The 226,774-nt window shown below is 74.5% G+C and carries 201 protein-coding genes, 3 tRNA genes and 1 pseudogene (2 of these 205 only partly in view); 106 read left to right on the top strand and 99 right to left on the bottom strand.

The genetic code is table 11. The features are described from left to right. Positions 1-7 carry the start of an MFS transporter gene (locus H7X46_RS05155; RefSeq protein WP_186358314.1) on the bottom strand. It extends 1,433 nt beyond the left edge of the window, so only the first 7 of its 1,440 coding nucleotides appear in the window; its start codon is at positions 5-7; the stop codon falls past the left edge of the window. Between the two features lie 448 nt (positions 8-455). On the opposite strand from H7X46_RS05155, the gene H7X46_RS05160 reads away from it, so the two are divergent. From H7X46_RS05160 to H7X46_RS05205, 10 genes are all read left to right on the top strand, one after another. Next, entirely contained in the window at positions 456-818 is a 363-nt protein-coding gene (locus H7X46_RS05160) for a bifunctional 3-phenylpropionate/cinnamic acid dioxygenase ferredoxin subunit (protein ID WP_186358315.1), read from the top strand. Then, complete coding sequence (locus H7X46_RS05165; protein ID WP_186358316.1) at positions 818-1,984, top strand: NAD(P)/FAD-dependent oxidoreductase; 1,167 nt, start codon at positions 818-820, stop codon at positions 1,982-1,984. The genes H7X46_RS05160 and H7X46_RS05165 overlap by 1 nt, the downstream gene beginning before the upstream one ends. 218 nt (positions 1,985-2,202) lie before the next feature. Then, positions 2,203-3,525, top strand: a complete 1,323-nt coding sequence (gene glyA, locus H7X46_RS05170) for a serine hydroxymethyltransferase (protein WP_186358317.1) — start codon at positions 2,203-2,205, stop codon at positions 3,523-3,525. A gap of 8 nt (positions 3,526-3,533) precedes the next feature. Next, positions 3,534-4,778, top strand: a complete 1,245-nt coding sequence (locus H7X46_RS05175; protein ID WP_222131644.1) for a sarcosine oxidase subunit beta family protein — start codon at positions 3,534-3,536, stop codon at positions 4,776-4,778. Positions 4,779-4,798: 20 nt separating this feature from the next. Further along, positions 4,799-5,089 (top strand): sarcosine oxidase subunit delta, encoded by a 291-nt coding sequence (locus H7X46_RS05180; protein WP_186358319.1) that lies wholly within the window; start codon positions 4,799-4,801, stop codon positions 5,087-5,089. Continuing rightward, positions 5,086-7,899, top strand: coding sequence for a 2Fe-2S iron-sulfur cluster-binding protein (locus H7X46_RS05185; RefSeq protein ID WP_186358320.1), 2,814 nt, complete (start codon positions 5,086-5,088; stop codon positions 7,897-7,899). The genes H7X46_RS05180 and H7X46_RS05185 overlap by 4 nt, the downstream gene beginning before the upstream one ends. Next, positions 7,892-8,506 (top strand): sarcosine oxidase subunit gamma, encoded by a 615-nt coding sequence (locus H7X46_RS05190; RefSeq protein ID WP_186358321.1) that lies wholly within the window; start codon positions 7,892-7,894, stop codon positions 8,504-8,506. The genes H7X46_RS05185 and H7X46_RS05190 overlap by 8 nt, the downstream gene beginning before the upstream one ends. A gap of 88 nt (positions 8,507-8,594) precedes the next feature. Further along, positions 8,595-11,069: an FAD-dependent oxidoreductase gene (locus H7X46_RS05195; RefSeq protein WP_186358322.1), complete on the top strand. Its 2,475-nt coding sequence runs from the start codon at positions 8,595-8,597 to the stop codon at positions 11,067-11,069. Between the two features lie 251 nt (positions 11,070-11,320). Beyond that, on the top strand, positions 11,321-11,941 hold the full coding sequence (locus H7X46_RS05200; RefSeq protein WP_186358323.1) for a cyclodeaminase/cyclohydrolase family protein: 621 nt from the start codon (positions 11,321-11,323) through the stop codon (positions 11,939-11,941). Next, complete coding sequence (locus H7X46_RS05205; RefSeq protein ID WP_186358324.1) at positions 11,938-12,822, top strand: bifunctional 5,10-methylenetetrahydrofolate dehydrogenase/5,10-methenyltetrahydrofolate cyclohydrolase; 885 nt, start codon at positions 11,938-11,940, stop codon at positions 12,820-12,822. Before H7X46_RS05200 ends, H7X46_RS05205 begins: the two co-directional genes overlap by 4 nt. A gap of 59 nt (positions 12,823-12,881) precedes the next feature. Here H7X46_RS05205 and H7X46_RS05210 read toward each other — a convergent pair whose 3' ends face one another. Then, positions 12,882-13,547, bottom strand: a complete 666-nt coding sequence (locus H7X46_RS05210; RefSeq protein ID WP_370588618.1) for a GntR family transcriptional regulator — start codon at positions 13,545-13,547, stop codon at positions 12,882-12,884. Positions 13,548-13,662: 115 nt separating this feature from the next. On the opposite strand from H7X46_RS05210, the gene purU reads away from it, so the two are divergent. Then, the gene (gene purU / locus H7X46_RS05215; RefSeq protein ID WP_186358325.1) at positions 13,663-14,511 is read left to right on the top strand and encodes a formyltetrahydrofolate deformylase; all 849 of its coding nucleotides are present in this window, start codon (positions 13,663-13,665) and stop codon (positions 14,509-14,511) included. A 39-nt stretch (positions 14,512-14,550) separates the two neighbouring features. Here purU and H7X46_RS05220 read toward each other — a convergent pair whose 3' ends face one another. Continuing rightward, entirely contained in the window at positions 14,551-15,318 is a 768-nt protein-coding gene (locus H7X46_RS05220; protein ID WP_370589050.1) for a TetR/AcrR family transcriptional regulator, read from the bottom strand. Further along, a complete protein-coding gene (locus tag H7X46_RS05225; RefSeq protein WP_186358327.1) occupies positions 15,294-16,439 on the bottom strand; it encodes an aromatic ring-hydroxylating dioxygenase subunit alpha in 1,146 nt (381 codons plus the stop codon). Before H7X46_RS05225 ends, H7X46_RS05220 begins: the two co-directional genes overlap by 25 nt. An 817-nt stretch (positions 16,440-17,256) precedes the next feature. Between H7X46_RS05225 and H7X46_RS05230 the strand changes: the two genes are divergently transcribed. Further along, the gene (locus H7X46_RS05230) at positions 17,257-19,029 is read left to right on the top strand and encodes a BCCT family transporter (protein WP_186358328.1); all 1,773 of its coding nucleotides are present in this window, start codon (positions 17,257-17,259) and stop codon (positions 19,027-19,029) included. A 48-nt stretch (positions 19,030-19,077) separates the two neighbouring features. Here H7X46_RS05230 and H7X46_RS05235 read toward each other — a convergent pair whose 3' ends face one another. Further along, on the bottom strand, positions 19,078-19,869 hold the full coding sequence (locus tag H7X46_RS05235; protein WP_186358329.1) for an IclR family transcriptional regulator: 792 nt from the start codon (positions 19,867-19,869) through the stop codon (positions 19,078-19,080). A gap of 141 nt (positions 19,870-20,010) precedes the next feature. Between H7X46_RS05235 and hutU the strand changes: the two genes are divergently transcribed. From hutU to H7X46_RS05265, 6 genes are all read left to right on the top strand, one after another. After that, positions 20,011-21,672 (top strand): urocanate hydratase, encoded by a 1,662-nt coding sequence (gene hutU, locus H7X46_RS05240; protein ID WP_186358330.1) that lies wholly within the window; start codon positions 20,011-20,013, stop codon positions 21,670-21,672. Then, a complete protein-coding gene (locus tag H7X46_RS05245) occupies positions 21,669-22,886 on the top strand; it encodes an allantoate amidohydrolase (protein ID WP_186358331.1) in 1,218 nt (405 codons plus the stop codon). Before hutU ends, H7X46_RS05245 begins: the two co-directional genes overlap by 4 nt. Continuing rightward, positions 22,883-24,259, top strand: a complete 1,377-nt coding sequence (locus tag H7X46_RS05250) for a formimidoylglutamate deiminase (protein ID WP_186358332.1) — start codon at positions 22,883-22,885, stop codon at positions 24,257-24,259. Before H7X46_RS05245 ends, H7X46_RS05250 begins: the two co-directional genes overlap by 4 nt. Then, positions 24,256-25,491: an imidazolonepropionase gene (hutI, locus tag H7X46_RS05255; protein ID WP_186358333.1), complete on the top strand. Its 1,236-nt coding sequence runs from the start codon at positions 24,256-24,258 to the stop codon at positions 25,489-25,491. Before H7X46_RS05250 ends, hutI begins: the two co-directional genes overlap by 4 nt. Then, positions 25,484-26,929: an aromatic amino acid ammonia-lyase gene (locus tag H7X46_RS05260; RefSeq protein ID WP_186358334.1), complete on the top strand. Its 1,446-nt coding sequence runs from the start codon at positions 25,484-25,486 to the stop codon at positions 26,927-26,929. The genes hutI and H7X46_RS05260 overlap by 8 nt, the downstream gene beginning before the upstream one ends. A gap of 84 nt (positions 26,930-27,013) precedes the next feature. Then, on the top strand, positions 27,014-27,151 hold the full coding sequence (locus tag H7X46_RS05265) for a hypothetical protein (RefSeq protein WP_186358335.1): 138 nt from the start codon (positions 27,014-27,016) through the stop codon (positions 27,149-27,151). A 21-nt stretch (positions 27,152-27,172) separates the two neighbouring features. Here the strand turns inward: H7X46_RS05265 and H7X46_RS05270 are convergent, their stop codons facing one another. Further along, positions 27,173-27,988 (bottom strand): crotonase/enoyl-CoA hydratase family protein, encoded by an 816-nt coding sequence (locus tag H7X46_RS05270; RefSeq protein WP_186358336.1) that lies wholly within the window; start codon positions 27,986-27,988, stop codon positions 27,173-27,175. A gap of 46 nt (positions 27,989-28,034) precedes the next feature. Here H7X46_RS05270 and H7X46_RS05275 point away from each other — a divergent pair, with 46 nt between their 5' ends. The 6 genes from H7X46_RS05275 (at position 28,035) to H7X46_RS05300 (ending at position 34,021) form a co-directional block, all read left to right on the top strand. Then, positions 28,035-29,207: an MFS transporter gene (locus H7X46_RS05275; protein ID WP_222131201.1), complete on the top strand. Its 1,173-nt coding sequence runs from the start codon at positions 28,035-28,037 to the stop codon at positions 29,205-29,207. 23 nt (positions 29,208-29,230) lie between these two features. Beyond that, on the top strand, positions 29,231-30,034 hold the full coding sequence (locus H7X46_RS05280) for a TrmH family RNA methyltransferase (protein WP_186358338.1): 804 nt from the start codon (positions 29,231-29,233) through the stop codon (positions 30,032-30,034). 35 nt (positions 30,035-30,069) lie between these two features. After that, positions 30,070-31,284: a sensor histidine kinase gene (locus H7X46_RS30345; RefSeq protein WP_186358339.1), complete on the top strand. Its 1,215-nt coding sequence runs from the start codon at positions 30,070-30,072 to the stop codon at positions 31,282-31,284. Between the two features lies 1 nt (position 31,285). Further along, a complete protein-coding gene (locus H7X46_RS05290; RefSeq protein ID WP_186362452.1) occupies positions 31,286-31,948 on the top strand; it encodes a response regulator transcription factor in 663 nt (220 codons plus the stop codon). Positions 31,949-32,124: 176 nt separating this feature from the next. Continuing rightward, entirely contained in the window at positions 32,125-33,627 is a 1,503-nt protein-coding gene (locus H7X46_RS05295; RefSeq protein ID WP_186358340.1) for a multicopper oxidase family protein, read from the top strand. Beyond that, positions 33,620-34,021 carry a hypothetical protein gene (locus H7X46_RS05300; protein ID WP_186358341.1) on the top strand — a complete coding sequence of 134 codons (402 nt, stop codon included), beginning with the start codon at positions 33,620-33,622 and terminating at the stop codon, positions 34,019-34,021. The genes H7X46_RS05295 and H7X46_RS05300 overlap by 8 nt, the downstream gene beginning before the upstream one ends. Before the next feature lie 41 nt (positions 34,022-34,062). Here the strand turns inward: H7X46_RS05300 and H7X46_RS05305 are convergent, their stop codons facing one another. Further along, a complete protein-coding gene (locus tag H7X46_RS05305) occupies positions 34,063-35,283 on the bottom strand; it encodes an MFS transporter (RefSeq protein WP_186358342.1) in 1,221 nt (406 codons plus the stop codon). Between the two features lie 45 nt (positions 35,284-35,328). Here H7X46_RS05305 and H7X46_RS05310 point away from each other — a divergent pair, with 45 nt between their 5' ends. The 4 genes from H7X46_RS05310 to H7X46_RS05325 all read left to right on the top strand — a co-directional run bounded on the left by H7X46_RS05310 (position 35,329) and on the right by H7X46_RS05325 (position 38,933). After that, a complete protein-coding gene (locus tag H7X46_RS05310; protein WP_186358343.1) occupies positions 35,329-36,519 on the top strand; it encodes an ROK family transcriptional regulator in 1,191 nt (396 codons plus the stop codon). A 78-nt stretch (positions 36,520-36,597) separates the two neighbouring features. Next, positions 36,598-36,753 carry a hypothetical protein gene (locus H7X46_RS05315; RefSeq protein WP_186358344.1) on the top strand — a complete coding sequence of 52 codons (156 nt, stop codon included), beginning with the start codon at positions 36,598-36,600 and terminating at the stop codon, positions 36,751-36,753. A 387-nt stretch (positions 36,754-37,140) separates the two neighbouring features. Next, a complete protein-coding gene (locus H7X46_RS05320) occupies positions 37,141-38,187 on the top strand; it encodes a leucyl aminopeptidase (protein ID WP_186358345.1) in 1,047 nt (348 codons plus the stop codon). Next, positions 38,184-38,933, top strand: coding sequence for an aspartate/glutamate racemase family protein (locus H7X46_RS05325; RefSeq protein ID WP_186358346.1), 750 nt, complete (start codon positions 38,184-38,186; stop codon positions 38,931-38,933). Before H7X46_RS05320 ends, H7X46_RS05325 begins: the two co-directional genes overlap by 4 nt. Before the next feature lie 17 nt (positions 38,934-38,950). On the opposite strand, the gene H7X46_RS05330 is transcribed toward H7X46_RS05325, so the two are convergent. From H7X46_RS05330 to H7X46_RS05385, 12 genes are all read right to left on the bottom strand, one after another. After that, positions 38,951-39,409, bottom strand: a complete 459-nt coding sequence (locus H7X46_RS05330) for a hypothetical protein (RefSeq protein ID WP_186358347.1) — start codon at positions 39,407-39,409, stop codon at positions 38,951-38,953. A gap of 25 nt (positions 39,410-39,434) precedes the next feature. Further along, the gene (locus tag H7X46_RS05335; protein WP_186358348.1) at positions 39,435-40,286 is read right to left on the bottom strand and encodes an alpha/beta fold hydrolase; all 852 of its coding nucleotides are present in this window, start codon (positions 40,284-40,286) and stop codon (positions 39,435-39,437) included. Further along, entirely contained in the window at positions 40,283-40,921 is a 639-nt protein-coding gene (locus H7X46_RS05340) for an isochorismatase family protein (RefSeq protein ID WP_186358349.1), read from the bottom strand. Before H7X46_RS05340 ends, H7X46_RS05335 begins: the two co-directional genes overlap by 4 nt. After that, positions 40,918-41,436 carry a (2Fe-2S)-binding protein gene (locus H7X46_RS05345; RefSeq protein ID WP_186358350.1) on the bottom strand — a complete coding sequence of 173 codons (519 nt, stop codon included), beginning with the start codon at positions 41,434-41,436 and terminating at the stop codon, positions 40,918-40,920. The genes H7X46_RS05340 and H7X46_RS05345 overlap by 4 nt, the downstream gene beginning before the upstream one ends. After that, complete coding sequence (locus H7X46_RS05350) at positions 41,433-43,781, bottom strand: xanthine dehydrogenase family protein molybdopterin-binding subunit (protein ID WP_186358351.1); 2,349 nt, start codon at positions 43,779-43,781, stop codon at positions 41,433-41,435. The genes H7X46_RS05345 and H7X46_RS05350 overlap by 4 nt, the downstream gene beginning before the upstream one ends. After that, complete coding sequence (locus H7X46_RS05355; RefSeq protein WP_186358352.1) at positions 43,774-44,577, bottom strand: FAD binding domain-containing protein; 804 nt, start codon at positions 44,575-44,577, stop codon at positions 43,774-43,776. Before H7X46_RS05355 ends, H7X46_RS05350 begins: the two co-directional genes overlap by 8 nt. After that, the gene (locus H7X46_RS05360) at positions 44,574-45,971 is read right to left on the bottom strand and encodes an MFS transporter (protein ID WP_186358353.1); all 1,398 of its coding nucleotides are present in this window, start codon (positions 45,969-45,971) and stop codon (positions 44,574-44,576) included. The genes H7X46_RS05355 and H7X46_RS05360 overlap by 4 nt, the downstream gene beginning before the upstream one ends. A gap of 27 nt (positions 45,972-45,998) precedes the next feature. After that, positions 45,999-47,267 carry an FAD-dependent monooxygenase gene (locus H7X46_RS05365; protein ID WP_186358354.1) on the bottom strand — a complete coding sequence of 423 codons (1,269 nt, stop codon included), beginning with the start codon at positions 47,265-47,267 and terminating at the stop codon, positions 45,999-46,001. 147 nt (positions 47,268-47,414) lie between these two features. After that, complete coding sequence (locus tag H7X46_RS05370) at positions 47,415-47,924, bottom strand: MarR family winged helix-turn-helix transcriptional regulator (RefSeq protein WP_186358355.1); 510 nt, start codon at positions 47,922-47,924, stop codon at positions 47,415-47,417. Between the two features lie 52 nt (positions 47,925-47,976). Further along, positions 47,977-49,803, bottom strand: a complete 1,827-nt coding sequence (locus H7X46_RS05375) for an NAD-binding protein (protein ID WP_222131202.1) — start codon at positions 49,801-49,803, stop codon at positions 47,977-47,979. Positions 49,804-49,809: 6 nt separating this feature from the next. Next, positions 49,810-50,196 carry a DUF6394 family protein gene (locus H7X46_RS05380; protein ID WP_186358356.1) on the bottom strand — a complete coding sequence of 129 codons (387 nt, stop codon included), beginning with the start codon at positions 50,194-50,196 and terminating at the stop codon, positions 49,810-49,812. A 42-nt stretch (positions 50,197-50,238) separates the two neighbouring features. Beyond that, on the bottom strand, positions 50,239-50,844 hold the full coding sequence (locus tag H7X46_RS05385; RefSeq protein ID WP_186358357.1) for a TetR/AcrR family transcriptional regulator: 606 nt from the start codon (positions 50,842-50,844) through the stop codon (positions 50,239-50,241). Positions 50,845-51,032: 188 nt separating this feature from the next. Here H7X46_RS05385 and H7X46_RS05390 point away from each other — a divergent pair, with 188 nt between their 5' ends. Together H7X46_RS05390 and H7X46_RS05395 are read left to right on the top strand one after the other, a co-directional pair. After that, positions 51,033-51,896 (top strand): SDR family NAD(P)-dependent oxidoreductase, encoded by an 864-nt coding sequence (locus H7X46_RS05390; protein WP_186358358.1) that lies wholly within the window; start codon positions 51,033-51,035, stop codon positions 51,894-51,896. Between the two features lie 215 nt (positions 51,897-52,111). Beyond that, complete coding sequence (locus H7X46_RS05395; protein WP_186358359.1) at positions 52,112-54,364, top strand: HNH endonuclease signature motif containing protein; 2,253 nt, start codon at positions 52,112-52,114, stop codon at positions 54,362-54,364. Between the two features lie 344 nt (positions 54,365-54,708). On the opposite strand, the gene H7X46_RS05400 is transcribed toward H7X46_RS05395, so the two are convergent. Further along, the gene (locus H7X46_RS05400) at positions 54,709-56,385 is read right to left on the bottom strand and encodes a glycoside hydrolase family 13 protein (RefSeq protein WP_186358360.1); all 1,677 of its coding nucleotides are present in this window, start codon (positions 56,383-56,385) and stop codon (positions 54,709-54,711) included. Positions 56,386-56,473: 88 nt separating this feature from the next. Here H7X46_RS05400 and H7X46_RS05405 point away from each other — a divergent pair, with 88 nt between their 5' ends. The 4 genes from H7X46_RS05405 (at position 56,474) to H7X46_RS05420 (ending at position 58,888) form a co-directional block, all read left to right on the top strand. Beyond that, positions 56,474-57,478, top strand: a complete 1,005-nt coding sequence (locus H7X46_RS05405; RefSeq protein WP_186358361.1) for a LacI family DNA-binding transcriptional regulator — start codon at positions 56,474-56,476, stop codon at positions 57,476-57,478. An 81-nt stretch (positions 57,479-57,559) separates the two neighbouring features. Continuing rightward, positions 57,560-57,784, top strand: coding sequence for a hypothetical protein (locus H7X46_RS05410; RefSeq protein ID WP_186358362.1), 225 nt, complete (start codon positions 57,560-57,562; stop codon positions 57,782-57,784). A gap of 136 nt (positions 57,785-57,920) precedes the next feature. Then, positions 57,921-58,286, top strand: coding sequence for a cupin domain-containing protein (locus H7X46_RS05415; protein WP_186358363.1), 366 nt, complete (start codon positions 57,921-57,923; stop codon positions 58,284-58,286). A gap of 191 nt (positions 58,287-58,477) precedes the next feature. Continuing rightward, on the top strand, positions 58,478-58,888 hold the full coding sequence (locus H7X46_RS05420) for an META domain-containing protein (protein ID WP_186358364.1): 411 nt from the start codon (positions 58,478-58,480) through the stop codon (positions 58,886-58,888). Here H7X46_RS05420 and H7X46_RS05425 read toward each other — a convergent pair whose 3' ends face one another. After that, positions 58,889-59,662: an alpha/beta hydrolase family protein gene (locus H7X46_RS05425; protein WP_186358365.1), complete on the bottom strand. Its 774-nt coding sequence runs from the start codon at positions 59,660-59,662 to the stop codon at positions 58,889-58,891. Beyond that, the gene (locus H7X46_RS05430; protein ID WP_370588619.1) at positions 59,662-60,717 is read right to left on the bottom strand and encodes an alpha/beta fold hydrolase; all 1,056 of its coding nucleotides are present in this window, start codon (positions 60,715-60,717) and stop codon (positions 59,662-59,664) included. Before H7X46_RS05430 ends, H7X46_RS05425 begins: the two co-directional genes overlap by 1 nt. Positions 60,718-60,791: 74 nt before the next feature. Here H7X46_RS05430 and H7X46_RS05435 point away from each other — a divergent pair, with 74 nt between their 5' ends. Both H7X46_RS05435 and H7X46_RS05440 read left to right on the top strand, forming a co-directional pair. After that, positions 60,792-62,006, top strand: a complete 1,215-nt coding sequence (locus H7X46_RS05435) for a macrolide family glycosyltransferase (RefSeq protein WP_186358366.1) — start codon at positions 60,792-60,794, stop codon at positions 62,004-62,006. 151 nt (positions 62,007-62,157) lie between these two features. After that, positions 62,158-63,675: an alpha/beta fold hydrolase gene (locus H7X46_RS05440; protein ID WP_186358367.1), complete on the top strand. Its 1,518-nt coding sequence runs from the start codon at positions 62,158-62,160 to the stop codon at positions 63,673-63,675. A gap of 57 nt (positions 63,676-63,732) precedes the next feature. Here H7X46_RS05440 and boxB read toward each other — a convergent pair whose 3' ends face one another. From boxB to H7X46_RS05460, 4 genes are all read right to left on the bottom strand, one after another. Further along, on the bottom strand, positions 63,733-65,145 hold the full coding sequence (boxB, locus tag H7X46_RS05445; RefSeq protein WP_186358368.1) for a benzoyl-CoA 2,3-epoxidase subunit BoxB: 1,413 nt from the start codon (positions 65,143-65,145) through the stop codon (positions 63,733-63,735). A 3-nt stretch (positions 65,146-65,148) separates the two neighbouring features. After that, the gene (gene boxC / locus H7X46_RS05450; protein WP_186358369.1) at positions 65,149-66,858 is read right to left on the bottom strand and encodes a 2,3-epoxybenzoyl-CoA dihydrolase; all 1,710 of its coding nucleotides are present in this window, start codon (positions 66,856-66,858) and stop codon (positions 65,149-65,151) included. Between the two features lie 79 nt (positions 66,859-66,937). Next, positions 66,938-67,375, bottom strand: a complete 438-nt coding sequence (locus tag H7X46_RS05455; protein ID WP_186358370.1) for a GNAT family N-acetyltransferase — start codon at positions 67,373-67,375, stop codon at positions 66,938-66,940. Between the two features lie 112 nt (positions 67,376-67,487). Beyond that, entirely contained in the window at positions 67,488-69,137 is a 1,650-nt protein-coding gene (locus H7X46_RS05460; RefSeq protein ID WP_186358371.1) for a benzoate-CoA ligase family protein, read from the bottom strand. A gap of 140 nt (positions 69,138-69,277) precedes the next feature. Here H7X46_RS05460 and H7X46_RS05465 point away from each other — a divergent pair, with 140 nt between their 5' ends. Beyond that, positions 69,278-70,084 (top strand): PIG-L family deacetylase, encoded by an 807-nt coding sequence (locus tag H7X46_RS05465; RefSeq protein WP_186358372.1) that lies wholly within the window; start codon positions 69,278-69,280, stop codon positions 70,082-70,084. On the opposite strand, the gene H7X46_RS05470 is transcribed toward H7X46_RS05465, so the two are convergent. Beyond that, a complete protein-coding gene (locus H7X46_RS05470) occupies positions 70,081-71,235 on the bottom strand; it encodes an acyltransferase family protein (protein ID WP_370588620.1) in 1,155 nt (384 codons plus the stop codon). The two genes, H7X46_RS05465 and H7X46_RS05470, sit on opposite strands and share 4 nt — an antisense overlap. Positions 71,236-71,507: 272 nt before the next feature. Here H7X46_RS05470 and ctaD point away from each other — a divergent pair, with 272 nt between their 5' ends. The 4 genes from ctaD (at position 71,508) to H7X46_RS05490 (ending at position 75,745) form a co-directional block, all read left to right on the top strand. After that, positions 71,508-73,262: a cytochrome c oxidase subunit I gene (ctaD, locus tag H7X46_RS05475; protein ID WP_186358373.1), complete on the top strand. Its 1,755-nt coding sequence runs from the start codon at positions 71,508-71,510 to the stop codon at positions 73,260-73,262. A gap of 1 nt (position 73,263) precedes the next feature. After that, entirely contained in the window at positions 73,264-74,523 is a 1,260-nt protein-coding gene (gene serB, locus H7X46_RS05480; protein WP_370588621.1) for a phosphoserine phosphatase SerB, read from the top strand. Continuing rightward, complete coding sequence (locus H7X46_RS05485) at positions 74,520-75,242, top strand: peptidyl-tRNA hydrolase (protein ID WP_370588622.1); 723 nt, start codon at positions 74,520-74,522, stop codon at positions 75,240-75,242. The genes serB and H7X46_RS05485 overlap by 4 nt, the downstream gene beginning before the upstream one ends. Before the next feature lie 89 nt (positions 75,243-75,331). Next, positions 75,332-75,745 (top strand): hypothetical protein, encoded by a 414-nt coding sequence (locus tag H7X46_RS05490; RefSeq protein WP_186358374.1) that lies wholly within the window; start codon positions 75,332-75,334, stop codon positions 75,743-75,745. 852 nt (positions 75,746-76,597) lie between these two features. On the opposite strand, the gene H7X46_RS05495 is transcribed toward H7X46_RS05490, so the two are convergent. Further along, complete coding sequence (locus H7X46_RS05495; RefSeq protein ID WP_370588623.1) at positions 76,598-78,664, bottom strand: ATP-dependent DNA helicase; 2,067 nt, start codon at positions 78,662-78,664, stop codon at positions 76,598-76,600. 147 nt (positions 78,665-78,811) lie between these two features. Here H7X46_RS05495 and H7X46_RS05500 point away from each other — a divergent pair, with 147 nt between their 5' ends. Next, the gene (locus H7X46_RS05500) at positions 78,812-79,708 is read left to right on the top strand and encodes a thioesterase family protein (protein WP_186358375.1); all 897 of its coding nucleotides are present in this window, start codon (positions 78,812-78,814) and stop codon (positions 79,706-79,708) included. A gap of 50 nt (positions 79,709-79,758) precedes the next feature. Here H7X46_RS05500 and H7X46_RS05505 read toward each other — a convergent pair whose 3' ends face one another. Further along, entirely contained in the window at positions 79,759-80,319 is a 561-nt protein-coding gene (locus H7X46_RS05505; protein WP_186358376.1) for an isochorismatase family protein, read from the bottom strand. Then, positions 80,316-81,623 (bottom strand): nicotinate phosphoribosyltransferase, encoded by a 1,308-nt coding sequence (locus H7X46_RS05510; RefSeq protein WP_186358377.1) that lies wholly within the window; start codon positions 81,621-81,623, stop codon positions 80,316-80,318. Before H7X46_RS05510 ends, H7X46_RS05505 begins: the two co-directional genes overlap by 4 nt. Before the next feature lie 38 nt (positions 81,624-81,661). Here H7X46_RS05510 and clpS point away from each other — a divergent pair, with 38 nt between their 5' ends. The 10 genes from clpS to H7X46_RS05560 all read left to right on the top strand — a co-directional run bounded on the left by clpS (position 81,662) and on the right by H7X46_RS05560 (position 93,447). Beyond that, entirely contained in the window at positions 81,662-81,958 is a 297-nt protein-coding gene (clpS, locus tag H7X46_RS05515; protein WP_186358378.1) for an ATP-dependent Clp protease adapter ClpS, read from the top strand. Next, complete coding sequence (locus H7X46_RS05520; RefSeq protein ID WP_186358379.1) at positions 81,955-82,506, top strand: DUF2017 domain-containing protein; 552 nt, start codon at positions 81,955-81,957, stop codon at positions 82,504-82,506. The genes clpS and H7X46_RS05520 overlap by 4 nt, the downstream gene beginning before the upstream one ends. A 68-nt stretch (positions 82,507-82,574) precedes the next feature. After that, complete coding sequence (locus tag H7X46_RS05525; protein ID WP_186358380.1) at positions 82,575-83,072, top strand: M67 family metallopeptidase; 498 nt, start codon at positions 82,575-82,577, stop codon at positions 83,070-83,072. Between the two features lie 118 nt (positions 83,073-83,190). Next, positions 83,191-83,466: a MoaD/ThiS family protein gene (locus tag H7X46_RS05530; RefSeq protein WP_186358381.1), complete on the top strand. Its 276-nt coding sequence runs from the start codon at positions 83,191-83,193 to the stop codon at positions 83,464-83,466. Positions 83,467-83,531: 65 nt separating this feature from the next. Continuing rightward, on the top strand, positions 83,532-84,479 hold the full coding sequence (locus H7X46_RS05535; RefSeq protein ID WP_186358382.1) for a cysteine synthase: 948 nt from the start codon (positions 83,532-83,534) through the stop codon (positions 84,477-84,479). Positions 84,480-84,733: 254 nt separating this feature from the next. Further along, positions 84,734-86,149: a hypothetical protein gene (locus H7X46_RS05540; protein WP_186358383.1), complete on the top strand. Its 1,416-nt coding sequence runs from the start codon at positions 84,734-84,736 to the stop codon at positions 86,147-86,149. 92 nt (positions 86,150-86,241) lie between these two features. Continuing rightward, the gene (locus H7X46_RS05545) at positions 86,242-88,092 is read left to right on the top strand and encodes a dynamin family protein (RefSeq protein ID WP_186358384.1); all 1,851 of its coding nucleotides are present in this window, start codon (positions 86,242-86,244) and stop codon (positions 88,090-88,092) included. Continuing rightward, positions 88,089-89,648, top strand: coding sequence for a dynamin family protein (locus tag H7X46_RS05550; protein WP_186358385.1), 1,560 nt, complete (start codon positions 88,089-88,091; stop codon positions 89,646-89,648). The genes H7X46_RS05545 and H7X46_RS05550 overlap by 4 nt, the downstream gene beginning before the upstream one ends. Before the next feature lie 31 nt (positions 89,649-89,679). After that, positions 89,680-91,713 (top strand): hypothetical protein, encoded by a 2,034-nt coding sequence (locus H7X46_RS05555; protein WP_186358386.1) that lies wholly within the window; start codon positions 89,680-89,682, stop codon positions 91,711-91,713. Positions 91,714-91,743: 30 nt separating this feature from the next. Continuing rightward, positions 91,744-93,447 (top strand): Hsp70 family protein, encoded by a 1,704-nt coding sequence (locus H7X46_RS05560; RefSeq protein ID WP_186358387.1) that lies wholly within the window; start codon positions 91,744-91,746, stop codon positions 93,445-93,447. Between the two features lie 4 nt (positions 93,448-93,451). Here the strand turns inward: H7X46_RS05560 and H7X46_RS05565 are convergent, their stop codons facing one another. Continuing rightward, positions 93,452-96,055 (bottom strand): helix-turn-helix transcriptional regulator, encoded by a 2,604-nt coding sequence (locus H7X46_RS05565; protein ID WP_186358388.1) that lies wholly within the window; start codon positions 96,053-96,055, stop codon positions 93,452-93,454. 193 nt (positions 96,056-96,248) lie between these two features. Here H7X46_RS05565 and H7X46_RS05570 point away from each other — a divergent pair, with 193 nt between their 5' ends. The 7 genes from H7X46_RS05570 to rdgB all read left to right on the top strand — a co-directional run bounded on the left by H7X46_RS05570 (position 96,249) and on the right by rdgB (position 100,809). Then, positions 96,249-96,863 carry a rhomboid family intramembrane serine protease gene (locus H7X46_RS05570; protein ID WP_255426079.1) on the top strand — a complete coding sequence of 205 codons (615 nt, stop codon included), beginning with the start codon at positions 96,249-96,251 and terminating at the stop codon, positions 96,861-96,863. After that, a complete protein-coding gene (gene murI, locus H7X46_RS05575; RefSeq protein WP_186358389.1) occupies positions 96,860-97,696 on the top strand; it encodes a glutamate racemase in 837 nt (278 codons plus the stop codon). Before H7X46_RS05570 ends, murI begins: the two co-directional genes overlap by 4 nt. Positions 97,697-97,805: 109 nt before the next feature. Beyond that, positions 97,806-98,171 (top strand): hypothetical protein, encoded by a 366-nt coding sequence (locus tag H7X46_RS05580; protein WP_186358390.1) that lies wholly within the window; start codon positions 97,806-97,808, stop codon positions 98,169-98,171. Beyond that, positions 98,164-98,574, top strand: a complete 411-nt coding sequence (locus H7X46_RS05585) for a hypothetical protein (RefSeq protein ID WP_186358391.1) — start codon at positions 98,164-98,166, stop codon at positions 98,572-98,574. The genes H7X46_RS05580 and H7X46_RS05585 overlap by 8 nt, the downstream gene beginning before the upstream one ends. A gap of 8 nt (positions 98,575-98,582) precedes the next feature. Continuing rightward, the gene (locus tag H7X46_RS05590) at positions 98,583-99,362 is read left to right on the top strand and encodes an MBL fold metallo-hydrolase (protein WP_186358392.1); all 780 of its coding nucleotides are present in this window, start codon (positions 98,583-98,585) and stop codon (positions 99,360-99,362) included. Positions 99,363-99,379: 17 nt separating this feature from the next. Continuing rightward, positions 99,380-100,159 (top strand): ribonuclease PH, encoded by a 780-nt coding sequence (rph, locus tag H7X46_RS05595; RefSeq protein WP_186358393.1) that lies wholly within the window; start codon positions 99,380-99,382, stop codon positions 100,157-100,159. After that, positions 100,156-100,809: an RdgB/HAM1 family non-canonical purine NTP pyrophosphatase gene (gene rdgB, locus H7X46_RS05600; protein WP_186358394.1), complete on the top strand. Its 654-nt coding sequence runs from the start codon at positions 100,156-100,158 to the stop codon at positions 100,807-100,809. Before rph ends, rdgB begins: the two co-directional genes overlap by 4 nt. A gap of 473 nt (positions 100,810-101,282) precedes the next feature. Here rdgB and H7X46_RS05605 read toward each other — a convergent pair whose 3' ends face one another. Continuing rightward, positions 101,283-101,687 (bottom strand): carboxymuconolactone decarboxylase family protein, encoded by a 405-nt coding sequence (locus H7X46_RS05605; RefSeq protein WP_186358395.1) that lies wholly within the window; start codon positions 101,685-101,687, stop codon positions 101,283-101,285. Between the two features lie 593 nt (positions 101,688-102,280). Here H7X46_RS05605 and H7X46_RS05610 point away from each other — a divergent pair. Further along, positions 102,281-102,946, top strand: coding sequence for a VTT domain-containing protein (locus H7X46_RS05610; protein ID WP_186358396.1), 666 nt, complete (start codon positions 102,281-102,283; stop codon positions 102,944-102,946). A gap of 240 nt (positions 102,947-103,186) precedes the next feature. Here the strand turns inward: H7X46_RS05610 and H7X46_RS05615 are convergent. From H7X46_RS05615 to bcp, 3 genes are all read right to left on the bottom strand, one after another. Then, positions 103,187-103,260, bottom strand: a tRNA-Leu gene (locus H7X46_RS05615). Continuing rightward, positions 103,260-103,910: a transposase gene (locus H7X46_RS05620; protein ID WP_186358397.1), complete on the bottom strand. Its 651-nt coding sequence runs from the start codon at positions 103,908-103,910 to the stop codon at positions 103,260-103,262. Before H7X46_RS05620 ends, H7X46_RS05615 begins: the two co-directional genes overlap by 1 nt. A 33-nt stretch (positions 103,911-103,943) precedes the next feature. Continuing rightward, positions 103,944-104,417 (bottom strand): thioredoxin-dependent thiol peroxidase, encoded by a 474-nt coding sequence (gene bcp, locus H7X46_RS05625; protein WP_186358398.1) that lies wholly within the window; start codon positions 104,415-104,417, stop codon positions 103,944-103,946. A gap of 266 nt (positions 104,418-104,683) precedes the next feature. On the opposite strand from bcp, the gene H7X46_RS05630 reads away from it, so the two are divergent. After that, a complete protein-coding gene (locus tag H7X46_RS05630) occupies positions 104,684-104,905 on the top strand; it encodes a DUF3618 domain-containing protein (protein WP_186358399.1) in 222 nt (73 codons plus the stop codon). Positions 104,906-105,063: 158 nt separating this feature from the next. Here the strand turns inward: H7X46_RS05630 and H7X46_RS05635 are convergent, their stop codons facing one another. The 4 genes from H7X46_RS05635 to H7X46_RS05650 form a co-directional block, all read right to left on the bottom strand. Then, complete coding sequence (locus H7X46_RS05635) at positions 105,064-106,284, bottom strand: NAD(P)/FAD-dependent oxidoreductase (protein WP_186358400.1); 1,221 nt, start codon at positions 106,282-106,284, stop codon at positions 105,064-105,066. A 66-nt stretch (positions 106,285-106,350) separates the two neighbouring features. Beyond that, positions 106,351-107,127, bottom strand: a complete 777-nt coding sequence (locus tag H7X46_RS05640) for a SigB/SigF/SigG family RNA polymerase sigma factor (protein WP_186358401.1) — start codon at positions 107,125-107,127, stop codon at positions 106,351-106,353. Then, positions 107,124-107,567, bottom strand: a complete 444-nt coding sequence (locus H7X46_RS05645) for an ATP-binding protein (protein ID WP_186358402.1) — start codon at positions 107,565-107,567, stop codon at positions 107,124-107,126. The genes H7X46_RS05640 and H7X46_RS05645 overlap by 4 nt, the downstream gene beginning before the upstream one ends. A gap of 100 nt (positions 107,568-107,667) precedes the next feature. After that, positions 107,668-108,084: an STAS domain-containing protein gene (locus H7X46_RS05650; RefSeq protein ID WP_222131205.1), complete on the bottom strand. Its 417-nt coding sequence runs from the start codon at positions 108,082-108,084 to the stop codon at positions 107,668-107,670. 167 nt (positions 108,085-108,251) lie between these two features. Between H7X46_RS05650 and H7X46_RS05655 the strand changes: the two genes are divergently transcribed. Together H7X46_RS05655 and H7X46_RS05660 are read left to right on the top strand one after the other, a co-directional pair. After that, positions 108,252-110,522: a SpoIIE family protein phosphatase gene (locus H7X46_RS05655; RefSeq protein ID WP_186358403.1), complete on the top strand. Its 2,271-nt coding sequence runs from the start codon at positions 108,252-108,254 to the stop codon at positions 110,520-110,522. Positions 110,523-110,781: 259 nt separating this feature from the next. Next, on the top strand, positions 110,782-111,351 hold the full coding sequence (locus H7X46_RS05660) for a hypothetical protein (RefSeq protein WP_186358404.1): 570 nt from the start codon (positions 110,782-110,784) through the stop codon (positions 111,349-111,351). Positions 111,352-111,414: 63 nt separating this feature from the next. On the opposite strand, the gene H7X46_RS05665 is transcribed toward H7X46_RS05660, so the two are convergent. The 5 genes from H7X46_RS05665 to H7X46_RS05685 form a co-directional block, all read right to left on the bottom strand. Continuing rightward, the gene (locus H7X46_RS05665; protein ID WP_370588624.1) at positions 111,415-111,729 is read right to left on the bottom strand and encodes a WhiB family transcriptional regulator; all 315 of its coding nucleotides are present in this window, start codon (positions 111,727-111,729) and stop codon (positions 111,415-111,417) included. A gap of 214 nt (positions 111,730-111,943) precedes the next feature. Next, positions 111,944-112,384 (bottom strand): STAS domain-containing protein, encoded by a 441-nt coding sequence (locus H7X46_RS05670; RefSeq protein ID WP_186358405.1) that lies wholly within the window; start codon positions 112,382-112,384, stop codon positions 111,944-111,946. Positions 112,385-112,436: 52 nt separating this feature from the next. After that, positions 112,437-114,272, bottom strand: a complete 1,836-nt coding sequence (selB, locus tag H7X46_RS05675; protein WP_186358406.1) for a selenocysteine-specific translation elongation factor — start codon at positions 114,270-114,272, stop codon at positions 112,437-112,439. A gap of 3 nt (positions 114,273-114,275) precedes the next feature. After that, positions 114,276-115,610: an L-seryl-tRNA(Sec) selenium transferase gene (gene selA, locus H7X46_RS05680; RefSeq protein WP_186358407.1), complete on the bottom strand. Its 1,335-nt coding sequence runs from the start codon at positions 115,608-115,610 to the stop codon at positions 114,276-114,278. Between the two features lie 16 nt (positions 115,611-115,626). Then, complete coding sequence (locus tag H7X46_RS05685) at positions 115,627-116,487, bottom strand: hypothetical protein (protein ID WP_186358408.1); 861 nt, start codon at positions 116,485-116,487, stop codon at positions 115,627-115,629. Between the two features lie 249 nt (positions 116,488-116,736). Here H7X46_RS05685 and selD point away from each other — a divergent pair, with 249 nt between their 5' ends. Next, the gene (gene selD, locus H7X46_RS05690; RefSeq protein WP_186358409.1) at positions 116,737-117,789 is read left to right on the top strand and encodes a selenide, water dikinase SelD; all 1,053 of its coding nucleotides are present in this window, start codon (positions 116,737-116,739) and stop codon (positions 117,787-117,789) included. Between the two features lie 64 nt (positions 117,790-117,853). Next, positions 117,854-118,900 (top strand): PLP-dependent cysteine synthase family protein, encoded by a 1,047-nt coding sequence (locus H7X46_RS05695; protein ID WP_222131667.1) that lies wholly within the window; start codon positions 117,854-117,856, stop codon positions 118,898-118,900. 151 nt (positions 118,901-119,051) lie between these two features. Here H7X46_RS05695 and H7X46_RS05700 read toward each other — a convergent pair whose 3' ends face one another. The 3 genes from H7X46_RS05700 to H7X46_RS05710 all read right to left on the bottom strand — a co-directional run bounded on the left by H7X46_RS05700 (position 119,052) and on the right by H7X46_RS05710 (position 120,980). After that, positions 119,052-120,470, bottom strand: coding sequence for a hypothetical protein (locus H7X46_RS05700; protein ID WP_186358411.1), 1,419 nt, complete (start codon positions 120,468-120,470; stop codon positions 119,052-119,054). Between the two features lie 13 nt (positions 120,471-120,483). Next, positions 120,484-120,579, bottom strand: a tRNA-Sec gene (locus tag H7X46_RS05705). 8 nt (positions 120,580-120,587) lie between these two features. Next, the gene (locus H7X46_RS05710) at positions 120,588-120,980 is read right to left on the bottom strand and encodes an STAS domain-containing protein (protein WP_255426080.1); all 393 of its coding nucleotides are present in this window, start codon (positions 120,978-120,980) and stop codon (positions 120,588-120,590) included. Positions 120,981-121,203: 223 nt separating this feature from the next. On the opposite strand from H7X46_RS05710, the gene H7X46_RS05715 reads away from it, so the two are divergent. Beyond that, on the top strand, positions 121,204-121,668 hold the full coding sequence (locus tag H7X46_RS05715) for a thioesterase family protein (protein WP_186358412.1): 465 nt from the start codon (positions 121,204-121,206) through the stop codon (positions 121,666-121,668). A gap of 94 nt (positions 121,669-121,762) precedes the next feature. On the opposite strand, the gene H7X46_RS05720 is transcribed toward H7X46_RS05715, so the two are convergent. After that, complete coding sequence (locus H7X46_RS05720) at positions 121,763-123,070, bottom strand: glycosyltransferase family 2 protein (RefSeq protein WP_186358413.1); 1,308 nt, start codon at positions 123,068-123,070, stop codon at positions 121,763-121,765. Positions 123,071-123,460: 390 nt separating this feature from the next. Here H7X46_RS05720 and H7X46_RS05725 point away from each other — a divergent pair, with 390 nt between their 5' ends. Beyond that, the gene (locus tag H7X46_RS05725) at positions 123,461-124,753 is read left to right on the top strand and encodes a competence/damage-inducible protein A (protein ID WP_186358414.1); all 1,293 of its coding nucleotides are present in this window, start codon (positions 123,461-123,463) and stop codon (positions 124,751-124,753) included. 24 nt (positions 124,754-124,777) lie between these two features. Here H7X46_RS05725 and H7X46_RS05730 read toward each other — a convergent pair whose 3' ends face one another. The 4 genes from H7X46_RS05730 to sodN all read right to left on the bottom strand — a co-directional run bounded on the left by H7X46_RS05730 (position 124,778) and on the right by sodN (position 127,651). Next, entirely contained in the window at positions 124,778-125,377 is a 600-nt protein-coding gene (locus tag H7X46_RS05730) for a superoxide dismutase (protein WP_186358415.1), read from the bottom strand. A 250-nt stretch (positions 125,378-125,627) separates the two neighbouring features. Next, complete coding sequence (locus H7X46_RS05735) at positions 125,628-126,185, bottom strand: DUF1697 domain-containing protein (RefSeq protein WP_186358416.1); 558 nt, start codon at positions 126,183-126,185, stop codon at positions 125,628-125,630. Between the two features lie 32 nt (positions 126,186-126,217). Further along, positions 126,218-127,084 (bottom strand): sulfite exporter TauE/SafE family protein, encoded by an 867-nt coding sequence (locus tag H7X46_RS05740; RefSeq protein WP_222131206.1) that lies wholly within the window; start codon positions 127,082-127,084, stop codon positions 126,218-126,220. 159 nt (positions 127,085-127,243) lie between these two features. Further along, positions 127,244-127,651: a superoxide dismutase, Ni gene (sodN, locus tag H7X46_RS05745; RefSeq protein WP_186358417.1), complete on the bottom strand. Its 408-nt coding sequence runs from the start codon at positions 127,649-127,651 to the stop codon at positions 127,244-127,246. Between the two features lie 105 nt (positions 127,652-127,756). Between sodN and H7X46_RS05750 the strand changes: the two genes are divergently transcribed. Both H7X46_RS05750 and H7X46_RS05755 read left to right on the top strand, forming a co-directional pair. After that, the gene (locus H7X46_RS05750; RefSeq protein ID WP_370588625.1) at positions 127,757-128,065 is read left to right on the top strand and encodes a S24 family peptidase; all 309 of its coding nucleotides are present in this window, start codon (positions 127,757-127,759) and stop codon (positions 128,063-128,065) included. Between the two features lie 724 nt (positions 128,066-128,789). Next, entirely contained in the window at positions 128,790-130,013 is a 1,224-nt protein-coding gene (locus H7X46_RS05755) for an FIST N-terminal domain-containing protein (RefSeq protein ID WP_186358418.1), read from the top strand. 153 nt (positions 130,014-130,166) lie between these two features. Here H7X46_RS05755 and H7X46_RS05760 read toward each other — a convergent pair whose 3' ends face one another. Both H7X46_RS05760 and H7X46_RS05765 read right to left on the bottom strand, forming a co-directional pair. Beyond that, positions 130,167-131,297, bottom strand: coding sequence for an epoxide hydrolase family protein (locus H7X46_RS05760; RefSeq protein WP_186358419.1), 1,131 nt, complete (start codon positions 131,295-131,297; stop codon positions 130,167-130,169). A gap of 57 nt (positions 131,298-131,354) precedes the next feature. After that, on the bottom strand, positions 131,355-132,110 hold the full coding sequence (locus H7X46_RS05765; protein ID WP_186358420.1) for an IclR family transcriptional regulator: 756 nt from the start codon (positions 132,108-132,110) through the stop codon (positions 131,355-131,357). A gap of 70 nt (positions 132,111-132,180) precedes the next feature. Between H7X46_RS05765 and H7X46_RS05770 the strand changes: the two genes are divergently transcribed. The 6 genes from H7X46_RS05770 to H7X46_RS05795 all read left to right on the top strand — a co-directional run bounded on the left by H7X46_RS05770 (position 132,181) and on the right by H7X46_RS05795 (position 136,476). Further along, positions 132,181-133,416, top strand: a complete 1,236-nt coding sequence (locus tag H7X46_RS05770) for a 4-hydroxybenzoate 3-monooxygenase (protein ID WP_186358421.1) — start codon at positions 132,181-132,183, stop codon at positions 133,414-133,416. 28 nt (positions 133,417-133,444) lie between these two features. Next, complete coding sequence (pcaH, locus tag H7X46_RS05775; RefSeq protein WP_186358422.1) at positions 133,445-134,152, top strand: protocatechuate 3,4-dioxygenase subunit beta; 708 nt, start codon at positions 133,445-133,447, stop codon at positions 134,150-134,152. Further along, entirely contained in the window at positions 134,149-134,721 is a 573-nt protein-coding gene (pcaG, locus tag H7X46_RS05780; RefSeq protein WP_186358423.1) for a protocatechuate 3,4-dioxygenase subunit alpha, read from the top strand. The genes pcaH and pcaG overlap by 4 nt, the downstream gene beginning before the upstream one ends. 114 nt (positions 134,722-134,835) lie before the next feature. Beyond that, the gene (locus H7X46_RS05785) at positions 134,836-135,366 is read left to right on the top strand and encodes a GtrA family protein (protein ID WP_186358424.1); all 531 of its coding nucleotides are present in this window, start codon (positions 134,836-134,838) and stop codon (positions 135,364-135,366) included. Continuing rightward, positions 135,336-136,235 (top strand): alpha/beta hydrolase, encoded by a 900-nt coding sequence (locus H7X46_RS05790; protein ID WP_186358425.1) that lies wholly within the window; start codon positions 135,336-135,338, stop codon positions 136,233-136,235. Before H7X46_RS05785 ends, H7X46_RS05790 begins: the two co-directional genes overlap by 31 nt. Before the next feature lie 28 nt (positions 136,236-136,263). Then, positions 136,264-136,476 carry a hypothetical protein gene (locus tag H7X46_RS05795; RefSeq protein ID WP_186358426.1) on the top strand — a complete coding sequence of 71 codons (213 nt, stop codon included), beginning with the start codon at positions 136,264-136,266 and terminating at the stop codon, positions 136,474-136,476. Positions 136,477-136,559: 83 nt separating this feature from the next. On the opposite strand, the pseudogene H7X46_RS05800 reads toward H7X46_RS05795, so the two are convergent. After that, positions 136,560-138,241: pseudogene (locus tag H7X46_RS05800) on the bottom strand (methyltransferase domain-containing protein). 346 nt (positions 138,242-138,587) lie between these two features. After that, a complete protein-coding gene (locus H7X46_RS05805; protein WP_186358427.1) occupies positions 138,588-139,793 on the bottom strand; it encodes an acetyl-CoA hydrolase/transferase C-terminal domain-containing protein in 1,206 nt (401 codons plus the stop codon). A 50-nt stretch (positions 139,794-139,843) separates the two neighbouring features. Between H7X46_RS05805 and H7X46_RS05810 the strand changes: the two genes are divergently transcribed. Together H7X46_RS05810 and H7X46_RS05815 are read left to right on the top strand one after the other, a co-directional pair. Next, complete coding sequence (locus H7X46_RS05810; RefSeq protein ID WP_186358428.1) at positions 139,844-140,830, top strand: glutathione S-transferase family protein; 987 nt, start codon at positions 139,844-139,846, stop codon at positions 140,828-140,830. A 57-nt stretch (positions 140,831-140,887) separates the two neighbouring features. Beyond that, positions 140,888-142,096 carry a glycoside hydrolase family 3 N-terminal domain-containing protein gene (locus H7X46_RS05815; protein WP_255426081.1) on the top strand — a complete coding sequence of 403 codons (1,209 nt, stop codon included), beginning with the start codon at positions 140,888-140,890 and terminating at the stop codon, positions 142,094-142,096. Between the two features lie 79 nt (positions 142,097-142,175). On the opposite strand, the gene fabG is transcribed toward H7X46_RS05815, so the two are convergent. From fabG to H7X46_RS05830, 3 genes are all read right to left on the bottom strand, one after another. Then, on the bottom strand, positions 142,176-142,940 hold the full coding sequence (gene fabG, locus H7X46_RS05820) for a 3-oxoacyl-[acyl-carrier-protein] reductase (RefSeq protein WP_186358429.1): 765 nt from the start codon (positions 142,938-142,940) through the stop codon (positions 142,176-142,178). Next, positions 142,937-148,558 carry a carboxyl transferase domain-containing protein gene (locus H7X46_RS05825; RefSeq protein WP_186358430.1) on the bottom strand — a complete coding sequence of 1,874 codons (5,622 nt, stop codon included), beginning with the start codon at positions 148,556-148,558 and terminating at the stop codon, positions 142,937-142,939. The genes fabG and H7X46_RS05825 overlap by 4 nt, the downstream gene beginning before the upstream one ends. A gap of 118 nt (positions 148,559-148,676) precedes the next feature. After that, entirely contained in the window at positions 148,677-150,626 is a 1,950-nt protein-coding gene (locus tag H7X46_RS05830; protein WP_186358431.1) for a 3-oxoacyl-[acyl-carrier-protein] synthase III C-terminal domain-containing protein, read from the bottom strand. A gap of 575 nt (positions 150,627-151,201) precedes the next feature. Here H7X46_RS05830 and H7X46_RS05835 point away from each other — a divergent pair. The 3 genes from H7X46_RS05835 to H7X46_RS05845 are packed head-to-tail and all read left to right on the top strand — an operon-like array spanning position 151,202 to position 153,109. Next, complete coding sequence (locus tag H7X46_RS05835; RefSeq protein WP_186358432.1) at positions 151,202-151,612, top strand: TIGR03618 family F420-dependent PPOX class oxidoreductase; 411 nt, start codon at positions 151,202-151,204, stop codon at positions 151,610-151,612. Positions 151,613-151,634: 22 nt separating this feature from the next. Continuing rightward, the gene (locus H7X46_RS05840; RefSeq protein WP_370588626.1) at positions 151,635-152,423 is read left to right on the top strand and encodes an MBL fold metallo-hydrolase; all 789 of its coding nucleotides are present in this window, start codon (positions 151,635-151,637) and stop codon (positions 152,421-152,423) included. Continuing rightward, complete coding sequence (locus H7X46_RS05845; protein WP_370588627.1) at positions 152,420-153,109, top strand: VTT domain-containing protein; 690 nt, start codon at positions 152,420-152,422, stop codon at positions 153,107-153,109. Before H7X46_RS05840 ends, H7X46_RS05845 begins: the two co-directional genes overlap by 4 nt. Before the next feature lie 9 nt (positions 153,110-153,118). Here H7X46_RS05845 and H7X46_RS05850 read toward each other — a convergent pair whose 3' ends face one another. Then, positions 153,119-154,600: a S1C family serine protease gene (locus tag H7X46_RS05850; protein WP_186358433.1), complete on the bottom strand. Its 1,482-nt coding sequence runs from the start codon at positions 154,598-154,600 to the stop codon at positions 153,119-153,121. A gap of 89 nt (positions 154,601-154,689) precedes the next feature. Continuing rightward, on the bottom strand, positions 154,690-155,859 hold the full coding sequence (locus H7X46_RS05855; protein ID WP_186358434.1) for a thiolase family protein: 1,170 nt from the start codon (positions 155,857-155,859) through the stop codon (positions 154,690-154,692). A gap of 307 nt (positions 155,860-156,166) precedes the next feature. Here H7X46_RS05855 and H7X46_RS05860 point away from each other — a divergent pair, with 307 nt between their 5' ends. Beyond that, positions 156,167-156,916, top strand: a complete 750-nt coding sequence (locus tag H7X46_RS05860) for a TMEM165/GDT1 family protein (RefSeq protein WP_186358435.1) — start codon at positions 156,167-156,169, stop codon at positions 156,914-156,916. Between the two features lie 47 nt (positions 156,917-156,963). Here the strand turns inward: H7X46_RS05860 and sfnG are convergent, their stop codons facing one another. Both sfnG and H7X46_RS05870 read right to left on the bottom strand, forming a co-directional pair. After that, positions 156,964-158,085, bottom strand: coding sequence for a dimethylsulfone monooxygenase SfnG (gene sfnG, locus H7X46_RS05865; RefSeq protein ID WP_370589051.1), 1,122 nt, complete (start codon positions 158,083-158,085; stop codon positions 156,964-156,966). A 321-nt stretch (positions 158,086-158,406) separates the two neighbouring features. Then, positions 158,407-159,015 (bottom strand): TetR/AcrR family transcriptional regulator, encoded by a 609-nt coding sequence (locus tag H7X46_RS05870; RefSeq protein ID WP_186358436.1) that lies wholly within the window; start codon positions 159,013-159,015, stop codon positions 158,407-158,409. Between the two features lie 67 nt (positions 159,016-159,082). On the opposite strand from H7X46_RS05870, the gene H7X46_RS05875 reads away from it, so the two are divergent. From H7X46_RS05875 to H7X46_RS05885, 3 genes are read left to right on the top strand one after another with little or no spacing between them, the layout of a single operon-like run. Further along, positions 159,083-160,234, top strand: a complete 1,152-nt coding sequence (locus H7X46_RS05875) for an acyl-CoA dehydrogenase family protein (RefSeq protein ID WP_186358437.1) — start codon at positions 159,083-159,085, stop codon at positions 160,232-160,234. Between the two features lie 10 nt (positions 160,235-160,244). After that, positions 160,245-161,837, top strand: a complete 1,593-nt coding sequence (locus H7X46_RS05880; RefSeq protein ID WP_186358438.1) for an AMP-binding protein — start codon at positions 160,245-160,247, stop codon at positions 161,835-161,837. Next, the gene (locus tag H7X46_RS05885; protein WP_186358439.1) at positions 161,834-163,324 is read left to right on the top strand and encodes a class I adenylate-forming enzyme family protein; all 1,491 of its coding nucleotides are present in this window, start codon (positions 161,834-161,836) and stop codon (positions 163,322-163,324) included. The genes H7X46_RS05880 and H7X46_RS05885 overlap by 4 nt, the downstream gene beginning before the upstream one ends. Positions 163,325-163,397: 73 nt before the next feature. On the opposite strand, the gene H7X46_RS05890 is transcribed toward H7X46_RS05885, so the two are convergent. From H7X46_RS05890 to H7X46_RS05900, 3 genes are read right to left on the bottom strand one after another with little or no spacing between them, the layout of a single operon-like run. Then, positions 163,398-164,903, bottom strand: coding sequence for a tripartite tricarboxylate transporter permease (locus tag H7X46_RS05890; protein ID WP_186358440.1), 1,506 nt, complete (start codon positions 164,901-164,903; stop codon positions 163,398-163,400). Continuing rightward, the gene (locus H7X46_RS05895; RefSeq protein WP_186358441.1) at positions 164,903-165,454 is read right to left on the bottom strand and encodes a tripartite tricarboxylate transporter TctB family protein; all 552 of its coding nucleotides are present in this window, start codon (positions 165,452-165,454) and stop codon (positions 164,903-164,905) included. The genes H7X46_RS05890 and H7X46_RS05895 overlap by 1 nt, the downstream gene beginning before the upstream one ends. Position 165,455: 1 nt before the next feature. Then, complete coding sequence (locus H7X46_RS05900; RefSeq protein ID WP_186358442.1) at positions 165,456-166,499, bottom strand: tripartite tricarboxylate transporter substrate binding protein; 1,044 nt, start codon at positions 166,497-166,499, stop codon at positions 165,456-165,458. Between the two features lie 175 nt (positions 166,500-166,674). Between H7X46_RS05900 and H7X46_RS05905 the strand changes: the two genes are divergently transcribed. Together H7X46_RS05905 and H7X46_RS05910 are read left to right on the top strand one after the other, a co-directional pair. Beyond that, positions 166,675-168,288 carry a sensor histidine kinase gene (locus H7X46_RS05905; protein ID WP_186358443.1) on the top strand — a complete coding sequence of 538 codons (1,614 nt, stop codon included), beginning with the start codon at positions 166,675-166,677 and terminating at the stop codon, positions 168,286-168,288. Continuing rightward, on the top strand, positions 168,285-168,965 hold the full coding sequence (locus H7X46_RS05910; protein ID WP_186358444.1) for a response regulator: 681 nt from the start codon (positions 168,285-168,287) through the stop codon (positions 168,963-168,965). Before H7X46_RS05905 ends, H7X46_RS05910 begins: the two co-directional genes overlap by 4 nt. On the opposite strand, the gene H7X46_RS05915 is transcribed toward H7X46_RS05910, so the two are convergent. The 3 genes from H7X46_RS05915 to H7X46_RS05925 all read right to left on the bottom strand — a co-directional run bounded on the left by H7X46_RS05915 (position 168,947) and on the right by H7X46_RS05925 (position 171,995). Then, positions 168,947-169,870 (bottom strand): alpha/beta fold hydrolase, encoded by a 924-nt coding sequence (locus H7X46_RS05915; protein ID WP_186358445.1) that lies wholly within the window; start codon positions 169,868-169,870, stop codon positions 168,947-168,949. The genes H7X46_RS05910 and H7X46_RS05915 overlap by 19 nt on opposite strands. A gap of 84 nt (positions 169,871-169,954) precedes the next feature. Further along, entirely contained in the window at positions 169,955-170,266 is a 312-nt protein-coding gene (gene mihF / locus H7X46_RS05920) for an integration host factor, actinobacterial type (RefSeq protein WP_186358446.1), read from the bottom strand. Positions 170,267-170,561: 295 nt separating this feature from the next. Beyond that, a complete protein-coding gene (locus tag H7X46_RS05925) occupies positions 170,562-171,995 on the bottom strand; it encodes an NAD(P)/FAD-dependent oxidoreductase (RefSeq protein ID WP_186358447.1) in 1,434 nt (477 codons plus the stop codon). A 241-nt stretch (positions 171,996-172,236) separates the two neighbouring features. Here H7X46_RS05925 and H7X46_RS05930 point away from each other — a divergent pair, with 241 nt between their 5' ends. Beyond that, on the top strand, positions 172,237-173,835 hold the full coding sequence (locus H7X46_RS05930) for an asparagine synthase-related protein (protein ID WP_186358448.1): 1,599 nt from the start codon (positions 172,237-172,239) through the stop codon (positions 173,833-173,835). Positions 173,836-173,863: 28 nt separating this feature from the next. On the opposite strand, the gene H7X46_RS30520 is transcribed toward H7X46_RS05930, so the two are convergent. The 3 genes from H7X46_RS30520 to H7X46_RS05945 form a co-directional block, all read right to left on the bottom strand. Continuing rightward, positions 173,864-176,602 carry an LCP family protein gene (locus H7X46_RS30520; protein ID WP_186358449.1) on the bottom strand — a complete coding sequence of 913 codons (2,739 nt, stop codon included), beginning with the start codon at positions 176,600-176,602 and terminating at the stop codon, positions 173,864-173,866. Positions 176,603-177,037: 435 nt separating this feature from the next. Then, on the bottom strand, positions 177,038-178,015 hold the full coding sequence (locus H7X46_RS05940) for a hypothetical protein (RefSeq protein ID WP_255426083.1): 978 nt from the start codon (positions 178,013-178,015) through the stop codon (positions 177,038-177,040). A gap of 57 nt (positions 178,016-178,072) precedes the next feature. Continuing rightward, positions 178,073-178,924 carry a LytTR family DNA-binding domain-containing protein gene (locus tag H7X46_RS05945; protein WP_222131675.1) on the bottom strand — a complete coding sequence of 284 codons (852 nt, stop codon included), beginning with the start codon at positions 178,922-178,924 and terminating at the stop codon, positions 178,073-178,075. A gap of 525 nt (positions 178,925-179,449) precedes the next feature. On the opposite strand from H7X46_RS05945, the gene mftD reads away from it, so the two are divergent. Continuing rightward, positions 179,450-180,667, top strand: coding sequence for a pre-mycofactocin synthase MftD (gene mftD, locus H7X46_RS05950; RefSeq protein ID WP_186358450.1), 1,218 nt, complete (start codon positions 179,450-179,452; stop codon positions 180,665-180,667). Here the strand turns inward: mftD and H7X46_RS05955 are convergent. From H7X46_RS05955 to H7X46_RS05980, 6 genes are all read right to left on the bottom strand, one after another. After that, on the bottom strand, positions 180,664-180,996 hold the full coding sequence (locus tag H7X46_RS05955; RefSeq protein WP_186358451.1) for a MoaD/ThiS family protein: 333 nt from the start codon (positions 180,994-180,996) through the stop codon (positions 180,664-180,666). The genes mftD and H7X46_RS05955 overlap by 4 nt on opposite strands. Beyond that, on the bottom strand, positions 180,993-182,105 hold the full coding sequence (locus H7X46_RS05960) for a sialidase family protein (RefSeq protein ID WP_186358452.1): 1,113 nt from the start codon (positions 182,103-182,105) through the stop codon (positions 180,993-180,995). Before H7X46_RS05960 ends, H7X46_RS05955 begins: the two co-directional genes overlap by 4 nt. A 61-nt stretch (positions 182,106-182,166) precedes the next feature. Then, on the bottom strand, positions 182,167-183,501 hold the full coding sequence (locus H7X46_RS05965) for a PepSY-associated TM helix domain-containing protein (RefSeq protein ID WP_370588628.1): 1,335 nt from the start codon (positions 183,499-183,501) through the stop codon (positions 182,167-182,169). Then, entirely contained in the window at positions 183,498-184,271 is a 774-nt protein-coding gene (locus H7X46_RS05970) for a DUF5134 domain-containing protein (protein WP_186358453.1), read from the bottom strand. Before H7X46_RS05970 ends, H7X46_RS05965 begins: the two co-directional genes overlap by 4 nt. A 220-nt stretch (positions 184,272-184,491) precedes the next feature. After that, a complete protein-coding gene (locus H7X46_RS05975; protein ID WP_370589052.1) occupies positions 184,492-185,142 on the bottom strand; it encodes a sigma-70 family RNA polymerase sigma factor in 651 nt (216 codons plus the stop codon). A 285-nt stretch (positions 185,143-185,427) separates the two neighbouring features. Beyond that, entirely contained in the window at positions 185,428-186,582 is a 1,155-nt protein-coding gene (locus H7X46_RS05980; RefSeq protein ID WP_255426084.1) for a DegT/DnrJ/EryC1/StrS aminotransferase family protein, read from the bottom strand. A gap of 157 nt (positions 186,583-186,739) precedes the next feature. Between H7X46_RS05980 and H7X46_RS05985 the strand changes: the two genes are divergently transcribed. Next, entirely contained in the window at positions 186,740-188,401 is a 1,662-nt protein-coding gene (locus tag H7X46_RS05985; protein ID WP_186358454.1) for an FAD-dependent oxidoreductase, read from the top strand. On the opposite strand, the gene H7X46_RS05990 is transcribed toward H7X46_RS05985, so the two are convergent. Both H7X46_RS05990 and H7X46_RS05995 read right to left on the bottom strand, forming a co-directional pair. Continuing rightward, positions 188,370-189,518, bottom strand: a complete 1,149-nt coding sequence (locus tag H7X46_RS05990) for a DICT sensory domain-containing protein (protein WP_222131207.1) — start codon at positions 189,516-189,518, stop codon at positions 188,370-188,372. The two genes, H7X46_RS05985 and H7X46_RS05990, sit on opposite strands and share 32 nt — an antisense overlap. A gap of 152 nt (positions 189,519-189,670) precedes the next feature. After that, complete coding sequence (locus H7X46_RS05995) at positions 189,671-190,858, bottom strand: aminotransferase (RefSeq protein ID WP_186358455.1); 1,188 nt, start codon at positions 190,856-190,858, stop codon at positions 189,671-189,673. A gap of 120 nt (positions 190,859-190,978) precedes the next feature. On the opposite strand from H7X46_RS05995, the gene H7X46_RS06000 reads away from it, so the two are divergent. Further along, complete coding sequence (locus H7X46_RS06000; RefSeq protein ID WP_370588629.1) at positions 190,979-192,172, top strand: MFS transporter; 1,194 nt, start codon at positions 190,979-190,981, stop codon at positions 192,170-192,172. A 12-nt stretch (positions 192,173-192,184) separates the two neighbouring features. Then, positions 192,185-192,763, top strand: a complete 579-nt coding sequence (locus H7X46_RS06005; protein ID WP_186358457.1) for a hypothetical protein — start codon at positions 192,185-192,187, stop codon at positions 192,761-192,763. A gap of 3 nt (positions 192,764-192,766) precedes the next feature. Here the strand turns inward: H7X46_RS06005 and H7X46_RS06010 are convergent, their stop codons facing one another. The 5 genes from H7X46_RS06010 to H7X46_RS06030 form a co-directional block, all read right to left on the bottom strand. Further along, positions 192,767-193,387, bottom strand: coding sequence for an antibiotic biosynthesis monooxygenase (locus tag H7X46_RS06010; protein WP_186358458.1), 621 nt, complete (start codon positions 193,385-193,387; stop codon positions 192,767-192,769). An 876-nt stretch (positions 193,388-194,263) separates the two neighbouring features. After that, positions 194,264-195,421, bottom strand: a complete 1,158-nt coding sequence (locus H7X46_RS06015; protein ID WP_186358459.1) for a glycerate kinase — start codon at positions 195,419-195,421, stop codon at positions 194,264-194,266. A gap of 4 nt (positions 195,422-195,425) precedes the next feature. Further along, complete coding sequence (gcl, locus tag H7X46_RS06020) at positions 195,426-197,204, bottom strand: glyoxylate carboligase (protein ID WP_186358460.1); 1,779 nt, start codon at positions 197,202-197,204, stop codon at positions 195,426-195,428. Next, positions 197,201-198,088, bottom strand: coding sequence for a 2-hydroxy-3-oxopropionate reductase (locus H7X46_RS06025; protein WP_186358461.1), 888 nt, complete (start codon positions 198,086-198,088; stop codon positions 197,201-197,203). The genes gcl and H7X46_RS06025 overlap by 4 nt, the downstream gene beginning before the upstream one ends. Before the next feature lie 38 nt (positions 198,089-198,126). Continuing rightward, positions 198,127-198,912 carry a hydroxypyruvate isomerase family protein gene (locus H7X46_RS06030; RefSeq protein ID WP_186358462.1) on the bottom strand — a complete coding sequence of 262 codons (786 nt, stop codon included), beginning with the start codon at positions 198,910-198,912 and terminating at the stop codon, positions 198,127-198,129. A gap of 343 nt (positions 198,913-199,255) precedes the next feature. On the opposite strand from H7X46_RS06030, the gene H7X46_RS06035 reads away from it, so the two are divergent. From H7X46_RS06035 to H7X46_RS06065, 7 genes are all read left to right on the top strand, one after another. Beyond that, positions 199,256-200,668, top strand: coding sequence for an NAD-dependent malic enzyme (locus tag H7X46_RS06035; protein ID WP_186358463.1), 1,413 nt, complete (start codon positions 199,256-199,258; stop codon positions 200,666-200,668). Beyond that, entirely contained in the window at positions 200,665-201,942 is a 1,278-nt protein-coding gene (locus H7X46_RS06040) for an aldolase/citrate lyase family protein (RefSeq protein ID WP_186358464.1), read from the top strand. Before H7X46_RS06035 ends, H7X46_RS06040 begins: the two co-directional genes overlap by 4 nt. A 38-nt stretch (positions 201,943-201,980) precedes the next feature. After that, positions 201,981-202,817: a bifunctional allantoicase/(S)-ureidoglycine aminohydrolase gene (locus H7X46_RS06045; protein ID WP_186358465.1), complete on the top strand. Its 837-nt coding sequence runs from the start codon at positions 201,981-201,983 to the stop codon at positions 202,815-202,817. 77 nt (positions 202,818-202,894) lie between these two features. Continuing rightward, positions 202,895-203,389, top strand: coding sequence for a 2-oxo-4-hydroxy-4-carboxy-5-ureidoimidazoline decarboxylase (uraD, locus tag H7X46_RS06050; RefSeq protein WP_186358466.1), 495 nt, complete (start codon positions 202,895-202,897; stop codon positions 203,387-203,389). Beyond that, complete coding sequence (gene uraH / locus H7X46_RS06055; protein WP_186358467.1) at positions 203,386-203,712, top strand: hydroxyisourate hydrolase; 327 nt, start codon at positions 203,386-203,388, stop codon at positions 203,710-203,712. The genes uraD and uraH overlap by 4 nt, the downstream gene beginning before the upstream one ends. Positions 203,713-203,756: 44 nt before the next feature. Then, positions 203,757-204,638, top strand: coding sequence for a factor-independent urate hydroxylase (gene pucL, locus H7X46_RS06060; RefSeq protein ID WP_186358468.1), 882 nt, complete (start codon positions 203,757-203,759; stop codon positions 204,636-204,638). Positions 204,639-204,649: 11 nt separating this feature from the next. Then, positions 204,650-206,173 carry a nucleobase:cation symporter-2 family protein gene (locus tag H7X46_RS06065; RefSeq protein ID WP_186358469.1) on the top strand — a complete coding sequence of 508 codons (1,524 nt, stop codon included), beginning with the start codon at positions 204,650-204,652 and terminating at the stop codon, positions 206,171-206,173. 274 nt (positions 206,174-206,447) lie between these two features. On the opposite strand, the gene H7X46_RS06070 is transcribed toward H7X46_RS06065, so the two are convergent. The 7 genes from H7X46_RS06070 to H7X46_RS06100 form a co-directional block, all read right to left on the bottom strand. Beyond that, entirely contained in the window at positions 206,448-207,044 is a 597-nt protein-coding gene (locus H7X46_RS06070; RefSeq protein ID WP_186358470.1) for a MarR family winged helix-turn-helix transcriptional regulator, read from the bottom strand. 19 nt (positions 207,045-207,063) lie between these two features. Continuing rightward, positions 207,064-207,927: an ABC transporter permease gene (locus H7X46_RS06075; protein WP_370588630.1), complete on the bottom strand. Its 864-nt coding sequence runs from the start codon at positions 207,925-207,927 to the stop codon at positions 207,064-207,066. A gap of 4 nt (positions 207,928-207,931) precedes the next feature. Then, positions 207,932-208,729, bottom strand: a complete 798-nt coding sequence (locus tag H7X46_RS06080) for an ABC transporter ATP-binding protein (RefSeq protein ID WP_222131208.1) — start codon at positions 208,727-208,729, stop codon at positions 207,932-207,934. Then, entirely contained in the window at positions 208,726-209,784 is a 1,059-nt protein-coding gene (locus tag H7X46_RS06085) for an ABC transporter substrate-binding protein (RefSeq protein ID WP_186358473.1), read from the bottom strand. Before H7X46_RS06085 ends, H7X46_RS06080 begins: the two co-directional genes overlap by 4 nt. Before the next feature lie 31 nt (positions 209,785-209,815). Further along, entirely contained in the window at positions 209,816-210,334 is a 519-nt protein-coding gene (locus H7X46_RS06090; RefSeq protein ID WP_186358474.1) for a cupin domain-containing protein, read from the bottom strand. 247 nt (positions 210,335-210,581) lie between these two features. Then, complete coding sequence (locus H7X46_RS06095) at positions 210,582-212,228, bottom strand: long-chain fatty acid--CoA ligase (RefSeq protein ID WP_186358475.1); 1,647 nt, start codon at positions 212,226-212,228, stop codon at positions 210,582-210,584. Positions 212,229-212,344: 116 nt separating this feature from the next. Continuing rightward, positions 212,345-212,429: transfer RNA gene (locus H7X46_RS06100), tRNA-Leu, on the bottom strand. Positions 212,430-212,559: 130 nt separating this feature from the next. On the opposite strand from H7X46_RS06100, the gene H7X46_RS06105 reads away from it, so the two are divergent. Further along, the gene (locus H7X46_RS06105; RefSeq protein WP_186358476.1) at positions 212,560-213,921 is read left to right on the top strand and encodes a M20/M25/M40 family metallo-hydrolase; all 1,362 of its coding nucleotides are present in this window, start codon (positions 212,560-212,562) and stop codon (positions 213,919-213,921) included. A 46-nt stretch (positions 213,922-213,967) separates the two neighbouring features. Next, entirely contained in the window at positions 213,968-214,351 is a 384-nt protein-coding gene (locus tag H7X46_RS06110; protein WP_186358477.1) for a VOC family protein, read from the top strand. A gap of 8 nt (positions 214,352-214,359) precedes the next feature. Here the strand turns inward: H7X46_RS06110 and H7X46_RS06115 are convergent, their stop codons facing one another. Together H7X46_RS06115 and H7X46_RS06120 are read right to left on the bottom strand one after the other, a co-directional pair. Then, positions 214,360-214,635 carry a DUF5703 family protein gene (locus H7X46_RS06115; protein WP_186358478.1) on the bottom strand — a complete coding sequence of 92 codons (276 nt, stop codon included), beginning with the start codon at positions 214,633-214,635 and terminating at the stop codon, positions 214,360-214,362. A 119-nt stretch (positions 214,636-214,754) separates the two neighbouring features. Then, positions 214,755-215,705 (bottom strand): aldo/keto reductase, encoded by a 951-nt coding sequence (locus H7X46_RS06120; RefSeq protein ID WP_186358479.1) that lies wholly within the window; start codon positions 215,703-215,705, stop codon positions 214,755-214,757. A gap of 135 nt (positions 215,706-215,840) precedes the next feature. On the opposite strand from H7X46_RS06120, the gene H7X46_RS06125 reads away from it, so the two are divergent. From H7X46_RS06125 to H7X46_RS06140, 4 genes are all read left to right on the top strand, one after another. Further along, on the top strand, positions 215,841-216,662 hold the full coding sequence (locus tag H7X46_RS06125) for an undecaprenyl-diphosphate phosphatase (protein ID WP_186358480.1): 822 nt from the start codon (positions 215,841-215,843) through the stop codon (positions 216,660-216,662). A 49-nt stretch (positions 216,663-216,711) separates the two neighbouring features. Further along, on the top strand, positions 216,712-217,404 hold the full coding sequence (locus tag H7X46_RS06130) for a histidine phosphatase family protein (protein ID WP_186358481.1): 693 nt from the start codon (positions 216,712-216,714) through the stop codon (positions 217,402-217,404). 97 nt (positions 217,405-217,501) lie between these two features. Then, positions 217,502-218,089, top strand: a complete 588-nt coding sequence (locus H7X46_RS06135) for a DUF3090 domain-containing protein (protein WP_186358482.1) — start codon at positions 217,502-217,504, stop codon at positions 218,087-218,089. Then, on the top strand, positions 218,086-218,967 hold the full coding sequence (locus H7X46_RS06140; RefSeq protein ID WP_370588631.1) for an SCO1664 family protein: 882 nt from the start codon (positions 218,086-218,088) through the stop codon (positions 218,965-218,967). The genes H7X46_RS06135 and H7X46_RS06140 overlap by 4 nt, the downstream gene beginning before the upstream one ends. Before the next feature lie 40 nt (positions 218,968-219,007). Here the strand turns inward: H7X46_RS06140 and H7X46_RS06145 are convergent, their stop codons facing one another. Next, positions 219,008-221,278 (bottom strand): UvrD-helicase domain-containing protein, encoded by a 2,271-nt coding sequence (locus H7X46_RS06145; RefSeq protein ID WP_186358483.1) that lies wholly within the window; start codon positions 221,276-221,278, stop codon positions 219,008-219,010. Between the two features lie 123 nt (positions 221,279-221,401). On the opposite strand from H7X46_RS06145, the gene H7X46_RS06150 reads away from it, so the two are divergent. Both H7X46_RS06150 and gndA read left to right on the top strand, forming a co-directional pair. Beyond that, positions 221,402-222,265 carry an alpha/beta fold hydrolase gene (locus H7X46_RS06150; protein WP_222131209.1) on the top strand — a complete coding sequence of 288 codons (864 nt, stop codon included), beginning with the start codon at positions 221,402-221,404 and terminating at the stop codon, positions 222,263-222,265. Between the two features lie 79 nt (positions 222,266-222,344). Beyond that, positions 222,345-223,781: an NADP-dependent phosphogluconate dehydrogenase gene (gene gndA, locus H7X46_RS06155; protein WP_186358484.1), complete on the top strand. Its 1,437-nt coding sequence runs from the start codon at positions 222,345-222,347 to the stop codon at positions 223,779-223,781. Between the two features lie 21 nt (positions 223,782-223,802). Here gndA and H7X46_RS06160 read toward each other — a convergent pair whose 3' ends face one another. The 4 genes from H7X46_RS06160 to H7X46_RS06175 all read right to left on the bottom strand — a co-directional run. Next, on the bottom strand, positions 223,803-224,759 hold the full coding sequence (locus tag H7X46_RS06160) for a pyridoxal-phosphate dependent enzyme (protein WP_370588632.1): 957 nt from the start codon (positions 224,757-224,759) through the stop codon (positions 223,803-223,805). Positions 224,760-224,781: 22 nt separating this feature from the next. After that, the gene (locus H7X46_RS06165) at positions 224,782-225,336 is read right to left on the bottom strand and encodes a DinB family protein (RefSeq protein WP_222131210.1); all 555 of its coding nucleotides are present in this window, start codon (positions 225,334-225,336) and stop codon (positions 224,782-224,784) included. An 11-nt stretch (positions 225,337-225,347) separates the two neighbouring features. Further along, positions 225,348-225,905 carry a DinB family protein gene (locus H7X46_RS06170; RefSeq protein WP_186358485.1) on the bottom strand — a complete coding sequence of 186 codons (558 nt, stop codon included), beginning with the start codon at positions 225,903-225,905 and terminating at the stop codon, positions 225,348-225,350. A gap of 121 nt (positions 225,906-226,026) precedes the next feature. Beyond that, on the bottom strand, positions 226,027-226,774 hold the 3' end of the coding sequence (locus H7X46_RS06175; protein ID WP_186358486.1) for a glycerol-3-phosphate dehydrogenase/oxidase. 965 nt of this gene lie beyond the right edge of the window; the window shows 748 of its 1,713 coding nt (coding positions 966-1,713); its start codon lies beyond the right edge, outside the window; the stop codon is at positions 226,027-226,029.

Raw genomic sequence — 226,774 nt, forward strand, 5'->3', positions numbered from 1 at the left:
CGGACATGGAGCCCCCTTCGGTGAGTGCGGACCGACGTGGTCAGTGTCGCAAGAAGGCTGCGGCGACCGGCATGGCGCGTCTGCCCGACCAGTGATATATCTATACACGGTAAGGGTCCCGGTCGCCGGATTCAAGTCGGGCCGGCCCTTCGACACCGCACCACCCAACGACGAGCTGGTGACCCGTGCAGCTGAGTGTGATGCCCGAGCGGCCCCGATCGCGGCCCTCGGGTCCGGCCCCGGACGTGCCCGAACCCTTCCGGGACCTGCCGACCGCCCTCCTTTCGACGCCACCCGTCGTCCTTCCCGCCCCGATCGTCCGGCGTGACGCGCCCGTTACGTCTTCGGGTCGGTTCAGGTCCCCCAGAAATTCGCCATTGACGCCCGCTGTGTGCGACCTCATCCTCTGGTTGCGCATCACATGGCGAGTTTCGCAGTCCGCAACAGGAGGAACTATGATCTTCGTGGGCGAGCTGTCCGACATCCCGGTCGGAGAGTCCGTTCGTGTCCAGGGTCGGGTGGCGATCGCCGTGTTCAACGTCGACGGCGACCTCTATGCCATCGACGACACCTGCACCCATCAGGACGCCTCCCTGTCCGACGGCTGGCTGGAAGGATGCGCGGTGGAGTGCCCGCTCCACGCCGCCTGCTTCGACCTGCGCACCGGGCAGCCGAGCGGCCCGCCCGCGAAGACCCCGGTCCGGACGCACCAGGTCGTCGTCGACGAGGACGGCGCGGTCTACGTGAACGAGACCGACTCCGCCGAGGCCACCGACACGACCGAGTCCGCGCAGGCCGGCTTCGAGGCAGCGGTCTGATGCGGAGCGTGACGGTCGTCGGCGCCTCCCTCGCCGGCCTCGCGGCGGTGCGCGCGCTGCGCGCCCAGGGCTTCGAGGGTGAGATCGTGGTGGTGGGGGAGGAGAAGCACGCCCCCTACGACCGCCCGCCGCTGTCGAAGGAGTTCCTGGCCGGGTCCTCCTCCGAGGACGACATCAGCCTCGGCGAGGACGACGACGCCGGGCTCGGCGTGGAGTGGCGGCTGGGCCGGACCGCAACCGCCCTGGACGCCGAGGCCCGCGTCGTGGTGCTCGACGACGGCGAGCGCCTGGCCTCGGACGCGATCGTGCTCGCGACCGGGGCCCGGGCCCGTGCGCTGCCCGGGGAGATGCCCGCCGGCGTGCACACGTTGCGCACCCTCGACGACGCCCGTGCGCTCAAGGCCGACCTGGTCGCCGGCTCGCGGCTCGTGGTCATCGGTGCCGGGTTCATCGGTGCCGAGGTCGCGTCGACCGCGGCCGGGCTCGGCCTCGAGGTCGACATCGTCGAGGCGGCGGAGGTCCCGCTGCAGCGCGCGCTCGGCCCCGAGATGGGGCAGGCGTGCGGGCGGCTGCACGAGGCGAACGGGGTGCGCCTGCACCTCGGGGTCGGGGTGGCCGGGCTGACCGGCTCGCCGCGGGTCACCGGGGTGGAGCTCACCGACGGCCGCGAGCTGCCCGCGGACGTCGTCGTCGTCGGGATCGGGGCGGCGCCCAACGTGGAGTGGCTGGAAGGGTCCGGGCTCGAGCTGGACAACGGCGTCGTCACCGACGTGAGCGGGATGACCAACGTTCCCGGCATCGTCGCGGTCGGCGACTGCGCCAACTCGCACCGGGACTTCACCGGGGACCGGCTGCGGCTCGAGCACTGGACGAACGCGCTCCAGCAGCCCGCGGTCGCCGTCGCGGCCCTGCTCGGGACGGAGCACTCGCTGCCGTCGCACCACGCCGTGCCCTACTTCTGGTCCGACCAGTACGGGCACAAGATCCAGTTCGCCGGGCACCGGCCGGCCGAGGGCTCGGTCCGGGTGGAGGACGGCGACCCGGAGGGCTCGGGTGGCTTCCTGGCGCTGTTCCTGGACGCCGCCGGGGAACCGGTCGGCGTGCTGGGCGTCGACCGCCCGCGCCCGTTCGGGCGCTGGCGACGGGAGCTGGCCAAGCGCCTGTAGGCCCCCGGCGGTCGCCGGCCGACGCAACACCACTGAGTTACCCCGGTCCGCCACGCCCGTCCCCGGTGGGTGGGCGTGGCGGACCTCGGCGTGCCCGGAACCCGCCGCCGACCTGCAGGAATACGTCCAGACGGACCTCTTGACCGCGAGGCCACTGAGATGCCACGCTGTCGCCAGTTGATATATCAGTCTGCTCGGGAAGATATGTGGAGGTGTTCATGACGACGTTCGCCGTGGACCGCGATCCGTCGACCGACGGGAACGAGGCCGGCCGCGCACGCGCCGTGCTCGGAGGCGGGCTGCAGGACATCGACCCCGAGGTGCACGCCGCGGTCACGGCCGAGCTCGGCCGCCAGCGGCACACCCTCGAGATGATCGCGAGCGAGAACTTCGCGCCGCTGGCCGTCATGCAGGCGCAGGGCTCGGTGCTCACCAACAAGTACGCCGAGGGCTACCCCGGGCGCCGCTACTACGGCGGCTGCGAGCACGTGGACGTCGTCGAGCAGCTCGCGATCGACCGCATCAAGGCGCTGTTCGGTGCCGACTTCGCGAACGTGCAGCCGCACTCCGGTGCGCAGGCCAACGCCGCGGCGATGGCGGCGCTGCTGAGCCCCGGCGACACGATCCTCGGGCTCGACCTCGCCCACGGCGGGCACCTGACCCACGGGATGCGGCTGAACTTCTCCGGCCAGCTCTACGACGTCGCCGCCTACCACGTGCGCGAGGACGACCACCGGGTCGACATGGACGAGGTCGAGCGCCTCGCCAAGGAGCGCACGCCGAAGGTGATCATCGCCGGCTGGTCGGCCTACCCGCGCCACCTGGACTTCGCCGAGTTCCGGCGGATCGCCGACGAGGTCGGCGCGTACCTGATGGTCGACATGGCGCACTTCGCCGGGCTGGTCGCGGCCGGCCTGCACCCCTCGCCGGTGCCGCACGCCGACGTCGTCACCACCACCACGCACAAGACCCTCGGCGGGCCCCGCGGCGGCGTGATCCTGGCCCGCCAGGAGCTGGCGAAGAAGCTGAACTCGAACGTGTTCCCGGGCCAGCAGGGCGGCCCGCTGGAGCACGTGATCGCCGGCAAGGCCGTCGCGTTCAAGCTCGCCGGGGAGCAGACCTTCCGCGAGCGGCAGGAGCGCACCCTCGCCGGTGCGCAGATCGTCGCGCAGCGCCTGCTCGACGAGCCGGGCGTCGGTGTCGTCTCCGGCGGGACCGACGTGCACCTGGTCCTGGTCGACCTGCGCGACCACGAGCTGGACGGCAAGCAGGCCGAGGACCGGCTGCACCGGGTCGGGATCACGGTCAACCGCAACGCGGTGCCGTTCGACCCGCGCCCGCCGATGGTCTCCTCCGGGGTCCGGATCGGGACCCCGGCCCTGGCCGCCCGCGGCTTCGGCGCCGACGACTTCACCGAGGTCGCCGACATCATCGCGGGCGCACTGCGCCCCGCCGCCGGCGACGACGAGCTGGACGCACTGGCCGGCCGGGTCGCCGCGCTGGCCGACCGCCACCCCCTCTACCCGGAGCTGACGGTATGAGCACCACGATGACGCCTCCCGGCGCCGACCTGCCCGAGCACCCCGACTTCCTGTGGCGGAACCCGGAGCCCAAGCGCTCCTACGACGTCGTGATCATCGGCGGTGGCGGGCACGGCCTGGCCACGGCCCACTACCTGGCCAAGAACCACGGGATCACGAACGTGGCGGTGCTGGAGAAGGGCTGGCTGGCCGGCGGGAACATGGCCCGCAACACCACCCTGATCCGGTCCAACTACCTGTGGGACGAGTCGGCGGCGATCTACGAGCACGCCCTCAAGCTGTGGGAGGGGCTCGAGGACGACCTCGGCTACCCGATCCTGTTCTCCCAGCGCGGCGTGCTGAACCTCGCGCACACCGAGCAGGACGTGCGGGACTCGGTGCGCCGGGTGGAGGCGAACAAGCTCAACGGCGTCGACGCCGAGTGGCTCGAGCCGGACGACGTCGCCAAGATCTGCCCGATCCTCAACGTCTCCGAGGACATCCGCTACCCGGTGCTGGGCGCGACCTACCAGCCCCGCGCGGGCATCGCCAAGCACGACTACGTGGCCTGGGGCTTCGCCCGGCGCGCCGACGAGGCCGGGATCGACCTGATCCAGGACTGCGAGGTCCTCGGGTTCCGCACCGAGGGCAGCCAGGCCGACGGCACCGCCCGGGTCACGGGGGTGCGCACCAGCCGCGGTGACATCGCCTGCGGGCAGGTCGCGCTGTGCGCGGCCGGGCACACGTCGACCCTGCTCGACGAGCTCGAGGTGTCCACCCCGCTGCAGTCGCACCCGCTGCAGGCGCTGGTGTCCGAGCTGCTCGAGCCGGTGCACCCGACGATCGTGATGTCGAACGCGGTGCACGTCTACGTCTCGCAGGCGCACAAGGGCGAGCTCGTCATGGGCGCGGGCGTGGACTCCTACAACGGCTACGGCCAGCGCGGCGCGTTCCACATCATCGAGCGGCAGATGGCCGCCGCGGTGGAGCTGTTCCCGGTGTTCGCCCGGGCCCACCTGCTGCGCAGCTGGGCCGGGATCGTCGACACCAACCCGGATGCCTCGCCGATCGTCGGCCGGACCCCGTACGCGAACGTGCTGGTCAACGCGGGGTGGGGGACCGGTGGGTTCAAGTCCACGCCCGGCCTGGGCTGGTGCCTGGCGCACACGATCGCGACCGGCGAGCTGCACCCCTACATCGCCCCGTTCTCCCTCGACCGGTTCGTCACCGGCGCGCTCGTCGACGAGCACGGCGCCGCCGGCGTCGCCCACTGACCCGCCACACAGGAGCCACCGTGCAACTCATCGACTGCCCGTGGTGCGGACCTCGCGAGGAGGTCGAGTTCCACTACGGCGGCCAGGCCCACGTCGACTACCCGGCGAAGCCCGCCGAGCTGACCGACGAGCAGTGGGCGCGCTTCGTGTTCTTCCGGGACAACCCGAAGGGCCCGTTCGCCGAGCGCTGGAACCACAGCGTCGGCTGCCGCCGCTGGTTCAACGCCGTCCGCGACACCCACACCTACCAGTTCCTCGCCGTCTACAAGATCGGTGAGAACCGGCCCGAGATCCCGGGGGCCCGCACATGAGCCGCCTCGACGACCGTATCGATGGCCGTGTCCACGGCTATGGCCGCGTCGACCGCACCCGCACCCTCACCTTCACCTTCGACGGCACCACCTACACCGGGCACCCGGGCGACACGCTCGCCTCGGCGCTGCTCGCGAACGGTGTCCGGGTCATCGGCACCAGCGTCAAGCTCGGCCGGCCCCGGGGCATCGGTGCGGCCTGGACCGAGGACCCGACCGGCCTCGTGCAGATCGAGGAGCCGTTCCCGGAGCCGATGCTGCAGGCCTCGGCCGTCGAGCTCGCCGACGGCCTGGTGGCCCGCAGCCTCAACGGGCAGGGCCGGCTCGCCACGGTCGCCGACACCGCGCGCTACGACCGCCGCTACGCCCACTGCGACACCGTGGTGATCGGCGCCGGCCCGGCCGGCCTGCTCGCCGCCCGCACCGCGGCCCGCCGCGGCGAGCGGGTGGTCCTGGTCGACGACCGTCCGGAGGCCGGGGGCAGCCTGGCCCCGACCGACCGGATCGACGGCCGCGCCGCGCACCGGTTCGTCGCCGACGTCGTCGCCGAGCTGGCCGCGAACCCGGAGGTGCTGCACCTGCAGCGGACCACCGCGTTCGGCCACTACGACGACGGGTTCGTGCTCGCCCTCGAGCGGATCACCGACCACCTCGGTGCGGCCGCCCCGCCGGACCGGACCCGCCAGCGGGTGCACCGCATCCGGGCCCGGCGGGTGGTCGTCGCGGCCGGTGCCCACGAGCGGCCGGTCGCGTTCGCCAACAACGACCGCCCCGGCATCATGCTCGCCGCCTCGGCCCGGGACTTCCTGCACCGCTACGGGGTCCTGGCCGGCCGGGAGATCGCGGTGTTCACCACCGACGACGCGGCCTACGACGCGGCGGCCGACCTGGCCGGCGCGGGTGCCCGGGTGACCCTGCTCGACGCGCGGGTCGCCGTGCCGGAGCAGCGCGCCGCGCGGGCCCGCGACGCCGGGGTCACCGTCCGGCCGGGTGCGCAGGTCGTCGACACCGACGGCGACGGCCCCGGCGGCGCGCTCTCCGCGGTCCGGGTGGACTCGGCCGACGGCGTGGACACGCTCCCGGCCGACCTGCTGCTGGTCTCCGGCGGCTGGACGCCGGCCGCGCACCTGTTCAGCCACGTCCGCGGTGCGCTGGTCTACGACTCCCGGCTCGGGGCCTTCCGGCCGGGTGCCGCCATCGCCGGCACCGAGGTCGTCGGCGCGGCGAACGGCACCCTGGACCTGGCCGGTGCCCTGTTCGAGGGAGCCGGCGGGGACGCGCCGAGCACCTCGCCGGAGCCGCCGCGCACCCCGACCCTGGTCCTGTGGCGCACCCCGGGTGACCCGGCGCAGCAGTTCGTCGACATCCAGCGCGACGCGACCGTCGCCGACATCGAGCGTGCGGTCGGCGCCGGGCTGCGCTCCGTGGAGCACGTGAAGCGCTACACGACGATCGGCACCGCCCACGACCAGGGCAAGACGTCCGGGATGGTCGCCGCCGGGGTCACCGCCGAGCTGCTCGGCCGCCCCGTCGGGGAGCTGGGCACGACGACCTTCCGCCCGCCCTACACCCCGGTCGCGTTCGCCGCGCTGGCCGGCCGCGAGCGCGGTCAGATGTTCGACCCGGTGCGCACCACCCCGGTGCACCCGTGGCACGTCGCCAACGGCGCCGTGTTCGAGGACGTCGGCCAGTGGAAGCGTGCGCGCCACTACCCGCGTGCCGGTGAGGACATGGACGCCGCCGTGCTGCGGGAGTGCGCGGCCGCCCGCCGCGACGTCGCGATCATGGACGGCTCCACCCTGGGCAAGATCGACGTGCAGGGCCCGGACGCCGCCGTGCTGCTCGACCGCATCTACACGAACATGATGAGCACCCTCAAGGTGGGCCGGGTCCGCTACGGCGTCATGTGCGGCAACGACGGCATGGTCGTCGACGACGGCACCGTCCTGCGGATCGCCGAGGACCGCTACCTGCTCACCACGACCACCGGTGGCGCCGCGTCGGTCCTGGAGACCCTCGAGGACTGGGTCCAGACCGAGTGGCCGGACCTGCGGGTGCACCTCGCGTCGGTCACCGAGCACTGGGCGGTGTTCCCGGTCGTCGGCCCGCGCTCGCGCGAGCTGCTCGCCGAGATCTTCACCGGTATCGACCTGTCCAACGAGGCCTTCCCGTTCATGTCGTGGCAGGACACCGAGCTCGACGGGGTTCCGGTCCGGCTGGCCCGGATCTCGTTCTCCGGCGAGCTGGCCTTCGAGGTCAACGTCGACGCCCGCTACGGGCTCGCCCTCTGGGAGCGGCTGGTCACCGTCGGCGCGCTGTGGGGGATCACCCCGTACGGCACCGAGACGATGCACGTGCTGCGCGCCGAGAAGGGCTACCCGATCGTCGGCCAGGACACTGACGGCACGGTGTCGCCGCACGACCTCGGGATGTCCTGGGCGGTGTCGAAGAAGAAGGAGGACTTCGTCGGCAAGCGCTCCTTCGCCCGCGAGGAGAACGCGAACCCGCTCCGCAAGCAGCTGGTCGGCCTGCTGCCGACCGACCGGGCCACCCGGCTGCCGGAGGGCGCGCAGATCGTCGAGTTCTCGGCCGACGGGACGCTGCCCCCGCCCCCGGTGCCGATGCTCGGCCACGTCACCTCCAGCTACCACAGCGCCGAGCTGGCCCGCCCGTTCGCGCTCGCGCTGGTCAAGGGCGGGCACGGCCGGATCGGCGATGTCGTGCACGTCCCGTACCAGGGGTCGCTGGTGCCCGCCGAGATCACCAGCTCGGTCCTCGTCGACCCGGAAGGAGCCCGCCGTGATGGCTGAGATCCGGCCCCTGCGCCCCACCCACCCGCTCGAGTCCCGGGAGCCCGCGCTCGCCGAGCTCGCCCGCGAGCTGGACGGCGCGCTGGTCATCGAGGTCGAGGACGTCGGCCTGGCCACGAACCTGCGGCTCGACCCGGAGGGCCCGGCCCGCGAGGTCGTGTCCGCCGTGCTCGGGGCCGCGCTCCCGACCCGGCCCAACACCTGGACGGCCACCGAGGACGGCGAGATCGTCTGGCTCGGCCCGGACGAGTGGCTGGTCACCAGCCGGCAGTCCCGGCCGCACGCCGGCGAGGAGTCGCTGCGCCCGCTGCTCACCGGGCACGGTGGGTCGGCCGTCGACGTGTCGTCGCAGCGGGTCGCGCTGCGCGTGCGTGGCGCCCTGGCCCGCGAGCTGCTCGCGTTCGGCTGCTCGCTGGACCTGCACCCGGCCGAGTTCCCGGCCGGGCGGTGCGCCCAGACCACGATCGGGCTGGTCGGCGTCGTCCTGGTCGCGCTCGGCCACGGTGACGACTACCTGGTCCACGTCCGGCCGTCGTTCGCCGGCCATCTGACCGACTGGCTGCTGGACGCGGCGAGCGAGCTCCGTCCCGTCGCCCCGTCCCGTTGATCCTGCGGGGCCGCTCGGGGGCGGCCCCGCTTCCCTCCCGGCCTCGTGCGGAGTCACCGAGGCCCGCCTTCAGCCACAGGAGACCACCATGACCACGAACCGTCGTGTCGTCATCATCGGAGCCGGGATCGTCGGGACGAACCTGGCCGACGAGCTCACCGAGCGGGGCTGGACCGACGTCACCGTCGTCGACCAGGGCCCGCTGCCGCTGACCGGCGGCTCCACCTCGCACGCCCCGGGCCTGGTGTTCCAGACCACCGGCTCGAAGACGATGACCGAGTTCGCCACCTACACCGTCGAGAAGCTCAAGTCCCTCGACGTGGACGGCGAGTGGTGCTTCAACCAGGTCGGCGGCCTGGAGATCGCGACCACGCCGGAGCGGCTCGCCGACCTGCACCGCAAGCAGGGCTGGGCGATCTCGCGGGGTGTGCCGGCCACCGTCGTCGGCCCGGACGAGTGCGCCCGCCTGCACCCGCTGCTCGACCGTGACCAGGTCCTCGGCGGCCTGTACACCCCGACCGACGGCCTGGCCAAGGCCTCCCGCGCCGTGGTGGCGCTGGCCCGGCGCGCCGAGGCCCGCGGGGCCCGGTTCCAGGGCTCCACCCGGGTGACCGGGATCGAGCGGTCCGACGGCCGGGTGACCGGGGTCGAGACCGACCAGGGCGTGATCCCGGCCGACATCGTGGTGTCCTGCGCCGGGTTCTGGGGCCGCGAGCTGGGCAAGCTCGTCGGCATGCGGGTGCCGCTGCTGCCACTGGCCCACCAGTACGCCCGCACCGGGCAGGTCGAGGCGCTCGTCGGCCGCAACGACGAGCAGATCGAGGCCCGGATGCCGATCCTGCGCTACCAGGACGCGGACCTCTACTACCGCGAGCACAACGACTGCATCGGCATCGGCTCCTACGCCCACCGCCCGATGCCGGTCTCGATCTCGGAGCTGCCCGAGGTCGGCGAGAACGGGCCGAACCCGGGCGAGATGCCCTCGATGCTGCCCTTCACCGAGGAGGACTTCGCGACGCAGTGGGAGCAGAGCCAGGCTCTGCTGCCCGCCCTGCGGACGGCGAAGGTCGAGACCGGGTTCAACGGCGTCTTCTCCTTCACCCCGGACGGCGGGCCGCTGATCGGCGAGTCCGCCGACGTCGCCGGCTTCTGGATCGCCGAGGCGGTGTGGGTCACCCACTCCGCCGGCGTGGCCCGCGCGGTCGCCCAGCTGCTCGTCGACGGGCGCAGCGAGCTCGACCTGCACGGCTGCGACGTGCACCGGTTCGACGAGGTCGAGACGACCGACTCCTACGTCGACGAGACCTCCCAGCAGAACTTCGTCGAGATCTACGACGTGCTGCACCCGCTGCAGCCCAAGCTGTCGCCGCGGGACGTGCGGGTGAGCCCGTTCCACGCCCGCCAGCGCGAGCTGGGTGCGTTCTTCCTGGAGGCGCACGCCTGGGAGCGCCCGCACTGGTACGAGGCCAACGCGGCCCTGGTCAAGGACCTGCCGAACGACTGGCGGCCGCCGTCGCGGGACGCCTGGGCGGCCATGTTCCACTCGCCGGTGGTCGCCGTGGAGGCGTGGAAGACCCGCACCGCGGTCGCCATGTACGACATGACCCCGCTGCGGCGGCTCGAGGTCAGCGGGCCGGGGGCGTGCGCGTTCCTGGACGGCCTGGTCACCGGGAAGATGGACAAGTCGGTCGGTGCGGTGACCTACACGCTGGCGCTCGACGAGACCGGCGGGGTGCGCAGCGACCTCACCGTCGCCCGGCTCGGCGAGCAGCTGTTCCAGGTCGGCGCGAACAGCAACCTGGACCTGGACTACCTGCGGCGCCGGCTGCCGGCCGACGGCAGCGTCGCGGTCCGCGACATCACCGGCGGCACGTGCTGCATCGGCGTCTGGGGCCCGCTGGCCCGCGACCTGGTGCAGCCGCTGTCCGACGACGACTTCTCGCACGAGGGCCTCAAGTTCTTCCGCGCGAAGCAGGCCCACATCGCCGGCATCCCGGTGACCGCGATGCGGCTGTCCTACGTCGGCGAGCTCGGCTGGGAGATCTACACCAGCGCCGAGTACGGCCAGAAGCTCTGGGACGTGCTCTACGAGGCGGGCCGCCCGCTCGGGGTCGTCGCCGCCGGCCGGGCCGCGTTCAACAGCCTGCGGCTGGAGAAGGGCTACCGATCCTGGGGTGCGGACATGACCACCGAGCACAACCCGTACGAGGCCGGGGTCGGGTTCGCGGTCCGGCCGCAGACCAAGGGCGACTTCGTCGGCCGGGCCGCCGTGGAGGCGATCGACCCGGAGGCGATCACCCGTCGACTGACCTGCCTGACGATCGACGACCGGCGCAGCGTCGTGCTCGGCCACGAGGCCGTGCTCGTCGACGGCGAGCCGGCCGGCTACGTCACCTCCGCGGCGTACGCCTACTCGCTCGGCACCCCGATCGCCTACGCCTGGCTGCCCGCCGGTCTCCCGGTCGGCAGCTCCGTCGAGATCCAGTACTTCGACCGCCGGATCCGGGCGTCGGTGGCCGCCGAGCCGCTGTTCGACCCGGAGATGAGCCGGCTCCGCCGCTGAGCGGAGCTTGCGCAGCGAACATCAGCGCTGAGCGGAGCTTGCGCAGCGAACATCAGCGCTGAGCGGAGCTTGCGCAGCGAACATCAGCGCTGAGCGGAGCTTGCGCAGCGAACATCAGCGCTGAGCGGAGCTTGCGCAGCGAACATCAGCGCTGAGCGGAGCTTGCGCAGCGAACATCAGTGCTGACCGTGCGGCCGGGCCGCCGCCGCACCGGCGGCCCGGCCCGGTCGGCCCTCCACCGAAAGAGGACCATGCGTTCCGACACGATCGACACCTTTCTCTGGAACCTCGCCGCGCGGGTGCCCGCACCGGGCGGCGGCGCGACCGCAGGCCTGCACCTGGCGCAGGCGGCCGCCCTGCTGGGCATGGTCGCGCGCTACACCGAGGGTGAGCGCTACGCCGAGCACGCCGACACCGTGGTCTCCGTGCGCAACCGCGCCGACGAGCTGCGCGTGGTCGGGATCGGCCTCGCCGAGGCCGACGCCAGCGCCTTCGACGCCGTCGCCCAGGCCTACAAGCTTCCCCGGGACAGCGACGAGGCCACCGAGGCCCGCTCGCGGGCCATCACCGAGGCGCTCGTCGAGGCCGGCCGGATCCCGGCCCGGGTGATCCGGGCCGCGGAGCAGGTCCTCGACCTGGCCGAGCAGCTGCGCCCGGTGGGCAACCCGAACGTGATCAGCGACGTCGCCGCGGCCGCGGACGCTGCCCGCGCGGCGGCCAGCACGGCCCGGATCAACGTCGAGATCAACCTGGTCGGCATCCGCGACCAGCTGGCCCGCATCGAGCTCGGCGAGGCCCTGGCCGGGGTCGACGACCTGCTGATCCGGGCCGACAAGGTGACCGCCGAGGTACGGGAGCAGATCCAGCGATGACCGCCACCACCACGACCACCGCCGAGGAGTCCCGCACCGGGGTCCTGCTCGACGGCACCGGCCGCGCCCGCGAGATCCGCGAGCAGGCCGCTGCGGACGCCGCGGAGCTGATCGCCCGCGGCGTCCCGCCCCGGCTCGCCGTCGTCGTCGCCACCGAGGACGAGGGCGCCGGCTGGTACGTCCGCTCGATCGCGGGCGCCGCCCGCCGGGTCGGGATCGCGTGCGACGTCGTCGAGCTCGGCCCGCGCGCGTCCGCGGACGACCTGCGCCGGACGCTGGCCGGGCTCAGCACCGACGACACCGTGCACGGCATCATCCTGCAGACCCCGCTCCCGGACGGGGTCCGGATGGAGGAGCTCGCCGCGGAGATCGCCCCGGAGAAGGACGTCGACGGGGTGAACCCGCTGTCGGCGGGCCGGCTCGCCGCGGGCCTGCCGGCGTTCCCGCCGGCGACGGCCGCGGCGGTGATGGAGCTGCTCGACCACCACGGGGTCGCGCTGGACGGGCGGAACGCCGTCGTCGTCGGGCGTTCGCAGGTGGTCGGCAAGCCCACCGCGCAGCTGCTGCTGCAGCGCGACGCCACGGTGTCGATCTGCCACCGGCACACCACGGACCTCGCGGCGCACACCCGCGCGGCGGACGTGCTGGTGGTGGCCGTGGGCCGGATCGGGCTCGTCTCGGCCGAGCACGTGGGTGACGGTGCGATCGTCATCGACGTGGGGACCAACACCGACGCCGACGGCCGGCTGGTCGGCGACGTCGACACCTCCGACGTCGCCCGGCGGGCCGGCGGCGTGACCCCGGTCCCGGGCGGGGTCGGGCCGGTGACCACGGCCCTGCTCCTCGCCCACACCGTGCGCTCGGCGCAGGCGCACGCCTGAGCCGACCCGAGCGGCCGGGCGGTCCGGGGCGGTCGTCGCGCGACCCGGGGAGACCGGGCTCAGACGACCGCCCGGACCGCCTTCTCGAAGCCGATGACGTGGTCGCGGGCGATCCGCTCCGCGTCGTCGGCGCGGCGCTCGCCGATCGCCCGCAGGAGCCCGGAGTGCTCGCCGACGTGCGCGTCGAAGTTCGTCATCCGCTCCAGGAACAGGCAGAAGATCCGGGTCGCCAGGTTGTCGTACCGGATGAGGGTGTCCTCCAGGTGCGGGTTGCCGGCGGCGGCGTAGACCGCGCGGTGCACGTGCAGGTCCCAGCGCATCAGCGGGTCACGCTCGAGGGTGCGGACGTCGACCTTGTCGATCCGGTCGGCGAGCTCGGTGAGCTCCGCGAGCGTCGCGGCGCTCGCCGTCTCGGCGGCCCGGCGGGCGGCGAGCGGCTCGAGCTGCACCCGGATCTCGGAGATGTAGGCGAGGTCGGTGATGTCCACGCCGGTGGCGAACGTCCCGCGGCGCGGGTACGAGATGACCAGCCGGTCGATCTCCAGCCGCTTGAGCGCCTCCCGCACGGGGGTGCGCCCCACCTCGAGGGAGCGGGCGAGCGCGACGTCGTCGATCGCGGTCATCGGAGGGATGTCGAGCATGATCAGCCGATCCCGGATCGCCATGTAGGCCTTGTCGGCCAGGGAGGCGAACTGAGGCTCGCTGACGTCGGGAAGCGCGGTCACGAACTCGATGGTAACTCCGGCGTCCTCCTGGATAACAGAACCTACCCAGACGTCGCACTGTCCAGTACGATTGATATATCAGTAAGCCATCTGTCATGGAATCCGAGGAGAGCTCGTGTCCCGTTCGTTCATCCTCACCCTGAGCTGCCCCAACCGCACGGGGATCGTGCGCGCGGTCAGCGCGTTCCTGTTCGAGCGCGGGTGCGACATCAGTGAGTACCAGCAGTTCGACGACCAGATCCAGGGCAAGCTGTTCCTGCGGACCCAGGTCACCTCGCTCGAGGGCGTGGACCTCGACACGCTGTCGTCGGAGTTCGGCCCGGTGGCCGCGGAGTTCGGGATGGACTACGCGTTCTCCGACGAGGCGCCCGCCCGGATCCTGGTGATGGTCTCCAAGCTCGGCCACTGCCTCAACGACCTGATCTTCCGCTGGCGGGCAGGCAGCCTCGGCGCCGAGATCGTCGCGGTGGTGTCCAACCACGAGGACCTGCGCCCGATGGCCGAGGCGGCGGGCCTGCCGTTCGTGCACATCCCGGTCACCCCGGAGACGAAGCCGGCCGCGGAGGCCGAGCTGCTGCGCGTCGTCGAGTCCTACGACGCCGAGCTCGTCGTGCTCGCCCGGTACATGCAGGTGCTCTCCGACGAGGCCTGCAAGGCGCTCTACGGCCGGGCCATCAACATCCACCACTCGTTCCTGCCCGGCTTCAAGGGCGCGCGGCCCTACCACCAGGCCTACGAGCGCGGGGTGAAGCAGGTCGGCGCCACGGCGCACTACGTGACCCCCGACCTCGACGAGGGCCCGATCATCGAGCAGGAGGTCATCCGGATCGACCACACCTACGACCCGAAGGCGCTGCAGATGGTGGGGCGCGACGCCGAGGCCCTCGCGCTGTCCCGCGCCGTGCGGTGGCACTGCGAGCGCCGGGTGCTGCTCTCCGGCGCGAGCACGGTCGTCTTCCGGTAGGCCGGTCGTCTTCCGGTAGGGGTCGCCGCCCTGCTCCCGTCACCCGGGCGGGAGCAGGGCGGCGATCAGCATGTCCCCGAGCCAGTCCCGGTAGTCCGCCGGGGTCCATCCCCGGTGCGCGACCAAGCCGTCGTGGTTGGCCTGGGCGCAGAGCGTCCACAGCACGTCCGCGGCCCGATCGGCCGGCAGACCGGGACGCAACGCCCCGCGCTCCGCGAGCAGCTCCGCGAACCGTCGCATGCCCTGCAGGCGCTGGTCGGCGAGTCGGTCCTGCAGCTCGACGAGCGCGGGGTCGGTGCCGGCCGCCGCGTCGAGCACCCGGAGCAGGGGGCCGACCCGGGACCACACCCCGGGCTGGGTCGCGGCGTAGGCCCGCAGCTGGCGCCGGGGGTCGGTCTCCTCGATCACCCGCCGGATGCCGACCCGCTCCTCGACCGGCACCTCGGCCCGTTCCGCGCCACCGGCCAGTGCCGCCTGCACCGCCGCGGCGAGCAGCCCGGCCTTGCCCCCGGCCGCGCGGTACACGGTCTCGACGGCGACGCCGGCCTCGCGGGCGATCAGCGGGATCGTCGCGCCGGCGTAACCGTGCTCCACGAAGGCCCGTGCGGCCGCGTCGACGATCCGTACCCGGGTCCGTGCCGCCTGTGCCCGGCGCCGCGCCCCGTCGTACCGGCGGCGGGGCCTTGTGTTCTGCTCGCCGCCGCGTAGCGCACGACGACGGCCCCGGCCCGCACCTCCGAGATCGGGGGTACGGGCCGGGGCCGTCGTGTGAGGGGGGTGGGTCAGCCGATCCGCTCGCGGACCCAGTCGTGGAACTCACCGATGTGGTGCTCGCTGGGCACCAGCACGCCGCCCTTCTGGTAGGACCGCGAGTCCATGGCCACCTGGCAGCGCTCGCACGCGTCGAAGTCCTGCTGGTTGACCCGGTGGAACAGCTCGACCGACTTGTCGATGTCGGCGCCGGAGTCGACGACCTCGGGCAGGTAGAGCCAGTCGCAGATCACCAGCGTCCGCTCGGCGGTGAGCGGGAACATCCGGTGGAACACCACGTGGTCGGGCACCAGGTTGATGAAGACCTGCGGCCGGACGGTGATGGCGTAGTACCGGCGGTCCTGGTCCTCGCTGACGCCCGGGATCCGCTCGAGGCCCTCCGAGCCGTCGACGGTGAAGCCCTTGACCTCCTCGCCGAACTCGGCGCCGTGGCCCACGAAGTACTGCGCGGCCAGGCCGTCGGCGAACTCGGGCAGGACCTCGGTCAGCTCGGGGTGGATCGTCGCGCAGTGGTAGCACTCCATGAAGTTCTCGACGATCTGCTTCCAGTTCGCCTTCACGTCGTACTCGATGCGCCGGCCGAGCTTGAGGTGCTCCACGTCGTAGCCGACGATGGCGTCCGGCGAGCCGAGCCGGGTGGTGACGTCGTCGATGACGGTGTCGTCGAACGACGGCGGGGTCTCGGCCAGCGACAGCCAGACGTAACCCAGCCACTCGCGGACGTGCACCTTGTGCAGGCCGTACTCGACCTTGTCGATGTCGGGCATCGCGGTGAGGTTCGGCGCGGCGACGAGCTTGCCGTCGAGCCCGTAGGTCCAGGCGTGGTACGGGCACTGGAAGGAGCGGCGGACCTCGCCGGTCTCCTCGGTGCAGATCCGGGCGCCGCGGTGCCGGCACACGTTCAGGAAGGCGTTGATCTCCCCGTTGCGGGCCCGGGTGACGATCACGCTCTCCCGGCCGACCTGCACGGTCTGGAACTGGCCCGGCCGCTCGAGGTCGGCGGCGAGGACGGCGCAGAACCAGTTCTGGTGGAAGATGCTGTCCTGCTCGGCCCGGAAGATCCCCGGGTCGGTGTAGTAGTGGCCCGCGAGCGTCTCTCGCAGGCTCTCCGGGAGTTCCTGGTCCTGGGCAGGGGTCGAAAGCTCACCGGTCGTCATGGCAGTGCTCCTCGTGGTGATGGGTGGGGCCTCGACCGCTCGGACGGTGGTCCGGCGCTGGACGGGAGGGCCCTACCGGGGTGCGAGGCAGCCGGGGTCGGCTGCCGGTCAGCCGGCGGAACGCCGAGGGATGGGGACGCTCGAGGCGTGACTCGGAACCCGTTGACGCTCGGCCGTGGTGGCCGGCGGATGGTGCAACGATCCGGTACCGCTGGTCCGCCTCGTGCCGGAGGGCCGCGGGGCGGGGAGTCGAGGCCGGTGGTCGGGTCCGGCTCGCGTGCAGGGCGTCGCCCTGCGACTCGCACGTGTCGTGCCACGACGGATCAGCCCTCACGCGTCGGGTGGGAACTGCACGACGGACCTGCCGCGTGCGCCAGAAACATCGATGATGTTGCGGGATCCGCAACGCACTGCTCGATGTGCACCATGATGGGACCGCCTCCGCAGTGTCGCTGTCAAGAGTCGGTGCGTCGTCGGGTCGCCGGGCATCCGGCCTGCTCACGGCGCGCCGGCCGGGGGTGGCGGCCGGAAGTGCTGCGGTGCAGCTGCATGGTGTCGACTCCGTCGTCGTCGGCGGATCTGAAGCGCACCGGCTCTTGACCGGCACGTGTCCCGCATCATACCTTCTGCAGATATATTAGTCGAGTATCTGATCGACAGGTACGGCCGCTGGCTTCGTCACACACATCGCCACGCCGGCCAGGAGGGTCAATGATGATCAATTCTTCGGAGCGTCCGGGATGCCATCCGGACGACGTGGGCCGCCGCCCCCAACCCGGCGCAGGAGTGCCGGGTCCCGCACGGAGGGAGAACGCCGATGCCAGAGCGTGAGTCGAGCACGGAGGAGGGCACGGAAGGGGGCCGGCTGCGGACGGACTGGACGGTCTTCGGGCTGGGTGCGGTTCTCGCGCTGCTGTTCGTGGTGTGGGGGCTCGTCGATCCGGACAGCCTGAGCGCGTCGGCCAGCACGCTGCTCGGCAGCCTGATGCGTGCCGGCGGCTGGGGCTTCGTCCTCGCCGCGACGGCGTTCGTCGCGTTCGCGCTGTTCCTGGCGTTCAGCAAGTTCGGCCGGATCAAGCTCGGTGGTGACGACGAGGAGCCGGAGTTCCGGACGGTCTCCTGGATCGCGATGATGTTCTCGGCCGGCATGGGCATCGGACTGATGTTCTTCGGCGTGAACGAGCCGCTGTCGTTCTTCACCACCTCCACCCCGCCCGGCACCGCCGCGCCCGGCAGCACCGAGGCCATGCAGGTCGCCATGGCGACCTCGCTGTTCCACTGGACCCTGCACCCGTGGGCCATCTACGCCGTGGTCGGGCTCGCGATCGCCTACTCCACGTTCCGCAAGGGCCGCGCGCAGCTGATCAGCCAGGCGTTCATCCCGCTGATCGGCAAGCGCGCCGCCGAGGGCCCGATCGGCAAGGCCATCGACATCCTCGCCATCTTCGCGACCCTGTTCGGCTCCGCGGCCTCGCTGGGTCTGGGCGCCTTCCAGATCGGTGGCGGCATGCAGAGCGCCGGCTGGACCGACGGCCCGGTCGGACCCGGCACGCTGGCCGCGATCGTCGTGGTGCTCACCGCCGCGTTCATCCTCTCCGCGGTCTCCGGGATCGCCCGCGGCATCCAGTGGCTGTCCAACATCAACATGGTGCTGGCCGCGCTGCTGGCCCTGTTCGTGTTCGTCGTCGGCCCGACGGTGATCATCCTCGACCTGATCCCGACCTCGATCGGCGCCTACTTCTCCGACTTCTTCGAGATGGTCGGCCGCACCGAGGCCGTCGGCGGCGAGCCGATGCTGGAGTGGCTGTCGAGCTGGACCATCTTCTACTGGGCCTGGTGGATCTCCTGGACCCCGTTCGTCGGCATGTTCCTGGCCCGCATCTCGCGCGGGCGCACCATCCGCGAGTTCGTGGCCGGCGTCATCCTGGCCCCCAGCCTCGTGTCGCTGGTCTGGTTCGCCGTCTTCGGCGGCACCGCGATCACCCAGTCCCAGCAGGGCGTGCAGTTCTCCGACGACTCCAACGTCCAGCTCTTCGAGATGCTGGGCGCCTACCCGTGGGCCACGGCCACCGGCGTCCTGGTGATGCTGCTCGTCGGCATCTTCTTCGTCTCCGGTGCCGACGCCGCCTCCATCGTCATGGGGACGCTGTCCCAGCGCGGCACGATCGAACCGAGCCGCTGGATCGTCATCTTCTGGGGCTCGGTCATGGGCGCGGTCGCCGTGCTCATGCTGATCACCGGCGGCGAGGACGCCCTGTCCGGCATCCAGAACCTCACCATCCTGGTCGCCGCCCCGTTCGTGGTCATCATGGTGCTGCTCTGCATGGCCCTGCACCGCGACCTGCGCCACGACACCGTCATCCTGCGGGAGAAGAAGGGCGCCGAGGTCCTCGAACAGGCCGTCGACTGGGCCACCGAGAACCACGGTGACGACTTCTTCTTCAAGGTCGGCGCCTTCTCCAAGGACGGCGAGGAGCCCGACGGTCCTGCGGCGGGCCCGGTGGCGGATCCGGCCCGCTCGGCGGAGCACAACGGCGGGGCACCGGCCCCGGCCGCCGCGGACGTCGAGCCTCCGGAGCCGGTCCGCTGAGGCCACGGCGGGACCGGGGTGCACGCCCGCCCCGGTCCCGCCGGCGCGTCAGAACCAGCCCGCCGGGGCCGTGCCGGACATCGCGACCGTCAGCCGGCGGGCGGCCTCCCGCACGGGCTCGGCGATCGCCTCCGCCGGGCCGCTCGCCCGGTCGATCCGGCGGGTGACGCTGAACGCCGCGATCGGCGTCCCGGTGTGGTCGAAGGCGCACGCCGCGACCGACTGCATCCCCGCGGTGATCATCTCGTCCTCCTGGGCGTAGCCCCGGTCCCGCTCGGCCGCCAGCAGCGCGCGCAGCGCGGCGAGCGTACGGGGGCCGTGCGCGGTCCGGGTCACGAGCGACGACGAGTGCGGGAACAGCGCCCGCAGCTGGGCGGCGCTCACGTGGGCGAGGATCGAGCGCCCGTTCGCGGTGAGCGAGGCGGGCAGCCGCACGCCGACGTCGGTGACGAGGGTGACCGGCACCGGCTGCCGGGCCGGGCGTTCCTTCACCAGGTACAGGGTGTCCGGCCCGTGCAGGATGCCCAGGTGCGTGATCTCGCCGGTGCGGGCGGCGAGCCTGCGGGCCAGCGGCCGCCCGAGGTGCTCCAGCGAACCGTGCCGCAGGTAGGCGCTGCCGACCTCGAACGCGGCGACGCCGAGGCCGTAGCGCTGCTGGTCGGGGTAGTGGACGACGAAGCCGCGCTCGGTGAGCACGGTCAGCAGGTGGTACGCCGACGACCGCGGGATGCCCAGCTCCCGCACCAGCGTGGCCCCCGGGACCGGGCCCGGGCGGGCGGCCAGGAACAGCAGGACGTCGAGCGCCCGGCCCACCGCGGGCGAGGTGCTGCTGGCGGTCACGGTGTCCACCGTACGAGTCCGGAGTCTCGGATCCCAGACGAAGCCGGTTCCCCTGCGGTGGATCGCGGCGCCCGGGGCGCGTCCACTGGGCACAGTGCCGACGACGCAGCCGACGACGCAGCGCCGACGAAGGAGTCCGCCATGCCCCCGTCCCGTCCCGCGGTGCGTGCCCCCCGCGGTCCCGAGCTGACCTGCCGCGGCTGGCCGCAGGAGGCCGCGCTGCGGATGCTCATGAACAACCTCGACCCCGAGGTCGCCGAGCGGCCGGAGGACCTCGTCGTCTACGGCGGCACCGGGCGCGCCGCCCGGAGCTGGTCGGCGTTCGACGCGATCGTCGCCTGCCTGCGCGAGCTCGCCGGCGACGAGACCCTGCTGATCCAGTCCGGCAAGCCGGTCGGCGTGCTGCGCACCCACGAGTGGGCGCCGCGGGTGCTGCTGGCCAACTCCAACCTCGTCGCCGACTGGGCCGACTGGTCCGAGTTCCGCCGCCTCGAGGCCGCCGGGCTGATGATGTACGGCCAGATGACCGCCGGCTCGTGGATCTACATCGGGACCCAGGGCATCCTGCAGGGCACCTACGAGACCTTCGCCGCGGTCGCCCGCAAGCGGTTCGGCGGCTCGCTGGCCGGCACGATCACGCTGACCGCGGGCCTCGGCGGGATGGGCGGGGCGCAGCCGCTCGCCGTGACCATGAACGGCGGCGTGGTGCTCTGCGTCGAGTGCGATCCGGCCCGGATCGAGCGGCGGCTCGCGCACCGCTACCTCGACGTGCGCGCCGACGACCTCGACGACGCCCTGCACCGCGCGGTCGCGGCCCGCGACGAGAACCGGGCGCTGTCGATCGGCGTCGTCGGCAACGCCGCCGAGGTGGTCCCCGAGCTGCTGCGGCGGGCCGCGCCGATCGACGTCGTCACCGACCAGACCTCGGCCCACGACCCGCTGTCCTACCTGCCCCTCGGCACGGCCGTGGAGGACATGGCCGCCGAGGCCGCCGCGGACCCGGAGGGGTTCACGAAGCGGGCCCGGGCCTCGATGGCCGCCCACGTCGAGGCGATGGTCGGCTTCGGGGACCGGGGCGCGGAGGTGTTCGACTACGGCAACTCGATCCGCGACGAGGCGCGCCGCGGCGGCTACCACCGGGCGTTCGACTTCCCCGGGTTCGTGCCCGCCTACATCCGCCCGCAGTTCGAACGGGGCCGCGGGCCGTTCCGGTGGGCGGCCCTGTCCGGCGACCCGGCCGACATCGCCGCCACCGACCGGGCGATCCTCGAGCTGTTCGGCGCCGACGAGAGCCTCCGCCGGTGGATCACCCTGGCCGGGGAGCGGGTCGCGTTCGAGGGACTGCCGGCCCGGATCTGCTGGCTCGGCTACGGCGAGCGGCACCGGGCCGGGCTGCGCTTCAACGAGATGGTGGCCTCCGGCGAGGTGAGCGCCCCGATCGTGATCGGGCGCGACCACCTCGACTCCGGGTCGGTGGCCTCGCCGTACCGGGAGACCGAGGCGATGCACGACGGCTCCGACGCCGTCGCGGACTGGCCGCTGCTGAACGCCCTGGTCAACACGGCGTCCGGGGCGTCGTGGGTGTCGATCCACCACGGCGGCGGGGTCGGCATCGGGCGCTCCCAGCACGCCGGGCAGGTCTGCGTCGCCGACGGCACCGAGCTCGCCGCCCGCAAGCTGGAACGGGTGCTCACCAACGACCCGGCGACGGGCGTGCTCCGGCACGTCGACGCCGGCTACCCGGACGCGGCCCGGGTCGCGGCCGAGCGCGGCGTCCGCGTCCCGATGCAGGAGCACCCGTGACGTTCGATCACCTGTGGTCCGAGCTCGCCGGAGTGGGCCGGCACCCGGGCACCGGCGGCTACCGCCGCTACGCCTGGGACCGCGCCGAGCTGACCCTGCGCGACTGGTTCACCGGCTGCGCCGCCGCCCGCGGGATGGACGTCGAGCGCGACCGCAACGGCAACCTGTGGGCGTGGTGGCTGCCCGCGGGCTGGACCGGCGACCCGGCCGGCGCCGTCGTCACCGGGTCGCACCTGGACTCGGTGCCCGACGGCGGCGCGTTCGACGGCCCGCTCGGGGTGGCGGCGGCGTTCGCCGCCGTCGACGCGCTGCGGGCCGAGGGGGTCCGGCCGCGGGTGCCGATCGGGGTCGTCGCGTTCAGCGACGAGGAGGGCGCCCGGTTCGGTGTCGCCTGCGTGGGCTCGCGGCTGTCCGCGGGCACCCTGGACCCGGACCGGGCCCGCGCCCTGCGCGACGGCGACGGCCGCACCCTCGCCGAGGTCGTCGCCGGTGCCGGGATCGACCCGGCCGGGCTGGGCCCCGACCCCGCGCTGGCGCGGCGGGTCGGGGTGTTCGTGGAGCTGCACGTCGAGCAGGGCCGCGTCCTGGACCGGGTCGGCGCGCCGCTCGCGGTCGCGTCGTCGATCTGGCCGCACGGCCGGTGGCGGCTGTCGTTCCGCGGCGAGGCCAACCACGCCGGAACCACCGGGATCGCGGACCGGCACGACCCGATGCTGCCCTGCGCCGCGACCGTCGCCGCCGCCCGGGACCGTGCGGTGCAGCACGGCGGCGTCGCCACATTCGGCAAGCTCGCCGTGTCCCCGAACGGGGCGAACGCGATCGCCTCCGAGGTCACCGCGGTCCTCGACGCCCGCGCCCCGTCCGGGGCCGTGCTGGACGCGCTCACCGGGGACGTGTTCGCCGACGCCGCCCGGCACGCCGAGGCCGAGGGCACCGCGGTCGAGGTCGTGCCCGAGTCGCGCACCCCGGCCGTCGCGTTCCCGGACGACGTCGCGACCCGGATCCGGCACACGCTCGGCGGGGACGTGCCGGTGCTGCCGACCGCCGCCGGCCACGACGCCGGCGTGCTCGCCGGAGTCGTGCCCACCGCGATGCTGTTCGTGCGCAACCCGACCGGTGTCTCGCACTCCCCGCACGAGTGGGCCGAGCGCGACGACTGCCTGGCCGGGGTCGCCGCGCTGGCCGCCGTGCTCCGCGACCGGGCCGCCTCGTGAACGGCTCCTGGTGGTGCGAGCACCTCTGGAGCCCGGGCCGCGGCGTCGAGCGTGCGGTCCTGGTCACCGCCGCCGGGGGCCGGTTCACCGCGGTCGAGCCCGGTACGCCGCGGCCCGCGGGCGTCCCCGCGCTGCACGGGCTCGTCGTCCCCGGCCTCGCGAACGTGCACTCGCACGCCTTCCACCGGCTGCTGCGCTCCCGCACCCAAGCCGATCGCGGCTCGTTCTGGACCTGGCGCGACCTCATGTACGCCGCTGCGGAACGCCTCGACCCGGACACCTACCGGGAGCTCGCCACGGCGGTGTACGCCGAGATGGCGCTGGCCGGGGTCACCGGCGTCGGCGAGTTCCACTACCTGCACCACGACCGCGGCGGCGCCCGCTACGCCGAGGAGAACGCGATGGGCGTCGCGCTGGCCGACGCCGCCGTTGCCGCCGGCCTCCGGCTCACCCTGCTCGACACCTGTTACCTCAGCTCCGACGTGGACGGCTCACCGCTCGGTCCGGCCCAGCAGCGGTTCGGTGACGGCTCCGGCGCGGCCTGGGCGGAGCGGGTGGACGCGTTGCACCGCTGGGCGTCCGGTGTGGACGGCGTGCTGGTCGGCGCGGCGCTGCACTCGGTCCGGGCCGTCCCGGCCGGCGAGATCCCGGCGGTCACCGGGTGGGCGGCCGCGCACGGCGCGCCGCTGCACGTGCACGTCGCCGAGCAGGTCGCCGAGGTGCGGCGCTGCCGGGAGGTGCACGGCCGCACCCCGGTCGAGCTCCTGCTCGACACCGGTGCGCTCGGCCCGCGCACCACCGCCGTGCACGCCACCCACCTGACCGGCGACGACGTCGCCGCGCTCCGGTCCTCCGGCACCGGGGTGTGCTTCTGCCCCACCACCGAACGCGACCTCGGCGACGGCATCGGGCCGGCGCCCGCGCTGCTCACCGCGCCGTGCGGCCCCCTGAGCCTGGGATCCGACAGCCACGCCGTGATCGACCTCTTCGAGGAGGCCCGCGCCGTGGAGCTGCACGAGCGGCTGCTCCGGCAGGAACGCGGCGTGCTCGATGCGGCCACCCTGCTGCGCTGCGCCACGGAGCACGGGCACCGGGCCCTCGGCCGCCCCGACGCCGGCGCGGTCGAGGTCGGCCGGCGCGCCGACCTCGTGGCGATCGACCTGGAGACCGTCCGCACCGCCGGCGGCGGGCCGGCCCCGGAGACCGCGGTGTTCGCGGCCACCGCGGCGGACGTGACCGACGTCGTCGCCGGCGGGCGGGTGGTCGTGCGGGACGGCCGGCACCTGAGCGTCCCGGACGCGGCCCGGCGGCTGGCCGCGGTCACGGCGGCCGTCCTGGACGGCGACCGCGTGGCCGGGGAGGGCATCCGATGACCGTGCTGTACACCGACATCGGCGAGCTGGTCACCAACGACCCGGCCGCAGGGGACGGCAGCGCGCTGGGCGTCCTGCACGACGCCGCGGTCGTCGTCGACGGCGACCGGATCGTGTGGACCGGCCCCGCCCGGGACGCGCCGGCCGCGGACCGGCGGGTGTCGTGGGCCGGGGACGCGGCCGTCCCCGGCTTCGTCGACAGCCACGCCCACCTGGTGTTCGCGGGGGAGCGGTCCGCGGAGTTCGCCGCCCGCGCGTCCGGGCGCCCGTACACGGCCGGCGGCATCCGCACCACGGTCGGCGCCACCCGGGCCGCGCCGGTCGAGGTGCTGGACGCCGGGGTCGCGCGGCTGGCCGGGGAGATGCGGGCCGCCGGCATCACGACGTTCGAGACCAAGAGCGGGTACGGCCTGACCGTCGACGACGAGCGGCGCGCCCTCGGGATCGCCGGCCGGTACACCCCGGAGACCACCTTCCTCGGCGCGCACGTCGTCCCGGACGAGTACGCCGACCGCCGCGACGACTACGTCGACCTGGTCCGCGGCCCGATGCTCGACGCGTGCGCCCCGCACGCCCGCTGGGTGGACGTGTTCTGCGAGCGCGGCGCGTTCGACGCCGACGAGTCCCGCGCCGTCCTGTCCGCGGGCCGCGACCGGGGCCTGGGCGTGCGGGTGCACGCCGGCCAGCTCGGCCCCGGCGACGGCGTCCGGCTGGCCGTGGAGCTGGGCGCCGCGTCGGTGGACCACTGCACGTTCCTGTCCGATGCGGACGTCGACGCGCTCGCCGCAGGCCGGACCGTCGCGACCCTGCTGCCGGGCGTCGAGTTCAGCACCCGCACCCCGTGGGCGGACGGGCGCCGCCTGCTCGACGCCGGCGCCACCGTCGCGCTCGCCACCGACTGCAACCCGGGCAGCTCGTTCACCACGAGCATCGGGTTCTGCATCGCGCTGGCCGTGCGGCACATGGGCCTGAGCCCGGCCGAGGCGCTGCACGCGGCGACCGCGGGCGGGGCCGCGGCGCTGCGGCGGCCGGACGTCGGCGCGGTCACGCCCGGCCGCCGCGCCGACCTGGTCCGGCTGGCGGCGCCGTCGTACGTGCATCTCGCCTACCGGCCCGGGGTGCCGCTGGTGTCCGAGGTCGTCGCCGCCGGCACCCGCTACGCCGTCGGGCACCACGCGGTGCCCGTCGACGGCGGCGCGGGACCGGTCGACCGGGCGGGGCCACATGGGTGAGCCGGGCGGCCTCGTCGTCGACGGGCGGGCCCTGACCTGCGGCGACGTCGTCCGGGTCGCCGCAGGCGGTGTCCCGGTCACCGTCGCGGCGGACGCGGCCGCGGCGGTGCGGGACAGCCACGGGACCGCCTGCGCGGTCAGCAGCACCCGACCGGTGTACGGCCGCACGACCGGCGTCGGCGCGAACCGGGACGCGGTCGTCGGGACCGGGGACGCCGAGACCCACGACCTGCGCCTGCTGCTCAGCCACGCCGCCGCCGTGGGGGAGGCGCTCGACGAGCCCGCGGTCCGGGCCGCCATGCTCGTCCGGCTCAACCAGCTCGCCGCGGCCGGCAGCGGCATCCATCCCCGCGTCGTCGGCGCGCTCGCCGACGCGCTCCGCGCCGGGGCCCTGCCCGCCGTGCACGACGCCGGGTCGATCGGCACCGGCGACCTGTCCGCGCTGGCCGAGATCGCGCTGACGCTCACCGGGCACCTCCCGTGGGCACGCGGACACCGGCCCCCGATCCCGCTCGAACCCGGGGACGCGCTCGCGTTCCTGTCGTCGAACGCGGTCACCCTGGCCCGGGCCGTACTGGCCGCCGAGGAGCTGGGCCGGCTGCTGGAGGCGGCGCACCTGGTCACCGCGCTGTCCTACTGCGCGCTCGGCGGGTCGCCCGAGGCGTTCGCCGAGCAGGTGCACGCCCGCCGGCCGCACCCCGGCGCGGTGCGGTCCGCCGCGCGGATGCGGCAGGTGCTCGGGCACGAGGACGCCCCCGGGCCCGGCCGGCGGATCCAGGACCCGTTCGGGCTGCGGGCGTTCCCGCAGGTCCACGGCCCGGCACTGGACGCGGTCGCGCACCTGCGCGGCGTGCTCGAGATCGAGATCAACGCGGCCGCGGAGAACCCGCTGGTCGCCGGTGGTGCCGTGTTCCACCACGGCCAGTTCTCCACCGCCTACCCCGCGCTCGCCCTGGACCACCTGCGGGCCGCCGTGCACCACGTCGCCGAGCTGTCCGCCGCGCGGCTCGGCGACCTCGTCGAACCCGAGTTCACCGGGCTCACCCCGTTCCTCGCCGCCGGGCCCGCCGGCAGCTCGGGCGTGATGATCCTGGAGTACGTGGCCCACGACGCGCTGGGCCGGCTCCGCCACTCCGCCGGCCCGGTCACCCTCGGCACGGCGGTGATCTCCCGGGGCGTGGAGGACCACGCCAGCTTCACCCCGCACGCGGCGCGCAGCGCCACCGCGGCGGCCGGGTACTACCGCACGGTGCTGGCCTGCGAGCTGGTCGCCGCGGTCCGGGCGCTCCGGCTGGCCGGCACCGCACCGCGGGGAGCCCGGCTCGCCGCCGTGTACGCCGAGCTCACCGCGGCGCTGCCGGACGTGCGCACCGACCACCCGCTGGGCGAGGAGATCCGGCGGGCGGGCGCGCTGGTCGACGGGCTCGGGGCCGGCTGAGGCCCACCGTCCGGGCACCGGGTCGTCACCGGCCGGACGCCTGCGCTCCGCCCGTACGGCACGCGCCGCGGTCACCCTGGCCCCATGAGCGAGAGCAGCACCCAGCACGCGGACGTCTCGTGGCCGCACCCGGGCAGCGAGGCCGCCCGGCACGACGGGCGGTACGCGCCCGACCCGCACCCCGTGCGCTCCGGCGACGACACCGGGCCGGCCCGCGACTGACCAGGGCCGGCGCGGCCCCCGTCAGTCCCGGTAGACGCCCGGCCGCTTCTCCCGGTACGCCGTGACCGCCTCCTGCAGGTCGGCGGAGATCAGCGCGCCGCTGTTCCAGGTGGCGATCTGGTCCAGGCTGTCGGCGACCGTGTGGTCGCGGGCGTAGGTGATCGCGTACTTGGTGCCGCGCATCGCCAGCGGCGACTTCGCGGCCAGCTCCGCCGCCAGTGCCGCCACCCCGTCGGTGAGGGCCGCGGCGTCGTCGTACACGCCGTTGACCAGGCGGAGCGCCGCCGCCTCGGTGCCGGAGACCGGGCGGCAGGTGTAGGCGAGCTCCCGGGTGACGCCTTCGCCGACGATCCGCGGCAGCCGCTGCAGCACGCCGACGTCGGCGGCGAGCCCCATGTCGACCTCCTTCAGCACGAACGAGGCGTCGGCGGTCGCGTACCGCAGGTCGCAGGCGGCGACGAGGTCCAGGCCCGCGCCGAGGCAGACGCCGTGCACCGCCGCGATCACCGGCGTGCGGCAGCGTTCGACCGCGGTCAGGCAGTCCTGGAGGTCGAGGATGCGCCGGCGCAGCTTCTCCGCTCCGTGCCCCGGTGACGGGTCGGCCGCGGTCTCCTGCAGGCCGCCCAGCATCGCGACGTCGATCCCGGAGCAGAAGTGCCTGCCGTTGCCGCTGATCACCACGATCCGGACCGACGGGTCGGCGTCCAACTCGCGCATCGCGTCCCGCAGCCCGGACCACATCGGCGCGTTCAGCGCGTTCGCCGCCTCCGGCCGGTCCAGGCGGACCTGCGCGACGCCGTCCGCCGTCTCGACCACGATGTTCGTCGGCTCGCTCATGCGGCGAGGCTACCGCCCGGTAACTCCCGGGTGTCAGGATGCTCGGGTGCAAGGACGCGGCGGGACCTGGTGGGTGGCGGGCGGGCTGCTGTTCGCGGTCGCGTTCGGCACGAACGTGCCCACGCCGCTGCTGCTCGTCTACCGCACCGAGCTCGACCTCGCGCCCAGCACGCTCGCCGCGATCTTCGGCGTGTACGCGCTCGGCCTCGCGCCGTCGCTGCTGCTCGGCGGCCCCGCCTCGGACCGCTACGGGCGGGTGCGGGTGCTGCTGCCCGCCTCCGTCGGGGTCGCCGTCGCGTCGCTGCTGTTCCTCGGCGGGGCGTCGGCGCTGTGGCTGCTGTTCGTGGCCCGGTTCGTGCAGGGGCTGGCGTCCGGCGCGGTGTTCTCGGTCGGCAGCGCCTGGCTGCAGGACCAGGCGGGGACGGCCGGGGCGGCCCGGGCCGCCCGGGCGGCGTCGATCGCGCAGACGGCCGGCTTCTGCCTGGGGCCGCTGGTCTCCGGGCTGATCGGCGCGTACGGGCCGTGGGCGCTGACCCTGCCGTACCTCGTGCACGTCGCGCTGCTCGTGCCGGCCGTGGCCGCGATGCTGGCCGTCGTGGGGGTCGGGGCACTCCCGGCTGCCGCCGGGCGGCGCGGCCTGCTGCCGCGCCCGGGCCTGGACGCCCCTGCCCGGCGGGCGTTCGTCCGGGTGGTCGTGCCCACCGCGGTGTGCGTGTACGCGTTCCCGGCCGTCGCGGTCACGGTGCTGCCGCTGCTGCTGCCCGGCGCGGCCGGCCTGGTCGCCTTCACCGGGCTGCTCGCCGCGCTGACCCTCGGGACGGGCACGCTGGTGCAGCCGTTCGCGCACCGGCTCGGCCCGCGCACCGGCCCGGTCGGTGCCGGGCTCGGCATGCTCGGGTTCGCGGCCGGGGTCCTCGCGGCGTTCGCCGAGTCGGTGATCGCCGTCGGGGTGGCGGGGGTGCTGCTCGGTGCTGGCGGCGGGCTGTGCCTCAACGCCGGGCTGACGCTGGTGGGCCGGCTGGCCCCGGCGGCCGGGCGCGGCGCGGCGAACGGGGTCTTCTACACCGCCGCCTACCTCGGGTTCGCGGCGCCGTACCTGGCGACGGCGTTCGTGACGGTCGACCGGCTGGCGTTCCCGCTCGCCGTGCTGGCCGTGATCACGGCGGTGACGGCGGCCTGGCTGACGGTGCGGTCCCGCGACGCCGCGCTGGGCGGCTGAGCCCGCCGTCCTACGCTCGGCGGGTGCCCGACCTGACCAGCACCGCCAACCCGCGCGTCAAGTACCTGGTCCGGCTGCGCACCCGGCGCCACCGCGACGCCGCCGGCGTCACGCTGATCGAGGGACACGACGAGCTGGCACTCGCCCTGGACGCCGGCGTGCGGCCCACCGAGGTGTACTGGGCGCCCGACCTGGTCCGCGCGCCCGGCCTGCTCGACCGGATGCCGGACGCCCGGGTGACGTCGGTGAGCCGCGAGGTCTTCGCCCGGATCGCCTACCGGGAGTCCCCGGACGGCTGGCTCGCCGTCGCCCCTGCCCCCGGGTGCCCGCTCGACGCGCTCGAGCCGGGCCCGGACGCGCTGGTCCTGGTCGCCGAGGGCATCGAGAAGCCGGGCAACGTGGGCGCGATGCTGCGCACCGCCGAGGCGTGCGGGGTGGACGCCGTCGTCATCGCCTCCGCCGAGCGGGCCGGCACCGACTTCGCGAACCCGAACGTCGTCCGGGCGTCGAAAGGGACGGTGTTCGCGGTCCCGGTCGCGTCGGCGTCCACCCCGGAGGTGCTGGCCTGGCTGCGCCGCAGGAGGATCCGCGCGGTCGTCACGACCCCCGCCGGGGAGACCGAGCTCGGCCGGGCCGACCTGACCGGGCCGTCCGCGCTGGTGATCGGCACCGAGGCGACCGGTGTCACCGACGCGTGGCTGACCGCCGCCGACACCACGGTCGCGATCCCGATGCGGGGCACGGTGAACTCGCTCAACGCCTCGATCGCCGCGGCCGTGGTGCTGTTCGAGGCGGTCCGGCAGCGGGCGGCTACGTCGTCGCGATGACGCGGACGGTGTGCCGCGCTGCGTAACCTGCGCGTATGCCGACCCTGCGCGACGTGCTGGTGGCCGTCGCCGTGGCCGCCGCCGCGACGGCCGGTGCCCTGATCGCGGACCCGGGCGGCCGCCCGCTGCTGCCGTGGGGTGTGCTGCTGATCGGGGCCGGTGCCCTCGCGCTGTGCTGGCGGTCCCGGTACCCGGTGCCGGTGCTGGGCGCGGTGCTGGTGCCCGTCTCGGCCTACTACTGGCTCGACCACCCCGACGGGCCGGCGTCGCTGCTCGTCGCGGTCGCGCTCTACACGGTCGCGAGCCGGCTGGCCTGGCCGCGTGCCGTGCTGGCCGGGGCGCTCGTCGTGCTGGCCTGGGTCGGCACCGAGCAGCTGCTGGTCGCGGACGTGCCGGGCCGCACCGGCGACCACGTCTGGTGGATCGTCGCGACAGCGGCCTGCGGCGTCGCGGTCGGCGCGGTCCGCCGGGCCGCCCAGGCGTCGGCGGAGCGGGCCGAGGAACGGCTGGCCCGGCGGGTCGAGCAGGAGCGGCTCCGGATCGCCCGCGACGTGCACGACGTCGTCTCGCACAGCCTGTCGATGATCGTCGTGCAGGCGGGCGTGGGGGCACACGTCGCCGCCCGCCGGCCCGAGGAGGCGGTCGCGGCCCTCGAACGCATCCGCGACACCGGCACCGACGCCCTCCGCGAGCTGCGCAGCACCCTGTCCCTGCTGCGCTCCCCGGACGACGCCGAGCCCGTCGCCGGCGGCCTCGACCGGGTGGACGAGGTCGTGCGCGCCGGGCGGGCCGCCGGGGTCACGGTGACCGTCACCGGTGCGGCCGGTGTGCTGCCCGCCGAGGTGGACCGGACCGCGTTCGGCCTGGTCCGGGAGGCGGTGACGAACACGGTCCGGCACGCGCCCGAGGCCTCGGAGGTGCGCGTCGCGCTCACCCGGACCCGCACGGCGCTGCGGGTCCGGGTCACCGACGACGGCGGCGCCCCGGCCCGCCCGCCGGGTGCGGCGGGGCGGCCGGACGGCCAGGGCCTGCGCGGCCTCGCCGAACGCGTCGAGGGCTTGGGCGGGCGGTTCCACGCGGGCCCGGGGGACGGCGGGTTCACCGTGACCGCCGAGCTGCCCCTCGACGGGGTGCGGGAGCGTCCCGTGGACGCTCACCGGACCGGGCGACGCTCACCGGATCCCGCGAGCATCCCCGGGTCCGGCGAGCGCGGCGCGCAGTGCGGGGAGGACGCTGAACGACGTGGGTGACGTGGTGTCGGTGCTGCTGGCGGACGACCAGCCGTTGATCCGCGCCGGGCTGCGCGTGCTGCTGGAGACCGAGGACGGCTATGCGGTCGCGGCCGAGGCCGCCGACGGCGCCGAGGCCGTGCACCTGACCCGGGAGACCCGGCCCGACGTCGTCCTCATGGACGTGCGGATGCCCGGCACCGACGGGCTCGCCGCGCTCTCCGAGATCACCGCCGACCCGGCGCTCTCGGGCACCCGGGTGATCGTCCTGACCACGTTCGACCTCGACGAGTACGTCTACCGCGCGCTGCGCGCCGGGGCGAGCGGGTTCCTGCTCAAGGACACCGACCCGGTGACGCTGCTGCGGGCGATCGACCTCGTGCACGCCGGCGAGGCGCTGCTGGCGCCGTCGGTGACCCGGCGGCTGATCACCGAGTTCGCCCGGCACGGGCCGGCCGCACCGCCCGCCACCGACCGGCTGGCCGTGCTCACCGGGCGGGAGCGCGAGGTGCTCACGCTCGTCGGGCGCGGCGCCACCAACGGCGAGATCGCCGCCGAGCTGGTGATCAGCCCGGCCACCGCGCGGACCCACGTCGGCCGGCTGCTGACCAAGCTGGACGCCCGCGACCGGGTGCAGCTCGTCGTCATCGCCCACGAGACGGGGCTGGTGGGCGGCCGCCGCTGAGATCGCACCGGCCGGACGGGCGGTGCGCGTGGCGGGGAGCGCCCGGATATCCGGACCCCGAGCGGCGGCCCCGCGCCCCCGAGGCCGGGCCCGGGGTGCTACGCCGGAACGCGTAGCGGCGGGTGACGTCGCCGTGCCGACGCGCCGGACCCGGTGTCCCGGCCAGGCTCGACGCCATGACCAGAGCGTTCACCCGCCGGCGCTTCCTCGGCACCGCGCTCGCCGGAGCCGGTGCCGCGGGCGGCCTGCTGCTGGCGGGCTGCGGCGGCGTCCCGGCGTCGGCGCCGCGCCCGGCCCCGGTCCCGCGGCCGCTCACGATCCCGCCGCTCGCACCGTCCACCCGCGAGGGCGGGGTGCGCACGTTCACGCTCACCGCGGCGCCGGGCCGCAGCGCGTTCCTGGCCGGCGCGGACACCCCCACCTGGGGCTACGACCAGCCGTTCGGCGGGCCCACGCTGCGGGCCGCCCGCGGCGAGCGGGTGCGCGTGCACGTCACCAACCGGCTGCCGGAGACCACGACCACGCACTGGCACGGGATGGTGCTGCCCGCGGCGATGGACGGCGGCCCGCACCAGCCGATCCGCCCCGGCGCCACCTGGAGCCCGGAGTGGACGATCGAGCAGCCGGCGGCGACGCTCTGGTACCACCCGCACCCGCACGGGCACACCGAGCGGCACGTGCACCGCGGCCTGGCCGGGCTGTTCCTCGTCGACGACGAGGACGGCCCCGCCACCGCGCTGCCGCACCGCTACGGCGTCGACGACATCCCGGTCGTCGTCACCGACCGGGTGTTCACCGCCACCGGCGCGTTCGACGAGACCCGCCGCAACGCGCACGGCCTGGTCGGCGACACCCTGCTGGTCAACGGCACGGTCGCGCCGTACCTGACCGCGACGACCGCCCGGATCCGGCTGCGCCTGCTCAACGCCTCCCCGGCGCGCTGCTACCGGTTCGCCCGCTCCGACGGGCGGCCGCTGGTCCTGGCCGGCACCGACTCCGGGCTGCTGGCGGCGCCGCGGCCGGTGCCGGACGTGCTGCTCACCCCCGGCGAGCGGGCCGAGGTGCTGCTCGACCTCGATCCCGGACGCCCGGTCGTGCTGCGGTCGCTGCCCCAGGACCTCGGCGCGGTCTCCGGAACCGAACGCTCGATCGGTGCCCTCGACACCCTCGACGTGCTGCAGATCCGGCCGGCCGCCGTCCTCGCGCCGGCGCCGCCGCTGCCCGGCGCGCTGCCGCACGAGCCGGGCCCGGACCCCGCGGCCGCGACCACGGTGCGTCGGTTCGCGCTCGGCAACGACACCATCAACGGGAAGGCGATGGACATGACCCGGATCGACGAGGTGGTCCCGGCCGGGGCCACCGAGCTCTGGGAGCTCACCAACGTGCACTCGCGGCCGCACAACCTGCACGTCCACGACGCCCGCGGCCAGGTCGTGGCGGCAGGCGGCCACCCGGTCCCGCCGGAGCTGCGGTCCTGGAAGGACACCGTGTACGTCCCGCCGCGGACGACGACCCGGGTCCTGCTGCGCTTCGGCCGGCACGCCGACCCGGGAACGCCGTACATGTACCACTGCCACCTGCTCTACCACGAGGACCAGGGGATGATGGGCCAGTTCGTGGTGGCGCCGCCCGGGGTCGCCGACGTGCCCCGCGTCCTCGCCGGGGGCCACCATGGGTAGGTCGCTCGCCGCGGTGCCGTTCCGGGTGTGGGCGGTGTTCCACGGCCTGCTGGTACTCGCCCAGGTCGGGTTCGCCGGTGCGCTGCTCGACGCCGTCGACGGGGCACTGGACTGGCACGGCGGGGCCGGCGGCTCGCTGATCATGGTCGCGCTGGTGCAGACCGTGCTCGCCGTGCCCGCGGCCTGGCCGGGCGGGATGCCGGCCTGGTCGGTCGCGGTCAGTGCGGCCCTGGTCGTCGCGGACGTCGCGCAGGTCGCGATGGGGCACGCCGGGCTGCTGGCGGTGCACGTCCCGCTCGGGATCGCGATCGTCGCCACGCAGGTCACGATCGCGGTGCGTGCGCTGGCGCCGGCCCGGCGGCGCCGACCGGCGCACCCGGTGACCACCGGGTGAGCCGGTCCGCGCCCCGGAGCCGGGGCGCAGCGGGAGGAGGCTCAGGCGGCGAGCGCCAGGTCGCGGCGCAGCTCGGTCCGCTCCATCCGCACCGCGGCGGCGAGCGCGACCAGGCCGAGCAGCGGCAGCACGGTGGCGACCGCGGCCGGTGACATCCAGCCCCACCCGGCTGCCAGCACCAGCCCGCCCAGCGCGGCACCGAGCGCGTTCGCGACGTTGAACGCCGCGTGGTGCAGCGCGGCGCCGAGCGTCGGGCCCTCGCGGCCGGCGTCCATCAGGCGGGTGGCCAGTGCCGGGGTGGTGGCGGTCGTGGTGAACGCCAGCGCGAACAGCGCGGCCAGCGCCAGCACCGGCGAGGACGCCGTCGCGGCGAACATCGCCATCGACACCGTCGCCGCCCCGAGCCCGGCGGTCACCGTCCGGACCGGGGCGCGCTCGGCGAGCCGGCCGCCGACCTGGTTGCCCAGGGTCATGCCGAGCCCGAACACGGCCAGTGCCAGCGGCACTGCGGCCTCGGCGAGCCCGGACACCTCGGTGAGCACCGGCGTCACGTAGCTGTAGACGGCGAACGAGCCGCCGAACCCGGTCGCGATGACCGCCATGGTGATCCAGACCTGGCCGCGGCGCAGGGCCGAGAGCTCGCCGAGGATCGAGCCGCGGCGCTCGTCGCGCACGTCCGGCACCAGCCGCCACACCGCGGCCGCGGTGAGGACGGCGATCGCCCCGGTCGCCAGGTAGGCCGCCGGCCAGCCCGCCGCCTGCCCCAGCCAGGTCGCTCCGGGGACGCCGACGATGTTCGCGATCATCAGCCCGCTCATCACGGACGCGATCGCGCGCGGCCGCCGCTCCCGCGGCACGAGCGAGGCGGCCAGCACCGACGCCGTCCCGAAGTAGGCGCCGTGCGGCAGCCCGGCCAGGAACCGGGTGGCGACGAACGTGCCGAAGGTCGGGGCGAACGCCGACGCCGTGTTGGCCAGCGCCAGCGCGCCGGTCAGCGCCAGCACGAGCCGCTTGCGCGGCCACCGCGCGCCGAGCACGGCGAGGACGGGTGCACCGACGACGACGCCGAGCGCGTAGGCGCTGATCGCGGCGCCGGCGTGCGGCACGGAGACGCCGAGGTCGGCGGCGAACGCCGGGAGCAGCCCCATCGAGGCGAACTCGGTGGTGCCGATGGCGAGCCCGCCGAGCGCCATGGCGAACAGCGCGGGACCGGGCCGGGTCGGGGTGGGAGAGTGACGGGCAGGCGCGGGGGAAATTTTCATCGCGCTACGAGGATAAAGAGCGCGTGCCCGGAGGTGTCAAACGAGATGGGCTCGGTGTCAGCGGGTTCACGTCCCGGACGGGCCGAGACCGACCGCTGGCGGGCCACCGCGGAGGCGCTCGCCGAGGTCCGGCGGGCCCCCGGGCTGACCCGGGTCGAGCTGGCGAAGCGGCTGCGGCTGGCCAGCGGCTCGGCCACCGAGATCGCCGGACGGCTCCGTGACCTGGGCTGGGTGACCGAGGAGCGGGCGCCCTGCGGTGGTCGCGGCCGGCCCACCACCCGGCTCGTGCCGGCGCCGGACGGGCCCGCCGTCGTCGCGGTGGAGGTGCGGTTCGAGGGCTGGCGCGCCGGGCTGGCCGGGCTGGACGGGGTGCCGGTCGCGGTGCGGGCCGGGCGGCACGCCCGCCGGGACCCCGACGCCGTCGTCGGCGAGCTGGACGCGGTGGTCGGCGAGCTCGTCGCCGAGCACGCCGGCCCGGTCGTCGCGGCCGGGATCGGGGTCGCGGCCACCGTCGTCGACGAGCACCTCGCCCAGGCGGCCGGGCAGGGATGGAGCCCGCTCGACGTGCGCCGGATCGGCTCCGGGCACGGCCTGGCCGTGCTGGTCGGCAACGACGCGAACCTGGCCGGGGTCGCCGAGGTGCGCGACGGCGCCGCCGCCGGGGCCGACACCGCGTTGTTCCTGACCGTCGAGGTCGGGGTCGGCGGCAGCCTGCTGCTGCGCGGGCGCCCGCAGACCGGTGCCCGCGGCGCGGCGGGGGAGTTCGGGCACCTGCCGTTCGGTGACCCGGCCGTGGTGTGCCCGTGCGGCGCCCGCGGTTGCTGGAACATCGGCACCGACGGCCGGGCACTCGCCCGGCTGCTCGGCGACCCGGAGCCCGACGACCCGTACGGCTACACCCGGCTCGTCCTGGACCGCGCCGCCCGGGAGGAACCGGCCGCGGTGTCGGCGGTGACGGCCGCGGCCGCGTCGCTGGCCCGGGGCACGGCCGGGCTGGTCAACGCGCACGACCCGGAGGTCGTGGTCCTCGGCGGGCTGGCGCCGGCGCTGCGGGCGGCGGCCGCGGACGCCTTCGCCGTCGCCTACGACGCCGGGCTGATGGCGTTCCGGCGGGCCGACCCGCCCCCCGTCCGCGATGCCGCGCACGGTGCCGACGGTGTCCTGCGCGGGGCCGCCGCGATCGCGCTCGACCACGCCACGTCCGCCCGGGGGCTGGCCGCGCGCGACCGGAATTGACCGCGGCGGTCCTTTCGCGCTGCGCGCCCGGGACGGTGGCGGTAGCTTTGTGCCACATTCCTGGGAGGTGAGTCAGAAATGATCATTCTTGGTCTGATCCTCTTGCTGGTGGGGTATTTCACCGGCATCTCGCTGCTCTACTACCTGGGCGGCCTGCTGGTGCTCATCGGCGTCGTCCTGCTGGTCCTCGGCGCGGTCGGGCGGCCGGTCGGTGGGCGAAAAGCATGGTTCTGACCTGGTCGGACGTGCTCGCTGCGCGGTGAGCCGCGCCGGCGGGTGACGGCCGGCCCGGCCGGGACGCACGCGGGGCGCGTCCGGAGCGGACACTCCGGGCGCGCCCCTCTCGTGTCTCGGAACGGAAACGTTCGCCCGCGCGATGTTTCGCGGTGCCGAGGGCGGGTACGCGGATCATTTCCGCAATTCTCACCGCGGCGCACCCGGGGGAATTTCGGCGCCTCTCCGGGGGCGCCTCGAGCGGGTGCCCGGCGGTCGCGCCGCGCCCGGACCCCGTCGGCCGGGCCGCCCGGCCGGCCGGAGAAGCCGGTTTCGGCACCGTTCAGGTCTTGCGTACCCGGATAGTACGTGCTCGGATTAATATTCCGAGACACGGAGGTGGTCGCGATGGACCAGAACCTGTTCAACGACATCTGCCTGCAGCAGCTGACCCTGTCCGGGGTGCGCGAGGGCGAGACGGTGGTCGTGCTGACCCGCGGCGGGGAGCGGGCCGCGTACGCGGACGCGTTCCTGTGGGCGATCCAGCGGCTCGGCGCGACCGGCTACCACATGCGGCTGCCGAGCCCGGCGAGCGCGAGCGGTGCGTGGGCGGTCGGCGACTCCGGGCTGGGGAACATCCCGCTGGCCGTCGAGGCGCTCAAGGCGGTCGACATGGTCGTCGACTGCACGTTCCTGCTGTTCTCGCCCGAGCAGTTCGCGATCCAGGACGCCGGCACCCGGATCCTGACCGCGGTCGAGCCGCCCGAGCTGCTGGCCCGGCTGATGCCGACGACCGAGCTGCGCGAGCGGGTGGAGATCGGCGCCGAGCTGCTGGCCAAGGCGTCCACGATGCGGATCACCAGCCCGCACGGCACGGACGTGACCTACCAGCTGGGCATGTACCCGACCATGTCCGAGTACGGCTACACCGACACCCCGGGCCGGTGGGACCACTGGCCGGCGGCGTTCGTGTTCACCGGCGGCGCCGACGACGGCGTCGACGGGAAGATCGTGCTCGCGCCCGGGGACGTGCTGCTGCCGTTCAACACCTACGTGCAGACCCCGGTGGAGATCACCATCGAGGAGGGCTTCATCCAGGACATCCGCGGCGGTGCCGGCAGCAGCGGGCTCGACGCCGACCTGCTGCGCTCCTACATCGAGAGCTTCGAGGACCCGCGCGGCTACGGCATGAGCCACGTCGGCTGGGGCCTCGACGAGCGGGCGCACTGGCACGGGCTCACCCAGTTCGGTGGGGGCATGGGGATGGAGCTGCGCAGCTTCTACGGCAACGTCATGTTCTCCATCGGCCCGAACAACGAGCTCGGCGGCCCGAACGACACCGCGTGCCACTTCGACATCCCGATGCGCGGCAACTCGCTCTACCTCGACGACGAGCTGATCGTCGACGCCGGCGAGCTGACCGTGCCCGAGATGCGCCCGGTGAACCGCCGATGAGCCGCGACCATCACATCGGGATGATCGTCCCGAGCTCGAACCTGACGATGGAGACCGAGCTGCCGCGGATGCTGGCCGCCCGCGAGCAGGAGCTCCCCGGCGACCGGTTCGTGTTCCACTCCGCGCGGGCCCGGATGCAGCACGTGACCCCGGAACAGCTGCGCGCGATGAACGCGCAGGCGAAGCGGGCGGCGGCCGAGCTGGCCGACGCCCGCCCGGACGTCGTCGCCACCGCCTGCCTGGTCGCGATCATGGCCCAGGGCCCCGGCTACCACTGCACCGCCGAGGACGACATCACCACCGCCCTGCGCGCCGAGGGTTCGCAGGCACCGGTGGTGTCCAGCGCGGGGGCGCTGCTGTCGGGGATCGAGGCGCTCGGGGTGACCCGGGTCGCGCTCGTCACCCCCTACATGGAGCCGCTGACCAAGGCCGTGGTGGCCTACCTCGAGGACGCGGGGGTCGAGGTCGTCGACTCGCTGTCGCTGCAGGTGCCCGACAACCTGGCCGTCGCCCGGCTCGACCCGGCCGACCTGCGCGAGCACCACCGCCGCCTCGACCTGTCCCGCGCCGAGGCACTCGTGCTGTCGGCGTGCGTGCAGATGCCCTCGCTGCCGGCGATCCAGCCGGTGCAGGACGAGATCGGCCTCCCGGTCCTGTCCGCGGCCACCGCCACCACCCACCGGATCCTCACCGAGCTCGGTCTCGAGCCGCGGGTGCCCGGTGCGGGGGCAATGCTGGCGGGATGACCCCGGGGCCGTGCGGGTCAGCCCGGGACGCCGAGCGCGTCCGCGAGCCCCCGCACGGCCTGCTGGACGGCCGTGAGCGCCTCGGCGCACGCGCCCGGGTCGCCCGCGCCGAGCGACCCGGGCGCGCCCTCGCAGCCGGCGCGGGCGTAGCGGTCCAGGGCAGCCTCGGTCGTCCGCGCGGCGCCGGCGGCCTCCGGGACGTCCCGGTGGATCTGCGGCAGCGCGTTGCGGATCTCGGTGACGAACCGGCCGCACCGCGGGTGGACCCGCGCCGGGTCGCCGGTGGCGCACGCGTCCTGCAGGTAGAAGCGGAACTTGGTGCGGATCGACTGCACCCGGTCGGCGTCCCGGGACGTCGAGGTGGCACGCGGTGACGCGTCCCCGTCCCCGGCGCCCACGGTCTCCGAGCCCGACGCGCACCCGGTGAGCAGGAGCGCGGTCAGGAGCGCGGGTAGCAGGAGGGGAGGGGGACGCACCCGTCGACAGTAGGCCGGGCCCGGCTCAGCGGACCAGCGGCTCCAGGGCGGCGCGCAGCAGCCGCAGCGCCTCGTCCGGGTTGTCCCAGAACACCATGTGCCCGGCGTCCGGGATCGCGACGAGCTCCGCGGCCGGGTTCGCGGCGGCGATCTCGGCGGCACCGCCGGCGGTGACGACGGGGGAGCCGGCGCCGTACAGCACGGTCGCCGGTGCGGGCACCGACGGCCAGGCGTCGAAGAAGTCCTCGTTCTCGAACCCGGCGTGGGTGGCCCGGATCGCGGCCTCGTCGCAGGACGACAGCCAGCGCGCCCGCAGCTCCTGCTCCGCCCGCGGCCAGCGCGGCCAGGCCTTCGCGACCTCGTCGGCGTCGGTTCCGCGGACGGCCTCGGCGAGCTGGCCGAGGAACGCCTCCAGGGTGGTGGGGTAGGGGCCGCGGCCCGGCCCGGACAGCGGCGGGTCGACGAGCACGGTCCCGCGGAGCGGGCGCCGGTTCGCGGTGACGGCGGCGATCCGCGCGCCCATCGAGTGCCCGAGCAGCACCGGCTCGGTGCCGAGGTCCAGCTCGGACAGCACGGCGAGCACGTCGGAGGCGTAGTCGTCGAGGGTCCAGGAGCGGCCGGAGTCGGAGAGCCCGCGGCCGCGGACGTCGAGCAGCAGCGGCCGGCACAGGTCGGTCAGTTCCCGCGCGACGAAGTCCATCGTGATCGCCGGGCTGGTGATGCCGGGCAGGATCAGCACCGGTGTCCCGGTGCCCTCGTAGTCGAGGACGTGCAGCCGGAGGTCGCCGTTGCGGGCCCAGCGCGACACCGCCCGGACGTCGGCGAGGTCGGCCAGCGCGTCCTGGCGGACCTGGCGGGTGGTGAGGGTGCCGGTCATGCGAGTCCCTTCAGGTAGCGCACCGCGTCGTCGACGGTGAGCACGTCGCCGTACTTGGCCTGGATGTCGAACAGGTTCGCCTCGTGCGGGCCGGCGGCCCGGTCGCCGACGCACTCGCGCGGCACGAGCACGCCGAACCCGGACTGGACGGCGTCGACCGCGGTGGCGCGCACGCAGCCGCTCGTGGTGGCCCCGCACACCAGCACGGTGTCCACCCCGGACGCGCGGAGCACGGTGGCGAGCCCGGTGTCGAAGAACGCCGACGCGCCCTTCTTGGTGATCACGTGGTCGTCGGCGCGGACGTCGAGCCGGGCGTCGAACGCGACCGCGGCCGAGCCCTCGACGAGCCCGCGCATGCCGGGCGCCTTCACGAGCCACGGCAGCGTGCCGAGCTCGGCGGGGGTGTAGGCGATCGTCGTCCACACGACCGGCGCTCCCACCGGGCGTGCCGCCTCGACCAGCGACGACGTCGTCGCCACCACGGCGGACAGGTCGCTGCCGGTCGGGAAGGAGGGGTCGGTGAACCCGGCGGTCAGGTCCACGACGACGACCGCGGGCCGGGTGCCGCGGCGGCCCGGCGCCCCGAACCCGGCGCGGTCGTAGGTGGCGTCGGTGCGCGCCCCGTGCAGGCTCATGCGGAGCTCCCTGCGGTGTCGAGCGCGGCCTGCAGGGCCGCGCGGCGGCGGGACGCGCAGTCCTCGACGGCGTCCACGATGGTCTGGTAGCCGGTGCAGCGGCACAGGTTCGACGCGACGACCTCGCGGATCTCCTCGCGGGTCGGGTCCGGTTCCTCGGCGAGGTAGCCCTCGGCGAGCATGAGGAATCCGGGCGTGCAGAACCCGCACTGCAGCGCGTGGTGCTCGGAGAAGCACCGCTGCAGGTCCGAGAGCCCGCCCTCCGGGCCGCCCAGCGACTCGACGGTCCGGATCCGGGTGTTCTCCACGCTCGCGGCGAACAGCAGGCAGGCCCGGGCCGGCTGGTCGTCGACGAGCACCGTGCAGGCGCCGCAGATGCCGTGTTCGCAGCCGAGGTGCGTGCCGGTCAGGCTGAGGTCGTGGCGCAGCACGTCGGCCAGCGTGCGCCGCGGGGGGATCGCGAGGTCGTGCCGCTCGCCGTTGACGGTGAGCTCGACCAGGACGACGTCGGTCATCGGGGCACCTCCAGTGCTGCGAAGATCGCGGCGCGCGGGATCGGGGTGGCGTCCAGCTCGACGCCGGTGTGCCGCAGGGCGTCGTTCACCGCGTTGAGGACGGCGGCCGGGGCGCCGATCGTCCCGCCCTCGCCTGCACCCTTGGCGCCGTCGGCGGTGAACGCGCACGGCGTCTCGAGGTGCTCGATGCGCACGTCCGGGATCTCGGCGGCGGTCGGGACCTTGTACTCCATGAAGCTCGGCGCCAGTGGCTGCCCGAGCTCGTCGTAGGTGACCTGCTCGAACAGGGCCCCGGCGATGCCCTGGGCGATGCCGCCGCGGGCCTGGCCCTCCACGACCCGCGGGTGGATCGCGACGCCGCAGTCCTCCACGCACACGTAGCGCAGGATCTCGACGCCGCCGGTGCCCGGGTCGAGCGCGACGACGCAGCCGTGGGTGGCGTTGGAGAACGTGCCGTCGCCGCCGACGTCGAAGCTGGCCGTCGCGGTCAGGCCGGGGCCGAGGTCCTTGGGCAGCAGGTGCGAGCGCAGGTAGGCGACCTCGGCGAGCTCGGGGAACGCGAAGGTGCGGTCCCCGGCGCGGACGCCGCCGTGGCCGTCGAGGGAGCAGGCGTCGACGTCCACCCCGGCCAGGTGCGCGGCCAGGGCCCGCAGCTGGTCGGCGAGCTTCACGGCGGCGGCCGACGCCGCGGACCCGCCGACGGTCACCGAGCGGGACGCGAACGAGCCCCAGCCGTAGGTGATCCGGTCGGTGTCGCCCTGGACGATCTTGACCTTGTCGTAGCCGATGCCGAGCCGGTCGGCGACGATCTGGGCGAACGTGGTCTCGTGGCTCTGGCCGTGCGAGAGCGTGCCGGTGGTGACCGAGACGGTCCCGTCGAGGTCCATCGTGATCTGGGACAGGTCGAACCCGGGCACGACCTGCATCTTGCGCTGCGCGAACGCGCCCGAGCCGTAGCCGGTGCGCTCGGAGAAGCAGGAGTAGCCGACCCCGACCACGCGGCCCGGCTCGGTATGGGACAGCCAACCCTCCTCGCGCAGGACCTGCTCGCAGAGGTCCAGCGACTCCCGATAGGAGCCCGGGTCGTAGGTGACGCCGTTGACCCCGCGGTAGGGGAACTCGGTGATCAGGTTGCGGCGCCGGACGTCGAGCGGGTCGAGGCCCAGCTCGCGGGCGGCCCGCTCCATGAGCCGCTCCATCACCATCACGTACTGCGGCCGGGACACCCCGCGGTACGGCGCGGTCGGCGCCTTGTTGGTGGCCACGGCGCGGCCGCGGACCCGGTAGGCCGGCACCCGGTAGACACCCGGCATCTCCGCGGAGGCCATCAGCGGCTCGATCCCGGCCGTGAACGGGTAGCACGAGTAGGCGCCCATGTCGCAGACGATGTCGGCGTCGAGTGCGAGGATCTCGCCGTCGGCGGTGAACGCGGCACGGGCGGTGTAGTGCTGCTCGCGGGCCAGGAAGCTCGCGGTCAGCGCCTCGCGCCGGTCCTCGATCCACTTCACCGGGCGGCGCAGCCGCCGCGCGGCCGCCGCCGCGGCGATCTCCTCCCGGCTGACCACGCACTTCTGGCCGAACCCGCCGCCCATGTCCGGCACGGTCACCCGGACCTGCTTCTCGTCCAGCCCGGCGCAGCGGGCGAGCACCGTGCGGACCTGGTGCGGCACCTGGGTGCAGGTGCGCACCAGGAGCTGCTCGTCGCGGTCGTCCCAGTCGGCGACGACGCCGCGGGTCTCCAGCGGCAGCGCGTTCTGCCGGCCGGTGGTCGCCTCCACGGTGACGACGGTGTGGGCCGTGGCGAAGGTGTCGTCGATGCCCTCGGTGGCGAACAGCGACACGTCGACGAGCACGTTGCCGGGGGCCTCGTCGTGCACCGGCGGCCCGGCCGCGGCGAGCGCGGCGGCCTCGCCCACCACCGGGTCGAGGGGCTCGTAGTCGACGAGTGCGGCCTCGACGCCGTCCTCGGCCGCGTACGGGTCGGTCGCGACGACCACCGCGAGGGGCTCACCGACGTAGCGGACCTTGTCCCGGGCCAGGACCGGCATCGACGTCGGTGTGAACTCCTCCGGCGGCCGGTCCAGCAGCGCGGTGATGTCGCCCAGCGCCAGGTCGGCGGCGTCGAACGCGGCGACGACGCCGGGCACCTCGCGGACCTCGGACAGGTCGACCGCGGTGACGAGGGCGTGCGCCTCGGTGCTGCGGACGAACGCGGCGTGCAGCATCCGCGGGAGCTCGACGTCGTCGACGAACCGGCCGCGCCCGGCCAGCAGCCGCGGGTCCTCCCGGCGCGGCACGTCCGCGCCCACCCAGGTGCCGTCCCGCCGGAACCCCGGCTCACCCATGGCGCTCCTCCTCGCTCGACGCGGCCGCCGCGCGGGCCCGGGCGACCAGGGTGCGGACCAGCCCGCGGCGGTAGGCCGCCGGGACGCCCGGCTCGTCGCGCAGGTCGAGGCCGGCCGCGATCTCGTCGGCGGTGCCGGCCGGGCGGACCAGCACCGGCACCGGCCCGACCCCGCCCAGGACCACCGAGTCGGTGTCCGGGTCGACCCCGGCGGCGACGACCGCGAAGTCGCCGCGCCGGTCGGCGTACTCGGTGAACGCGGCGCGCGGCGCCGGCCGGGCGAACACGATCTCGACGATCACCTCGTCCGGCTCCAGTGCCGTGGTGAACGGGCCGAGGAAGAACTCCCCGGCCGCGATCTCCCGCCGTCCGGCCGGGCCCTCGGCGACGATCACCGCGTCCAGCAGCACCGCCAGCAGGCACCACTCGGCGGTGGCGTCGGCGTGCGCGATGCTGCCGCCGACGGTGCCGCGGGTGCGGATCGGCAGGTGCCCGACCCAGCGCATGGTGTCCGACAGGATCCGGAAGCCCGGCCCGAGGTCGGCCTTCTCCACCGCGCGGTGCGTGGTGAGCGCCCCGATCCGGAGCGTGTCGCCCTCACGGCGGATCCCGGCCAGGCCCGGCACGTGGGTGAGGTCGACCAGGTGCCCCGGCCGGGCCATCCGGAAGTTCATCATCGCGACCAGGCTCTGCCCGCCGGCGAGGAGCTTGGGCTCCTCGCCGGCCAGCTCGGTCAGCAGGTCGACCGCGCCGCGCACCGAGGCCGCCCGGTGGTAGGTGAACGGGGCCGGTTTCACGCCCGCTCCACCACCTCGGGGTCGAGGTGCTCCTCGGTGCCGGTGATCCGGTCCAGCTCCCGGCCGCGGGTCTCCGGCGCGCCGAACGCCATGAACGCGACGGCCGCGACGACCAGCAGGCCCATCACCGTGAAGGTCAGCGGCAGGCCCAGCACCGGCCACAGCAGGCTGCCGAAGATCAGCGGGACGAACCCGGTGACGGCCCGGCTCGACGACGACGCCCAGCCGAACCCGGAGGCCCGCAGCTCGGTGGGGTACAGCTCGGAGACGTAGGCGTACATGACCGGGATGACGACCAGGGCGAAGAACCCGAACACCGCGATCAGCGCGATGGCCGCCGCCGGCGTCTCCATGACCAGCGAGAACACGATCAGCGAGAGCGCGGCCGCCGGGGCGGCGATGCCGATCACCCACTTGCGGCCGAGGGTGTCCACCAGCAGCACGGAGGTGAGCACGCCGAGGATGCCGACCGCGTTCATCACGGTGGTGGAGCCGAACGCGGCGACCTCGCCCATGCCCTGCGCGCGCAGGATCGACGGCATCCAGGACAGCGCGGCGTAGTAGACGACCATGACGGTGATGAACAGCGACCAGGCCACGCCGGTGACGGTGGGGGAGAACGCCCAGACCAGCTTCAGCTGCTCGGCCAGCGCGGCCAGGCCGCGGCGGCGGGAACGGGCGGGCTCCGGGGGAAGGGCGGGGATCTCGTAGGGCTCCGGGGTGGCACCGGTGCGCCGCATCATGTCGTCGATGACGGCGCGGGCCTCCTCCTCGCGGCCGGTCCGGGCCAGGTAGAGCGGGGACTCCGGCACGCCACGGCGGATCCAGAACAGCAGCAGCGCGGGCAGCACCATGAGGGCCAGCATCCAGCGCCAGTTTCCGGCCACCGGGACCAGCAGGGTCGCCGAGAGCCCGGCCAGGGTGGTGCCGATCGGCCACCAGCCGTCCATCGCGGCGAGCACCTTGCCGCGCTGCTTGCGCGGCGAGAACTCGCTGACGATCGCGTAGTCCACCGGGATGCAGCCGCCCAGGCCGACGCCGGCCAGGAAGCGCAGCACCAGGAAGACCTCCCAGCTCGGCGAGAGCGCGCCGAGCACGGAGAACAAGGCGAAGATCATCAGCGTGATGCTGAAGGCGCGCTTGCGGCCCATCCGGTCCGCGATGGTGCCCCAGGCGACCGCGCCGACCGCCATGCCGACCAGGTTGGCCGTGGCGACCAGGCCGCGCTCGCCGGTGGACAGGGCGAACTCGGTGCCGAGCAGCGGGGTGAGGAAGCCGTTGAGGGCCACGTCCCAGGCGTCGAACATGTAGCCGAGGCCGCCGATGATGAAGATCTTCCCCTGGACGTTCCACCGCCAGGGCAGGTCCTGGACGACCTGGTCGCCGGTACGCATGTGTACTCCTCGGGTGGTGGGTGTCGTTCAGCGGGCGAACTGGTAGGTGATGGCCTCGTTGTCCGGATCGTGCAGTGGCGATCCGCGCCAGAGCCAGTCGTAGGAGACGTCCGACTCACCGTCGAAGCGGCGCAGCTTCTCGTCGCGCGCACGCTGCTCCGGGCCGTCGGGCAGGTGGTAGAAGTCCATGTTGCGCAGGGAGGCGTCCTGCACCATCCCGGCGTGCTTGGCCCGCCGGTGCACGTAGCGGGAGAGCGCGCCGTCGATGCCGGCACGCCCGGCCGCGGCCAGCTCCTCGGCGAGCACCGCCGCGTCCTCCATCGCCTGGGACGCGCCCTGTGCCTGGTAGGGCAGCATCGCGTGGCAGGCGTCGCCGAGCAGCGCGACGCGGCCGTCGACCCACACCGGGTCGCGGCGGCGGCGGTACAGGGCCCAGGCGGAGACGTCGTCCTTGGCCTTGGACAGCATCGCCGGGACCCGGTCGTCCCAGTCGGCGAAGTCGGCGACCATGTCGTCCGCGGTCGCCGGGCCGCTCCAGTCCCGGCGCACCTGCTCGGTGCACGGGACGATCGCGACGACGTTCAGGCACTCGCCCTGGCGGATCATGTAGTGCACCAGGTGCTTGTCCGGGCCATACCAGATCGTCGAGTGGTAGCGGTCGAGCAGGAACCGGGTGGCCGGGTCGGCGGCGATCAGGTCGCCGGGGATCAACGCCCGGTAGGCCATCTCGCCGGAGAACGCGAGCGTGTCGTCGAAGCCCGCGAGGTCGCGGACGGCCGAGCGGATCCCGTCGGCACCGACCAGCAGGTCACCGCCGAACCGGCCCCCGCGGGCGGTGACCGCGACCGGCCGGTCCGGGTCGGTGCGGTCGAGCTCGACGACCTTCGCGTCGGTGTGCACGTCGACGACCGGCCCCGGCCCGTCCGGGTCCAGGCAGGCGTCGTGCAGGACGCGGTGCAGGTCGGCCCGGTGGTAATGCCAGTACGGGGCGCCGTAGACGTCGACGACGCGCTGGCCGAGCGGCAGCTGGGCGATCACGCTGCCGTCGGCCCAGCGCCGCCGGACCTGGTCCTGGGGGGCGGTGTGGATGCGCTCCAGCTGCGGGCGCAGGCCGAGACCGATCAGGACGCGGCTGGCGTTCGGCGCGGTCTGGATGCCGGCGCCGACCTCGCCGAGCTGCGGCGCGGCCTCCAGCACGGTGACCCGGAAGCCCTGCTGGCGCAGGGCGAGCGCGGCGGTGAGCCCGCCGAGGCCACCTCCGACGACCGTGATCTCCAGGGACTGGCTGGGTGCCACGACGACCTCCTCGCGTCTCTCGGACCGTGTGATCTGGCCCGCACGAGAAGTAATCCGAGCACGTACTATCCGGATACGCAAGAGTTTGCCGGAAACGAACCCGGACCGGAACGTGGCGTCACGTCCCGTTCACACCCGGAGCGGTGGCTACGCGGGGTCGTCCAGGTGGCCGCGCTCGGCGACCGCCTCCCAGTGCGCGCCCAGGGCGTTGAGCAGGCCGGCGATCTCGCCGCGGCGCTCCTCGGGGAGCGCTGCCAGCAGCTCCCGGTCCAGGCGGCGGGTCCGGCGGGTGACCTCCTCGAGGGCGCTGACGCCGTCGTCGGTGAGGGCGAGGATCTTGCGCCGGGCGTCCCGGGGCGACTCGGTGCGGGAGATCAGCCCGCGGCGTTCCATCCGCCGGCAGACGTCGGCCATCGTCGAGGTGTCCAGCGCGACCGCGCTCGCCAGCGAGCTCTGGTCCGAGCCCGGGTAGGCGCGGATTGCGGACAGGACCGCGAACTGCGGACCGGTCAGGACGGCGTCGACGTGCCGGTTCCAGGCGGCGAGGTAGGCCTGGTACATCCGCCGGGCGCCGTATCCGGGGGCGGCGACCAGGTCCGCGGGCGGGGCGGCGGCGACGGCCGGTTTCTGCGCCCGGCGGCGGAGCGGCTCGCCCAATGGTTCCTCCGTGGCCGGTCCGGACCCGGTGTCCGGTGTTCGGTGGGAGATCCTACGTGTCCGGACGATCACGGCGCGTGCCGGTGAGCGCATCGCCGGGCAGCGCCTCCCGGTAGCCGGTCAGGCGCCGCCACAGCCAGCCGGTGGGCACGTGCCGCCCGGTGCGCACGTACTCGCGCGCCCCGTCGTTGACCAGCGTGGTGTCGAGGCCGCGGCGGGCCGCGGCGTCGCCGGTGAGCAGCAGCTGGTCGCCCGGGGCGAGCACCAGGTCGTCGCCGGGCACCAGCATGCCGTCGTCGCCGCGCAGCACCATGAGCACGACGACGGCGAGCCGGTGCTCCCGGCCGTCGGGGTCGCGCAGCACGTCACCGAGGGTGGCGGTGCCGGAGGCGAGCCAGGCCGTCATCGACGGTGCCTCGGCCGGGTCCAGCACCACCTTCCACACGTCCTTCAGCCGGGCCCCGCAGGTGCCCGCCAGCCGGTCGATCACGGCCCGCGACCACGCGTCGGTCTGCCGGGACACCTCCTGCAGGAACCGCCACAGCAGCGGCGTGGACAGCTGCGCGAACACCTCGTGCGCCACCACGTCGGCCGGTACCAGCAGCGCGTCGGGCCCGATCGCGGCGAACAGCGGGGCGTTCTCCGGCCGGTTCTGGCGGGCGATCACGAACAGTGCGGGGTTGAGCCGGCGGGCCTCGGCGACCGCCGACAGGTTCGCGGTGTCGCTGTTGGTGCCCGCGACCAGCCCGATCGCGTCCTCGACCCCGGCGCGGGCCAGCACGTCGGGGTCGTAGCCCTCGCCGATGATGTCGACCCCGTGGTTGCCGGCCCGCCCCGGGGACGACTCGACGACCACGACGTCGAGCCCTTCCGCGCGCAGGTCGGTGGTGAACTCGCGACCGAACCGCCCGTAGCCGCACATGATCCAGCGGCCCCCGGCCGGGAGGCGGCCGTGGGTGGGCAGCGGTGCACCCGGGCCGCCCTCCAGCCACATCATCAGCTGCAGCGACGCCGGCGCGTGCATGGCGATGCGGAGGTGGTCGCCGAACCGGTCGAACGCGTTCACCACCCAGGGATCGCCGAAGGTCCGCATCCGGTGCGCGACCGACGTGGATCCGGTGCGTGCCACCACCCGCAGGTCGGGGCGCTGCAGAGCGACGGTCATGGCGACCGCCAGGTTGGCCTCGTCGTCGTCGGTGAGGGCCAGGACGGCGTCGCAGTGCGGGTTCGCGAGCCCGGCGAGCGCGAGCCGCTCCGGGTCGCGGGCGTCGGCGACCAGGCCGGGCACGTCCGCCCGGTACGCCCGCAGCTCCAGCGCCTCGATCCGGTCGGCCCGGTTGTCGATCACGACGACCCGCCGGCCGATGTCGTCGAGCAGCCGGCAGAGCAGCTGCCCCGTGCGGTCGTGCCCCACGACCAGGAAGAACGGCTCGCGCAGGCGCCGGACCCGGCGGGTGAACCGGTGCAGCGCGACGGCGTCGCGGAACGCCCGGTCCTGCAGCAGCGAGAGCAGCGTGCCGATGGCGTACGCCCAGCCGACGACGGTGAGGTAGATCGAGATCGTGACCCACAGCCGCTGGTCGGCGGTGAACGGCTCGGGTAGCTCACCGAACCCGATCGTCGACGCGGTGTAGCTCATGACGTAGAAGGCGTCGAAGAAGCTCATCGGCACGCCGGCCGCGCCGGGGATGAGCGCCAGCCCGAGCACGCTGACCGCGAAGATCGTGATGAGGACGATCAGCGGGGCACGCATGTGCCGCAGCACCAGGAAGATCGTGGCCTCGGCCTGCTCGGTGGAGGCGACCGGCACCCGCCGGCGCCGTCGGCGCCGGTCGTCGTCGGCCCGGCCGAGCAGCAGCGCGAGGAGCGGCGACGTCACGGCGCGCTACCTGCGGTGGAACGACACGGTCTCGACGACCAGCAGGACCACCGACACGGCGTTGGCCAGCAGCGCGCCGCCCGAGAGCGACACGACGCTGGCCGTCGACGCCGCGGTGACCCCCTCGGCCGACGAGTGGGCGAAGTAGCCCCACACCATCGCGGCGGCGACGAGCTGCAGGTCGGCGACGAGGCTGGTGGCCAGGTGCACGGCCCCGATCTGGGTGCGGTCGCCGAACTTCAGGACGGTCGCGATCAGGCTGATCACGATCGCGGCGAACAGCTCGTAGATGTTGTGGACGGCCGGGTCGTCGATGTCGCCGAGGAAGAACCCGAAGTTCAGGGTGGCGGCGAGGAGCACGAAGAACCCGAAGATCACCTTTTCCAGGTTCATCGGCACACTCCCGTGGTCGTCCGAGATCCGGGAGACGAGAGCCTAACGGTCCGGACGATCTCCTGGGCCTCGGCGCGCGCGGAGCCCGTCGACCAGCAGGTCGAGCAGTCGCCCGGCCTGGTCGCGGCCCTCCGGGGAGGCGACGGCCATGCAGATGCCGCTGGTGCCGACGAGCACGTCGGCGGCGTCGACGTCGGAGCGCAGGGTGCCGTCGGCGATGCCGGCCTCCTGCAGCGAGCGCACAGCGTGGACCATCCGCTCCCGGCTCTGCGCGAACGGGTTCCGCCCGCAGGCGACGAGCGCGTGCAGCGAGTCGGCGAGGTGCTTCTTGGTGATCACGTAGTCGACGAAGCGGTCCATCCAGGCGCGCAGCGCCCGGTCGGCCGGGAGCTCGGCCCGCAGCGTGTCGGCGGCCGCGCAGAGCCGGTCCAGCTCGCTGCGGTAGACGGCCTCGACGAGCGCGTCCCGGTTCGGGAAGTGCCGGTAGAGGGTGCCGATGCCGACCCCGGCGTCCTTCGCGATGCCGTCCAGGGTGGCCGGCGGGCCGCCGGTGCTCTCCGCGGTGAACGCCCGGACGGCCGCGGCGAGCAGCAGTTCACGGTTGCGGGCGGCGTCCGCGCGCAGGGCCGGACGGGACCCGGTGACCATGCCGTGCCTCCCTCCGACGCGATCGGCCCCACGATACGGGTTGCTATTCGGAGGGTACTCCGGATACAGTCGGACCTCATACGGAGGATCCTCCGTTTCTTCCCCGGACCCTGTGCCGCCCGGCGTGCCACACCGTCGTCCGCCATGGTGTCCGCCCTCGGGTCCGGCGAGCAGAAGGGATCATCGCCATGTCCGACACCCCCGAGGCCCCTGCCATCGATCCCATTGCCGTCCCGACCGCCGACGAGGTGCTCGCTGGTGTCGACCTGACCGGCCGGCGCGCGGTCGTCACCGGCGCCACCACCGGCGTCGGGCTGGAGACCGCCCGTGCCCTGGCCCGCGCCGGCGCCGAGGTCACCCTCGCCGTCCGCGACGCCGACGCCGGTGCGGTCGCCCGCGCCGCGATCGTCGCCGACACCGGCAACGAGCAGATCCGGGTCGGTGAGCTCGACCTGGCCGACCAGCGCTCGATCGCCCGGTTCGTCCGCCTCTGGGACGGGCCGCTGCACATGCTCGTGCACGCCGCCGCCGTCACGGGGGCGCCGCTCACCCGCACCGCCGAGGAGTGGGAGCTGCACCTGGCCGTCCACCACCTCGGGCCCGCCGCGCTCGGCTCGGGCCTGCACTGGGCGCTCACCGCCGTCGACGGCGCCCGGGTGGTCACCGTGTCACCCGCCGCGGACCGGCTCGCGCCGTTCGACCTCGAGGACCCGCACTTCGTGGGCACCCGCTACGACCCCGCGCTGGCCGACGCCCGGTCCCGGACCGCCGCCGTGCTGTACACGGCCGAGGCGGCCCGGCGCTGGTCCGGCGACGGGATCGCGGTGAACGTCGCCCACCCCGGCCAGGATCTCCGGACGCCCGAGCAGGGCGCCGGGACCGTCGTGCTGGCCGCGGCGTCCCCGCTGGCCGGCGGGATCAGCGGCGGCTTCTTCTCCGACGGCGCCGAGACCGGGCACGCCGTCGACCCGGTCCTCGCCCGGCGGGTGTGGCGCTGGACCGAGCGCACGCTGCGGGAGGTGTGGTTCGCGGGGCTGCCGGTCGTGGCGTGACGCAGGGAACTGCACCCCGATCGGGCCAGTTCGCTCGCCGCTGAATGCGGCGGGGCCTGCTGGGATCGTGTCGTCCAGATGGCGGTCCCAGCGATCGTGGTGGCGCCGCTCAGGCGGGCCGCGACTCCGGGCCTCGTTTGGGCCGTCCGGGTGAACTTGCGGAGCATGGCCGCCTGCAGCCCGGTTCCGTCAGAGGTCGCACGTATGTTCGATTCATGGTCGAGGTGGTGGAGCTGATCGACCGGGCAGCGGGATTGCCGCCCGGCCCGGAGCTGGCCGCCGTCCTGGCCGAACTGGCGTGGGAGAAGCTGCCCAACGACCGGCTGGTCGAGGTGCTGCAGGCCCGGGACCGGCAGCTGGCCCACGAGCACGCCGGGTTCTACGCCGGGCTGGTGGAGATCAGCCACGCGGCCGCGCTGGCCGACCTGCCCGACGGCCCCGCCGCCCGGGCGGGGGCGGTGCTGCGCTCGGAGGACCAGTTCGAGTGGGCGGCCGGGGAGATCGCGGCCGGGCTGACCTGGACCCGGGCCCGCGCCGAGCGCGAGCTCGGGTTCGCCACCACCCTGTGCCAGCGGCTGCCGTGGGTGTTCACCGCCCTCGAGGAGGGTCGGATCGACCTGGCCAAGGCCCGGGTGCTGGTCGACTACCTCGACCCCGGCACCGGGGACCTCACCGCCGAGCAGGCCCGGAAGCTGTGCGACCGGTTCCTGCCCCAGGCGCCGGGGTGGACCACCGCCCAGCTGCGCGACCGGCTCTACCGGGCCCTGCTGCACCTGAACCCGGCCCTGCGGCGGCGCCGCTACCAGCGTGCCGTGCAGGCCCGCGGCCTGGTGCTCTACCTGGACCCGCACACCGGCACCGCCACCCTGACCGGCACCGGGCTACCCGCCGACGAGGCCGCCGCCGCGGCCGCCCGCCTGGACCGGCTGGCCGCCGCCTGCCGGCGGGCCGGACACCCCGGCACCCTGGCCCAGATCAGCACGGACCTGTACCTGGGGATGCTCGACGGCGCCTTCCACGGCCTGACCGAGGCCGAGATCATCGACCGGCTCCTGGCCTGCCCACGCCCGGAAGACCAGCCCACCGACACCGCGGACACCGGCGCCAGCGGCGACACCGCCGCCACCGGCACCGGGAACAGCGGCACCGGGGATTCAGGCACGAGTGAGTCCGGCACCGGCTACAGCGACTCGGTCGGCACCCTTGTCGATGACTCCGGCGACCGGGCCGGCGACACCGACGCCAGCCCGGACGCCAACACCGACGCCGAGGGCGATTACGAGGGCGCCTCCGGCGCCGATGTCGAGCGCGACGCCGATGTCGAGCGCGACGCCGATGTCGAGCGCGACGCCGATGCCGAGCGCGACGCCGATGCCGAGCGCGACGCCGATGCCGAGCGCGGCGCCGATGCCGAGCGCGACGCCGACGGCGACTCCGCGGCTGACGTCCACTCGGCCGCCGGTTCCGACTCGGCCGGGAACCCGCCCGCCGCCGAACAGCCGGCCCAGGACCGGTGGGCGCACGACCGGGTCGCCACCCGCGAAGGCATCGAACTCCGCGTCGGACTCGGCACCCTGGCCGGCCGCGACGACCGCCCCGGCGACATCCCCGGCCTCGGCCCGATCACCGCCCACACCGCCCGCACCGCCGCCACCACCCAACGCCGCGGCGCCCGCTGGATCTTCGCCATCACCGACCCCGACGGCTACCTCCTGCTGGCCGGCCCCCTGCGCCGCCGCCCCCGCACCCGTGCCCCGAACGGCCCGAACCCGCCCGGCACACCGAACCGGGAGAACCCGCCCGGCGCCCCGTCGGGCGCGCCGCCGGTGCGCGGCGGCGTCGTCGAGCTCCACATCAGCCTCGACGAACTCGACCGCTATGCCGCCGACCCCGGGCTGGCCGATTGGCACCCACTGCTGGCCGAGATCGCCCGCGCCTGGGCCGACCGCGACACCCGGCGCACCCGACTCGACGCCGATCCCACCGCCCGGTTCGCCCGCGGACCACTGGCCACCCACATCCACGTCCGCGACCGCACCTGCATCGGCCCCGGCTGCACCCGCCCGGCCCGACGCTCCGAGCTCGACCACACCACCGACCACGACCACGGCGGACCGACCGTGCCGGCCAACATCGGGCCCGCCTGCGGCCGCCACCACGCCGACAAGGACCGCGGCTGGACCCTGACCCAACCCGAACCCGGCCGGTTCTGCTGGAAGAGCCCCTTGGGGCGCACCTACCGCACCCGCGGCGAACCCGTCCGCCCCGACCTCCCCGACCCCGAGCCGACCGCGCCCGAGTCGCAGGAGCACGAGCAGCCGGGCGAGCAGAGCGCCGCCGAAGTCGACGGGGACCTGCGGAAACACGACACACCGCTGCTGCAACGCCCGGCGACCAACCCGCCCCTGCCACCACCACCGAAACCGAGACCGGAACGGAAGCCGGACGACGAGCCGCCACCGTTCTGACCTCGACGGCCGTCACGACTGGCACGCCGGACCGCGCCGGCGCTCGCCGACACCCCCCGGTCGGCGAGCGCCACGCGACCGCACAACCGGCCGCGGGCCTCCACGATCGAATGGAACCAGGGACGTGAACAGCTCACCGATGAGCCGTCCTGGCCCGCCCCGCATGCGGCCGCACGGATCGTGGCGGCGTCAGGCCGCGGTCTCGTTCCGGTGTCACCGCCGCCGTGACGGACCGGGCCGACCGGCGACGTGCCCAGGTCGCGGACGTCGTGGCCGTCCGGGTAGCTGCGGATGCTCAACGACGCCGGCAGCGCAAACGGCACCGTCCACACCCGGGCGTCAGGTCACTGCCGCAGCCAGACCGTGGTGTCGGCGGGGACCTCGCCGCGGGGGGTGAGCGGACCGCTGGCGAGCAGCACCTCGGCGTCCTCGGGCAGCGACACCGGCGGCGCCGACACGTTCACCAGCGCGGTGAAGCCGCCGTCACCCTCGTCCGAGGTCCGGGCCAGAGCCAGGGTCCCCTCGGGCGAGTCCAGCCAGGTCAGGCCGCCGCCACCGAGCGCAGGGTGCGCGCGGCGGATCGCCAGGGCGTCCCGGTAGAGGTGCAGCACCGAGTCCGGGTCGGCCTCCTGGACGTCGGCGGCGTGCCGGGCGAACACGTCCGGCTGGGGCAGCCACGGGGTGGCCGGGCGGCCGGCACTGAACCCGAACGCCGGCTCGTCGGCGGCCCAGGGCAGCGGCACCCGGCAGCCGTCCCGCCCCCGCTTGGTGCGCCCGGACAGCTCCCAGGTCGGGTCGTCGAGCCGGTCGACCGGGATGTCCTCGACCTCGGGCAGCCCGAACTCCTCACCCTGGTACAGGTACGCGGTCCCGGGCAGCGCCAGCATGAGCAGCGTCGCCGCGCGGGCCCGGCGCAGCCCGAGCTCCGGGTCGGCCGGCAGATCGAGGACGTCGTCGAGGTTCCAGCCACGGCCGGCCTCGGGCTTGCGGGCCAGCCGGCTCGGGTGCCGGCACACGTCGTGGTTGGATAGCACCCAGGTCGCAGGCGCGCCGACCGCGGTGTTCTCGGCGATCGCGTCGTCGATGTTGCGGCGCAGGTCGTCGGCCAGCCAGGCCGCCGTGAGGAAGTTGAAGCTGAACGCGGTCTGCAGCTCGTCGGGCCGCAGGTAGCGGGCGAGCCGCTCCGGGTCCGGCACCCACGCCTCGGCGACGAAGACCTTCGGCGGGTCGTAGGAGTCCCCGATCGCCCGCCAGGCGCGGTAGATGTCGTGCACCTCCTCGCGGTCGAGGTAGGGGTGGCCGCCGTCCTGGATGTCGTTGACGCCCTCCACGACGTCCGGCAGCCCCGGCTGCTTGATCATCGAGTTGGCGACGTCGATCCGGAAGCCGTCGACACCCCGGTCGAACCAGAACCGCAGGGTCCGCTCGAAGTCCGCGCGGACCTCCGGGTTCTCCCAGTTCACGTCCGGCTGCTTGACGTCGAACAGGTGCAGGTACCACTGGCCGTCGGTAGCGATGCTCGCTCCGCCTGCGCTCCGCTCGGGCACGCGCTCCCAGGCGGGCCCGCCGAACATCGACTCCCAGTTGTTCGGCGGTTCGGAACCGTCCGGGCCCCGGCCGTCGCGGAAGACGTAGCGGTCGCGCTCCGGGGAGCCGGGACCCGCGGCCAGGGCCGCCCGGAACCACTCGTGCTCGTCGGAGTGGTGGTTGGGGACGATGTCGAGCAGGATCTTCAGCCCGCGCTCGTGCGCCTCCGCGATCAGCGCCTCGGCCTGCGCGGTGTCGCCGAACATCGGGTTGATCGCGCGGTAGTCGGCCACGTCGTAGCCGCCGTCGGCCAGTGGCGACGGGTACCACGGGTTGATCCAGATCGCGTCGACCCCGAGCCGGGCGAGGTGGTCGAGCTTGCTGCGCAGGCCGGCGAGGTCACCGGTGCCGTCCCCGTTCCCGTCGGCGAAGCTGCGGATGTACACCTGGTAGACGACGGCGTTGCGCCACCAGTCGAGGTCGTGGGCGGTCATGCCTCTCCCCGGGTCGATGCGTGCAGGCGGTGTTTCACACTGTTGCACGACGTTGCAACGCATGTCGAGGTCGGGGGAGGATGTCACCGTGACGGACGTGCCGGTGCGGGAGGTCGTCCGCCGGGCCGGGGTCCGGCGGGTGGCCGAGCTCGCCGGGGTGTCCCCGGCGACCGTCTCCCGCGCGCTGCGGGAGGGCACGCCGGTGTCCGCCGAGACCCGGGCCCGGGTCCGCCGGGCGGCCGCCAGCCTCGGGTACGTGGTGCCGGCCCGCACGGCCACCGTCGCGGTGCTCGCGCGGTTCCCGACCCGCTGGTTCTTCGCCGAGGCGGTCGCCGGTGTGGAGTCGGTGCTGGCCGCGGGCGGGCACGCGCTGCAGCTGTACAACGTCGGCGACCCCGACGGCCGCGCGCACTTCTTCGACACGCTGCCGGTGCGGGGGCGCGCGGACGGGTTGATCGTCGTCGCCACCGCCATCGACGAGGCCGAGCGGGCCGCGCTGGACGGGCTGGACGTGCCGGTCGTCGTCGTGGGCGGCACGATGCCGGGCCGGCCGCGGATCGGGATCGACGACCGGGCGGGCGCGCGGACCGCCGTACGGCACCTGGTGGGGCTGGGGCACACCGAGGTCGCCCTGGTCTCGTTCGACGAGGACGAGGCCTGCGGCCGCGAGACCACCCGGGCTCGCCGGGCCGGCTGGGCGGAGGCCCTCGACGAGTCCGGCCGCGCCCGGGGTCCGGTGCTCGAGGTCGGTGCGGACGTCGAGGCCGGGGATGCGGCGGCCGGTGCCCTGCTGTCGCTCCCGCGGCTGCCGACGGCGGTGTTCGCCATGTCCGACGAGGCCGCGCTGGGCCTGGTCCGCACCCTGCGGCGGGCCGGCGTGGACGTGCCGGGGAGCGTGTCCGTGGTCGGCTTCGACGACCACGAGATGGCCGCCGTCGCCGATCTCACCACGATCGCCCAGCCCGTCCACCGGCAGGGCGAGCTGGCCGGGCGGGCGGTGCTCGCCGCCCTCGACGGCGCCCGTCCGGAGGGTGCCCAGCTGCCGACCCGGCTCGTCGTGCGGGGGACGACGGCGCCACCTGCGCGCCGCTGACAGGCGTGCTCGCCACCTGCGGAGGCGCGCCGACGGTCGGGGGTCCGTGGTTCCCTGGCGGGTGACACCGGGAGGTGAGCCGTGGTCAGGGTCGTGGGGCACTGGCGGGGCCGGAGCTGGGTCCGCACGCACTACCGGCATCCGGTGCGGCCGGAGGCGGACCAGACCGTCCTGGTCCTTCCCCCGGCCCGCGTCGTGCGGATCGATCTGTCGGCCCACGGCGGCCCGTTCCCCGCCGAACCGGTCGACGCCCGGCCCGGCCCGGTGCTGCCGGCGCCGCGCCCGCCGGCCGACGACGGCTCGTGAACCCGGCCGGGCCCGTGAACCCGGCGGGGCCCGCGAACCCGGCGGGGCGTCAACCCGGCGCCGGCCCGCGAGCCCGGATGCCGCCCGAGCGGTAACCCGTGAGCCGCCACCGGGCGCGACCGCGGAGGATGGGCCCATGCCGCAGCTGATCGAGACCGCCAGCCGGGTCACCGCCGCCGGGACCCCGCCGAAGACCATCGACGAGTACGTCGGCCGGGTGAACACCGGCGCCGAGAACGTGTCGGTCGCGCACATGCGCAGCCCGTCCGGCTGGGCCGAACCCGGCCAGTCCCCCGAGTTCGAGGAGTACACGCTCGTCCTGCGCGGGGAACTGCGGGTCGAGTACGACGGCGGCGAGCTCACCGTCGCCGCCGGGCAGGCGGTGCACACCGCGCCGGGGGAGTGGGTGCGCTACAGCTCGCCCGGCCCGGAGGGCGCCGAGTACGTCGCGGTGTGCCTGCCGGCGTTCGAGATCGGGGCCGCCCACCGCGACGACGACTGACGCACCCCCCGCCGCCCACCCCACTCGGCGTCTCGAGACCGAACGCTCACCGAACCCGGCCACGCTCGCGGGATCGGGTGAGCGTCGCCAGGTTTCGTGAGCGTTCAGCGGGGTCTGGCGGGGGGACGCGCCCTGCGGGAACCTCGGCCGGGGGTGGGCACGTTGCGCGGGAGGCGGACGGAGGTGGGGAGATGAACCGGACGATGCTCGGGCTGGCGGTGCTCGCCGTCCTGGCCGTGCTCGGCTGCGCCGACGCCGCCGCCCAGCCGCGCGAGGGCCCGCGTCCGGCCACGGCGGCGGACCTCGTCGGCCGCTGGTACCCGGCCGACGGCACCGCGCAGGGCCGGGCGTTCGCCGAGTTCACCGCCGACGGCGGGTGGACCGGCTCGGACGGCTGCAACGGTCAGCGCGGCACCTGGACCGTCCGCCCGGACGGCACGTTCGCCGGCACGGCGGGCCCCAGCACGCTGATCGGCTGCGAGAACGTCCCGATCGCGTTCTGGATCTCCGGCGGCGCCCGGGCCGAGATCGACGGCGAGGCCCTCGTCCTGCGGGACGGCGCCGGGGCCGAGCTGGGGCGGATGGTGCCCGAGCTGCCCTGATCACGGCAGCGGGAGCCGGTGCAGGACCTCGCGGATCCGCGCGTCCCAGTAGCCCCACTCGTGCGCGCCGGGACCGAAGTCGGTGTGCACCTCCAGCCCGGCCGCGCGGGCGTGCTCGGCGAACCGGACCGACTGCCCGTGCAGCGGGTCCTCGGTACCGGCGCAGAGGTGCAGTGGCGGCACGCGATGCAGCACCGCCCGGTCGACCAGGGTGAACAGGTCGGCGTCGGTGCCGGTCACCGGGGCGCCGTCGAAGATCCGCTCCCAGATCCGCGGGTCCTCCTCCCGCACCGGCCCCTGCACCAGCGCGTCGAGGTCGAGCACCCCGGACAGGGACGCGGCCGCCCCGAACCGCTCCGGCTCCCGCAACGCCCACGCCAGCGCGCCGTACCCGCCCATCGACAGCCCGGCCACGAACGTCGCCGCCGGATCGGCGGACACCCGGAAGAACCGCCCCACCAGCGACGGCAGCTCCTCGGAGATCCAGCTCCGGTAGCGGCCGCCCAGCGCCTGGTCAGTGTAGAAGCTGCGGTGGACCTGCGGCATGACCACGGCCAGGCCGAGCTCGTCGGCGTACCGCTCGAGCGCGGTGTAGCGGGTCCACGCCGTGTCGTCGTCGGACAGCCCGTGCAGCAGGTAGAGCACCGGCGGGGGCGCATCCAGGTCCCGCACCCCGGCCCCGATCCGGGTCCGCGACGGCTGCGGGAGCAGCACCGTGATCGACGTGGCCAGCCCGAGCGAGTCGGCGACGACGTCGCAGCGCAGCCGGGCCACTACCCGGCCGACCCGAGGAACTCCCGGAACACCCGTGTCCAGCGGGCCTCGGCGTCGAACAGCGGGCCGTGCCCGGAACCCTCGAACCATTCGGTGCGCACCGCACCGCCGGCGTCGGCGTAGCGCTCCAGCACGGTCCGGATCTGGGCGACCATCCGTTGCGGCGGGAACTCCGCCTCGCCGGGCCAGCCGGGGATCAGGCCGGCCCGGCCGAGCGTGCCGGCCTCCAGCATCGACCCGTCGGCGACGACCACGTCCGCGGCGCCGTGCGTCCACAGCACCGGCGGCTTCACCGCGAGGTCCACGATCCCGTCCCAGCGCAGGTACCGCGGCGACAGCGCGTTGAGCAGCCCGGTCGTGCCGGGGGCGAAGCCCGGCCAGTGCGGCGACGACGCGACCTCGCCCGGGTAGCCGCCGTCGCCGATCGTGGTCAGCAGGATCTCGTCGACCAGCACGTCCTCCCGTTCCGGGGGCAGCCGGAACGCCGGCGACCAGTAGGTCTGCCGCATCACGCTGCGGATCGAGAACGGGCTGTCGGCGCTCGCGTCCCCCTCCCGCAGGCGGCGCACGAACTCGGGGTTCGCACCGCCCGCACCGGAACCGGCGCCGTCCGGGTGCACGAGGGTGCCGTCGTCGCGGACGCCGCCGTAGCCGTACGGCCCGACCGGGTCGATCAACGTCAGCGACGCGGCCGGGTGGGCCAGCGCGAACCGGGCGATCGCGCCACCGCCGGTGGACCAGCCGGCCAGGTGCGGCGGGGCGCCGATCCCGAGCGCGCGGAGCAGGGCGGCGAGGTCGTCGGACCAGTCGTCGAGCCCGCGGGTGGCGTCGATCGGGGCCGGGTCGCTGCGGCCGAACGAGCGCATGTCCGGGGCCAGGACGCGGTACCCGTCCGCGGCCAGCTCCGGCATGACGTGCTCGAAGAACCGGCCGGTGGACAGGTTGCCGTGCACCAGGACCACCGGTGTCCCGTCGTTGGGGCCCGCCTCCAGCAGGTGCATCCGGATCCGGTCGGTCTGGACGTCACGGCGCCGGACGCCGGGCAGCAGCTCCACGAGCGACGATCCTCGCCGGGCCCGCCTGACCCGGTCAAGGAACCCGGCGGGACGCGGGGGAGGATCGGCCTGCCATGAGCCACGTCCTGATGTCCACGGTCGCCGCGCACGGCCACGTCCACCCCAACCTGCCGGTGATGGCCGAGCTGGTCGCCCGCGGCCACCGCGTCACCTACCCGGTGCCCGAACGGTTCGCCGACGCCGTCGCGGCCACCGGCGCGACGGTGCTGCCGATCCGCACCGGCCTGCCGGACCCGGCGCGGGGCGAGCAGTGGCCGGACGGCGGCGTCGCGGCGATGCGCCTGTTCTCCGACGAGGCCCGCTCGGCGTACGCCCAGATCGCCGAGGCGCTGGCCGCGGACCTCCCGGACGTCGTCTGCTACGACGGAAGCGGCTGGGCCGGGCACGCCCTGTCCCGGGTGCACGGGCTGCCGAGGGTCGAGCTGGCGCCGCACATGGTCGCCTGGGACGGCTTCGAGCAGGACATGGCCGACGCGTTCGCCTTCCTGGAGACGCCCGAGGGCCTGGCCTGGCGGGCCGAACTGGACGCCTGGCTGGACGAGGTCGGCGCCGGCGTCGGGAACCGGGTGTTCCTCGGCCCACCCGACCGGTCGGTGGTGCTGATCCCGGAGGCGATGCAGCCGCATCGCGAGCGGGTCGACCGGGCGCGGTACACGTTCGTCGGCCCGGTGATCGGCGACTGCTCGCACCAGGGCCTGTGGCCCAAACCGGCGCGCCCGCTGCTGCTCGTCTCGCTCGGCTCCGCCTACACCGACCGGCCGCGGTTCTGGCGGGACTGCATCGCGGCCATGCACGGCACCGGATGGCAGACGGTCCTCGCCACCGGCCCGCACGTCGACCCCTCGGTGCTCGGGGAGATCCCGGACGACGTCGTCGTCCGCGAGTGGGTCCCGCAGCTCGCGGTGCTGGCACACGCGTCGGCGTTCGTGACCCACGCCGGAATGGGCGGCTGCGCGGAGGGGCTCTGGCACGGCGTCCCGATGGTGGCGGTGCCGCAGGCCGTCGACCAGTTCGGCAACGCCGACATGATCGCCTCGCTCGGGGTGGGGGAGCACCTGCCGGCCGACGAGGTGACCCCGGAGAGCCTGCGGTCGGCGGTGCTGCGGGTGGCGTCGTCGGAGGCGGTCGCGCAACGGTGCGCAGAGCAGCAGGCGGTCGCCCGGGCGGCCGGCGGCGCACCGGCCGCCGCGGACGTCGTCGAGTCGCTGGTCCGCCGGCCGGGGTGCGGCGGCTGCGCGTGCGGGCAGGGCGGCTGCGGACGGGCGTGATCACCGGTTCGTCCGCCGTGTGCGCGGTGTCCGGCTCGGTACGTCCGATCGTGTCGCCGCGCGGTGTCGTCGTTGTGGACGCCGTGTCGCGAATGGCAACGTCTGCGCTCCCGGTCGGGCGACGGGCGGTGCGCCCGGAAGAGGTGGGTCAGTGCGCAGGACGATCGGCACGCTCCTCGGCGCGCTCGTGGTGACCGTGGGGGCCGCCGCACCCGCGGCCGCGCAGCCCCCGCCCGCCCCCGCGCGTCCGGCGATCGCGTGGGGACCCTGCACGGACCCGTCGCTGGTCACCGCCGGTGCCGAGTGCGGGTTCCTCACCGTGCCCCTCGACCACGCCGACCCCGGCGGGCAGACGATCAGGCTGGCGGTCTCCCGGGTGCGGCACACCGTGCCCCAGGACCGCTACCAGGGCGCCGTCCTGGTCAACCCGGGCGGCCCGGGCGGGCCGGGGCTGGGGCTGAGCCGGCTCGGCGGCGCCGTCCCGAAGGACGCCGGGTCGGCCTACGACTGGATCGGCTTCGACCCGCGCGGCGTCGGGGCCAGCGAGCCGGCGCTGAGCTGCGACCCCGGCTACGGCGGGTACGCCCGGCCGGACTACCGGCCGGAGAACGGCGCGGAGGCGGCCTGGCATCCCCGCACGAAGGCGTACGCGCAGGCGTGCGGCGCCCGGGGCGGCGCGCTGCTGAAACACCTGCGCACCGAGGACACCGCGCAGGACATGGACCTGCTCCGGCAGGCACTCGGGGCCGACCGGATCAGCTACTACGGCTTCTCCTACGGCACGCTCCTCGGGCAGGTCTACGCCACCCGGTTCCCGCAGCGGGTCCACCGGATGGTGCTCGACGGCGTCGTCGACCCGCGGAACTGGTGGTACCGGGCCAACCTGAACCAGGACGTCGCGTTCGAGCGCAACATCGGTGTCTTCTTCGACTGGGTCGCCAAGAACGACGCCACCTACCACCTCGGCACCAGCGGCGACGCCGTCGAGCAGCGCTTCTACGCCCTCTACGAGCAGTTCCGGAAGGCTCCCGCCGGCGGGAAGATCGGCTCGGCGGAGTGGACCGACATCTTCCTGCGCGCGGGCTACAACGTCGGCGAGTACGGCAGCGTCGCCGAGGCGTTCGTCGCCGGTGCGCGGGGCGACGCGGCCGCGCTCAAGGCCGCGTTCGACCGGGCCGGGTCGCCGACCGACGACAACAACTACGCCGTCTACCTCGCCACCCAGTGCACCGACGCGCCGTTCCCGCAGGACTGGGCGACCTGGAAGCGCGACCACACCGCGATCGACCGGACGGCACCGTTCGAGACCTGGGGCAACGCCTGGTACAACGCGCCCTGCCTGAACTGGCCGGTGCCGCCGGGGCCCGCGCCGGTCGTCTCCGGCGCGCTGCGGACGGGCCCGCTGCTCATCTCCGAGACCTTCGACGGCGCCACCCCGTACGAGGGCGCGCTGCAGGCCCGCCGGACGTTCCCCGGCTCCGCGCTGATCGAGGGGCTGGGCGGGCACACCCACTCGGCCTCGCTGTCCGGGGTGGCGTGCGTGGACGACACGGTGGCCGACTACCTGCTCACCGGGGCGCTGCCGAAACGGGTCGGCGGGGACCGCTCGGACGTGCAGTGCCCGGCCGTGCCGCCGCCGGACCCGGGGGCGCCGACCGGCGCGGGGTGAGGGCCACGCCGGCCCGGCGGCCCGCCGCCCGGCACCACCTGCGGGGCAACCGGCTCGTCAGGCGAAGTGCACGTACTCGTAGTCGAAGGGCTTGCCGTTGATGCCGTTGGTGGGCGGCGCGATCCACCCGGCGATCTTGCCCGGCTCGTAGACCGGGTGCATGAGGCTCTGGATGAACGTCCGGTCCGCGGCCGAGGGCAGCCAGCCGTCGCGGCGCGCCTCCCAGACGTCCGGGCCGACGAGATCGCCCTTGGGCGTCACGTGGTGACCGGAGAACAGCCCGACCTCGCGGTTGAACCCGACGTGCGGCAGGTAGAGCCGCTCGTCGAAGCCGTTCTTCTCCAGGATCCGGTTCCAGCGCTTCAGTCCCGACTGGCAGTCCTTCACGTACTCGTTGCGCAGGTCCAGGTTCAGCGCGAGCAGCGCCGGGACCTCGTCGGTGACCACCTCGCCGTCGCGGACCTGCTCCATGGCGTAGCCGTCCTCGGTGAGCACGTGGTCGTCGCGGCGGCGTTCCTCCTGCCAGCGCCCCTTCAGGCCGGCGGTGAAGTAGTTGGCCGCGTTCGTCGACTGCTCGGAGCCGAACAGGTCCAGCGACACCGAGTAGTGGAAGTTGATGTAGCGCTGGATCACGTCCAGCGGGACGCCGCCGTGCGGTCCGACCTCGGCGGTGTCGTGGGAGTGCATCAGCTCGCAGGTCCGCTGCACGACGCGGTCGATGCCGGTGGTGCCCACGAACATGTGGTGGGCCTCCTCCTTCAACATGAACTCGCAGGTGCGCGAGAGCGGGTCGAAGGCGGACTCCTTCAGCGTGCCGAGCTGGTACTTCCCGTCCCGGTCGGTGAAGTAGGTGAACATGTAGAAGCTCAGCCAGTCCGGGGTCTCCTCGTTGAACGCCCCGAGGATCCGGGGTGAGTCGAGGTCGCCGGAGTTGCGCTGCAGCAGCGCCTCGGCCTCCTCGCGGCCGTTGCGGCCGAAGTAGGCGTGCAGCAGGTACACCATCGCCCAGAGGTGGCGGCCCTCCTCGACGTTGACCTGGAACAGGTTGCGCAGGTCGTAGAGGCTGGGTGCGGTCTCGCCGAGCCGGCGCTGCTGCTCCACCGACGCCGGCTCGGTGTCACCCTGGATGACGATGAGCCGCTGCAGGTCGGCGCGGTACTCGCCGGGCACCTGCTGCCACACGGGCTCGCCGCGGTTCTCGCCGAACGCGATCCGCCGGTCGTCGCCCCGCTCGGCGAGGAACACGCCCCAGCGGTACTCCTCCATGGCGACGTGCCCGAACTGCGCCCAGCCCTCCTTGCCGACGTCGACGGCGGTGCGCAGGTAGACGTCCTGGGTCGGCACGGCCGGCCCCATCGTCTTCCACCAGTTCAGGAAGTTCGGCTGCCACGACTCCAGCGCACGCTGCAGCTTCCGGTCGCCCGCGAGGTCGACGTTGTTCGGGATCTTCTCGGAGTAGTCGATCGACATGGTTCACACCCGCCTGCGGTCGAAATCGGCCCTGCGGCCCGTGCCGTACTTGCGCAGCGCACCCTCCGGCCCGGAGGCGTTCGGGCGCACGAAGATCCAGTTCTGCCACGCGGTGAGCCGGCCGAAGATGCGGCTCTCCATCGTCTCCGGCCCGACGAACCGGTGGTTGGCCTCCATCCCGGTCAGCGCGTCCGGGGACATCGACGCCCGCTCCTCGAGCATGATCCGGACCTCGTCGTCCCAGTCGATGTCGTCCGGGGCGTCGGTGACCAGGCCCAGCTCCAGCGCGTCGCGCGCGGTGATCCGGCGCCCGGTCTCCTGCCGGAGCTTGGCGACGTGGTCGTCGTCGCCGTGGAACCGCGACGCCAGCCGGGTGACGCCGTTGCCCATGGGGAACGCCCCGAAGTTCGACGCCGTCAGCATGATCTGGGCCTCGTCGCCCTGCTCGGAGTCGTCCTCGTCGAGCGTGCCGTCGAGCATGTACTGCCGGTCGCAGGCCAGCGCCAGCTCCAGCAGCGCCCCCGCGAAGCACGACCCGGGCTCGATCAGCGCGATGAGCGACCGGGAGGTGACGTCGAGCCGCTTGAGGGTCCGCTTGAAGTAGTGCCGGATCTCGCCCGCCAGCCAGTCCGACGACGAGCGCTGCTCGATGAGGTGCTCGAAGGCCAGCGCGTCCTCGACGTCGCCGCGGGTGCGGATCACCCACGTGCCCAGCTCCTGCTCGTTGCTGCGCAGCCGCAGGATCAGGTCGTCGAGCTCGCGGGTCATGGCCAGCGGCCAGAAGTCCGCGCCGAGCTCGCGCACCCGCTCGATGCTGGTGGGGACGCCGCCGTCCGGGCCGTCGACGGTGATCTCCACCAAGCCGCGGTCGCGGTCGAACGCGGCCCGGACGTGCCGGTAGGTGATGCCGTCGGCGGTCTCGGTGCGGTCCAGCGGGGGCAGCGCGATGCCGTCGCCGCCGGGCAGCCGGCGGGACTCCGCCGCGGCGGCGGTGGCCCGCTCGCGCACGGTCTCGTCCCACCGGCGCTTGGGGATCACCTCGTCGACGAGCCGCCACTCGACGGCCTGCCGGCCGCCGATGCCCTCGGGCTTGGTGGCGAACACGTCGGCGCGGTCCTTGCGGACGCGGCGCTTGTCGGTGACCCGGGTCAGCCCGCCGGTGCCGGGGAGCACCCCGAGCAGCGGGACCTCGGGCAGCGCGACCGTCGACGAGTTGTCGTCGATCAGCAGGATCTGCTCGCAGGCCAGCGCGAGCTCGTAGCCACCGCCGGCCGCGGTGCCGTTGACCGCGGCGATCCAGGTCTGGCCGGAGTGCGCGGTCGCGTCCTCGATGCCGTTGCGGGTCTCGTTGGTGAACTTGCAGAAGTTCACCTTCCACGGGTGCGGCGACCCGGCGAGCATCCGGATGTTCGCGCCCGCGCAGAAGTTCCGGTCGGTGGCGCTGGTCAGGACGACGGCCTTCACCCCGGGGTGGCAGAAGCGCAGCCGCTGGGTGATGTCGTACAGCTCGATGTCGACGCCCAGGTCGTAGCTGTTCATCTTCAGCTCGTAGCCGGGGACGAGGCCGCCGTCGGGGTCGACGTCGAGGATCACCCACGCGACCGCCGGGTCGTCGGCGTCGATCTCCAGCCGCCAGTGCCGGTACGCCGCGGGATCCCGGTCGTAGTCGACGGCCGGGGACTCGCCGTCGGTGGTGGGGCCGGCATCGGTCATGGGGACGGTGCCTCCTCGCGTCGTCGCGTACCCAACAGGCTACAGCAAGGCGACGGAGCGATGGAAGATTGTGGAGTGTTCAGTCCGGGGTGACCGCCACGCGGACCTGCTTGCGCAGCTCGCCGACGTCGTTCCGGACGAACCCGTGCGCGGCGAGCCACCCGGTGACCTGCTCGGGATCCGGGTGGTCGTGCGGGACGACGTTGTAGATGTAGTTCAGCCCGCGCCGGCCGGCCTCGGCCTCCAGCCGGGCCAGCACGAACGAGCCGACGCCGGTGCGCTGCGCGTCCGGCCGGACCAGGACGAGGATCTCCGCGTCGCCCCAGGAGTCGTCGAGCCGGCCGTAGGCGACGGTCTCCCCGGCGCCGTCGTCGACCCGCCACCACTCGTCGCCCAGCGCGTCCCCGGCCGCGGGCCTGCCCAGGCCGAACAGGGCCGGGTCCAGGCCGTCCAGCACCCGCTGCTTCCGGTCGTCCCACCTCGCGGGGGTCTCCGGGATCCATTCCCACGTATCCACGCCGGCCTCCTCGCCGTCGGGTGACAGGTGACGCCCGCGAGTCAACCGCGCCCGGCGGCTGCGGCCAAGGTCGTCGCCGGCACGGCACCCGGCGGGTACCCGGACGAGCCCGTCAGACCACCGACTCCGGTTCCACCGGCCGCCCGGTGACCGCCGGGTCGGCGGCGGCGCGTTCCCGCAACCGGTAGCGCTGGATCTTCCCGGTCGGGGTCTTCGGCAGCTCGTCGACGGTCACGACGACCCGGGGCCGCTTGAACGCCGCCAGCCCGTCCCGGCAGAACGCGATCAGCTCGTCCGCCGACGGCGCGGAACCGGGGTCGCGGGGGACGACGAACGCGACCGGCCGGTCCAGGCCGTCGGCGTCCGGGACGCCGACCACGACCGCCTCGGCCAGGCCGGGATGCTCCAGCAGCCGGCCCTCCACCTCGCCCGGCGACACCCAGATCCCGCCCACCTTGAGCACGTCGTCGGCGCGGCCGAGGCAGGACCAGGACCCGTCGGCGTTGCGGACGTACTGGTCGCCGGTGCGCATCCAGCGGCCCTGGAAGACGAGCCGGTTGACCTCGGTGCGGCACCAGTAGCCGGTGCAGATCGAATCGCCCGCGACGTAGAGCATGCCCTGCTCGCCGGCCTCGGTGATCACGCTGCCGTCCGGGCGGCGCAGCTCGACCTCGTAGCCGGGCACCGGGAACCCGGAGCTGCCCGGCACGACCTCGCCGGGCCGGTTGGAGATGAAGATGTGCAGGGCCTCGGTGGAGCCGATGCCGTCGAGCACCTCGAAGCCGTAGCGCTCGCGCACGCCGTGGAACATCCGCGCCGGCAGCGCCTCGCCCGCCGACACGCCCCGGCGCACGGTGCCGAACCGCTCCCGCGGCAGCTCCGCGCCCAGCATCGGCCCCCAGAAGCTGGGGACGGCGAAGAACAGCGTGGCGCCGTGCTCGGCCGCCAGCCGGGAGTACCGGTCCGGGTCCGGGCGGGACGGCTCGAGCACCGCGCACGCGCCCACCGACAGCGGGAAGAACATCGAGTTCCCGATGCCGTAGGCGAAGAAGAGCTTCGCCACCGACAGGCAGACGTCGTCGGCGCGGATGCCGAGGACCTGCTGCCCGTAGGTCTCGCACACGTACCGGATGTCGCTGTGCCGGTGCATCGCGCCCTTGGGCTTGCCGGTGGTGCCCGAGGTGTAGAGCCACAGCGCCTGCGACTCCGACCAGGTCGGCGCCGGCTCGGGCATCGGCTCGCCACCGGCGAGGAGCTCGACCCAGGTCAGGGACGTGGTTCCGGTGTCGAGCGGGGTGTCGCCGGTGAGCACGACCCGTTCGACGTCCGGTGCCCCGGCGACCGCCTCGGCGAGCTGCGGGGCGAACGCCGCGCCGCCGACCACCGTGGTGGCGCGCGAGTCCCGCACGAGGACGGCCAGCTCGCGGCCGGTCAGCATGGTCGAGCCCGGGACGGCGACCGCACCGGCCCACATCGCCCCGAGGATCGCCGTGAACAGGTCGAGGTCGTCGGCCATCACCAGCAGCACCCGCTGCTCGGGGCGGACCCCGGCCGCACGCAGCGCACCCGCGACCGCGCGGACCCGGTCGGTCAGCTCGGCATAGGTGAGGGTGCCGCCGGGGGAGCGGACCGCGGTGCGCCCGCCGTCACCGGCCGCGACCCGGGCGGCGGTGAGGTAGGCGGCCGCGTTGAACGGCTCCGGCGATCCGGGCGGCGCGGCGGCGGGACGGACGGGCTCGTCGGCGGTGACGACGTCGGCCATGGTGGGCGGCTCCTGTGCCGGTTCGGGGTCTGTGATGCTACGCACATCCGACGTGTCGTCAACGGGTTGTAGATCAACGGGTCGTCGATCTCCGCGGCCCTCCGCCGGGGCGGCCGGGGCGCTGCGTAGGCTGCGCGGGCGTGGGGACCCTCGTCAGCTTCCACGCCCATCCCGACGACGAGTCGATCGGCACCGCCGGCACGCTCGCGAAGGCCGCCGCCCTCGGACACCGGGTCGTGCTCGTCTTCGCCACCCGCGGTGAGCTCGGCGCGCCGGTGCCGGGCGTCCTCGCCGACGGCGAGGACCTCTCGGTGCGCCGCTCCGCGGAGTGCTACGCGTCGGCGAAGGAGCTCGGGGTCGCCCGCGTCGAGTTCCTCGGCTACGTCGACTCGGGGATGAAGGGCGAACCGTCCAACGACGCGCCGTACTGCTTCTGGCAGGCCCCGGTCGAGCACGCCGCCAAGCGGCTCGCGCTGCTCCTCGAGGAGGAGGAGGCCGACGTCCTCACCACCTACGACGACATCGGCGGCTACGGCCACCCCGACCACATCCAGGTCCACCGGGTCGGCGCCCGCGCCGGGGAGCTGGCCGGCGTCCCGGTCGTCGCGCAGAACACCACCAACCGGGACTGGCTGCTGCGCGGCTGGCGCGGGTTGCAGAAGGAACGCGGCACCGATTGGGAGCCCCCGGAGCTCCCCGACGACGGCTCGTTCGGCAAGCCCGAGTCGGAGATCACCCACCGGGTCGAGGCCGTCGAGTTCGCCGAGGCGAAGCGGGCGTCGATGCGGGCGCACGCCAGCCAGATGGGCCCGGACCACTTCATGCTGACGATGCCCGATCCGGTGTTCGCGATGGGCCTGGGCACCGAGTTCTACATCGTCGAGGCGCAGCCGAACCCGGCCTCGGCCCCCGATGTCTGGACGGACGTGTTCGAGCCGCTGCGCTAGGCGTTCACGCGTTCCCGGGTGTCCCGCGCCGCCGCCCACCGGTCCCAGGTGCGCATCAGCGCCGCGTGGGCCGGCCGCTCGACGCAGCGGGTGAGCAGCCAGCCCAGCAGCACCGCCGTCGCGAGCATCGCGGTGCACTGCACCAGCGGGCCGGCGCCGGCGTCCTGCAGCCTGCGCATCAGCACGTACCCCGCGGTCTGGTGCATGAGGTAGACGCCGTAGGAGATGCCGGCCAGCCACCGGAACGCGGCCGCGAGCGGGGCCGGGGTCCACGCGCCCGGCCGGGGCAGCCGGGCGACCAGCGCGACCAGGGCGATCCCGGCGCACACCATGGCCACGGCCGCCAGGTCGACGTGGTCGCGGTCGAGCCACACCACGCCGTCCGGGCCGGGGACGAAGGCGTGCAGCCACTGGGCGATCCCGCACATCCCGAGGAGCGCGATCGCGTGCGCGGTGCGCGTCCGGCCGGTCGACCACAGCCAGATGACGATCCCGGCGACGAACAGGTGCAGCCGGTGGAACCCGAAGCCGTCGATGACCATGCGGTACCACTCGGGGGGTTCGGCGGGGTCGCCCGGGCGCGCCCGCAGCGGCCAGAGCAGGAGCGGGACCAGCACCATCGCCCACAGCAGCACCCGCAGCCGCCGTCCGGAACCCCAGCGGGTCGTGCTGAGCACGGCCGCCGCGGTGAACGCCATCAGCTGCAGCGGCAGCGTCCAGAAGGCCGGGTCCAGCCACGGGAACCGCACGGTGTCCCAGTTCCCGAGCATCAGCCAGTTGATCCACAGCTCTCGGGACGGCGGCGTCCCCCACTCGGCGGGGGCGCCGAGCCGCAGCACCGTCCAGGCGACCGGGACCGCGACCAGGAACGCGGGCAGTAGGCGGCAGACCCGTCCCCACCAGTAGCGGCCGGGGGAGTGCCGGCCCAGGGTGGCGCAGGCGAAGTACGCCGAGATCACCAGCAGCAGGCTCGCGCCGACCTGGTGGTCGAACGAGTACCGGCGGGGGAGCAGCTCCGGATGCAGCACCGGCCCGAGGTAGGTGGCGTGGTAGAGCACGACGAGCAGGACGAACCCGCTGCGCAGCACGTCCCAGCCGGGCTCCCGCCTCCGGGAACCGGGCCGACCGCGGTCCGGAGTCGGTGCGACCACGCCGCCACGGTAGGCAGCCGCTCGGTACCGCCGTCCGGCGGACCCCGCGCGCGGCGCCGGGCGGCTGTGGTAGCGGCCGAAGGCGGCCCTGGGTGCGAGACCGGGGGGTGTTCGTTCTACCCTCCGTAGAGCACAATCGACGGGCGGCGCGCGCCCGGTCCGGAGCCCCACGGCGGATCTTCCGGCCCGGACGGGTGCCGTTCGCCGGTCGGGAAGTAGAGTCCACCCGTCCGCGAGGACGTGCTCAGGTCAGGCAAGTGCATGGAGGCCCAGTGACAGCGGTCGAGCCCAAGCCGATCTCGACGCGCCCGTATCCGGCGCGCCGGGAGGGCAAGGGATCCACGTTCCTCAAGATGCTGCGGACGACGGATCCGAAGGACATCGCGATCCTGTACCTCTGCACGTCGTTCGCGTTCTTCGCGATCGGCGGCGTGATGGCGCTGCTCATCCGCGCCGAGCTCGCGCGCCCGGAGCTGCAGTTCCTGTCCACCGAGCAGTACAACCAGCTGTTCACCATGCACGGCACGATCATGCTGCTGCTGTTCGCGACGCCGATCGTGTTCGGCTTCGCGAACTACATCGTGCCGCTGCAGATCGGCGCGCCCGACGTGGCGTTCCCCCGGCTGAACGCGTTCTCGTACTGGCTGTTCCTGTTCGGCGGCACCATCGTCGTCTCCGGCTTCCTGACCCCGGGCGGCGCCGCCGACTTCGGCTGGTTCGCCTACACCCCGCTGTCCGACGCGATCCGCTCGCCGGGCGTCGGCGGCGACCTGTGGATCATGGGCCTGGCCGTGTCCGGTCTGGGCACGATCCTCGGCGGCGTCAACTTCATCACGACGATCGTCTGCATGCGCGCGCCCGGCATGACGATGTTCCGGATGCCGATCTTCACCTGGAACATCTTCATCACGGCGATCCTGATCCTGATCGCGTTCCCGATCCTGACCGCGGCCCTGTTCGGCCTGGCCGCGGACCGGCACCTCGGTGCGAACGTGTTCAACCCGGAGAACGGCGGCGTGGTGCTCTGGCAGCACCTGTTCTGGTTCTTCGGCCACCCCGAGGTCTACATCGTGGCGCTGCCGTTCTTCGGCATCGTCTCGGAGATCTTCCCGGTGTTCTCCCGCAAGCCGCTGTTCGGCTACAAGAGCCTGGTCTTCGCGACCGTCGCGATCGCGGCGCTGTCGGTCGCGGTGTGGGCCCACCACATGTACGCCACCGGCGCGGTCCTGCTGGCGTTCTTCTCCTTCACGACGTTCCTGATCGCCATCCCCACCGGCATCAAGTTCGTCAACTGGGTCGGCACCCTGTGGCGGGGCAAGATCACCTTCGAGACGCCGATGCTGTTCTCGGTCGGCTTCCTGGTCACGTTCCTGTTCGGCGGCCTGACCGGCATCCTGCTCGCGATGCCGCCGGTGGACTTCCACGTGTCGGACACCTACTTCGTGGTCGCGCACTTCCACTACGTGCTCTACGGCACGATCGCGTTCGCCACGTTCGCCGGCGTCTACTTCTGGTTCCCGAAGATGACCGGCCGGTTCCTCGACGAGACCCTCGGCAAGGTCCACTTCTGGCTCACCTTCGTCGGGTTCCACATGACGTTCCTGGTGCAGCACTGGCTGGGTAACGAGGGCTACCCGCGCCGCTACGCCGACTACCTGGCCTCCGACGGGTTCACCACGCTGAACACGGTGTCCTCGCTGGGCGCGTTCATCCTCGGCGCGTCGACGCTGCCGTTCTTCTACAACGTGTTCAAGAGCTACCGGTTCGGCCGGGTCTGCGGCGTCGACGACCCGTGGGGCTTCGGGAACTCGCTGGAGTGGGCGACCTCGTCGCCGCCGCCGCGGCACAACTTCACCGAGCTGCCCCGGATCCGCTCCGAGCGCCCGGCGTTCGACCTCCACTACCCGCACCTGGTCGAGAAGGCGCGCGCCGAGGCGCACGTCGGCGGGAAGGCCCACCCGACCGAGGTGCTGGCCCACGAGGTCGGCAAGGAGTCCATGCCGGACGACGACCCCAAGTCCAACTGAGGTGTCGGTCTTCCCCTCCGATCCGACCCGGCCCACCGTGCTCGTCACGGTGACCGGGCCGGACCGGCCCGGTGTCAGCTCCGTCCTGTTCGCCGCCCTCACCGCCGCCGGTGTCGAGCTGCTCGACCTGGAACAGGTGGTCGTCAACGGGCGGCTCACCCTCGGCGCCCTCGTGGTGCCGGAGGGCGACGCGGAGGAACTGCAGGAGTCCGTCGGCGAGGCGATGGACTCCATCGGCATGGCCGTGCACATCGAGATCCAGCGGAACGGCGACGTCGCGCCCCGCCGGCAGTCGACGCACGTCGTGACCGTGCTGGGCCGGCCGATCACGGCCCGCGCGTTCGGCGCCATCGCCGCCGAGCTCGCCGCGGTCGGCGCGAACATCGACGCGATCCGCCGGGTCGCCGACTACCCGGTGACCGGCCTGGAGCTGCTCGTCTCGCCGGTGCCGGACGGTGACGCCGACTCCTACCCGCCGGGCACGCTGCGCAAGCGCCTGGTCGAGGTGGCCCACCACGCCGGGGTGGACGTGGCGGTGTCCCGGGCCGGGCTCGCCCGCCGGAGCAAGCGGCTGATCGTGTTCGACGTCGACTCGACCCTGATCCAGGGCGAGGTCATCGAGATGCTCGCCGCCCGGGCCGGCGCGGGCATCGAGGCCGAGGTCCGGCGGGTCACCGAGGAGGCGATGTCCGGGCACCTGGACTTCACCGAGTCCCTGACCCGGCGCGTCGCGGCCCTCGAGGGGCTGCCCGCGTCGGTCGTCGACGAGGTCGCGGCCGAGATCGAGCTCACCCCCGGCGCCCGGACGACGATCCGCACGCTGCGCAGGCTCGGCTACAAGTGCGGGGTGGTGTCCGGCGGGTTCACCCAGGTCATCGGCCCCATCGCGGACGAGCTGAAACTCGACTTCGTCGCCGCGAACGAGCTGGAGATCGTCGGCGGGAAGCTCACCGGCCGGGTGCTCGGCGACATCGTGGACCGGCCCGGCAAGGCCGTCGCGCTCCGCCGGTTCGCCGAGGCGCACGACGTTCCGCTCGAGCAGTCGGTCGCGGTCGGCGACGGCGCGAACGACATCGACATGCTCTCCACCGCCGGGCTGGGGGTCGCGTTCAACGCGAAGCAGGCGTTGCGCGCGGTCGCGGACACCTCGGTGTCGGTGCCCTACCTCGACGTCGTGCTGTTCGTGCTGGGCATCACCCGGCACGAGGTGGAGGCCGCAGACGCCGCCGAGGGTGTGCTGCGGCGCGTCCCGATCGCGTGAGCTCCGTCGTCGACCTGCTCGCCGCGCGGTACGGCACCGGCGCGACCCGCCGGGAGATCCCGCCGGAGGCCGACGGCGTCGTCCGTGCGATGCCGGTCGTCCTGCGGATCGAGCGCGACCCGCTGCCCGCGCGGACCCCGTTGCTGGAGGCGGCCGCGACCGCGGCGGTGGCGGTCTGCCTGGATCCCCGCGCGCAGCCGGGCGGGCCGTGGCACGACGCCGTGGCGGCCTGGGTCGACGGCCGCATCCGCAAGATCGCCCGCCGGGCCCGGGGCGCGCACTGGCGGGCGGTGCAGGAGCTGCCCGGCGTGACCGTCGAGGTCGGCGGCGCGGAGGCGAGGGCGTTGCTGCCCGGACCCGTCGACGACGCCCCGAAGACGGTCTCCCGGCTGCAGATCGGCGGCACCGAGCTGGAACCCGACGAGCCCGGCCCGGTGCCCGGTGGCGCGCCGCTGGTGTGGCTGAACCCGCGGGTGCCGATGACGGTCGGGAAGGCCGCCGCCCAGGTCGGGCACGCGTCGATGCTGCTCGCCGCCGTCCGGGGCTGGCCGGTCGCGGAGCCGGCGGACGTGCCGCGGTGCGCGGTGCGGACCCCCTCCCCGCAGGCCTGGGACCGGCTGTGCGCGGACCTCGCGTCCGGCGCGGCGGACCTGGTCGCCGTCCGGGACGCCGGGTTCACCGAGGTCGACCCCGGGACGGTGACCTGCCTGGCGCGCTGACGGGTCGAGATTCGCGATCGCGAACGCCCGACCGGCCCGTCCCCGCGGAACCGGCCCGGTCCGGTGGGGTACGCACCCATCCTGGCCCGATGACGACACCCCACATCAGCGAGCTACCCGCCCTGCGCACCGCCGCGGACGTGCACGAGCGCGTGACCATGCTGGTCGGCGCCGCGACCACCGACCGGCAGCTGTGGATCATGTTCGTGGACGGCGACGGCGTCCAGGCACCGGTGATCGTGCCGATCACGGAGATGCCGGCCGAACCGGGTCCGGAGACCGCCGAGCGGCTGGCGGAGGTCCTCGGCGGCCTGCGCGCGCAGCTGGCCACCGATCAGGGACCGGGCGCGGTGGTCCTGACCTGGGAACGCCTGGGGCCGGACCGGCCGCTGCCGGCGGACCGGGCCTGGGCCCGGGCACTGGCCGACGCCTGCGCGGCGAGCGGGATCCCGGGTCGCGGCACGTTCCTCAGCACCCCCGGCGGGATCACCGCCCTGGCGTGACGTCCGCGCCCGGATCGGGCAGCACGATGTCGCCCTGCTTCGTGCTCGGGGCGAGAACGTGCGGCCCACGGCCAGGTGGGGGGGTCGATCAGCGCGTTGTCGCCTCGTCTGGGGGCGGATCTGTGCGGCTCACCGCCCCGCGGGGCATCGATCAGCGCGTTCTTGCCCCGCTCGGGGCGGATGTGTGCGGCTCGCCGCGGGGCCGGGTGTTGATCAGCGCGGTTCTGCCCTGCCCTGGGCGAGAAGGTGCGGGTCGCCGTCCGGCGGGGTTCGATCAGCGCGTTGTCGCCCCGTCTGGGGCGGATCTGTGCGGCTCACCGTCCGGCGAGGGATCGATCAGCGCGTTGTCGCCTCGCTCGGGGCGATTGTGTGCGGCTCGTCGCGGGGTCGGGTGTTGATCAGCGCGGTTCTGCCCTGTCCCGGGCGGGAAGGTGCGGCTTGCCGTCCGGCGGGGGTTCGATCAGCGCGTTGTCGCCCCGGCCGGGGCGGATGCGTGCGGTTCACCGCACGGCGGGGCATCGATCAGCGCGTTCTTGCCCCGTCCGGGGCGATTGTGTGCGGCTCGTCGCGGGGCCGGGTGTTGATCAGCGCGTTCTGCCCTGCCCTGGGCGGGAAGGTGCGGGTCACCGTCCGGCGTGGGATCGATCAGCGCGTTGTCGCCCCGCTCGGGGCGGATGTGTGCGGCTCGTCGCGGGGTCAGGTGTTGATCAGCGCGGTTCTGTCCTGTCCCGGGCGGAAAGGTGCAGGTCACCGTCCGACGGGGGTTCGATCAGCGCGTTGTGGCCCCGCTTGGGGCCGATGTGTGCGGCTCACCGCTCGGCGAGGTATCGAAGCGCGTTCCCGCCGCCCCCGTCAGGCGCCCCGGAGCCGGCGCAGCGCGCCGTGGACCTTCTCGACGTCGGTCGTCTCCCAGAACGGCGGCAGCGACGCCCGCAGGAACCCGCCGTAGCGGGCGGTGGCGATCCGCGGGTCCAGGATCGCGACGACGCCGCGGTCGTCGGTGGACCGCAGCAGCCGGCCCGTGCCCTGGGCGAGGAGCAGCGCCGCGTGGGTCGCCGAGACCGACAGGAAACCGTTGCCGCCGTGGGCGTCGGCGGCCTTCTGCCGGGCCGCGACCAGCGGGTCGTCGGGCCGGGGGAACGGGATCCGGTCGATGATCACCAGGGACAGCGACGGGCCCGGGACGTCGACGCCCTGCCACAGCGACAGCGTCCCGAACAGCGAGGTCTCCTCGTCCTCGGCGAACCGCTTGACCAGCAGCATCGTCGCGTCGTCGCCCTGGCAGAGCAGCGGGGTGTCGAGCTTGCCGCGCAGCGCCTCGGTCGCCTGCTTCGCGGCCCGGGTGGACGAGAACAGCCCGAGGGTCCGCCCGCCCGCGGCCCGGACCAGGCCCTCGATCTCGTCGAGCGTCGCCTGGGCGAGGCCGTCCCGGCCGGGCGCCGGGAGCCGCCGCGCCAGGTAGAGGATCCCGGACCGGCCGTGCGCGAACGGGGAGCCGACGTCGAGCCCGGTCCAGCGCGGGGCCTCCGGGTCCTGGACGGGACCGTGCCCCTCCTCGGTCGCCGGCGGGATGTCGCCCTTCTCCTTCGGCTGCGACGCGGGGAGCCCCCACTGGCGGGCCAGCGCGTCGAACGAACCCCCCAGCGCCAGGGTCGCCGAGGTCAGCACGACCGTGCGGGTGTTGAACAGCCGCTCCCGCAGCAGCCCGCCGACCGACAGCGGCGCGACCCGCAGCACCTTGTGCCGGGAGCCGTCCGGGCCCTGCTCGCCCAGCCAGACGACGTCCCGCCGCTTCGCCGGGTCCTGCTCGGCGAACGTGTCGACCAGCCGGACCGCGGTCTCGGACACCTCGTCGAGCACGGCGAGGGCGAGCTTGCGGGCCGCGGCGCCGTCGGGGTCGGCGTCGTCGGAGCGCTTGTTCGCGCCCAGCGCCTGCCGGCAGCCCGCGGCGGCGGACACGATCGCGTTCAGCGCGCCCGCGGCCGGGGCGGGCAGCGACTCCCAGCGCGCGGGCGGCAGGTCCTCCAGCACGGCGGCGAGCCCCTCACCGGCCTCGTCGAGCCGGTCGGCCAGCTCCTGGTCGACGAGCTTGCCGCAGCGCCGGGCCGCGGTGGCGACGACACCGGCGGTCAGCTCGGCGGTGGCGGCGCCGGTGACCCGGTCGACCAGCTCGTGCGCCTCGTCGACGATCACGGCGTCGTGCTCGGGCAGCACCTGCGCCTCGCCCATCGCGTCGATCGCGAGCAGCGCGTGGTTGGTGACGACGACGTCCGCCCGCCCGGCCTCGGCCCGGGCCTTCTCCGCGAAGCAGTCCTCGCCGACCGGGCAGCGGGAGGCACCCAGGCACTCCCGGGCGGTGACCGACACCTGCCGCCAGGCCGCGTCGGGGACCCCGGGCACGAGCTCGTCGCGGTCCCCGGTCTCGGTGTCGGAGGCCCACTCGTGCAGCCGCTTCACGTTGCGGCCCATGGCGGAGATCGCGAACGCGTCGAACAGCTCGTCGGGCTCGTCGGCGGTGTCGCCCATGTCGCCGTGCAGCTTGTGCAGGCACAGGTAGTTGCGGCGGCCCTTGAGGATCGCGAACGTCGGCTCCCGGCCGAGGACCTTCTTCAGGCTCTTCGCGATCCGTGGCAGGTCCCGGTCGACGAGCTGGCGCTGCAGCGCGATCGTCGCCGTCGACACGACGACAGTGGTGTCCCGGGCGATCGCGTGCCGGATCGCCGGGACCAGGTAGGCCAGCGACTTCCCGGTGCCGGTGCCGGCCTGCACGGCCAGGTGCTCGCCGGAGGACAGCGCGCGGCGCACGGCGTCGGCCATCCGGTCCTGGCCCTCGCGGCGCGACCCGCCGACCGAGGTGACGGCCGCCTCCAGCAGCTCGTGCACACCGGGCAGGTCACGGGTCTGCAGGGAAGCGGGCACCAGGCGAGGCTACCGAGCACCCCCGACGCCCACGGCCGGACCGGGGCGACCGCCCGGACGCGCACACTGCGTCGCTCACTCGTTCACGATGTGTGATATCGGACGGCCGGTGCCCGGTGAGCGGCGACACAGGGTCACGATGGAGGGGTGACAGCTGCAACCACGACTGAGAACCCCGCGGTCCCGCAGCCGGGCGAGTTCCCGGTGCTGATCGAGCACGAGGCGCGCTACGCCGACCTCGACCCGAGCCGGCGGATCGGCCGCGACGCCCTGGTCCGCTGGTTCGAGGACGCCCGGGTCGCCGTCGAGCGCGACACCTTCGGCGCCGACCTGGTCGCCCGCCTGCAGTCCCGCGTCCGGCTGCTCCTCGCCGCGATCCGGGTCGACGTGCTCGCCCCGCTGCGCGTCACCGGGTCCTACCGGATCGGCGTCGGCGTGAGCCGGATCGGCACCACGTCGTTCTCCTACCGCTACGCCGTGTTCGCCGGCGACGAGTGCGTCGCCACCGGCGAGTCCACCTCGGTGCACACCGACGGCACGAACCCGGCCCCGCTGACCGACGAGGTCCGGGGCGCGCTGACCACGCTGCGGATCGACGCCCCCGCCTCGCCCCGCCCCGAGCGCGGCGACGCCCGCACCGTCCGGGAGAACTACCCCTTCCGCTGGGACGTGCGGACCCGGTTCACCGACCTCGACACGAACCGGCACGTGAACAACGTCGCCCTGGCCTCGTGGTACCTGGCCGGGATCGCCGAGCTGCACGCCGACGTGCTGGGCTACCCGGCCGGCGGCCCGCTGGACGGCCTGTCGCCGTCGACGCTGTCGGTGCAGTACCTGTCCCAGGTGCACTACCCGGGCATCTACCAGCTGCGGGTCGGCGTCGAGGAGATCGGCGAGGACACCGTCCGCTACGTCTGCGGCCTTTTCGACGAGCGCCGCCTCATCGGGCTGGCCGAGGCCGAGGGCTTCCACCACGCCCCCGGCGAGGACGGCGACCCGGTCCGCCTGGCCGAGGCGCTGGCCCCGTTCCGGTTCGCGAGCTGAGCGGCTGAGCGGTCACGGTCGTGGGGCGCGCGCCGCTCCACGACCGTCGCTCACTCCGCGATCGTGACCCCGGCCTCGCGCAGCTGGGCCAGGGCGCGAGCGACGGTGTCCTCGGCGACGCCGGCGCAGTGCCCGAGCAGCACCCGCGTGGACAGGCCCAGCCGGGCCGCGTCCAGCGCGGTCGCCCGCACGCAGTGGTCGGTCGCGATGCCGACGACGTCGACGTCGGTGACCCCGCGCTCGTCCAGCCAGTCGGCGAGCCGGGTCCCCGACTCGTGGTCACTGGCGCCCTCGAACCCCGAGTAGCCGCTCGTGTAGGCGCCCTTGTCGAAGACGCACTCGATCGGCCCCACGTCCAGCTCCGGGTGGAACGACGCGCCCGGTGTCCCCGCCCGGCAGTGCGGCGGCCACGAGTCGACGAAGTCCGGGGCGTCGGAGAAGTGCGGGCCCGGGTCGACGTGCCGGTCCCGGGTGGCGACGACGTGCGCGTAGTCCCCGCCGGTGGCCAGCGGCCCGATCCGGGCGGCCACGGCCGCACCCCCGTCGACGGCGAGGGCGCCGCCCTCGCAGAAGTCGTTCTGGACGTCGACGACGATCAGTGCCCGGCTCATCGGGACCCCTCCAGGAACGTGGTCGGGATCGCGGGTTCCCCGCGGGACAGCTTCAGCCCCTCCCACGGTACGGCGACCAGCGCTGCCCGGAGCCGCTCGCGGGCGTCCTCGAGGGTGGCCGCGGACGCCTCCGGGGTCGGCTCGCCGCGGCGGACCAGCGGTACCGGCAGCACCCGGTCGTGCGGGCCGAGGTCCGGTTCGGCGTGGCCGGGGTACACGACCTCCTCGACGGCCGTCCCGGTCGGCTTGAACCGCCGCAGCGCCGACTTCCGCCCGCCCCGCGACTCCTTCGAGCTGGACCGCTTGCTCACCGGGCGGCCGTCGACCTCGACGAGCTTGTAGACCATCCCCGCGGTCGGCGCGCCGGAGCCGGTGACCAGCGCCGTCCCGACACCGTAGGAGTCCACCGGCTCGGCCCGCAGCGACGCGATCGCGTACTCGTCGAGATCCCCGGACAGCACGATCTTGGTCGAGGTCGCCCCGAGCGCGTCGAGCTGCTCGCGGGCCTGGCGGGCCAGCTCGCCGAGGTCGCCGGAGTCGATCCGGACCGCACCCAGCCCGGTCCCGGCCGCCTCCACGGCGTTCGCGATGCCCTTGCGGATGTCGAACGTGTCGACCAGCAGCGTGGTGTCGGTGCCCAGGGCGGCGACCTGGCTGCGGAACGCGGTCAGCTCGTCGTCGTGCAGCAGCACCCAGGCGTGCGCGGCCGTGCCGGCGGTGGGGATCCCGTACCGCTGCTCGGCCGCCAGGTTGGAGGTCGTCGCGAACCCGGCCAGGTACGCCGCCCTGGCCGAGGCCACGGCCGCCTCCTCGTGGGTGCGCCGCGAGCCCATCTCGATCAGCGGGCGGCCCGCAGCGGCACCGACCATCCGGGCCGCGGCCGAGGCGATCGCGCAGTCGTGGTTGTAGATCGACAGCGCCAGCGTCTCCAGGACGACGGCGTCGGCGAAGGTCCCGGTGACGGTCAGGATCGGGGAGCCGGGGAAGTACAGCTCACCCTCGGGATAGCCGTCGATGTCCCCGGTGAAGCGGTAGTCGCGCAACCACTCCAGGGTGTCGGCGTCGACGAACGGTGCGAGCAGCTCCAGCTCGGCCGGGCCGAACCGGAACCGCGCCAGCGCGTCCAGCAGCCGCCCGGTCCCGGCGACGACGCCATAGCGGCGGCCGTCGGGGAGCCGCCGGGCGAACAGCTCGAACACGCAGCGGCGGTCGGCGGCGCCGTCGGCCAGCGCGGCGGCCACCATCGTGAGCTCGTAGCGGTCGGTCAGGAGGGCGGTCGACCCCCCCGGGACGGAACCGGTCATGAGTGGAGCCTAAGCCCGGCTGTGCCACCATGGGGTGCATGTCCGCGCCGTCCCCGTCGCACACCGAGAAGGTCTCGCCGGACCTCGACGAGGCCACCAGTCCCGACACGCCGTGGCAGGCGATCGTGTGGAACGACCCGGTCAACCTGATGTCGTACGTCACGTACGTGCTGCAGAAGATCTTCCACTACCCGGAGCCGAAGGCGACCGCGCTGATGCTCGACGTGCACCACAAGGGCAAGGCCGCCGTGTCGTCCGGGGACAAGGAGACCGTGGAGGGCCACGTGTCGCAGCTGCACGCCGCCGGCCTGTGGGCCACCATGCAGCGCACATGAACGGCTGGAAGCGCAGCGGTCGCGGCGACCGCGTCCGGTTCACCACGGGCTTCTCCGGGGAGGAGGCCGCCGTCCTGCGCGGGCTGTTCACCGAGATCCGCCAGATGCTCGCCGGCCGCGCCGCGCTGGCCCCCGCCGACGAGCTCGCCGAGCTCACCGGCATCCGCACCGGGCCGACCAGCCGCCCCACCGACCGGGTGCTGGCCCGGCTGCTGCCCGACTTCACCACCGAGGACTCCGACCTCGCCGCCGGCCTGCGCTCGCTGCACGAGCCGGAGCTGATCGAGGCCAAGGACCGGGCCGCCGAGACGGTGCTGGACACGCTGCCCGAGGCCGGCGGGCGGCTCGAGCTCACCGCGGCCCAGGCCGACGACTGGCTGGCCGCGTTGAACGACGTCCGGCTGGCGCTGGGCACCGCGCTCGACGTCAGCGAGGACATGCCCGACCAGCTGCCCGAGGACGACCCGCGGTCCCAGCACCTCGGCGTCTACCACTGGCTGACCTACGTGCAGGACTCGCTGGTCCGCGTGCGGGTCGCCGCCCTGTAGCGGCCCGGGCTGTGAGCCGTCACCGAGGGACGTGCGGCCCCGCGCGGCCGCCCCGTATCCTCGGCGGCGTGCTGGCCATCCGGAAGGACCTCCTCGACGAGATCGTCGCGCACGCCCGGCGGGACTACCCGCTCGAGGCGTGCGGGCAGCTCGTCGGCCCCGAGGCCGGTGGTGCGCGGCCGGAGCGGTACGTGCCGATGAGCAACGCCGACCAGCTCGAGAGCGACTTCGCGTTCTCCCCGGCCGAGGACATCAAGCTCGAGCGGGAGCTCGACGCCCGCGGCGAGCGCCGGATGCTCGTCGTGCACTCGCACACCCGCGTCCCGCGCCGGCCCCTGACCGACAGCGGGCTGCCCGAGGCCTACCCCTCGGAGAAGGACGTCGCCCAGATGGAGTGGACGCCCGACCAGCACTGGCTGATCGTGGGGCTGACCGCCGCCGACGCCGAGCCCGAGGTGCGCTCGTTCCGGCTGGCCGACGGGGAGCTCGTCGAGGACGACCTGCAGGTCGTCGAGTCCTACATGTTCGCCCACACCGGCTCCGACGACGTCCCCGACCGGACCTGAACCCCGTCGGCACGCACCCGCGTGCGGCGGTCACGCGGGAATGTCGCCGGGCACCGGTCGCGTTGCCGCGTCAAGGACCCCTGACCACCATGGCAACGACACAGGAGTGACACACCAGATGGCCGTCTCCGTCTCCATCCCCACCATCCTTCGCACGCACACCGGCGGCGAGAAGACCGTCGAGGCGAAGGGTGACACCGTCGCCGCGGTCATCGACGACCTGGAGTCGCGGCACAGCGGCATCAAGGACCGCCTCATCACCGAGGGCAAGCTGCACCGCTTCGTCAACATCTACGTCGACGACGAGGACGTCCGCTTCGCCGGTGGCCTCGAGGCCCCCGTCAAGGAGTCCTCGACGCTGACGATCCTCCCGGCCGTCGCCGGCGGTCGCTGAGCTGCGCTGATCCGCGGGTCGCCGGGCGGGGGCTCCCGCCCGGCGCCGGATCACGAGGAGGACCTGTGCGTTACGACTCGCTGCTGCACGCCGTCGGCGACACCCCGCTGGTCGGGCTGCCGTCGCTGTCGCCGTCGGAGGACGTGCGGCTGTGGGCGAAGCTGGAGGACCGCAACCCCACCGGCTCGATCAAGGACCGGCCGGCGCTGGCCATGATCGAGGACGCGGAGAAGCAGGGGCTGCTCACACCCGGCTGCACCATCCTGGAACCCACCTCCGGCAACACCGGCATCTCGCTGGCCATGGCGGCCAAGCTCAAGGGCTACCAGCTGATCTGCGTGATGCCGGAGAACACCTCCGAGGAACGCCGCCAGCTGCTCGCCATGTACGGCGCGCAGATCATCTCGTCGCCGGCGGCCGGCGGGTCCAACCAGGCCGTCGCCGTCGCCAAGCAGCTTGCCGCCGAGCACACCGACTGGGTGATGCTCTACCAGTACGGCAACCCGGCCAACACCGACGCGCACTACCGCGGCACCGGCCCGGAGATCCTGCGCGACCTGCCGTCGGTCACCCACTTCGTCGCCGGCCTGGGCACCACCGGCACCCTGGTCGGCGCCGGCCGCTACCTGCGCGAACACAAGCCTGACGTGCAGGTCATCGCCGCCGAGCCGCGCTACGGCGAGCTCGTCTACGGCCTGCGGAACCTGTCCGAGGGCTTCGTCCCCGAGCTCTACGACGAGTCCGTCCTGACCGGACGGTTCTCGGTCGGGTCGTACGACGCGTTGCGCCGCACCCGCCAGCTCGTCGAGCAGGAGGGGATCTTCGCCGGGATCTCGTCGGGGGCGATCGTGCACGCCGCGCTCGGTGCCGCCCAGAAGGCCGTCGACGCCGGGGAACGCGCCGACATCGCCGTCATCATCGCCGACGGCGGCTGGAAGTACCTCTCCACCGGGGCCTACTCGGGTGACCTCGGCTCCGCCGCCCAGGCCATCGACGGGCATCTCTGGGCCTGACGCGGGCGGCGGCCGGCCTGGTCGGGGCGTGCCGCACGTCGCACGTGTCGCCGCACAGGTTCGGGGCTCGCCGCACAGGCTGCAACTCGTGCGGTGCCCGTCCACCCTGTGCGGCGTCGGGGGCCGTCGCCCGTTGAGCAGGGCCGCGCGAGGAGATGAGTACCGCGGTACTCATGTCCCCGACCCGCCGGCGGGCCAGCCTTCTCCCAGCGAGCCGGAACCACGGGGTCCGGTCCACAGGAGAGGTGAACGCGATGACCACGGTGTCCGGGTCGAACTTCAACCAGCAGGCCGCGAGCGGGGACGACGGCGGCGGCGACATCTTCCAGAACCAGCAGCAGGCCGGCGCAGGCCTCGGTGTCGCGGGCTCGAACTTCAACCAGCAGGCGAAGTCCGGCGACGACGACGGCGGGGACATCTTCCAGAACCAGCAGCAGACCACGCCGCCCCCGTACCACTGCCCCGCGCACGGCGAGTTCGCCCTGTGCCCCGGCCACTGCGACTACCGCCACGACTACATCGAGACCTGGGGCTCCAACTTCAACCAGCAGGCCAAGTCCGGTGGGGACGACGGAGACGGCGGCGACATTTTCCAGAACCAGCAGCAGGCCGGCGCCGGCGGTGGGGGTTCGAACTTCAACCAGCAGGCCAAGTCGGGCGGGGACGACGGAGACGGCGGCGACATTTTCCAGAACCAGCAGCAGGCCGGCGCCGTGGGTGGGGGTTCGAACTTCAACCAGCAGGCCAAGTCGGGCGGGGACGACGGAGACGGCGGCGACATTTTCCAGAACCAGCAGCAGGCCGGCGCCGTGGGTGGGGGTTCGAACTTCAACCAGCAGGCCAAGTCCGGCGACGACGGAGACGGCGGGGACATTTTCCAGAACCAGCAGCAGGCTGGCGCCGTGGGTGGTGGGTCGAACTTCAACCAGCAGGCCAAGTCCGGTGGGGACGACGGAGACGGCGGGGACATTTTCCAGAACCAGCAGCAGTCCGGTGCTGGTGGCGGGGGTTCGAACTTCAACCAGCAGGCCAAGTCCGGTGGGGATGACGACGGCGGGGACATTTTCCAGAACCAGCAGCAGGCTGGCGCCGTGGGTGGTGGGTCGAACTTCAACCAGCAGGCCAAGTCCGGTGGGGACGACGGAGACGGCGGGGACATTTTCCAGAACCAGCAGCAGTCCGGTGCTGGTGGCGGGGGTTCGAACTTCAACCAGCAGGCGAAGTCCGGTGGGGATGACGACGGCGGGGACATTTTCCAGAACCAGCAGCAGTCCGGTGCCGGTGGCGGGGGTTCGAACTTCAACCAGCAGGCCAAGTCCGGTGGCGATGACGACGGCGGCGACATCTTCCAGAACCAGCAGCAGGCCGGTGCCGGTGGCGGGGGTTCGAACTTCAACCAGCAGGCCAAGTCCGGTGGCGACGAGGACGGCGGGGACATCTTCCAGAACCAGCAGCAGGCTGGCGCCGGTGGCGGGGGTTCGAACTTCAACCAGCAGGCCAAGTCCGAGGGCGACGACGAGGCCCCCGTCTTCCGCGAGGAGACCGGCGGCGACGAGACCTTCGCCGCGCCCGAGCCGGTGAGCACCTCCGGCGGCTGGGAGGACCGCGGCGGCGACGGCGGTGGCGACACCGGCGGCGACGCGGTCGAGACGATGGACACCGTGGGCTGACCTGTAGCACCCGACCCCGTCGGGACGAGTGAAGCAGTCGTCCGGGCCCGTGCCCGGACGGCTGCTCGCTCGCGCCAGCGGAGGAGTCCCGCATGCCTGCCACGACCGGTGCCGCTGCCCGCCACGTCCTGGAGACCCTGGACATGGCGGTCAAGGGCGCGCGGGCCTACGACCGCGAGGACCTCGCCGAACGGCTGCGCACCGCCCGCAGGCTGCTGGAGGACGGCGCCGTCACCGTGCACGTCGTCGGCGAGTTCAAGCAGGGCAAGAGCTCGCTGATCAACGCCCTGCTCACCGCCCCGGTCTGCCCGGTCGACGACGACGTCGCCACCGCCGTCCCGACCCGGATCGCCTACGCCGAGAAGCTCAGCGCCACGGCCGCGTTCGAGTCCGCACCCGGATCCGGAGGGCCCGGCTGGACCGAGCCGATCAACCCATCGGACATCGCAGGCTACGTCTCCGAGGCCGGCAACCCCGGCAACAGCCGCCGGCTCCGCTCGGTGAACGTCGGCATCGCCCGCCAGCTGCTCTCCACCGGCCTCGTCCTGATCGACACCCCGGGGGTCGGCGGGCTCGGTGCGCCCGCCAACGCGGCGGCGGTCAGCTCGCTTCCGCAGTCGCACGCGGTGCTGTTCGTCACCGACGCATCCCAGGAGCTGACCGCCGCCGAGATGCGGTTCCTGACGACCGTCCGCGAGCTGTGCCCGCAGCTGCTGCTGGTGCTCACCAAGACCGACCTCTACCCGCACTGGCCGCGGATCCTCGAGCTGAACCGCGCGCACCTCGAACGGGCCGGTATCGCCGTCGACGCCGTCGCGGTCTCCTCGGAGATCCGCTCGCTCGCGGCGAAGGACGCCGACCAGGAACTCAACAACGAGTCGGGCTTCCCCGAGCTCGTCCGGCGGATCAACGACGTCCTCGCCGGGGCCGAACGCATCGCGATCGACACCGTCGTCGTCCACCTGCGCTCGGCGCTGTCCCAGATGGAGGTCGTCGCGACGGCGCGGCGGGACGCCCTCGCCGACCCGGCCGGCGTCGCCGCGCAGCTCGCCGCGCTCACCGCGGCCAAGGAGAAGGCCGACGCGCTGCGGGAACGCTCCTCGAAGTGGCAGCTCGTGCTCAACGACGGGTTCGCCGACATCGCCTCCGACGTCGACCACGACCTGCGCTCCCGCGCCCGCACCGCGCTGATCGAGGCCGAGGCCGCCATCGACGAGGGCGACCCGGCCCAGAACTGGCCGGAGTTCGAGAACTGGATCCGGCAGCGGCTCGCCGGCGAGGCCCTCGCGAACTACGGCCTGTTCGTGCGCCGCGCCAAGGAGGTCGCCCAGGCCGTCGGCGAGCACTTCGACCTCGCCGAGTCCGAGATCGTCACCGCCCGTGAGGTCGCCGCGCCGGTCGAGCTGCTCGACGCGTTCACCGTCGACGCCGCGTTCGTGGAGCGCAAGGCCAAGGGCGCCGGGATGGCGGCGTTCCAGAAGGCCTACGGCGGCTTCCTGATGTTCACGCTGCTCACCAACATGGCCGCGCTCGGCATCCCGGCCCCGTTCGGGCTCGTCCCGGCGTTCCTGATGGGCCGCTCGGGGTTCCGGGAGGAACGCAAGCGGCAGCTGGAGAAGCGCCGCAACGAGGCCAAGCAGACCGTCCGCCGGTTCGTCGACGAGTTCCAGATGCAGGTCGGCAAGGACTCCCGGGACGCGATCCGGCACGTCCAGCGGGAACTGCGCGGCGCGTGGTCCGAGCGGGTCGCCGAGCTGCAGCGGTCCGCCGCGGCCGGGCTGGCCGCCGCCCAGGAGGCCGCCCGCACCGGCGAGAGCGACGCCGGCGCGCGCGAGCGCATCGAGTCCGACCTGGCGTCGCTGGCGATGCTGCGGGCCCGGCTCGACGACCTGGCCGCGCACCTGCAACGCGTCCGCGGCGAACCGGCCGGGGCCCCGCGATGACCCGGCCCCCGGCCCCGCCGACCCTGGTCAACCGGGTCCGCGGCCTGCTCCACCGGGCCTGCGGCGTGTACGGCGGCGGGCCGGCCATGCCCGAGCTGCTCGCCGCCACGGCCCGGCTCGACGAACCGCTGCGCGTGGCGATCGCCGGCCGGGTCAAGGCGGGCAAGTCGACGCTGCTCAACGCCCTGGTCGGGCAGGACCTCGCCGCGACCGACGCGGGGGAGTGCACCCGGGTCGTCACCTGGTACCGCGACGGCCACACCTACCGCGTCGAGGCCCGGCTGCGGTCCGGGCGGCGGGTCCCGCTGCCGCCCGGACCCACCGGCGGCGCCGCCGACCTCGGCGGGCTCACCGCCGGCGAGATCGACCACGTCGTCGTCGACTGGCCGTCCCCGGCGCTGCGCGCGATCACCCTCGTCGACACCCCCGGGCTCGACTCGCTCTCGCACGAGCTGTCCGGGTTGACGACCGCCGCCCTGGTCCCCGGCGACGGCGAGGGACCGGCCGCCGTCGACGCCGTCGTCCACCTGATGCGGCACCTGCACGCCACCGACGTCGACTTCCTGGAGGCGTTCCGGGACGACCCGGCCGAACGCCGCCCGGTCAACACGATCGGGGTGCTCGCCCGCGCCGACGAGGTCGGGCACGGCCGGCCGGGGGCGCTGGAGTCCGCGGCCCGGGTCGCCGCCCGCTACGCCGCCGACCCGCGGGTGCGGGCGCTCTGCCAGACCGTGCTGCCGGTGGCCGGCCTGCTCGCGGCGACCGCCGCGACCCTGCGCGAGGACGAGTTCCGGGCCTTCGCGTCGCTGGCCGAGGCCGGGGAGGACGAGGTGCACCGGCTGACCCTCACCGCGGCCCGGTTCGCGCGCGCCGAGTCGACCTGCGACGTCGAACCCGCGCGGCGCGCCGCCCTGCTCGACCGGTTCGGCCTGTTCGGGGTCCGGCTGAGCGTGCAGCTCGTCGAGTCCGGGGTGGCGACGACCGCGGCCGCGCTGTCCGCCGAGCTGCTGCACCGCAGCGGCCTCACCCCGTTCCGCGAGGCGCTGACCAGCCGGTTCACCGGCCGGGCGGACGTGCTCAAGGCCCGCTCTGCGCTGCGCGCGGTCGAGTCGGTGCTGCGCCGGTACCCGGTGCCCGCGGCGGCGCCGCTGATGCACGAGCTGGAGCTCGTCACCGCGGGCGCCCACGAGTTCGCCGAGATCCGGCTGCTGGACACCCTGCGGTCGGGCGCCCTGCTGCTCGCCGACGCCGAGCGCGCCACCGCGGAACGGCTGCTCGGCGGGGACGGCGTGCACCCCCTGTCCCGGCTCGGGCTGCCCGTGGGATCCGGCCGGGACGAGGCGGTGCGGGCGGCGCAGCTGGCCCTGGTGCAGTGGCAGCGCCGGGCCGAGCACCCGTCGTCCGGGCGGGACGTCCGCGAGGCCTGCCGGGTCCTGGTCCGGACCTGCGAGGGGTTGCTGCTCGGCGCCACCGAGGCCGCCCGGGCCCCCGGCATGAGCAGCCCACCCGCGGTGGGGCACGGGTGGCCCGCCGGACGAGTAGTGGACTGCTCATGACCGGCGGCCGCGGCGGGGACAGGCTGATCCCATGACGCCGACCACGCCTTCGACCCCGCCCCGCCGCGGGCCGGCCGGGATGCCGCCGCACCTGTGGGAGCTGGCCTGTTCCGACGTGCGCCCGGCCGTGCCGGAGCGGGTCCGGAACGCCCGGGCGTCCGGCGCGGACGCCCCGGCCGGGGTCCGGCGGGTGGCCGCCCGGATCGCCGCCACCGGTGCCGCGGCCGGCGTCGCCGCCGCGGTCGTCGCCGTCGGCGGGGTCGGGGGCCCGGCGCTCGCCGACGTCCCGGTCGCGCCGGCGCAGTACACGACCCCGCTCGAGGACGTCGGCGGGCTGGACCCGGCACCGCCGGTGCCCGGCGGGGGGCCGGCGGGGTCCACCGACCAGGGCGGTGACCACGGCGGCGCGGGCACGACCGGGTTCGGCGTCGGCGACGACGGTGGGGTGGCGTCGTCGACGACCACCGGCACCGGGGACGTCGCCGCCGGGCTCGGCACCACGTGGCGGGTGCAGGAGCCCGGGGCCGAGGCCGACGGCGACTGGCTGACCGTCCAGATGTTCCAGGAGGTCACGGTCACCGAGACCGAGGACGGCATGTTCCTCGTCGACGCCTGGCAGTACATCGTGATCCGCGACGACGACGGCAACGAGTACGTCTTCAAGGAGCACTACCAGGTCGTCGTCCCCGACCCGCCGGGTGCCGAGACCGACCTGGTGATCCACGAACGCGGCTACGTCCACGTGATCGAACGCCCGGACGGCAGCTTCGCGGTCGACACCACCGACTTCGGGATCGACGTCGTCGCCGGTGCCGACGGCGACGGTCTCGACGAGGTCGGCATCCGGCAGGAGCAGCGGGTGCGGATCACCGACGGCGACGGCAACGACGACGACGTCACCGTGACGCTGTCCGAGAAGGCCACGTCGACCAGCGACGACACCGGCGACGAGGCCGTCACCACGATCGGGCAGGACCAGGTGGTCACCGATCGGGAGCTGCCGCCGGAGCCGGACTGGGCGGGCCGGGGGACGGCCGGGCCGGACCTGGAGACCGGGGGCACGGACGCCGCCGGGCAGGTCGGCGGGTCCGGCGAGCCCGGCGGTTCCGGTGCCGAGGCCGTGGACCCGGACCCGACCGGCACAGACGACCCGTTCGGCGCGGAACCCACCGGGCGGGGCCCCGGCGGGACGGCAGGGACGGCCCCCGGTGCGGGAGCAACCACGACGACGGCGGGCCCCACCGGCACGCCGCCGTCCCCCGCGGGCGGCACCGCCACACCACCGGCCGCGGCCGCCCGCCCCGTCGACGCCCCCGCCGCCGGGCTGGGTGCTCCGGTCGTGGCGGGCTGGGCGGCGGAGGACCAGCCGGCGGGCGGGCTGCCCGACGTCCGGCTGGTCGACGACGGGCCGGCCCGTGGCGAGGACACCGGGCAGGACCCGGCCGGCCGGGTGGCCGATCCGGCAGCGGGCGGGACGCTCGGCGAGCTGCTGCCGGACGAGCTGCTGCCCACCGAGCTGCTGCCGGACGAGCTGCTGCCGGACGAGCTGCTGCCGGACGAGCCACAGCGGGCCGGGACGCTGCCGGACGGGACGGTGCCGGGCGGGACGGTGCCGGACGAGACGGTGCCGGACGGGACGTTGCCCGATGGGACGTTGCCGGGCGGGACGTTGCCGGACGGGACGTTGCCCGATGGGACGTTGCCGGGCGGGACGTTGCCCGATGGGACGTTGCCGGACGGGACGTTGCCCGACGGGACGCGACCGGGCGGGACGCAACCGGACGGCACCTCCGTCCTGACCGGCCCCGACGGCTCCCCGCTGTTCCCCGGCGACCCGGGCGCGGGCGTTCCGGCCGGCCCGTTCGAACCGGCACCGGCCGGGACCGGCGCCGTCCGGCCGCCCGAACCCGGGCCGGAACCGGACCGCATCGAGGAACCGCCCGTCGACTTCCCGGGCCCGGCCGGCGAGGCCACCGTCGTCACCGACCCCGCCACCGACCCGGGACCCGGCTCGCCGGACACGAGCGGTGACGACGCCGGCGCGGACCCCGCGCTCGTGTCCTGACCGGCCACCGAGAAGAGGAAGGCGAGCACGATGGGATACCGCCTGGGGGTCGACCTCGGCACCACGTTCACCGCCGCCGCGATCGCGCGGGACGGCCGGGTCGAGATGGTGACGCTCGGCGACCGGTCCGCGGTCGTGCCCTCGGTGGTGCTGCTGCGTGCCGACGGCAGCGTCCTCACCGGGGACGCGGCCGACCGCCGGGCCGCCGCCGAACCCGACCGGGTCGCCCGCGAGGTCAAGCGCCGCCTCGGCGACCCGATGCCGGTGCTCCTCGGTGGCGCGCCGCAGTCGGTGCAGGAGCTGATGGCCCGCCAGCTGGACGACGTCGTCCGCACCGTCAGCGAACGGGAGGGCGGGGCACCCGACGTCGTCACCCTCACCCACCCGGCGAACTGGGGGCCCTACAAGCGGGAGCTGTTCGGGCAGGTCCCGCGGCTGGCCGGGCTGGACGGCGTCCGGATGGTCACCGAACCCGAGGCGGCGGCCGCGCACTACGCCGCCGCCGAGCGGGTCCCCGACGACGCGCTCGTGGCGGTCTACGACCTCGGCGGCGGCACGTTCGACGCCACCGTGCTCCGGGCCGCCCGCGGCGGGTTCACCATCCTCGGCGTCCCCGAGGGCATCGAGGGACTCGGCGGGATCGACTTCGACGAGGCGGTGTACGCGCACGTCGACCGGGCCGTGGACGGCGCCGCCTCCGCCCTCGACCCCGCCGACGCCCGCGCCACGGCCGCCGCCATCCGCCTCCGGCAGGAGTGCGTGCTGGCCAAGGAAGCGCTGTCGGCGGACACCGAGACGAGCATCCCGGTGCTGCTGCCCTCGGTGCAGACCGAGGTCCGGCTGACCCGCGGCGAGCTGGAGGAGATGATCCGGCCGTCGGTCGCGGCGACCGTCGAGGCCATGCGCCGCGCGCTCGCCTCGGCCGGCGTCACCGCCGCCGAGCTGCACACGGTCCTGCTGGTCGGCGGCTCCTCCCGGATTCCGGCGGTCGCCCGGACGGTGGCCGCCGAGCTGGGCCGGCCGACCGCGGTCGACACCCATCCCAAGCACGCCGTCGCGCTCGGCGCCGCCGCCTGGGGCGCGACGACCCCGGACGGCGCGGCCGCCGCCGCAGGACCCACCGGCGCCGCGGGCGGCGAACCGGGACCCGCCGGCCCGGACGACACCCCGACCCCGCCCCGGGGCATCCCGTGGGTCCCGCCCGCGTCGGTCCCCGCCGAGCGGACCCGGGCGGCCGCGGTCCCCGCGGGGCCCGAGACCACCCTGCCCACGCCGGTCACACCCGGCCCGGACGCCCCGGCCGCCGGCACCCCGCCGCCCGTCCTGGCCCCCGGCTCCGCCCGGCCGCGGCGGGCCCGCCGCACCGGGGTGATCGTCGGGGCGGGCCTGCTGGTCGCGGCGGCCGCCGTCGGCGGCACGCTCGTCTACGGCGCCTCCGCCGGAACGCCCCCGGACACCTCCCCGCCGCCGGTCGTCGCGACCAGCGAGGCGCCGGCCGCGACCACCGAGGAAGTTCCCACCGCGGAACCTGCCGACGACGACAGCGCGGAGCCCACGCGGCCCGCCCGGGTCCGGACCACGTCCGCCGCGCCGGACCCGGTGGAGCCCGACCGGCAGACACCGAAGCGGACGGCCACGCACACCCCGGAGAAGACCACCGAGACCACCACCGAGACCGAGACGACCTCCACGGAGAGCACGACCGAGGAGCCCGCGGGCGGCGCCGGCGGGTGAGCGGTCAGCTCCGGGAACCGAGCCCCGCGATCCGGGTCAGGTCACCGCGCCCGGACACACCGAGCTTCGCGTACACCGAGCGCAGCACGTTGTCGACCGTGCGCACGGACACGACGAGCTCCCCGGCGATCGCCCGGCTGGTCATCCCGCTCGCGGCGAGCGCGGCGATCTCGTGCTCGCGCGGGGTGAGGTCGTCGGTGCCCTCCAGCAGGGCCAGCGCGGGCGTCGCGGCGCCCTCACACTCCTGGGCCCACGCCCGCGCCCGCGACGCCGCCGCCCCGGCCGGCCCGGTCCGCCCCGCCGCCCGGTAGACCGCCGCGGCCTGCGCGGCCGCCTCCGCGGCCAGCAACCGGTGGCCGAGCTCGTCGAACCGGGCGGCGACCGTGTCGAGCCCGGCACCGTCCCGGCCGGCGAGCGCCCGGGCGTGCGCGCCGTACGCCCGCTCCAGCGGGCCCTCCGCACCGTCCGCGAGCGCCGCGAGCCGGTCCGCCACCTCGCCGGTGATCCCGCACCGGACGGCCGCGTGCAATGCCTGGGCGCGGTGCCCGCGGGCGCACCCGGTGTCGCAGGCCGCGTCGATCGCCAGCGTCGCCGCGTGCGAGGTGCGTCCCTGCACCCCGGCCAGGAACACCCGGGCCGGCCGCACCCACCCGCTCAGCAGCATGTCGCCCGGGATCCGGTCGCCCTCGGCGAGCACCGCCCGCGCCCGCTTGACCCGGCCCGACGCGGCCAGCGCCACCGCCAGCTCCCCGACCAGCGGCACCGCGAACGAGAACCGGCTCGCCGGGACCGCCGCGGCCGCCTCCAGCAGCTGCGCGGTCGCCGTCCGCAGCCGGCCGCGGCGGGCGTCCACGATGCCCAGCCAGGTGCCGAACAACGCCGCGTGCCGCTCCCGGCCCGCCGCCAGCGCCGCCCGGTGGGCGGGCCGGGCCAGCCCGTCGGCGCCGTCGAGGTCCCCGGTCTGCAGCAGCGCGTACCACCACGCGGCCAGCAGCTGGAAACGCAGCCAGCCGCCGGCCTCGTCGGCGCCGGTGACGTCGGTGGCCGGCGGGGGATCGGCGCGCCGGGCGTAGCCGACTGCCGCCTCGTACCTGCCGGCCCGGGCCGAGGCCAGCGCAGCCAGCGACAGCGCCGCGGTCCCCGCCCCCGGCGCGTCCGCGGCGGTCGCGGCGATCCGCGCCCCCTCCTCGCTGCGGCCCTCCAGCAGCTCCCGGAACGCCTGCAGCACCACTTGCGGCTCGCCCGTCCCCGGCGCGGCGGTCGCCGCCCGCAGCACCTCGCCTGCCCGGTCGAACGCCCGCAGCCCCCAGTAGAGGTTGTGCACCCGGACCACGGCGCCGCCGGGCCCGTCCCGCTCCGGCGCGCCGGTCAGCACCGCCTCCGCGCGCTCGGCCTGCCCGAGCCGGATCCACGACCGGGCCAGCCGCAACCGGGTGCCGGTGTCGGCCCCGGTGACCGCACCGAGCAGCCGGGCCGCGGCCGGCGGGTCCGCGACGGCCAGCTCGTCCGCGGCGTCGAGCAGCTCCCCGGCGGGAACCGGCAACCCCTGCGCGACCCGCCAGGCCAGCGCCCGGCCCCCCGGTGGACGCCCGCCGTCGACCCGGCCGGCGGCCTCGGACAGCCGGCGGTAGGCCTCCCGCTCCTGCAGCGGCGACGCGCGGCCGCGCAGGATCTCCGCGTGCAGCGGGTGGGTGAGCCGCAGCTCCACCCGGTGCTCGTTGCGGACCGACGTCACGACCCCCCGCGCCTCCGCGGCGGCGAGGACGTCCGGCCCGGCCAGCGCCGCGGCGATCTCGCTGGCCAGCGGCTCGCCGAACGCCAGCAGCCGCAGCAGGTCCCGTTCGGCGCCGTCCGGGGCGCCCAGCTGGGCCTCCAGCATCTCGGTGAGCCGCGGGGTCCCCGGGAACGCGCCCGCCCAGCGCCACACCGACCCCGAGCGGTGCAGCGTGCCCGCCGCCCGGCCGCCCTCCACCAGCTCGCGCAGGAACAGCGGGTTGCCGCGGGCCAGCCGCCACAGCCGGTCCAGCGCGCCGGCGTCCACCAGCGAGCCATCCCCGTCACCGGTGAGCGCCTCGACGACCAGCCGGTCGCTCTGTGCCCGGTCCAGCGCGGCCAGGTCCACCCGTTCGGCCAGCCCCTCCTTCCACAGCGCGAACACCGGCGGCGGCACCCGCACCCCGGACGGCGCCGTGACCACCACGAAGGCGTCCCCGGAGCCGGCGAGCCGGAGCAGCAGGATCGCCGACGTCTCGTCCAGCTCGTGCGCGTCGTCGATGGCGAGCACCGGGCGGGCGTCCCCGGCGCCCTCCAGCAGCCACCGTCGCGCGTCCCGCAGCAGCTGCGGCCGCGGCGCGCCCGGGTCGAGGTCGGGCAGGAGGTGGGCCAGCGCGCCGAGGGGGAGCGTCGCCGTCGAGCGGCTCGCCATCACCCAGTACGGCGCCCAGCCCTGCCGGTTCGCGCAGATCGCGGCCAGCGCGGCCCGGGCCAGCCGGGTCCGGCCCACGCCGGGCGCCCCGACCAGGACCACCCCCGACCACCGCTCGGAGTGCGCGGCCGCCACGATCTCCCGCACGGTCGCCGACCGCCCGACCATCGGCCATCCGCTCATCCCGCCTCCGGCCCGATCGGGTTCGCCCCGCCGTCCATGTGCGTGGTGCCCTCTCCTCGCACCGGGGCCCGCATCGGTGGCCCGGCCACGCCGGACGTCGTCGGCTGCGATCTCGCCGCCGGCCCCGCGGGCGTTCCGGCCCGGTGCCGAGTTCCCCCGATCGGCCGTACCCGTCGCCGGTACCGTCGAGGTCATGGCCACCGCCCCGTCCGGCCGGGCACCCGCCCGGGTGCTGCCGTCCGCGCCGATGCGGGCCGCGGCGATCATGCTCGTGTTCACCGTCGCGCTCTGGCTGTTCGAGGGGGTCGACGTCGCCTCCGGCGAGCTCGTGGAGCAGGCCGGCGCGCTCCGCCCCCGCGACACCTCCGGGCTGGGCGGCGTCCTCACCGCACCGCTGCTGCACGACGACTGGACCCACCTGGCCGCGAACACCCTCCCGTTCCTGCTGTTCGGCTTCCTCGCCATGTCCGGCGGGATCGGCCAGTGGATCGCGGTCACCGCGACGATCTGGGTGATCAGCGGCGTCGGGATCTGGCTGCTCTCGCCGTACCCGGTGATCGGGGCGTCCTCGATCGTGTTCGGCTGGTTCCTGTTCCTGCTGGTGCGCGGCTTCTACGCCCGCAACGGCCGGCAGATCCTGCTCGCCGTGGTGCTGTTCCTGTTCTGGGGGTCGCTGCTGTGGGGGGTGCTGCCGTCCGACCCGATGGTGTCCTGGCAGGGTCACCTGTTCGGCGCCGTCGGCGGGATCGTCGCCGCGTCCTGGGTGGCGAAGGCCGACCGGCGGGCCCGGCCTACCCTGGGGGCGTGACGGGCTCCGCGGGGATCGACGCACCGATCGGGATCTTCGACTCCGGCGTCGGCGGTCTCACCGTCGCCCGCTCGGTGATCGACCTGCTGCCCGCCGAGCAGATCGTCTACGTCGGCGACACCGCCCACAGCCCGTACGGGCCGCGCCGCATCGCCGACGTCCGCGGGCTGGCGCTGGCGATCGGCGACGAGCTCGTCGACTCCGGGGTGAAGGCGCTGGTCATCGCCTGCAACACGGCCTCGGCCGCCTGCCTGGCCGACTTCCGCGAGCGCTACCCGGTGCCGGTCGTCGAGGTCGTCCGCCCGGCCGTCCGCCGCGCGGTCGCCGCCACCCGCAACGGCCGGATCGGGGTCATCGGCACTCGGGCGACCATCGCCTCCGGGGCGTACGCCGACGCGTTCGACGCCGCCCGCGACGTCGAGATCACCTCGGTCGCCTGCCCCCGGTTCGTCGACTTCGTCGAGCGCGGCACGACCAGCGGTCGCCAGGTCCTCGGCGTCGCCCAGGGTTACCTGGAACCGCTGCAGCGGGCTGGCGTGGACACGGTCGTGCTGGGCTGCACGCACTACCCGCTGCTCACCGGGGTGCTCGAGATCGTGCTCGGTCCGGACGTCACGCTGGTGTCCTCGGCCGACGAGACCGCCCGCACGCTGGTACGCACCCTGCACGCACGCGACCTGCTGCGCGACGACACCGAGCCGCCCGCGCCGCACCGCTTCCTCGCCACCGGGGACCCGGAGCCGTTCGCCCGGCTCGGCCGTCGCTTCCTCGGCCCGGAGATCGGTGCGGTCGTGGGGCAGGCCGGCGCCCGGACGCCCGTCGCAGGGAACTGACGCCGCCCCGTCCGATCGACGACCGCGGAGTACCGCGTCCGCCACGCTCCACGACGGTCGATCACGGCCGGTCCGAGCCGGCGAGCCACCGCCGGGTAACCTCCGCGCCGTGATCGGTGCGCTGGTCGGTGTGATCATGGTGGCCCTGTCGGCCACCGCGCTGTTCGGCCTGGTCACCACGGTGTTGAACCGGCCACCGAGCCAGGTGCACCGGATCGCCGTCGGCGTGTGCACGGCGCTGATCACGGTCCAGGCCGCGGTCGCCGCGTACCAGGTGCTCGCCGGCGGGGTGACGCTGCCGGAACGGACCACGTTCCTCATCTACCTCGTCGTCGCGATCTGCGTGCCGCCGATCGCGCTGCAGTTCGCCACCGCCGAACCGAGCCGCTGGGGCGGCACGGTGATCGCCGTCGGGGCGGTCGGCACGCTCGTCGCGGTGCTGCGGCTGCAGGGCCTGTGGATGCCCGGTGCCTGAGCGCGGCGAGGTCCGCGCGACCGCGACCGGGCCGGGGAGGATCCTCATCGCCGTCTACGGGATCTTCGCGCTGGCGGCGAGCGCCCGGGCCGGCGTGCAGATCGTGGAACGGTTCGATGAGGCACCGCTGGCGTACTCGCTGTCCGCGGTCGCCGGATTCGTCTACATCCTGGCCACCGTGGGGCTCGCCGGCACCGGCCCCGGCTTCCGGCGGCTCGCCTGGTTCGCGGTCACCTTCGAGCTCGTCGGGGTCCTGACCGTCGGCGCGTTCACCGCGCTCGTGCCCGGCGACTTCCCGCGGAACACGGTCTGGACCTGGTTCGGCATGGGCTACGGCTTCGTGCCGCTGGTGCTGCCGTTCGCCGGGATCTGGTGGCTGCGGCGGACGGCCCGATCGGGTTAGTGTCGCGCATGCGGCTGATCGTGCTCGGATGCTCCGGCAGCGGCCCCGGGCCCGGTTCCCCGGCGTCCGGATATCTCGTCGAGGCCGGCACCACCCGGCTCGTCCTCGATCTCGGCAACGGCACCCTCGGCGCGCTGCAGCGCCACGCGAGCCCGTGGACGCTCGGCGCCGTCGTGTTCAGCCACCTCCATCCCGACCACTGCTCCGACTTCGCCTCCCTGGTCGTGCACCGCCGCTACCACCCGCGGCCGCCGTACGACGCCACCGCCGCGCCGCTGCCCGTGCACGCACCGCCCGGCGCGCACGACCGGTTCGCCCGCGCCTACGCGCCGTCGCCGGAGGAGTACGCGGCGACCGACCTCACCGACGTCTTCTCCTTCCACGACCTCGCCGCCGGGACCCCCGTCACGGTCGGCGTGGACGCGGTGACCGTGACCGCGTACCCGGTCGTCCACCCGTGCCCGGCGTTCGCGCTGCGCGTCGAGCACGCCGGGAGCGTGCTGGTCTACTCCGGTGACACCGCCGCCTGCCCGGAGCTCGTCGACGCGGCCCGCGACGCCGACCTGTTCCTCTGCGAGGCCAGCTGGCCGCACGACGAGGCCAACCCGGCCGGCGTGCACCTGTCGGGCCGCGAGGCCGGCGAGCACGCCGCCGCCGCGGGCGCGCGGCGGCTGGTCGTCACGCACGTCCCCGCCTGGCATGATCGCGACGAGATCGCAGGCGAGGCCAAGTCCGTGTTCGACGGCCCGGTCGAGCTGGCCTTCCCGGACGCCGAGTTCGCCGTGTGAGTTCCTACGATGTCCCGGTGACACGCGTAGAGGGCAGGGCGGACGGACGGGCCGACGACGAGCTGCGGCCGGTGACGATCACCCGGGGCTTCCAGAAGCACCCGGCGGGTTCGGTGCTGGTCGAGTTCGGCGACACGAAGGTGCTGTGCGCGGCGAGCGTCGCCGAGGGCGTCCCGCGCTGGCGCAAGGGCTCCGGCCTCGGGTGGCTCACCGCCGAGTACGCGATGCTGCCGTCGTCGACCGACACCCGCTCGTCCCGGGAGTCGGTGAAGGGCCGCATCGGCGGCCGCACCCACGAGATCTCCCGGCTGATCGGCCGCTCGCTGCGCGCATGCATCGACCTGCGGGCGCTCGGCGAGAACACCATCGCGATCGACTGCGACGTGCTGCAGGCCGACGGCGGCACCCGCACCGCCGCGATCACCGGCGCCTACGTGGCCCTGTGCGACGCGGTCACCTGGCTCGGCGAGCACGGCAAGCTGTCCGACCCCAAGCCGATCTCCTGCCAGGTCGCGGCGGTGTCGGTCGGGGTCGTCGACGGCCGGGTCCGGCTGGACCTGCCCTACTCCGAGGACTCCCGCGCCGAGGTCGACACCAACGTGGTCGCCACCGAGACCGGCACGCTGATCGAGGTCCAGGGCACCGGCGAGGGCGCCACGTTCGCCCGCAAGACCCTCGACGCGATGCTCGACTCCGCGCTCGCCGGGATCGCCGAGCTCGCCCGGCTGCAGGTCGAGGTGCTCGCCGCGCCGCACCCCAAGCTGGTGGCCGAGACGGCCGCGGAGGCGTCGGCGTGACCCGGGTCCTGCTCGCCACCCGCAACGCGAAGAAGCTGACCGAGCTGCGCCGCATCGTCGAGGCGGCCGGAGTCGACGGCGTCGACATCGTCGGGCTGGCCGACGTCCCGGAGTTCCCGGAGGCCCCGGAGACCGGCGCGACGTTCGCCGAGAACGCGATCGCCAAGGCCCGGGACGCGGCCGCCGCTACCGGGCTGCCCGCGATCGCTGACGACTCAGGGATCACCGTGGACGCCCTCAACGGGATGCCGGGGATCTTCTCCGCCCGCTGGGCCGGGCGGCACGGCGACGACGACGCCAACCTGTGGCTCCTGCTCGGCCAGACCGCCGACGTGCCCGACGCCCGGCGCGGTGCCGCCTTCGTCTGCGCGGCCGCCCTGGTGACCCCGGACGGTGCCGCCGCCCCGGACACCCCGGACGCCGACGGCGAGATCCCCGGCCGCACCGTGGTGCACGGCACCTGGCGGGGGACGCTGCTGCGCGAGCCGCGCGGCGAGAACGGCTTCGGCTACGACCCGATCTTCCAGCCGGAGGGGGAGACCCGCTCCTCGGCGGAGCTGTCCTCGGAGGAGAAGGACGCGTCCTCGCACCGCGGCCGCGCCCTGCGGGCCCTCGTCCCGCACCTGCAGGCGCTGCGCGCCGACGCCTGATCCTCGCGGCGGTCGGGGTCCGCAGCCGCGACCCGCCCGCAGGTTCCGGCCTCGGTGGGCGGGATCGTGCTGGTCGGCCGAGTCGGCGCCCCGCGAGATGCACGATGCCGCCGTGCCGCGGGCACGATCGTGCTGATCGACCGGAGTGGTGCGGGCGAGTTGCGCGGTTAGGCCCGGGGTGGGGCGGGAGCGTGCTGATCGACGGGGACCGCCCCGGTGGGACGCGTAATTGCGTCGCGACCCGGGCACGACGGTGCTGATCGATCGAGTGCTGCGGGTGGAGGGATACGGTCCGGCGCCGGGGCGGAGAAATCCGCGCGACGGACCGCCCGATATCCGGTCAGTGCCTCTTCCGACCTGCGTACCAGCGCGAATGGACGATCACGGGATCGCGCGGGCCACATCTCGACGGCACGGCGCAGCGGGACCGGCGCACCCCCGTCGGCCCGGCCGCACTCCCATGCGGCCGGCCACTACTCGGGGGTCGGCTCCGCCAGCACCCGCTGCGCGATCTTGAACGCGGAGTTCGCGGCCGGGACCCCGCAGTAGATCGCGTTCTGCAGCAGGATCTCCTTGATCTCGTCGTCGGTGAGGCCGTTGCGCCGGGCGGCGCGCAGGTGCAGCTCCAGCTCGCCCCAGTGCCCGTGCGCGATCAGCGCGGTGATCGTGACCGCGGAGCGCATCCGGCGCTCCAGCCCCGGGCGCGTCCAGATCTCGTTCCAGGCGTAGCGGGTGATCAGCTGCTGGAACTCGGCCGTGGTGCCGTCGGTGTTCTCGAGCGCCGCGGCCACGTAGTCGTGGCCCAGCACGTCGCGGCGCACCGCGAGGCCGTCGGCGTCCAGCTCGGAGGGGTCGATCCCGTTCGGCGCAGCGCTCATGGCGGAAGCGTCTCACGGGCGTGCGCTGGTTCGGTGGGGCGTACGGGATGGCGGGCCGGGTGGCCGACCCGCCCACCGTCACCGAGTGACGTCCCGGACGAGTGAGGCCCCGATGATCACGGCACGCTCGAGCGGCACGGATGATCACGGCACGCTCGAGCGGCACGCGCCGTGTTCGCTCGGGTCCGGGGCCGGGGTGGCCACCGGGTGTGCCACCCGGCGGAACGACACGATGATCGACCGTTGTGGAGCGTGGCGTTCGCGAGACGGGCGCTGCACTCCCCAACGGGCGATCATGGCGGGTGTCGACCGGGCTGGCCGCGCGTGGCGAGTGCGGCTGCCGGGTGTCGGCATCCCGGGGCGGCACCCGCGCGCCGGGGAGAATCGGCGGCGACGCGCCGGCCGCGTTCCTCACCGTGTCCCCGCCTCGCGTCCCAGGACACAGGAGCTCGACCGGGTGTGACGTTCCGGTCGGTGGGCGCGTGGGGCGGCCGGGCGTGGAGTCCTTGTCCGGCAAGGTTCCGGGCCGGGGGGAGCGGTCCGGAGGGCGGCGTGACGGCGGTCGCGCCGACCCGCTGGGTACTGTCATCTCCGTGCGGTGGTGGCGTCCTCTCCTGGCCGGTCTCGGGCTGGTGCTCGTGGCGAGCCTCGTCGCGCTCGTGGCCCGGGCGTACGGCGTCTCCGTCGTCCCGCAGTTCGGCGAGCTCCGCCGGGTCGTCGAGTCGGCCGGCGCATGGGCGCCGGTGGTGTTCGTGCTGCTCCAGGTGCTGCTGAACGTCCCGCCGTTCCCGCGGACGGTGTTCACCGTCTCGGCCGGTGTGCTGTTCGGCGCCGTCGCCGGGACCGTGCTGACGCTGGTCGCGACCGCGATCGCGGCTGTCGTGGCGTTCGTGCTGGTGCGGATCACCGGGGGCCGGATGGTCGCCCGCTACGCCGTGCATCCGCGCGCCGTCTGGGTGCGGCGCCGCCTCGACCACCACGGGACGCTCGCCGTCACCTCGCTGCGGCTCATCCCGATGGTGCCGTTCGCGGTGATGAACTACCTGTCCGGGCTGTCCCAGGTGCGGTTCTGGCCGTACCTGGTGGGGACCGTCGTGGGGTGCGCACCGGGCACGATCGCGATCGTCGCGCTCGGCGACGCCGTGACCGGGCACCTGCCCCCGTCGCTGCTGATGATCTCGGGGGCGTGCGCGGTGCTGGGGCTGGCCGGGGTGGTGCTGGCGGCGCGGAGGCCGCTGCCGGACGAGCCCCCGGCCTGAGCCGGGGGCGGGATGCCGCCCGGACCGGCGGTCACCTTCCGAGGTGCCCGCGGAGCGCGGTGACGAGAACGCTCCCGCACCGGGCAGCCCAGGAGCCGGGCGGCCACCGCTTCTTCGCCCGCCTGGTGGTCGCCGGTCACCGTCCGCACCCGGGGCCATCCCGGTGCACGGCGGTGACCCGCCTCGGCTGCTGCCGGATGAGCGACCGGCTCTGGTACCGGACCCCGCTCCGCGGTTCCGTGCCGGCGGCGGGATTCGAACCCGCACTTGCACAGTCCTAAGCTGTGTCTCTCTGCCTATTGGAGTACGCCGGCTAGTTCTTTCGGCCGCACCAGGTGTCTGTCTGGGCGTGGCAGTTCGGGCACAGGATACGGAGGTTCTCCAGCCGGTTGTCGGTGTGGTCGCCGTTCACGTGGTCCAGGTGCAGCGGTAGTGGGCGACCACGCCACTCGGCGAGGCCGCACTCCTCGCAACGCGGCTCCTTCAGGCCCTCGGCGATGAGCCTCCGCCGCAGGACGGCACTGCTGTGGTAGTCGGAGTTGCGGACGAGGATCTCGCTGAGCGGTCTCGCCCGGCGCATCGGGAACCTGTGACCCCGTGCCCAGGACCGGCCGGTGAAGTGGCTGGTGTCCAGGCCGAGCGTCCGGATGCGGGCGGTCACGGCGCGGAACATCCCGCCGTTGGGCTCGTACCCGAGGCGGCGTAGCACGCCGTGGACGCTTGTCTCGGTCGCGACCGCGGCGGCGAGCTCGCCGTCCGTGTAGCGGCGCCGGTGATTCTTGTGGCGTGGGTCGAGGGCGCCCGGGATGTGGCTCGCATCAGCACCGACGCGCTCGATGTGCTTCCGGAGCTGGTCGTAGCGCCCCGGCTTGATCCCGAGGCGGTGGCAGACCTCGCTCAGCCGGGTCGACGCCGCCACCGCCTCGACGAGCTGCTCGTCGGTCCACCGGCGGGCGCGCGGCATCACGCACCGCCCGCCGGCGGCACCGCCCGCATGTCAGATCTTCCAGTCCCTGCGGAGCTTCGCGACGTGCCCCGTGGCCTTGACGTTGTACCGGGCGTCCTCGATCGTGCCGTCCTCGCCGACCAGGAACGTCGACCGGATGACACCGGTGACGGTCTTGCCGTAGAGCTTCTTCTCGCCGAAGGCGCCCCACGCGGTGAGGACGGCCTTGTCGGGGTCCGAGAGCAGCGGGAACGTCAGCTCCTCGGCGTCGCGGAACTTCGCGAGCTTCGCCGGCGGGTCCGGGGAGATGCCGAGGACGTCGATCCCGGCCTCGTTCAGCTCGGCGAGGCTGTCCCGGAAGTCGCACGCCTCCTTGGTGCAGCCGGGCGTGCTCGCCGCGGGGTAGAAGTAGACGATCACCTTGCGGCCCTTGTGGTCGGCCAGGGAGACGGGCTTGCCGTCGGCGTCGTCGAGGGTGAAGTCGGGGGCGGTGTCGCCCGCCTGCAGCCGGGTGGTCATGACCATCAGAGTGCCACCCGGTACCGACGGTTCCGGCGACGAGTGCGGGACCTGTGGACAACTCGTCCGGAGGTGCCGGAGCTGTGGACAGCCGGGGCCCTTCGCGGGAGGTGCACCCCGACCGTGGACGGCGCGTCGCGGGTCGGGACGCGCGCCGTGCGGTGCCGGTGGATACGGTGTGGGCCACGCCGCCCGGCGGTCACCGGCGGGCGCGAGGAGCAGGAGAGCCCCGGGCGCGCGCAGCGCACCGGCCGAGCCGAGGAGACGACGTGGTGGCCCGCGACCCCGAGAGCATCCAGCGCGAGATCGAGAAGACCCGGGACGCGCTGGCCGAGAGCCTGGACGCCCTGGCCGACCGGGCGAACCCGAAGACCCTGATCGAGGGCGGCAAGGAGCAGGTCGCCGAGCGCCTCGCCGACCCGAAGATCAAGTACTCGCTGATCGCGGTGGGTGCGCTGGTCGGCCTGGTCGTGATCCGCTCGCTCTTCCGCTGACGCGGCGCCGACCGCTGACGCGGCGTCGACGCCGCGCCGATCGCGCCGACCGCGTGCGGCGGCGGCCGCGCCCCCACCCGGCCTCCTGCGGTCCGGTGGCCGCGTGGTCGCGGGGCCGCGAGGGCGTGGCGACCCGGCCGGGCGGACCACCGCGGCGGTCAGGACAGCGTGTCGCGGAACGCCAGCACGGCCGCCCGGCCGGCCCGCTCGGCCAGTGGCCTGCGGTAGCGGGCGATCCGCCGGGCGGCACCGAACCCGACGACCGCGACGAGCTCGTCGCCGCGCAGGTACCCGATCGTCGTCCCCTTGATCGCGCCGCCGGTGTCGCCACCGGCGTCGAAGGCGTCGCCGTGCAGCGGGAGCAGCCCGTCGGCCAGCTCCGGCCGCCCGATCAGCTGGATCTTCATCCCGAACTGGTCGGACCAGAAGTACGGCACCGTGGCCGGCGGCAGGTCCGCCCCGGCGATGTCCGCGGCGACGACGGCGGCCTGGTCCGACGCGGACGTCCAGTGCTCGTGCCGCGGCCGGTCGCCGTGCGGGTCGGTCCAGGCGGCGGCGTCGCCGACGGCCCACACGCCGTCGAGCCCCTGCACCCGGCCGCGCTCGTCGCAGGGGATGCCGCCGGACAGGTCGAGCCCGGTGGACGCCAGCCAGCCCAGCTCGAGCCGGGCCCCGACGCCGACGACGAGCTCGTCGGCGCGGACCCTGCTGCCGTCGGACAGCGTCGCGCCGGTCCCGGTCAGCGCCGTCACCGACACCCCGCAGCGCAGGTCGGCGCCACCGGAGGCGATCAGCCGGGCGGTCAGCGCGCCGACCTGCGGGCCCAGCACCCGCGCCAGCGGGACGGCGCCCGCCTCCAGGACGGTCACCGCCAGCCCGCGGTCCACTGCGGTGCTCGCGACCTCGGCGCCGATGAACCCGGCACCCACCACGAGCAGCGACGACGCGTGCCCCAGCGCCGCGCGCAGCGCGTCGGAGTCCTCGACGGTGCGCAGGACGTGCGCCGACCGGGGCTGGCCGTCGAGCGTGCGGGGGGTGACACCGACGGCGAGCACGACGGCGTCGGCGTGCAGGGTGGTGCCGTCGTCCAGCTCGACCTCGTTGCCGTCCGCTCCGGTCCGCAGCGCGACGGCGGGGCGGCCGAGGTGGGTGCGGACCCCGAGCTCGTCGAGACCGCCGGCGGTGACCAGGCCGATCCGCTCCCGGTCCCAGGCCCCGGCGAGGTACTGCTTGGACAGCGGCGGCCGGTCGTAGGGGAGGGACGCCTCGGCGCCGACCAGGCTGACCCGGCCCGCGTAGCCGGCCCGGCGCAGGCCCTCGGCCGTCCGCAGGCCACCGAGTCCGGCCCCGATCACCAGCACGTGTTCCGGATCGCTCATCGCACCCTCACCAGGACGTCGTCGTCGCTCGGGTGCCGATCATCGCCGATCGCCGGGCCGGGCGGGTCACAGGGTGTGGTCGTCGGGGTCCAGCCGGTTGCGGAGCCGGGACAGCGTCTGCGACAGCAGCCGGGACACGTGCATCTGCGAGATCCCGACCTCGGCGGCGATCTGGGTCTGCGTCCGGTTGCCGAAGAACCGCAGCATGACGATCGTGCGCTCGCGCGGCGCCAGCTCGGCGAGCAGCGGCCGCAGCGACTCGCGGTAGTCGACCCGGTCGAGCTCGGCGTCGGCGTCCCCGACCAGCTCGCCGACGGTGGCGCTACCCTCCTCGGACGAGAGCATCTCGTCCAGCGACGAGCTGCGGTAGGCCTCGGCGGCCTCCAGCCCCTCGAGGACCTCGGTCACCGGCAGGTCGAGGTGCTCGGCCAGCTCGGAGGGCCGCGGCGCCCGGCCGAGCGTCTGGGACAGCTCGGACACCGCGCCGTTGATCGACACGTGCAGGTCCTTGAGCCGCCGGGGGACCCGCATCGACCAGCTCTGGTCCCGGAAGTGCCTGCGCACCTCGCCGGCGATCGTCGGCACGGCGAACGAGAAGAACTCGCCGCCCTTGCCGGGGTCGAACCGGTCGATCGCGTTGATCAGCCCGAGCGTCGCGACCTGCACGAGGTCGTCGAGGGGTTCCCCGCGATGACTGAACCGGCGCGCGATGTGCTGGGCGACCGGCAGGTAGCCCGTGACCAGCTGATCGCGCAGCTCGTCGCGGCGCGGGTCGTCGGGGTCGAGGCCGGCGTACTCCTCGAGCAGCGGGGCGAGGTGGGCGTACTCGGGGTCGTCGGTCACAGCCCCGGCCCGGCGAGCTTGTGCAGCCGGATGGTGAGGGCGGACCGACCTCCGTCCGTCGTACCGGTCTCGACCGCCACCTGGTCGGCGAGGGTCTGGAGCACCCGCCAGCCGAAGCTGTCGTCGGGAAGCTCCGCGCCGGCCCCGGCGTGCACCCGGGCGGCGACGTCGATCCGGTCGCCGTGCACGTCGAAGGTGCACTGCAGCGGCGACCCGGGCTCGGCGAGCCCGACGAGGGTCGCGCAGGCCTCGTCGACCGCCATCCGCAGGTCGGAGATGGCATCGAGGTCGAAGTCCGCCCGGGCCGCGAGGTCGGACGCGACGGCGCGGACGGTCGGGATCAGGGCGGCGCGGGCCGCCGTCCGGATCTCGACGGTGGTCGCGCCTGCCACCCCTGGGTCGGACTCGGGCGGGACGCTCGAGGTGTCCTCCTGGGCCACGCTGGCATGTCCTTTCGGATCGGGGTCTCCTCACGACGCGAGTACGCCGATCAGAGGAGGATGATGTCTCGCCGTCGCGGTTCGCGCAGCACGGGGGCGGTCACGGGCACGGAATGTCCGATCGGTCGGGCAGAACCGTGAACAACTGGGCGGATCCGGTCACCTCCAGCGGGCGCAGCACCGCCCGGTTGGTGGCCACGACGAACAGCCTGCGGCCCTCGCGGGCGGCCTGCCGCGCGGTGTGGATCAGGACGCCGAGCCCGCTGGATGCGAGGAACGTGACGCCCTCCAGGTCGACCACGATCGCGCGGCCGTCCCCGTCCCGGGGGCGGGCCAGCAGCTCGTCCAGCGCGCCGCCGAGCCGGGGTGCGGTCAGGGTGTCGACCTCGCCGCGGACGGTGAGCACGGTCAGCCCACCACGCGGGGTGGACATCGACACGTCCAGGCTGGTGGTCGGGTCCGGCTGGTCGGCGCCGTCCTCGTGGGCCGGCGACGCGGAGCGGGGCAGGGGGATCACCTCCGGGTCGGGCGGGTGACGCGGACGGTTCGGTGTCCCCGCCTGTTCTCGACGGGTGATGCCGGGACCGGTCGTGCTCCCTGCACGAGGTGTCGGGACGGCCGGGCCCGACCATACCGGCAGGTCCCGGCACGCCAGGGGTGACACCGGGCTCTAGGCTCGGCCGGGTGACCCGGTACGACGACCTGGGGCCGAGCGGCTCCGCAGGCCCGCCCGACGTCGACCGGGCCGTCGAGCAGGCGGTCGCGGCCGCCGACCCGCTCGCCGGGCAGCCTGCCGCGCCCCCGATGCCGCACCTGCGCGGCGGCAGCCGGGTCGCCGTCCTCATGATCGACGTTGCGGAGCGGCGGATCGACTACGCCAACACCACGGCCCTGGAACTGGTCGACGGGCCGGTGCGGCTGCCGATCGGGGTGGACGAGTGGAGCGACGCCGTCGGGCTGACCGCGCCGGACGGCCGCGCCTTCGACGGTGCGGGTTCCCCGCTGGCCCGGATCGCGGCCGGTGAGCCGGTGTCCGGTGAGCCGGTCGCGCTGCGCGGGCCGGGCCTGCAGCCGGACGGGGACGCCGTGCCGGCGCCCCGCGACGGCGCGACCGCAGGCCGTTCCGTGGCCTGGGTGACCGGGTTCGTCCTGGGGGATCCCGGTGGCGGCCCGGACGGCCCGGCGCGGGCCCTCGCCGTGCTGCTGCCGCTGGCCAAGGCCGACCGCCGCCGCGACGGCGGCGACCGGCTGGAGTTCCTGCGCGACCGCGCGGTGCTCGCCACCGGGATGTCGTTCACGATCTCGGATCCGCAGCGCGAGGACGACCCGCTGGCCTGGGTGAACCCGTCGTTCGAGCGGCTGACCGGATACCCGCTGGACGAGGTGGTCGGCCGGAACTGCCGCTTCCTGCAGGGGCCGAACACCGACCGGGCGACGGTGCGCCGGATCCGGCAGGCGCTGCAGGACCGGCGGCCGATCACCGAGGTGCTGCTGAACTACCGCCGCGACGGCACCGCGTTCTGGAACCAGATCTCGATCTCCCCCGTGTACGACGGGGAGGGGGAGCTGGTCAACTTCGTCGGCGTGCAGAACGACGTGACCGAGCGGGTGGTCGTCGAGCAGGAACGGCGGGCGGCGCTGGCCGACGCCGAGGCCGCACGCGCCCAGCTGCGGCTGCTGGCCGAGGCGACCACCCAGATGACGGCCGCGCTGGACGTCGCCGACGCCTGCACCCGCTTCGCCCGGATCGTCGTCCCGGAGCTCGCCGACCTGTGCACGGTCGACCTCCTGGACACCCCGGGCGGGCGGCGCCGGGAGCGGATGGCGGTCGCGGCCCGTGACGCCGACGACGAGGTCCTGCTGGGCGGGACCGGCCCGTTACAGGTGTCCCGGATCGAGGAGCCGGCCTCGGCCGCGGCGCGGGCCGGGAAGCCGTACCTGGTCCCGGAGCTGCCCCACGACGGACACGAGGTGCACCCGGACGACCCGGCCGCCGCGGAGGACTACGAGCGGCTGCGGCTGCGGTCGGCGCTGGTCGTCCCGCTGCTGGGCCGGGGCCGCGTGTTGGGGCTGGTGACGCTGGCCACCCAGTTCCCCTACGGCCGCCGCTACACCCAGCGGGACCTGCACCTGGCCGTCGACCTGGCCGGGCGGGCCGGGCTCGCCGTCGACAACGCCCGGCTCTACGAGGTGGAGCGGGCCGCGGCGGCGACCCTGCAGCACAGCCTGCTGCCCGCGCTGCCCGACGTGCCCGGGCTCGGCGTTGCGGCGCGCTACCTGGTCGGCACGGACGGCAACCAGGTCGGTGGCGACTGGTACGACGTGCTCCCGCTGCCGGACGGGTCGGTCGGCGCGGCGGTCGGCGACGTCGTCGGGCACGACCTGTCCGCGGCGGCGGCGATGGGGCAGCTGCGCGGTGTGCTGCGCTCGTACGCGTGGGGTGGCGACGGCCCCGGATCGGTGCTGGACCGCTGCGACCAGCTCGTGCAGGGGCTCGACATCGCGGCGATGGCGACCGCCGTCTACGCCCGGCTGGAGCCGCCCGCGGTGGACGGCTCCCGGGTGCTGACCTACGCCAACGCCGGGCACCCGGCGCCGCTGCTGGTCGAGCCGGGTGGCCCGCTGGTCCGGCTCGACGCGCACCACTCGCCGATGCTGGGCGCGGTGCCGGAGTTCGGCCGGGCCGACGGGGCCCGCCGGGACGAGGCGTCGGTGACCTGCGCGCCCGGATCGCTGCTGGTCTTCTACACCGACGGCCTGACCGACATCCTCGGCGAGGACGCCGACGCCCGGGCCGCGCTGATCGAGCGGACCGTCGAGGGGATGCCGCGCGACGCCGACCCGGAGAGCGTGGTGGAGCGGCTGCTGGAGGTGTGCCTGCCGGACCGGCTGGTCGACGACATCGCGCTGCTCGCGATCCGGCTCGACGACGGGCACCGGCCCGTCCGGGGATGACCACCGGCCCACCCGGCGCCGGCGACCGCCGGGCGGATGCCGGGAACCGCCGGACCGCCGGACCGCCGACGTCGACCGGCGGTCGCCGGCACCCCCGGAGCGGCGCCCGGCACGTGCCGCGGGTCCGGGATGGACGGCCGCGGTGATCCGCTCGCGGAGCGGGCGGCCCCACTCGTCCGGACGGCGGCGGTTCGGGGCGCGTCACCGTCGGGGCCCCGGTCTACTGTGCGGCGGAACGCAGGTGGGACTCGGAAGGCGCGTGATCGTCGTGGGGCAGGACGTGGCCCGGCCGCGCAGGCTGGTGGCCGTGGCGCTCACCGAGACCGAGTCCGCCCGCGCCGGGGGTGTCCTGGCCGAGCTGAGCGGCGGGGCGGGGGAGACCGACCTGCTCGTCGTGCGCACCGATCCGGCCGGGCCGCTGCGCCTGGTCGAGCCGGCCGACGCCGAGGACTACCCGGGTGACGACCCGGCGTCCGACCCGGGCGACGCACCGGTCGCCATGCCGGTCGACCGGGACCGGGTCCCGGTCCGGCTGCACCGGCTCGGGCTGCGCTGGACGGTGCGGGAGGCCGACGAGCCGGACCTGGTGGCCGCGCTGTCCGAGCTGGTCGGGTTCGACCCGGACGACGGCACCTACTGCGTGGCGCCGGCCTCCACCGCACCGGCGGCCGACCCGGAGATCGAGGTGGTGCGCCGGGCCGTCCGGCGGGTGGCGCGGGTGTACGGGCTGCCGGTCCTTCCCTACCGGGCCCCGCTCGGGCCGCGGCCCGGTGCGGGGCCTGGGCACGGGACGCTCACCGATCCGGGGGCCGCTCGCGCGATCGGGTGAGCGTGGCCGGGTTCCGTGAGCGTTCCGGCCCGGTGGCGGCGCGGCGCGGCCGAGGTGTGGTGCTCAGACCGCGGCGACGAGGTTCGAGGTCAGCGCGGCGGCGTCGCGGCGCTCGAGGATGGCGCGACGCTCGGACTCGCCCAGCCCGCCCCACACGCCGAACGGTTCCCGGCTCGCGAGCGCGAACCGGCGGCACTCCTGGATCACCGGGCAGGTACGGCAGATCTGCTTGGCCCGCTCCGTGCGCCGCGAGCGGGACGGGTTGCGTTCGCCGTCCGGGTGGAAGAAGACGGCGCTGTCCATGCCGCGGCACGCACCCAGACGCTGCCACTCCCACACGTCTTCCATCGGGCCGGGAAGCCGGGAAACGTCGCTCACGTGCTCACCTCGTCGCTCGGGACCCGGGGCGACCGGGTCGCATGAGATCCGGTTCCCGAGGTGCACCGTGGACAAACCTGAAATGCGCACGGATCCGTGCCGGTCCGGGCCGCGGGCGTCGTCGGCGCGCGGCGGCGGGTCCGTCGCCCCTGTTCACGGCGGCACGGCGGCACCGACGGCAGTGCTCCGACCGGGTGTGAGCTGTATCACTCCTCTAGGAGTTCAGGGCGGCCTCGACGTCGTCGTGGATGTCGAACAGGTGATGGAGGCCGGCGAGGCCGAGTGGACGGAGCACGCGCCGCTCGGTGCAGGCGATCCGCAGCTCCACCCCGGCACGATGGGCCTGCTCGCGGATCTCGATCAGCGCGGCGAGCCCGCTCGTGCCGAGGAAGCGCACGCCGCCGAGTTCCAGCACGACCAGCGACGCCGCCGGGATCCGCTCGGACACCTCGCGGCGCAGCTCGGGCGCGGTCAGCATGTCCAGCTCGCCCCCGACCGCGATCACCGTGACCCCCTCGGACGGGAACGAGGTCTCCAGCCGTAGCTCGTCGCCGCCCTCGGAGCTCTCGGCGGCCCCGCTCCCCACCACCCGCGAGGTCCGGGTGGTCCCGCCGGGGCGTCCGTCCGGGGCACCGGTGCCGGGAGAGTCGGTCATGACGACCGACGGTAGGCACCCCGCCGGTGGTCCGCCACTCGGAGCGGGGCGGTCACCGCACGCGATGGTTCCCCTCCGGTGTCCGGGCGGTGCGCCCGGTGCGGCCGAGCAGTTCCAGCAGGGGCACGACGACCCGCCGGCTTGTCCCGAGCGCCTGCCGGGCGGCGCTCACCGTGAACTCCCCGCCGAGGCCGCGCAGCACCTCCAGGGCCCGCTCCGGGGCGTCCGGCAGCAGCACGACCTCGGGGGTCAGCCGCAGCAGCTCCCCGGCCCGTTCCAGGGCGGCCAGCTCCCGCGGGCCCAGGCCGAGCGCGGCGAGCCGGTCGGCCTCGGGTGCGGCGAACGGGTGCGCCTCCAGGTCGGAGCGCAGCCGGGCGGCCGCGGCGCGGACCCGGTCGGGTGGGCCGGCCTCGCCGGCGGTGCGGACCCGGCCGTCCCGGAGCTCCAGGACGGCGGCGCGTCCTGCGCCGGACCGCGTGCCCGGGTCCCGGCTCCCCGCCGCGTCCAGCACGGCACCGACCAGCGCGCTGTCCGGCAGCCCCGCCGCCCGGCGGGCCGCGGCCAGCGGCAATCCCGGGTCGAGCGGGTCGGCGGCGTCGTGCTCGGTGACGGCCCGCTCCAGGGCGCGGACGGCGGCGGTCGCGGCGTCCGGGTGCACCAGCCACCCGGCCGCGCCCGGCACCTGCTCCCGCAGCGCGTCGACCGCGGCGGCGGGGACTCCCCAGCGGACCAGGTCCGCGGCCCGCACGGTGCCGCGGCGGGCCAGCTCGGCCGCGGCGTCCGGGATGCCGGTGGCCGCCGCGAGGGCGCCGGCCCGCCGGCGGGCGGCGCCGCGGCGCCGCAGCGCGGGCGGGGCCGGGTCGAGCACGGTCACCCCGGCCACGATCCGGTGCGCGCCCGGGTCGCGCAGCACGGCACGGTCACCGATCCGCAGCGGCAGGGGGCGCTCCGGGCGGAGCCGGACGACGTCGTCACCGAGCGGGCGGACCCGCACCGGGACGGCCGCCGACCCGACGTGCAGCGTCAGCCCGACCGGGGAGTCGATCTCCGGGGCGGGCCCGCCGATGCCGTGCAGCCGGACGTCGGCCTCCGCCGTGACCGGCCAGGCCCCGGGGGCGAGCAGGGCGTCGCCGCGCCGGATCCGGTCCCGGGCGATGCCGCGCAGGTTGAGCGCCACCCGGGCGACCGCGCCTGCGGTCTCGACCGGCGCGCCGAGCTCCTGCACGGTGCGCACCGTGACCGGGACCCGGCCGGCCGGCCCGTCCAGCTCCAGCTCGTCGCCGGCGCGGACGGTGCCGCTGCGCAGCGTCCCGGTGACGACGGTGCCGGACCCGCGGACGGTGAACGCCCGGTCGACCCACAGCCGGGCGTCGCCGTCCGGGTCGGCCGGGGGCAGCCCGGCCACCAGCGCGGCGAGCGCGTCGCGGAGGGTGTCCAGCCCGGCGCCGGTCGTCGCGGACACCGTGACCGCCGGCCAGCCGTCGAGGCCGCGGGCGGCCAGGCCGGCCCGGGCGTCGTCCAGCGCGAGCTCGGGGTCGAGCAGGTCACTGCGGGTGACCACGAGCAGCCCGCGGGTGATCCCGGCGGCGGCGAGCGCGTCGGCGTGCTCGGCGGACTGCGGCATCCAGCCCTCGTCGGCGGCGACGACGAACATCGCGGCCGGCACCGGCCCGGCGCCGGCGAGCATCGTGGTGACGAACCGTTCGTGCCCGGGCACGTCGACGAACGCCACCGTCTCCGAGCCCAGCGTGGTCCAGGCGAACCCCAGGTCGATCGTCATGCCGCGCCGGCGTTCCTCGGCGTACCGGTCGGGCTCCATCCCGGTCAGCGCGCGGACCAGCGTCGACTTGCCGTGGTCGACGTGCCCGGCGGTGCAGAGCACGTGCACCGTTCAGCCTCCCCGCACCGATCGCACGGCACGGGCCAGTGCCTCGTCCGCGGACGGCGGCAGCGCGCGCAGATCCAGCAGGCAGCGGCCGTCGGCGACCCGTCCGAGCACCGGGGGGTCGGCGGCCCGCAGCGCCGCGGCGTACCGCTCGGGGAGGGCGACGGCGGCGCTGGGCAGCTCCACCCCGGGCGCCCCGCCGCCCCCGACCCCGGCGGCGGTGTCGACGGCGGCCGCCTCGATCCCGGCGCCGGCCAGGTCCGCGGCCAGCGCGTCGGCGCGGGCCCGCAGCGCGGCCGGGTCGGCGTCGAGGAACTCCCGGACCGGGGTGGGCGGCCCGGCCACCGACGCCTCCAGCGCGGCGAGGGTCAGCTTGTCCACCCGCACCGCGCGGGCCAGCGGGAACCGCCGGACCCGCTCCACCAGATCGGTGCCGCGGTCCCCGCCGCCGAGCACCAGCCCGGCCTGCGGGCCGCCGAGCAGCTTGTCCCCGGATGCGGTGACGAGGTCGGCGCCCGCGGCGAGGGTGCCGGCGGCGTCCGGCTCGTCGGGCAGCAGCGGGTGCGGCGCGAGCAGCCCCGATCCGATGTCGGCGACGACCGGCGGGCCGAGCCCGGCGAGCTCGCGGACCGACACCTCGGAGACGAACCCGCGCTGCACGAAGTTGGACGGGTGCACGGCCAGCAGGAACGCCGTGTCCGGCCCGACGGCGTCGGCGTAGTCGCGCAGGTGGGTGCGGTTCGTGGTGCCGACCGGGCGCAGCCGGGCGCCGGTGGACTCGATGAGCTCCGGGATCCGGAAACCGTCCCCGATCTCGACGAGCTGCCCGCGGGAGATCACGATCTCGCGGCCGGTGCCGGCGAGCGCGGCACAGACCAGGGCCAGCGCGGCGGCCCCGTTGTTCGCGACCCAGGCCGCGCCGGCGCCCGGGACGGCGCGCCGCAGGGCCTCGACCGCCGACGCTCCGCGGACCCCGCGCGCGCCGGTCGCGAGGTCCAGCTCGACGTCGCAGGTCCCGGCCGCGGTGCCGAGCGCGGCGACGGCGGCCTCGGACAGCGGGGCCCGGCCGATGTTGGTGTGCAGCAGGACGCCGCTGGCGTTGAGCACCGGGCGGATCCCGGTGGCGGCCGCCGGCAGCGCGGCGAGCGCGTCGGCGGCGACCCCGGAGGGGTCGATCACGCCGTCCCGGGCCCGCTGCTGGGCCGCGGCCACGGCCCGTTTCACCCGGTCCCGGCCCAGCCGTGCGGCGGCCGCGACCAGCTCCGGCTCGGCGAGGACGGCGTCGGTGCGCGGGACGCGGCGGCGCGGGTCGGCCGCGCGGGGCGGGTGCGCGGTGGTCATGCGCGCACCGTAGCGCTCACGCCTCGGCAGCGTCCCCGGTCGTCCGGGCCGGCGGGGCCGTGCCCTCGGCACCGGCCACGTCGGCCTCGCGGCCGTCCGCCGCCGCGTCCCGGTCGTCGCCGGGTGCGCCGCCGGCGCGCTGGGCGGGCAGCGAGACCTCGGGGAGGTCCCCGGTCGCGGGCCCGGGATCCGCCGGTTCACGCAGCGTGTGCGCCCCACCGGCGGGAGCGGTCGTGGTGTCGTCGCGGCGCGCCCGGTCACCCGGCAGCCGGGCCGGCTCGTCGAGCCGGCCGAGCTCGTCGCCGAGCAGCGCGTGCAGCCGGGCGACCTCGTCGCGCACCGTGGAGCGCAGCCCGGACACGTGGGCGTGCATCGACGCCGCCGTGTCGGCGAGGAGCTCCCCGTCGCGGCGGGCGGCGGCGCCGGCGGCGCGCAGCCGTTCCACCTCGGCGGCCGCGTCGGCGGTGACCCGTTCGGCCTCGGCCCGGGCCTCGGTGGTGATCCGCTCGGCCTCGGCCCGTGCCCGTTCCCGCAGCTCCTCGGCCTCCTGCTCGGCGGCCCGGCGGCGCTGGTGGGCGTCGTGGTCGGCGAGCCGCAGCACCTTGTCCGCGCGCATCCCGAACGTCTCGGCCGGGCGGGAACGGGCCTCCTCCAGCTCCGCGGCGAGCGCGTCCGCCCGGCGGACGGCCTCGTCCCGGGCCCGCTCCGCGGCGGCGAGCCGGGTCAGCAGCTCGTCGACGCCGGTACCTGCGGTCGCGGACCGGGCACCGTCCCCGCCGAGCGGGACCCGTTGCGGGAGGTCCGTGGCGACCGCCCTGCCGGCGCGGGTCGTCTCGTCGTCCCGGATGTCCTCGGCCAGCCCGTCGTTCTCGGCCACGTCGTCGACCGTCCCCCTGTCCGGCTCCTGCGCGGAGCGTCCCCGGCCGGTGCGGCCGGCCCGTCGTCCCGCGGTCCCGCGTGGGGTCCCGCGCTCACGGTCCGTCAGTGTCGGTGCCGACGATACGGCCGCACAGACCCCGTTCGGCGGACGGGGCCGGACCCGCGGTCGGCGGTCAGTGGCCCTGCGTGAGGACCGGTCGCGGCGGGTAGGGTCGTCGGTGACGACCGTCACCACGGAGGGAAGTCCATGTCCGCCAGTGCATCCGGGCTCAGCACCGCATCCGTCCGCCGGCTCACCGAGTTCAGCCACGGCGCGGGCTGCGGGTGCAAGCTCGGCCCGGGGCAGCTGGCCGAGGTGCTCGCGGGCGTCGCCCCGCCGTCGCACCCGGACCTGCTGGTGGGCACGGACACCGGCGACGACGCCGCCGTCTGGCGGATCGCCCCGGACCGGGCGCTGGTCGCCACGACCGACTTCTTCACCCCGATCGTCGACGATCCCCGCACGTGGGGTGCGATCGCGGCGACCAACGCGGTGTCCGACGTGTACGCCATGGGCGGCACCCCGCTGTTCGCACTGAACCTGGTGTGCTGGCCGTCGGAGGAGCTGGGGCCGGACGTGCTCGCCGAGGTGCTGGAGGGCGGGGCCGCGGCCGGGCGGGCGTGCGGGTTCGCCGTCGTCGGCGGGCACACCATCGACGACCCGGAACCCAAGTACGGCCTGGCCGTCGTCGGCGAGGTGCACCCGGAGCGGGTGCTCACCAACGGTGGCCTGCGCCCCGGGGACGCGCTGGTGCTGACCAAGCCGCTCGGCATCGGCGTGATCTCGACGGCGGTCAAGCGCGGTGTCCCGGCCGCGGTGGACGCGGCCGTGACCGCGATGACCACCCCCAACGCGGACGCCTCCGCGGCCGCCCGGGACGCGGGCGCGACCGGTTGCACCGACGTCACCGGCTACGGCCTTCTGGGGCACCTGACGAAGATGACCGTCGCCTCCGGCGTCGACGCGGTGGTCGACGCCCGCACCGTCCCGGTGCTGGACGGGGTGCGGGAGCTGATCGCCGACGGCGTGGTCCCGGGCGGGACGCTGCGCAACCGGCAGTGGGTGGAGGGCCGGATCACGCGTGGGGCCGCCACCGAGGACGACCTGCTGCTGCTCTCGGACGCCCAGACCAGCGGCGGGCTGCTGTTCGGCGCGGAGCCGGGGGCGGCGGACGCCGCCGCGGCGTGGCTGCGGGAGCGGGGGCACCCGGCGGCGGTGATCGGCTCCGTCACCGCGGGGACCGGGCTGGTGCACCTCTAGGCTCGGGCGGGTGGAGCCCGTCGACCGCAGCTGCGCCCGCACCCGTGCCTGGACCGACGAGGCGATGCGCCGGGTCCAGGCGGACGCGAACCGCTCGGCCGACACCCACCTGCACGTCCTCGACCTGCCGGCCGAGTGGGGCGTGCACGTCTACCTCAAGGACGAGTCGGTGCACCCCACCGGCAGCCTCAAGCACCGGCTCGCGCGGTCGCTGTTCCTGTACGCGCTGGCGTCCGGCTGGATCACCGAACGCACGACCGTGGTCGAGGCCAGCTCCGGGTCGACGGCGGTGTCCGAGGCGTACTTCGCGCGGCTGCTGGGGCTCCCGTTCGTCGCGGTGATGCCCCGCTCGACCAGCCCGGAGAAGATCGCACTGATCGAGCGGGAGGGCGGGCGCTGCCACTTCGTCGAGCACGGCGGGCAGGTGTACGCCGAGGCGGAGCGGCTCGCCGCCGAGACCGGCGGCCACTACCTGGACCAGTTCACCTACGCCGAGCGGGCCACCGACTGGCGGGGCAACAACAACATCGCCGAGTCGATCCTCGCCCAGCTCGAGCAGGAGCCGCACCCGGTCCCGGAGTGGATCGTGGTCGGCGCCGGGACCGGTGGGACGTCCGCGACCATCGGGCGCTACCTGCGCTACCGGCGGCTCGCGACCCGGCTGGCCGTGGTCGACCCCGAGGGATCGGCGTTCCTGGACGGCTGGCGGACCGGCGACCCGGGCCACCGGACCGGGCACGCCTCCCGGATCGAGGGGATCGGCCGGCCCCGGATGGAACCGAGCTTCGTGCCGTCGGTGATCGACCGCATGTTCCCGGTGCCGGACGCGGCCAGCGTCGCCGCGGCCCGGCACCTGCGCGCACGCACCGGCCGGTGGACGGGCGGGTCGACCGGCACCAACTTGTGGGCGGTCTACCAGCTGGTCGCCGAGATGCTGCGGGACGGGCGGCGGGGCAGCGTCGTCACGCTGATCTGCGACGGGGGCGAGCGGTACCGGCACAGCTACTACGACGACGGCTGGGTCGCCGCCCAGGGGCTGGACCTCGCCCCGTACACGGCGACCCTGGAGACGTTCGCCGCGACCGGCCGGTGGGAGCCGCCCGCGGTGTGACGCGCCGCCGGGGGACCGGGGCACGCTGATCGACGATCCGGCGTGGCTCGCTGTGCCGATGCGCGATCCGCCTGCGCTACTCGCGGCCGGTTCCGACCGGTCCCGTGCCCGATCGTCGATCACGCCTGATCGCAGCCCGGCAGCCACACGCTCAGGCGGTGGCGAGCAGCGCCGCGGTCGCCAGCAGCCTGCGCTCCGCACCCGGCCGCCCGACGAGCTGGACGCACGCCGGGCGGCCGCCGTGGCGGACCGGGGCGATCAACGACGGGAGCCCGGCCAGGTTCCAGGCGTCCAGCCCGGTGGTCCCGGCCGCGCCCGGGCCGCCCGGGGCGGGCAGCAGCGCGGCCTCGGCCCCGGCGTCGTCCAGCCAGGCGATGAGCCGCTGCCGCCAGGACGCCGGGGTGGCCGGCCGGAGCCCGCCGAGCCGGCGGACCCGCTGCCCGCGGCGGACGGCGCTGCGGGCGGCCCGGGGCAGGCCGGCCGGATCCAGCTCCATGTCCTCGACCCGGCGGGCCAGCCCGGCGTGGCGGCGGCGGGCGCCGTGCACCGGCAGCACCGCCCGGTACGGCGGGTCGGCGGCCAGCAGGTGCAGGCCGGCGGCCTCGAGCGCGCGGATCGCGGCGTGCACGCCGGCCGCGGTCGCGGTGTCGGCCTGCCGGGTGCGGCCGGTGCGCAGCGAGCAGGCCAGTGCGGCGACCGGATCGTCGGGGGCCCCGTCACCGGGGCCGGCCGCCGCGGGGCCGTACGTCCCGGGGGAGCGCGCGCCGGGAACGACCGGGGAGCGCGCGCCGGGGACGGCTGCCCCGCCCGCGGGGCCACCGGCCATCCCGCCCGTGGGCCCACCGGCCGCCCCGCCGGCAGGGCCACCGGGCGCCCCGCCTGCGAGGCCGGCGGCCATCCCGCCCGCGAGCCCACCGGCCGCGGCCGGCCCCCGCCGCGCCGGGGCGGCCAGCACCTCGAACGCGGCGAGGATCTCCTCCGGGGTCGCGGCGACGACGGTCGTCTCGGCCAGCCCCGCCCACCGCCGCTCGGCGGCCGCGGGCAACGGGAGCACCCGCCGTCCCGGCTTCAGCGCGGCCAGCCCGTGGGCCGCGGCCGCGGCCCGGAGCGCCCCGTCGCCGTCGATCCCGATCGCGAGCGGCACCACGCCGGCGGCGATGGTGGCCGCAGTGGCGCGGCCACCGGGGGAGCCGTCCGGCCCGATGCCGAACTCGGCGGTGCGGGCCCGGCCGACGACCAGCGCACCGGCGCCGCGCAGCCGCCGCACCGGTTCGTCACCGCGGCCGGTGGCCGAGATGCCGTCCTCCACCGCGACCGGGACGCCGGCCAGCGGCAGCGCGAACCGGTCGGTGCGGCGGTCCAGGGCCGCGGCGGCCGCCCGGGCCGGCTCCGCATCGACGCTCACCAGAAGGCGGGCGTTCCCGGCGGCGGCCCGGTCGAGCAGCTCGTCCGCGACCTCGGTCGCGGTGCGCCGCCCGTCCCGGACCGCGCCGGCGATCCCGGGCACGGTCCACGGCTCGCCGCCCGGGGTGCCGGGGCCGGGCGGTGCGGTGCCGGGGAGCGTGCTCATCTCGGATCAGGTGTGGCGGAGGCGGACGGGAATCGAACCCGCCTGGCCGAGATGCTCGGCCACGTCGGTTTTGAAGACCGCGGGGGCCACCAGGCACCCATACGCCTCCAGGTCTTCTCAGGCCGTCCGGAGCGCCTCCGGCACGCCATCGGCCACGTCGAACAGGGACATCAGGTTGGTCGCCTCCAGGGCTCGGGTCACCGCGTGCGAGCCGCACACCAGCCGCAGCCGGCTGCCGGCGCCCTCCACCTTCTCCTTCGTCTCGACCAGCGCGGCCAGCCCGGCCGATCCGAGGAACGTCACCCGGGACAGGTCGACCACCAGCAGCTCCGCGGACGGGATCTGCCCGGCCAGGCGCTCGCTGAGCACCGGCGCGGTCATCGTGTCGATCTCGCCGTGCACGTGGACGACGACGGCGCCGCCCCCGTGCCCGACCACCTCGAAGCGGACGACCTCGCCGATGTCGGGGCCCTGCTCGTCCCCCAGACCGGTGGGCGTCTCACTGCTCATGTGCCTCGTGCTCCCTCGACAGTCGTCGCCGGTGGCGCGGCCCGGTACTCCGCAAGGTGTCCCGTGTGTGGCAGCCGGTCGCCGTTGCTCGACGACCCGGTCGTGCTGCCCCCCGCCCAGCCTAGTCAGGAGGAATTCCCACCCTACGGCCGCGGTCGCAACGGGCACAACGTAGCGCGCCGGTGCTCACGACCTGCCGGACACCGATGGCAGGCTGACGACCATGAGCGCTGAGCAGCCCGCGCGGTTCCAGGTCCGGATCGGCGTCCGCAGCTACGAGGAGGACGTGAACGGGCACGTCAACCACGCCGTCTACCACCAGTACGCCGAGCACGCCCGGATGGAGCACTTCCGGGCGGCGGGGCTGGCCCAGGCCGTGCTGGAGAAGCACGGGCTCACGGTCGTGCTGCTCTCGACGACCGTCCACTTCCGGGCCGAGCTCCGCGCCGGCGAGCAGGTGGAGGTCGACTCCGCGATGGAGTTCACCGACCGGAAGCCCTTCACCATGCGGCACCGGATCGTCCGGGTGGCGAACGGTGACGGCGTCCCGGCGCAGGATCTGGCCGCCGAGGCCGAGTGCACCATGGGCGTCCTCGACATCGCCTCCCGGCGGCTGGTCGCCGACCCGTACCACCGCCTGGTGGCGGCGGCGCCGCACCCGGAGGTCCTGGGTCCGGGGCCGGCCTGACGGCGCCCGGACGCCGGACGGGCACCCGCCGGTCGGCCGCCGGACGTCAGGAGTCCGGACGCCGGAGGGGCACCCGCCGGACCGTTCCCGGACCTCAGACCGGCACCGCCGGGTCGTCGCGGTCGGCCGGGTGGGCGCGGCCGGTGCCGGTCGCGGTGTGGTGGCCCGGCACGACCGGCCGGTCCCGCCCCACCAGCGGCGGCACGGCACCGCCGGCACGCCGGACCGCCCGGCGGGACCTCAGGTAGGCACGCGGTCCGGTGAGCAGGCCGCGGGTCCGCGCCTGGTCGGCGTCGGCCGGCACCGCGTCGCCGGCGCCGGCCTCCCGGGCGGCGATGTAGCGCAGCCGTGCCAGCGCGGCGGGGAGCCTGCGCAGCGCGGCGGAGCGGCCCCGCGGCGACAGCGCGACCTTGGCGAGGAAGCTGCCCAGGCCGACCGCGTAGCCCTCCATCTGCCGGCGCAGCGCGTCCTGGTCGGGCCGGTGGTGGTGCCACAGGTAGGCGCCGGGGGCGTAGCCGAGCACGTGCCCGGCCAGGATCATCCGGACCAGGAACTCGCAGTCCTCCCCGCCGTGGGTGGGGGTGCCGGGGCCCATCGCCTCGTCGAAGCCGCCCGCCGACCGGGCGGCGACGGCCCGCACCGCGAGGTTGGCGCCGATGCCGAACAAGCCGGGCGCGAACGGGAAGATCGGCGAGTCGTCCGGGGGCTGCGCGAGCGAGAACCGGCGGGCGGTGAAGCCCTTGTTCCAGGCCAGCGCGACGTCGGCGGCGCGCTCCTCGGGTGAGCGGAGCCGGGCCGCGAGGACGGGTCCGGACACGCAGGCGAGCTCCGGGTCGGCGGCGAACGCCCCGGACAGCCGGGACGCCCACGCCGGGTCGACCTCGGTGTCGTCGTCGGTGAAGGCGACGATCTCGGTGCGCGCCTCGGCGAGTCCTCGGTTGCGGCCGACGGAGGCGCCGCGGCGCGGCTCGCGGACGTAGCGGACCCGCGGCGACCCGGTCGCGGTGACCGCGTCGCGGGTGCGCTCGTCCTCCGGGTCGTTGTCCACGACGATCACCGACAGCGCCGGGTGGTCCGACGCCAGCACCGCACGCAGGCAGCGGGCGAGGGACTCGGGGCGGTTCCGGGTCGCGATCACCACGGTGATCGGGTCGGTCGCGACCGGCGCCGGTGTCACCTCCTCGGGCGGGCCAAGCGTGGTCAGGGCGGCCTCGAGGTCGGCGACGGTCGCGCGGCCGTTCCGCAGCGGCACCGCGATCTGGCCCTGCGGGGTGCCGCCGACCGTCACCAGCAGGCGGGCCGCGTGGAAGCCGGGGCCGACCCGCAGCTCGCGCAACGGCGCGAGCCGGTCCAGCTCGCCCACCCAGGTGGCGCGGTCGGCGGTCGCAGACGTCCCAGACATACCGGGCAGTCTCGCCCACGCGTGCTGAGACCACACTGAGAGTGCTGACTCCACCCGGTTTCGCGACTCTGTGTCACTGCGGTGAGCGGTTCACCGGATCCGGGGACGGCCGGCCGGGTCGGTGCTGGTCGGGGCCGGGCCGTCCGGCTCCCCCGGCTCCGGCTGCGGCGATGTGCGTCACCTCACCGGCGACGACGAGCGCGGCGCGTCCAGCGGCGACACGCCGTGTCCGCCCGGGCCTCGGCGTGTCGCGGCAGCGATGTCACCTGGTCGGGGTGTCGGCGACGGTGCTCCGGCCCGTCACGTGTGGCGGCCCGGTGGCCCCGCCGGTCGCTCCACCGGCGGGGACGCGCGGGGTGCGCACGGCGGCACCACGGGTAGGTTCGGATCATGAGCGCGCCCCGCCCCACCGCATCCGTGCTCGTCACCGGCAGCGAGCTGCTGACCGGTCACATCGCCGACACGAACGGCCCGTTCGTGGCGCGCGCCCTCGGTGACCTCGGGTTCGCGGTACGCCGGGTGATCGTGGTCGGTGACCGGCCCGACGACCTGCGCTCGGCACTGGATCACGTCGCCGCTGACGACCTCGTCGTCACCAGCGGCGGCCTCGGCCCGACCGCCGACGACCTGACCGCCGAGATCGTCGCCGAGTTCGCCGGGGCCCCGATGGCGGTCGACCCGGCGCTGCAGGAGCGGATCCACGCGAAGGTGTCCGGCTGGGCGGCCCGGGCGGGCTGGGACGGCCCGGCGCTCGACGCCGCCACCGCCAAGCAGGCCCGGGTGCCGTGCGGTGCGAGCGTGCTGGAGCCGGTCGGGACCGCGCCGGGACTCGTCGTGACGCGGCCGGGCGGGCCGCTCGTCGTCGTCCTGCCGGGGCCGCCACGCGAGCTGACCCGCATGTGGCCGGCGGCGCTGACCGCCGGGCCGGTGGCCGCGCTGCTCGCCCGCACCCCGCGGGCCGAGCCGGTCCGGCTGCGCTTCGCCGGGCTGCCCGAGTCGGAGATCGCGGCGACCCTGCGTGCGGTGGAGGCCGATCTGGACGTCTCCGGGGTCGAGGTCACGACCTGCCTGCGCCGCTCCGAGCTCGAGGTGGACCTGCACCCGCTGCCGGGCGCGGTCGGCGTCGCCCGGGAGCTGGCCGGCCGGATCGTGGCGGCGCACCGCCGCAAGCTGATCAGCGACGACGGCCGCAGCACCGACGAGCTGCTCGCCACGGCCCTGCAGGACAAGGGATGGACGGTCGCGACCGGGGAGTCGTGCACCGGCGGCCTGCTGTCCGCGCGGCTCGTCGACCGCGCCGGGTCGTCGGCCTACGTCGCCGGGGGAGTGGTCGCCTACTCCGACGCGGCCAAGACCGCGCTGCTCGACGTGCCGGCCGCGATGATCGCCGAGCACGGCGCGGTCTCGCCGCAGGTCGCCCGGGCACTGGCCGACGGTGCGCGCGCCCGCTTCGGTGCGGACATCGGCGTCGGGATCACCGGTGTCGCCGGGCCGGGCGGCGGGACCGAGGCCAAGCCGGTCGGCTACGTCTGCTTCTGCGTGGCGACCGCCGACGGCCAGGTGGTCGCCCGCGACCCGTACCTGCCCGGCGGCCGGACCGACGTCCGCGAGCGGTCGGTGGACCTGGCGATGCACCTGCTGCTGCGGGTCACCGGCGTGACGGGCCCGGACGCACACCGGTAGCCGGTGTGCGCCCGGGCCGGTGAATCAGGCCCGCGCGGCGGCGAAGCGCTCGGCGGCGTCCGCCCAGTTGACGACGTTCCACCAGGCCTTGACGTAGTCCGGCTTCACGTTCTTGTACTGCAGGTAGAACGCGTGCTCCCACATGTCGAGCATGACGACCGGGACCTGCCCGGCCGGCAGCTGCGACTGCTGGTCGTAGAGCTGGTGGACCAGCAGCCGCCCGCCGAGGGTGTCCCAGCCGAGGATGGCCCAGCCGGAGCCCTGGATCGTCGTGGCGGCCGCGGTGAAGTGCGCCCGGAAGGCGTCGAACGAGCCGAACTCCTCGTCGATGGCGGCGGCGAGCTCGCCGGTCGGCTTGTCCCCGCCCTCCGGGGACAGGTTCTTCCAGAAGATCGAGTGGTTGACGTGGCCGCCGAGGTTGAAGGCGAGGGTCTTCTCCAGCCCGACGATCGCGCCGAAGTCGTCCTTCTCCCGGGCCTCGGCGAGCTTGTCGAGCGTGCCGTTGAGGCCCTGGACGTAGGTGTTGTGGTGCTTGGAGTGGTGCAGCTCCATGATCTCCGGCGCGATGTGCGGGGCGAGCGCGCCGTAGTCGTAGGGAAGATCCGGGAGCGTGTACTCGGCCATCGGTGGTCTCCGACCTCCTCGGTGACGGGGAGCGTGGCGGGCTGCCACGCCGTTCACATGCCAGTGTCTCGCAACAGCCACGAACTCGCGATGCGACGCGCTCGCGTGGACGGATCGATTCGCCAGATGTACTCTGCTGCAAGTCACTTGCAGGAGTGGCCGCGGCAGTGATCGTTCTGGCAGCTCGACACCCGCCGCCGGCGGCGCCGCCGGCCGGTTCGCCCGGTCGCGGCGCCGCCGGGCTCCGCCCCTACCCGAGGAGCTCGCCGAGCTTCCGGACGGTTGCCCAGTTGCGGGCCGTGCCACCACCGTCGGCGGCCCCGGTCCGTGCCGACAGGCGGGCGCCCAGCTCGCTGCGCCCGATCCCGTCGGGCAGGTGCAGGTAGACGACCCGTCCGACGATCTCGGCGGTACCGCGCCCGCCCTTGGCGCGCTCGGCCTCCAGCGCCGCGGCGAACCGGGCCCGCTCGGCGTCGTCCGGCGGGGCGGCGCGGAACACCGCGTGCAGCTGCTTCGGGTCGGTGACCTGCGGGAACGGGTTCGCCTCGACCGCGGCGACGTACTCCTCGCGGTCGAACACCACGGCCGGCCGGGGGACGCCGAGGTCGTCCCGGAGCACCTCCTCGATCGTCGCCGCCACCACGGCCGGGTCCGGGTCCGTGCTGCTGAGGACGACGTTGCCGGACTGGATGTAGGTCGCGACGTCGGTGAAGCCGCGCCGGGCCAGCAGCCGCCGCAGGTCGGCCATGGGCACCTTCCCGGAGCCTCCGACGTTGATCCCGCGCAGCAGCGCGACATGGGTGCGCACGCCGTGATCCTGCCCCGCCCGGTCAGCGGATGTCACCGCGGCCGGGGCGCGGCCTCGTGGCGCCACACCTTCACCGCGGACACCAGCAGGATCGCCGCCAGCGCCGGGACCAGCACCAGGTCGGGGACGACGCCGAGGAGCAGCGCGCCGCCCAGGCTGCCGGCGACCGAGCCCGCCGTCATCGTCAGCACGAACCTGCCGTGGCCGCGCAGCACGACGAACGCCCGGTCCCGGCTGTAGCGGGCGAACGCCACGAGCATCGTGGGCAGCGACACCGCCAGCGACAGGCTCCCCGCCAGCTTGATGTCGACGCCGTACAGCAGCACGATCGTCGGGATCAGCAGCTCCCCGCCGGCGACGCCCATGATCGCGGCCACCACGCCGATGCCGAAACCGGCGACCAGGCCGGCGACGACGAGCAGCGGACCGCTCGGCACCGGCGCGGCCGGTGCGCCGCCGAGGTGGGTCGCCACGAGCGCGGCGGCCATCAGCACCAGCAGCGCGGCGAGGACCGCGTAGAGGGTGCGGGCGCGCATCCGGGTGGCCCACGAGGCCCCGGCCCAGGCACCGGCCAGGCTGCCGCCCAGGAGGTTGACCGCCACCGGCCAGTGCGGGGCCAGTGCGGCGTACGGCACGGCCACCAGCCGCGCCGGGAGCGCCGTGAGGACCACGGCGAGGCTCATCGCCTTGTTGACGATCACCGCGTGGAGCGCGGCGAACCCGAACAGCCCGATCAGCAGGGGCAGCCGGAACTCGGCGCCGCCGAGCCCGATCATCCCCCCGAGGACGCCCACCGCGGCACCGGTGCCGAAGACCGCCGGCACGGATCCGCGCCGGCGACGCGCTGCGGGGAGCTCGGACCCGAGGGGTTCCTCTTCGGGCACGTGAGGAACCGTCACGTGAGGAACCGTAGCGGGGACGGCCGGTGATCACCGCTCCGTCCGTTGTGCGGCACCGCGGCCCACCGACGTCGTGCCGTCGGGCCGCCCGGTGACGAGAACGGCGCCGACCGGCGGGAGCAGGTGCCCGCCGGCCGGCGCCGTCATCCGTGCGCCTAGTCAGGCCGCGTTCTTCGTCTCCCAGAAGATCTTGTCGATCTCCGCGATGTAGTCCAGCAGCTGCTGGCCGGTGGCCGGGTCGTTCGACCCCTTGGTGCCGGTGGCACCGGCGGCCTTGGTGGCCTTGTTGAACAGCTCGTGGAGCTGCGGGTACTTCTCGAAGTGCGGGGGCTTGAAGTAGTCGGTCCACAGCACCCACAGGTGGTGCTTGACCAGGTCGGAGCGCTGCTCCTTGATCTCGATGGCACGGGACCGGAAGTCCGGGTCCTCGTTGCTCTGGTACTTCTCCTGGATCGCCTTGACCGACTCGGCCTCGATCCGGGCCTGGGCGGGGTCGTAGACGCCGCAGGGGAGGTCGCAGTGCGCGGTGGCCTCCAGCCGCGGGCGGAGAATGCGGGACAGCCGCATGGAATCCTCCCTGGTGGTGATCGTTCTGGCGGTGCCGACCCTACCCTCGTGGCCGGGGCGGAGCAGGTCGGGCGGCCCGTGGATTCCACACTGGAGGGAGGCGCCGTGCGCTGGCGTCGGGTGACGGTGCGCGGGCCGTCCATGTCGCCCGCCCTGTCCGACGGCGACGTGGTCCTGGTCCGGTGCGGCGCCCCGGTGCGCGCGGGCGACGTCGTGCTGGTCACCTGGGACTCGCGGCCCGGTCAGCTGTCGGTGAAGCGGGCCGTCCGCCCGGACGGCGCCGGGTGGGACGTGCGCGGCGACAACCCGTTCGGCTCCACCGACTCGGCGACGCTCGGCCCGGCGCGGGTCCGGGCGGTCGCCCGCCTCCGGCTGTGGCCCCGTCCCGGCCGGATCCCCGCACCTCGCCACTGACCGGCCGGCGCCCCGCGCGCGCCGGTTGCCCTGGGGGCGGGCTGGTCGAGGCGCACGGTCTTGCACGGCGCGGGGTGCGAGCGTGCTGATGATCAGAGCCTCACCCGTAGACACGCACGTTTCGGGCCCGCCCGGGGCGCCTACGTGCTGGTCACGAGGGCCCGGCTGGTCGAGGCGCACGTCCCTGCCCCGGCCCGGGGCACGTGGTGCTGACGACCGGTGATCCGCCGGTTGGGGTGCACGTTTCCGTCCCCGCCGGGGCACCATCGTGCTGATCGTCAGAGCGGGGGTGGTCGGGGTGCACGTTTGCGTCCTGGCGGGGGCATCTGGGTGCTGATCACCAGTGGTCGGTCGGTCGGGGTGCACGTTTTCGTCCCGGCCGGGGCATGATCGTGCTGATCACGAGGCGAGACCTGGTCGGCGTGCACGTTGGCGCCCTGCCACGGGCATCTGCGTGCGGATCACCAGTGGCCGGCCGGGTCGACGCGCACGCTTCCGCCCCACTCCGGACGGCAGCGTGATGATCACCGGTGGCCCGGTCGTCGGGGCGCACGTTCGGCACCGGTCGGGGCGGTCGGCGGGCCGGTGAGCGGGGAGACCCGCTCGGCGCCGTTGCGTGAGCCCGGCGGGCCACAGGGTCGCGAGACCGTGGCGGCGCCCACCGCCCCTCCCGTAGCGTCGGCCGGGACCGGTGGCCTCCCACCGCCGGGGAACGGAGGCGGTGATGACCGCCGAACTGAGGGCCACCGAGCGACGGGTCGGTGACGGTCTCGCCGTCGGGCCGGACCTCACCGGCGCGGCGGAGGTGGCGACCGGCCAGGCCCTGTCCGCGCTCGGTGCGGCCCCCGACCTGGTCGTCTTCTTCGTCGGCCCGGGGTCGGGACCGTCGGCGCCGGGCACCGAGGTCGAGGCGGCGGGCCTGCGGGTGATGGAGCTCGCCGGGGCCGGGGCCGCGATCGGGGTGACCGCGCACGGCGTCATCGCCGACGGCCGCGGTGTCGAGGGCGAGCCGGCCGTCGCGGTGTGGGCGGCGAGCCTGCCCGCGGTGACGGTCCGGACGACGGCGCCGGTGGCGGAACGCCGCCCGGGCGCCGGCCCGCACGGCAGCGGCGCGATCTCGGTGCGGGGCCTGCGCCCGCCCGCCGAGGACGACCGGGTGGAGATCCTGCTCGTCGACCCGCACGCGTTCCCGATCGGCGGCGTCCTGGAGCGGGGCAACGAGAACCGCCCCGGGTTCCCGGTGATCGGCGGCCTGGCCGGAGCACCGGGCGGCCCGGGCGCGAACCGGCTGTTCGTCGACGGCCGGGTGCACACCGGCGGGGCCGTCGGCGTCCTGCTCGGTGGTGCGGCCGTGCCGCGGATCGCGGTCAGCCAGGGATGCCGGCCGATCGGGCCGTCGATGGTGGTCACCCGGGCCGAGCACAACCGGATCGCCGAGCTCGCCGGCAAGCCCGCCGTGGAACGGCTGCGCGAGATCCTCCGCACCCTCCCGCCGGACGAGCGGCAGCAGGCACTGCAGGGCCTGCACCTCGGCGTGGCCGTCGACGAGTACGCCGACGAGCACGAGCGCGGCGACTTCCTCGTCCGCGCGGTGCTGGCCGTCGACGTCGAGGGCGGCACGATCGTGGCCGGGGACGTCGTCGAGGTCGGCACCACGGTCCGGCTCCAGGTCCGCGACGTCGCCGGGGCCGCGGAGAACCTGCTCGAGCTGCTCGGCCCGCTGCGCCGCGACCGCCCTGCGGCCGGCGCGCTGCTGTTCTCCTGCAACGGCCGCGGTGCGGCGATGTTCGGCGACGCCGACCACGACGTCCGCACCGTCCGGGCCGGCCTCGACCCGGACGGGACCCGGCGGCCACCGGTGGCCGGGTTCTTCGCGGCCGGCGAGATCGGCCCGGTGGGCGCCCGCAACCACCTGCACGGCTTCACCGCGTCGGTGCTGGTGGTCTGATCCCGCGCGTGATCGGGCCCGCGGGGCCGCGTCGTCGCACGGGTTCGATGCGCGTCGCACGAGACCCAACCTGTGCGGTGCCCGCCCAACCTGTGCGGCCCACGCCCGACCTGTGCGGTGCCCGCATCGGGGCGGGCTGCGCCATCCGCACGGTCAGCGCAGGGTGCGGAAGAACCCCCGCAGCTCGTCCACGAACGTCTCCGGCTGCTCCAGCGACGCGAAGTGCCCGCCGACCGGCGGCCGGGTGAACCAGCGCAGGTCGGTGTAGCGGCGCTCCAGCCAGTGCCGCGGCAGCTTGACCATCTCCTGCGGGAACTGGGCCACGCCGGTCGGGACGGCCACCTCCTCCATCCTCCGCCGCGCGAAGCTCTCCCAGTAGATCCGCGCCGACGACGCACCCGTCGCGTTCAGCCAGTACTGCATCACGTTGTCCAGCAGGCGGTCCCGGCTGATCACGTTCTCCGGGTGCCCGGCGCAGTCGGTCCAGTCCCAGAACTTCTCGACGATCCAGGTGCACTGGGCGACCGGCGAGTCGACCAGGCCGTACCCGATCGTCTGCGGCCGGGTCGACTGCTCGCTGGAGTAGCCGGCGCCGTACCGGTCGAAGGCCTTCGAGAACGCGATGTCCTCCTTCTCCTGCGTCGACAGCGGCTGCCCGTCGTCGTCGGGACGCGGGGCGAGCGCCATCGTCAGGTGGATGCCGTACAACATCTCCGGCGCCGCCGTCCCGAGCGCGGAGGTGATCATCGAGCCCCAGTCGCCGCCCTGCGCGGCGAACTTGGCGTAGCCGAGCCGGTCCATCAGCTGCGCCCACGCCACGGCGATGCGTTCCACGCCCCAGCCGGGCACGGAGGGCTTCCCGGAGAACCCGAACCCGGGCAGGGTCGGCAGCACGACGTGGAACGCGTCCGCCGGGTCCTCGGGGTCGGTCAGCGCGGGCAGGACGTCCAGGAACTCGACGATCGAGCCCGGCCAGCCGTGGGTGAGCAGCAGCGGCATGGCGTCCGGGTGCCGGGAGCGGGCGTGCAGCAGGTGCACCTCGACCGAGTCGTCCCCGCCGCCGTCGAGGCCGGTGCGGTACTGCGGCCACGAGTTGATCTCCGCCTCGACCCGGCGCCAGTCGTAGCGGGTGCGCCAGTACTCGCAGAGCTCGCGGGCGTAGTCCAGCGGGACGCCCTGGGTCCAGCCCTCGACGGTGGCCGGGTCGGGCCAGCGGGTCCGGGCCAGCCGCTCGCGCAGGTCGTCGAGCTCGGGCTCGGGGATCTCGATCCGGAAGTCGCGCACGTCGTCACCGTGGCACGGCCGCCGCGCGCCGTCCCGGTGCGGGTGGCATCGGAACGATCACGATGCGAGCGCCCGGCTGATCCCCCTGGCGGCCGCCCGCACGGCCGGCACCCAGGTGTGCGGGTTGGTCCCGGCCGGGACGACGATCGAAAGCGCGGCCACCACCGGCCCGCCGCCCGCCCGCACGGGTGCGGCCACCGACAGCGACACCGCCTCGATCTGCCGGTCGGAGATCACGAACCCGCTCGCGCGGGCGCGGGCCAGCAGCGCCCGCACCCCGGCCGGGTCGCACACCGTGTGCGGGGTGAACCGGCGCAGCGGCCGGGCGAGCACCCGCTCGGTGTCGGCCGGGTCGGCGTGCGCGAGCAGCACCAGCCCGACCCCGGTGGCGTGCGACGGCAGCCGGGACCCGGGCCGGGTGACGATCGAGACCGCGTCCCGGCTGGAGAGCCGCTCGACGTAGACGACCTCGGCCGGGTCCTCGGGGTCCAGCACGGCGAGCTGGACGTTGTGCCGGGTGACCTCGTGCAGGTCCTCCAGGAACGGCATCGCCGCCTCGCGGAGGCCGTGGCTGGCCGGCGCGAGGTGGGCGATCTCCCAGAGCCGCAGGCCGATCCGGTAGCGCCCGTCGTCGCCGCGGTCCAGCGCCCCGCCCGCGGCGAGCTCGCCCACGATCCGGTGCACGGTGGTCAGCGGCAGCCCGGTCCGCCGCGCGATGTCGGTGAGCCCCAGCGCCGGCGCCTCGGCGGTGAACGCGCCGAGCACGTCCAGCACCCGGGCCGTGACCCCGGACCGGGCCGGTCGTGACCCCATGACCGGGCATTCTTCCGCACAGCGGAAGGCGCGTCGAACGCGGTCGGTCCGTTCGGGGACAGTGCCGGGCATGACGCAGCGGCGCGAGCACCGGAGCCAGGTCGGGATCGTCGGGGCGGGGCCGGCCGGCCTCGTCCTCGCGAAGCTGCTCGCGCGGGCCGGTGTCGACTCGGTGGTGCTGGAGGCCCGCAGCCGCTCCTACGTCGAGGCCCGGGTGCGGGCCGGCGTCCTCGAGGCGCCGACGGTGGAGCTGCTCCGGGAGGCGGGTGTCGCCGACCGCCTCGACCGGGAGGGGATGCCGCACAGCGGGATCGCGCTGCGGTTCGCCGACGCTCCCGGCGGCCCGGCGCAGGACCACCGGATCGACTTCGCCGACCTCGTCGGGAAGGGCATCACCGTGTACGGCCAGCAGGAGGTCGTCAAGGACCTGCTCGCCGACCGGATCGACGACGCCGGCCTGCCGGTCGAGTTCGAGGTGTCCGACGTCGAGTTCCACGACGTCACCACGGACGCGCCGTCGATCACCTGGACCGCCGCGGACGGCTCCGCGCACCGGCTGCACTGCGACGTGGTCGCCGGGTGCGACGGTTTCCACGGCGGCTCCCGGGCGGTGGCCGGGGCGGGCGGGGACCTCACGGTCGCCGAGCGGTCCTACCCGTTCGCCTGGCTGGGCGTGCTCGCGAAGGCGGCCCCGACCACCGACGAGCTCGTCTACGCCCACCACGACCGCGGCTTCGCGCTCTACTCGATGCGCAGCCCGGAGGTCACCCGGCTCTACCTGCAGGTGCCGCCGGAGACCGACCCCGGCGACTGGTCGGAGGCCCGGATCTGGGACGAGCTGCAGACCCGGCTGGCCCGCCCGGGCTTCACGCTGAACGAGGGCGAGTTCCTGGAGAAGCCGGGCGTCACCGGGATGCGCAGCATGGTGGCCGGGCCGATGCGCCGGGGCCGCCTGTTCCTGGCCGGCGACGCCGCGCACATCGTCCCCCCGACCGGCGCGAAGGGGATGAACCTGGCGATCGCCGACGTCCGGGTGCTGGCCGAGGCGATCACCCGGTTCTACGCCGGCGCCGGCGAGGGCGGCTTCGACGGCTACTCGGAGACCTGCCTGCGGCGGGTCTGGCGGGCCGAGCACTTCTCCTGGTTCATGACGTCGATGCTGCACCGCTTCGACCCCGGCACCGAGGCCGGCGACCCGTTCGGCGTCGGCCTGCAGCGTGCCCAGCTGCGCTACACCGTCTCGTCGCGGGCTGCCGCCACGAGCCTGGCCGAGAACTACGTCGGGCTGCCGCACGGCGCCGTCTGACCCACCCACCACGAGAGAGGACCGGCCGATGACGACCATCGAGCCCTACGCGGCCGTGCCCGCCGGCGCCCATGCGCCGCTGGAGTACCCCGGCTACCGCAGCACCGCGCTGCGGGCGCCGAAGGAACGGCCGGTGATCCTTCCGCACCGGCTCACGGAGGTCACCGGGCCGCTGCTGCCGGGCCCGATCCGGCCGGGCGACGACGACCTGACCCTGGGCGAGCACGGTGAGGCCCAGGGCCAGCGCATCGTCGTCTTCGGGCGGGTGCTGGACTCCGGCGGCCGCCCCGTCCCGGACACCCTGGTCGAGGTCTGGCAGGCCAACGCGGCCGGCCGCTACGCGCACAGGTGGGACAACTGGCCGGCCCCGCTCGACCCGAACTTCACCGGCGGCGGCCGCGTGCTCACCGACGCCCACGGCCACTACTCGTTCACGACGATCAAGCCGGGGGCCTACCCCTGGGGCAACCACCACAACGCCTGGCGCCCCGCGCACATCCACTTCTCGCTGTTCGGCCGGGCGTTCGTCCAGCGCCTGGTCACCCAGATGTACTTCCCGGACGACCCGCTGTTCGGCCAGGACCCCATCTACAACTCGGTGCCCGAGGGCGCGCGCGAGCGCATGATCGCCTCCTTCGACCTGGACGCCACCCGCCCGGAGTGGGCGCTCGCGTTCCGGTTCGACATCGTGCTGCGCGGCCGGGACCAGACCCCGTTCGAGGAGCCGCACGCATGAGCCGCCCGCTCACCCCCTCCCAGACCGTCGGCCCGTACCTCGCGCTCGGGCTCCCGTGGCCGGACGGCCCGGACGTCGTGCCCGAGGGCACGCCCGGCGCGGTGACGATCGGCGGCACCGTGTACGACGGCAACGGTGACCCGGTGCCCGACGCCCTGATCGAGACCTGGCAGGCCGACCCGGCCGGCCGGTTCGACCACCCGGACGACCCCCGGGGCGCGGCGAAGCCCGAGGTCGAGGGCTTCCGGGGGTTCGGCCGCGTCCCCACCGGCGACGACGGCAGCTGGAGCGTGCGCACCGTGCTGCCCGGCGCGCTCCCGGCGGTGGGGGACACCCCGGCCCAGGCACCGCACGTCGACGTCTCGGTGTTCGCCCGGGGCCTGCTCGACCGGGTCGTCACCCGGATCTACTTCCCGGACTTCCCCGACGCGAACGCCGCCGACCCGCTGCTGGCCGTGGTGCCCGCCGGGCGGCGGGACACGCTGGTCGCGGTCGCCGACGGCCCCGGCCGGTACCGGTTCGACATCCGGCTGCGCGGGGCGGGGGAGACGGTGTTCCTGCAGCTCTGACGGGCACGGCCGGAGCCGGCGGGTGACCGGTGTGACCGGCGTCCGGCGGATTCCGCTCGGCGGAACCGGGTAACAGCTGCCAAGATCCTCGTTCGGAGACGGCGGGAGGAACGGGTGGGTGCAGCATCGGGGCCGCGGGCGTGGCCGGACGCCGGCGTGGTCCGCCGGGTCCGCGCCCGGCACCCCCTGGTCGTCCAGCTGGCCCGGTACTCGGTGGTGGCCGGTGCCGCCACCGGGTTCAACGCGGCCCTGTTCCTGACGGTCCGGCCGTGGCTGGACGCCGTCCCGGCCGGTCTGGTCGCGCTCGTCGTGACCACCGCGATCAGCACCGAGCTGAACCGCCGCTTCGCGTTCGGCCGGGCCCGCGCCCACCGGCTGCGCGAGTGGGTGCAGGACGTCGGCACCGTCGCGTTCTACGCCACCTACACCTCGGGTGTCCTGCTCGCGCTGCACGGGCTGGTGGAGGCGCCCACGCCGGGCCAGGAGGCCACCGCGATCGCGCTCGCCAGCGTCGGGGGCGGCCTCCTGCGGTTCGCGGTGCTGCGGTTCTGGGTGTTCGACCTCCGGGACGAGCCCGGTGACGACGAGGCGGGACGGGCAGGAGGTGCCGCGCCGTGTTCGGTGAGTTCACCCCCTTCGACCTGACCGTCGGCCCGGACGAGGTGCCGATCCACGGCGTCCGGGGCGGGGACGGCCCGCCGGTCCTGCTGCTGCACGGCTTCCCGCAGACCCACGCCATGTGGGCGCCGGTCGCCGAGGACCTCGCCCGCGACCACACCGTGGTGTGCACCGACCTGCGCGGCTACGGCCGGTCCGGCCGCCCCGCGTCCGGTGACGACCACGCCGGCTACGCGTTCCGGGCGATGGCGGCCGACCAGGTCGAGGTCATGTCCCGGCTCGGGCACGACGTGTTCGCCGTGATCGGGCACGACCGGGGCGCCCGGGTCACCCACCGGATGCTGCTCGACCGGCCGGAGCGGGTCACCCGGGCCGCGCTGCTCGACATCCTGCCCACGGCCTACGTGTACGCCCACGTCGACCGGGCGCTGGCGACCGCGTACTACCACTGGTTCTTCTTCATCCAGCCCGAGGACCTGCCGGAACGGCTGATCGCCTGCGACCCGGTCGGCTACCTGCACTCGCTGCTCGGTGGCTGGGGCTCCGGGCTGGACGCGCACCCGGTCGAGGCACTCGCGTCCTACGAGCGTGCGTTCGCCGACCCGGCCGCGCGGCACGCGATGATGGAGGACTACCGGGCCGGCGCGACGATCGACCTGGAGCACGACGCCGCGTCCGCCGCGGACGGGCGGCGGATCACCGCGCCCACCCTGGTCCTGTGGGGTGCGGCGGGGGTGGTCGGCGCCAACGCGGAGAGCCCGCTGGACGTCTGGCGTCGCGAGGCCGCCGACCCGGACCTGGTCACCGGCGAGGCGGTCGCCGGGGCCGGGCACTTCCTCGTCGACGAGCGGCCGGCCGACACCCTGGCCGCCCTGCGGGCGTTCCTCCACCGCTGAAACCGGACGATCTGGGACAATCGCACGCATGCGACGTACGACGCTCTCCCGGGCGCTGCTCGGGACCCTCGCGGCCCTCGCCCTCGTGTTCACCACCGCCGGAGCCTGCGGCGGCGGGGAGGACGCGCCCGCGCCGCCCCAGCAGCAGGAGCAGGAGCAGGAGGGCGGCGACCAGGGCGGCGAGGACCAGGAGGGCCAGGAGGGGCAGGAAGGCCAGGAGGAGCAGGAGGGCGACGGCTGATCCCGCCCACCTGCGCACACACCGGGGCCCGGCTCCGCACGACGCGGAACCGGGCCCTCGCGTGTACGCGGCCCGTGGGCGGCTCAGCCCTTGACGGCGTGCACGATGCCCCAGGTGAGCTTGCCGGCGTTGCCGCCGTCCACCCAGTGCTGCAGGCCGGCCTTCATGTTGGTGATGTAGGTGTCCGAGATCGCCGCGGACAGTTCCTGCTCGCGGGCGACGAGCTCCTCGCGGACCCGCCGGTAGTGCGTCGGCAGCTGCCCGGCGTGGTCGTGGAAGGTCACCGAGGCGAAGCCGCGCTTCTCGAGGCCGCCCGTGTAGAAGCCGGGCGTCGCCATCGTCGACAGCTGGATGCGGTCGAGGATCGGCTGGATCGACGACTGGTCGAGCCCGTCGACCGCCATCGGGTCGGTGAACACGGCGTGGCCGCCCGGGCGCAGGACCCGGGCGATCTCGTCGAGCACCCGCTCGCGGTCGCCGGAGTGCAGGAACGCGTCCTGCGACCACACGACGTCGACCGACCCGTCGTCGACCGGCACGTCCTCGAAGGTGCCCGTCGCGACGGTCACCAGGTTCTCGAGTCCCTGCCGCGTGGTGAGCCGGCTGTTGCGGTCGTTCTCCACCGGGGACAGGTTCAGGCAGTGCACCTTCGCCCCGAGGTTGCGGGCGAGCTGGCGGGCGGCACCGCCGTAGCCGGCACCCAGGTCGAGCACCCGCGTCCCCGGGGCGAGGCCGGCGATCTCCGCCATCCGGGCGACCGTGCGGCGGCTGGCGGCGGCGATCTCCTCCTGCGGGGTCTCGTACATCCCGACGTGGATGTCCTCGCCACCCCACACCCGGGAGTAGAAGGTGTCCGCGTCCTCGGAGTCGTAGTAGCTGCGGGCGGTGTGTTCCGCGGTCTGCGCCTGGGTCACGCCTCGTCCTCCTCGAGGTAGGCCTTCTCTGCGATGTGCACGAAGAAGTCCGGCTCGTCGTCGGAGTAGGTCGACTGGAAGTCCCCGTAGGTCGTGATGCGCTGGAACCCGACCTCGTGCATGAGCCGGCGCGTGTAGTCCTTGCGCAGCGGGAACATGTTCAGGTGGTACTCGGAACCGTCCGGGAACTGGTAGCGGAACCGGGCGAGCCCGTCGTCGACGTACTCCGGCTCGGCGACGACGTCGTCGCCGCAGTAGTAGTACTGGTGCTTCGAGCTGAAGCCGTTGTCCAGGATCGCGTCGTAGTTCCGCTGGTCCAGGATCAGGACGCCGTCGTGCTTGAGCATCGCGTAGAACTCGGCGAGCGCCTTGCGCCGGTCCTTCTCGGAGAACAGGTGGGTGAACGAGTTCCCGAGACAGATGATCGCGTCGTACTCACCGTGGACGTCCCGGTTGAGCCAGCGCCAGTCGGCCTGCACGACGCGCAGGATGTGCCCGCCGAACTTCATGCCGTTGTCGAACGCCTTCGCCAGCATCTCGGCGCTGCCGTCGGCCGAGACGACGGTCTCGAAGCCTTCCTCGAGCAGCCGCACCGAATGGAACCCGGTCCCGGTGGCGACGTCGAGGACGCTCTGCACCCCGCGGTCGCGGAGCTGCTGGACGAAGAACTTCCCCTCGCTCTCGTAGCGGCCTCGCCAGTCGATGAGCTCGTCCCACTTGTCGACGAACGACTGCACGTACTCGTGCTTGTAGTGGGTGGACTCGCGGACCTCGGTGGGTTCGTCACCGAACTCCTGCACGGTCCGTCCGAGCTCGGGGAGCTCGCTGGTGGTGCGATGGTCGGCCGTCATGTACCGCGTCTCCTCGACACAACTCGGGTGCTTCGGGGCGACCCGACCGTAGTTCGGGGGCCCCGGCGCCGTCGTGGGGTCGTGTCGGGGGTCTGGATCGACCGGAAATGTTGTGTTATACGCAACTAGGCCGATGAACCTATGACGTTCGTCACGTCACCGGGGTACCTGCCGGGCTCCGGGGGTCGCCCGTGCGGGCGCTCTCACCAGTGCCGCAGCGACCCCACCGGGGTGGCCGGTGCGGGCCCGCGGGGATGGTGACGAGGAACGCTCGGCACGGCGACCGGGCCACCACGGGCGGCCCGGAATCGCCAGTGTGATACTGCTCACGCGGACGATCACAAGTTCACCCGTTCGGCCCAACCGCGCCCCTCCAGAGGGCGGTGAGCGCCCGGCGGCGCTCATCGCGGCCGAGGCCGCGCAGGTCAGCCGTGCCCCGGTCGGTGACCACGACGTCCACGTCGTGCGACGGCGTGGTGACCGGCCCGCCCAGCTGCTCGACGAGCGTCGGCCGGCCCCGGTGCGACGACGGGAGCGCGATCACCGACAGCCCGGGCCCGCGCGCCGCGGCGGCCGCGAAGTCCGGGTGCCCGCCGATCATCCCGGCGGCCGACCCGGCGACGCCCTCGACGTTCACCTGCCCGTCCAGGTCGATCTCGAGCGCCGTGTTCAGGGCGACCAGCGGCCCCGGGTCGGTGGTCAGCCGGCTGAGGTCGTGGGTGTACTCGACGGGCCGGACGACGCCGTGGCCCGCCCGGCCCAGCCGATCGGCCCACTCGTGGAGCCGCGCGCTGCCGTGCAGCGCGGTCGCCGACGGCGTGCCGCGCAGCAGCCCGCGCTCGGCCAGGTCGACGACCGGGTCGGCGAGCAGCCCCGAGTCGACGTGCACCGGGACGTCCAGGGCGGTGACCAGCGCGCCGGCCAGCCGGCCGGGACCGAACTGGACCCGCGCGCCCGCGGGCACGAGCGCGGCCACCGCCTCGGCGATCGCGCGGTCCGCCGGGGTCGGCGGGGGAGCCTCGATCGCGTACGGCCGCCCGGCGTCGCCGTCCACCTCGCCCAGGACGGTCACGTCCGGCAGCGGGTCCCCGGCCTCGGCGTGCGGCGCGGTCCGCGAGACGACCGCGGCGACCGGCACCCCGTCCTCGGCGAGCCCGCGCATCCACGACGACTCGGCGCCGAACCGGTAACCGTCGGCGTGCGCGACGACGGTCGCGAGCAGCAGGTCGGGACGCAGCGGCCCGGCGAGCAGCGCCGGCAGCGCCGACAGCCGGGCCGGCACCCGGTGCGCGGCACCCGACTCGACGAGCCTCCGGACCCCCGGCCCGCCGACGACCGTCCGGATGTCGGCGAACGCGGCCGGGTCGAGGTCCGGCGGCGGGCCGGGGACCCAGCCCAGCACCAGCCGGATCCCGCCGGCCCGGGCGGCCACCCGGCTCAGCGGGCGGGCCAGCACGGAGGGCAGCCCGCACGCGTCGGCCAGCGCGATCCGCGCACCGGGCCGGACCAGCTCGCGCAGCCCCCGCTCGGCGGTGACCTCGACGTCGCTCATGCCGTCATCCGATCATGCGGGGCGCCCCGGGCGGCAGTAGCGTTCCGCGCATGGGGAGCACCGGCGAGTTCGTGCGGGAACCGCTCGGGGTGGCCGAGCGCATCACGGCCGACGGGACGTCCGCGTGGCCGGTGGAGGCGGGCCGGTACCGCCTCGTCGGGGCGCGGGCCTGTCCGTGGGCGAACCGGGTGATCATCACCCGGCGGTTGCTCGGGCTGGAGGACGCGATCTCGCTGGGGATCGCGGGCCCGCTGCACGACGAGCGGAGCTGGCGGTTCCACCTCGACCCGGGTGACCGCGACCCGGTGCTCGGGATCGAGTACCTGCGCGAGGCGTACGAGAAGGCGATCCCCGGCTACGACCAGGGCGTCACGGTCCCCGCGATGGTCGAGATCGCCTCGGGCAAGGTCGCCACGAACGGCTACGCGGACCTGGAGTTCGACCTGTCCACCCAGTGGCGGGAGTTCCACCGCGACGGCGCCCCCGACCTGTGGCCCGAGCAGCACCGTGCCGAGATCACCGAGATCGGCGAGGGGATCTTCCACGACGTCAACAACGGCGTCTACAAGTGCGGGTTCGCCACGACCCAGGAGGCCTACGAGAAGGCGTACCGGGCGCTGTGGGACCGGCTCGACGTGCTGTCCGAGCACCTGTCGACCCGCCGCTACCTGGTCGGGGACACCATCACCCAGGCCGACATCCGGTTGTGGGTGACGCTGGCCCGGTTCGACGCCGTCTACCACGGCCATTTCAAGGCCAACCGGCACAAGCTCGCCGAGCTGCCGGTGCTGTGGGCCTACGCCCGGGACCTGTTCCAGACCCCCGGCTTCGGCGACACCATCGACTTCGAGCAGATCAAGCAGCACTACTACGGCGTGCACCTGCCGGTGAACCCGACCGGCATCGTGCCGCTGGGTCCCGACCCGGCGGGCTGGCTGACCCCGCACGGCCGCGAGGAGCTGGGCGGCCGCCCGTTCGGCGACGGCACCCCGCCCGGCCCGCCCCCGGTCGACGAGCGGGTCCCCGCAGTCGGCTGACACACCGCGGCGGGTCCGGGCGGGCGGAGCGGGCCCGTGCTGTCACGATGGTCGGCGATGCGAGGACGAACCCACCCGCCGGCGCTGCGGGGCCCGGCCGCCCGGCGTCGCGGCGCCGGCCTGTTGACGGCGGCCGTCGTCGGCGCCCTGGCCGCGGGCACCGTGGCGGTCTCCGCGCCGGCGACCACCGCGCGCCCCGGTGCCGGGGCCGCCCCGCCGCAGGCCGCCCCGGCGAGCGTGGAACGGCCGGTCGACACGTGCGCCCCGATGGTCGGGGCGCTCTCCCCGCGGGACCGGTTGGCGCAGCGGCTGATGGTCGGCGTCGACGCGTCCGACCCGGCGGGTGCGCGGTCGATCGTGCAGGGCTCCCGGGTCGGTGGGGTGTTCCTGGGCGGGAACGCGACCGCGCTGCTGCAGGGCGGCCGGATGCAGGCCCTGCAGGACGCCTCCCGCACGCCGCTCGCGGTCGCCGTCGACGAGGAGGGCGGCCGGGTCCAGCGGATCGACGCGCTCGACGGCGACATCCCGAGCGCCCGGCAGATGGCGGCCACGAAGACCCCCGAGCAGGTCACCGAGATCGCCCGGACCCGCGCCGGGCAGCTCAAGGCCCGCGGCGTCACCTGGAACCTGGCGCCGTCCGTGGACGTGTCCGGGCAGCCCCGCGCGTCCGTGATCGGTGACCGCTCCTTCTCCGACGACCCGGAGACCGCGACCCGCTACGCGCGGGCCTGGGCCGAGGGGCAACGGGCCGGCGGGGTCTACGGCGTCCTCAAGCACTTCCCCGGCCACGGCAACGGTTCGGGCGACTCGCACCGGGGCTCGGTGCGCACGCCGCCGCTCGCCGAGCTCGAACGCACCGACCTGGCGCCGTACGCGGCCCTGGTCGGCCCCGGCAAGCCGCTCGACGGCCGAGTCGGCGTGATGCTCGGGCACCTGGAGGTCCCCGGGCTGACCGGCGAGAACCCGGCGAGCGTCGACCCGGCCGCGTACCGGCTGCTGCGCGAGCGGTACCGGTTCGACGGCGTCGTGATGACCGACGACCTGGGCGCGATGAAGGCGATCAGCGACCGGTACGGGCTGGCCGAGGCCACGACCCGGGCCCTGTCCGCCGGTGCGGACATCGCGCTGTTATCGAACGTCACCGCGGTCGGCCCGCTGCTCGACGCCGCCGAGCAGGCCCTCGCGAACGGGCGGATCACCCCCGCGGCGAACGACGCCGCCGTCGCCCGGGTCCTGGAGTCCAAGGGCCTCTGCTCCCGCTCCTGATCCCCCCGAACGCACTCATGGCCCAGAAGCCCCGTCACGCGGGACTTCTGGGCCATGAGTGGACGGCCGGGCAGGGGCGTCAGGCCATGTCGAGGCCGCCGTTGACGCTGATCACCGAGCCGGTGACGTAGCCGGCGCGGTCGTCGACCAGGAACTGGACCGCGCGGGCGATCTCGTCGGCCTGGCCGAGCCGGCCCACCGGGATCTTCGCGAGGATCCGCTCCATGGCCTTCTCCGGCACCGCGGCGACCATCTCGGTCTCGATGAAGCCCGGGGCGACGCAGTTGACCGTCACGCCCTTGTTCGCGACCTCCTGGGCCAGCGACTTCGAGAAGCCGATCAGGCCGGCCTTGGAGGAGGCGTAGTTCGCCTGGCCGATCGAGCCGGTCTGGCCGATCACCGAGGAGATGTTCACGATCCGGCCGAACTGGTTGCCGGTCATGTGGTCGAGCACGGCCTTGGTCATGTAGAAGGCGCCGGACAGGTTGATCCGCAGCACGGCGTGCCAGTCGTCGACGGTCATCTTGCGGACGGTCTTGTCCACGGTGATGCCGGCGTTGTTGACCAGGTAGTCGACCCGGCCCTTCTGCTCGAGCACCTCGGCGACGACGCGCTGGCAGTCCTCGGGGGAGCCGACGTTGCCCTGGTGCACCGAGACCGAGGCCCCCTCGGCGCCCAGCTTCTCCTTCAGGTCGTCGGCGGCCTTGGAGTTGGACGAGTAACCGGCCGCGACGTGCACGCCCTGCCGGGCGAGCGCGGTGGTGATCGCGGCACCGATGCCGCGCGCACCCCCGGTGACGATCGCGACGCGCTGCTCCGGCTGCGTGTCGGTGATGGCGGTCATTCCGTTCCTCCAGTGTTGTCGAGCGTGCGCTTCATGCCCCGCTGGACGGCGTCGACCAGGTACGGCCGCAGCTGGTCCGGGCTGACGATCCGGTGCACCGAGCCGACGGACTGCGCCCGCTCGATGGAGTGCTTGGTGTCGAACTCGTCCGCGACCTGGCCGAGCTTCTCGGAGCGGACGTCCGGGCGGAGCGTGGCGAGCTCGCCCCGCAGCCGGGCGGCCGTGGCCTCGTCCCCGGCCTCGGTCGCCTCGGCGATCCGGGCCTCCAGGCCGGTGATCCGCTCGTCCTTCGCGGTGCGGTCGTTGACCTCGCTGGCGAACACGACGGCCGCGGCGGGCGCGCCGCCCAGCACCGAGGCGTACGACCCGGTGATCGCGGCGATCTCCATGTTGTCGTTGAGCGTTCCGGAGAACACCACGAACGCGCCGCCGTGGTAGCGGGAGACCACGCAGAACACGATCGGGCCGTCGAAGTTCACGATGGCCCGGCCGATCTCGGCGCCGTTCTCCAGCTGCAGCCCGCGCAGCGACTCCGGCGAGCCGTCGAACCCGGACAGGTTCGCCAGCACGACCAGCGGCCGATTGCCGGACGCCGCGTTGATCGCCCGCGCGCACTTCCGCGAGGACCGCGGGAACAGGGTGCCCGCGGTGAACTGCGACGGGCCGTCCACCGGACGCGGGCCGCGGCGGGGCAGCGGCCGCGACTCGATGCCGATCATGGCGACCGGCTGCCCGCCGAGGTGGGCGTCGAGCACGACGACCGACTGGGCGTCGTGCATGTCGGCCCAGCGCTCGGTGGTGCCGTGGTCGGCGTCGGCGACACCGCGCATCACCGAGCGGATGTCGAACGGCTTCTTGCGCTCGCCGTTCGTCTCGTCCGACCAGATCTCGCCGAGCGTGGTGAACTCGCAGTTCGGGCCGGCGTGCGGCGCGGTCGTCACGTCCCGGGAGACCGGGTCGGTGGTCGGCGCCGGGCGCGGGAACCGCTCGCCCGGCAGCGACCAGGTGTGTGCGTAGTGCTTGAGCAGCACCTGCACAGCGCCGGACAGGTCGGGCGCCCAGTACTGCGCCTGGCCGTTCGGGCCCATGATCCGGTCGTAGCCGCCGATGCCGAAATTGTCCTCGGCGGAGACGCCACCGGAGTAGTCCAGCGACTGCTTGCCGGTCAGGACCATGGTCGAGTCCGGCGTCATGACCAGGATGCCCTTGGTGTGCATGAGCATCGTGGCCTCGGCGTTCCAGTAGGGCTGGGCGCCGACGTTGATGCCGGTGACGACGACGTTCAGCTCGCCGCCGTCCTGGGTGAACTCGATGATCCCGCGCAGCACCCGGGAGATCCAGTCCATGTTCTCGGTCCCGGAGTCCATCGCGATCTTCGCGCCGGCCGAGACGGCGAACCACTCGATCGGCACGTCGAGCTCGCGGGCGAGCCGGATCGCGGCGAGCACCCGGCGGCACTCCGGCTCGGCGATCGCGCCGAGCGCCCGGGTCGGGTCACCGAGCAGCACCACCCGGCGCATGCCCTCCGGGTAGCGCAGGGTCGGCACCGACACCACGCCGAGCACCAGGTTGGCCGAGTTCCCGCCGGGCGCGCGGTCCACCGGGTAAGGGACACCGCTGTCATCACTGCCGTCGAGGTCGTACTCGGTCCAGGTGCCCTCACCGGCGTCGATCGGCGCGGTGAGCAGCGGGACGATCTCGTACGGGTAGACGGCGCCGCGGCGGCGGGCCTTGAGCACCTTCTGGTCGTACGCGTCGAGCTCTCGCATCGGCTCGGTCGGCGGCTCGTCGAGCCGGATCGTCAGGCCGGCACCCGGCGGGCGCGACATGCGCAGCAGCATCGAGCGCGGGCCGCCCTGACCGCCGGTCACCGAGGCGTCGGTGGTGCGGAACTCGACGAGCACCTGCTCCAGGCCGAGGTTCGCGGTGCGGGGCGCGAGCCGGCGGATGACCGGCTCGAGCTCGGACAGCGGCACGTCGATCTCCGGCCACACGTAGAGCGCGATCCGGTTCCAGGAGGTGCGGGCGAGCGTGCGGTCCCCGGCCCGCGCCGCGCGCAGCGAGTTGATGCAGGCGTCGAGCGCCCGTTCGAACTGCGGCAGCGCGCGGATCTTCCCGGTCTCGTCGTCGCGCAGGACGGTGAACTCCCGGACGTCGGCCATCGCGACCAGCCGGTCGTCGGCTGCGACCTCGCGGCCGGTGGCCCGGAACAGGTGGACGTCGAGGGCGGCCGGCAGCCGGGTCAGGTGGAAGTTGCGGAACCGCCACAGCCGAAGCCGGTCCGCGACCAGCGGGTGCATGCCGCGCAGCCGCCGGTCCTCGACGAGCTCGCCGGTCTCGTCCGGGCGGAACGTGAACCAGGTGGGCGTCTCGTCCACGTCGGCGTGCTCGGTGCGCGGGTTCGGCCGGACCGCGACCGCGACCCGGTGCAGCACCCCGCCCGGGACGCGGCCCAGCGCCGCCCGGACCCGCTCGGCGCGGGCGTCGGGGTCGCCGCCGTCGTCGGCCTTGGTGGAGGTGACGTAGAGGTCGACGAGCGCGGTGCGGTTGCCGTCCAGCTCGGCGACCCGGCGGCGCAGCTCCTCGGCGACCGCCGCGGCGGCCGCGGGATCGTTGTTGTCGATCACCGAGGCGAACAGCGTGCGGTCGTTGCCCAGGTGCTGGTAGCGCGCGGTGAGCAGCGGCTTGCCGGCGTGCTCGGTGAGCTCCAGCTCGCGCAGCGGGCGCACCCGGTAGTAGCGCCGGGTCATGACCTCGAGCAGGACGGCGTCGTGCCGCTCGCCGAACACGCCGAGGATCGGCTCCGAGGAGGCGACGAGCGCGTCGATCCGCCGGGCCCGGTCCGGGGCGGTGTCGTCGCCCGCCCGCCCCTCGGCGAGCACGTCGAGGCTCTCCCGGACCTCGTGCAGCGTGCGGGCGCGCTCGGCCGCGACCACCGGGGCGTCGAACGCCCGGTAGCGGAGCAGGCGGGCGGTGTCGCCGACGACCGGGTGCCGCAGCTGGGTGGCGACGACGAGCCCGTCGAGGGTCCGGAGGTACTCCTCCCGGGCGGCAGGGGAGAGCCCCGCGACCGACTCGGGGTGCTGCAGCCGCCAGTTCAGCAGGTCCAGCACCACCGGAACCTGCTGCGGCGCGCGGCGGTGCGCGAGGAACATGCGGTACAGCGCCGGCCCCAGATCCGGATCGTCCGAGATGTCGGTGATCCCGTAGTGCGCGAGCGCCCGGCGCAGCTTCGCCTGGAACGACTCGGGCAGGCCCTCGTCGTCGGCGTCGCGGCTGCGCAGGTAGGCGTAGAGGTACTCCTGCGGGTTGCGCTCGGTCTCGCCGGTCTCGTCGTCGGTCTCGGAGCGGTTGCGCGACAGCGCGCACAGGTCGGCGAAGATCTGCAGGACGGCCGTCTCCCCGGCCAGGACGGCGGGATCGTCGCCGGCCAGCTCGTTGCGGGCGGTGGCCAGGCGGCGCAGCTGCGGACGGGCCTGGCGCTCGTCGACGTCGAAGCCCAGTACCTGGTAGCGCAGCGCCGACAGGGCGTCCGCCGCGGTCGCGGCCGGGTCGGCGTCGGTGGCGGCGGGGGCGAACGCGGAGAAGTCCGCGCGGTCCCCGGCGGCGGCCGCGGCCACGCCGGCGTCCGCCGACGGCTCGAGCCGGACCAGCTTGGTGCCGCCGTCGACCTGGGTGTTGGCCGGCACCAGGAGCTCGGCCACGGTGCCGTCGAACGGCGCCCGCAGCGACGTCTCGAGCTTCATCGACTCGACGATCGCGACCGTGTCGCCCTCGGACACGACCTGGCCGGGGGTGACCGGCAGCGCGACGACCATCGCCGGGGCCGGTGCGCGGACGATGCCCGCCTCACCGCCGGAGATGCGGTGCACGGCGCCGTCGACCTCGACCAGGTAGTCGGCGTCCTGGGCGACCGAGAGCACGGTCCAGCTCTGGTCACCGACGGTGAGCCGGCGCTCGTAGGCGCCGTTGCGCTCGACGTCGACGTCGATGCTGACCCCGTCCAGCTCGACGCGGTAGCGCCCGGCGCGGGTGCGGGCCACCTTCAGCTTGTACGACTGCCCGGCCGCGGTGACGTCGGTCTGGTGCCAGGTCTCGTAGCCGACCTCGGGCCGGCCCGCGGCCGCGGAGCGGAACAGCCGGTCCTGCTGGCGGGCGACGTGGCCGTCGTGCGACTGGATCGCGGTGGCCAGCAGGGCGACGTCGATCCGGCGGGGCGGGGCGTAGCCCTCGGCCATCATCCCGTCGAGCCAGGTGGTCTTCAGGTCACCGGTGCGCAGCTCGGGACGGTCGAGCAGGTCGAGCAGGAACGCCTTGTTGGTGGAGCCGCCGTCGATCACCGCGGCGGTCTGGCGCAGCGCGCGGGCCAGCCGGGCGCGGGCCTCGTCGCGGTCCCGGCCCCATGCGATCACCTTGGCGATCATGGAGTCGAACTGCGGCGGGATGACGTCGCCCGCGGCGACACCGGTGTCCACCCGGATCCCGGGGCCGCTGGGCAGCGCCAGGTGCTCGATCCGGCCCGGTGCGGGCGCGAACTCGCGCTCCGGGTCCTCCGCGGTGAGGCGGGCCTCGATCGCCCAGCCGTTCCCGTCCGGAGCGGAGCCGGCGACGTCGGCCAGCGCACCACCGGCGGCCACGTGCAGCTGCAGCTTGACGATGTCGACGCCGGTGCACGCCTCGGTGACCGGGTGCTCGACCTGCAGCCGGGTGTTGACCTCGAGGAAGGAGAGCAGCTTCTCCTCGGGCTGGTAGAGGAACTCGACGGTGCCGGCGTTGACGTAGCCGGCGGCGCGGGCCAGGTCGGCAGCGGAGTCGCGGAGCAGCTTCTCCTGCTCGGCGTCCAGCGCGGTGGACGCCGACTCCTCGATCACCTTCTGGTTGCGCCGCTGCACCGAGCAGTCCCGCACGCCCAGCGTCCACACGTCGCCGGTCGCGTCCGCGACCACCTGGACCTCGACGTGCCGCCCGCCGGAGACCGCCCGCTCCAGGAAGACCGTCGCGTCGCCCGCGGTCCGCGAGGCCTCGGACACGGCCCGCTCGAACGCCTCGTCCAGCTGATCCGGGCCCGCCACGAACCGGATGCCGCGGCCGCCCCCGCCCGCGGTCGCCTTCACCATCAGCGGGTAACCGATGGTCTCGGCGGCCTTCCGCGCGGCGTCCAGGTCGGCCACCGGGCCGCCGGACCACGGGGCCATCGGGACGCCGACCGACTCGGCCAGCTGCTTGGACGCGATCTTGTCACCGAGCCGGCGCATGACGTCGGCCGACGGGCCGACGAAGGTGATCCCCAACCGCGCGCACAGCTCGGCGAAGTCGGCCTTCTCCGAGACGAAGCCCCAGCCCGGCCACACGGCGTCCGCCCGGGAGGCGCGCAGCGCCCGCTCCAGCTCGGCGTGGTCGAGGTAGGGGCTCGCGCCCATGTGGTCGGGGTCGTCGGGTCCGATCAGGACGGCCTCGTCGGCCTCCCGGACGTACATCGCGCGCCGGTCGACGGCGGTGTACAGCGCGATGGTGCGCAGCCGGCGGTCGGGGCCGCTCTCGGCGTTCCACTCCCGGACGGCGTTGATCAACCGCATGGCGGGTTCACCGCGGTTGACGATGGCGATGCGCGAGAACATGGCGGGTTTCACTGCTCCTGAGGGCTGCTACGGCGGGTGACGGTCGGGACCGGGTACGGCCCCGCCGGTAGGACGGGCGAGATCGCTCGCACTGTCCTACCGGTGGAGCGCGTTCCTGTCACTCGCCGAAGGCGATACGGACGTCGTCGGTCGTGGGCGCGGCGGCGACGGGCGCGCCGCCGGCGGCGGCCGGGTCGAGGAACACCTCGGGTGCCATGACGGCCGGGTCGACCTCCAGGACCGCGTAGCCGCCGACCGCGCCGGCCCCGAAGCCGGGGGCGAACACCCGCTTGCGGCCGGCCACGACGCCGTCGGCGCAGGCGTCGAACATCGCGATCGGGATGGACGCGGCGGAGACGTTGCCCATCGTCTCGATGTTGAAGTACAGCTGGTCGGCCGAGAGCCCCGCCTTGGCCGCGAGCTGCAGGATCATCGTCTTGTTGGCCTGGTGCGGGACGATCAGCTCGATCGCGTCCAGCATCGTTCCGGTGCCGTCCGGGCCGGCCTGCTCGCCCAGCTCGGAGATCATCTGGGCGAGGTAGCGGGCGACCAGGGCCTTCACCTCGGGGCCGTAGACGGTGATGTCGTTGTCGAACTCCGGGTTCGGCCAGATGATCGAGTTGACCTGGGACGCGGGCCCGGAGGCGTAGGTCTGCAGCAGGTCGACGTCGCCGGGCTCGCCCTCGGCGGCCGGGGCGACGACCATCGCGGCCGCACCGTCACCGAAGATCATCCGGGAGGTGCGGACGCTGCCGATCTTGTCCGAGAACTTCTCGACGCAGACCAGCAGGACCGGGCGCTGCACCTCCTGCAGCTGCCGGACGGCCTCGGACAGGCCGTAGGGCAGGCCGGCGCAGGCGGCGACGATGTCGGCCGAGCAGTGCGTCTGCAGGATGCCGAGCTGGCCGGAGAGCCAGGTGGACAGCGAGGGGATCAGCCGCTCGCTGGTGCACGTCGCGACGAGCACGGCCCCGATCTCGGCGGCGGTGCGACCGGAGTGCTCGAGCGCCCGGACGGCGGCCGCCCAGGCCAGGTCCTCGATGTCGAGCTCGGTGTAGCGGCGCTGGTCGATGCCGGTCTTGGTGGAGATCTCCTCGGCGCTCATCGGGGACCAGGAGAACGAGGCGTTCCGCACGACGTCGTCGTTGGCGCAGACGTGCTCGCCGCGGGCGACGGCGACGGCCTCGATCTTCGGCTGGACCCGGAAGGCCTCGCGGACCCGGACCGGGGGCAGCGGAGCCTCGGGCTCGACCGCGTCCGCCTGGGTGGAGATGCGCCCGCGGCGGGCCGGGCGGGCCCCGGAGGCACGGTCGAGGAAGGCCTCGACGTCGCGGTTGCGCGGGTGGAAGGCGATCACGTAGTCGTCGTCGCCGATCCGGTCGGCGGTCCGCAGCTCGGTCGCGGCGCGGTCCCACGGGTACTGGTTGTGCAGCACCATCGCCCAGCGGGTGAGGGCCTCCAGCTCCGGGCGGTCGGCGTCCGCGTCGACGATCTCGTTGAACGAGAAGACCGGGTAGTCCGGGTCGTGGTGCGGGACGACCCAGGTCTGTGCACCCGGGGTCGTGAGGAACTCCTGCACGGTCGGCTTCAGCGCCGGCAGCTCGGTGGCGTGGTGGCGGCGGTTGCCGAAGACGTCGAAGAGCAGATCGAAGATCTTCTGCTCGGCCGCGTCGTCCCAGGTGGCCGGCAGCGTCGCGAAGGCGTCCCGCACCGCGCGGATCTTCTTGTCGCCGTCCTGCCACGGGGTGAGCGTGGGGAGGAAGACGTCGCCGCGGTGGCGCGGGAGGTCGCGCCAGCGGGTGGGCCGCTTCTCGAACATGGTCATCGAGTAGCGGTTGACCCAGAAGAGGTTCTGGCTGACGTCGCGCAGCAGGGCGAAGCGGCTCTCGTACTTCCCGGCCGTGATGCGCTCGAGGATGTCGGTTCCGGTAGGGGCTTTCGACTCGAAATCGCGACCGACGATTGCCGTGAACTGTTCGAGGTCGTCGATCACCGAGAAATCGAGTTCACCGAGAAAATTCGCGGGAAAGACCAGACGGTCGTGGCTGTTGACCACGAACGGCTTCATATGACGACCTCCAGGGTGGCGTCGACCGGTGGAATCGCCAGGCCGGGACGCGTGGACGAGCCGGGCGAACGGAGCGGGTGCGGTGCCACTCACGGTATCGACGAACAGCCTCGATCGGAATGTGATCCGGCCCGGGAGTGTGCGCCCTCACGGGTGATCGGTCAACTCCGACTGTTACCGGCGAGAATGTTACCGCCCGGTTCTACCCACGGGTTCTCGTTGCGTTTCCGGCATTTTCCCAGGTACGTGGCATGACGATGTCCACTGTAGAAAGATCACCCGACGTGGTCGGGCGGTCTCGCCGCGTGCACATGCAGGCCGGTGTGACGTCGGTGGGCGCCGCGAGGAGCGCCGGCGGAACCGGGCCGATCGTCCCCCGGCAGCGGCGTGTCGCGCCACCCCTTCCCGGTGCAGTGTTCCCTCCCTTGTGGAATGACGACCGGGGCTGCGGCCGGTGGTCCGGCGGTGCGGGGCAGGCGATCCGGGCCCGCACCGCCGTGGTGCCGGGCCGGGTCCGCGGCAGCACCGTGCGGCCCGCGCGGCGGGACGGTCCGGGCGGCGGCGAGGATGGCCGCATGAGCCCACGCCGATCCCTCGCCGACGGTGTCTCCGACCGCTTCCGCGAGTTCTGGTCGGAGCGCCGCCCGTGCACGCTCGTGACCCCGAGGGCCGACGGGACCCCGCACGCGGTGCCGGTCGGGGTCACCGTCGACGTCGAGACCCGGACCGCCAGGGTGATCTGCGGCGGCGGCTCGCAGAAGGCCCGCAACGTCGCCGCGGCCGGCCCGCGCGGGGCCCGGGTCGCGGTCACCCAGGTCGACGGGCGGACCTGGTCGACGCTGGAGGGCGTCGCCGTCGTCCGGGACGACCCGGACTCCGTGCGGGACGCCGAGCGCCGGTACGCCCGCAAGTACAAGGAGCCCCGGCCGAACCCGCAGCGGGTGGTGCTGGAGATCGCGGTCGATCGCGTCCTCGGCAACGTCTGAACGGGGCGGGGATACTCGGGGCGTGGACCTGCCGGAGACGACCTTCCTCGGCCACAGCACGCTGCGGCTGCGGATGGGCGGCCGCACCGTCCTGACCGACCCGGTCCTGACCGCCGCGATCGGGCCGCTGCGGCGCACCGCGCCCGCGGTCGACCCCGCCGGGCTCGCCGGCGTCGACCTGGTGCTGATCTCGCACCTGCACGCCGACCACCTGCACCTCGGGTCGCTGCGCCGGCTGCACCACGACACCGAGGTCGTCGTGCCGGCCGGGGCGGGGGACTGGGTGCGCCGCCGCGGGGTGCGGCGGGTGTCGGAGCTCGCCGTGGGCCAGACCCGGCGGTTCGGCGGGCTGCAGGTCACCGGCACCCCGGCCGACCACTCGGGGCATCGCTGGGGCCCGCGGCTCACCCACGGCCCGCAGGCGGACGCGATGGGCCACCTCCTCGAGGCCGACGGCCTGCGCGTCTACGCGGCCGGGGACACCGGGCTGTTCCCCGGGCTCGACGACGTCGCCGCGCAGGGGCCGATCGACCTGGCGGCGCTCCCGGTGTGGGGGTGGGGCCCGAGTCTCGGCCCCGGGCATCTCGACCCGCCGGGCGCGGCCGAGGCGGTCCGGCGGCTGGCGCCACGGGTCGCGCTGCCGGTGCACTGGGGAACGCTCGCCGTCACGGGGCTCTGTGCGGTGCCCGGGCGGATCGGCGGGCGGATGCGCGAGCTGCTGGTGCACCCGCCGCACGAGTTCGCCGACGCCGTCACGGCGGCCGGGCTGCCGACCCGGACGCTGGTCGTGCCACCCGGGGCGGCGGCGTGAGCGCGCTCGCCGCACTGCTGGCCGGCCCGCCCCCGCCGGTCGACGAGTGGTTCGAGGCCGAGCTGTCCGCGGACGCCGGCCGGGTCGCCTACCTCGTCGTCGGGGGCGGGGTGCTGGCCGGGTCGATCGTGCCGGTGGTGCCGACCGGGGCGATCGTCGGTGCCGCCGCCGCGACGGCGATGACCACCGACGTGCTGTCCCTGCCGCTGGTGCTGGTCCTGTCGTTCGCCGCGGCACTGGCCGGTGACCTCGTGACGTTCGCGCTCGCCCGGTGGGGGAGCGCGCCGGTGCTCGCGGCCGTCGCCGGGGGCCGGCTGGGCGGGGCCCGCGCCGGTGACCGGATCGCCCGGATGCGGGGCGCGTTCGCCGAGCGCGGCTGGTTGCTGGTGCTGGTGGGCCGGGTGGCCCCGGCCGGGCGGGTGCCGACCCTGCTCGCGGCCGCCGCGTCCGGGATGGCGTGGGCGAGGCTGGTCCCGGCGGTTGCCGGCGGGGCGGTGCTGTGGACGCTGCTCTACGGCGTCCTGGGCGTGCTCACCGGCAACCTCACCGACTCGCCGCTGGTGGCCGCGGCGATGGCGGTGGGGCTGGTCGCCGTCGTCGGCGCCGTGTCCGCCCTGGTCGGACGGCTGCGGGCCCGGCTCCGCGACCACCGCGCCGAGCCGGCCGGGACGCCCGCCGACCGGTGACCGCGTGCCTCAGTCACCGAAGGGGCTGAAGCCGAACGGCAGCGGGCTGCCCTGGCCGGAGCCCTCCGGCGCCGTCGTCGAGCCGTTCTGCGCGTTCGCCGCGGCCGTGTCCTGCACGCTGCCCAACGTCACCGGAACCTGCCGGGCACCCGCGCCGCTGCCGACGGTGAGCGTGACCTGCTGGCCGGGGGTGAAGTTGCCGACCCGGGCGATCAGGTCGGCGAAGCTCGACACCGGGTACTCGTTGACCTTGGTGACGACGTCGCCGGGCCGCAGGCCGGCGGACGCGGCCGGCGAGCCGGGCTGCACAGCGGCGATCTCCGCGCCGCCGGTGCCGGAGGTGGCGCCGGACGCGGCGATCGACCCCTGGACGCCCAGCTGCGGCTTGGTCGCGACGCCGTCGGACATCAGCTCCTGCGCGACCCGCTTGGCGGTGTCGACCGGGATGGCGAAACCGAGACCGATCGAGCCGCTGTTCTGCCCGGAGGTGGCGATCGCCGAGTTGATCCCGATGACCTGGCCGGCCAGGTTCACCAGCGGGCCGCCCGAGTTGCCCTGGTTGATCGGCGCGTCGGTCTGCAGCCCGTTGTAGACGACCGGGGCCTCGCCGTCGCCGCCCGCGGCCACGGTCCGGTTCAGCGCGCTGACGATCCCGGCGGTGACCGTGCCGGACAGGCCCTGCGGGGAGCCGGTCGCGACGACCTGCTCACCGACCTGGATGTCCGCGGACTGCCCGAGCGTGGCCGCCTTGAGCCCGGAGGCCCCCTCCAGCCGGATGACGGCGAGGTCGTAGCTGGGGGAGGTGCCGACGACGGTCGCGCGGTACTGGGTGCCGTCGGAGGTGGACACGGTGATCTGGCCGCCGCTGCCCGCACCGGACACGACGTGGTTGTTGGTGAGGACCTCGCCGTCGGCGGTCAGGATGACGCCGGAGCCCTCGGCGGTGCCCTGCGCGGTGCGGACCTGGATGTCCACGGTGCTCGGCGTGATCGCGGCCGCGGCCCCGGCGACCGTGCCGTCGGCCGGTTGGGCCGGGGTGCCCGGGTCGGCGGCGCTCGACAGGGTCGCCGCGGTCCCCGGCGTGGCGTCGCCGAGGACCGCGTAGGCGCCGCCGAACCCGACGCCGCCCCCGACCAGTCCCGCCGCGAGCGCGATCGCGACCAGCCCGGTCCGGCGCGGCGGCTTGCCGGGGGCCCCGGACTGCGTGGGGAACGGCGGGTACACCGAGGTCGGCGGGCTGCCGCCCCCGTGCGCCGGGATCGTCGGGTGGCTGCTGGACGCCCACGACGGCGGGGCGCCGGGGGACCGGTGCTCCTCGTGCAGCCGGTGGTCGGTGCCGGTCATGGCGGTCGCCTCCTGTGCGCTGCTGCCGCCGGCGCGCGCGGAACCGGCTCCCGCACGCCGGTCGGGCCGGGTGGGGTCCGGGCCGTCGCCGCCGGAGGAGGTCCGTCCGCCGGCCGGCTCGCCGGGACCCTGCCCGTACTCGGTCATGGTCGTACTGTGCGCCGTGACCCTGAGACGATCCTGTGACCGTGCTGGGAATCCCGCGGGCGTTCGGTGTGATCCCGCCCGCGCCGCCGTCAGCCGACCAGCTCGACGATCGTCGCGTTCGCGGTCCCGCCGCCTTCGCACATGGTCTGCAGTCCGTAGCGGATGCCCCGGTCGCGCATGTGGTGCACCAGCCGGGTCAGCAGGATCGTTCCGGACGCACCCAGCGGGTGCCCGACGGCGATCGCGCCGCCCAGCGGGTTGAGCCGGTCGTCGTCGGCGCCGAGCTCGGCCTGCCAGGCCAGCGGCACCGGCGCGAACGCCTCGTTCACCTCGAACGCGCCGATGTCGCCGATCGACAGCCCGGAGCGCTTGAGCACCTTCTGGGTGGCCGGGATCGGCCCGGTCAGCATCCGCAGCGGGTCCGCGCCGGAGACCGCGCCGGAGTGGTAACGCACGATCGGGGTCAGCCCGAGCTCGGCGGCCCGCTCCGGCGTGGTGACCAGGACCGCCGAGGCGCCGTCGGAGATCTGCGAGCTGTTCCCGGCGTGGATCACGCCGTCGGCGGAGAACGACGGCTTCAACGCGGCCAGCGTCTCCACGGTGGTCCCGCGGCGCAGGCCCTCGTCGGCGGTGAGGCCGGGTGCCTGCGGGACGGTGACGAGCTGGCCGTCGAAGGCGCCGGAGTCGATCGCGGCGGCCGCGAGGGCGTGGCTGCGGGCGGCGTACTCGTCGAGCCGGGTACGCGACAGGTTCCAGTCCCGGGCGATCCGCTCGGCGCCGACGCCCTGGTTGAAGTCGCCGTTCGGGAACTCGCCGGACTCCAGGTCGGTGCGGTACCGCTCGCGGACCAGCGGGCCGTACGGGCGTCCGAGGTCCCGGCCGGCACCGAGCGGCACCCGGGTCATGGACTCCACCCCGCCGGCGACGACGACGTCGTACTGCCCGGCCAGCACCATCCCGGCCGCGAAGTCGAACGCCGACTGGCTCGACCCGCAGGCCCGGTTGATCGTCACGCCCGGGACGGTCTCCGGCCAGCCCGCGGCGAGCAACGCGTACCGGCCGATCTGGGCGGCCTGGTCGCCGACCTGGTTGACGCAGCCCCACACCACGTCGTCGACGACACCGGGATCGATCCCGGTGCGGTCGGCCAGCGCGGTGAGCACGGCCGCGGACAGGTCGACCGGGTGGACCTCGGACAGCGACCCCTTCCGCTTCCCGATCGGTGTGCGGACGGCCTCGCAGACGACGGCCTCGGGCATGACGGGTCCTCCTCAGGTCTTCGCTGACACTCGTTGGCAACGCTAACTCCCGGACGTGCTGCCGGTGGCGAGACCACGGTCACAGATCCGCGCGCGGGGGTCGATCGGCTCTGGATCGATGAGGTAGCCTGCGGTCGTACGCGAAGGGGAGTAGCTCCCAACGCTGCGCTCGACATACTGGTCCGCCCACGAGGCCGGGCCCGGGTGCAGCGGCCTGTCCGCCACCAGGCGAGCGAGACCTTCGATCCGGCAGAGCCGGATCGAGGTCGCTCCTGCCCTTGATCCGGTGCGAGATCGAGGGATGGGCATGGACGGATTCCTGGTCGCGTTCGCGGTCAGCTTCGGCGTCGTCTTCCTGGCCGAGCTCGGGGACAAGTCCCAGCTCATGGCACTCACGTTCGCGACCCGCTACCGGGCGGTCCCGGTGCTGGTCGGCATCACCGTCGCCGCCGCGGTGACCCACCTGGTGTCGGTCGCCGTCGGCTACGGCCTCGGGTCGTCCTTGCCCACCGGCTGGATCACGCTGGTCGCCGCGGTCGCCTTCCTCGCCTTCGGTCTGTGGAGCCTGCGCGGCGAGGGCGGCCCGGACGGCGACGGCGCCGAGGACGGGCCCCGTGCCCGGGCCGGCGGCGGCTCGGCCGTCGCCACGGTCCTGGTCGCGTTCTTCCTCGCCGAGCTCGGTGACAAGACGATGCTCGCCACGATCGCCCTGGCCGCCCGGTACGACTGGGTCGGAGTCTGGCTCGGCTCCACGGCCGGGATGGTCGCCGTCGGCGGGCTCGCGATCGTCGTCGGCCGCACGCTGGGCCGCCGCCTGCCCGAGCGGATCATCGGCATCGGCAGCGCCGTGCTGTTCCTGGGCTTCGGCAGCTGGATGCTGGTCGAGGCGGTCCCGCAGGTGTGGGGGCCGGACGCCTGGTCGGTCGCCCTCGGGCACCCGGTCACCGGCTGGGTCGCGGCCGCACTGGCGCTCGGCGGTCTCGGCGCCGGGGCCGGGCTGTGGGCGCGCCGGCGCGCGCGCCGCGCCCGCGGTGCCGAGCGCACCCGGGTCGGCTGACCCGCTCCCTCCGCGCCCTGCGACTGCGACCCGCGCTCCGGTCCGGCTCAGGCCGGCGCCGGCTGCGGCTCGCGGGCGGCGAGCTCGGCCTCCTTCTCCCGGATGATCGGCAGCACGCGGGAGCCGAAGTACTCGACCTCCTCCTGGAAGTGCAGGAAGCCGAGCAGCAGCAGGTTGGCGCCGCGGCGCTTGTACTCGATCGCCCGGTCGGCGATCTGCTCGGGCGTGCCGATCAGCTGGGTGCGGAAGCCGTCGTTGTACTGGACCAGGTCCTCGAACGACGAGTCCGCCCACATGCCGCGCCGGTCGCCGGTGGCGTTCCCGGCCTGCTGGACGGCGTCGCGGAACCCCTCGACGGCGGGCCGGTTCGCCTTGGCGATGATCTCGCGCAGGGTGTCCCTGGCCTCCTTCTCGCCGTCACGAGCGATCATGAAGCCGTTCAGGCCGAACCGGACGGGCTGCAGGCGCTGCGCGGTCCTGGCGTGGCCGAGGACCTCCTCGACCTGCTCGGTGAACCCGTCGTAGTCCTTGCCGTTGGAGAAGTACCAGTCGGAGACGGTGCCGCCGTTGCGGCGGGCGGCCGTGGAGTTGCCGCCCTGGAAGATCTCCGGGTGCGGCCGGCCGGGCAGGTCGAGCGGCTTCGGCTTCAGGTCGAACCCGTGCACCCGGTAGAAGTCGCCGGAGAACTCGGCGCCGCCCTCGCCCGCGGTCCAGATCTCGCGGAGCACCCGGATGAACTCGCTGGTGCGGCGGTAGCGCTCGTCGTGCTCGAGCCACGGCTCGCCCATCGCGGTGAACTCGTTCTTCAGCCAGCCGGACACCACGTTGAGCGCGATCCGGCCGCCGGTGAGGTGGTCGGCGGTGGCGATCCACTTCGACAGCACGGCCGGCTGCCACAGGCCCGGGTGCACGGCCGCGATCAGCTTCAGCCTCGTGGTCGCCAGTGCCAGCGCGAGCGAGAAGCTGGTGGCCTCGTGCTGGTGGTCGGCGCCGTAGCTGGCCTGGTAGCGGATCTGGGAGAGGGCGTACTCGAAGCCGTTGTCCTCGGCGGTCCGGGCCAGCCGGACGTTGTAGTCGTAGCCCCAGTCGGTGCGCTGCTCGATGGTGCTGGTGACCAGGCCGCCGGAGACGTTCGGGACCCAGTAGGCGAACTTGAGGGGCTCGCCGATCTGCGTGTTCGGTGTGATGTCGAGGTTGTCGGACACGGGTGATCTCCTGGTGGTCGCCCGCCGGGAACGGCGGGGCGGGCGCGCGACAGGGCGGCGCCCGGGAGGAAAAGGACGAATCGGGCCAGGGGTCGCGGGTCAGCGACAGGCCTGGCTCGTGACGACCAGGTGATCCACGTGACGGCGGCGCGTCAGCAGCGGGGCGACCACGACCCCACCGAACCGGGGCGGTCGCGGTGCTGTCAACCGCCCGCGGGCGACGTCACCGGTTCCTCCAGCGCGACCCCGAGATCGACGACCGCGCCAGGAATCAATCTTTGTTCACTATGCCGGGTCGACGCCGAGGCAGCCGTGCGCGATGTCGGTCAGCAGCGCCTCGAGCCGTTCCGGGGCGAGCCCGCTGCGGAAGAACAGCGTCGACTGGATCGCCCCGACGCAGGCGTGCACGAGCACGCGCAGCTCGCCGTCGGCGAGGTCGGGGCGCAGCGGGGCGAGGGCGTGCACCCAGTCCTCGACGTGGTGGCGCTGGCGGCGGCGCAGCACGCGGCGCTCCTCCTCGGGCAGGGTGTGCACCTCGCGGTGGTAGACCGCGAGCTCGGCGCCGTGCTCGACGGCGACCGTGATGTGGTCCTTGACCAGCATGGACAGCGTTTCGCGGTCCGAGGTCGCCGCGGCGAGCGCCGCGGCCGCCCCGGTCTCCAGGCGGGTCATCCCGCGGTCGAGCAGCGCGACCAGGATCGCCTCCTTGGAGGCGAAGTGCCGGTAGATCCCGGAGCCGACGATGCCTGCCTCGGCGCCGATCTCGGCCATCCCCACGGCGTGGAAGCCGCGGTTCGCGATCAGCCGGGCGGCCGCGGCGAGGATGCGCTCCGCGCGGTCGGGGTCGCGGCGCCGCGGTGTCGCGGCGGTCGTGGGCGAGGATCCGGCCGGCATCTGGTCAGCATGGCAGGAACGCGGTACCGTCCGCCACAAGTGAACGATAAATCACTGGGAGGTCGGCGTGGACTTCAGCGAGACCGACGAGGAACGCGACCTCCGGTCGGCGGTGGCGGCGATCGCGGGATCCTTCGGGAGCGACTACTACCTGCGCTGCGCCCACGAGGGCCGGCACACCCAGGAGCTGTGGACGGCGATGGGGAAGGCCGGGTTCCTCGGTGTCAACATCCCCGAGGCCTACGGCGGGGGCGGCGGGGGGCTGGTCGAGCTGTCGGTGGTCTGCGAGGAGGCGGCGGCGCAGGGCACCCCGCTGCTGCTGGTCCTCGTCTCCGCGGCGATCTCCGCCGAGGTGATCGGCGACTTCGGCTCCGACGCGCTGCGCGAGCGCTGGCTGCCGGGGCTCGCCGACGGATCCACCAAGGTCGTCTTCGCGATCACCGAGCCGGATGCCGGGTCGAACACGCACCGGATGGCGACGCACGCCGTCCGGGACGGCGACGAGTGGGTTCTGAACGGCACCAAGCACTACATCTCGGGCACCGACGACGCGGAGGCCGTCCTCGTCGTCGCGCGTACCGGGCGCACCCCGGACGGGCGCGCGCAGCTGAGCCTGTTCGTCGTGCCGGTCGACGCGCCGGGCCTGGTCCGCACCCCGCTCCCGGTCGACCTGATCGCGCCGGACAAGCAGCACGTCCTGCACTTCGACGACGTCCGCGTCCCGGCCGGCAACCTGGTCGGCGCCGAGGGCGACGGCTTCCGGCAGATCTTCCGGGGGCTCAACCCGGAGCGGATCACCGGCGCCGCGCTCGGTGTCGGCATCGCCCGGTTCGTGCTGGGCAGGGCGGCGGAGTACGCCCGCACCCGGCAGGTGTGGGACGTCCCGATCGGCGCCCACCAGGGCGTCTCGCACCCGCTGGCGAAGGCCCGGATCGAGACCGAGCTCGCCGCGCTGATGACCCGGAAGGCGGCCTGGTTGCACGACCGGGGCCTGCCGGCCGGCGAGGAGTCCAACATGGCCAAGTACGCCGCGGCGGAGGCCGCGATGCACGCCCTGGACGCGGCCATGCAGACCCACGGCGGCAACGGGTTGGCCAGCGAGTACGGGTTCGTGCCCTACTGGGGGATGGCGCGGCTGTTGCAGGTGGCGCCGGTGAACCGGGAGATGATCCTCAACCACGTCGCCCAGCACGGCCTGGGCCTGCCTCGATCGTACTGAGGGAGCCGACATGGAAACCGCAACGGAGCGGAACCTGATCCAGCGGGTCAACGTCGCCGACTCGCTGACCCGGAGCGCGGCGGCCCGGCCGGCGCAGCTCGCCGTCGTCGACGGGGACCGGAGCTGGACCTACCCCGAGCTGGACGCCTGGGTCGACCGGCTCGCCCGCGGGCTGGTCGACCGCGGCTACGCCCGCGGGGACGCGCTGGCGGTCGCCTCCGGCAACAGCGCCGAGTTCCTGGCCGTCTACTACGCCTGCGCGCGCACCGGCCTGGTGTGCGTCCCGATCAACCTCGGCTGGAAGCCGGGCGAGGTCGCCTACGTGCTCGGCCACTCCCGGGCCCGCGGGATCGTCGTCGAGACCCAGCTCGTGGACGGGCTCGCCGAGGCGCTGGAGAAGGTGTCCGGGGTGACCGACGTGATCGTCGCGCCCGGGACCGGGGCGCCGCACACCAGGGAGCCGGCGGACCGGTCGTGGTCGACGCTGGACGAGCTGGCGGGCGCGGACGGCCCGGTCGAGGTGGTCGTGGAGGACCGCGACCCGCTGAGCTACCTCTACACCTCGGGGACGACGTCGTTCCCGAAGGGCGTGGCCGCCTCCCACCTGGCGATCACCATGGAGTCGTTCTCGACCGCGCTCGACTCGGGGTGGCACGCCGGGGACCGGTTCCTCGCGATGATGCCGATGTTCCACACCGCCCAGCTCAACGCGTTCTGCACGCCCGCGGTGCTGGTCGGCGCGACCATCCACGTGTCGCGCGGCTTCGAACCGGAGTCGTTCCTGGACACGATCGAACGCGAGCGGATCACCCAGGTGTTCGGGCTGCCGATGATGTACCGGGCCGCCCTGGAGCACGACTCGTTCACCTCCCGCGACCTGTCCTCGCTGCGGCGGGCGGTCTACGCGATGGCGCCGATGCCCGAGCCGCTGGTCCGGGCCTGCATGGACGGTTACGGCTGCGAGTTCGCGCTGCTGTTCGGCCAGACCGAGATGAGCCCGTGCACCACGCTGTTCCGGCCCGAGCACCAACTGACCCACGTCGGCGCGGTCGGCACCCCGATCACCGGCGTCCAGGTGGCGATCATGGGACCGGACGGCGAGCTGCTCGGCCCCGGCGAGCAGGGCGAGATCGTCTACCGCGGCCCGTCGACCATGAACGGTTACCTCGACGACCCCGGGGCCACCGACGAGGCGTTCCGGCACGGCTGGTTCCACTCCGGCGACGTCGGCTCCTTCGGCGAGGACGGGATGCTGTGGTTCGCCGACCGCTACAAGGACGTCATCAAGACCGGCGGCGAGAACGTGGCGTCGCTGGAGGTCGAACGTGCCGTCTACGCCGCCGACCCCGGGATCGCGGAGGCGGTCGTCGTCGGGCTGCCGCACGAGCGGTGGAGCGAGGCGATCACGGCCGTCGTCGTCCCGAAGCCGGGGGCCACGGTCGACCCGGACGCCCTGGTGGAGGCGCTGAAGCAGCGGCTCGACGGCTACAAGGTCCCGAAGGCGGTGATCGTCGCGGAGGCGCTGCCGAAGACGTCCACCGGCAAGATCCAGAAGAACGTCGTGCGGGACGAGCACGCCGGTCACTTCGGTGGTGCCCGATGAACATCGCGACCCTGCTGCGCCGCGCCGCGGCCGACCACCCGTCGTCGGTGGCGGTGGCCCTCGACGGTGCCGAGACCAGCTACACGGCCCTCGCCGACCGGGCCGCCCGGTTCGCCGGGTACCTGCGCCGGCGCGGGATCGCCCCCGGCGACCGGGTCGGGTTCCTGCTGCCGAACCACCCGGACCACCTCACCGGGCTGCTCGGGACCTGGCAGGCCGGGGCGGTCGCGGTGCCGCTCAACGTGCTCTTCCCGGACGCGGCGCTGCGCCACGCCGTCGCCGACTCGGGCCTGCGGCTGGTGGTGCTGCCCGCGGCCGAGGCCGAGCGGGTGCGCGGGCTCGCCCCCGACGGCGTCGAGCTGCTCACCCTCGGCGCCGGGTTCGACGCCGCCGTCGCCGGGGAGCCCGCCGCCGGCGTCGTCCCGCGCCTGGACGGCGACGACGCGCTGCTCATGTACACCTCGGGCTCGACCGGCGTGCCCAAGGGGGTCCGGCAGACCCACCGCAACACCTGGGCGCAGGTCGAGGGTGTGATCGACCTGTACGGGATCACCGCCGACGACCACGTCCTCAACTGCCTGCCGCTGTTCCACGTCGGCGGGCTGCAGCTGGCGAGCCTGCCGGTGCTGGCCCGCGGCGGGCGGATCACGTTCATGCCGCGCTGGGACGCCCTGGAGTGGCTGGACCTGGCGCAGCGGCTGCGGCCCACCTACGGCGGCCTGATCTCCACGATGATGATCGACGTCGGGAACCGGACGGTGGAGAACCCGGTGGTACTGGACTCGTTCCGGATCTGCATGTTCGGCGGGTCGCGCACCCCGACCGCTGCCGTGGAACGGCTCGCCGCCGGCACCGGGATCCCCGGCACCGAGATCTACGGCCAGACCGAGCAGAGCGGGCTCGCCGTGTCCTACGCCCCCGGCGAGGAGCGCAGGCCCGGGTCGATGGGCCGGCCGCTGGAGCAGATCGTGGCGACCCGGCTGGTCTCCCCGTCCACCGGTGCCGACGTGACCGGGCCCGGCGAGGTGGGGGAGCTGTGGGTGCGCGGCGACGCCGTCACCCCCGGCTACTGGAACCTGCCCGAGCTGACCGCCGAGCGGTTCACCGACGGCTGGCTGCGCACCGGCGACCTGATGTCGGCCGACGACGACGGCTACCTGTACTACACCGACCGGATCGACGACATGATCGTCTCGGGTGGGGAGAACGTGTTCCCGCAGATGGTCGAGGAGCACCTGGCCGGGCACCCGGACCTGGCCGAGGTCGCCGTGATCGGGACCGCCCACGAGCGCTGGGTGGAGCAGGTGACCGCGGTCGTCGTGCCGAACCGTCCCGGGGTGACCGCCGACGACGTCGCGGCCTGGTGCGCCACCCACCCGGACCTGCGCGGCATCGCCCGGCCGCGCCGGATCGAGATCGTCGACGCGCTGCCCCGCACCGGCAGCGGGAAGCTCGACCGGCCCACGCTGCGCTCCCGGTTCCCGTGACCCGCGCCGGACAGCACGGTGCCCCGCGGCCGGATCGCAGCCGCGGGGCACGGTGCCGATGTGCCGGGACGGGTCAGACCTTCTCCGGCTCCTTCTGGCGCTGCCCGCGGACCGCACGCAGCACGATCGGCGCGACGAACAGGATCGCGATCAGCACGTAGACGATGATCGCCAGCGGCGTGGAGAACAGCGTCGTCGGATCACCGTCGGAGATCTGCAGCGAGCGGCGCAGCTGCAGCTCGGCGTCCGGGCCGAGGATCACGCCGATGATCGCCGGCAGCACCGGCAGGCCGAACCGGCGCATCAGGAACCCGATCGCGCCGATCGCCAGCAGCACCAGCAGGTCCACCGGCTGCCCCGACACCGCGTAGGCGCCGACGCAGGCGAAGAACAGGATGCCCGCGTACAGGTGCGGCCGCGGGATCCGCAGCAGCTTCGCCCAGGCCGGGGCCAGCGGCAGGTTCAGCGCCAGCAGCAGCACCAGGCCGATGAACAGGCTCGCGATCAGGGTCCAGACCAGGTCCGACTCGCGCTCGAACAGCAGCGGCCCCGGCTGGATCCCGAACTGCTGGAACGCCGCCAGCATCACGGCGGCGATCGCCGTGGTCGGCAGGCCCAGGGTCAGCATCGTCGCGAGGGTGCCCGCGGACGACGCGCTGGCCGCCGACTCCGGCCCGGCGAGGCCCTCGACGGCGCCCTTGCCGAACTCGTCGCGGTGCTTCGAGAGCCGGCGCTCGGTCACGTAGGCCATGAACGTCGAGATCTCCGCGCCGCCGGCCGGGATCGAGCCGAACCCGAAGCCGATGAACGGCCCGCGCAGCCACGGTTTCCAGGACCGCCGGAGCTCGCTGCGGCCCAGCCACGGGCGGCCGACCGGGATGACCTCCTGCGTGCCGCGGCGCAGGTGCGCGGCCACCCAGAGCGCCTCGCCGACGGCGAACAGCCCGACCGCCACGATGACGACGTCGATGCCGTCGGCCAGCTGCGGCACCCCGAACGTCAGCCGGGGCTGGCCGCCGATCGGGTCCAGCCCGACCAGGCCGATCGTCAGGCCCAGCGCGAGTGCGGCGAACCCGCGGACCCGCGACGCGCCGAGCACGCCGCTGACCGCCACGAACGCCAGTACCATGATCGCGAAGTAGTCGGGAGCGCCGATGTCGACGGCCACCGAGGCGATCAGCGGTGCGATCACCACGAGGCCGGTGACACCGATGATGCCGCCGATGAAGTGACCGATCGCCGCGATGGCGAGCGCTTGCGCGCCCCGCCCGGACTTGGCCATCGGGTTGCCCTCGACCGCCGCCATCACCGACGCCGACTCGCCGGGGGTGTTGAGCAGGATCGACGTCGTCGAGCCGCCGAACATCGCCCCGAAGTAGATCCCGGCGAACATGATGAACGCGCCGGTCGGTTCGAAGGCGTAGGTCACCGGCAGCAGCAGCGCCACCGCCATTGCCGGGCCGATGCCCGGCAGGACGCCGATCGCGGTGCCGAGCAGCACCCCGACCGCGGCGAAGAACAGGTTGCCCGGGGTCAGCGCGTTCGCGAACCCGTTCATCAGCAGGTCGAACGTGCCCATCAGCCGAACACCCCCATCAGCGGGCCGCCCGGCAGGTCGACGCCGAGCAGGGCGTCGAACAGGACCCAGGTCAGCAACGAGACCCCGCCGGCGATGGCGAGGTCGCGGGCCACGGCCCGCGAGCCGAGCGCGAAGGTGGCGCCGGCGAACAGCACGGTGCCGGCGATCGGCCAGCCGAGCAGCGGGATCAGCGCCGCCGTGGCGATCAGCACCCCGGCGAGCATCCCGACCGTGCGGAAGTCCATCGGCGTGCTGAGGTCGATGTCCTCGCCGGCCTCCGCCTCGCCGTGGCCGCCGCGCAGGATGTCGACGGTCAGCAGCGCCGAGAGCAGCAGCAGCGCCGCGCCGAGCACGAACGCCACCGTGCGGGGCCCCAGCGGGTCCGAGTCGGTGCCGCCGCTGCCCGCGGTGACGGTGTCGACCAGCACGAGCACACCGACCACGGCGAGCAGGGCGGACACCCCGAGCTCGGAGTGGTCGCGCAGCCACGATCGGATGCCGCCGGTGGGGGTACCGGCCCGGCCGGTCCCGGTGTCGTCGGTGAGTGTCATGTCAGCCCCAGCTGGTCAGCACCCGCTCGACGCGGGCGTCCTCCTCGGCGAGGAACCTCTGGAACTCGCCGCCGGGCAGGTAGGCGTCCTGCCAGCCGTTGGTCTCCAGCACCTCGCGCCACTCCGGTGTGCCGCGCATCTCGGCGTAGACCCGCTCGAGGTCCGCCCGGGCCTCCGGGGTCAGCCCCGGCGGCGCGACGACGCCGCGCCAGTTGGTGAACTCGACGTCGATCCCCGCCTCGCGCAGGGTCGGCGCGTCCACACCCGGGACCCGCTCGCCCGCGGTCACCGCGAGCACCCGCAGGTCACCGGACTCGACCTGGTCGGCGAACTCGCCGAGCCCGGACACGCCGAACGCGACCTTCCCGCCGAGCACCGACGCCAGGAGCTCGCCGCCGCCGTCGTAGGCGACGTAGTTGACCGCCTTCGGGTCCAGCCCGGCACCCTCGGCCATCAGCATCGGGGCCAGGTGGTCCGGCCCGCCCGGGGAGGACCCGCCGCCGACCGGCGTGCCGCCCGGGTTCGCCTTCCAGTCCCGCAGCAGCGAGGCCAGGTCCTTGTACGGCGAGTCCGCCGGCACGACGACGATCTCGGTCTCCTCGGTGAGCCGGGCGATCGGCGTTGTGTCGGCGAGGGTGGAGGGCGAGTCGTTGGAGTAGACGCTGCCGACGAGGCCGAGGCCCATGCTCATCACCAGGCGGTCGTTGCCGGCCTCGTTGACGGTGCGGCCGAGCCCGACCGTGCCGCCGGCTCCGGGCAGGTTGAAGACCTCGACGGGGCCGGTGATGCCGGCGTCCTCCATGGCCTTGGCGGCGCTGCGCGCGGTCACGTCGTACCCGCCGCCGGGTGCGTTCGGGACGAGCATGCGCAGGCCGCGCATCTGGGTGCCGTCACCGCCGCCGGTCACCGCACCGACCGCGGGCGGTACCAGGAGGAGGGCGGCGAGCACGGCGAGTGCCGTGCCGATCAGCGCGCCGGATCGGCGCCGGGTGGGCGGCGGGTCGCCCGGCGGCTGCCGGCTGCCCGTCGTCGTCGACTGGGTCATGGGGGTCCGATCTCACCGTTGCGAAGGGAACGCGAGAAGTGTGCCGACGCCGGTGCCCGGTGTCTCCGATACGACCACAACGGACGTTGTGGTCGTTGTGGTCACCGCGCGGCCACCGGCGTCGTCGACACCGCTGCGCCGGAGCCGGCCACCGGCCGCGTTCTAGGGTGGGCGCATGCGACGGCGCGCCGGTGGAGCGGGCGTACCGCTGGCCCGCCAGTTCCTCGTCTGGCAGCTGGTGGTCGTCCTCGTGCTGCTCGGCGCGGTCGCGGCGCTGGCCGCGGTGCAGTCCGCCGAGTCGTTCCGCAACGTCCAGGGCCGCCGGATGCTGTCGGTCGCCGAGGACGTCGCCTCGATCCCGACCGTCCGCGAGGCCCTGCAGAGCGGCGACCACGACCTGCTGCCGTCGTTCGCCCGCAGCGCGGAGAACCTGTCCGGCGCCGACGAGATCGAGATCGTGGACGCCGGGCTGGTCGTGCGGACCTCACCGGACCCGTCGCGGGTGCGGCAGCGCTTCGACCCGGGGGCGAGCACCGCGCCCGCCGGGCGGGCCTGGGTCGGCAACCCGGACGGCCGCACCGTCGTCGCGCAGGTCCCGGTGATCGGCGACCGGGGCGAGGTCGCCGGGCTGGTGTCGGCCGGCATCCGGGCGCCGTCGCTGGTGGAGTCCCTGACCGGTGCGCGGGCCGAGTCGGCGGCGTTGCTGGGGCTCGCGCTGGGCGTCGGCGTCGCCGGGTCGCTGCTGCTGGCCCGCCGGGTCCGCCAGCAGACCCTCGGCCTGGAACCGGACGAGATCGTCGAGCTGGTGCAGCGCCGCGAGGCAATGCTGCTGGGCATCAAGGAGGGTGTGGTCGGGCTGGACACGGCCGACCGGATCACCCTGCTCAACCCGGTGGCGCGCGAGCTGCTGGAGCTGCCCGGTGCCCGCGCCGGCGACCACGTCGACGACCTCGGCCTGGACGACCGGCTGCGCGAGGTGCTCACCGGCGCGGCCGCGGGGGAGGACCAGCTGGTGCTGCGTGACACCCGGGCGCTCGTGCTGAACCGGATGCCGGTGCGGCTCGACGGGCACGAGGTCGGCGCGGTCGTCACCCTGCGGGACCGCACCGAGCTGACCACGCTGCAGCACCGGCTCGACGCCTCGCACACCGTCACCGACACGCTGCGCGCGCAGGCCCACGAGTTCTCGAACCGGCTGCACACCATCGCCGGGCTGACCGAGCTCGGCGAGCACGACGAGGTCCGGCGGTTCGTCGCCGGGATCGTCGCGGCCACCGAGGACTGGCGGCGCACCGTGTCGGCGTGCGTCGGGGACCCGGCGACGGCCGCGCTGCTGGTCGCGAAGAACAGCCAGGCCGCCGAGCGCGGGGTGGAGCTGGCGCTCGACCCCGACACCCGGCTCGACCCGACCGACCCCGACCGCGACCCGGACCTGTCCGCCGACCTGGTGACGGTGCTGGGCAACCTGGTCGACAACGCGATCGACGCCACGGCCGGCGCGGACGGCCCGCGCCTGGTGGAGATCGGGCTGGCCGGGGGCGGCGACGACGAGGTGTGGATCGAGGTGCGGGACTCCGGCCCGGGCGTGGCCTCCGAGCTGGCCGAGGAGGTGTTCCGCGCCGGGTTCAGCACCAAGGCGGCCGAGATCGGCGGCCGCGGTCTCGGCCTGGCTCTGGCCCGTCAGGCGTGCCTGCGCCGGGGTGGGACGATCGCGGTACGCAACACCGGGGAGTCCGGTGCGGTGTTCGAGGCGACGTTGCCGCTGCTGCCGACGGGGGTTCGGGCGTGAAGGTGCTGGTGGTCGACGACGACTTCATGGTCGCCCGGGTGCATTCCGGGTACGTGGAGCGGATCGAGGGCTGCACCGTCGTCGGGGTCGCGCACGGCGGCGAAGAGGCGGTCGAGCTGGCCGCGCGGCTGCGTCCCGACCTGGTGCTGCTCGACGTCTACCTGCCCGACGTGTCCGGGCTCGAGGTCCTGTCGCGGCTGCGGACCGGCGCCCCCGACGACCCGTTCGTGCTGGTCGTCACGGCCGCGGACGACCCGGACACGGTCGCCGCCGCGCTGCACGGCGGCGCGCTGCACTACCTGGTGAAGCCGTTCGACTTCGCGGCGCTCGCCGCGCAGGTGCAGCGGGCGGCCCGGGTCCGGCGCGACCTCGACCGGGTCCGCGGCCAGTCCGACATCGACCGCCTGTTCGGCGGCGCCGCGGTCCCGTCCGCGGGCGGGCAGGAGCGGATGCCGAAGGGGCTCGCCACCCCCACCGCCGAGCTCGTCGCCCGGACCCTGCGCGAGCGCACGAGCGACGGCGACGACCTGTCCGCCGCCGAGTGCGCCGAGGCGACCGCGCTGTCGCGGGTCAGCGCACGGCGGTACCTGGAGCACTTCGTGACCACCGGCGTGGTGACCGTGCGGCTGCGCTACGGCACCGGGCGCCCGGAACGCCGCTACCGCTGGGTCGGCTGACCCTGCGGGGCCACCACGCCCGGTCCCCAGAGCGCGTCCTCGGCCTCGGCGGCGTGTTCCAGCAGCTCCGCGGCGAGCGGGTCCAGCACGGCCGCGGGCAGCGCGTGTCCCATGCCCTCGATCGAGACCAGCCGGACGGGAGGCTCGGCCCGCCCGCCCGCGATCCGCTCGGCGAGGTAGGCGGCGTGCGGCGGCGGGTGCACCGGATCCGCGGGCGCCTCCACCACCAGCGTCGGCACGGTGATCGCACCGAGCTCGTCGCCCCGGTCGAGTCCGTCCACGCCGGCCAGCGCGTGCGCGGTCGCCGGCTCCACCCGCCCGCAGTGGGCCATCACCCGCCGTTCCAGGGCCTCGAACTCGGCGGGGTCGAACGGGAGGGCGTCGCCGGCGAGCAGCCGCCAGTGCTCGACCCGCCAGGTCAGCTCGCCGTGCTCGTCGCGCGGGTCGTGCAGCTCCTGCCACATCCGCAGCAGCTCCAGCGGGGGCCCGGGCAGGCCCGCCCGGTGCGCGTCGAGCGCCGCGGTGCACAGCAGGGTCGCGCTCGCCAGCCGCTCGGGGGCGTCGAGGGCGAGCAGCTGCACCAGGAGCCCGCCCATCGACATCCCGACGACGTGCGCGCGGCCGATCCCGCAGGCGTCCAGCACGGTGAGCGCGTCACCGGCGAGGTCGGCGATGCCGTACGGATGGTCCTCGAAGGCCCGCGACGACCGCCCGGTGTCGCGGTGGTCGTAGCGGACCACCCGGTGCCGCTCGCGCAGCCGCTCGACCAGCCCGTCCGGCCAGGACGGCCCCGCGGCGTTCGCGCCCATCACGAGCAGGACCGGGCACGCCGGCGAGTCGCCGGCGGCGGGGAGATCCTCGACCCACAGGGCCACACCGGGCTCGACCTCGACCTCGCGTTCCACACCCGCAATCTTCCAGACGGGCCCGGACGTGCGTCGGCCCGGTCCACACCGAGGGGGACCGGGCCGACGCGGGCGAGCGAGGTATCAGCCGACCTCGTCGATCAGCGCCTGGCGCTGCCGCTCGCCGAGACCGGCGGCACGCCGCGAGGCGTCGATGCCGGCCTTCTCCATCACCTTCGAGACCCGCGCCGGGCCCCAGCCGGGGACGCTCTTGAGCAGGTCGACGACCTTGGTCTTGCCGACGATCTGGTCGGTCTTCGCGCGACCCAGTACCGCGGGGATCGTCTCCTCGCCGCTGGCGATCTTGTCGCGGAGCTCCTTGCGGGCGGTGCGCGCGGCGGCCGCCTTCTTGAGCGCCTCTGCGCGCTGTTCCGGGGTCAGGGTGGGCAGGGCCATCGCTGACGCCTCCTCTCGGTTCCACGCACCCCGTGCCGGGGCGGATGTGTATCGCGGATCGCCGTACAGAGTGGCAGAGACCCCCTCGCGACCTGCGGGAACCCCCTGCCCGGGGCGTGTCGGCCCCGGGACGGGCTGCTCGGCGCAGCCGGTCCACCGGTCGTCGCACCGTACCGCGCCACCCGTGTCTTCGCAGGTCAGAGCGAGTAGCGCCAGCGGATCGCGCATCGGCAGAGCGAGTAGCGCCGGCGGATCGCGCATCGGCAGAGCGAGTAGCGGGGAGCGGGGAGCGGGGTCAGGCCGAGGCGGCCGGCTTCCCCTCCGGCGGCGCGGGCGTGCCCGGAGCGGTGCGCGGGTCGAGCGAGGGGCGGTGCTCGACCTTCTCCTGCGGGACCTCGCCGTGCACGTCCTCGGACTTGTCGTACGAGGCGGTGACGCTGATGAGGCGGTGGCCGCGGTAGCGGGCGTAGCGCAGCGAGCGGACCCAGTTGAACAGCGTGCCGAGCCGGTTGCCCCAGCCGATCAGGAACATGACGTGGACGTAGCACCACATCAGGTAGCCGAGCCAGCCGGTGAACTTGACCCCGCGCACGTCGGCGACGGCCTCGCGGGCGCCGATTGTGGCCATCGAGCCCTTGTCGAAGTACCGGAACGGGGCCGGGGTGGTGTCGTCGCCCGCCGCCCGTGCCTTGATCAGCTTGCCGACGTAGGTGCCCTGCTGCATGGCGACCTGCGCGACGCCGGGCAGCCGGTCGATGGTCGAGACCATGTCGCCGACGGCGAAGACGTCCCGGTGGCCCGGCAGGCTGCAGTCCGGGTCGACGGCCAGCCGCCCGGCGCGGTCGACCTCGCCGCCGGAGGCCTTGGCGAGCAGCTCCGCGAGCGGGGAGGCCTGCACGCCGGCCGCCCACACCTTGGTACGGGAGAAGATCCGCTCCTCGCCCTGCGGGCCCTTCACGGTGATCGAGTCGGCGTCGATGTCGGTCGCCATCGTGTTCAGGCGGACCTCGATGCCCTTCTCCTCGAGGGTCTTGCGGGTGTAGTCCTGCAGCTTCTTCGCGAACGGCGGCAGCACGGCCGGCGCGGCGTCGAGCAGGATGATCCGCGCCTTGCGGGTGTCGATCGCGCGGTACTCGCGCGGCAGCACGTGCCGGGCCAGCTCGGACAGCTGCCCGGCCAGCTCCACACCGGTCGGGCCGGCGCCGACGACGACGAAGGTCATCCAGGCCTGCTGCTCGGCCGGGTCCGTCGCGACCTCGGCCAGCTCGTACGCGCCGAGGATGCGCGACCGGAGCAGGCGGGCGTCCTCGATCGACTTCATGCCGGGCGCGTGCTCGGCCCACTCGGGGTGCCCGAAGTAGGCGTGCGTGGCGCCGGCGGCGACGACCAGGGAGTCGTAGGGCAGGTCGAGGTGCTGGCCGTCCGGCGCGGCCGCGTGGACGATCTTGTTCTCCAGGTCGATGTCACCGACCTCGGCCAGCAGCGTGCGCACGTTGCGCTGCTTCTTCAGCACCCGGCGCAGCGCGGGCGCGATCAGGCCGGGGGACAGGATCCCGGTCGCGACCTGGTAGAGCAGCGGCTGGAAGAGGTGGTGGTTGGTGCGGTCGACGATGGTGACGTCGACGTCGGCGCCCTCGAGCGCCTTGGCGGCCTGCACACCGCCGAACCCGCCGCCGACGATGACGACCTTGTGCCGGCCCGTGCCTTGGTCGTGCCCTGCCGTGCTCACCTGAGTCCGCCCCTCGTCCGGTCGTGGCGCGGGATCACCGCGCGACTTGATCGGCCGGTGAGGTCCCCGCCGCCTGGAGTGCGCGGTGGACGACGGCCGTCCCGGCCGATCCCCGACCGTACGAAGCCCGGGCCTCCGGGGCAATTCGGATCGGCCCGGAAACGCCTTTCAGAGTCCGAATTCACACACCCTGTGCGCGGAACCACGGGCCGCACCCGCTCGGACGTGGGACGATGGACACATGTGCGGGATCGTCGCCGCCTTCGGCGGGACAGCGGTGGGAGCACCGAGGGAGATCGAGAAGTACGAGCGGATGCTCGCCAGGGTGGCGCACCGCGGACCGGACGACACGGGCGTACAGATCGTCGGGAACACCTGGCTCGGCCACCAGCGCCTGTCCATCATGGACGTCAGTGGCGGGCATCAGCCGATGTCGGACGCCGCCGAGACCACCTGGATCGTCGGCAACGGCGAGATCTACAACCACGAGCGGATCAGCAAGGCCTTCCCGGACGGCACGGTGCGGACCGGGTCCGACACCGAGGCCGCGCTGCACGCGGTGATGCGCGACGGGCCGGCCGCGGTCGCGTCGCTGAACGGCATGTTCGCCGTCGCCATGGGCCGTGACGACGGGTCGGGCCTGGTGGCGCGGGACCCGTTCGGGGTCAAGCCGCTGTACTGGGTGCCGCCGGCCGACATCGTCGACGGGGCCGGTGACGCCGTCCCCTACACCGCGCCGGATCCGGCGGCGACCGTGCTGTTCGCCAGCGAGCTGCGGGCGTTCGACCCCGAGGACCGGCCGTTCGTGGAGTCCTTCCCGCCCGGCTGCCTGTGGAGCCCGTCGTCGGGCCTGGTGCGGTTCGCCGACGCGGTGCCCGTCGAGGTCCGGCCGGCGCGCCGGGCGGTCCGGCCGAGCTGGGACGACGCCGACCTGTCCCAGATCAGGGAGGCCGTGGTCGCCGCGGTGCGCCGCCGGATGATGTCCGACGTCGGCGTCGGCGTGTTCCTCTCCGGCGGCCTCGACTCGGCGCTGGTCGCGGCGATCGCCGCGCAGGAGTCGCGGGCGCGCGGCGTGCAGCTGCCGACGTTCGCCGTGGGAACCGCGGAGTCGGGGGACCTGCTCGCGGCCCGGAAGGTCGCCGCGCACATCGGCTCGGACCACCACGAGGTCGTCGTGACCCCGGCCGAGATCGGGGAGGCGCTCGACCATGCCGTCGAGGTCATCGAGCACTACGACCCGGCGCTGGTGCGCAGCTCGGTCCCGAACCTCATCCTGGCCCGCGAGGCGGCCAAGGAGGTCAAGGTCGTGCTCACCGGGGAGGGCGCCGACGAGCTGTTCGCCGGGTACCCGTACCTGCACACCGACGACTACGCCGACCCGGACACCCTGCACGCGGAGCTGGTGCGCTCGCTCGAGCAGCTGCACCACCTGAACCTGCAGCGCTGCGACCGCACGACGATGTACTTCGGCCTGGAGGCCCGCGAGCCGTTCCTCGACTCGGGCCTGGTGCGGACCGCGCTGGCGCTGCCGCCCGAGTGGAAGCAGCGCACCGACGGCCGCCCGGAGAAGGCGATCCTGCGCGAGGCCTTCGAGGGCTGGCTGCCGGAGGACCTGCTGTGGCGCGGCAAGGAGCAGTTCGGCGACGGGTCCGGCGCGGGCACCGTGCTGGCCGAGCTCGCCGAGCGCAAGGCCGCTGCGGCGCGTCCGGAGGACCCGGACCGGCCGCCGCACTCGTGGCCGCTGCGCAGTACCGAGGAGATCCTCTACCACGGGATCTGGCAGTCCCACTTCGCCGGGATCCGCCCGGACCGGGTGCTGGGCGCGTTCGCGGAGGCCTGATCCCCGCGCGCCCTCGTGCGCGGCGCGGTCAGCCGTCCTCGCGGCGGACGCCGTCGACCGGGCCCATGCCCTGGGTGGTCGTGGCACCGGACTCCGAGGTCGCGCCGTCCTCACCGGCGGGCACGTCGGCGGCCCCGGTCGTCGCGCACGCGTCGGCGACCGACTGCGGGGCGGCCGACTCGGGCGCCGGTGCGGGCGTGGGGGACGCCTCGGTGGACTCCGCCGACCCGTCGGCGGACTCCGGGGACGCCGAGGGATCCGCGGACGGTGCCGGGGCCGGTGCGGGCGGCGGGGCCACGGGCGCCCCCGGTGGCGGAGGAGGCGGCGGATCGGCGATCGCGTTCCGTACGACCTCCTGCATGTAGTCCACGTCCGGGTCGGCGGTCACGAAGTGACCGGTCGAGGAGTTCGGGTCCGGCAGCGACGGGTCGAACGCGACGCTCTCCAGCCGGAAGCTCTCGTCGGCGAGCACCGCCAGCGCCGGCAGCACCTGCTGGGGCATGTCGGTGGCGACGTTGTCCCGGGTGACCGCGGCGATGCTCTGGAACCGGGTGATCAGCTCCGTCGCGCTCGTCTCGGTGATCACCGCCTGGATCAGGCAGCGCTGGCGGCCCATCCGCTGGTAGTCGGTGCCGTCCCGGCGGGAACGGGCGAACCACAGCGCGTCGTGGCCGTTGAGGGTCTGGACCCCGGGCGGGATGTAGTAGTCCGGCGTGGTGTGCCCGCCGCCGGCGGTGACCCCGCCGACCGGGATCGGCGTCGTGCCGACGTTCAGCGTCACCCCGCCGACCGCGTCGATCATCGACGAGAAGCCGGCCATGTTGACCTCGAGATAGTAGTCGATCGGCAGGCCGGTCATGTACGAGATGGTCGACTGCAGCAGGTTGATCCCGGAGAACGGGGTCGGGCCCGGCGGTGCGAGCTCGGGATGCTGCTCGCCGTAGGCGTAGACGCCGTTGAGCAGGTAGTCCCCGGCGGAGCCGGACGGGTCGCGGAACCCGTCCGGGAACTCCTCGGCGGCCGGTGATCCCGGCGGGAACTGGGCGCGCTGGATGTTGCGGGGGAGGCTGAACAGCGTCGTCCGGCCGGACCGGGTGTCGATGCTGGCGACCATCATCGTGTCGGTGCGGGTGCCGGTGCGGTCGTCGCCCGCGTCGCTGCCGAGCAGCAGGACGTTCAGGCGCGGCTTGCCGAGCGCCTCGGCCGCGGACGTGCCGCCGCCCTGGAACAGCGAGTTCAGCAGCCCGCGCTGGGAGTTCAGCAGCTCGACGCCGTACCCGAACGGCACGGCGACGGTGAGGCAGAGCAGGGCGGCCGTGCCGGTGCCGACGATCTTCTTGCCGAGCGGCAGCTGCCGCGGGCGGGCCAGGGCGTAGGTCCGCGCGATCTGCGCGATCCACCCGATGCCGCCCAGCACCAGCGCGCCGGCGATCACGGTCAGCGTGGTGGTCGACAGCAGGTTCTGCAGCAGCGTCGAGCGGCGTGCCAGCAGGACCAGCAGCGCCAGTCCCGCGACGACCGCGACCAGCGTCCCGAGGATCAGCCCGCCGGTGCGGCGGCGGCGCAGGGCGAGGTGCCCGGTGCCGGGGACGACGGTGGACGCGGCGGTGAGCCCGAGCGCCGCGCCGAGCGTCCTGCGGGCGGGGTCGGGTGGCCCGGAGCCCCGCTTCCCGGGGCGGCCCTTCGGGCGGGTGCCACGGTCGCCCGGCCGGGCCGCCGCGCCCGCGGCGGCCGCGGTGCGGGGTGGACGCGGCGGGGCCGGTCGGCGGGGCTGTGTCGGTTGTTCCGCGGTCGGTCCTTCCGCGGGTTCGTCACCGGGCCGGGCGCCGGCGGGTTCGGACCGTGCGGGCGCCGGGTCCGCGGCACCCGGCCGTACCGCGGACGCGGAGCCCGGCCGCGCGGTGGCGCCGGGGCGGGTGGCGGAGCCGGGGTCGGAGTCCGGCCGGGCCGCGGGCCCGGAACCCGGCTGGGCGGCCGGGCCGGTGCCGGGGCTCGGCTGGGCGGCCGGGCCGGAGCCGGGGCGGGCGGCGGGGCCGCTGTCGTGGCGTGCGGGGCCGTCCGGGCGTGCGGGCCCTCCGGCGCCGGGACCGGTGGGTCCTCCGGCGCCGGGACGGGCGGACCCTCCGGTGCGGGGAGGCGCAGGTGGCGCCGCCGCGGGGCCGGGCCCGCCGGCACCGCGGGCGGGCCCGGGACGCCCGGGGGCGCTCCCGGGCGGTCCGGGTGGTGCGGGGGGGCCGTCGGTGGAGCGCGCGTCGGCCGGCCGCTGCGGCACGACCGGCAGCTCGCCGCTCAGCCGCGCGGCACGGTCCCGCTCCTCGCGCGGGGCGCCCGGCGCGGCGGCACGGTGCCGCCTGCGCTCCGCGGCGGTGTCCGGGCGTCCGGCGGCCGCCATCGTCTCGCCGAGCCCGCGGCGGGCCGCGCCGAGCCCCCGGATGTCGGTGGGGCGGCTGTCGGTGTGCCCGCGGGACGGCGTGCGGGCGCCGGGCCAGCCGGCACGTCCGGTCCCGGTGGAGGCCTCGCGCTCGCGGCGGCGCGGCCAGGGGCCGCCGCCGTCGGGCGGGGGAGCGTTGCCGGGCCCGCGCTCGTCCCGACCGCGCGGGGGCCGGACGGGGCGCTGCTCGGGGCCGTTCCCGGCCGGGGGCCGGCCGGTGGGGCCGTTCGGTGCCGGGCCGCGCGGCGGTGCGCCGGCGTCGCGGCCGGGCGGATGGTGTGCCGGGCCGCGGCCGCCGGGCGCCTCCGGGCGTCCTCCGGCGGGTGGCGGAGCCACCGGGCCGGGTGCACCGGCCGGGGCGGACGGAGCGGGTGCGGCGGGACGGCCCGGGGAGCCGGCGGCCGGGCCCGGCGAGGCGGTCCCCGGTGGACCGGGCCGCGTGGGCCCGGCGGGTCCGTCCCCGACACGGTCGGGTTCGTGCAGGTGCGGCCGGTCGTCGCGGCGGGGCCGGTCGGCCGGGGGGCGTCCGGGCCGTCGCGGCTCGTCGCCGGAGGGGCGGGTGCCCTCACGCGGTCGGTCGTTCACCCGGGCACCCCCTCTTGCTGGTCGGCGCGGTCCCGTCGGATTTCCACCGTGCCGGTTCCGGATCCGAGCACGGACGCGTGCGCCCGGCAGCGGCGCGCGGGTCACCCGAGAATACTTGCCGTGATCACGATCAGGACGGCCGCCCACCCACCCCGGTGGAGGTACCGGGCAGGTCGGACATACCCGTCACTGGTAGGACACGAACACCGGTGACTCGGGTCCGACGTCGTAGGTCTGCCGGGGGGTGAACGTCGGCGAGTCCTCGTCGAGGAAGTTCTTCCAGCCCCAACACCGCAGGCCCGGCGGGCGCGGTGCGGCGTGCAGGGCGTTCCAGGTCTCGGCCTTCTCCGCCGGGGTGCCGAACCCGTCGGCGTGCAGGACGGTCGCGAGCTCCGGGCGGAGCACGACGTGCTGCCGGTCCCGGATCATCGGGACGCGGAACTGGTGCAGGAGGAACACCTTCTGCGGAAGGTTCCGCTCGCGCACCAGGCCGGCCAGCCAGGCGCTGGTCGCGTTGACCTCGGCCGCGTCCACGGAGCCGATCCGGGTGCCGTGGCGGTGCCCGGGTGCGAGCCGCCACTCCGGGTCGAGGGCCAGTCCGACGTGCGGCCGCGCCAGCAGCTCGGCGTAGCGCATCGCCTGCGTGCGGAAGTCGGTGCGGCCCGGCTGGAGGTCGAGGACGACGTAGACGCCGGCCCGCCCGGCCTCCTCGACCCAGGGCCGCAGCTCCTCGACGCTCATCTCCGCGGAATGGTCGCCGTCCGGCCCGGGTGCGCTGTCGGCCACCGTCGCGATGATCTCGAACGCCGGCACGACGGGCTCGCGCACGAGCGGCTGGAAGTCGGCGGCGAGCCGCCTGGCGCGGGCGATCGACCGCGGCAGGTCCTGCTCGCCGAGGACGCCCATCGACGGCGTGCCGGGGTGGCCGTACAGGGCGACCATCCGGCGCCCGGGGAACACCTCGGTGCCGCCACCGGGGAGCTGTGCCCTCGGGGCGGCAAGGGGCGGGACCGGGGCGGGGGCCGCCGGTGGCGCGGGTGGCGGGGCGGCGTCGGCGGGCGGATCACCGGTGCAGCCGGCGAGCAACCCGCACAGCACGAGCAGCAGCGGGCCGAGCCGAGCGAGGCGGCGACGGGAGGCGGACGACACACCGTGGAGGGACACCACCCCCCAGGGTATGTGCGGATGGTGACCGCGGCGCGGCGGACGGTGAGGAGGTCGTCAGGCCGGGCCGTCCTCGGGGCCGCGCGGCGGGCGGTGCGGGCGTCCGCGCAGGATCCGCTTCAGGCCCGCGGTGTGCCGGCGGCTGACCGGTAGCTCGACGGCCTGCGGGCCGTTCCCGAGCCGCACGACGTAGCCGGAACCGGCCATCCGCAGCTCGGTGATCAGCGGGAGCGCCACCAGGTAGGCGCGGTGGATCCGCACGAACCCGGCCTCGCCCCACCGGTCCTCGAGCACCGAGACCGGGATCCGGACGAGGTGGCTGCCCTCGTTGGTGTGCAGCCGGGCGTAGTCGCCCTGCGCCTCGACGAACCGGATCGACGAGCGCGGGATCAGCTTCGTCGTGCCGGCCAGCTCGACCGGGACGACCTCGTCGTCGGTGGTGGCCGCGGGCGGGGCGGGCCGGCGGGCGGCCGGGGCCTGCCCGGGCGGGGCGACGCCGTTCGGCGCGGCCGGCTCGGCCTGGCGTGCGGCCCGCAGCGCGACGGTGCGGTCCAGCGATCCGGCGAGGCGCTCGGTGCGCAGCGGCTTGAGCAGGTAGTCGACGGCGCCGACCTCGTAGGCGTCGACGGCGCGGTCGTCGTGCGCGGTGACGAAGACGACCGGCGGCGGCTCGGCCATCGCGTTGAGCACCCGGGCGAGCTCCAGTCCGTCCAGGCCGGGCATCCGGATGTCGAGGAAGACGACGTCGACGCCCGCGGTCGACGCGTCGGCCTGGGAGCCGTGCAGGATGCGCAATGCCTCGGTGGCGTCCGCTGCGGTGAGGACCGTGCCGACCCGCGGGTCCTCGCCGAGCAGGTGGGCGAGCTCGAGGAGGGCGGGCTCCTCGTCGTCCACCGCGAGGACGGTCAGCGGGTTCCCGGCGGGGGAGGGCTGCGGTGGTTCCGGGGTGCGGGCCTGCCCGGGCAGGCCGATCGGCCGGTGGCTGCTCGCACCGAAACCGGGCGGCGCACCGTAGCCGGACGAGCCGGCGGCGACCGGCGTCGCACCGGAAGCGTGCCCACCCCGCGCGTGGCTGTACACGGCTCCTCCTTGCCCCGGGCCCACCGCCCGCTGACCGGTGACTGCGAGCACACCGTATCGAGGCTGCGGAGCGTCACCGACGGCCGGTCCTGCCCGCGCGCTCCCACGATCCGGGGTGCGTCGTCGGAGTGGTCGTGATGGCGGAGCGTGGAACGCTCCCGCGGCCGAACGGGCGCACGGGCCTCGATCGGGCCGCCGCCGGGCGCGTCGTGGCTGGTCGAGCGGACGGCCCGGCCCCGCCCGTTCGGACGGGATGCACCCGGGCCGCATTGTGGCACTCGGTGCCGAAACGCTAGCGTGGGCGCCCACCACGCACGCGTGGCCACACGGACGACCGACTGCGAAGGGGCAGGCATGGCGAGCACCAAGGACTGGTTCGAGACCGTCGCGGAGGCCCAGCGCCGCGCACGCAGGCGCCTCCCGCGGTCGGTCTACTACGCGCTGGTCGCCGGCGCCGAGCAGGGCCTCACGCTCGCCGACAACGTGGCCGCGTTCGACGAGCTCGGGTTCCGCCCGCACATCGCGAGCCTGCCGCCGCAGCGCGCGCAGTCCACGACCGTGCTGGGCCAGGACATCGACCTGCCCGTGATCATCTCGCCGACCGGCGTGCAGGCGGTCGACCCGGAGGGCGAGGTCGCCGTCGCGCGGGCCGCCGCGAGCTCCAACATCCAGAACCCGCTCGACCCCGAGCAGACGGTGTCGACGGCCATGGGCCTGTCGTCGTTCGCGTCCCGCTCGGTCGAGGACGTCTGCGCCGTCCACGGCAAGGTCTTCTTCCAGGTCTACTGGGCCGGGTCCAAGGAGGACATCCTGGCCCGGGCCGAGCGTGCCCGGGCCGCCGGCGCCAAGGCGCTGATCGTCACCCTGGACTGGACCTTCGCCACCCGCCGGGACTGGGGCAGCCCGCCCATCCCGGAGAAGATGGACCTCAAGGCGATGGCCCGGTTCGCCCCCGAGGTGGTCACCCGGCCGCGCTACCTGCTCGACTGGGCGCGCAGCGGGAAGCTCCCCGACCTCAAGGCCCCCAACATGGCCCCGCCGGCGGGCGGTGACGCGCCGACGTTCTTCGGCGCGTACGGCGTCTGGTGGACCACCCCGCTCCCGACCTGGGAGGACATCGCCTGGCTGCGTGAGCAGTGGGGCGGCCCGTTCATGATCAAGGGGATCATGCACCCGGACGACGCCCGCCGCGCCGTCGACGCCGGCGCCACCGCGATCTCGGTGTCCAACCACGGCGGCAACAACCTCGACGGCACCCCGGCCGCCATCCGGGCGCTGCCCGCCGTCGTCGACGCCGTCGGCGACCAGATCGAGGTCCTGATGGACGGCGGGGTGCGCCGCGGCTCCGACGTCGTCAAGGCCCTCGCGCTCGGGGCCCGGGCCTGCCTGATCGGTCGCGCGTACCTGTGGGGGATGGCCGCACAGGGCGAGCGCGGGGTCAGCAACGTGCTGTCGATCCTCTACAAGGGCATCGACGAGGCCCTGCTGGGGCTCGGCAAGTCCTCGATCCACGAGCTGAGCCGGGACGACCTGATCATCCCGGAGGGCTTCACCCGCACCGGGAAGCTCTAGCCACCTGCCATCGCCCCGACGACGAGGAACGGCTCCTCGCCGCGGGCGACGGCGGCCGGCAGCGCGACACCGGCCGGCTCGTGGGACAGGTCCTCCTCGCAGGCGAAGTAACGCACGAACGCGCGCCGCCGCCCGGTGCCGCGGTCGCGGATCGCGCCGCACAGCACCGGGTGCCGGCGTTCGACGGCGTCCAGCACGGCGCCGAGCGTCACCGGAGGCCCGGGGACCGCGAGTGCGAGTTCGCCGTCCACCCGGGCCAGCCGGCGCAGGTGCGCCGGGAGCACCACCCGGACCGTGCAGGTCCCGGTCGCAGGGTCGGCCGCGGTCACAGCGTCTGCACCTCCACCGACAGCACGGCCGGCAGGTCGCGCACGATCGGCGCCCAGCTGTCCCCGGCGTCGGCGGAGGCGTAGACCTGCCCGCCGGTGGTCCCGACGTACACCCCGCACGTGTCGAGCCGGTCGACTGCCATCGCGTCGCGCAGCACGTCGACGTAGCAGTTCTCCTGGGGAAGGCCGGTGCCCAGCGGCTCCCAGTCCCCGCCACCGGTGCGGCTGCGGTAGACGCGCAGCCGGCCCTCCGGCGGGTAGTGCTCCGAGTCGCTGGTGATCGGGACGACGTACACGGTGTCCGGGTCGTGGGCGTGCACGTCGACCACGAACCCGAAGTCGGTCGGCAGGCCCTCGCCGATGTCGTACCAGGTGCTGCCGCCGTCGTCGGAGCGCATGACGTCCCAATGCTTCTGCATGTACACGGTGTCCGGCCGGGCCGGGTGCCGGGCCAGCTTGTGCACGCAGTGACCCACCTCGGCGTCCGGGTCCGGGATGCCCTCGCTGACGAGGCCGCGGTTCGACGCCTGCCAGGTGGCGCCGCCGTCGGCGGTGCGGAACACGCCCGCCGCGGAGATCGCGACGAGCATCGCGTCGGTGTCCCGCGGATCCGGGCAGATCGTGTGCAGGCACATCCCGCCGGCGCCCGGCTGCCAGTGCGGCCCCGAGCCGTGCTCGCGCAGCCCGCGGACCTCCGACCAGCTCCCGCCGCCGTCGGTGGAGCGGAACAGCGCCGCGTCCTCGACGCCGGCGAGGAGCGTGTCCGGGTCGGTCGCCGAGGGCTCCAGGTGCCAGACCCGGGTGAACTCCCACGGGTGCGGCGTGCCGTCGTACCACTGGTGGGTGCCGGGGACGCCGGCGTAGGCGAAGTCGTTGCCGACCGCCTCCCAGGTCCGGCCCCCGTCCTCGGAGCGCTGGACCTGCTGGCCGAACCAGCCCATCGACAGGGCCGCCCAGATCCGGTCGGGATCGGCGGGGGACCCGGTGACGTGGTAGGCCTCCCAGCCGCCGAACAGCGGGCCGCTCACCTCCCAGTCACGGCGCGCACCGTCCGCCGTCAGCACGAACACGCCCTTGCGCGTCCCGACGAGTACCCGTACCCCGCTCATGCGGTCCTCCCTCGCTTCCGGTGACACGGGGTGGACCGGCGCGGGCGCCGGAACTCATCGGTCAGCCGGGTACCCGCACCGCCTGCCGCGCGGACCGGGCCGCGTCGAGCAGCAGGAACACGATCAGCGAGATCCCGAGGACCGGCAGGACCAGCCCGGCGCCGACCGCGACGGCGGCGACCAGCGCCACCGAGGCCGGCGACGGCGGTTCCCGGGACCCCGGCGGCCCGGCCGGCTCCGGGCGCCGCAGCCACCACATCCGGTAGCCCCACACGACGAGCACGATCAGTGCCGCCGCCAGTGCCGCCAGCGCGATCTGGTTGGCCAGGCCGAACAGCAGGCCCATGTGGGCGTCGATGCCCCAGCGGGCCAGCTTCGCCGCGAGCGGCCAGTCGTCGAACGCGAGCCGGTCGGTGATCGTCGCCGTCGCGGGGTCGACGGCCACCGCGTCCTGCCGGGACGGCCAGTGGCGCACGTTCTGCTGCACCGACCAGGCCGCGCCGGGGTCCCCGGGCTCGATCGTCACGGGGCCGTCGAGGCCGTCGGTGCGGGCGGCGGCGAGCACCCGCTGGGCGGTCGTCGCGACGTCGCCGGTGGCCGGGTGCGCGGCCGGCAGCGCGGTGGCGACCGCGGGCGTCGTCCAGTCGAGGGCGCTCCGCAGCGCGCTCACGTTCGCGCCCGCGAACTGCGACCAGGTCAGCCCGGTCGCGGCGAGGAACAGGAAACCGGCCGAGGCCCAGATCCCGACCGCACCGTGCCAGGACCGCAGCCGGGCCCGCGGGGACCCGCCGGTCCGGGGCAGCACCCGTTCGCGACGGTTCCGGACCCGCCGGGTCAGCTGCACGACCAGGCCGGACGTCGCCAGCACGGCCAGCCAGGACGCGGCCAGCTCGGTGTACACCTGGCCCGGCGGGCCCAGCAGCAGCGACCGGTGCAGGTTGTCGATCACGCCGCGGACCGGGAGCCACCCGGCGTAGGTGTCGTGCGTGGCCCGGACCGTGGCCGTGTACGGGTCGACGAACACGGTGCGCGCGTAGCTCTCCGGGAGCCCGGCGTCGAACGACACCCGGGTCGTGGCCCCCGGGCCCTCGGCCGGCCGGATCTCGGTCACCGGCAGGCCGGGCCGGGACGCGACCGCCGCCGCGACCTGCTCGGCCAGCGGGCGTTCCGGTCCGGTGACGGGCGCGGTCAGGGCGTCGGCGTGCACCCACCGCTCGATCTGGGGCGCCGCCGTGTACAGCAGCCCGGTCACTGCCGCGACGAGCAGGAATGGGCCGACGAGCAGGCCGGCGTAGAAGTGGATCCGGGCGACGAGCGGGCGCAGGCCCCGGAAGGTGGGCCCCCGGTCCGGGGGCGGGGCGGGCTCGCCGGGCCGGGTCGCGGTGCCGGTGCTCACCAGCCCGCCACCATCGCCGCGAGCATCAGGACCATGCCGAGGCCGGCGACCGCGTGGCAGGCGGCGTCCGCCCGGGCCCCGAGCCGCCCGGGGGGTGACGGCGGTGCGGCCGGGTGCGTGGTCACCGCGAGGGTCGCGCGTCCACCACCCGCAGGATCGCCGGTCGGCCCGCCCGCCGGTCCGTCCGCGACCTCGGCCGGGTCGTCGGGCGTGAGCGGATCACCTGCGCGCCCGCCGTGCCCGATCGCGCGGACCGCCCAGAAACCGGCCGTGACCAGCAGCGCCACGCACAGGAGCACGGTCACCGTGACGGCCCAGCCGGCCTGGCCGGCGTGTGCGGCGTGGCCGGTCCCCTCGGAGGTGCCCCCGCCGTGGCCCGCGTGCCCGCCGCTCCCGCCGGCGGCGACCGCGACCGGCATGATCACCGGCATCGCGGCCAGCATCCACACCATCGCCGCGGCCATCAGGGCGTGCGCGGCACCGGCCACCCGGCCGGCGCTCCCGCACGGGACCCCGCGCACCGCCGTGCCGGCGAAGAACACCGCGAACACCGTGAACAGCGTGATCTGCACCCACAGCCCGGCGGTGCCGAACCAGCTCCACGTCATGACGACCATCGCCGCGCTCATCACCAGGTGGGCCAGCTCCGCGGTCCGGTGCGCCGCCGGGAGCCCGGCGGACACGGCCGCCGACCAGCGCAGCAGGGCGACGACGCCGGTGGCGGTGACGAGCGCGGTCAGCGCCCAGGCGAGCGGCACGGACGAGATCACGCGTCCTCCTCGGTCGTGCGGGAACGACTCCAGTGGTCGCCGGGAAACCGCCCCCGGTTCCGGGGTGCGACGCCGATCACCCCGATGGACGACCCGCGGTGATCGCCGATCCGGCACCGGGAGCGGACGGAAACGGCCGGATCCGGTGCCGGACGGGGAGCACCGAGCGACCGTGCCGTCACGAGCCCGTCGCGCCGGTGCACACCGGCGCCGGGGCGGCTCAGCGCGGTGCGGAGCGTGCGGCCCGTGCGGTGCCGGGCCTGCGCGCGGTGCCGATCCCGTGGGCGGCGTCGATCCCGTGGGCGGTGCCGGGCCCGCCGTCGGCGTCGAGGGCCCGGACCAGATCCTCCCGGGCCCGCGCGACCCGGGAGCGGATGGTGCCGACCGGGCAGCCACAGACCTCGGCGGCCTCGGCGTAGCCGAGATCGAGGAGCTGCGTGAGCACGAACGCCTCGCGCCGGTCCGGGGCGAGGTCGTCGATCAGCGCGCGGAGCAGCACCGCCTCCTGGGCGCGGCCGAGCGGGGCGGCGCGTTCCAGGACCTCCTGGGTGTCCTCGCCGAGGTCCCGGATCCGCGGCCGGCGCACCGCGGTGCGGACGGCGTCGGCAGCCACCCGGCGGGCGATCGACAGCAGCCAGGTGCGCGCGCTGGAGCGGGCCGCGAACGCCGGCAGGGTGCCCAGCGCGCGCAGGTAGGTCTCCTGGGCGAGGTCCTCGGCGTCGGCGGGCCCGTTGCGGTGCACGAGGAAACGGTGCACGTCGGCCTGCGTCGCCCGCACGAACGACGCCAGCGCGGCCTGGTCGCCGGCCCCGGCGGCCAGCGCCCACGCCGTCACGGTGGCATCGTCGTGACGTTCGGACACGCCCGCCACGGTAGCCGCCGCCGCGCCGCGCACCCGCACGCCCACCAGCCGTTCCGCCGCTCGGAGCAGCGCCGCACGACGCCCGCGGCGGACGGACCGGGCCACGGGCCGGAATTCCCGCCGAGATGCAGCTGAGGGTTCGCTGAAGATCGACAATTTGCGTTGAGGTGCACCTCGGTGGGGGTGGTCCGGGCACGGACGGTTCGCGCCGGGCGCGAACCGCGCCGGGCGGCGCATCGTGGGGGCGGCGCCCGGTGAGGGGCGGCGGGCTGCTCGACGTACCCGGGAGGGTTCTCAGCCCGCCAGGCGCCGCGCCAGCATCCGGAACGCCGGCGTCGGCAGCTCCGGCGCCAGGTCGACCGCGCAGGTCCGGGCCAGGATCTGCAGGGTCCGCGGGCAGGCGTCCGGGCCGTGGTCGATCTCCGTGCCCACCGCCGCGTACGGGTCGAGCGCCGGGTGCAGCGGGTTGCGCGCCTGCAGCGACCGCCAGTTGGTGTACACGTGCCGGCCGGTGTCGATCAGCCGGTGCACGCCGCGGTGATCGGAGAACCGGGCCGCGTCCTCGGCGGAGCCGAACTCCACCGCGAGCCCGGCCGCGTGCGCCGGATCGTGGTGCGGGACCGGGTTCAGGTCCTTCCCGATCCGGCGCGCCAGCGCCTCCAGCGCGATCGCGCGGTGCCGGTGGCGGCGGGCGATCTGCGCGTCCAGCGCGTCCAGCTGCGGGCGGAGCACGGCCGCGGCCAGTTCCGGCATCCGCAGGTTCACGCCGACGATCAGGTCGGCGTCCGACCCGGCGAACCCGGGCCGCTCGTAGCTGCCGACGTCGTGGTACATCGCCGCCCGGTCGAACAGGGCGGGATCGTCGGTGACCAGGGCGCCGCCCTCGCCGGACCGGATGTTCTTGTGCTGGTTGAAGCTGAAGCAGCCGGCGTGCCCGATCGACCCGGCCCTGCGCCCCCGGTAGGTGACGCCGATGGCCTGGCACGCGTCCTCGACCACGACGAGGCCGTGCGCGGCCGCCACCTCCATGATCGCGTCCATGTCGGCGACCTGGTTGCCCATGTGCACCGGGACCACGGCCCGGCTGCGCGGGGTGATCCGGGCCCGGAGGTCGGCCGGGTCCATCGTGAGCGAGCCGTCGATCTCGACCAGCACCGGCACGGCGCCGACGGCGAGCGCGGCGGCCGCCGTCGACACCCAGGTGTAGGCGGGGACGAGGACCTCGTCGCCCGGGCCGATCCCGGCCCCGACCAGCGCGGCGACCAGCGCGCTGGTGCCGCTGTTCACGGCCAGCGCGTGCCGGGTGCCCACGTGCCCGGCGAGCTCGGTCTCGAAGCGGGCGACCTCCGAGCGGTCCCCGCCGGTGAACCGGCCCAGCTCGCCGCGACCCAGCACCCGGACCGTCGCCGCCATACCCCGCGCGGTCGTCATCATCGCGCCGAGTCCCATACTTGTCCTCCTGGACCGGTTCACCGGTGGTCGACGAACGGCGTGGGCCGGTTCCGTGCAGACTGGACGGAACCGGACACAACGGTACCGATGGCCGTTTCCTCCCCCGGGGACGCCCACGGCGACACCGCGCGACGATCGGAAGGACCTGCGCCGCATGCTCATCGACACCCGGCGAGCACTCCCCGGTTCCTGGTTCGAGACCGAGGTCTGCGTGATCGGCAGCGGCCCGGCCGGTGCGGCGGTCGCCGCCGAGCTGGCCGACCGTGGCCTGCGCGTCGTCGTCCTCGAGGGCGGGGGACCGCGGCTGGGGCGGACCGCCCGGGACACCTACCGCGGCGTGACCGGGCGCGGCGCGCACGACCCGGTCGACGTCGTCCGGCAGAAGCGGCTCGGCGGTACCTCGCTCGTGTGGGGCGGGCGCTGCGCACCCCTCGACGACGTCGACTTCACCGAGCGCGACTGGCTGCCCGGGACCGGATGGCCGATCACCCACGACGAGCTCCGGCCCTGGTACGCGGTCGCCCAGCGGCATCTCGACGCCGGGGCCTGCGAGTACTCGGCGGCCGCGTCCGGGTTCCCGCCCACCCCGGCCGGAGTGTCGTCGGAGGTGCTGCGCTGGGACGACCTGTGGCGGTGGAGCCCGCCGACCTCGTTCGCGCCGCGGGTGGAGGCCATGGCGCGGGCCGGCCGGATCCGGTTGTTCCTGCACGCCACGGTGGCCCGTCTCGAGCGGGACCCGCTGTCCGGGGCGGTGACCGAGGCCGTCGTCGTGCCGCGCACGGGGCTGGAGGTGCGGGTGCGGGCGCGCCACTTCGTCGTCGCCGCGGGCGGCCTGGAGTCCACCCGGCTGCTGCTGGCCTCCGACGGCTACGGCGGCACCGGCCTGGGCGCCGGCATCGGCGACGAGTACGGCCAGGTCGGCCGGCACTACATGACCCACCCGGTCGGCGAGGTCGGCCGGCTGCGGCTCACCCGGGCCGGGCGCGAGGTCGGCCTCGGCTACCTGCCGACCGACGACGGCGTGTACGCCCGCCGGATGCTGGCGCTGTCCCCGCGGGCGCAGGCCGACCACCGTCTCGGCAACCTCAAGGCCGCCCTCTGGTTCGCCGACCCGAAGGACCCCGACCACGGCGACGCCCTGCTGTCGACGTTCGCGCTGACCTACTGGGGGCTGGGCAAGCTGCGGACCGGGTTCAAGGCGGCCGGCACGCACGCCCAGTACGCCCGGACGACCGGCATCGGCCGGCACGTCCGGAACGTGGCCGCCGACCCGCTGCGGGTGGCCCGGTTCGCCCGCGGCTGGGCCCGGCCGCGGATCACCGGGGAGCGGCGGGTGCCGTCGTTCATGCCGCTGGACTCCGGGCACTGCCGGCTGCGGTTCGACGCCGAGCAGACCCCGGACCCGGCCAACCGGGTCACCCTCGACCGCGACCGGGATGCGCTCGGCCAGCACCGGCTGCGCGTCGACTACCGGGTGTCCGCGGCCGACCGGGACGCCATCGCGACCTCGCTGACGCTGATCGGCAAGGAGCTGGAGCGCACCGGGCTCGCGCAGGTCGACCTGTCGGACCTGGAGCGGGTGCACGACATGGACATGACCGACGGCACCCACCAGATGGGGCTGCTGCGGATGTCGGACTCGCCGCGCACCGGTGTCGTCGACCCGGCGTGCCGGGTGCACGGGACGCCGAACGTGCACGTCGCCTCGAGCGCCGTCTTCCCGTCGGCCGGGGCGGTCGGCCCGACGCTGGCCCTGGTCGCGCTCGCCTGCCGGACCGCGGACCTCATCGCCCGGGAGACCGGCGCAGCAGTGTGACCCCGGTGTCCTGCCCGGCCGCGTCCAGTGCCGCCCACATGGAGTCCAGCGGCAGCGGCCGGCACCGGGTCCGGGTGATCACCGCGTGGCACGGGGTCGGGACGAACGGGAACGCCGAGGAGAGCCCGGCCACCGCCTCGCACAGCCGCCGCGCCGCCGTGGCCAGCGTGCGGACGTCGAGCCCGGGCAGCACCAGCAGGAACTCCTCGCGGCCGATCCGGACGGCGCGCCCCGCCGCGCCGGTGTGCCCGCCGAGCAGGCGGGCGACCCCGTGCAGCACGGCCGTCTCGGCGCGGAACCCGTGCTGCCGGTTCACCGTGCCCAGCCCGTGCACCCGCAGCAGCACCAGCCCGAGCGGCAGGGTGCCGGACATCGAGCCGTGCAGCCAGCGGTCCAGGAACGCCCGGGTGGGCAGGCCGCTGCGCGGGTCGCGCTCGGCGCCGGGTTCCAGCTGGTCGAGGCGGGACAGCGCGGCATCGGCGCGCCGGCGTTCGACGGACACGTAGCGGGCGAGCCGGTCCGTCGCGGCGTGGTGGCGGTGGTCGGTCGCCGTACCGGCGGCCGGGACGACCCGGGCGAGCACGTCGTCGAGCGCCGCCGCAGTGCGTGGGCCGAGGCGCGGGCCCAGCTCCCGCCGCAGCCGCAGGAGCTCGGCGTGCGCGTCGCCGTGCCGGAACGACCAGCGGGCGGTGAACAGCCGTCCGCGTTCCAGGGTGCGGGCGGCCCCGTCGACGGCCTCCAGGTCGTGCGCGACGACGGTGGCCCCGGACCGCGGGGTGAGCACGGTGACGCTCCACTCGCGCGCGGCCGGTTCGCCGTCGGACAGCGGGACGCAGCCGAGGCCCGACGGGAGCTGCGGCGGCGGGTCCCCGGCGACGGCGACGACCGCGCCGTCCCCGCACGCGTCGGCGATCCGGGCCCAGGTCCCGAGCTGCGGGGCGAGGTACCCGGCCCGCTGGAACATCGCGACCGCGGTCATGGGGCGGTCGGTGGAGGGCGCGAGCGCGAAGTCCTCGACGGCCCCGGAGAGCGCGATCAGCAGCGGCTTCGTGACTGTACGTGACGGTGGGTCGGCATCGTCCGTCGCGCCCGGGGGCTCCGTGCCGCGATCGCGCACCCATACCTCACACGCATGCAGTAACGCCTCAGGGGTCTGTGTACAGAGTGTTGCGATCTCCGTCTCGTGAGGTTGACTCAGGTCGCGTTATTGTCTCGTGATCGCGGGCTCCAGGTGCCGCTGTGCTCACGCAGGGTGAGTGACCGCGCGGGTCACCGCGTGGCGCCCACCCGCCGGCCGGCCTCGGCGAGCCGGTCCGCCAGCGTCGCCGCGGCCGCCTGGTCCACCCGCCCGACGCTCACCCGCAGCATCCGGCGGTCGTCGGGCAGGAACGCCGTGCCGGGGATGACGAGGGTGTCGTGCTCGAGCAGGAGCTCCCGCACCACGTCCAGCGTCGGCCGGTCGGCGAACGGGTGCCGCACCCAGGCGAAGAACGCGCCCAGCGAGACGATCTCGAACCCGCCCGGCCGCCCGGCGAGCGCGGCGCCCAGCCAGGCCCGCCGCTGCGCGATCTCGGCGACCCGCGCGGACCGCCACGCCCCGGCCCGGGTCAGGCCGGTCAGCACGGCCTCCTGGCCGATCCGGGGCGCGCAGATCGCGACGCAGTCCAGCAGCTTGAGGACCTGCCGGTTCAGCTCGGGCGCGGCGACCACCGACCCGACCCGGTAGCCGGGCACGGCGAGGTCCTTGGAGTACGAGTGCAGGCTGACCACGGTCGACCGCCAGTCCGGGTCGGCGAACAGCGGGTGCGCCGGTGCGGTCGTGTCGCGGAAGGAGCGGTAGGTCTCGTCGAGGATCAGCGCGATGTCGTGGCGCCGGGCCAGCTCGGCGAACGCGACGATCTCGGCGGGCGGGACCGTGACCCCGCTCGGGTTGCCCGGGGTGATCAGCACGATGGCCCGGGTCCGTGGCGTGACCAGCGCCTCGGCGTCGACGGCGCGCGGCACGAGGTGCTCGTCGGGCTCTAGGTGGACCGGGGTGACGCCGCGCATCCGCAGCCACATGTCGTGGTTGAAGTAGTACGGCAGGTGGGTGATCACCTCGTCGCCCGGCCCGGCCAGCGCGTCGGCGACGACGGCGAAGGCCTGGTTGCACCCCGCGGTGACCACGACGTCGTCCGCGGTGATCCCGCCGGCGTAGTCGCGGGACAGCTCGTCGGCGATGGCCCGGCGCAGCGGCGGGAGCCCGGGGACGGGCGCGTACCCGGACCCGCCCGGGTCCCGGCCGACCTCGGCGACCCGCGCGGCGACCTCGGGAGCCGGCGGGTACGGCGGCGCCGCCTGGGAGAGGTCCAGCAGGGGGTGCTCCGCGTCCCGGGCGGGATCGCGCTCGGCGGCCAGCGCCAGCGCCGCGCCGATCGGCGAGTCGACCCCCGCCGCCGTCGTGGGATGGAGTCGCACCGCTACCCGCCGTCCCTTCCTCCAGGTGTCCGTCCGGGCCGCCGGCCGGCGCCCGGGGCAGTGTAGACATGCCGGCCACCTGCGGTGCGCGGGCGACCGGGGCGGTGCCACCGTATCCGGGTGGGACTCCGCCGCCGCGTGCTGCTCGTGCTGTGCCTGACCGAGATCACGAGCTGGGGAGTCCTGTACTACGCGCTGCCGGTGCTGGCCCCGGCGATCGCCGACGACACCGGCTGGTCGCTGCCCGCGGTGACCGGGGCGTTCTCGGCGGGTCTGGTCGTGTCGGCGCTGGCCGGGATCGTCGTCGGGCGCCAGCTCGACCGGTGGGGGCCGCGCTGGCCGATGACGGCCGGGTCGCTGCTCGGCGTGCCCGCCGTCGTCGGGATCGCGTGCGCGGGGACGTGGCCGTGGTTCCTGGCGGCGTGGCTGCTGGCCGGGCTGGCGCAGGCGGCGACGCTCTACCCGCCCGCGTTCGCGGCGCTGACCCGCTGGTGGGGGCACGACCGGGTCCGGGCGCTGACCGTGCTCACCCTGGTCGCCGGGCTCTCGAGCACCATGTTCGCCCCGCTGTCGGCCGCCCTCCTCGAGTGGTTCGGCTGGCGCGGCGCCTACCTGGTGCTGGCCGCGGTGCTCGGCGTGGTGACGGTGCCCGCGCACCTGTTCGGGCTGCGCGGGCCGTGGCCGGACGCGCCCCCGCCGCCGCGCGGCGACGATCCCGGGACGATCGCGCGCAGCCCCGCGTTCGTCCTCACGACGGCCGCGGTGTTCCTGGGCGCGTTCTGCGCGTTCGCGGTCGCGGTCAACCAGGTGCCGTTGCTGATCGAACGGGGGCTCGACGTCCAGACGGCGGCCTGGGCGCTCGGCCTCGGCGGCGTCGGGCAGGTGCTGGGCCGGGCGTTCTACACCCGGGCGGTCGGCCGGCTCGGGGTGCGGGCCCGCGCCGTCGCCGTCCTCGCGGGACTGGCCGTGACCACCGGGCTGCTCGGGGTGCTGCCGGGGCCGGCCTGGGTGCTGGTCGCGGCCGCGATGCTGACCGGTGCGGCCCGCGGGATCACCACCCTGCTGCAGGCGACCGCGGTGTCCGACCGGTGGCCGTCGCGGTACTACGGCCGGTTGAACGGCCTGCTGTCGGCGCCGGCGACCGTGGCGGTGGCGGTCTCGCCGTGGGCGGGGTCCGCGCTGGCCGGTCCGCTCGGCGGCTACCCGGCGCTGTTCGCCGTGCTCGCCGGGGCCGCCGCGCTCGGCGCGGTGCTGGCGCTGGGCAGCCACCCGGGATCGTCGATCGTGGGGATGACCGACCGGCCCGGCAGGTGATCGCATCCGTGGGTGTCGACGAGCTGGATCCTCTTCTGGACCGGGGTGGGCTGCGGGGTCCTCTTCGCCGGGTGCGCGCTGTGGGCGCAGCTGCAGGACGGTACCCGCAGCTACCGGTGGCGGGACGCCGGGCTGCCCGCCGCGATCATGGCGTTCTGCACGGCGTTCGGCGCGGTCGCGTTCCTGCTGGACTCCGGCAACGCCGACCGCACCCTCTACGAGACCGTCGCCGACACCGCGGCCGCCGACGTCCCGTTCACCGAGCGGCACACGTTCACCGTCGAGCACCCGGGCGCCCGGCACCCCCTCATGATCGCCGTCGAACCGGCCGGGTTCACCTTCTCCGACCCGCTGCGCATGCGGGTGCGCCTCGCCGGCCCGGACGGCCGCACGGCGATCGACGACGACGTCGTCCTCGAGGCGTGGTGCGCGCCGGACTGCGAGTGGGACCGGTTCTCCACCGAGATCGTGCCCGAGACCGCAGGCCCGTGGGACCTGCAGGTCACCGTGCGGACCCCGGGGGTGTCGTCGATCCACGTCTGGATCGGCGACGACGAGAAGACCGACGGGGAACGGGCACCCGGGTACTGAGGGTCACGCCATCTCGGGCACCCGCAGGTGGGCGATCGCCAGCTCGAACTCGCACACCTCGATGATCTCGACGCCCGCATCCCGGGCACCGGACTCGCGCAGCGCGTCCGCCTGCTCCCGGCTGCGCTCCATCGCCTCGAAGCTGTCGTAGGTCACCGAGGACACCCCGAGGCCCGAGCTCCGGTCGATCAGCAGGCTGGCACTGCAGAACCCCTCGTAGCCCTCCATCGTGGGGAGCAGGCCCATCCGGTAGACGTCCACGGCGCGGTCGGCCTCGGACGGGGTCATCCGGACCCAGGTGGCACGCACGCACGCGCCGGGGCGCGAGGTGTGGTCGCGGTGCAGGACGGCGATCTCCCACTCGTCGACCTGGGGGCGGGCGCCGAGCAGTTCGGAGGCGTGCTCGCGCAGCAGCCGTACCCGGGGTTCGCTGGCGACCATGGCGTCCCGCGACTGCCAGGCACTCGTCATGATGCACCGGCCCGACATCCGGTCGACCAGCATCGACATGCCGATGCAGCCGTCCATTGCGAGCAGCTCCGGCATCACCTCGTCGCGCAGGTGCGCGATGCCCGAGTCGATGGATTCGGGACGGGCGAGAACCGTGGTGGAACGTGCGAACATCGTGCAGCTCCTTCCGGTGGGGTGGCGCCCCGGCGGCGCCGCCGCGACCCACCACTGTGCTCCGGGTCACACATCGAGACAACCGCCGGTGCGGGTCCGTTGGTGCGTCGTTCGGTGGGCGGCGCGGGCGGAGGCGGTGCCGCTCGCATCGTCGCGGTCGCGTCGTGGGCGGGATCGAGCAGGGTTCGACGATCGCGCCCGACCGAGCGAGTCGCGTAGATCGAGCTCGCGAGCTGAGCAGCGCGCGTTCCCCCACGCCAGGGCCAGGACGGGCGGCGTGCCCGGAGTCGATCAGCACGTATGCGCCCCGCGCGCGGCGGGAACGTGCATCTCGTCGGGTGGGTGCGAGTCGATCAGCGCGGAGGCGCCTCGGCCGGGGCAGGAACGTGCGAGTCGGCGGAGGCGCCTCGGCGAGGGTCGGAACGTGCAACTCGACCTGGTCCGCGGAGTCGATCAGCACGGAGGCGCCCCGTCGGGGGCCGGAACGTGCGTGTCGCCCGGGTCTGCGGTGTCGATCAGCACGTGTCGGCCCTGGGCGCGGCGGGAACGTGCGCCTCGTCGGGTGGGTGCGAGTCGATCAGCACGGAGGCGCCCCGACGGGGGCCGGAACGTGCAACTGGACCTGGTCCGCGGAGTCGATCAGCACGGACTCGCCCCGGCGAGGGCCGGAACGTGCAACCCGACCCGGACCGCGGTGTCGATCAGCACGGACTCGCCCCGGCGAGGGCCGGAAACGTGCAACCCGACCCGGACCGCGGTGTCGATCAGCACGGACTCGCCCCGGCGAAGGCCGCACCGTGCGACTCGTCGGGGCCACGGGGTCGACGGGTCGCACGGAGCCGCCCGGGCACGGGGACCGCGGGAGCTCGGGTGGGCTCAGGTCCGGGCCCCGGTGCCCTGCTCGGACGCCAGCTCCCGCCCCAGCTCCGTGAGCAACCGCGCCGCCTCGGCCATACTGCGCCGCGGGTCCGGCTCGCGGTCGGCGAGCGCGTGCACCTGGTCGAACCCGGCCGCGCGGGCCTGGCCGGCGTCGAGCTGGTTGCGCCCGCACACCGCGATGACGGTGGGCACGCCGTGCGCGCGGGCCGCCGCGGCGACGCCGACCGGGGACTTCCCGCCGAGGCTCTGCCCGTCGAGGCTTCCCTCGCCGGTGATGACGACGTCGGTGCCGGCCAGCCGCTCGTCCAGCCGGACGAGCTCGCGGACGACCTCGATGCCCGGCCGCCGGGTGGCGCGCAGGACGGCGAGAGCGGCGAACCCGACCCCGCCCGCCGCGCCGGCGCCGGGCAGGGAGACCAGCTCGTCCGGGTCCCGGCCGACGGCGGCGGCGACGCACCGGGCGAAGCGGGCGAGCGCGGCGTCGAGGGTCGAGACGTCCGCCGCGCTCGCCCCCTTCTGCGGGCCGAACACGGCGGCGGCTCCGTCCGGCCCGAGGAGCGGGTTGGTGACGTCGGCGGCCAGTACCACCTCGACCCCGGCCAGCCGCGGGTCCAACCCGGAGAGATCGATCGCCTCGATGCCGGCGAGCGCCCCGCCGCCGGCCGGCAGCGGGGCGCCGCCGGCGCCGGTGAGTCGGGCGCCGAGCGCGGCGAGCATGCCGGCGCCACCGTCGTTGGTGGCGCTGCCGCCGACGCCGAGCACGATGCGGGTGCAGCCCGCGTCGAGCGCGGCGGTGATCAGCTGCCCGGTGCCCGCCGTGCCGGCGTCGAGCGGGGCGAACCGCGGCGTGCCCGCCGCGGCCCCGGGCAGCAGGTCGAGCCCGGAGGCGGCCGCCAGCTCGACGACCGCCGTGCTCCCGTCGACCGCGACGGCGGCCCGCACCGGATCGCCCACCGGCCCGGTCACCGTGGCCTCGACGGGGCGGAAGCCCGCGCCGAGGGCCGCGGCGACCGTGCCCTCGCCGCCGTCGGCGACGGGGACGAGGTCCAGGTCCGCTCCGGGCAGCGCCGAGCGCACGCCGTCGGCGACCGCGGCGGCCACCTCGGCGGCGTCGAGCGAACCCTTGAACTTGTCGGGGGCGATCACGATGCGCATGGGCTCAGTCCATCACCGAGATGGCGGTCGGCGCGTCCTGCCCGGTCAGCGCGAGGGGCTCGAACTCGTTGACCGCGTCGATGCCCGCGGCGCCCATCGAGATGTTGGTGACCTTCTCCAGGATCACCTCGACGACGACCGGCACGCTGTGCTCGGCGGCCAGCGCCTGGGCGTTCCCGAACGCGTTCTCGAGCTCGGCCGGGTCGGTGACCCGCAGCGCCTTGCAGCCGAGCCCCTCGATGACCTTGACGTGGTCGACGCCGTAGCCCTCGACGTCCGGCGAGTTGATGTTGTCGAAGCCGAGGGACACGTGGTAGTCCATCTGGAACCCGCGCTGAGCCTGCCGGATCAGCCCCAGGTAGGAGTTGTTGACCAGCACGTGGACGTACCCGATCTGGTGCTGCGCCCCGACCGCCAGCTCCTCGATGAGGAACTGGAAGTCGTAGTCGCCCGACAGCGCGACGACCGTGGTGTCCGGTCGGGCGGTCGCGACGCCGAGCGCCGCCGGCATCGTCCAGCCGAGCGGGCCCGCCTGGCCGCAGTTGATCCAGTGCCGGGGCCGGTAGACGTGCAGCAGCTGCGCCCCGGCGATCTGGGACAGGCCGATCGTGGAGACGTAGACGCTGTCGCGGCCGAACGCGCGGTTCATCTCCTGGTACACGCGCTGCGGCTTGATCGGGATGTCGTCGAAGTGGGTCTTGCGCTGCAGCGTGGACTTGCGCGCGGCGCAGTCCTTCACCCAGACCCCGTAGTCGGGGACGACGTGCTGCTGCCGGCGCGCCCGCGCCTCGACGAGCAGCGCGTCGATCGCGGCACCGGCGTCGGAGACGACGCCGTAGTCGGGGGCGATGACCCGCCCGATCTGGGTCGGCTCGATGTCGACGTGGACGAACGTGCGGCCCTCGGTGTAGGTCTCGAGCGCCCCGGTGTGCCGGTTCGCCCACCGGTTCCCGATCCCCAGCACGAAGTCGGCGGCGAGCAGGGTCGCGTTGCCGTAGCGGTGCGAGGTCTGCAGGCCCACCATGCCGGCGTGCAGCGGGTGGTCGTCCGGGATCGCGCCCCAGCCCATCAGGGTCGGGATGACCGGCACCTGCAGGGTCTCGGCCAGCTCGACGAGCCCGTCCGCCGCGTCGGCGTTGATGACGCCGCCACCGGCGACGATCACCGGTCGCTCGGCCGCGGTGAGCATGTCGAGGATCCTCGACGCCTGCGCCGGGGTGGCGGCGGGCCGCACGACCGGCAGCGGCTCGTAGGTGTCGATGTCGAACTCGATCTCGGCGAGCTGGACGTCGATGGGCAGGTCGACCAGCACCGGCCCGGGCCGGCCCTCGCGCATGTGCCAGAACGCCTTCTGGAACGCGCCGGGGACCTGCGCGGCCTCCTTGACCGTGACCGCCCACTTGGTGACGGGCGCGGCGATCGCGGCGATGTCGACGGCCTGGAAGTCCTCCTTGTCGAGCTTGGCGACGGGCGCCTGCCCGGTGATCGCCAGGATCGGGATGGAGTCGGCGGACGCCGAGTACAGGCCGGTGATCATGTCGGTGCCGGCGGGGCCGGACGTGCCGATGCAGACGCCGATGTTGCCGGGCGCGGCCCGGGTGTAGCCCTCGGCCATGTGCGAGGCGGCCTCGACGTGGCGGGCGAGGACGTGCGCGATGCCGCCGTGGGCGCGCATCGCGGCGTAGAAGGGGTTGATCGCGGCACCGGGCAGGCCGAAGGCCTGGGTGGCGCCCTCCTTCTCCAGGATCAGGACGGCCGCGTCGGCCGCCTTCATGCGGGTCATGACTTCCTCCCCGAGAGCTGCTCGACGAGCAGCAGGAGCGCCGAGTGGTCGAGGTCGCCGTGGCCGAGCTGGCGGAGCGCCTGCATGAGCTGGGCGGCGTGGGAGCCCAGCGGGATCGCGACGCCGGCGGCGCGGGCGGCGGAGGTCACGATGCCCAGGTCCTTGTGGTGCAGGTCGACCCGGAAGCCGGGCGTGAACTCGCGCGCGGCCATCGAGTTCGCCTTGCGGTCGAGGATGCGGTTGCCGGCCAGGCCGCCGGCCAGGACCTCGATCGCGGCGGTGGTGTCGACGTCGTAGGCCTCGAGGAACACCAGCGCCTCGGCGACGAGCTCGATGGTGCCCGCGACGATCAGCTGGTTGGCCGCCTTCACGGTCTGCCCGCTGCCGACCGGTCCGACGTGGACGATGGTCTTGCCCACGGCGTCGAGCACCGGGCGGACCTCCTCCAGCACGGCGGCGTCGCCGCCGACCATGATCGAGAGCACGCCCTCGACCGCGCCCTGCTCGCCACCGGAGACCGGGGCGTCCAGCGGCCGCAGGCCGGCGGCGGAGGCCTGCTCGGCGAGGGCCGTCGCGACGTCGGGGCGGATCGTGGAGCAGTCGATCCACACGGTGCCCGGCGCGGCGTTCGCGATGACACCGTCCGGCCCGGTGGCGACGGCCTCGACGTCGGGGGAGTCGGGGAGCATGGTGATCACGACGTCCGCGCCGGCGACGGCCTCGGCCACCGAGGCGCCGGCCTTCCCGCCCGCGGCCACGAGCTTGTCGACGGCCGGGCGGCTGCGGTTGACGCCGACGACGTCGTATCCGGCCGTGACGAGGTTGGCGGCCATCGGGCCGCCCATGATGCCGAGTCCGATGACGGCGACGGTTCCCTTGGTCATGTTCAGGTCCTTTCGCGGAGGTTCGTGGGTCGGGGAGCTCAGCGGCGCTCGGCGCGGGGGAGCCACGCGAACGGGTCGTCGCTGTCGTCCTTGTACTCGAGTCCGACGTAGCCGTCGTAGCCACGCGCCTCGGCGGCCTCGATCCAGGACCGGATCGGCAGGTCGCCGCTGCCCGGCTGGCCGCGCCCCGGGGCGTCGGCGATCTGGACGTGGCCGAACCGCGCGGCATGTCCGTCGATCACGGCGTCGACGTCGTCGCCGTTGACGGCGAGGTGGTAGAAGTCGGCCAGCAGGGCCACGTTGCCAGCACCGACCTTGTCGATCACGGCGAGCGCGTCCGCCGCGGTCTTGAGCGGGTAGGCGTCGGCGCCGGAGACCGGCTCCAGCAGCACGGTGCCGCCGATCGCGGAGACCGCCTCGGCGGCCCGCGCGAGGTTCTCGACGGCCAGCTCGTCCTGGGCGGCGGGGTCGCCGTCGCCGCGGAGGCCGTAGAGCGCGTTGAACGCGGTGCAGCCCAGCCGCTTGCCGATGTCGACGACGACGTCGATGTTGTCGACGAACTCCTGGCTCCTGCTCGGCAGGCTCACCAGACCGCGCTCGCCCGCGGGCATGTCGCCCGCGAAGAAGTTCAGGCCGGAGAGCTGCACACCCGCGTCGCCGACCGAGCGGACGAAGGCGTCGACCTCCGCGTCACCGGGAACCGCCGTGGCGAACGGCCACCAGAACTCGACCGCGCCGAAACCCGCGGCGGCAACCTTCTCGGCCCGCTGGAGCAGCGGGGTGCCGGTGAGCAGGATCGAGGCGTTGACCGTGTACCTCGTCATGGTTCGGGGGTCCCTCCTGATGGCGGATGAAACTTCCGCATTGCGGAATCTTGCTACTGCGATGCGGAAACAGTACGGCGGTGGCGGGGGTCGGGTCAAGCGCAGGGGCGAGAGAAGTTCCGCGATCCGGATGCCGGATCTCGCATGGCGGCGACAGCGCTGCAGCGCCGACGCCTCCGCGGTGCGGTTGCGTCCGGCCGGCTCGCGGACGCGACCGGCTCGAGGTCGAGTTTCACGATGCGGAATCATGATGTCGCATCGCGACAGAATGCTGGCGCGGAGGCCTTGCTTGTTCTGCCATGCGGAAGTTAACCTCCGCACATCGGAATGGCAGGGAGGCCAGATGACCAGCCCCAGTCCCGGCAGCTCCATCACGCTGCGCGTCGAGGTGGACGGCGACCGCGTGTCGACGGCCGAGCTCGCCACCATTGTCGCGGAGACCGGTGCGGAGGTGACCGGATTCGACACGGTCGAGTCCAGCCACCACGGCACCGTCGTCGACATCACGTGCAACACGAGCGGATCCGTCCACGCGGACCAGATCCGGGAGGCCCTCGACGCGCAGGACGGCCTGCGGGTCCGCAACGTCTCGGACCGCACGTTCCTCATGCACCTGGGCGGCAAGCTCTCGGTCGAGCCGACCGTCACGCTGCGCAACCGCGACGACCTGTCCCGGGCCTACACCCCCGGCGTCGCGCGGGTCTGCATGGCGATCGCGCGGAACCCGGAGGACGCGCGCCGGCTCACGATCAAGCGCAACACCGTCGCCGTCGTCACCGACGGCACCGCCGTGCTCGGGCTCGGCGACATCGGCCCGGCCGCCGCGCTGCCGGTCATGGAGGGCAAGGCGGCGCTGTTCAAGCAGTTCGCCGGCGTCGACGCCTGGCCGGTCTGCCTCGACACGACCGACACCGAGCAGATCATCTCCATCGTCAAGGCCATCGCGCCGAGCTACGGCGGGGTGAACCTGGAGGACATCTCCGCGCCGCGCTGCTTCGAGATCGAGCGGCGGCTGCGGGAGGAGCTCGACATCCCGGTGTTCCACGACGACCAGCACGGCACCGCGATCGTCGTGCTGGCAGCGCTCATCAACGCGCTGCGGGTCGTCGGGAAGAAGATCGGCGACGTCCGCATCGTCGTCAGCGGTGTCGGCGCAGCGGGCCACGCGGTCATCCAGCTGCTGCACGCGCAGGGCGCCCGCGACATCGTGGCCTGCAACCGGCACGGGGCGATCCACGCGGACCAGACCCACGCGCACGGCCACCTGGACTGGCTCGCCGCGAACACCAACCCGGAGGGGCGCACCGGCACCCTCAAGGAGGTCCTGGCGGGCGCCGACGTCTTCATCGGGCTGTCCGCGCCCAACCTGCTCGACGGTGACGACATCGCCACGATGGCGAAGGACGCCGTCGTCATGGCGCTGTCCAACCCGGACCCCGAGGTACCGCCGGCCGCGGCGGCCGAGCACGCGGCCGTGGTCGCGACGGGTCGCAGCGACTTCCCCAACCAGATCAACAACGTGCTGGCGTTCCCCGGGCTGTTCCGCGGCCTGCTCGACGCCGGCGCGCACGAGATCGACACCCCGATGCTCGTCGCGGCCGCGAAGGCGATCGCCGACTGCGTCTCCGACGACGAGCTCACGACCGGCTACATCATCCCGAGCGTGTTCGACGCGCGGGTCGCGCCGGCCGTCGCGGCTGCGGTCAAGGCGGCGGCCACCGGGGCCGAGGAGAGCAGCGAGGGCGGCGAGCGATGACCGCCACGCCCACCGGGCGGCTCGGTGCCGCGGCCTACACCGGCGCCGACGCCCACCTCGCCGCGACCGACGCGTTCCTCGCCGCCGCCTACCCCGGCGACGACGGTCGGCCGCAGCCGGTGCACACCGTCTACGTCCCGGCCGACGCCTACACCGCGGAGCTGCCGGCCGAGTGGGGGAGGCGGGCCACCGAGCTGCTGGCCGCGCACGGCGGCACCGAGAAGCTCTGCGCCGAGCTCGGCCTGTCCGCCGAGCTCACCGGCGCCGTCGCGCCGCGGGTCGACGCGAAGCTGGCGAGCGGCCCGATCGAGGACCTGCGGCTGGACTTCGAGGACGGCTACGGCGACCGCGGGGGAGAGGTCGAGGACGCCGACGCCGTCCGGGCCGCGACGACCGTGGCCCGCTCGGTCGCCGACGGGACCGCGCCGCGCTGGATCGGCCTGCGGTTCAAGTGCCTCGAGGCCGCCACCCGGGCCCGCGGCATCCGCACGCTCGACCTGTTCCTGTCGACGCTGCTGGACCACGGCGGGCTGCCGGACGGGCTGGTGATCACGCTGCCGAAGGTCAGCACGGTCAGCCAGGTCGAGGCGATGGTCACGCTCTGCGCCGAGTACGAGCGGGCGGCCGGGCTGCCGGCAGGCCGGCTGCGCTTCGAGGTCCAGGTGGAGACCCCCCAGCTGATCGTGGGCGCCGACGGGACGGCCCCGGTGGCCGCCGCGATCGCCGCCGGTGACGGCCGGGTGAGCGCGCTGCACTACGGCACCTTCGACTACAGCGCCGCGCTCGGCGTCTCGGCGGCCTACCAGTCGCCGGCCCACCCGGCCGCCGACTTCGCCAAGCAGCTCATGCAGGTCGCCGCCGCGGGCACGGGGGTGCACCTGTCCGACGGCTCGACGAACGTCCTGCCGACCGGCGACGCCGAGGCCGTGCACGCGGCGTGGCGGCTGCACCACGACCTGGTCCGCCGCAGCCTGGAGCGCGCCTACTATCAGGGCTGGGACATGCACCCCGGGCACCTGCCCACCCGGTACGTCGCCACCTTCGCGTTCTACCGGGAGGGGTTCCCGGCCGCGGCCGCACGGCTCGCGGCCTACCTCGGGAGCGTCGAGTCGGGGATCATGGACGAGCCCGCGACGGCGCGGGCACTCGCCCGGTACCTGCTGCGGGGCATCGGCTGCGGCGCGGTCGGGGCCGAGGAGGCCACCGCCGCGACCGGGGTCGACGTGGCCCGGCTCGAGCAGCTCGCCCGGCCTCGCTGGGAACCCACCGCCTGACCGTCCGTCCCGTCCCACCCCTTTCCGAGGAGCCACCCGTGTCGACCACCTACTACGCCCCGCACGGCGGTCACCCCCCGCAGACCGAGCTGCTGACCGACCGCGCGATGTTCACCGAGGCCTACGCCGTCATCCCGAAGCGCTGCATGCAGGACATCGTCACGAGCTTCCTGCCCGGCTGGACCGACACCCGGCTCTGGGTGCTGGCGCGCCCGCTGTCCGGGTTCGCCGAGACGTTCTCCCAGTACATCGTCGAGGTGGCGGCCGGAGGGGGGAGCGACACCCCGGAGACCGACCCGGCCGCCGAGGGCGTCCTGTTCGTCGTCGAGGGCGAGCTGGAGCTGACGGTCGACGGCGGCCCGGCCGCCGGGACGCACACGCTCGATGCCGGCGGCTACGCCTTCCTGCCCGCCGGGCAGGCGTGGACCCTGCACAACCGCGCGGCGGAGCCGGCACGGTTCCACTGGGTGCGCAAGGCCTACGAGCCTGCCCCGGGCGTCGACGCGCCCGACGCGTTCGTCACCCACGAGCGTGACGTCACGCCGAACCCGATGCCCGGCACGGACGGCCGGTGGGTGACGACCCGGTTCGCCGACCCGTCGGACCTGCGCCACGACATGCACGTCAACATCGTCACCTTCGAGCCGGGTGGTGTGATCCCGTTCGCCGAGACCCATGTCATGGAGCACGGCCTGTACGTGCTGGAGGGCAAGGCGGTCTACCGGCTCAACCAGGACTGGGTGGAGGTCGAGGCGGGCGACTTCATGTGGCTGCGCGCCTTCTGCCCGCAGGCCTGCTACGCGGGCGGCCCCGGCCGGTTCCGCTACCTGCTCTACAAGGACGTCAACCGGCACGCCCGGCTGACCCGTTTCTGACAACAGCCCCGTGAGTGGTTGGCGGGGCCGGAGCCCTGAGAACCACTCACGAATCCAGCAGTAGGAGGAGCGCGCCGATGCGCCTCGCAGAGTTCAACGCCGCGCCCGGCCGGGAGGCCGAGGCCGTCGTCCGGCCCTGCCTCGGGGTCGACCGCTGGGTGGCGGAGGTCGTCGAGGGCCGGCCGTACGCCGGCGTCGACGACCTCGTCGCCGCGGGGGAGAAGGCCGCCTCCGCCCTCACCGCCGAGGAGGTCGACGCCGCCCTCGCCCACCACCCGCGGATCGGCGAGCGGGCGCGCGGGGACAGCGCCGAGGCCGGGCTCTCCCGCGGGGAGCAGGCCGGGCTCGACACCTCGGACTCGGTCCAGGCCCGGCTGCTGGAGGGCAACCGCGCCTACGAGGAGCGGTTCGGCCGGGTGTTCCTGATCCGGGCGGCCGGCCGGGACGCCGCGGAGATCCTCGACCAGCTGGAGCAGCGGCTGGGCAACGACCCGGCGACGGAGGACGCCGTGGTCGCCGACCAGCTCACCCAGATCGCCGTCCTCCGCCTGAAGGGAGCCGTCACCCCGTGAGCACCCTGTCCTCGCACGTCCTCGACGCCGTCGACGGGCGGCCCGCCACCGGAGTGGCGGTCGAGCTCCGCTCGGCCACCGGCGAGGTGCTCGGCCACGGCACCACCGACGACGACGGCCGCGTCCGGGACTTCGGCGTCCCGCCGCTCGCGGCCGGCGACTACCGGGTGGTCTTCGCCTCCGGCGACTACTTCGCCACGAAGGGGACCCCCACGTTCTACCCCACGGTCGAGATCCCGTTCACGGTCTCCGACCCCGGTGCGCACTACCACGTCCCTCTGCTGCTGAGCCCGTTCGCGTACTCGACGTACCGCGGCAGCTGAGAACGCGGCAGCCGAGAAGACCCCACCGACAAAGGAGTCGCAAGATGAGCAAGGCCGTTCTCACCTCCAACCAGTACGGCAAGGCCGAGAACCGGGTCGTCCGGGTCACCCGGGACACCCCGCGGCACGAGATCGTCGACCTCAACGTCACCTCCCAGCTGCGCGGTGACTTCGAGGCCGCCCACCTGGAGGGCGACAACGCCCACGTCGTCCCGACCGACACCCAGAAGAACACCGTCTACGCGTTCGCCCGCGACGGCATCACCTCCCCGGAGGACTTCCTGCTCCGGCTGGCGCACCACTTCACCGGCTCCTTCGACTGGGTGACCGGCGGGCGCTGGGCGGCCGAGCAGTACCTGTGGAGCCGGATCAACGACCACGACCACGCCTTCTACCGCTCCGGCCCGGAGACCCGCACCGCGGTCGTCGTCCGGGACGGCGACGAGGACGTCGTGATCGCCGGCCTGAAGGACCTCACCGTCCTGAAGTCGACCGGATCCGGGTTCGTCGGCTACCCGAAGGACCGGTACACGACGCTGAAGGAGACCGAGGACCGCATCCTCGCCACGGACGTGACGGCCCGCTGGCGCTACGTCGGCACCGGGCTGGACTACAACGCCCTCTACGCGAGCGTCCGCGACATCATCCTGGACAAGTTCTCCGACGGGTACTCGTACGCGCTGCAGCAGACCCTGTTCCAGATGGCCGAGGCCGTCATCGACACCCACCCCGAGGTCGCAGAGATCAAGTTCTCCTGCCCGAACAAGCACCACTTCCTGACCGACCTGTCGTTCTGCGGGCTCGACAACCCCGGCGAGGTCTTCTTCGCGGCCGACCGGCCCTACGGCCTGATCGAGGCGACCATCGCCCGTGACGGCGCCGAGCCCGCCGAGGCGGCCTGGTCCGGCATCGCCGGGTTCTGCTGAGGATGGCGTCGATGGCGAAGGAAACCACGAGCGGCGAGGTCGCCGCGGCCCGTCCCGAGGACGAGTGGCTCGGCCCCGGGAAGAGCCTCGCCTACGGGATCCAGCACGTCCTGACGATGTACGGCGGCATCATCGCGCCGCCGCTGATCATCGGTGGCGCCGCAGGGGTGTCGGCGAACGAGATCGCCCTGCTCGTCGCCTCCTGCCTGTTCATCGGCGGGCTGGCCACGATCCTGCAGTCGTTCGGCGTGCCGTTCTTCGGGTCCCAGCTGCCGCTGGTCCAGGGCACGTCGTTCGCCAGCGTGGCGACGATGACCGCGATCGTGGCCGACAGCGGGCTACCCGGCGTGTTCGGCGCCGTCATGGCCTCCGCGGCGCTCGGCCTGCTCATTGCGCCGTTCTTCTCCCGGTTGGTCCGGTTCTTCCCACCGGTCGTCACCGGGACGGTGATCACGGTGATCGGGCTCAGCCTGATGCCGGTCGCCGCCCGGTGGGCGATGGGCAACAACACGAAGGCGCCGGACTACGGCTCGATCGCGAACATCGCGCTGGCCGCGTTGACCCTGCTCATCGTGCTGCTGCTCAGCAAGGTGGCGATCCCGGCGATCTCCCGGCTGTCGATCCTGTTCTCGATCGTGATCGGCACGGTGATCGCCTCCGTGATCGGCATGGCGGACTTCTCGAAGGTCGCCGCCGGCCCGATCTTCGCGGTGCCGACCCCGTTCGCGTTCGGCTGGCCGGTGTTCGACATCGCGGCGATCATCTCGATGTTCATCGTCGTGCTGGTGATCCTCACCGAGACCACGGCCGACATCCTCGCGGTGGGCGAGATCGTCGACACGCCGGTCGACCGGCGCCGGATCGGCGACGGCCTGCGGGCCGACATGGCGGCCTCGGCGATCGCACCGGTCTTCAACGGGTTCACCCAGAGCGCGTTCGCCCAGAACGTCGGGCTTGTCGCGATCACCGGGGTGAAGAGCAGGTTCGTGGTGACCGCAGGCGGTGTGGTGCTGCTGGTGCTGGGCATGCTCCCGGTGCTCGGGCGGGTCGTCGCCGCGATCCCGTACCCGGTTCTCGGTGGCGCCGGCCTGGTGCTGTTCGGGACGGTCGCGGCGTCCGGCATCAAGACGCTGTCCAAGGTCGACTACAACGGGAACATGAACCTCGTCATCGTCGCGGCGTCGGTCGGGTTCGGCATGCTCCCGATCGCCGCGCCGTCGTTCTACGACGAGTTCCCGGAGTGGGTCGGCACGATCTTCCACTCGGGCATCAGCTCGGCCGCGATCATGGCGGTGCTGCTGAACCTGCTGTTCAACCACCTGCGGCTCGGCAAGCCCGCCGAGAACCCGTCGGTGTTCGGGACGGCGAGCCGGGTGATCGACTACTCGGACCTCAAGGCGCTGTCGCGGCTGCGCAACGGCGACCGGATCGAGGACGGGCGGATCGTCGACGCCGACGGCAACCCGGTACCGGTGTGCGACGCCGACGGCAAGCCCGTGCCCTACCGGCTGGACGCCGAGCCGAACGGGCACTGACCTGACCTGACCCACGGCACACTCATGGACCGAAAGTCCCGCAGCACGGGGCTTTCGGTCCATGAGTACGTGGTCGGTCGGGGGCGGCGGGCCGCGCTCGCTGTCGATCAGTGCGTTCCCGCCCGGGGTGGGGCGAAAGCGTGCGTCTCGCCGGCGCACCCGCTGTCGATCAGCGCGTATCTGGCCGGGGCGGGGCGGAAGTGTGCGGCTCGCCGGCGCACGCGCTGTCGATCAGCGCGTATCCGCCCCACCCTGGCGAGAACGTGTACTTCGCTCAGCCGGCCCGCCCCGGCTCGGCGGCCGACGGCGCCCGGACCGGCAGGTCCCGCGCCTCGGCGGCGTGCCGGTCGATGGAGACCTCGACCTTGCGCAGCAGCCGGTCGAGCTCGGCCAGCTCGTCGTCGTCGAGGTCGGCCAGCAGCGCGGACTGGGCCCGCACGTGCTGCCCGTAGACCGCGTCGATCAGCTCGCGGCCCCGCGGGGACAGCGTGACCCGCACGAGGCGGCGGTCCACGGCGTCCCGGCGGCGTTCGACGAGCTCGTCGGCCTCCATCCGGTCCAGCCGCAGCGATATCCCGCCGCTGCTCAGCATCGACGACTCGGCCAGCTCGCTCGCCGTCTTCTGCGAGTCGGGCCCGGACCGGCGCAGGTTCGCGAGCACGTCGAACGACCCCAGCGACAGGCCGGCCGCCTCGTGCCGGGCGTTGAAGATCGCGCGCTGGCGGGCGGCGATCCGCGACAGCCTGCCGAAGATGCCCATGGCGGCCAGCGACGGCAGGTCGGGACGCTCGCGCAGCCAGTCCCGCACGACGTCCGCGACCTTGTCGGTGCCGGTCGCCGCCTCGTGGTTCGTCACCACCGCGTCGGTCATCGCACTCCCCGTTCCTCGCTCACAGTCCGCCGGCCGCCTCGAAGGACCGTCCGCTTCGACTGCCACGGACCAGCAGCCGCTCGAGCAGCCCCACGACGGCGAAGAGCGCAAGCCCGAGGATCGACAGGTAGCCGATCCCCGCGAAGACCGTGACGGTGTCCAGGTTGCCGCGTGCCTGGGTGATCAGGACACCGAGCCCCCGGTCCGCGCCGACGAACTCCGCGACCACCGCCCCGACGACCGCCAGGGTGATGGCGACCTTCGCCCCGGCGAAGATGCTCGGCAGCGCCCACGGGAACCGGATCTTCCAGAACGCCTGCCAGCGGCTCGCCCCCATGGACCGGACCAGCATGAGGCTCTCCGGGCGGGCGGCGTGGAACCCCACGGCCGCGTCGATCACGAGCGGGAAGAAGCTGATCAGGACGACCATGAGGATCTTCGGCGGGTCGCCGAAGCCGAACCAGATGATGAACAGCGGCGCGATGGCCACCTTCGGCACGACCTGCGAGAGCACGAGCAGCGGGTACAGGGCTCGCTCCACGATCCTGCTGTACACCATCCCGATCGCGATCGGGAGGGCGATGAGCACCGACAACCCGAACCCGAGCGTGATCGCGCCCAGGGTCGGCACGGAGGCCTCCCAGTACTGGTCCGCGTCGACCACCATCGACTCCGCGACGGTGAGCGGGCCGGGCAGCACGTACTCCTCGACGAGGCCGGTCGACGACGCGACCTGCCAGAGGACGACGAGCAGGCCGAGCAGGACACCGCTCGGCAGCCACCGGCGGGCGGCCGTGCCGAGCCGCGCACCCGCCGTCGTACCCGGCCGGGTGCGCCGCTCGCCGTCCGGGGTCGCGGGCGCCGCCGCCGGTGACGTCGTCACGGAACTATTCGTCATCGCTGAAGACCCCCAGGCGCGAGAACTCGTCGCGGATCGCGGTCACGTAGTCGCGGAAGGCGTCCGACCCGCGGTCGGCGATGTGCCGCGGCCGGTCCAGCTCGATCGGGATGTCCGCCGCGATCCGCGCCGGCCGGGGCGTGAGCACCACGACCCGGTCGGCGAGGAAGACCGCCTCCTCGATGCTGTGCGTGATGAGCACGACGGTGCTGCGGGACCGCAGCCACAGCTGCTGGAGGTCCATCTGGACCTGGTCGCGGGTGATGGCGTCGAGCGCACCGAGCGGTTCGTCCATCAGCACCATGCGGGGTTCGTGCAGCAGCGCCCGGCACAGCGCGACCCGCTGCTGCATGCCGCCGGACAGCTCGTCCGGGTAGTGGTCGGCGAACGCGGCCAGGCCGACGTCCGACAGCAGGCGGAGCGCACGGGCGCGGCTGGCCTCCGGGTCGAGCTTGCGGATCTCGGCCTGGAGCAGGACGTTCTCCACGGCGGTCCGCCAGCTGAGCAGCTCGGCGCCCTGGAAGACGATCCCCGCGCTCGTCACCGGCCCGTCGACCCGCTCGTCACCGACGTCGATCGAACCGGCAGTGGGTTGCGTGAGCCCGGCGAGCGCCATCAGCAGCGTGCTCTTGCCGCACCCGCTGGGGCCGACGATCGCCAGGAACTCGCCGTCGGCGATGTCGAGCGAGAGCCGCTCGACGGCGCTGACCGTGCCGCTGCGGGTGGTGAAGGACTTCTCGACGTCCCGGAACCGGATGAACGGCTCCCGGCATGCGGTGGCGGTCACGACCGGGTTCCCAGGTCGTCGCGGCACGGGCCGGGCAGGAACCGGTTGTCGGCGACGTCGGCCACCGCGACCCGGCCCTTGTCCACGCCGCCGTACTGCTCGGTGAGCGCGATGGTCGACGCCCAGTCCTGGGCGGCCATGCAGCCGAACGGCTGCCCGGAGTTGGCCGGGGTCCGCTGGAGGCCGTTCGAGATCCGCCACTGCTCGGCCAGGACCGGTCGGGGGACCTTGCTGGTGGGCGCGAACCGGTAGAACGCGTCCACCGCGGCCGGGGTGTCGGCGTTGGTGTGGTTCACGGCCTCGACCAGGGCGGCGAGGAACCGCTTCAGGGTCTCCGGGCGCTCCTCGACGAAGTCCGTACCGGCGACGATGCCCGAGCTCAGCATCGAGATCCCGGCGTCCCGGTAGGGCAGGACGACCGGCTTGCACTTGCATTTCGCCTCGATGTTCGGCCCGCTCGTGTTGAGCAGCCCGAAGGTGAAGTCGGTCTGCCGTGCCACGAACAGCTCGGTGCGGGTGGGGATGTCGACGTTCCGGAACCGGATCGTCTTCTCGTCGATCCCGGTCGCGTTCGCGTAGGCCGGGAAGATCCGTTCGGCCGCCGAACCGGGGGTGAAGCCCGCGGTCCGGCCCACCAGGTCCTGCGGGGACCTGATCCCGGAGTCCGCGAAGGCGTAGAGCGCCAGCGGCGACTGCTGGACCATCCCCGCGACCATCTTCACGTCGACGCCCTGGGCGGTCGACTGGACGAGGCTGCCGGCATCGACGTAGCCGATGTCGTCCGAGCCGTTGCCGACCGTCTGGATCGTCGTCCCGGAGTCCTTGCCCTCGTTGAGCTCGACACGGAGCCCGTGCCGCTCGAAGATCCCGGTCTCGACACCGGCCACGAGCGGGAGCACCGCTCCGGAGTAGTAGATGTCGGTGCGGACCTTGACCGTCTCACGCCCCTGGGCGTCCGTCGGGGGCTCCCCGCCGGCGCCACAGCCGGTCAGCGCGACGAGCGCCGCGACTCCCAGCGCCGCGACGACGGCTCTCCTGCCACGCTTGCCATGCACGTCGTTGCCTCCTCGCCTCTCGTGCCGTCGGTCAGTCGCGGGTCACGCCGTGCATCTCCGACGTCTCCGGATACGTCGGCAGCTGGGGCCGAGGTGCCCCGATGATCACGCAGATGATCGCGTCCTCGTCGCTCACCGTGCGCAGGCTGCGCGGGACGCCCGCAGGGACGCGGATGAGATCGCGGTACCCGAGCACGCGGCTGGCCTTGAGGTGGCCGTCGTCCACGTCGTGGATGCTGAACTCGACCTCGCCCTCGAGGACGAAGAAGACCTCTTCCACGTCGTGGTGGGTGTGCTCGGGCCCCACGCAGCCGGCGGGGAGCAGCATGTTGGAGAACGTGAAGTGCTCGGCCGGCAGGATGTTGCCGTCGTTCTCGTGGTTCCCGGTCGCGCCGGACCCGATGTAGCGGACCTGGGCGCGCCGGAACTTCTCGCCGCGCTTCGCCTGGAAACCGAGCGTGTCCCAGTCCTCGCGACGTGTGGCGCGCAGTGCCGTGAGCGCGTCGATGTCGCGCTCCAGCGAGGTGATCCTGTCGTCGACCGCCGTCATCCCCAAGCTCCTTTGCTATGGACTGCTAAGGAATAAGACACTTAGCGCTAAGAGGTGTCGACAGAAAGGTGACCTGCATCACGGTGTGGGTCGCATGCACCGGGGTGCGGGCGCTGTCGCGGCGGGCGTCACGCGGATCGCACGACGGCCACCGGGCCGGCCGACCGCCGGCGCCGACCGCCGTCGGGAGTCAGGAACGACCGTGACGGGCGAGCGACCGGCCAGGTCGCGAGCGGGATCTCCCGGGTCAGCCGCCGTCGTGGGTCGACGGGCCGGCCACCCGGTACCCCCCGAACTTCTCCCGCAGCGTCTTCTTGGAGAACTTGCCGACGCTCGTCTTGGGTACCTCGTCGATGAACTCGACGGCGTCCGGCAGCCACCACTTCGCCACCCGCGGGGTGAGGAACTCGATGATCTCCTCGGCGGTGAGGTCCTCGCCCTCCTTGACGACGACGCAGGCGAGCGGCCGCTCGACCCATCGCTCGTGCGGCACGGCGATCACCGCGGCCTCGGCGACCTTCGGGTGCGCCATGATCTCGTTCTCCAGCTCGACCGAACCGATCCACTCACCGCCGGACTTGATGAGGTCCTTGGTGCGGTCGACCAGGCGGAACGAGCCGTACCGGTCGACCGAGGCGACGTCACCGGTGCGGAGCCACCCGTCCTCGGTGAACTGCGCGCCGCCGCCCTCGCCGCGGTGGTAGTCCCGGGCGATCCACGGTCCGGCGGCCTGCACCTCGCCGGTCGCGACGTCGTCCCACGGCTGCAGCTCGCCGGTCCCGGGGTCGACGATGCGCAGGTCGACGAGCGGTGCCGGGAAGCCCTGACGGGCACGGGCGTCGTCGCGCTCGTCCTCGGTCAGCTCGTCGTGGTGGGAGTGCATCGTCGCGATCGTGGCGATGGGGCTCGTCTCGGTCATGCCCCAGGCCTGCAGCATCGGCACGCCGATGGCCTCCTTGTAGGCCTTCGACAGCGCCTTCGGCACGGCAGAGCCACCACAGAGGATGGTGCGCAGGTGCGACAGGTCGTGCTCGCCCAGCAGCGGCTGGATCCCCATCCAGATGGTCGGGACGCCGCCGGTGACGGTCACCTCGTGCCGCTCCAGCATCGACACGATCGCCTCGGGGGCCATGTTCGGGCCGGGCAGCACCAGCGACGAGCCGGCCATGAGCACCCCGTACGGCAGGCCCCACGCGTTGGCGTGGAACATCGGGACGATCGGCAGCACGACGTCGCGCTCGGTCAGCGCGATCCCGTCGGCGAACAGCGTGGCCAGCGAGTGCAGCACCGCCGAGCGGTGGCTGTAGACCACGCCCTTGGGGTTTCCGGTGGTGCCGGACGTGTAGCACATCGCGGCCGCGGTGTTCTCGTCCTCGACCTCGAACGGGCCGGTCCGCGGCCGGGCGGCGGCGAGCAGCTCCTCGTAGTCGCGCACGCGCGGGTCGTCCGGCACCGGTACGTCGGCGCCGTCGTCGATCACGACGACCGTGCGGACCGTCTCCAGCTTGTCGACGTGCGGCCACAGCAGCGGCAGCAGCGAGCGGTCGACGAAGACGACCTCGTCCTCGGCGTGGTTCGCGACGTAGACCAGCTGGTCGGGGAAGAGCCGGATGTTGAGGGTGTGCAGCACCCGGCCGGTGCAGGGCGCGGCCAGGTAGAGCTCGAGGTGGCGCGCGGTGTTCCAGCAGAACGTGCCGACCCGGCCGTCGGCGGTGATGCCCAGGTCGTCGAGCACCGTGGCGAGCCTGCGGACGCGGCCGCACAGCTCGGCGATCGTGGTGGCGGTCTCGCCCGACGGCGCCGCCGTGACGACGGTCTTGTGTCCGAAGAGCTGTTCCGCCCGGTGGAAGACGTGGGGGAGGGTCAGCGAGCGGTCCTGCATGAGTCCAAGCATCTGTGCTCCAGAGGCTGTCGCGGATCTTCGCAAGCTACTGGGGCCTGGGGCAGGACGTCGAGATCTTCCGGTGCTCCGAATCCGCAGGGGCGGTGGCGCACCGTCTGTCATGTGTGTGTCCGAGGGGGGACTTGAACCCCCACCCCCTAGCACGGGGACTAGCACCTCAAGCTAGCGCGTCTGCCATTCCGCCACTCGGACGCCACGATCTCTCGATCGCGTCGGGGAGAAGCATAGCCGAGCCCTCCGGGTGCGTCGCGGGCGGGTCGGCGCCGCCGGTCGGCGCAGGTCGGCACGGGCGTCGGGACGATCCGGTGGTAGGAAGGCGGGCATGACGGGCGACGCGAGCGAGACCCCGACCAGTGACGCGGCGGCCACCGGTGAGGCGGCCGGTGCGGAGGCCGAGGTCGTCCAGCTGTGTTCCGAGCTGATCCGGATCGACACCACCAACACCGCCGACCCGGCGACCCTCGCGGGGGAGGCGGAGGCCGCCGAGTACGTGGCGGCGAAGCTGACCGAGGTCGGCTACGAGGTGGAGCTGGTCGAGTCCGGGGCGCCGAAGCGGATGAACGTGTTCGCCCGGCTGCCCGGGGCCGACCCGTCCCGGGGTGCGCTGCTGATGCACGGGCACCTCGACGTCGTCCCGGCGGACGCGAGCGAGTGGTCGGTGCACCCGTTCTCCGGCGCGGTGCGCGACGGCTACGTCTGGGGCCGCGGCGCCGTCGACATGAAGGACATGGACGCGATGATGCTGGCAGTGGCCCGCCGCTTCAAGCGTGAGGGTGTCGTGCCGCCGCGGGACATCGTGTGGGCGTTCGTCGCCGACGAGGAGGCCGGCGGGAAGTACGGGTCGCAGTGGCTCGTCGAGCACCGTCCGGACCTGTTCTCCGGGTGCACCGAGGCGGTCGGTGAGGTCGGCGGGTTCTCGCTGACCCTGGGCGAGGACCAGCGCGCGTACCTGATCGAGTCGGCGGAGAAGGGCATCGCCTGGATGCGGCTGCGCGCCAAGGGCAAGCCCGGGCACGGTTCGTTCCTGCACGACGAGAACGCCGTCACGACGCTCGCCGAGGCCGTCGCGCGGCTGGGGAACCACACGTTCCCGCTGGTGGTCACCGACACCGTGCGGGCGTTCCTGGAGCGGATGACCGAGCTGACCGGCGTCGAGTACCCGGAGGACGACCTCGAGGGCGCGCTGGCGAAGCTCGGCCCGATCTCGCGGATCGTCGGGGCGACCGTCCGGGACACCGCGAACCCGACCATGCTGAATGCCGGCTACAAGGCCAACGTGATCCCGTCGACGGCGGAGGCGGTCGTCGACTGCCGGGTCCTGCCGGGTCGGGAGGAGGCGTTCTTGCGCGAGGTCGACGAGCTGCTCGGCCCGGACGTCGAGCGCGAGTGGGTCACCGACCTGCCGCCGGTGGAGACGCCGTTCGAGGGGCCGCTGACCGAGGCGATGCAGGCGGCGCTGCGCACCGAGGACCCGACCGCGGAGATCGTGCCCTACATGCTGTCCGGCGGGACCGACGCGAAGGCGTTCTCGGCGCTGGGGATGAACTGCTACGGCTTCGCGCCGCTGCGGCTGCCGCCGGAGCTGGACTTCGCGTCGCTCTTCCACGGGATCGACGAGCGGGTGCCGGTGGACGCGCTGCGGTTCGGCACCCGGGTGCTGGACCGCTTCCTGCGGAACGCCTGAGCGGCGGCTTGACCTCGACCGCACTTCAGCGAGGATGCTCTGCCGCATGGCAGAGCTGAACCACACCATCGTCCACTCCCGGGACAAGCGGGCCGGCGCCGCGTACCTGACCGAGATCCTCGGGCTCGCGGAGCCGCAGCCGTTCGGGCCGTTCCAGGTCGTCGAGGTCGCGAACCGGGTGAACCTCGACTACATGGACGCCGACCCGGACGCCGAGATCACCCCGCAGCACTACGCGTTCCTGGTGTCCGACGACGAGTTCGACGCGGCACTGGCCCGGATCACCGCGCGCGGGCAGCAGTACTGGGCCGATCCCGGGGCGAACCGCGCCGGGGAGATCAACACCAACGACGGCGGGCGCGGCCTCTACTTCCAGGATCCGTCGGGCCACTGGATGGAGATCCTCACGGTGCCCTACGGCGGCGGCTGACCGCCCGGTCAGAACGTGGGCTCGGGCAGCAGGCCGTGCTGGCTGCGCCGCCGGCGCAGGACGACCTTGCGCACGCCACCCGGGTAGAGCCGCAGCCGGGACAGCTCCCAGCCGGAGAACTCGGCCTGGACGGCGAGGCGGACCGACGCCGTCAACCGGGAGACGTCGCCGTCGATCCGCACCGGGCGGTACTCGTACCGGTCGTCGGTCCAGGCCTCGCCGTCCCGAGTCCCGGCGAACCGATTCCCCTCGGTTCCGGTCTCCTCCGGTCCGCTCACCGTCATCCGTGCCTCCCGGTCGTGCCACCACGGCGTCGCCCACCGGATCCGCCGGTGGGTGAACGGCGGGTGCAGCCGGTGTGAACCCACCATAGGTCGCCGTGCGGGGGCGGGGCCACCGGCGATCAGACGGGGTCGCTCACGTCGTCCAGCGCGGTCCGGATCTCGGCCGGCAGGGTGACGTCCTCGGCCGCCAGCGACGCCCGCAGCTGCGCCGCGTCCCGCGCGCCGACGACCGCGCTCGCCACCCCGGGCCGGTCCCGGACCCAGGTCAGGGCGACGACCAGCGGGGAGGTGCCGAGCCCGTCGGCGGCGGTGAGGACCGACTGCACGATCCGCGCCGAGCGCTCGGTGCGCCGGGCCTCCACGTAGGAGGCGAGCAGCGCGCTCGCGGCGCGGGAGTCGGCGGGGGTCCCGTCGGTGTACTTGCCGGTCAGCACGCCGCGCCCCAACGGGGCCCACGCGAGCACGCCCAGCCCGTGGTGGCCGGCGGCCGGCAGCAGCTCGGCCTCGGGCTCGCGGGCCAGCAGCGAGTACTCGACCTGGGCCGAGACCGGGCGGCACACCCCCGGATCCGGCCCGTGCGCCGCGTGCCCGGCGACCGTGGCGAGCTGCCAGCCCTGCGGGGCGACCAGCCCGGCGTAGCGCACCCGGCCGGAGTAGACGGCGACCTGCACCGCGGAGAGCATCTCGTCGAGCGGCACCCGCGGGTCCCAGCCGGGGAACTGCCACAGGTCCAGGTGGTCGACGCCCAGCCGGCGCAGCGTGGTGTCCAGTGAGCGCAGCAGCGCGCCGCGGGAGGCCCGCTCCCGGTCGGCGGGGGAGCCGGCCGTGCCCCGCCCGGCGATCACGACGTCGTCCCGCGGCACGGTCCCGCGCAGCAGCCCGCCCAGCACCTGCTGGGCGGTGCCGCCGCCGTAGTCGTCGGCCGTCTCGACCAGCGTCCCGCCGGCGTCGACGAACGCCGTCAGCTGCGCGGCCGCCTCGGTGGGGGAGGTGTCCTCGCCCCAGGTCATGGTGCCCAGCCCGACCCGGGACACCTCGAGGCCGCTGGCGCCGACCGGTCTGCGTTGCACGCCTGGAGAGCCTAGGTGCGCGGCCCGCCGCCACGGTCGAGGGCGCGCGCTGTGACCCGGGTCTCCGCGGGTACGGTGACCGCCCGTGACCGATCAGCCGCTCCGGCCCGCCGGGCCACCCGTCGGGGGCCGCCCATGAGCTGGCTCGAGGTGATCGTCCTCGGAGTCATCCAGGGGTTGACCGAGTTCCTGCCCGTCTCGTCGTCGGGGCATCTCCGCATCGCCTCGGAGCTGTTCTTCGGGCGGGACCCGGGGGCCGCCTTCACCGCCGTCACCCAGCTCGGGACCGAGGCCGCGGTGATCGTCTACTTCGCCCGGGACATCGGGCACCTGCTGCTCACATGGGTGCGCGGGTTCCGGGACCCGGAGGTCCGGCAGACCGACGACTACCGGCTGGCCTGGCTGGTGATCGTCGGGTCGATCCCGATCGCCGTGCTCGGGGTGCTGTTCAAGACCCAGGTCGAGACGGTCGCGCGCAACCTCTGGCTGGTCGCGACGACGCTGATCGTGTTCGGTGTGCTGCTGGGCCTGGCCGAGCGGTTCGGCAGGCAGGTGAAGCCGATCGAGCGGATCACGGTGCGGGACGGCATCCTGCTCGGGCTCGCGCAGGCCATGGCGCTGGTCCCGGGCGTCTCCCGCTCCGGCGGGACGATCACCGCGGGGCTGGCGCTCGGCCTGACCCGGCCGGCGATCGTGCGGTACTCGTTCCTGCTGGCGATCCCCTCGGTGTTCGGCGCGGGCCTGTTCACGCTGCCCGACGTGTTCGCAGGCGACGGGCCGTCCGGCGTCCAGATGATCGTGGCGGTCGTGATCTCGTTCGTGATCGGCTACGCGGTGATCGCCTGGCTGCTGCGGTTCGTGCAGAACAACACGGTGTACGTGTTCGTCGCCTACCGGATCGTGCTGGGCGTCGCGCTGCTCGCCGGCCTCGCGATCGGGGCGGTCTCCGCGACCTGAGCCACCCGAGCGGGCCGGCACGGCGCGCGTCACGCGTAGCCTCGCGGCCGTGGCGACCTTGATCCTCCTGCGGCACGGGCGCTCGACGGCGAACACCGAGGGTGTCCTGGCCGGGCGCACCCCCGGCGTCGAGCTCGACGACCGCGGCCGGGAACAGGCGGCGGCCGTCGTCGACCGCCTGGCCGGCCTGCCGATCGCCTCCGTCGTGACCTCGCCGATGGTGCGGTGCCGGCAGACCGTGGCGCCGCTGGCCGCCGCCCGCGGCCTCGAGCCGGTGGTCGAGGACGGCCTGGCCGAGGTCGACTACGGCTCCTGGACCGGCCGGAAGATCAGCGAGCTGGTGTCCGAGGACCTGTGGAAGGTGGTGCAGTCGCACCCGTCGGCCGCCGTGTTCCCGGACGGCGAGTCCCTCGCCGGGATGCAGGCCCGCGCGGTGGCGGCCGTCCGCCGGCAGGTCGCACGCGCCGCGGACGAGCACGGCGAGAACGCGATCGTGCTCGCCTGCAGCCACGGCGACGTCATCAAGGCGGTGCTGGCCGACGCCCTGGCCAGCCACCTCGACAACTTCCAGCGGATCGTCGTCGACACCGCATCGGTGAGCGTGATCGCCTACACGGCGCTGCGGCCGTTCGTGGCCCGGATGAACGAGCAGTCCGGTGACGTCACGAGCCTGGTCCCGCCACCGCCGTCGGAGGAGGAATCGACTTCGGACGCCGTCGTCGGGGGGTCCACCAACGCGTGAGTCCGGGTGATCCATCTCGCATCGCCCCTGGTCGCGGCCCCGGCGCGACACGGAGGGGATGCCCCGGACAGCCGTCTCGCCTACCCTGGGAAAGGTCATGGCACGCGTCATCCACGTCTTCCGCCGCCCCGACCGCTTCGTGGCCGGGACCGTCGGCGAGCCCGGCGATCGGGCCTTCTACCTGCAGGCGATCGAGAGCTCCCGGACGATCAGCGTGCTGCTCGAGAAGCAACAGGTGTCGGTGCTGGCGGAGCGGATCACCGCGTTGCTCGGGGAGGTCGCGAAGCGCTTCGGCGAGGAGAACCTCGCCGAAGGCACACCGGCCGAGACCACCTCGTCCGACAACGACCCGCTCGACGTCCCGCTCGAGGAGGAGTTCCGGGTCGGCACCATGGGGCTGGGCTGGGACGCGGACTCCAGCTCGATCGTCGTCGAGCTCCTCGCGGTGACCGAGGAGGAGGTCGACGAGTCGGTCGTGCTCGACGACACCGAGGAGGGCCCGGACGCGCTGCGGGTGTTCCTGTCCCCGTCGGCGGCCAAGGCGTTCGCCGACCGCGCCGAGAAGGTCGTCTCGGCCGGACGGCCGCCGTGCCCGCTGTGCGCCGAGCCGCTGGACCCGGAGGGGCACGTCTGCGTCCGGCTGAACGGCTACCACGACCGCAACCCCGTGGCCGACGCGGAGTGAGCCCGACCCCGCAGCTGCGCGACCCGGCCGTGCCGGAGATCCTCGACCGGGGCCGCATGGAGATCACCGGCCGGCTGGTGGACGCGTCCAACGCGACCCTGTTCGGCACCGTCGCCCTCGACGGCGTCGAGCTGCGCTGCGTCTACAAGCCGGTGCGCGGGGAGCGCCCGCTGTGGGACTTCCCGGACGGCACGCTGGCGGGGCGCGAGGTCGGCGCCTACCTCGTCTCCGAGGTCTCCGGGCTGCACGTGGTCCCACCGACGGTGCTGCGCGCGGAGGCGCCGTTCGGGCCGGGGATGGTGCAGGCCTGGGTGTCCTCGGGGGACGAGAGCGCGCTCACCGAGCCCTCCTCCGACGGCTTCGACGGCGAGCTGGATGAGGAGACGATCCGGCTCGCCGCCGAGACGCTGGTCGAGCTGTGCGAGCCGGACACCGTCCCGGACGGCTGGCTGCCGGTGCTGCGGGCCCGGGACGGCGCCGGGGACCCGGTCGTCCTCGTGCACGCCGACCACCCGCGGCTGCGGGCGATGGCGCTGTTCGACGTGGTCGTCAACAACGCCGACCGCAAGGGCGGGCACGTCATCGTGGCCGGGGACGGCGGGGTCTACGGCGTCGACCACGGGCTGACCCTGCACGCGGATCCGAAGCTGCGCACGGTGCTGTGGGGCTGGATCGGCGACGACATCGGCGAGGAGCACACCGCGCAGCTCAAGGAGCTGCGGGCCCGGCTCGCCGGGGACTTCGCCGACGTCCTCGGCGAGCACGTGACCCGCCGGGAGATCGCCGCGCTGCGCTCCCGGATCGACCACCTGCTCGCCGAGCCCCGCTTCCCCGGGCCGGAGGGGTACGGGCCGGCGATCCCCTGGCCCGCGTTCTAGGCTCGTGAGTGGTTATCAGGGCCCTGACCCTGATAACCACTCACGAGCAGCGGAGCTGCCCCAGCCGTTGCGTGGCCCGGGTCATCGACACGTAGAGGTCGGCCGGGTTCGCGGCCCGGACGCGTTCCGGGTCGACGATCACGACGGCGTCGAACTCCAGCCCCTTCGCCGACACCGGGGTGTGCACCGGGACCCCGTCGAGGGCGGGCAGGTCCGCGGTGCCGGCGGCGATCACGGCGACCGTGCCCTGGCCCACCCGTTCCTGCTCCTCGTCGACGGCCGCCCGCAGCGCGCCGGCGAGCGCGTGCGCGGGCACCGTGCGCTCCCACGGGTGCACGCCGGTCGCGCGCACCGACACGGGCGGGGTGTGGTCCGGGGCGTACCCGGCGAGCACCGCCGCGGCCGGGGTCATGATCTCGGTCGGCGTCCGGTAGTTCACCGTCAGCGTCCGGTGCGTCCACCGCTCCGCGAGGTGCGGCCCGAGGACGTCGGCCCACGACGCGGCGCCGGCCGGGGCGCTGCGCTGGGCGAGGTCGCCGACCGCGGTGATCGAGCGGGACGGGCAGCGCCGCAGCAGGACGTGCCAGTCCATCGCGGACAGCTCCTGGGCCTCGTCGACGACGAGGTGGCCGTAGCGCCAGTCCCGGTCGGCGGCCGCGCGCTCGGCCACCGTGCCGGAGGTCCCGGCCACGTGCCGGGCGGCGAGCACGTCCGCGGTGACGAAGTCGGTGGGGCGCAGCTCGTCGGGGTCCTCCCCGGCGAGCTCGCGGTCGGCCGACTCCAGGATGGACAGCACCTCGGAGGCGTAGCGGCCGTCCGGCTCGGCCGGTCCGGCGTGACCGGCCGGGGGTTCCCCGAGCAGCTCGGCCAGCTCGTCGAGCAGCGGCGCGTCCGCGACCGTCCACTCCGCGCCCCGGTCGCGCGCCAGCCCGGACAGGTCGCGCCCGTCGCCGGCCGCGGCCAGGCGCCCGGGTGACCCGTAGAGCTCGGCGAGCGCGCGCTGCGGGGTGAGCACCGGCCAGAGCCGCTCGACCGCGGCGTGGAAGCCGAGGTCGGCCCGCAGGTTGTCGCGCAGCCCCTGGCGCAGCTCGGCGGTCACCTCGGCCGCGCCCGCCGGCTCGATCTCCGGGAGGTCGCCGAGCCCGGCCAGGAGCTCGGCCAGCTCCGGCGGGTCCTCGAGCCGGTGGTCGAGCCGCTCCAGGCCCTGGTCGACGAGCAGGCCGCCGAGCGCGTCGCGGAACGTGGCCCGCGCCCGGTTGTGCGGGAACCCGGTCGCCCGGGCACGGCGGCGTGCCTCGGCGGCCGTCGCGTCGTCGATCTCGACGGTGACGTCCTCCAGCTCGATCGGGATCGGCTCGCCGGGCAGCTCCTGCCGGTCGGCGACGGCCCGGCGCAGCACGTCCACCATCGCCAGGTCGCCCTTGGTGCGGGCCACCTCGGGCGGGTCGACGGCGGTCGCGACGACGCCGTGCGCCAGCCGGCCGGGCGTGGTGAACACGACCGCGGACTCGCCGAGCGCGGGGAGCACGCCGCCGACGTAACGGATGAACCCGGCGCTCGGGCCGACGACCAGCACGCCGCTGCGGGCCAGCCGCTCGCGGTGGGTGTAGAGCAGGTACGCGACGCGGTGCAGCGCGACCGCGGTCTTGCCGGTGCCCGGCCCGCCCTCGATGACCACGGTGCCGGACAGTGGCAGCCGGATGATCTCGTCCTGCTCGGCCTGGATCGTCGTGACGATGTCGCGCATCGTCGACCCGCGCGGGGCCGTCAGCGCCGCGAGCAGGGCCGGGTCGGACGCGGACCCGGCGTCGGTCTCCGCGGCCACCGACTCGTCCAGCACGTCGTCGTGGAACGCGGCGACGCGCTCGTCCGGGGCCGTCCCGGCGATCTCGAAGTGCCGCCTGCGGGTCACGCCGAGCGGTGTCACCGGGGTCGCGCAGTAGAACGGCCGCGCGTCGGGGGCCCGCCAGTCGAGCAGCGCGCTCTCCCCGTCGGCGGGGTCGGTGAGGCCGATCCGTCCGATGTAGCTCGTCGTCCCGCCGGTGTGGTCGAGCCGGCCGAAGCACAGCCCGGACCGGGCGGCCCGGAGCGCGGCGGCCCGGTCCGACCAGCGGTGCACCGCGACGTCGCGCTCCCAGCGGGCGCTGAGCTCCTCGCCGGTGGCGCCACCCAGCACGCCCTGCGTGCGGGCGGTGGCGTCCTCGAGCTCGGCGGTGAGCAGTGCGTGCAACCGGCGGATCTGCCGGGTCTCGGCGGCGGTGTCGTGCTCGGTGTCGTCCGGGAGGGGGCTGGCTGCGCCATTCCGATCCATGTTATGATTAACCTGCGGGAGTACGAATTCATTCTCGGTGCGCACGCTTCAGAATAGCGTTTCCGCACCCGTTCCCGCATATTCGATCCGGCGAATCCCGTTCCGGGCACTACCGTGGCCGCCATGGCACTCCCGACCGCGCAGCGGATCACCGTTCCCGGTACGATGCTCCCCGAGGTCACGCTCTCGGTCCACGACACGGGAGGCCCGGGCAGCCCCGTGATCCTGCTGCACGGCTGGCCGGACCGGGCCACCCTGTGGGAGCACCAGGCCGGCGCGCTCGCCGCGGCCGGCTACCGGGTCGTCGTCCCGGACCTGCGCGGGTTCGGGGACTCGGACCGGCCTCTCGGCGTCGACCACTACCGGATGAAGGTGCTGCGCGGTGACGTCCTCGGCCTGGCCGACGCGCTCGGCATCGAGGAGTTCGCGCTGGCCGGGCACGACTGGGGCGCCGGCCTCGGCTGGACGCTGTCGCTGGCCTCGGAGCGGGTCACCCGGTACGCCGCGTTCTCCGTCGGACACCCGGCCGCGTTCGCGACCGCCGGATTCCGGCAGAAGGCGATGTCCTGGTACATGCTCTGGTTCCAGTTCCCCGGGGTCGCCGAGCAGGTGATCCCCGCGCACGACTGGCAGTTCCTGCGGGCCTGGATGCACGCGACGTTCCCGGAGGGGCACCCGCTGCCCGCCCGCCAGATCGCCGACCTGTCCCGGCCGGGCGCGCTCACCGCGTCGCTGAACTGGTACCGGGCCAATGTGGACCCCGCGACGTTCGTGCCGGTCGAGATCCCGCAGGTCCCGCCGGTCCGGATCCCGGTGATGGGGGTGTGGAGCGACGGCGACATGGCGCTGACCGAGGGGCAGATGCGGCGGTCGTCGGAGTTCGTCGAGGACTTCCGGTTCGAGACCGTCGAGGGCTGCGGGCACTGGATCCCGGAGGAGGCACCGGAGCGGGCCAGCAAGCTCCTGCTGGACTTCCTGGGGGCCTGAGCAGTACCCGGGGCCGGCGGGCGAGGATGGGGCCCGGCCCGCGGCGCGGGCACGTAGGCGAGCGAGACGGAGGATCAGCATGGCGGAGAAGAGCCGGATCGGCGTCACCGGGCTGGCGGTGATGGGCGCGAACCTGGCCCGCAACATGGCCCGCCGCGGGTTCGGGGTGGCGGTGCACAACCGCACCACGGCGAAGACGACCGAGTTCCTGGCCGAGCACGGCCACGAGGGCGCCTTCACCGGCGCCGAGACCCTGCAGGAGTTCGTCGACGCGCTCGAGACACCGCGCAAGATCGTCGTCATGGTCAAGGCCGGCAAGCCGGTGGACGCCGTGATCGACGAGCTGACCCCGCTGCTCGACCCCGGTGACATCATCATCGACGCCGGCAACTCGCACTTCCCGGACACCGACCGCCGCGCCGCCGAGTGCGCCGAGCGGGGCCTGCGGTTCATGGGCGTCGGGGTCTCCGGCGGCGAGGAGGGCGCCCTCAACGGGCCGAGCATCATGCCCGGCGGCCCCCTGGAGGCCTACGGCGAGGTCGAGGAGATCCTCACCGCGATCGCCGCGGACGTCGACGGCACCCCGTGCTGCACCCACGTCGGCCCGGGCGGTGCCGGGCACTACGTGAAGATGGTGCACAACGGCATCGAGTACGCCGACATCCAGCTCATCGCCGAGGCCTACGACCTGCTCACGCACGCCGGCGGGCTGTCCGCCCCGGAGATCGGGAAGATCTTCGAGCAGTGGAACTCCGGCGACCTCGAGTCGTTCCTGATCGAGATCACCGGCATCGTGCTGGCCAAGACCGACGACAGGACGGGGCGACCGCTGGTCGACGTCGTCGTCGACCAGGCCGAGCAGAAGGGCACCGGCCGCTGGACCGCGATCGACGCCCTCGACCTCGGCGTCCCGCTGACCGGGATCACCGAGGCGGTGTTCGCGCGGACCCTGTCGGCGCTGCGCGACGAGCGGGCCGAGGCCGCGCGGACCCTGGCCGGACCCACCCCCGCCCGGGTCGCCGACGTCGACCGGCTCGTCGACGACGTCCGGCAGGCGCTGTACGCCTCGAAGGTCGTCGCCTACGCGCAGGGCTTCGCGCAGATGCGGGCCGCCTCGAACGCGCACGGCTGGGACCTCGACCTCGGCGCGATGGCCCGGATCTGGCGCGGGGGCTGCATCATCCGCGCGCAGTTCCTCAACCGGATCACCGAGGCCTACGCCGAGCACCCGGACCTGGACAACCTGCTGATGGTCCCGTACTTCACCAAGGCCGTCTCCGACGCCCAGGACGCCTGGCGTCGCGTCGTCGTGACCGCGACCGAGCACGGCGTCGCGATCCCGGCGTTCTCGTCGAGCCTGTCCTACTACGACGGCTACCGCCGCGAGCGGGGCCCGGCCAACCTGATCCAGGGGCTGCGCGACTACTTCGGCGCGCACACCTACCGGCGCACCGACGCCGACGGCGCCTTCCACACCCGCTGGTCGCAGGACGGCACCGAGGTCAGCGCGAGCTGACCGGTGACCCGCGGCCGGTGGTCAGCCGGCCGCGACCGTGGCCACCTCGGTGTTCCGGCCGCAGATCACCAGGGCGAGCCGGGTGTCCGGGTGCCGCTCCCGGACCCGGCGGGCGCCCGCGACCAGGCAGCCGGCCGCGGGCTCGGCCCAGACCCCGGCGTGCTCGGCGAGGTCGACCGAGCCGCGGACGGCGTCGCCGTCCGGGACGACGAGCACGTCGTGGACGAGCGCGGAGACGTGGTCGTAGGTCAGCTGTGTCGCCGACGGCGCCGACAGCGTGGTGATCGACGAGGTGATCGTCACCGGGGTCGGCCCGCCGGCGCGCAGGGCCGTCGACATCGTCTCGGCGCCGACGGTCTCCACGCCCCAGACCCGGGCGCCGGGCAGGAGCGCCCGTACCGCCGTCGCGACGCCGGACAGCAGCGCTCCGCCGCCGACCGAGACCAGCACGTCGGTCGGGGGCTCCCCGAGCGCCGCCGCGTCGCGCGCCAGCTCCAGCCCGACGGTGCCCTGCGCGGCGAGGACGACCGGGTCGTCGAACGGGTGCACCAGCGTCGCCCCGGCCGCCCGCAGCTCCTCGGCGAGCGCGAACGCGGCCGGGATGTCCGGCGTGAGCCGGACGTCCGCGCCCGCGGCCCGCGCCGCCGCGACCGAGCCGGCCGGCGCGTTCTCGGGCATGGCGACGACGGCAGCGACCCCCGCCGCCCCCGCCACGTCGGCCACCGCGAGCCCGTGGTTCCCGCCGGAGACGGCGACGAGCCCGGCCGCGCGTTCGGCGTCGGACAGCGTCGCGAGCTTGGCGAGGACGCCGCGCGGCTTGAACGACCCCGCCCGCTGCAGCTGCTCCAGCTTCAGCAGGACCGGGGCGTCGAGCAGCGCGCCCAGCCCGGGGGAGGGGACGGTCGGGGTGCGCACCACCCCGCCCGCGATCCGGCCCGCCGCGGTCTCGATGTCGTCGAGGGTCACCAGGTCGGTCACGGCCCCACGGTAGTGACCGGCGTCAGCCCATGCTCTTCTGCCCGTCGATCGACTCCCGGACGATGTCGGCGTGCCCGCTGTGCTGCGCGGTCTCGCCGATGATGTGCGCGAACGCCTGCCGGGCGCTCCACATCGTGCCCGCCGGGAACCAGGGTGCGGGCGGCAGCGGGTGGCTCAGGTCGAGGTCCACGGTCCGCACGAGCTCGTCGGTGCGGGCCGCGGTCTCCGTGTAGCGCGCGAGCAGGGACTCGAGGGTGTCGGACTCGTCGAGGGCGAAGTCGTCGCGCTCGTCGCCGGCCTCGGCCTGGCGTTCCCAGTCCTCGGCGCCGGCGACGACGCCGGTCAGGATGAAGTCCACCCAGCCCCGCTCGACCCCCTCGACGTGCTTGAGGATCCCGGCGAGGGTCAGCGCGCTCGCGGTGGGGCGGCGCCGGGCGTCCGCCTCCGACAGGTTCGCCACGGTGTGCCGGAGCAGCATCCGGTGCTTGGCGAGGGTCTCGAGAAGGGTGGCGCGCTCGCCGGAGAGCCCGGCGGCGGTGCTGGTCAGCAGGTCGCTCATCGCGTCGGCGGTGGACATGTCCGGTCCCCTCACCCCATCGTCTTCTGGCCGTCGACGGCCTCGCGGATGATGTCCGCGTGGCCGGAGTGCTGGCTGATCTCGGCGAGCATGTGCAGCGCGACCCGCCGGACCGACCAGCTGACGCCCGGCTCGAACCAAGGTGCGACCGGGAGCTCGTGTGCGGCATCCAGGTCGGCGGAGCGCAGGATCTCCTCGGTGCGGGCGGCGACCTGCTCGATCCGGGCCCGCAGCACGTCCAGCGTCTCCTCGTCGGACACCACGAAGCGCGTGTCGACGAACGAGTCCGGGTCGGCCTCGACGGCCGCCCAGTCGACGTCGTCGTAGGGCCCGGCGAACGCCCCGGCCCCCTCGACCGCAAACCGGAACCACTGCTCCTCGGTGTCGGCGACGTGCTTGAGCAGCGACGCGATGGTCAGCGCGCTCACCGTGCTCGTGGTGCGCGCCTGCTCCTCGGTGAGGCCCTCGGCGGTCTGCAGCAGGAAGCCGCGGTGCCGCTCCAGGGACGAGATCAGCTCGGCGCGCTCGCCGGTCGTGGCCTGCTGCGCGGTGCTGGGGGTCGCGTTCATCCGGGTCCGCCTCTCGGTCGTGCGGCCGGGTTCCTCCCGGTCCGACGAGAACGACGCTATTCCCTGATGCGGACAGGTCCGGTCCTCGATCGGGACCGGACCGGACCGATTTCTCGCGCCCTCAGCCGCTGACCGGGACGACGTCGGGCGCACCCAGCCGGGCGGCGTCCGCGGTGGCGTCGTCGGGCATGCGCTGGCTCTCCCGCTCGGCCTCCACCCGCTTGCGGTAGTGGTCGACCTCCCGCTCGATCTGCTCGTCGTTCCAGCCGAGGACCGGGGCGACGAGCTTCGCGGTCTCCACGGCGGCACCCACCCCGCGGTCGAACGTCTCGATCGAGATCCGGGTGCGCCGGGCCAGGATGTCCTCCAGGTGCCGGGCACCCTCGTGGGACGCCGCGTAGACCACCTCGGCCCGCAGGTAGTCCGAGGCACCGGCGAGCGGCTCGGTCAGCGTCGGGTCCTCGTCGGCGAGGTCGAGCACCTCCTGGATCAGCGAGCCGTACCGGCCGAGCAGGTGCTCGATCCGGGCGGGATGCAGGCGGGCGGACGCGGCCAGCCGCGCCGTCGCGTTGCGCAGCGCCGGGTAGCCCTCCGCGCCGAGCAGCGGGACGTCCTCGGTGCACGACGGCGGGACCTTGGCGTCCATACCGTGCGCGGCGGCGTCCACCGCGTCGCGTGCCATCACCCGGTACGTCGTGTACTTGCCGCCCGCGACGACGACCAGGCCGGGCACCGGGGTCGCCACCGCGTGCTCGCGGGACAGCTTCGACGTCGACTCCGACTCCCCGGACAGCAGCGGGCGCAGGCCGGCGTAGACGCCCTCGACGTCGTCGTGCGTGAGCGGCTGCTCCAGCACCGCGTTGACGTGC

Origin of the sequence: Pseudonocardia sp. C8, from assembly GCF_014267175.1 — a bacterium.
In the GTDB taxonomy this organism is placed as follows: Bacteria; Actinomycetota; Actinomycetes; order Mycobacteriales; family Pseudonocardiaceae; genus Pseudonocardia.

What these genes read in the sequence shown, in the direction of transcription:
- H7X46_RS05550 (WP_186358385.1), top strand. Translation starts at nt 88,089, where the DNA reads ATGACCCGGCCCCCGGCCCCGCCGACCCTGGTCAACCGGGTCCGCGGC.
- boxB (WP_186358368.1), bottom strand. Translation starts at nt 65,145, where the DNA reads ATGTCGATCGACTACTCCGAGAAGATCCCGAACAACGTCGACCTCGCG.
- H7X46_RS05200 (WP_186358323.1), top strand. Translation starts at nt 11,321, where the DNA reads ATGCGTTCCGACACGATCGACACCTTTCTCTGGAACCTCGCCGCGCGG.
- H7X46_RS05175 (WP_222131644.1), top strand. Translation starts at nt 3,534, where the DNA reads ATGACGCCTCCCGGCGCCGACCTGCCCGAGCACCCCGACTTCCTGTGG.
- H7X46_RS05960 (WP_186358452.1), bottom strand. Translation starts at nt 182,105, where the DNA reads ATGAGCGGGGTACGGGTACTCGTCGGGACGCGCAAGGGCGTGTTCGTG.
- H7X46_RS05805 (WP_186358427.1), bottom strand. Translation starts at nt 139,793, where the DNA reads ATGAGCGACGTCGAGGTCACCGCCGAGCGGGGGCTGCGCGAGCTGGTC.
- H7X46_RS05205 (WP_186358324.1), top strand. Translation starts at nt 11,938, where the DNA reads ATGACCGCCACCACCACGACCACCGCCGAGGAGTCCCGCACCGGGGTC.
- H7X46_RS06070 (WP_186358470.1), bottom strand. Translation starts at nt 207,044, where the DNA reads ATGACCGACGCGGTGGTGACGAACCACGAGGCGGCGACCGGCACCGAC.
- H7X46_RS05710 (WP_255426080.1), bottom strand. Translation starts at nt 120,980, where the DNA reads ATGAGCAGTGAGACGCCCACCGGTCTGGGGGACGAGCAGGGCCCCGAC.
- H7X46_RS05560 (WP_186358387.1), top strand. Translation starts at nt 91,744, where the DNA reads ATGGGATACCGCCTGGGGGTCGACCTCGGCACCACGTTCACCGCCGCC.
- H7X46_RS06165 (WP_222131210.1), bottom strand. Translation starts at nt 225,336, where the DNA reads ATGTCCACCGCCGACGCGATGAGCGACCTGCTGACCAGCACCGCCGCC.
- H7X46_RS05540 (WP_186358383.1), top strand. Translation starts at nt 84,734, where the DNA reads ATGACCACGGTGTCCGGGTCGAACTTCAACCAGCAGGCCGCGAGCGGG.
- H7X46_RS05345 (WP_186358350.1), bottom strand. Translation starts at nt 41,436, where the DNA reads ATGACCGACGTCGTCCTGGTCGAGCTCACCGTCAACGGCGAGCGGCAC.
- H7X46_RS05190 (WP_186358321.1), top strand. Translation starts at nt 7,892, where the DNA reads ATGGCTGAGATCCGGCCCCTGCGCCCCACCCACCCGCTCGAGTCCCGG.
- H7X46_RS05520 (WP_186358379.1), top strand. Translation starts at nt 81,955, where the DNA reads ATGAACGGCTGGAAGCGCAGCGGTCGCGGCGACCGCGTCCGGTTCACC.
- glyA (WP_186358317.1), top strand. Translation starts at nt 2,203, where the DNA reads ATGACGACGTTCGCCGTGGACCGCGATCCGTCGACCGACGGGAACGAG.
- H7X46_RS05885 (WP_186358439.1), top strand. Translation starts at nt 161,834, where the DNA reads ATGAACATCGCGACCCTGCTGCGCCGCGCCGCGGCCGACCACCCGTCG.
- H7X46_RS05900 (WP_186358442.1), bottom strand. Translation starts at nt 166,499, where the DNA reads ATGACCCAGTCGACGACGACGGGCAGCCGGCAGCCGCCGGGCGACCCG.
- selD (WP_186358409.1), top strand. Translation starts at nt 116,737, where the DNA reads ATGTCCGCCAGTGCATCCGGGCTCAGCACCGCATCCGTCCGCCGGCTC.
- H7X46_RS05325 (WP_186358346.1), top strand. Translation starts at nt 38,184, where the DNA reads ATGAGCCGCGACCATCACATCGGGATGATCGTCCCGAGCTCGAACCTG.
- H7X46_RS05810 (WP_186358428.1), top strand. Translation starts at nt 139,844, where the DNA reads ATGGGGAGCACCGGCGAGTTCGTGCGGGAACCGCTCGGGGTGGCCGAG.
- gndA (WP_186358484.1), top strand. Translation starts at nt 222,345, where the DNA reads ATGGCGGAGAAGAGCCGGATCGGCGTCACCGGGCTGGCGGTGATGGGC.
- H7X46_RS05860 (WP_186358435.1), top strand. Translation starts at nt 156,167, where the DNA reads ATGGACGGATTCCTGGTCGCGTTCGCGGTCAGCTTCGGCGTCGTCTTC.
- H7X46_RS05930 (WP_186358448.1), top strand. Translation starts at nt 172,237, where the DNA reads ATGTGCGGGATCGTCGCCGCCTTCGGCGGGACAGCGGTGGGAGCACCG.
- hutU (WP_186358330.1), top strand. Translation starts at nt 20,011, where the DNA reads ATGCCCCCGTCCCGTCCCGCGGTGCGTGCCCCCCGCGGTCCCGAGCTG.
- H7X46_RS06065 (WP_186358469.1), top strand. Translation starts at nt 204,650, where the DNA reads ATGGCGAAGGAAACCACGAGCGGCGAGGTCGCCGCGGCCCGTCCCGAG.
- uraD (WP_186358466.1), top strand. Translation starts at nt 202,895, where the DNA reads ATGCGCCTCGCAGAGTTCAACGCCGCGCCCGGCCGGGAGGCCGAGGCC.
- H7X46_RS05635 (WP_186358400.1), bottom strand. Translation starts at nt 106,284, where the DNA reads ATGAGCGATCCGGAACACGTGCTGGTGATCGGGGCCGGACTCGGTGGC.
- H7X46_RS05270 (WP_186358336.1), bottom strand. Translation starts at nt 27,988, where the DNA reads ATGAGCGAGCCGACGAACATCGTGGTCGAGACGGCGGACGGCGTCGCG.
- H7X46_RS05565 (WP_186358388.1), bottom strand. Translation starts at nt 96,055, where the DNA reads ATGAGCGGATGGCCGATGGTCGGGCGGTCGGCGACCGTGCGGGAGATC.
- H7X46_RS05850 (WP_186358433.1), bottom strand. Translation starts at nt 154,600, where the DNA reads ATGACCGAGTACGGGCAGGGTCCCGGCGAGCCGGCCGGCGGACGGACC.
- H7X46_RS05310 (WP_186358343.1), top strand. Translation starts at nt 35,329, where the DNA reads ATGGGCTCGGTGTCAGCGGGTTCACGTCCCGGACGGGCCGAGACCGAC.
- H7X46_RS05605 (WP_186358395.1), bottom strand. Translation starts at nt 101,687, where the DNA reads ATGAGCGCTGCGCCGAACGGGATCGACCCCTCCGAGCTGGACGCCGAC.
- selA (WP_186358407.1), bottom strand. Translation starts at nt 115,610, where the DNA reads ATGACCACCGCGCACCCGCCCCGCGCGGCCGACCCGCGCCGCCGCGTC.
- H7X46_RS05320 (WP_186358345.1), top strand. Translation starts at nt 37,141, where the DNA reads ATGGACCAGAACCTGTTCAACGACATCTGCCTGCAGCAGCTGACCCTG.
- H7X46_RS05830 (WP_186358431.1), bottom strand. Translation starts at nt 150,626, where the DNA reads ATGAAGCCGTTCGTGGTCAACAGCCACGACCGTCTGGTCTTTCCCGCG.
- H7X46_RS05880 (WP_186358438.1), top strand. Translation starts at nt 160,245, where the DNA reads ATGGAAACCGCAACGGAGCGGAACCTGATCCAGCGGGTCAACGTCGCC.
- H7X46_RS06010 (WP_186358458.1), bottom strand. Translation starts at nt 193,387, where the DNA reads ATGTTCGCACGTTCCACCACGGTTCTCGCCCGTCCCGAATCCATCGAC.
- H7X46_RS05460 (WP_186358371.1), bottom strand. Translation starts at nt 69,137, where the DNA reads ATGGCCGACGTCGTCACCGCCGACGAGCCCGTCCGTCCCGCCGCCGCG.
- bcp (WP_186358398.1), bottom strand. Translation starts at nt 104,417, where the DNA reads ATGGTCATGACCACCCGGCTGCAGGCGGGCGACACCGCCCCCGACTTC.
- pcaG (WP_186358423.1), top strand. Translation starts at nt 134,149, where the DNA reads ATGAGCCGCCCGCTCACCCCCTCCCAGACCGTCGGCCCGTACCTCGCG.
- H7X46_RS05815 (WP_255426081.1), top strand. Translation starts at nt 140,888, where the DNA reads ATGCGAGGACGAACCCACCCGCCGGCGCTGCGGGGCCCGGCCGCCCGG.
- H7X46_RS05895 (WP_186358441.1), bottom strand. Translation starts at nt 165,454, where the DNA reads ATGACACTCACCGACGACACCGGGACCGGCCGGGCCGGTACCCCCACC.
- H7X46_RS30345 (WP_186358339.1), top strand. Translation starts at nt 30,070, where the DNA reads ATGCCGACCCTGCGCGACGTGCTGGTGGCCGTCGCCGTGGCCGCCGCC.
- H7X46_RS05340 (WP_186358349.1), bottom strand. Translation starts at nt 40,921, where the DNA reads ATGAGCCTGCACGGGGCGCGCACCGACGCCACCTACGACCGCGCCGGG.
- H7X46_RS05380 (WP_186358356.1), bottom strand. Translation starts at nt 50,196, where the DNA reads ATGAACCTGGAAAAGGTGATCTTCGGGTTCTTCGTGCTCCTCGCCGCC.
- H7X46_RS05825 (WP_186358430.1), bottom strand. Translation starts at nt 148,558, where the DNA reads ATGTTCTCGCGCATCGCCATCGTCAACCGCGGTGAACCCGCCATGCGG.
- H7X46_RS06095 (WP_186358475.1), bottom strand. Translation starts at nt 212,228, where the DNA reads ATGCTTGGACTCATGCAGGACCGCTCGCTGACCCTCCCCCACGTCTTC.
- H7X46_RS05590 (WP_186358392.1), top strand. Translation starts at nt 98,583, where the DNA reads ATGCGGCTGATCGTGCTCGGATGCTCCGGCAGCGGCCCCGGGCCCGGT.
- pucL (WP_186358468.1), top strand. Translation starts at nt 203,757, where the DNA reads ATGAGCAAGGCCGTTCTCACCTCCAACCAGTACGGCAAGGCCGAGAAC.
- H7X46_RS05400 (WP_186358360.1), bottom strand. Translation starts at nt 56,385, where the DNA reads ATGACCGCCCACGACCTCGACTGGTGGCGCAACGCCGTCGTCTACCAG.
- H7X46_RS05765 (WP_186358420.1), bottom strand. Translation starts at nt 132,110, where the DNA reads ATGGGGTCACGACCGGCCCGGTCCGGGGTCACGGCCCGGGTGCTGGAC.
- H7X46_RS05545 (WP_186358384.1), top strand. Translation starts at nt 86,242, where the DNA reads ATGCCTGCCACGACCGGTGCCGCTGCCCGCCACGTCCTGGAGACCCTG.
- fabG (WP_186358429.1), bottom strand. Translation starts at nt 142,940, where the DNA reads ATGACCGCCATCACCGACACGCAGCCGGAGCAGCGCGTCGCGATCGTC.
- H7X46_RS05265 (WP_186358335.1), top strand. Translation starts at nt 27,014, where the DNA reads ATGAGCGAGAGCAGCACCCAGCACGCGGACGTCTCGTGGCCGCACCCG.
- H7X46_RS06110 (WP_186358477.1), top strand. Translation starts at nt 213,968, where the DNA reads ATGGCAGAGCTGAACCACACCATCGTCCACTCCCGGGACAAGCGGGCC.
- H7X46_RS06015 (WP_186358459.1), bottom strand. Translation starts at nt 195,421, where the DNA reads ATGCGCATCGTGATCGCCCCCGACAAGTTCAAGGGTTCGCTCGACGCC.
- boxC (WP_186358369.1), bottom strand. Translation starts at nt 66,858, where the DNA reads ATGACCGATGCCGGCCCCACCACCGACGGCGAGTCCCCGGCCGTCGAC.
- H7X46_RS05730 (WP_186358415.1), bottom strand. Translation starts at nt 125,377, where the DNA reads ATGGCCGAGTACACGCTCCCGGATCTTCCCTACGACTACGGCGCGCTC.
- H7X46_RS05185 (WP_186358320.1), top strand. Translation starts at nt 5,086, where the DNA reads ATGAGCCGCCTCGACGACCGTATCGATGGCCGTGTCCACGGCTATGGC.
- H7X46_RS06105 (WP_186358476.1), top strand. Translation starts at nt 212,560, where the DNA reads ATGACGGGCGACGCGAGCGAGACCCCGACCAGTGACGCGGCGGCCACC.
- H7X46_RS05795 (WP_186358426.1), top strand. Translation starts at nt 136,264, where the DNA reads ATGCGACGTACGACGCTCTCCCGGGCGCTGCTCGGGACCCTCGCGGCC.
- pcaH (WP_186358422.1), top strand. Translation starts at nt 133,445, where the DNA reads ATGACGACCATCGAGCCCTACGCGGCCGTGCCCGCCGGCGCCCATGCG.
- H7X46_RS05720 (WP_186358413.1), bottom strand. Translation starts at nt 123,070, where the DNA reads ATGTCTGGGACGTCTGCGACCGCCGACCGCGCCACCTGGGTGGGCGAG.
- H7X46_RS05855 (WP_186358434.1), bottom strand. Translation starts at nt 155,859, where the DNA reads ATGCCCGAGGCCGTCGTCTGCGAGGCCGTCCGCACACCGATCGGGAAG.
- H7X46_RS06025 (WP_186358461.1), bottom strand. Translation starts at nt 198,088, where the DNA reads ATGACCAAGGGAACCGTCGCCGTCATCGGACTCGGCATCATGGGCGGC.
- H7X46_RS05505 (WP_186358376.1), bottom strand. Translation starts at nt 80,319, where the DNA reads ATGAGCCGGGCACTGATCGTCGTCGACGTCCAGAACGACTTCTGCGAG.
- H7X46_RS05385 (WP_186358357.1), bottom strand. Translation starts at nt 50,844, where the DNA reads ATGGTCACCGGGTCCCGTCCGGCCCTGCGCGCGGACGCCGCCCGCAAC.
- H7X46_RS06030 (WP_186358462.1), bottom strand. Translation starts at nt 198,912, where the DNA reads ATGACGAGGTACACGGTCAACGCCTCGATCCTGCTCACCGGCACCCCG.
- clpS (WP_186358378.1), top strand. Translation starts at nt 81,662, where the DNA reads ATGTCCGCGCCGTCCCCGTCGCACACCGAGAAGGTCTCGCCGGACCTC.
- hutI (WP_186358333.1), top strand. Translation starts at nt 24,256, where the DNA reads ATGACCGTGCTGTACACCGACATCGGCGAGCTGGTCACCAACGACCCG.
- H7X46_RS05755 (WP_186358418.1), top strand. Translation starts at nt 128,790, where the DNA reads ATGACCGCCGAACTGAGGGCCACCGAGCGACGGGTCGGTGACGGTCTC.
- H7X46_RS05435 (WP_186358366.1), top strand. Translation starts at nt 60,792, where the DNA reads ATGAGCCACGTCCTGATGTCCACGGTCGCCGCGCACGGCCACGTCCAC.
- H7X46_RS05570 (WP_255426079.1), top strand. Translation starts at nt 96,249, where the DNA reads ATGGCCACCGCCCCGTCCGGCCGGGCACCCGCCCGGGTGCTGCCGTCC.
- H7X46_RS05985 (WP_186358454.1), top strand. Translation starts at nt 186,740, where the DNA reads ATGCTCATCGACACCCGGCGAGCACTCCCCGGTTCCTGGTTCGAGACC.
- H7X46_RS05315 (WP_186358344.1), top strand. Translation starts at nt 36,598, where the DNA reads ATGATCATTCTTGGTCTGATCCTCTTGCTGGTGGGGTATTTCACCGGC.
- H7X46_RS05335 (WP_186358348.1), bottom strand. Translation starts at nt 40,286, where the DNA reads ATGACCGGCACCCTCACCACCCGCCAGGTCCGCCAGGACGCGCTGGCC.
- H7X46_RS06125 (WP_186358480.1), top strand. Translation starts at nt 215,841, where the DNA reads ATGAGCTGGCTCGAGGTGATCGTCCTCGGAGTCATCCAGGGGTTGACC.
- H7X46_RS05555 (WP_186358386.1), top strand. Translation starts at nt 89,680, where the DNA reads ATGACGCCGACCACGCCTTCGACCCCGCCCCGCCGCGGGCCGGCCGGG.
- H7X46_RS05510 (WP_186358377.1), bottom strand. Translation starts at nt 81,623, where the DNA reads ATGACCGGTTCCGTCCCGGGGGGGTCGACCGCCCTCCTGACCGACCGC.
- gcl (WP_186358460.1), bottom strand. Translation starts at nt 197,204, where the DNA reads ATGACCCGCATGAAGGCGGCCGACGCGGCCGTCCTGATCCTGGAGAAG.
- H7X46_RS06170 (WP_186358485.1), bottom strand. Translation starts at nt 225,905, where the DNA reads ATGAACGCGACCCCCAGCACCGCGCAGCAGGCCACGACCGGCGAGCGC.
- H7X46_RS05195 (WP_186358322.1), top strand. Translation starts at nt 8,595, where the DNA reads ATGACCACGAACCGTCGTGTCGTCATCATCGGAGCCGGGATCGTCGGG.
- H7X46_RS05620 (WP_186358397.1), bottom strand. Translation starts at nt 103,910, where the DNA reads ATGCCGCGCGCCCGCCGGTGGACCGACGAGCAGCTCGTCGAGGCGGTG.
- H7X46_RS05420 (WP_186358364.1), top strand. Translation starts at nt 58,478, where the DNA reads ATGAACCGGACGATGCTCGGGCTGGCGGTGCTCGCCGTCCTGGCCGTG.
- H7X46_RS05300 (WP_186358341.1), top strand. Translation starts at nt 33,620, where the DNA reads ATGGGTAGGTCGCTCGCCGCGGTGCCGTTCCGGGTGTGGGCGGTGTTC.
- H7X46_RS05695 (WP_222131667.1), top strand. Translation starts at nt 117,854, where the DNA reads ATGCGCCGGGTCCAGGCGGACGCGAACCGCTCGGCCGACACCCACCTG.
- mftD (WP_186358450.1), top strand. Translation starts at nt 179,450, where the DNA reads ATGGCGAGCACCAAGGACTGGTTCGAGACCGTCGCGGAGGCCCAGCGC.
- H7X46_RS05230 (WP_186358328.1), top strand. Translation starts at nt 17,257, where the DNA reads ATGCCAGAGCGTGAGTCGAGCACGGAGGAGGGCACGGAAGGGGGCCGG.
- H7X46_RS05225 (WP_186358327.1), bottom strand. Translation starts at nt 16,439, where the DNA reads ATGACGACCGGTGAGCTTTCGACCCCTGCCCAGGACCAGGAACTCCCG.
- H7X46_RS06145 (WP_186358483.1), bottom strand. Translation starts at nt 221,278, where the DNA reads ATGGATCGGAATGGCGCAGCCAGCCCCCTCCCGGACGACACCGAGCAC.
- H7X46_RS05835 (WP_186358432.1), top strand. Translation starts at nt 151,202, where the DNA reads ATGAGCCCACGCCGATCCCTCGCCGACGGTGTCTCCGACCGCTTCCGC.
- H7X46_RS05295 (WP_186358340.1), top strand. Translation starts at nt 32,125, where the DNA reads ATGACCAGAGCGTTCACCCGCCGGCGCTTCCTCGGCACCGCGCTCGCC.
- H7X46_RS05415 (WP_186358363.1), top strand. Translation starts at nt 57,921, where the DNA reads ATGCCGCAGCTGATCGAGACCGCCAGCCGGGTCACCGCCGCCGGGACC.
- H7X46_RS05390 (WP_186358358.1), top strand. Translation starts at nt 51,033, where the DNA reads ATGTCCGACACCCCCGAGGCCCCTGCCATCGATCCCATTGCCGTCCCG.
- H7X46_RS06035 (WP_186358463.1), top strand. Translation starts at nt 199,256, where the DNA reads ATGACCAGCCCCAGTCCCGGCAGCTCCATCACGCTGCGCGTCGAGGTG.
- H7X46_RS05490 (WP_186358374.1), top strand. Translation starts at nt 75,332, where the DNA reads ATGACGACACCCCACATCAGCGAGCTACCCGCCCTGCGCACCGCCGCG.
- mihF (WP_186358446.1), bottom strand. Translation starts at nt 170,266, where the DNA reads ATGGCCCTGCCCACCCTGACCCCGGAACAGCGCGCAGAGGCGCTCAAG.
- H7X46_RS05260 (WP_186358334.1), top strand. Translation starts at nt 25,484, where the DNA reads ATGGGTGAGCCGGGCGGCCTCGTCGTCGACGGGCGGGCCCTGACCTGC.
- H7X46_RS05360 (WP_186358353.1), bottom strand. Translation starts at nt 45,971, where the DNA reads ATGCGTACCGGCGACCAGGTCGTCCAGGACCTGCCCTGGCGGTGGAAC.
- H7X46_RS05165 (WP_186358316.1), top strand. Translation starts at nt 818, where the DNA reads ATGCGGAGCGTGACGGTCGTCGGCGCCTCCCTCGCCGGCCTCGCGGCG.
- H7X46_RS05395 (WP_186358359.1), top strand. Translation starts at nt 52,112, where the DNA reads ATGGTCGAGGTGGTGGAGCTGATCGACCGGGCAGCGGGATTGCCGCCC.
- H7X46_RS06150 (WP_222131209.1), top strand. Translation starts at nt 221,402, where the DNA reads ATGGCACTCCCGACCGCGCAGCGGATCACCGTTCCCGGTACGATGCTC.
- H7X46_RS05700 (WP_186358411.1), bottom strand. Translation starts at nt 120,470, where the DNA reads ATGAGCACGCTCCCCGGCACCGCACCGCCCGGCCCCGGCACCCCGGGC.
- H7X46_RS05715 (WP_186358412.1), top strand. Translation starts at nt 121,204, where the DNA reads ATGAGCGCTGAGCAGCCCGCGCGGTTCCAGGTCCGGATCGGCGTCCGC.
- H7X46_RS05980 (WP_255426084.1), bottom strand. Translation starts at nt 186,582, where the DNA reads ATGGGACTCGGCGCGATGATGACGACCGCGCGGGGTATGGCGGCGACG.
- H7X46_RS06040 (WP_186358464.1), top strand. Translation starts at nt 200,665, where the DNA reads ATGACCGCCACGCCCACCGGGCGGCTCGGTGCCGCGGCCTACACCGGC.
- H7X46_RS05905 (WP_186358443.1), top strand. Translation starts at nt 166,675, where the DNA reads ATGCGACGGCGCGCCGGTGGAGCGGGCGTACCGCTGGCCCGCCAGTTC.
- H7X46_RS05350 (WP_186358351.1), bottom strand. Translation starts at nt 43,781, where the DNA reads ATGGGTGAGCCGGGGTTCCGGCGGGACGGCACCTGGGTGGGCGCGGAC.
- H7X46_RS05890 (WP_186358440.1), bottom strand. Translation starts at nt 164,903, where the DNA reads ATGGGCACGTTCGACCTGCTGATGAACGGGTTCGCGAACGCGCTGACC.
- H7X46_RS05770 (WP_186358421.1), top strand. Translation starts at nt 132,181, where the DNA reads ATGACGCAGCGGCGCGAGCACCGGAGCCAGGTCGGGATCGTCGGGGCG.
- H7X46_RS06090 (WP_186358474.1), bottom strand. Translation starts at nt 210,334, where the DNA reads ATGACGGCGGTCGACGACAGGATCACCTCGCTGGAGCGCGACATCGAC.
- H7X46_RS06115 (WP_186358478.1), bottom strand. Translation starts at nt 214,635, where the DNA reads ATGACGGTGAGCGGACCGGAGGAGACCGGAACCGAGGGGAATCGGTTC.
- H7X46_RS05870 (WP_186358436.1), bottom strand. Translation starts at nt 159,015, where the DNA reads ATGCCGGCCGGATCCTCGCCCACGACCGCCGCGACACCGCGGCGCCGC.
- H7X46_RS05530 (WP_186358381.1), top strand. Translation starts at nt 83,191, where the DNA reads ATGGCCGTCTCCGTCTCCATCCCCACCATCCTTCGCACGCACACCGGC.
- H7X46_RS05725 (WP_186358414.1), top strand. Translation starts at nt 123,461, where the DNA reads ATGAGCGCGCCCCGCCCCACCGCATCCGTGCTCGTCACCGGCAGCGAG.
- H7X46_RS05305 (WP_186358342.1), bottom strand. Translation starts at nt 35,283, where the DNA reads ATGAAAATTTCCCCCGCGCCTGCCCGTCACTCTCCCACCCCGACCCGG.
- H7X46_RS06135 (WP_186358482.1), top strand. Translation starts at nt 217,502, where the DNA reads ATGGCACGCGTCATCCACGTCTTCCGCCGCCCCGACCGCTTCGTGGCC.
- H7X46_RS05670 (WP_186358405.1), bottom strand. Translation starts at nt 112,384, where the DNA reads ATGACCGACTCTCCCGGCACCGGTGCCCCGGACGGACGCCCCGGCGGG.
- sodN (WP_186358417.1), bottom strand. Translation starts at nt 127,651, where the DNA reads ATGCGGCTGTCCCGCATTCTCCGCCCGCGGCTGGAGGCCACCGCGCAC.
- H7X46_RS05160 (WP_186358315.1), top strand. Translation starts at nt 456, where the DNA reads ATGATCTTCGTGGGCGAGCTGTCCGACATCCCGGTCGGAGAGTCCGTT.